Origin of the sequence: Sphingopyxis sp. CCNWLW2, assembly GCF_037095755.1 — a bacterium.
Classification (GTDB): domain Bacteria; phylum Pseudomonadota; class Alphaproteobacteria; order Sphingomonadales; family Sphingomonadaceae; genus Sphingopyxis.
The window spans coordinates 2,201,813-2,378,061 of record NZ_JBAWKJ010000001.1 but is presented as its reverse complement, the minus strand read 5'-3'; the positions used below and the strand labels follow the sequence as shown (position 1 = coordinate 2,378,061).

Sequence of the window (176,249 nt, the reverse complement as noted above, 5' to 3'; positions counted from 1 at the left end):
ATCGAGCCTCTGCCCATCGGCACCAACCGTGCAGGCCGCGCGCAGGCGAGCCGGTGGCGATTGCGTTTTGCTCCGCGATGGCGTCCCAGAGCGGATCCGCTCACCGGCCGGACCGGTGGAGGCGACCCGCTGGCGCAAGTGGAGCTTCGGTTTGCGACCCGCGGTGCCGCCGAGCGCTATTGCCGGAGCGAAGGCGTCCCCTTCGAAGTCCGGGGCCCGGCCGCGACGCGCAGATCAGTGACACCCTGTTTGACCGGCGAAGCGCCGTCCCGGCTTTGCTGCTCGCCAACCGGTCCGCACGCGCTGTGCTGCGGCGATTATCCGATCGGCGCGCATGACAAGGAGCGACTCAATTCGGCCGCGCCGAGTCATTCTGCGTTCAGTTTCGCCGGATAGATTTCCGTTCCCACCATCAACACAGGAGGACGATTGATGCGTAAAATCCGTACGGCCGTCTTCGCCAGCATCGCGGCATTGGCAGCCCCAGGCACGGCGGTAGCGGCACACGCAGATACCCGGGTGATGAAAGTCGGCCTGCCCGACGGTTCGGTCGCCCGGATCGAATATCAAGGCGAAGTCGCACCGAAGGTAACCGTGGCACCGGCAGTGAAGCTCATTCCGGTCAAGTGGACCGATCCTTTCGAAGCCGCCCCCTTTCGCCATGTTCGACCGGATCGCAGCGGCAATGCACCGGCAAACCGAGATGATGATGCAGCAGGTGCATACCCTGCAGCGCGAACCGAACGCGCTTGGCATGATAAATCTTGCCGGCTTCGGGTCGCTACCCGCGGGGACGGTGAGTTATAGTTTCTCGTCCACCAGCACCGGCGATGGCCCATGCAGCCGCAGCGTTCAGGTCACCTCCCTCGGGGCGGGGCAGCGGCCCAAAGTCGTGACCAAGAGTTCGGGCGACTGCGACCACGCGGCCAAGGCGCCGGCCAGCGAAGCGAACGCAGCCGAGAATGTCGGCAAACCCCTGCAAACGACATGACCGTCGGGGAGCGGCGCCTGCGCGCCGCTCCCTTTCAGTCGTCGTTTAGCGCACGAAAGCGTTCAGCGACCGATGCTGTGACACAGTTCGTAGAGCTTTCGCACCTTGGGATGGTTCACGCCATGCTCGCTGCGGAACCGCGCTTTATTTGAACAAGCGGCAACCTGTTGCGGTGCCGCGCGGCGTGCGCGATCATTCCGGCGCGCCGGGCCGTTCCCCATTGTCGATTTCAGGAGCATGTCCTGGCGCACCACATCGGCGTGCCGCTCCAGCTGATCTGTGGGGAGATCCTGAGCGGCGACGGGCGCCGTGAAGATCAGTGCGGCGAGGACCGCCCATCGCTTGGTAGTCACACCTGTCTCCTGCATCCATGCAACATATAGCCCGAGAGGTGCGGTGAGTAATCGCCACGCCTGCCAGTGGTGCGATCTCAGCGCCGAACCGTTGGCGCGGGCGGTGCGCCGACGGGCAACGGCGCCGCCGGCTGGCGGCGCTGGCGTGCAAGTATATCCTGCCGCTGCGCCTCGCTCATCACGCGCCCCGCGATAAAAAAGCGCTTTGGGGTGCGACAGGGCTCTGGCACCGGTTCGGTGACATTGCTCAGAGGCCCTGCCCTATAGCCGCCGGTCAGTGCGATTTCGTCGCCGACATGGACGGCATTCCCCGTCGTGCCGTCTGCGATCCGGATACGACCGTCGGGCGCCCTCTCGATGCCGGTATCGTAGTGCCAGACGATGATCGGGCCTTCATCGTCGCCCCGAAGGCATCCGTGAGGATCGAGGTGCAGCCGCCCCATGAAAAGCGCTTGCATGGTGAACTCATTACGTATGTTCGAACGGATCAGCGCGGGTAGCGTTGCCGCATCGCTCGCCTGCGCGCTGACGGGAGCGACGCGCGCTGCCGATGCGCAGGCCGGCAATGCGAGAACTGCCAGGACCATAACCGCTTGATGCGAACAGACTTTCATGAAATCCTCCTTTGCCCGACTCCCCGGCAGGCCATCGCTTCGCATTAGGACCGCACAGATTGTCAGAGCCTGAACGCCGGGGATAACAAGATTGCGAAGGACGCGTTCACCGGCTTCGCCGGTTGCAGATGAGAACGACTTAGCGGTACCAACAAAAGCTCCAAAGATCGCATAGTCGCAACTGACCGATAGGCGATAGTATGCTTTCGGGCGGGGATCGAGAAAGGCAGACGTCGCACATGACCAGCCGGGCGCCGCTCACAATCAATTGTTGAGATGTACTATTATACTGACTTTCCACGTGGCGCTGGTTTGTCGCGGGAGAGAGCGCTCGAATGGCGATAAACAGTGTGCAGGTCTTAGGCCCTTGCTGGGGTCAGCGCCGTTCCGGTATCTTGTTGCGCCAACTCGGCGCGCATCTTGGCCGCGTAAGTTCACCGGATGGGCATTTCGGTGCCGGCGACCAGCTCTGCGATCAGGCCGAAGGTTTCCCGCTACGGCGCCATCACGATTCCCGCCCGAACCCCGTCCCTTAATCCTGTATCGCGACGGTGTGATCGCAAACACTTTCCGCGCAGGATTTTTGGGTTATCGTGAACCATATCAACTGCATGGGGTGACTGGTATGATGCGCAACTTCAATATGCATACGATCGGAAAAATGCTCCTGATCGCGTTGGCCTGGTGCCTTTCGCCAGTTTCGGTGCACGCGCAGCACTACCCGTGCAACGGTCCCGGACCGGGCGAACGGCTGGTCGGGATGGCCCCCGGTGGCCCCGGCGTCGCTCCGACGCCGTTGTGCGCGCGCGACGATAGCGGGGGGGCGTCCGCACAGCCCGCGGCGCCCAGCAACAGCTATGCGGCGATCGCCTGGCATGTCGACGCCGCCGATGTTTGGGTCGATGGCAATTATGTCGGCGCCAATAATGTCGGCGAGCATGGCGCGCTCGATGCGTGCAACAAGGTGATGGGCGGCGGCTGTACGTCGGCCGGCACATGGTGGAATTCGTCGATAGTGATCATCCGCGACCGAAGCGGATATTTCTATAAAGGCTGGGCCGGCGAAGGCGGAGCCGAACGCGATCAGGTGATGGCGGACTGTTCGTCCAAACAACTGCTGCCGTGCGAGGTTTTTGCGACCATCCGCGCCAGCACCAACCGGCGTTTCCCCGGCCCCGCGGTCCGTAAATCTTTCGCGGCGTCGGCTTGGGTCGTCGGGGGCGCCGACGAGGGATATAATGCCAAGCTCTATGTTGCGAGTGGCCACCGCAGCGCCGATGCCGCGACCGCGGCGGCGATCAAGGCGTGCAGCGATGCAACCTCGCGTCCGTGCGAAACCAACGCGCTGTCCGGAAACGGGTATATCCAGGCCTATCGCATCAATGGCAGCGACGACGGCGCGACGGCCGAAACCACGGCCAAGCGAGCGCAGGCGGCGGCGCGGGCGAACTGCAAGAAGCGGGCGAGCACGGCCTGCGAACTTCAGGCGATGTTTGACAGCCGGAAGCCGGGGCTGTTCGTGCACGATTTCGCTGGCATCAAAGCGCGCTAGCGCCGCCGCGCGCCCGGCGCGGCAACGCATCGATGATGAAGACAGCGGAGTTGCTCCATGATTTGGAAACTCGCATCCCTCGCCGCCATCGCATTGGCTGGCTCGACCGATACGCCAGGAAGGATCCCGGAACCCCAGTCCGCCGGGGCGCCTGATCGGATTTCCTATGCCGGCACCGGCAACGGCTGGACCGGCGGGCGGACCGAATGGTGGATCGATGGTTCGGGGCGCGGCGCTTACCGCACAACCATTCGCGTCGAGGCGGGCGGCACGTTCAATGCCGGACCGGAGGGCTTCGAACGCATTCGCGTGATATTGCAGCCGCTCGAGGACATGCACGAATTGCCTTGCGACGGGGCGGTCACAGATCAGGGAACGGGCGCGCTCAACTGGCGGGCCGGCGACCGCGAAACTTCGCTGCGCTTCGATTTCGGTTGCAACTTTCGCCAGCCCGACGCGGCCCGGACGCGGCTAAGTCAAGCAAGTGAGCTCGTACGGCAGTGGGCGAATGCGAAATTATCGAAGGACTCGTTTTAGGCCACCCGATGAGGCGCTTCGCGCGACTGGCGTCCGATGCCAGGCAGGGAGGCATGATCGGCCGATAGCAGACAGGCCGCTATTCATCTCCACATGTCGAAAGCTGATATGAGGCGGTGGATCATAGTGCTTGTCGACCTGGATAGCCGCAGACACTGAATGATGGGGTGCAAAATCGATTTGCCTCGCGCCAGTTCCTCTTTGGAGACCCGGAGCGAATCTCCGCGCAACTATTCGTCGCGGTTGGCTATATTGGTGAATGCCGCCCATGCCCTTGGATGGGCCCATGCCGCGCGCCATCCGGGAACCGCGGTTCCGTCGGTACGCTTGCCGGTCCGTACCGCGTTCATCGCCATCTGCAATGCTTGCGCCCGCGTCCTCGCCGGATCCGCCCGCTGCGCCATAAGCGTCTCGACCGTCAGCGCCGCGGTTGCGTCATCCGATACGCGCCAGTGACTGGCGAGAAGCGCATCCGCGCCGGCGTAAAGAAAGCCACGGGCAAGAGCCGACAGGCTGTCGCTACCGCCCGAATTGCTGGCCGATGCCGTGTTGCACGCGGAAAGAATGACCCAGTCCGCCGAAAGATCGAGCTGTGCCGCTTCGGTGGCGGTCAGCAGGCCATCATCGAGGTCACTCGGGGTCACGGGCGGTGTCATGACGAGACCGGGTTCGCCCAGTCCGAGTTGCGGATCGGGAAGCAAGCCGTGCGTCGCGATCGCGATCACGCGGCTGTTCGCCAGCGTGGGATCCTGCCGCAAGGCCGCTTCGGTCGCGCCGCGATCGAGCGTCAGGCTCCTCTCCGACGCGCCGAACAGCTCCGCCATCGCCGTCAGCTCGACCTTCGTACCGGGTAGCGGCGCGAGCTTGCGAAGCGCGTCGGGGTCGGCAAGCGGCGAGCCCGCGTTAGAGACCGCGCCGAAAACCCCGACACCCGTCGCCGCGCGCGAACCGGTATCGCCACCGAGCAGGACGGGTGCGCCATAGCCGCGAAAGCTTTCGATGCTCGCCCGGGCGCGGGAGTCGCGCGCCAGCGTCAGGGACGCGACCGACGGCAGGCTGGTAAAGGCGTAGCGGTTCGCGAGCCATTGCGCGCGGGCCAGCACGTCGGGATCGGCCATGTCGGCGCCCGCCGGAAGCGCGGATGTGGAGAGCAGCGCGAGCGGCAAATCGCCCAGCTTGCCCGAGCTCGTCACATACAGGCGCTTCGTACCCTTGAGCAGCGGTTCGACCGGCTCGATCAGCGCCTGATACAGGGCATGCGACGTATCGAGATCGAAGCGGCGCTGGCCTTCCTGTTCCTTTTGGGTGGTCGGCAGCGCGTCGAGTTCGGCTTTGCGCGCGTCGGTGCAGGTCGCATAATCCACGTCGCAGCGCAGGTCCGAAATCTGTTTGAGGATGACGTCGATCTCGCGCCCCGGACGGCTCCAGCCGACGGCGGTCGGGGTAACCACGAACAGATGGAAGGTGTTCGCCGCTTCGGTCATCAGCAACAGCGCCTCATCGGGACGGAGCGCCTTCTGCGTTTCGGCGAGGCTGATCGGACGCGGCGATACCAGCTCGCGATAGGCCGGATATTTGCGGTCGATCAGCGCGCTGACTTCCGCAAGCTGGGCCTGCACGGCGTCCAATTCTCCGCGAAGCCGCGTGACCTCGACCGGTTTGCGATCGCCGAGCGCGCGGAGCAGATTCTTGTCGAGCATGTTCGCCCGTGCCGCGAGATCCTGTTCCTGGCGCACCGCTTCCGCCATTTGCGGCGTCTTGGCGGCAGCGCGCGCGGCGGTTTGCAGCACGGCGCGCCCCGACGCCGAGCTGATCGCATCCTGTGCGGCGAGGAAGGCGCGATTCTGGATCGCAGACTGTCCCGCCGCGTCGGGCGTATCGCTCATCAGCGCGAAAGCCGCGTTCATATAGGTGGTATAGATGCTGCGGCCGGGATCGGCCTGTTGCCGGTCGAGCGCCGACAGCGTGATCGCATTCGCACCCGCCGCCGCCTGCTCGTTCAGGCGCCGTACGATCGCGACCGCCTTTGCCGCCGCCTGCTCCGCGTCGGCCGTCCGTCCCTGCCGCGCTAGGCTGGATGCGATTCGGCTATAGGCGTGCGCGGTGTCGATGTGCGCTTCGCCCACCGTGCGGAGCAGGATAGCGAGCGACTGGCGGTAATAGGGCTCGGCAGCCTTGTCGCCCTGCCCGCCATCGGCGCGGACCAGTGCATCCCCCACGTTATTATAGGCGACGGCGGTAAGCGGATGATCCTCGCCGAGCAGGCGGCGCCGGATATCGAGCGCCCTGGCCGTCATTTCGGCTTCTTCCCTGTGGCGGCCAAGCGCGCCGAGCGTCGATCCGAGGCTGGTATAGGCCCACGCCGTTTCAGGATTATCGTCGCCGAACTTGGCGCGGAAAATGCCGAGCGCGCGCCGCATCATCGGCTCGGCCTGATCGTCGCGGCCGTTGTCGCTCGTATTAAAGGCAAGATTGAGGAGCGTCGTCGCATAGGAGGGATGTTCGGTGCCGGTGATCCGTTCCTGAATGTCGAGTGCACGCCGATACATGGGCTCGGCCTCGATATAGCGCCCCTGCTCGTTCAGTACATGCGCGACATTGGCATAGAGGGTTGCCGTGCGCTGGCTGGTCTCGCCGAGCGATGCACGCGTGATATCGAGCGCCTTGCGGAACATCGGCTCGATCACGCTCGGCGGCTGGCCCTGTTTTTCCATGTTGAGCGCGAGATTGTTATAGGCCTCGCCTGTCAGCGGATGCTCTTCACCGAGCCGGACGCGGCGGATGTCGAGCGCCTTGCGGTAGGCGCCACCGGCTTCGGCGAAACGGCCTTCCGACATCAGGGTGTAGCCGACCGCGGTATAGCCGAGCGCCGCCTGCGGGCTATCGTCGCCCTTGCTCGTCCGCCACAGGTCGAGCGCCTTGTTTGCAGCGGCGCCCGCCTCGGAATAGCGACCCATGTCACCCAAATTCACCGCGCTGTTGTAATAGCGGAGCGCGATGTCGGCACTCTTCGTCTCCGGCAGCGCCTCGTCGATCGCGCGTGCCTTCTCGAGCATCGGTTCGGCCTCGTCATAGCGGCCAAGGCTGCGCATCACGTCGCCGAGATTACCATAGGCCGTCGCGGTCTCGCCGTGCTTTTCGCCATGCACTTCGAGGCTGGTCGCAAGCGCCTTGCGGAACAGCGTCTCGGCTTCCTTCATCTCGCCGAGTTCGGAGAGCGCCGCGGCTAGATTGGCCGTCGCGATGATCGTCTTTCCGTCTTTCTCCCCCCGCTGGGCGATCCGCTTGGCGAGGATCGCGCGGCGCAGCGGCAACGCCTCGCCCGGCCGGCCCTGTTTGATGTAGTTGGACGACAGAAACATATAGGCGGTCAGCGTTTCGTCATCGTCTTCGCCGAGCTGCGAGCGGTTGATGTCGAGTAGGCGCTTCCAGAGAGGCTCGGCCTCCTTGAGCCGGTTCTGCGTTTCGAGGCTGCCGGCGAGCAGCCGGTAGCCGAGGCTGGTGATCAGCCCGTCCGCGCCGTAACGCTTCGTGGCCTCCTCGATCCAGCGGCGATAGATACGCTCGGCCTCGACGGGCTTACCCGCGCGCTCGAAGTCCATGCCCTTGTTGACGAGGTCCAGCATCTTCTGCTGATCGTCGCTGAACTCGCTCGCAGGCGCTTCCTGGGCGGTCGCGGCGGGCATGTACGCCCACAGCGGCGCCGCGACGATCGCGGCGAGGAAGCTCAAGCGGCGATGGGACATTATCGATCATCCTTTTCTGTTGGCGGCGGGGAATCGTTACCGCCTGTCTCGAAAGCCTTCGTAGCGGATCGAACGCGCAGGATTGTGATCGCGCTCACCATTTTGGCAGCTAGCATGATGTTAAGGCGTCGAAAACTGCCGAAACGACCGCCAATGCGGTCGCGCGGATCGCTTCGCGACGCTTTCTCGCGAACAACTGCGGGGTCGCAACAAATCCGTATCTATCCTACGAATTTCATTGATTATTCGATCAATGTGCGGTCGATCACATCGACGATCCGCGATCGCCGGCTAAGCGGAGCCCGCGAGATGCGCTTCAACGAATCAAAGGACGACGAAGAATGGCGAATTTTTGCTCCGAATGCGGATCGGCGCTTTCTCCGGAGGCGCGCTTTTGTGCGACATGCGGCACCGCGGTTTCCGGCCCGGAAGATGCCGCCGCCCCCGCCGCTTCGCCCGCCGTCGTCCCTGCGCCTTCGCCGGCCACCGACGTCGACGTCGACGCCGGTGATGCTTCGCCCGCACCGCGCCGGACCGGCCTGCTTCTGGGCGGCGCAGCGTTGCTGGCCGTCGCGATCGGCGGCGGCGCCTGGCTTGGCCTTTCGAGCTCCGGCGAAAAGGCTGGCACCGTCGAAAGCGCCGACGCGGGCGGAGAGCAGGCTGCGGCCGAGAGGGCAATGCTCTATGCCGTCGCCGAAGCGAATTTGCGCGACCGGGCGTCGCTTCAGGGATCGAAAATCGTCGGGTCGTTGAAGCGCGGCGAAAAGGCGGCCGGCACTCTCGCGACCGATGAGCGCGGCAAGCAATGGCTCAAGCTCGACGGCGGCAGCGGCTTCATCAGCCTCGCCAACCTGGCAAAAGCCGCTCCGCCTGTGCTGGCAAGCCTCGACGGCAGTGATCGCATCACGACCGCACAATGCTCGGTGCTGGAAAGAGCAGCCGCGGGCGCCGCTTTGAAAACGACCCTGAAGCCAGGCGCGGCGGTTCGGCTGGTCGGTGCGACCGCCGACGGCTTTACCGAAATCGGACTGCCCGGCGGCGGCGTCGGCTATATGCCGACGGCTTCGGCCTGCGCCACCGAACCGTCGCCGGCCAAAGGCGCGGTGGCCAATTCACTCATCCAGTTCGACGCGCGCAATTGCGAACTCGGCCCCGAGCTCGAGCCCTATTTCGAAAGGGCGCGCAAGGCTCGCGACGGGGAGAATATCGAGGAGATGGCGGAAGAATATGACTTCCCGGTCGACAAGAAATTTCGCGGCCTGCGCGTGACTGCCGTAATCGTCGGATACGAATGGCAGGGTGTCGCGTTTGGCGATCCGGCGAGCAAGGTCCAGGCCGCTTTCCGGCAGATGGGTTTCACGATCGACAAGAACGGCGACTTTGCCGTCGACGACGACGTCGAAGTCTCGACGACGATCCGCCCCACCGATGCCGGTTCGCGGTCGCGCGGGCAAAGCGAGCTGATCTGCGGCGTCTAACTGTCCCCTTGTAAAGGAAGCGTCCCGATGCCCATGTTGTCACGGCTTCACTGCACTGCACCTCGCGCGGTTCTTGCTATCGCATTGCTACTGGTTCCCCAGATAGCGCTTGCGCAGAGCTGCAAGGCGGACTTTGCCGCAGTTGAAAAGAGTATCGCAAGGCTCGAACTGTCCTATGCGGACATCCTGTCCGATATCAGTTGCGATGCCCCGACCGTGAAGGCGCATCAGCTGATGTGCGACTCGTCGGACGAATACCCCTCCGGACTCTGGCGTATGGGCCGCCTCGATGACCTTGCCTGGGTATACGCAAACGAGAATGCAACCGGGCAGGAAGTCGACCGCCGCGATCCCCCGCGCGATGCCAGCTTCATCGCAAAGCGGGACGCCTGTACCGATGCGGCCTGCCTGTGCGACGTGATCGTCGGTCACACGAACGACAGCCTCGGCGGCGAATCGCCCTATCCGAAGCCCTGAACATACGACTCGCCAAATGGCGGCATTTTTCAATGCTCGACAATCTCCCGGCTCCCCAGCTTGTTCATGTGATCCAAGGTATGCTGGCGACAGTCCGATCTTTCGGAGCTTGACTTCAATCGGATGCCCTTTTTGGCCGGTTTCAGACAGGCAGCTTCCGGGGAATAATTCAAGAAAGCCGACATTCTCAGAGGTCTCGCGTGGACGCCCTGAACGACCGAAGTCGGTCGTGGTAGCGAGGCAAAAACTCCCCATTAGCTGGCCTTTTTCAATGCAAGCCAGGTCCAGAAGACTCCGTTTGCTTGATTTCTGGCCTGCACCGACGCAGCCTCCGTCCGTTGCACCAATTCGAGGCCACATAGGCCCGCCGCGCTAACGGTCTCGTCTGCGGACACCGGGAACACTTGTCGCCCGTCCGCTCCGGGGCCGTGCCAAAGCGACATGATCAGCAGGCCATCCGCAGTTGTCATATGCGCGAGATTGGCCATGGCGAGCTGGCGCGCATCGTCGTCAAGGTGCTGCCAAACAGCGCAAATGGTGATGAGATTAAACACCCCCATCGTTCGCGCCTTGGTGAGTTCGGGAATGTTGGCCCGACAAGATGTTTCGTTGCGGGGCTTTGGATACTTCCGGGCATTTTCTCCTTAGCCGGCAAAGCAATTGGAACTTTTTCATAAGTTCCAATTGCCATGACGCTTGCCGTCGGTGAAACGCATCAAAGACGGTTGGATAATTGCGCTTAGGCCGAACTCCAGCACTATTTTGATATTAGCGCCGCAGCGTCCGATTCAATCGCATTCAACCTGTCCCATCGCTTATAATCCCGATCGTTATCGGCATCGCGCGCTTCTTGACCCAAGAGCCAATAGGCGAACCAGTTGACGTTCCCCTGCTGCGACAGATAGCGCTCGCGGGGCTTGACGAGGACGTGCGTGGCGTCAGGCAGGTATAAGGCGTCTACCGGCTTGCTCTGCAGCTTCAGGGTGGAGTAGATTTCCCACTCCTGAAGCACCGACGATTTCCCGAGCATCTCGATCCGCAAAGGGGTGGAAATCCTGCTCGCATTCATATCGGGGCTGTTCTTGATCCAGTTCGCGAGCGTCTCGCCCCACGGCGGCCCGCCATTCAGCCCGTCATAGAGCGGCTTGATGCCGTTGAAGGCCGTGTGATTGAGCGAATAAGCGTGATACTGCACATAGCCGCCGCTGAGGCCGTCCGCGATGGTGGCGGCTGCGAAGCGACGGGTCGAGTGCGTGAGGGCATAAGCGACGTGATAGCAGGTCCGGCTGAACCCGATCAGACCAACGCGATCCGGGTCGATCCCATATTGTGAGGCCAGAAAGTCGATTGCGGATTCGATCCCGCGCATCTGCGTCGGCCCTTCCTTCGCCGTATCCATTGTGGCCGGGTCGAAGGCATTGAGCTCAAGGACGGCCATCCCTTTTGCGGCCAGCGCCTGGCTTGCAAAGGCGGTTGTGTAAGGACCGTCGGGCGAGAAGCGCGTGGGGTCGAAGAACTTCAGCTCGATGACGAGCGGAATGCGCTCGCCAGCCTTTCGGGTCGCGGGCAGGATCAGCCCGCCCGACCAGCCATGTCCCGTCGCATCCGTCCACTTAACTTCTTTGATGGCGTTCAGGCGGATGGTCTTGAGCTGCGGATTGAGATCGAATTCGAACGACGGCTTGCCGGAGCCCGCGTCCTGGCCAATGATCTGCGGCGGCGTGTTGGCATCTTCGCGGACGAAGAAATCGACATCGTCTCTACGGAGCCGCGTCGCCGGCCCTATCTCCGCCCGGCCCGTTGGAACCCATTTGCCTTCGTCGCGGCCGAATGTCGTTCGCCAGCGGCGCCCCTTCGAGGCAAAGCTGTAGAGACCCTGGCCGCTGCCCGCCCCGGCGGCGCTTTCAACGACCAGTTCGCCGCTGCCACCCCAGCTCAGCTTAGCTGCGCGTTCGCCCGGCTCGCCGCGCTGATCGACTACCGACACCTGATCGGAGCCCGCCGCGCCGATATCGATGATGACGGTGCGGGGATCGGAAGGAAGTTCCTCGCCCTCCTTCAAATCCTGCGATCCTAGCAACGCATTGGTCAGGGCCACCTGGCGTCCGTCGGCGGCCCAGAGAAGCTGGCTCGCTGAGGTGTCCCCGATAGCGATGCCTGTCGGCGCGGACAAAAGCGGGCGAGCGCTCACCGACGCAATATCGACAAGATAGGGCTGTACCGCGATGGACTGCATCGCCTCGACAAGTGGCCGCGTGCCGGGCCGCGCCTTCCATGCCGCGGCGAAGCCAGAGTCAGGCGACGCCGGTAGCATGGCGATCGCCCTGCCCCCGTCCGGCGCGATGGCGAACCGGACAAAGGGATAGGCGAGGGATTTTTTCAGCGCGGTCAGCCGCTTGGCGGGCCCGCCCGTCTGCTGCACATAGGCGGCACCCTCTTCGTTAAGACTATCTTGTTCGGGCATGAGCAGACCGAGCAGGGATTCTCCGCCGAGATATCCTCCGGGCGCCGGAAACTCCCTAGCCCCCCGTGCGACCGCGTAGAACAGGCAGTCGTCGCCCCTCAGGTCGAAACTGACGATCTTCTGTTGCACACGAGTAACCTGACGGCTTTCGCCGGTGGCCAGATCGTACCGGAAGACTTGTGGAAACCCGGTATCGTCGGGCGAAAGGAAAGCGACCCCTCGGCCGTCATCCACCCAGCGGAGCGACGAAATCGGTTCGTCATTTGTCGTGCTCGTGCGCTCCGCACCGGCGGTCGCGCGGAACTGGCCCCCTTCGTCCTTCCTCACGATCCAGACCGTCGAGCGGACCAATCCGCCGCCGAGTTCCCCCTTCGATGTTATGAAGGCGAATGCGCGGCCATCGGGTGAGGGCTGCAGCCTGTCCCCGAAGCCGCCGAGCGTCGACCGCTCGATGGCGTCCTTGACAGTGAAAGAACGCAGAGCGCTCCCCTCCCGACCCTCGACCGCCTTGCCCGAAACCGGGCTTGCGACGGCGATTGCCAGGAGAAGGGCGACCGCGGATATCCTCCGCGAAGCTATCCCGAGAGGCGGCATCGATCAAAACGCCTTGCGGACGCTGGTATAGATGAAGCGGCCGCGGTTGTTGTAGTTAAATGGGTCATACCCCAGCGAGAGATTGAAGAACGGCGGCTGCGTGTTCAGCAGATTCGACGCCCCGACAGTCACTCGAACGTTCTGCAAAGGTCCAGCGGTTGCCGGGCTCTGCATGGATAGCTGAAGATCGACAAACGCGCGGTCGCCCAGGATGTAGGGCGTTCCGCGCCTGTCCTGATAGCTGCCGATATAGCGCAGCGTTCCGGTCAGATCGACTGGCCCCTGCCCTATGCTGCCGGTGATCGATCCTCTCCATTTCGGGGCATAGCCATCGAAGGAAAAGGAACCGAGCCGGTTTTCGACAAGCCCCGGCACGAGCTCGGCCTTGTAGTTGAGGACCCGGGTGACCGATCCGTTCACCGACCAGCGCGTCGCACCCCCTTCGCCGCGATAATTGACCTGGGCATCAATGCCGTTCGTTTTCGCGGTTCCGAAGTTGATATAGCTTGCGTCGATCGACTGGAGCGCTCCAGGGCGCCCCGCCGCAATATCCGCTGGCGTCGGAGCACTTCTTATGACCCGGTCGGAAAAGCGGCTGGCGTTGTCGACCAGCGTCTGCCCGTTTGGCGTGACGACGCGATCTGCCTGCGACACCCACCAGGCCGAAATATTCGCATCGAGGTGATGGCTCGCCGTGTCGAGCGGGGTCACCCGAAGGCTGACCGTGTAGCTGTCAGCGGTTTCCGCCTGAAGGTTCGGATTTGCCCCGCGGGTGGTCGGAACGGTGACGGATTCATTGCCCCGTAAAGGGTCGGTGACCACCAGCGGCACGACAAAGGCCACGCTGTTGATAAAGGCGAGCGGCGGCGCGCGGAACGACGTGCCCCATGTCCCGGAGAGCATGACCGCCTTTGTCGGCGTCCACTCGAACCCGAGCTTCGGATTAAAGGAGCTGCCGAAATCACTATAATGGTCGAAGCGGCCTGCGCCCGAAAGAGTCAGCGTGTCGAGGACCGGCGCACGCAGCTCGAAATAGCCGCTGGCGACATCCCGGCGTCCCTTGGTATTGTCGAAGGGCGAGGTGATGTCGATCTTTTCGCGGCGAACCTCCGCGCCGAGCGCGAAGGACAGGTTGCCTCCGGGCAGCGGGAAGAGCGAGCCGGTGAGTTGGGCGTCGGCGCTTAGGGCGCTGGCCAGATAGCGCTTGTCTACCTCCTGAAAGAGCGAATCCAGGACGGCCTCGCTGGCCACCGGCCCGGTCGCGAACAGATTGAGCGTTGCGTTGGGATCGGGATTGTTGAGAACAGCCGCGAGGCGGGCCGTGTCAAAATAATTCTCTTCATGCACCCGGTTGTTGTCGCGCGAATAGTTGACCGCGACCTCCCAGCGGAGATCGGCGCCCGCCTTTCCCCTTACCCCTGCGAGGAAACGCAGGAAGGTGTCGCGCGTATGGTTGACATCCGGATCGACGCCGGTCAGCAGCCGGTTGACGCCGACGTTCACGCCGAAGGGATTATAGGGGTTGCTCGCCGGGACGATCGTCGTCGTGTCGATATAGGGCCGGACAACGACATATTTGCCGTTCTGCCGCGACGCGAGGGCGTTGGCGAAAAGCGTCACATCGTCCGAAACATCGTAGCTCAGATCCGCAACGGCGCCGTACCGCTCGATCGGCGACTGAATACTGCTCAGCTGATAATAGTCACCGCCCACACTCACCTGCCCCGCGGTAGCCGCGAAATCGGGGATGGTGGGGCGATCGTTGCTTGTAACCGGGATGATCGCGCGGGTGGCGGTCAGACCGGGAAGATTGCCGCCGGAGAGCGAATGGACGGTTCCTTGGTCGGTATAGGGAAGGCGGCGATCGAGGCTCCCGAAGCGACGGTAATCGAGATCGCGGGTTCGCGCCCGGTCGCTGAACAATATGCCGCCGGTATCGAAATAATCGGCGGAGATCGACCCGCGCAGCCGTCCGGTCGAAAAACCGTAGGTCGCGGAGAGGCGCCGCTCCTCTCCCACGCCGCCATCGGCAACGCCGAGCCGGCCATCAACGGTCAGCCCCGTCCCCGAGCTTTTGAGCACGACATTCACGATCCCGCCGACCGCGTCCGCGCCGTAGATGGCCGAGGCGCCGTCCGCGAGCACTTCGATGCGCTCGACGGCCGCGAGCGGGATGCTGCCGACGTCGAACGAAACGCCGGTCGCTCCCGAAGGCGTCACGCGGCGACCGTTGACGAGCACGAGCGTCGTGCCGGCGCTGAGGCCGCGCAGCTGCACGGGCGCTGCGCCCAGGAAGGAACTGGCCTGGGTCGGTGTCATGCCGGCCTGGCTGCTAAGCTCGAGAACGCCGCGGATCGTACCCTCCCCGCTGCGGTCGATCCGCTCCCTGTCGAACACCGTCACCGAACCGGGCACCGACTTCGAGGAGCGCGCGATGCGCGAGCCGGTCACGATGATCGCTTCGGCTTCGACGGCGGCATCCGGAGCCGCGGCCGATGAAGCATCCGCGACGGCGGGCGGCGCCGCGCGCTCGATCCGATAACCACCGCGCGGATTGGGCACCGCGCGCAGACCGCTCCCCCGGAGCAGCCGCCCTATCGCCTCGTTGACCGGCAGCGACCCGCGCAGCGCGGGAGCCCGCTTCCCGTTCACCACTTCGGGCGAAACCACGACGAGCACATCCGACTGCCGCGAAAACTCCAGCAAGGCGGACGATAAGGGCTGGGCTGGGATGTTGAATTCGCGAACGGTCGCTTGCGCGGCAGCAGGCTGTGCGATTGCGAGCGCTGCCAGCGAAGTCGACAGCAGCGATAGTCGAGCCAAGTTCATTTCAATTGCGCGGACCATGATATCCCCTCTCTCCCGATTGTGAGGCTCGCGCGGGAGATTCTTCCGACCCCCAGCGCGCCATCATCAGGACGACGCGCCGGGATGAGAAATCGTCAGGGGGGCGTCACATTTTTTTCACGAAGCGGATTTCACGACGACGGCCTGAGCCGCACAGCGCCATTTGGCCCCTCCTCGGCACGCACCGCCACCACCCCGCCGACCGCGCTCAAAAAGGCCGGTATTTCACTGGCCTTGAAGGATGCCGTAACCCGCAAGTCCCCGATCGCCGGATCGCTCAAAGTGACGCCAGGAGCGTAATAGCGGTTCACGTCCGCAACGAGGTCTGCGAGGCGCGCGTTCTGATAGACGAGGCGCCCTTCACGCCATGCGCCGGGCGATTGCGCGGGAAGCGCCGCCACGGTGGCGGCTGATCGGTCGCCGCCCGTAACGGCGTCACGACCGGCCAGCCGTATCTCGGCGCGCTGTCCCGCACGAAGCAATTTTACGTTCGACCGAGCCGGGCCCGCCTTCGGCCGGTCGCTCACCTCTACCAGCCCCTGCAGCACAGCGACGCGCAGCGACTGATCGCTGTAATTGACGTCGAACTTTGTCCCGAGCACGCGCACCTGGGAGCCGCCCGCCTCGACGAGGAACGGTCGCCGCTCATCGTGCACGACTTCGAAAAACGCCTCGCCGCCAGTCAGCGCCACGCGGCGCTCGCCATCCTCGAATTTCACCTTGAGCGACGAGCGCGGACCGAGAGTCACCTGCGTGCCGTCGGGAAGAGTAATCAGCCGCGACTGTGCGAGCTGCGTCGCATATTCTCTCTGTCCGGATCCCGCCGGAAAAAGATAAGCAGGGATGGCGATCACCGCGACCAGAACGGCGGCAACGGCACTCCAGATCGCCTTCCGCGACCGTGGGCGCGGCGCAGCCTCGTCGCGGCTGGCGGATTTTTCGGCGCGCAGCGGTACGAGTGCGGCAAGGTGCGACAGATTCGGCACTTCGCTCCACGTTCGGCTGAAGTCGCGCCAAGCCGTCTCGTGTCGCGGGTCGGCAGCGCGCCAGGCGTCGAGTTCCGCCTGCTCGATGCGCGTGAGTTCGCGTTCGGACGCGAGCACGACCCAATTGCTCGCCTGCTCGTCGATGCGATCCCGATGCGGGTCGAAGGCGCGGGACGTCGTCATTCGCCGTCCGCCTCGCGCAGCGCCCGCTCGCAGAGGACGAGAGCTTGCGCCGCGAGCATTTTTACCAGGGTCTGCGAGCAGGAGAGCCGCCGGGCGATCTCGGCATAGCTCAGGCCGTGAATGCGGTTCATGATCAAGACCTCCTGCCGGCGCGGATCCATCGTCCGGATCGCGTTCTCGAGGATTCCCCACCTTTCCCTTGCCGATATGACGCGCTCGGCATCGAAATCGTCACTGTCCGCACCTGATATTCTTTCATTTTCACTATGATCGGCCCGAACCTTGAGCCTCCGGCGCTGGTCGAGGACATAGTTGCGCGCGCTCGTTGTCAGAAAGGCCTCAGGGTTAGCGATCGCGTCCCGGTCTTCGTGGCCCGCGAACTTCTCGAACGCCGCCTGGACTACGTCTTCAGGATCAGGCGGCCCCGCACCGAAAGTTGCGGCAACGTAGCGGCGCAGCCGATCCTTGTAGGACCGATAGACGCGTTCGACGTCACCCTCCGAACCGGTGGTGTCGCGATAATCCATCGATGTCGGCTTCGAACGCATGGCCCAACGATTTCCTTCGCGCGCGAGAGGACCAAATCGCGGTTGAAGATGCAAGTTCGAGTTTGAGCTCGATAAGAAGAGAGTGTCGATCTGCCACCGATTTGGGTGGCTTGGTCGAAAGCGCCAATGTCGAAAACGCTCAGATTTGCAGCGAAAAGTGATACCTCGTCACTTCAAGCCCGGAATACCCACGATCCGATCAGTTATGGCCGATTGGAGATGGTCGGCTTTCGGCGAAGGATTTGCCAAAGCAGACATGCAATCGAGAGCCACGTCGGCGCATCATCCAATGCCGTCTTGTGCTTGTAAATACAGGGTGTTCAATGAGATAGGTATAGTATGCGGCCCATTTTCCTCGCCCTCTGGCTTTCGGTTGCAATAGGTACTCCATCGCAAGCCGCTGCGGACAATTGTAAGCCACAGCCCTTTGGGCCAGCGATTGAGGCTGCCGGCTCGCCGCCCAGCAAAGGCTTCGACAACGTCGTAACATTCGGCGCGACACCCTCGCTCGAATATCCAGGTCGAGCATGGGTGATTCGGTTGTTCCAGGATCGCCACGCGGGGCCGGGGACTTTAACCGTTGTCCGTTTGCTTCGCCGCAGCGACTGCAATTTGTATCTCGTCGAGGCACGGTGGGAAATACCGATCCGCGCGGACGAATATGAAGCTGTCGCGACTCAAATCGCTCCTATTCTTGCGCCAACGGCAGATGTGCTCTCCGGGGAAGACACTGCGCGCGGGCGAGGAATCAGCGTCGACGGCACCAGCTTCGACTTGCGGGTCGAAACCACTGGCTGGCAAATTCGAAGGCTTTTGACTAGCGCCGATCCGGAGGGTCAAACATTGTCCAAGCTGTTCCATAGAATTTTGGCGTCCGCCGTTCCGGAGCCGGAACGCCCGGGAGAGTATTGGACAGCACGGCGGTAAATCGCTGCGCTCGTGGCTCTTCATGGCCGGTAGCGGCCTGGCGGCTTTCAAGACGCGAATGGCGTAAGCGGCCTTTGCCGGCGCCGTCTGGAAGATGAAACGCGTGACAGCCTATGGAATCTGCGGTAAATTGCTTGTCGATACCGCGTGACAATTATGAGCGTAGTGGACACCTTGCGCGAATGCCGCTCACTCATCCGATGATGCACCGCAGTATTCGCAGCGGAACCATAATACGCCCAATGTCGCCGCTCGGCACCTACTGGGCGCACTCCTCTCTAATGCCCGATGCTGCCTATATAGTTCGGGATGATCTAATCTTTACGGCGTGCCACTTCGATCAGGACGCGCACGAGGATACATATTATACTGAACACGATGAGCCGACACCCGAGGAAACTCGTTTGATGGCCTCGCTAGCTCTAGCGATCGGAGTCGATCGCGGGTTTATGGCCCAATATCCAAATGAAACCTCGATTCGCCTCGACAGCCGGCTCCCCCTAAATGTAACGGACAACGTTGCCGACATCGAAGCGCATCTCCGTCGTGAACTGGTAGAAGACAACTCACGGCCCCGCGCGAGTCCACCGCTACCTCCCTGCCAGTACAATCATTTTCATTGGCCTCTGCCTGTCGACGTTCATCGTAACATTTTCGATAATATCGACGATCAGGACCACCTGCTGATCAGAGGGTTGGCCACGTGGCTAAAGTCGTCGATGTTATATACGCATCCTTCGTTTGGAGAGGAGGCGAATTACCCTCTCTGGATTTCGTTGGATGCCTCGCTAGCAATAATCTTTGATGCATTACGGGCCGCGGGCAACGCCAATCCGAGCGCCGTCGATGCACAGAACTTTGTTCACGATGCATTTGGCGAGAACAGGAGCGGCTTAAAATATTTCGAGGAATTCTATGAAGATCGCATCATGACGATGCATCCCCTAAACCGCTTTGGAACGTTCGTATTTGCCCCATTAGGCCACGACGATTTCTACTGGCTGCATAACGGACTTCGAGACGTCTACCGCTTTATTATCTTAGGGGAGGTAATCGATCCGCAGGCCAATTACGATACCGACGAGTTATAATGGGAACGCGATTAAGGCTGATGGGCTGTTGATCGCAACTGGCTGATTCCGGACCGTCAAGTTTTGGACGTCGATTCAGACTAACTGAGATTGAGCCCGGTGCTGCGATGACAAAGTGAGATGCCCAAGTATTACACAACGCCGAGCAACCAGCAATCACTGGTCTAGCGCCGCAGCCTGACAACGTTTTCGTTATCGAAGGGCTGATCGGGAGACGATATCCCTGTTCCGGTGATCAGCTCGAGCATGGGACGCTGTAACCCCACCTCCTCACCGACCGCCGCTGCTCCGCCGAATACAGCGCGATCAAGGACATCGACCGCGGAGACCAGAAGCTCGGGCTGTTCGACGGGGAGACTGCCATCATCGTCAAAGCGCTCGATCTTCGCTTGGCCGGACTTCACTAAATGGATATTCGCCGTCCTGTATTGCGCCGGATTTAGGACCTTAAGATCGTAAGCGCGCCGCACTATAGCTCGCACCGACATCTTCCAGCGCAACTTCAGATCGTAAAGTGCGCGCCAGTTGATCGAGCTGTTGCGAGGAAATTCGCGAAGGAACGCGCCTCGTGGAAAAAGGAAGGCGCTTGCAAACCGATGGGCCTGCCCTTCGGTCTCGCGATCTCCCGTCTGAAGGCCGCGATGCATGATCAGATGCCCACACTCATGCGCAAAATCAAAGCGCTGGCGGCAGAGACTTTCTTTCAACGAGCTGCGCACAATGATCGGACGTCGCCGATCCATGGAAAATGCATCGACGCGATCCGACAAGTCCCCAAAATAGGTCACGATCGCGCCGGCGTTCTCCACAACGCGCATCATACTCGTGACGGGCGCCGTCGTGCCCAAACCCCAGTGACGCCGCGCCTCTTCGGCGGCGACCTCGATCTGCTCCGAACTGACTGCAGGCATGTCAGGAAAAGACACTTCAGGCAGGTCAACATGGAGCTCCATCGCCGCCACGAAGCGATCAAGGAGGGTTCCGCGAGCCAGAACCTGGCTCGTCACGGAGGCAGGCCGGGTGATGTGCCCCCTGAAATGGCACTGCTCGGGCCGGACCGTGGAAGGAATCGGCTCGGATAAGAAAATGGGAGTAACGCCAAGGACATCGGCTAGCGCCACGACCGTTTCCTCGGATGCCGACCGCGAGCCCGTCTCGAGCTGATGGATGAATTGACGGGTCGCCCCGATCAGCGCGCCCACCTCTTCGAGCGAATAGCCATGCGCTAGACGCGCTAGACGTAGCTGCTCGCCGGCGATTTTCGGCTTTGATTCCATATCGACCCCGCCTGCCGACTATTTTCGTGCTGGCTTGAATTATTGAATTGATCAATCCGAAGCGTCGCGCTTCTTTCTTTCCACCGGAAGCCCAACGACCGGCGCGGGCAACTCGACGCCTTCTTCCTTCTCGGTCCAGAGTGATGCAAGCGCCGTCACCGATTCGTCCAGCGGAATAGACCAAGTCAGAACAGCCGTTTCCCCGCCCAGAATGACGAAACTGATCGCACTAATCGAACCGTCGAAATCCGTTTCGACAGCGAAGCGATACAATGGTTCGGTGGTCAACTTTATCAATTCTTCTGCGCTGAAGAGGCTAAGCTGCTGAAGTTCCGAGAAGGTCTGCTTGAGCGTGCGAGAATTGGGATCTTCGGGCTCGCCGCGATAGAAGCGCGCCGGAACGCCGCCAATGCTAAACACGAACTGCATGCTCGGATCGAGAATCTCGAGCCAATCGGCATCGTATGCCGCCGCATGAATGATCTGGTGCTTCTGGAAAGCAAAAGCTTCGCAACCCAGGGTCCAGCCCGTGCACCCAATCTCAGGATCGTAGCGATCGAGCGCCAGATTGCGACCGCGTACAATCATCTGGGCGATGGCGATCAGTCGGTCACGAGATAACGATGGATGATGATCCCAAGGCGTCATGAATGGCTCCCTTTGCTGAAAGGCACGATTGGGCAAATATGAAATTTTGTCAACTGAAAATGCAAATGTAAGCTTAGGCTTTGTCAGCGGATGATCGTTCGATGCTCTCGGCAGCGCCCGGAGACGGAGCCAACATTGCGGACGGCCAATACGCGCCTCTTAGCGTCGAGCAGCAGCTGGCCGATGGCCGATTCAATCGGTCTGCTCTGGAGCGAAAGCGAGAAGAGGCGACGCCGTCAAGGCGCGGACGACGAAGCGGCCAATCACCAATTTTTCGCCCCGCACCGGACGTTGCAGATTTTGCGACACCAACGGCGATGGTCAGATTGAGGCATGCAGTCTAGTTGATACTGCGGACAACCCGACTAGGTTTGGATGCCATTTTATCCATTTGCCGCGAATGAAAAATCTGGTCGTTTCAAGGGCTTCCCCTGTATAATATCCCTGACCAGGTTCATTTGATTTTCGACGATACCGCGAATTTGATCACGGTCTTGTTCTGACGCGCTCTCCAAGCCGAGCATTTCTGCTTGGTCTTCGAGAACCAAATTTGTAAGTTTCAGTAGCATGGCCACGGCGACGAGATTTCGCGCAACGGATTGGGGGCCTTGGTCGCGAAGTTCAAATAGAGGGAAGCGGTCGATCTCGCTTGCCACCTCAATCATGGATAGACCTGCAGCACGGAGATTGATCGCGCGCGGAAGGAAATGGGCTGACGTCCGATGGAAGCTTTCAAGTGCTTCGTAGCCATTGAGCAATAGCCGGCTTGCAGACGCTTCGAGCTGCCTGTCCCTGTACCGATGTGGCAGACTTGCCAATCGATATGTGACTATCAGAGCTATCATGGCACCCAAGAATTGGGCCCACCCGGACAATGATTCATTGGACCGCAGCCAATTTGCAAAGTCGTGCATCGCCGTCTCCCCGACCGCCATCCCTAAGCCGGCTACCGCGATAACCAACCCGCCGCTATTTTGCTACTGACTGGGGGGAGCAGAAGGATCGTCAAGAAGCGTTTGGTGAACTCGTTCGGCAAGAAAATACAGCCCCTGGATCGTACACAGGATCACACCAAAAGTTACAACGGACAGAATGAACACATACCCAAGCTCGACCCATTGAAGGGCCTCGACCGACCGGGAGAAGAGGCTTTCCACGCTGGGTACTAATAGCGAGCCAATTACGCAGATTCCAAAACCCGCAAGAGATAGCGCGGTTAGATAAGAAAACAGGTAACACAAAAAAACGCGAAATGTGATTTCTACCCGCGAAGTGTCGTTGTTCGCTGTTATAACTGCCGTCGTACCTGGCATGTCTTTGTCCAGATCACCACCTTGAAATGCCACTATCGCAGCCAGAGCCGCGATATAAAACCCGGGCAACGTCGCAAAAAGTTGCACCAAAAAAGAAGAAAAAGAATCGCTGCCGACCGCATTTATGCCGACGGGCAGGAGCCACACTACCGTCGCAGTAGTCGCGCCAAGACAAAGCGGACCCCACAGTCGATACACCCCTAAACTGGGGCCTTCAACCGTGAGATAAGCGAACGGACGCGTTAGCTGATAAACTATACTCAAGACCGTTCCTTGAACAAGTCACTCTTCATCCGGCTCACGAGATGCGCAACGAAATCGTCAACCGCGGTAGTTTTGATCGATGGCGTGATGCCACCAAAATGCCTAGTTTTTATATAGCCATCACTGACCAATTGCCCCGTATCGGTGCTTAGGTCGACGTGCGTCGACTGGCCCCCGTCTTCGGGTTTAAAGCTAATCCTAATCCGCGAGTAGTCGCTCGACTGAGATTTCGCTGCTGCTTTTATTGCCGAAAGCACATTGCCCGTACCTGGCTTCCGCACCATTTTTACTTTCATTTGTTTCTCCACGCCGGAGAAAAACTTGCTCTGACCTAATGGCTTCGCAGTGTCAGGTTCGATCAGCGTAAGGCTATTAATCACGCCGGCCTCCAAATCAGACTGCAGCGCGTCTGAAAGATGGCCCTTGAACTCCAGGTGAGGGACGTATGCGATCTCCTTTTTCGACCCGCCCGGCCTCGTGTACAGAAAGTGGTTTTCTTCCTTACACTTAACGCGAATGGCTGCGTTTAGGACCGATTTGACGCGGTGCTCTGGGAAGCTCGGTGCTTTTTCCATGAGGCAGACATACACGTTATCACCCGACTTTTCGCTGGTAAGCGAAATTACGATATGCGCACTGTGACCGCCTCCTTCATCCTTCTGCTTATCGAAATCGCGCTTGGTTTTGGCTGCATGGTTTACGTACCGCGTGTTCGGCGCGTTCTTATCAGCCGACTCCAGCAAGATCGAAAGGGTGTGATCACTTTCGTCCTTTACCGCCTTTTTGATGATATACGTGACTTCGCCCTTTTCGAATTCCTTGAGCGGAAAATTGTCATCCGCCGCTGCCGCGACCAACAGGTCAGCGATGCGATTCATCGAGGGGAATGGAGCGTGTTTTGCTCGACGTTCTATGTGCATATCGAAAAACAATACGTCTCGTGCATTCCGAGTATAAACCACAATTTTATCCCCCTATTTTTGGCGGAATTAGTGCCGATACGATCAATCGGCAAGCGCACAATGTGATTTCCGGAAACGCGCCGACAGCGCCGTGACCCTCGACCTATCAACAGTCAGTGTAGGCACTTCTTAACAGGCAGTTCTTGTCGCCTCGGATCCGCTAGCTTCAAAGCTAGCACTTGATCGCTTACACTTTACGTCGGCGGGACCTACTCTCTGCCGACTCAGCTCACGACCGACAGGAAAGCGGCAGCGGATGGATAATTGGGAAGCGATGCAAGCCGATCTTGAGGCGAACCGCTATTCGCTCGAGTTTGCCTATTTTCATGAGTTTATACTCAACCATGCTAGCAACGCGATTGCAGAAAAGCTGATCAGCGAGGAGGCTTTCGGTTCCCATAATTTGCGGGTCCTGCTCGCGCTTTCTATGCTCAACAATCATTTGGCGCTCGCAATCCAGTCGTTGTGGGAAAGTGGGTTCCGCCGCTGGCTGCGCCAATGCGCTGCCGAAAAGAATGGGAATGATAATCTCGCCGTGGCGATCAAGCGATCACCGCTCGAAACCCTCGATACTCATCTGCAAGCAATTCGCGGCGTAAGGCTCGACGACATTCCCGGCGGCTCGGTGATGAAGGAAGCGGCGCTGGTGGGGAACGTAGTACGCCATGGCGACGGTCCGTCCGCCGTAAAACTGTTCGAGCTAGCGCCCAGTCTCTGGCGTAATCTTCCGACGGATCTGAGTGGCCCTGCTGTTGTTGAGTGTGCCGACGAACTTTCGATCGGTGACGAACGCCTTCAAGAGTATGCGGATGCAGTCAGTCTCTTCTGGACGGCGATTCAAACCAAGCCGGTTAATGACACATCGCCTGAGCCACCGTGGGTGGCTGCGGCACCGGACTCCATTCAGTCGTAGAGGATGAAAAATGAACGTCCAGCCAATCTTGCACGGCAGCCGGGCGGTCCTACGGCTCTTCGCCGACGAACCCGCTGGCCAAGACCGGCGCGCCAAACATTCAGCCTGCGTGGTCCCCTAATAGACTATTTCTCCGGCCTCCACGCCAGCGATGATTTTCGTCGACGCGCGGTCCATCGCCGCCCCAACCTCGTCGCCCCACCCGTCACGCAAGGTTAAAACTAGGTCGAGCGTGTGTACGCCTGAGGCCGTCCCGCTGCCGAAGGTCTCGGCCATGAATTTCGGAAGCTTCGCTGCCTCATCAATCACACTGCCGATGACACCAGGAAGCAGGTCGACTACCGGAACGAATTCCTCGTGTGTCGAGACAAATCGGACCTGCTCTTCCCATATCAGCGCGCTCGTGCACATTTCAGCAAACAGCCGGCAGGTCGCAACGATCAACGCATCGTCGCCCGGGACGCCAGGCGCTCCCCAAGCCCGTTCGAACTCGTGGTTCGTGAGCTGGCAAAAGGCGGCACTAATCTTGCGTGCCTCGCTCATTCGGTTGGCAAACCATGGCCCCATTTCGCGGAGCGAGATATGGGTCTTAGGTTTCACATAAAGCCCGCGGCGCAAGGCGTCCCAACGTTGCAACACGGGCGCCATCTCAAAACGCAGGACTTCACCGATGAGCTGATATTCCCATTGCGCATTCTTTTCGAGGATCAGGCGCTCGGCGAGATAGCTCAGTTTCCCGAATTCTTCCAAATGCCGCACTTCATATCGCCGCCGTAGCGCTGCGCCGACCTTACCGATCTCTCTGGAAACGTGGCGCTCATGTGCCCGCTGCCATTCAAAGAGCAGGCCGGCCGGATATCTGTTAGGATCGTCGTCAACGAGCTTGTGGCAATTTCCGCATAACCAGATGGCATTAGTAATCGAAGCCCGATCCGCCGACGCCATATCCGGATCATGGCGTGCCGAGCCTAGATTAGCGCCGTAGATATGCGCCGCCTCGCCAACATTGACCGCCTTGGAGGGTTCGTTTGAAGGACCGCTGGTGATCGCTTGGCAATCGGGATTCGAACAGATGTTCGCTGCGCGTTTTGCCAGTGTGGCGACCACAGCCTGTTTGAAGCGATCCTCGGACGCCATGTGTTTTCCTTTATGGAGCGTGAGTTCTGTTGTGGTGAGAAGAAGAGCTACCGACCGTTATAAATAGATAGCCGGACGTAGAAGCCAAGCTGGGTTCGACAGCTACTCTTGAGTGCCTGAGCGAAGCGATCCCTACTCAGCATCTCGATCATCGGTACATTCTCCTTCGGAGGCACCATCAGCCGACCAAGGGAAGTCTCGCTGAGCCGAAAACCATCGCGCCGCACTCAAAACTTGGTAGCATGAGCAAAGCCGCACATCTCGCGCCTTTGCCGAATTTTCAACCGGGACCTGGAGTTTCGCACAGACGCAAATGGCAGCTTTGAAGCAACTCCGGAGAACAGTGCAACGACCGAATCGAGGCGCGAAGCCGCCAAGAAACCGTTTGGCCCAAATACCCGCATAGCGAGGTTTTCAGCTCACGGGTTTTCGGGATCCGTTACAAGATGCAGCACCAACCGGCTCAGCGAAGCTCCGCCGTCGCGGGAAGAAATGTGTCCCCAGCGCTGGCCCGGGCTTCACCCCGCGCGCCAGCGGGCAACTTTGCCTTGCCCGCAGCATCCGTGCGGACCGTCGTGGCCCCGATACGGACCAGCGCCCCCTTCACGGGTCGCACGTCGCCCGACACGTCGGCGGTAACGGTCGCGACATAAGTCTTGCCGACGGGCGCGAGCCGCAGACGCAAGGGCGCCGCGACAGGCTGGCGATCATAACAGGGGCCGAGTTCGGGAAGCGGCGGCGCCGCCTTACCGTCATAGCTGGCCGTCAGCCGGCCGGTCATGTGCGGAAGCGGCTTTGCGCCATTGTCGATGGTCAGATCCATATCGAGACGCCCGGTGTGACGGCCTGTCACCTCGACGTCGGCGAGCAGACGCCAGGCGCGCCGCTCGCCCTCTCCCTTCACGCCCGCAGCGCCGGACATGGTGCCGGAGATGAACGTCAGGCCGTCATCGGTAAAGCGGTCGAAGCGGACCGAGGTCGAGGCCGCGCCGCCGCCGAGCGTTCCCCTATATTCGACCGTGGCAGTGCCGCCCCCGCGACCCTTGACCTCAGCGGTGCGGTCGCGCGCGTGCGGCCCCTCGTAGAGGCCCGCAGGCACTGCCCAGTCTCCGACGCTAGACGCGACCGGCACGACCGGCTTGCCGGGCTCGCGGTCGAGCCGCGCGATGGCGATGCGGTTGGGCGAGAAGATACCACGGGTGCGTGTACGTTCCTGGAGGATGACCATCCGGCTGTCCGGGCTCCAGACACGCTGGCCGTGGAGATTGTTCGCGGCGCTGAAGCCGGGTTTGCCATATACGTCGAGCGGCTGGCCGAGCAGGCGCCCTCCCTCATCGCCCCGCGCGGCGAGGAGCCAGGGCGAAAGATCGCACTGAAAGCCCTCCCAGGTCGATACATAATAGGGCGCGATCGCGGCGCCGGTCATGAGCCCGGTAAAGCCCCGGATCTCGGGGATCCAGGCAAGCGCGTCGAGCCGGTGCTGACTGCGCCAGCCATTGACCACAAGCAGCTTCTGGTCGGGCGAGAAGGAACTGTCCTCGTCCCAGTCGCTATGGGCCGTGAGGCGCGTGGTGTGCCCGTCAGCAAGCTCGACCCGCAGGATGTCGACATTACCCTGCGGCGTACCGACGGCAATGATCGCACGGCCGTCGGGAGTGAAGCTCTTCAGCTCGTAGAGCTGCGACAGATTTTCCCAGCGGTCGGCGTCATCGTCCGTGTCCGATCGCGGCCCTGCGGGATTGACGGCGCGGGGTTCGGCGGCGACATATTTGTCCTGCTGCCGCTCGAGACGCGCAACCACCATCACCGTTGCGTCGGAGCGCACGTTCATCCATCCGATGAGCTGGCCGTCGGGCGAGAGATGGAAGGTGCGGCGCTGTGCAAGCGCAGCCTTGCCGCGATCGCCACTCATGTCGATCGGCAGGAAGCGCGGCGACGGGCAAGCGCGGATCGATATGTCGCATTCGATTACCCAGCCGTTGGGCCGCGCCGGAAGATCGGAGGCTGCCGCGACGCCGTCGGTATAGAGGATGCGCTTGCCGTCCGGGAAGGCATGCGCAAAGCCGCCGCCTCGCACCTTTGGCGCATCCGGGATATCGCAGGTGATGCATTTGAGGCCCGAGCCGTCGACGCCGATGATCCAGAGGCCGCCCTTCCCGCCCTCCTGGAACAGGATGTCGGTCCCGCCGGCGGCAAAGGTGGGCCACAGCGGCTGCATGCCTTCGGGAAGCGGGAGATAGACATGCTCGATGGGAATGAAGGGCGGCGGCGCCTCTTCGCCCCCTGCCGCATGCGAGAGCGACGCAGGGCCGGCGGCAGCGACGGCGAGCGCCAGCGCGGCAGTGGCACTGCAATTAAAGATTGCGGCCCGGTGCGTCATGTCTGCGATCTCCCATTTTAGGCAACTTTTGAAGCAATTATCTGCCTCGGCCGCGCATGTTGTTCCACCGACCATAGAAAGAACCAAGGCATGTTACAAGCAATGCTGACTACAACTTCAACAGCATTCCAGCGCTTGCCGACCGGCATCTCCGGGGCCAGAGGATTCAGTCCATGTTGACCGTAACTGGAAAGGGTGCAAGGAAACGGCGCGCGACGTCCGGTTCCGCTGGACGACAGCAACGGGTGCCAAGCGCCTGAAGACGGATAAGGGGGAGCGGACATGACCGAAGCAGCACCAGCGAAAGGCTCGCTGAAAACATGGGGCCGCCGCGCCCTGCTTTTGCTGTCCGGCATTATGATCCTCGCCGCTGCGGCGCTGACGCTCGGCGCCTTCATTCCCTCGATCCCCTATGTCGGCCTGTTCGGGTCGGCCGCGCTTTCGGTCATCCCCGCCTGGGTGGCGGTCGCAGCGGTTGCGGCAGGGCTTGCCGCGCGCGCCAGCGCGCGCGGACGCACACGCAATTTACTTCCCAGTCTCGCGGCGATCGCCGCGGTCGGCGCGCTGATCGTGATCGTCCGTCTCTTCCTTCTCGCCTCGGCGAACGATGTGCGGCTCGGGGTCGGTGCCCCTTTCGGTGTCGGCGGCGTCCTTTCCTCCTCGCCGCCCGATGCGACGCGCGTCTACACGCGCGCGTTCGGCGAGGATCTCAACATCCATGCGTGGCGCCCTAAAGGCGAAGCGCCCCGGGGAGGCTGGCCGATCGTAATCTATGTCCATGGTGGCGGCTGGAATAGCGGTAATTCGATCGACAGAGGCGCGGACATGCGCTGGTTCGCCGACCGCGGCTGGCTCGCGCTGTCGATCGACTACAGCCTGTCGAGTGAAAAGCGGCACATGTGGAACGAGGTGCATGGACAGATCGGCTGCGCGCTCGTCTGGACCAGCAAGAATGGCGCAGCGTGGAGCGGCGATGTCTCGCGCATCGCGCTGTTCGGCGAATCGGCTGGCGGCAACCTCGTGCTCAATGCCGGCAATCTCGCAGGAGCGGGCAAGCTCGTCTCGAGCTGCGGCGGCGAGGTTCCGAAGGTTCGTGCGGTGAGTGCCATCTATCCCGCCGCCGATATCGCCGCCGTGTGGAATAATGATTATGTTCCCAGCGGTGCGGGCGTCCGCAGGATGGCGGAACAATATACCGGCGGATCACCTAGGCAATTCCCTGATCGCTACGCAGCGACCGCGGCTGCCACCCATCTCGGGCCAAACGCGCCGCCCACCATCCTGTTCATTTCCGAGAATGACCATCTGGTGCCGGCCGCGAGCATGACGGCCTATGAGGCTGCGTCGCGCCGCGCGGGCATCGAAACCCGGTCCATCCATATTCCCTATGGGGAACATGGCTTCGATCTCATCGGCGTCGGCAACGCGATCGCGCGGCAGGCGACGCTGCAATTCCTTGCCAAAGAAATGCCTGCGAGCGCCAGCGCGCCACCGCCAAGCTGACCGCGAGCCCGTCGGGCAGTCGACAACAAGATTCAATCTGGACCAATCTCCTGTCAGACTCTTGCCCTGCCGTAGCGGCAGGCTATGCTTCCTCCCGCATCGGGTGTGAGAAGCACGATGCCGGGAATTGAGACGCCCGCTTGACGCTGATAGATTTGCGCCATCCCTGCCGGGTGGCCGTGACGCATGTCCAAGCCTTCGGGCCAAAGGTTGCGGCCTCGTCGTCAAGCGAGACTCAACACCCGGCTTCGCGCCCTCCTTGCCCGGACGGGAAGGCGCGGCGCATGGACTATGACGACGAACATGAAGGCAGACGCGGCCACAATGCCGCCGATCCGCTGCCGCCCGACGATTGGGACGGGTTTCAACGCCACGCCCGAACCGAGGCGATCCTCGCCGAGCAGCGCCCTCGCCTCGCGGGCTTCTTCCGCCGCAACGCACATCCGCAGGATGTTGCCGACCTCGTCCAGGAAAGCATTCGCCGTTTCATCTCCGCGAAAGGCTATTTCAGCATCGGCGACAAGCCCGGCGCCTATCTCGCGCAGACCGCGCGCACCCTCCTGAAAGAAAGGGCACGCACCGGCGCGCGCCGCCAGCACGCGGCGCACCACAGCTTCGACGAGCATGACGTCGCCGGTCCCGATCCGCACCATGTGCTCGAAGCGCGCGATATGCTCCGGCGCGCCGAAGAGGCCCTGGCCCGCGTAGATCCAACCACACGGGATGTATTCCTTATGCACCGCGTCGAAAATCTCAGTTATGCTGAAATTGCTCGAATCAAAGGCATAGGTGTGAAGCGCGTGGAAAAGCTCATCAGCAAGGCCGTTACCGCAATCCGCAAGGCACGAGACACGCAGCGGTGACGCGGCAACAGCAGGAGGCGGACGACTGGGCCGCCCGCATGCATGGACCCGATGCCGAAGCGCATCGCGAGGCGTTTGACGCATGGCGGCGCAAGCCTGGGAATGAGGCGGCCTATGCCCGCTCGGCCGAGGCTTATGCCATCGGGTCGGGCATGTCGCGCGCGCGAGTCGAGGCGATGGCACGGCCGAAGGATAAGCGGCGCAGCGGTCAGCGTTGGGGGCTCGCTACAGCGGCTGGCCTGATATTGGTGGTCGGCGGCGGGCTCTATATCCAGTCTCGCGAGGACGGGACACAGATTGCCGCGGCATCGGATGCGGCGGGGGAACGACAGCTTCCCGACGGCAGCAAGGTTCTCTTGCTCGACGGCGCGCAGATCGAAACGCAGTTCACCACCGGAAGGCGCGTCATCGTCCTTACCGGCGGAGCGGCGCGTTTCGAGGTCGCCCATGACCCGGCGCGCCCGTTCACGGTTATCGCGGGCCGGTCGGAAACGACCGCGCTCGGCACGGTCTTCGAGGTCGACATGCGGAAAGGCGCCCCGCGCATTCGCCTGATCAGGGGCCTGGTCGAAGTGCGATCGAGCGGCGGCGGAACCGCGCTCCGGCTCGCGCCCGGTCAGAGCGCCGAGGTTCCGGCAGAGGGTCCGAAAATGGCGGGCATGATGCTGTCCCCTGTCCCGACCAACCTGCTCGCAGCCGACAATCTTCCGCTCGGCTCGGTGCTCGACAGCGCGAACAAGGTGAACGCGAGGCCGGTCCGCCTCGCCGACCCGGCGCTTGCCTCCGTGCCCGTTTCCGGCCGCTTCGACCTCGCCGACAGCGGCGCCCTCGCCCGCAAGCTTGGCGCAGCGTTCGGCCTGACGGTCGACGAACGTCCCGACGAAATCATCCTCGCCAAAAAATAATCGGCGATCGCCGGGGAGAATTTCCAACTCCGGCATTTTGCACTCCCGGACGGCCATCACGGCCGCGACCGGGAGGGTAAGAATGCGAATGAAATATCTGGCCGCCATGCTGGCCACGACCGCGGCGCCGACCGCACTTTATGCGCCGACGGCGCATGCGATGACCGAACAGCGCAGCTACGACATCGCGCCCCAGCGCCTCGGCGACGCGCTGCGCGAATATTCCGAGATATCGGGCCGCGAGGTCGTCTTCTCGGGCAGCCTGACCGAAGGTAAGCGCAGCGGCAGCGTCCGGGGCCGCCTCTCCCCCGACGCCGCCCTCACCCGCCTGCTTTCCGGCACCGGCCTGATCGCCGAGGTCGTCGATGGCGCGCTCGTGATCCGGGAGGGAAACGTCGTTGCGGACGCGGAGGGATCGACTGAGACGGCAAGTGAGGCGATCGTGGTGACGGGGACCCGCATTCGGGGCACAGGTCCGGTCGGCTCGCCGGTTACCATCGTCGACCGCGAGGCGCTCGAGCAAAGCGGGCGAACCACCCTTGCCGATTTCATCCAGACCATCCCGCAGAATTTTTCCGGCGGTCCTACCGAAGCCGTCACGGGCTCGACCGCGCGGGGAAACGCGGGCACCAATCTCGGCTTCGGTTCCGGGATCAACCTGCGCGGTCTCGGCAGCGGGTCGACGCTGACCCTGTTCGATGGGGCACGTCCCGCCCTCGGAGGCGGCGCCGGCGCATTCACCGATCTCTCGCTCGTCCCGTCCGTCGCGATCGAACGCATCGAGATTCTCACCGACGGAGCCTCGGCCATCTATGGATCCGATGCGATCGCGGGCGTCGTCAACATCCGCTTCCGGAACAACTTCGAAGGTCTGGAGAGCCGCCTGCGGCTTGGCACGGCGGACGGCGATTTCGGCGAAGTGCAGGCGAGCCAGATCGCCGGTTTCGGCTGGAAGGGCGGACATCTGACGGTGGCGGGCGAATATTACCGGCGCAATAACCTCGGCTCTTCGAAGCGAGCGTTCGCGACCGAGGATCTCAGACCTTTCGGCGGCCCGGACCTCCGCTCGAACTACAACAATCCCGGCACGATCGTGGCGGCCAACGGGCAGGTCTTCGCGATCCCGCGGGGACAGGACGGGACCGCGCTCACGCCCGCGCAACTCCTCGTTCCGGGCTTCAATCGCGGCGACGCGAGGCGAAACATCGACATTCTTCCGGAGCAAGAGACAGTCAGCCTCTACGCCGCCCTCGAGCAGGACCTATCCGATAACATCAACATCTTCGCTCGCGCCCTTTTCGCCGAGCGACATTTTGAAGTTCGGCGGCGGCTGTTTGGGCCGCAGCCGCTCCGCGTTACCAGCGCGAACCCCTATTATGTCGATCCCATCGGCACGGGCCAGCCCATCACGGTCTATTATGATCCGTCGGCCGAATTTGGCCCGGAAGGCACCAAGGGCGTCGCGCGCGCCTTCAATCTCAGCTTCGGCGGGCGCGCCACGCTCGGCCCATGGTCCGTCGAATTGTCCGGCGGCTATGGCTTGCAGCGCGAACGCGACGAAGGCGTTAATGTCGTCAACCGCCTCAAGCTGTCGCGCGCGCTCGCGGCCACGAGCCCCGCGTCCGCGATCAACGTTTTCGGTGACGGCCTGGTCAATGACCGCAATCTCATCGACAGCCTGCGGGGCGGACAGTGCCGGAACGTTCGCTACGAGGTGCTATCTTCGGCCGTCCGTGCCGATGGCCCGATCTTCGATCTTCCCGCCGGCCAGGTCAAAGCCGCGATCGGCGCAGAATACCGACGTGATCGCTTGCGCTACCAGGCGTTCGTCGATGTCACATCGGACATGCCGGTCTCTTCCCCCATCCCGGGGCTTCCCGACAAACGCATCGTCAAATCGATCTATGGGGAAGTCGCGATACCGGTCTTCGACGCAGGCAGTGCACTCCCCGGCGCGCTCATGCTTTCGGCTGCGGCGCGGTATGAAGATTATTCCGACGTCGGAGACACGGCCAACCCCAAATTCGGCCTACGCTGGACGCCGCTTGGCGGCCTGTCCTTCCGCGCCTCCTATGGCCGGTCCTTCCGCGCTCCTTATTTCACCGAGCTCGTCGGGTCCGCCAACGCACTCTACCAACCGCTGCGATTGCCCGATCCAAACTCGCCCACGGGCCAGTCGGTTGTGCTGGGGCTGTTCGGATTCCGGCCTGACCTCGGGCCGGAAAAGGCAACGAGCTGGACCGCCGGCGTCGACATCGAGCCCGCATTCGCGCCCGGCACGAAACTGAGCGCGACATGGTTCGACATCAGCTACCGCGACCGGATCGCGAGCGCTTCCGCCGATGTTCAGAACTTCCTGGTTCGCCGGGATATCTATGGCGGCATTGTCGACGACGCTCCCGACGCCGCCGAGATCGCTGCCTATTTCTCGAGTCCAAGCTTTTCCAACCCGCTCGGTGTGACACAGGCCGACATTGCCGCGATCATCGATGGACGCACGCTCAACCTGTCGCGCGCAAAGGTCAGCGGTCTGGATTTCGACGCAAGCTACACCCGGGCTCTTCCCGATGGCAGCCTGAGCTTCACCGTCGGTGGGACGCGGATGCTCGGCTTCAGAAGCCAGATCACGGACCGGGCCCCGGCGATCAATGTCCTCGGGACACTTGGCAATCCGGTCAAACTACGCCTCCGGGGCCGGGTAGGCGTCAATCTTGGCGCCTTCGATGGCGGCGTCGCGGTCAATCATGTCGCCGCTTATCGCAATCTAACAGTCACCCCCGCCGAGAAGGTGAAGAGCTGGACCACATTCGACATCCAGCTCGGCGTGCGCATCTCCGAGGTTGGGCCAGGACGCGCGCTCCGCCTGACGGCGGGCATCACCAATGTTTTTGACCGCGATCCGCCCTATGCGCGCTTCGTCAGCAGCAATTCGGTATTCGGATATGATCCGGAGCAAGCGAGTGCAGTCGGGCGTATGCTTTCGCTGCAGGCGGTTGTGTCGTGGTAACGGCTTGGCTGCTTGCCGCGGCCGCGATGGCGACCCCCTCGATACCTCCCGACAGGATCGCTCCGCCGCGCCAACGACGTCCAGTGTCCACCCAGGACCTGGTCGAGGTTGCGGATATCAGCGGCGTCAGCCTCTCGCCTGACGGCCAGAAACTAGCGTACCGCGTCAGTCGTCCGTCGATTGAGAAAAATGAAACAATGCTCGACTGGTTCGTAGTCGACGTCGGCGGCAAAACGCCTGCGATCCGGATCGGTAGTGGCATGGCCCAGCATGGTGGCGCGGGAACGCTGTTGGAGCAACTGCCGATCTGGGACAAAGATTCGCTGGGGTTGCGGTTTCGCGCTCTTGACCGCGAGGGCGTCGCGATCTGGCACTGGCGTAACGGCTCGCCCGCCCGGCGCGAGATCGTCGATGCGGCCGACATTCTGGGTTTCGAGGTTTCGACGGACGGGCGCGCCGTTCGCTACTCGGTCGGCGCTACAAGATCACAGATCGCGCAGGCCGAGCGCGACGCCTATGAGAATGGCGCTCTTGTGGATCGTCATCTCGATCTCATGGAGCCGGTCGCGGGCGGGACGATCGAGGGCGGCAAGCGCATCATGCAGCGACTGCCCTCGGCCTGGTTCGGCCGAGAGCGTATATTGTACGACACACCCCAACGAGAGATCGTCGTCGAACCAGATGGTGCGCCGTCTTCGAACGAGGGTGCGCCGCAGGTCTTCGCAAAATCCGCGCCGGCACAGGGCGCGTCCGTCACCGCCGAAGACGGAAGCACCGCGAAACTCGCAGCGCCGGGCGTTGCCGGTGTTCATGTGATGCGCACCAGTGGGCAACGGATCGATTGCACCGCACCAATATGCCGGAGTTCACAAGTGACGGCGCTGGCATGGCGCCCGGGACGCGACGAGCTCCTCCTCTTCGAGCGGACCGGTAGCGCGCGCGAGACGGTGTGGCTCTGGCGCGTCGGCTCCTCGAGCGCGCGCGCCGCTATCATCACCGATGGCGCGACCCGGTCATCGGCCCACATGCCGCGATGCGCCATCGGTGCCGAGGCCCTGTTCTGCGCGGATGCGGGACCGGTCGCACCGCCACATATTGCCCGGCTGGGTTACGACGGTCAGCGCAAGCGTCTTGCCGAGCCGAACGCGGAGCTGCGAGCACGAATAGAAGCTCACGCAACCCCGCTGGCATGGGAGCGCGGTGTAACCGGCATATTGTTGCGCCCATCCAACACGACGGTGCCGCTCCCGCTCGTCGTCCAATATTATCGTTGCTCGGGCTTTCTGAAGGGCGGCGTCGGCGACGAGATCCCGATACTGCCGCTCGTGGAACATGGCATTGCAGTCTTGTGCATGGACCGGGTGCGGGCGGAAAAGGAGGCCGGCACGGGAGAAAGTTACCGGCTGGCTCTTTCGGACATCGAGACAGCTCTCGATCAGCTTGCCCGAAAGGGCATCATCGACCCGGCGCGCGTCGGCATAGGCGGTTTGAGCTTCGGCTCGGAAGTCACGCTCTTCGCGATACGAAAGTCGAACCGATTTGCCGCCGCAACGATCGCGTCGAGCCAGATGACGCCGTCCTATTTCTGGGCGAACGCCCTCCCGGATCGTGGCTTTGCCGAGATGCTGAAGGACTATTGGAAAATCGGTGACCCCGACAGCGACCCGCAACAATGGCGCGACCTCTCGGCCGTGTATGACGTCGCGTCCATCGACACGCCGTTGCTCATGCAACTCCCCGAGGTCGAGGCTCGTCATGTCGCGGAGCTTCACACGCGCATGAAGCGTGCGGGCAAGGCGGTTGATTTCTATGCTTTTGCCGACGAGCCGCACATCAAGAAGCAGCCAGTTCACAAACTCGCCGTCTACCGTCGCAATCTGGACTGGTACCGCTTCTGGCTTAAGGGCGAGGAGGACCCCGATCCCGCCAAGGCCGATCAATACCGCCGCTGGCGAGGCTATCGGGCCGCGCAGAAGCATATTGCTTCATAACCATCTCTCGCGGTCCGTATGCTCCTTGCCTGGTCCCCGTGTGGGCTCAGAGAGAACGGATCCAGCGCTCGACGTCGGTAATCTGCAGGAGGCGGATATAGACGGCGTCGAGCGCGTCGGCGGGTGGCTTCAGCGCTGCATCGACGGCATCACGATCGATGATGCCCGCACTCGCGAGATAGCCATCGAGGAGAAATTCCCGGATTGATCCGCGTCGGCGGTTGTAGGTGGTGACGAAAAGAGATTCGACACGGCCCTTTGTTCGTCGATCGCGCACCATCGGAGCCAGGCGATCCGCAAAAGCCGACCGGGCAAGAGCCCGGTCGTGGCCGCCGGCGCACCAATCCCAACTTGCGCCCTGCAGCCCCAGCTCCACGATCGGCTGGGAAAGCAGTGGTGCAATCATTGGCATCGCGAACGACCGATCATAGCCATCGACAAACAACTGGATCGGCATCAGCGCCCGGCCATATCCGAACTGCCCCGGTGCGATGCCCGGCGGTATCGTGAGCCAGGGATGGTCCGGGGCATCGCGATCATATCTCGTCGTCAGCAAGGTGGGATCGCGGGGCCACAGCCGCGGCGCCCGCACCAGCTGCAAGAGTGCCAACCTCAGCGCACGCCATACGCTATCGCCCGTCATTGTCGCCAAATCGCTCGCTGCTCGCCATGCCGCGCCGAAGCCAGCGAACCGCAGCGCATCCGCCACTGGCCCCGCCTTCCGAATGTATCCGAAGACGTTATCGCCCCCGACACCGGTGAAAATGGCGTCGGCGCCGAAATCTCGGGCGGCGGCAAGCAGAGCCTCGTCGCTGGACCCGAGCAGCCCGAATCCACCGGGACGCGCGCGAGGAATGGGAATGGGCGCGAGCGGGTCCGTCTCCTCGTCGGGCATCACGATCTCGGCTAGCGACGTCCCGACGTGTGCTGCGGAGGCGCGCGCGTAATCCCGCTCGTCGCCCGGTATTCCAGGCGTTGCGAGATTGACGGCGCGCCACGACGCCATGCGATCCTGAAGGCACGCCGCGACGATCGAGCTGTCGAGACCGCCCGACAATTCGAGCTGGATTCGCGCGAAGCGGTCTGCCCAGCTGCCGACCACGCCCTCCACACATGCCCTGAGCTCTGCCGGCATAATGCGGCGAGGCGAACCTGGAACTTGCGACCATGGCGTCCACGCTCCGGGCAAAAGCGTGCGTGTCTTGAGGTCGATCGCCTCTCCCGGAAGCAGCTCCCTCATTCCCGCAATTCCGGTGTGCGGGCCGCGCATCAACGGGAAGCGGATGTGAGAATCGAGCGCGGCGGGATCAGGCCGAAGTGGTCGAAGGCCAAGCGCACGAGCCAGACCGAGATCCGTGAAGGCGATAATATCGCCGGGTTCGGATTGAGCGCCCGTTCCCGCCTCATAGTAGATCGCCTGCCCGGCGGGAGGCGAACGCAGCAGCCTGGGAACGCCATGGCGGTCATGCCAGACTAGAAAGAAGTTGCCCCAGAGATGCCGGTATACCCATGGATGCCCCTCCTCCGTGATTCGTGCGGCGGCTCCCTCGTCGAGGTGCTTGAGCGGCCTCAGACTGTCGCGGTGGAATGCCCAGCCCAGCAAAATGAGGCCGTCGCGCGCAAGAATGGGTGTGTCGGGAGCCCCCAGAATCTGCATGGTCCCCAGCATGCCCAGTCGGGCCACGGACGGCGGTAGAGGCTCCAGCGCGTCGGGCCTTTGCACGAGGACAACATGGATACTCATAATTGAAAAACCGGTGTGAACTCGGCCACACTGTCGAGCGGATCCGAGAGCAAGAGCGCCCCGTGCTGGACCCAGCAATGGGCGGCAAACGGGTCCAGCCGCACACCGAAAAACACCTCCGCAGCGCACCCTCGCCGCCACAGGATTGCGGCAAGAGCGAGCGAGTCCGGCACGCAGCGCCGCTTTGCGGGGAAAAAGCGCCGCTGGTCGGCAAAGCAGGCGGCTAGTGCAGCGGCGCGATCCTGGCTGCGTTGCAAACCGCCTTGCTGCTCGTGGCAGCGATCCCGCCGCCCCCGATAATATCTCGCGGTCCGAAATAGTCCCAGCCGCCCAAGTACCTGCCCGGCCATGAAGCGGAGCGCGAAAAGCTCCAAGGGCGATATCGAACAATTCTGTGTCTCGGGTCGCCAGGAAAGCCGACGCTCAATGACACTCGCGGTGACGCGTGGCGCGCTAACCGGCGTCGCAGCCGGTCCGTCGCCCGGCCGAATGAGCCCCTTGGCGACGAGGGACGCACGCGCGTCCAGATGCGCATTGCACTCGCCGCCGGCCATCGCTCGCAGCGCAGCCGAATGGCGGCGATCGAGCCGGTAGTAGCGGTCAGCCTTGAGGTCCAGCATGACCGCGCCAGCGCCAATGAAGCAAAAGCTCATATCCGGTGCAAGGTGATGGTTCATCGACGCTAGGCACGGCCGCGCCGAGGCGGCCGTGCCCCTTCGCCTGTCAGTCAGCGGAAATGCCGCCGCCGAGTTTCAGGTCATGGCCGCCGATTTCCGGCACCGGGAATTCCTCGCCGCGCGTCTCGACGCTGGCGATTCCGAGTTCTTCGATGCCTTCTTCGGCGATGCTGTTCCGGTCCATGGGACCCTCCTTGGTTGATGCCGCGGGATTGCGGCAACCACAAAGCTACGCCCCTGATTTAGAATAGGAATTTTATACTTCTGCTATAGCCCGAATGTTATCGAAGAGGGTCGCTGCGCGGCCGAATGGCGGCCGCGATCCGCCCCGCCTGCCGCATCCGGCGGCGATGGAAGCTGGTGATTTTGCTGCGCAATCCGGTCCATCGCCCGAACCGATAGTCCTCCTCCATCGCGGCGAGCACCGTGCGCGAGGCGGGGTCGATCCGCATCTCAGCGGGCCGAAAAGCGCGGCTTCGCTCGATGAAGTTGACGATCGCGTAGCGAAGTTCGCGATTTGCGCTTCCCACTGCGATCACCCCGAACAGCGAATCGAGCGCCTCTGGATAGGGCTCTATCGCTTGCAATTCGCTGAGGCCCGCCCGGAGGTTTGGCGACGGGCTTCGCCCCTTGAGCGCGAGCGCGAGGAGCATGCCGCCCCAGTCATAGAGTTCGGCGAGGTCGGCCTCGGCGAGCAGCGGCTGGCGAAAGCCCTCCTGGTGCCAGGCATCGACGATGCGCTCGCCGGACAAGCGGTGGAGCGCATCGCGCACCGGCGTGGCGCTGGCGTCGAGCGTCCGCGCGATCTGCCGGGGGTCGAGCCGTGTGCCCGGCGGATAGGCGCCGGTCATGAGCCGGACCTTGAGGTCGATATAGACCCGTTCCATGGTGGCGCCGGGGCTCATGGCGCGCGTACTTCGTCAAGCGAAGCGCGCTGCGCGGCGACATGCTCGGCGAGCAACGCGGCCTGATCCGGGCGGAGCGCATCGATTGCGGAAAGCGGTTCCTCGGGATAGCCTGTGAGCAGGATCGAAGGGCATTGGCCCTCGAAATTGCCGAGGTTCGGGCGGTGCTGGGCATAGCCGGCGAGCGCGGCGAGCTCGGGCGGAAAATCGCAGGCGACATAGGGCGGATAGGCCAAATGTTGATTCTCATAGGGTTTGAGCCAGCCGAGGCTGTAACTGACGATGATGCCGCGCCGCACCTCTGCGCTCCGGTTCGCGCCGGCGCCGTGAAGCGTCGATCCGAGAAAGATGATCGCATCGCCGGGTTCCGCTTCCGCCACCACCGCCGGTTCGGGCGGCTCCTCGACGAGCGCCTCGAGACCATGGCTGCGCGGCCAGATCAGCGTTGCGCCATTATCTGCGGTGAACGGCGTGAGCGGCCACATGACGTTGACGAGATATTCGGTCTCGCCGATGGTCCCCTGCCACATACTTTGGTCGCGGTGCGGATATTGCGCGAGCGCACCCGGGTGGATTTCGATCGCCTGGGTGAGGTTGAGCTGGATCCGGTCGCACCATGGGAGCAGGACCGCCTCCGCCATGGCGAGAATGGTGGGATGCATCACGAGGTCGGTCGCGCGCGGCGAGCGCAGTAGCAGGCGGCCGAAGCGCTTGGTGCGCTCGCCGTAAAAGCCGCCTTCGCAAAAAGGGGTCGCGTCAAAGCGCGGCGCCAGGTCGCGTTCGAGCGCGGCGATGTCGGTCGCCGGAATTGCCCCTCGGACAATCGTGAACCCCTGCTCCCTCAGCTCGGCTTGCGCCGCCGACTGGCAGGGTATCATGGTTTCGGTCAGCATGATCGTTCCCCCCTTCAGGCCGCGCGCGCGGGCGCGCTGCCGATCGCGGCCGACGAAGAGATTCCCGCGGCCGCCATGCCCGCGAGGGTCGTGTCGTCGATATCGATTCTAAGGGCGACGAGCGCACGATCGCCCTCGCCGCGCGGCGCTCCGAGCGCCCGGCATGCCCAGCCGAAGGACTGGACCTGGCGGAACCAGGACCGCTCGGCGACCCCGGTGTAGGTGCGAATGTCGTTGGCGATCGCATATTCGGCGAGGCCTATGAGCAAAGTGTTGCGTGCTTCGCGCCGCCTCCGCGCGCCCGCGTCGGGCGAAAGGCAGAAGCGTGTGATTTCGAAGACATCATCGCCGCGCGGCAGGGGCTCGTCTGCGAGATGCGCGAACAGGCCATCGAGAATGCCGGGCTCGGTGGTCTCGAGCAGCCGGGCCGATGCGAGATGGCTATCGTTTTCGTCAGCGACGACGAGATAGGTCGCCTGCGGGGTGTCGAAATGATCGACCTCGAATTCGCCGGCGAGCGCCGGCACATCCCATTTCAGAAGATCGATGAAGACCTTCTTGCGTGCTGCGAACATGGAGCGGAGGACGGCGTGCAGGCGCACCCGGTTGGTGTAATCGACAACGTGAAGCATGGACTGTCTCCCGTGAAAATAGAGACAGTCCAATTGAAGCGTAAGCGGCCACCTCGCCATACCAGAATTGGGGGGTGTCGCCGGGTGTTCGTCGGACGGGAACTCGCTATGGATGGTGCATGATCAGGAACATCCCAACGGCGGAGGAGCTGCGCAGTTCGGCCATCGAGCTGCTCGTCATGGCGTGGGAAGCGGCCGTCGCTACCTTTGCGCTGCTTGAAGACTCGGAGATCGAGATATGGGACACCGACGGCAGCGCCCTTGCCGACTATCATGCCGCACAACAGCCCGCGCTCAGGCATGCACATGTCTGGGTCCATCAGGCGCAGGAGCTGGGCCTCAAGGCAAACATCGCGGCAATCAGCCCTTACATTCTTCTTGCCGGTGATCCGAGGTCATGGCCGCGACCTGGGCCGAATGGCGAGATCGAGTTCAACGACTTTCGCACGATCGACGCGAGTGACCTTATTCGGGTCCACGACACGGTCTGCAATCAAACACTGCCGCCCGACTTCATCCGAAAGTTCGACGAGGCGCGGCGAAGCCGGAACAAGATTGTTCATCTGGGCGGCCGCGGCGTGGCCGCCGACGCGACAGGCATATTTGTCGGTGTCCTCGAGACGGTCGAGAGCCTGTTCCCCCAACACCGCTGGGCGCGCTACCTGATGGATGCCGCACTCAATGACCCGGTCGCGATCGCGCATGGCCAAGGAGCCGAGGCAGGCCTGCTCGCCAGCTTTGCAATTGTTGCCAAGGTGCTGCCGCCAGCAATGGTGCGCCGGCATTTTGGTTACGACAAACGGCGCCGTTCCTATATCTGCCTGAGTTGCTCGACCGACGAGAAGGACTGGAAGGATCCCTCTCGCTTCGCACAGCTTACCACTCCGGACAGCGACCAGTTGTTCTGTCCGGTCTGTGCCGTCGTTTATGACGTTCTTCGCGAGCCATGCGCTGAAGGTTCCTGCCGCAGCGATGTCCTATGCGGCAGCGGGTATGAAGTCGGGAAATGCCTGCTGTGCATGCGCGTTGATGCGGCGCGGTTCGAAGATCAGGCCAGAATCTGGCTCCGAGGCAGAGCGGACGCGTTGGAGAGCGTTCCTGTCGAACCGCCCGATATCCCCTCGCCTCCTGCCGACGGACACCCCGCATAAGCTCGCAGGCTGCGCCGACACCGTGAGTTCCCTAGAACAGCGAGTGAAAACCATGTCGCACTTCATCGATTGTTGGCGATTTCGCCGAAAGTTATCGTGCCATCCCATAACGCGCGGATCATGAGCGCCATCCTCGTCGGAGCATCATAGCGTCCCCGCGCGTTTTTGACATGCTCGGCAACCGTATCCTGGCTCAGATTGAGCAACCTCGAGGTCACCCAGTCCGATTTGCCGCGCGCAATCCAGAGGAGACAGTCACGCTGCCGGTCGGTCAGCTTCGGCCGGTTGGCCTCGGGCACCCGGCCGGCGATCTGACGGGCCGCCTCGAAGGCGAAGGGCCCGATCATCCCGGCGAGCGGCAAGTCGCCCAGATCGGGCCCACCCTCGCGCCACGCGAAGGACACCGATCCATGGGCATCGCCGGGCAGGTGAGCGGGAATGGTGAGCCCATCAGCAATGCCATGACGCCGGGCCTCCGCGAGTACGCTTTCATCTCCGGGGCGCGGCGGCGCCCATAAAGGCGCCTGGTTCCACAGAAAGGGGGCGGACGTCCGCTGGCTTGCCCGGTGGATCGGATCGGTCAAGCCGAGCCCCTGCGCGTCGAACCAGCATGCCCATTCTTCGGGATAATTGTGGATCCGTATCCCGCGCTGCGGGTCTGCCAGGAAATCGACATGGTGGCTGAGTGCGAAGAAGCGACAGCCGAGGCTGGCGCAGACCTCATGAAAAAGGTCGGCAAGCGCCGCCTCGTCCTTCACCGTCATGACGTCGATCGCGAGCGCATGCGCAGCGCCGAGTGGCAACATATTCAACCATGGCAGCGCCGGCGATCGTCGCCAAGCCGAAGCATCCGGCATTGCCTCCGTCAAACGCCGACCGGCCGCGCCCCTCAATTGGGCGCCGGAAGGCGAAGACATCACCACTGGTCCGAGTGATCAGGAGGGCGGGAAAATGTGCAAGTTCGGAATATATTTCAATTATATTCGAGAGATAGAACCAGATTGAGGACATTTCCCGGAGTCGCCCAATCTCGGCGCTTCAGCCCGACCCTTTTCGGAAGTCCCAGAGCGGAATGCCGATCTTCGCAGCCTTGTCGGCGAGATTGTCCTGGATGCCGGTGCCCGGGAAGATGATGAGGCCGACCGGGAGCGCCTCGAGCATCCGGTCGTTGCGCTTGAAGGGCGCCGCTTTGCCGTGGCGATTCCAGTCCGGACGGAAGGCGACTTGCGCCACGCCGCGGCTGTCGGCCCAGCAAGCCGCGGCGCGTTCGGCGCCGGTCGGCGTGGCGCCGTGGAGGAGGATCATGTCGGCGTAGCGGGCCTTCGCCTTGTCGAGAGCCTCCCAGATGGCCGCATGGTCGCTGCAATCGCTGCCGCCAGTGAAGGCAATCCGCGTGCCGACGGGAAGCAGAGCCGTTGCCTTTTGCCGGAGCCGGGCGTCGAGGAAATCGCGGCTGTCGATCAGCGATGCCGTCATCGCACGATGCTGGATTCGCGACCCTGTGCGCGGAGCCCAGGCCTTGCGGAGGAGCAGCCGGAACTGCTCGGCCGCCGCTTCGCGGAAAAACTCCATAGCGTCGCGGCGTTCGATCAACGAGATGCCCTCGCGGGTTGCCCGCTCGAGCTCGACCGAGCGGATTTCGCTGCCATCCTGTTCGCGCTGGAGGCGGCGCTGGAGCTGCTCGTTGTCGTCGAGGGATCTTTCGACGCGTTCACCGGCACGGTGGAAGATGTTGACCAGGTTCCAGAGGAGGTCATCGAGATCGGGTTCGATCCGGGTCTCGGCGATACAGCCTGCCAGCGCATCGAACATGTCGGCGATCGCGCCGCCAGTGAGACGCGCGTCGGGAAGCGGCCGCGGATCGGGTTCGTCTTCGTAGGGCCGGTGACCGAACAACTGCATTTCCTGGAGCAGATAGGCGGTGGTTCCAGGTTCGGCGGATGCCGGGTGGGTGGCTTCGCTCAGGTCGTGCATCGTCGGTCTCCGTCTGTCGCAGCCGCGCCCCGCGCGGCCTTCGCGGCGACCCCTTGCGGCAGGCGGTACGGGACCGCATCGCGGCGTCCCGCCGCGACCGGAGCGCGAGCGGAGGATGGCGCACGAAGGCTATTTTGCTTCGCGATGCAAAGGGGCCGCAGGCCCCGGCGGAAAATAGCCGCACGGCAGCCATTGCTGTCCCGCACCGCCTGCCGCAGTCGCCCTCCCCCGAAGGCCGCGGCGCGGCCCCGCAGGACGGTTATCAGGAGCGAGCGAAGCCGCCCGCCTGACCCTCCCGCTTTCCAGCCCGCCTCAAGCCCCTCGAAGAAACTGCTGGCGATCGGCCGCGCCGAGCTGCGACGCGAGGGTTCGAGCGAGCCCGCCCGCTCCGATCCGCCTCAAGTCGGCATTGAAATCGTCACGGCCGGGTCGGAGGGCGACGACCTCGACGCGGGCCTCGGACGCCCGCACGCGAAGCGTTGCCAGCGCCGCCGCGCCCGCGGGATCGTCGTCCTGCGCGACATAAAGCCGCTTCAACACTTCCGGAAACAGGAGCGCCGCGAGATGCGCGCCCGACAGGCCTGCGATCATGGGAAGCGCGGGCAGCACCTGTCGCAACGAAAGGATTGTCTCGATGCCCTCGCCGGCCGCCATCACCGATCCCGCTCGGCCGAAGCGGACACCGTGGCCCAGAAGCCGCCCCATCGCGCGGCGCGGATAGGCGACCGGGGCCTTGGTGTTCGTCTTCGGGTCGAGCCAGGTCCGATGCACCGCGGTCACCGTGCCCGCCAAATCGGTCGCCGCCGCGATCATCGCCGGCCAGGCCGCCGGCCCGCCCGGCGGATCGTCGCGCGAGGCGCGATAGAAGCAATGGGCATGAAACCGGAGCGGATCGGCCGCGGAGACATGGTCGATCGATCGCCTTGCAAGATAGATCTGTGCAAGGCTTCCCGCCAATGGCTTCGAGGCCGCCCACAGCCTGCGCGCAGCCTCGGGCGTTCCCGTCGAGGCCTTCGGTGTCGTCGGATTCCGGGGCGCCTCGGACGGCGGCGGAAGGCTGAGAAACCGCCGCGCTTCCCCGATCGTGTCGCGGAAGGACGCGTGGCCGCATGACGCCGAAATGATGTCGAGGAGGTCGCCATGATCGCCGCTCGCAGCATCGGTCCATTTGCCGGCCGCGCCGCCGCCGTCGCCATGGCCTTCCAGCCGCACATAGAGACTGCGGCCCGGTTCATTACGGACGTTGCCGACCATCCAGTAATGGCCTTCGCGGCGGCCGTTGGACAGATAACGGCGGCACACCGCCTCGGCGTTTTCAGCGAGGCGGCGCGCGATATCGGCGGCGGGACTGGTCATGCGGGGCTCCTTCAGGCGGCCTTGCGGTCGGCGACCCGCTGAATCGGAAACCGATCCAGCAGCCGCGCGAACACATCGGCGCCAGCAGCCCCTGCCGGCACGTAGAGCTTCAATTTCCATGAGACGATCTCCGAAATCAAGCCAAAAGCCTTCAGCCGGTCGACCCCGAGATCGTTGAACCCGGTCAGCTCGATGCGCCAGTCGTTCATCGCGCGAACGCGGCGGAGCATCTGGCCCTCGGCGAGGTGCAGAACCGCCTCTCCCTGCTGGAGGAGCTGCCACGCCTCGTCCGCTGGCAGATCGCACGGCCCGTCCTGGATAACCGACGCGACCCAGCCCGCCGAGACCTTGCGCCCGATGATCCGCTCGCCGTCATCACTCTGGAGCCGGTAGACCCGCGATGATTCCTTGGGCAGTCGCTGCCAGATCGGGAGCAGCAGACCCGACACCATGTGCAGGGTCGAGGTTTCATAATCGGGAATGCCGGCCAGCTCGGCCTTCCAGATATTGGCGAACAGATCGCGGTCGGCGGGCTGCCAATGGCTCATGACGAAGTCGGCGAGCAGCATGTGGCTGGCCTCCAGCGGTCGATGCAGGCGCACGCGCCGGTGGACCGCGCCATCGTCATCGATGACGCTCCGCGCCCCGAGCTTCACCGCCGCGCGCTGCGAACGCTGGTTGACGAGCAATTCGCCGCCGCGCTCGCGAACCAGCGCCAGTGCATCGTCGAGCGCAAGCGGCAGCACCCGCTCCTTGCGTTCGATCGTCAGAAGCTGCGTCGCGGCGCCTGTCCCGGGATGGGTGTAGATCGTCTGCCGCGCTTTCACGGAAAAGCTTTCGGCGCGCAGCGTTTCGAGGCCGATCTCATAGGTGCCCGCCGCGACCGCCGCCTCGATGCGGTTCACCAGCAGCCCCTCGAAGGCCTCGAACAGGATGTTCTGGAGATCGATCGTCAGCGCCAGCATGCGATTGAGAAAGGTGGTGATCGGCGGCAGTTCCTCGCGCAGACATCCGTCGACGTCGAGCAGCGATAGGCCGGTCGCGCTTTCAAAGGTCAGCAGCGAGCAGCCTTCGATCTTGGCGTTCACAATCAGCACATAGAGCTGGCGAAGCGCATCGCGCGCATAGAAGGATTCGAGATTATCTTCGGGACGGAACATATTCTGCCCGCCTGTCTGGCGCTGGCCGCGCGTGATGGCTCCCATCGAATCGAGCCGCCGCGCGATGGTCGAGATGAAGCGCTTCTGCGCCTTCACGTCTGTCGACACAGGACGGAACATCGGCGGCTGCTTCTGGTTCGTGCGGTTGGTCCGCCCGAAACCCTGGATGGCGGCATCGGCCTTCCACCCCGCCTCGAGCAGATAATGGATGCGCCGCCGCTGGTTCTTCGCGCCAAGATCGGCATGATAGGAACGGCCCGTGCCGCCGGCCTCCGAGAAGACGAGGATGCGCTTCTCGTCGTCCATGAAGGCGTGCGTCTCGCCGATGTTCGCGCTGACGGGCCGATTCTCGACCGCGAAGCGCACATCGCCGCCCTCCCCCGTCCGCGGGACGATGCGGCGCGACCGCCCCGTGACCTCAGCGACCTGCTCGGTCCCGAAATGCTGGACGATCTGGTCGAGTGCGCCTGGCACCGGCGGCAGCGCGGCGAGCTTCTCGATCATCGCGTCGCGGCGCCGGCAGGCCTCGCGGCTGACGATCGGGTTGCCTCCCTTGTCATAGGCGGGACGTGAAGCAAGGTTGCCCTCGCCGTCGGCGCACGGTTCGAACAATTGCACCGGGAAGCCGTGCGCGAGATAATCGAGCACATATTCGCGCGGGGTGATGTCGACCGAGACGTCGCCCCAATCCTCCACCGGGATCTCGGCGAGCCGGCGCTCCTGCAGCGCCTCGCCGGTCGAGACGATCTGGACCACCGCCGCATGCCCCGCCTCGATATCGCGCGCGATGCTCGCGATGCAGCTTGGGGTCTGCATCGCGGTGATGAGATGGTTGAAGAAGCGCTGCTTGGTGCTTTCGAACGCTGATCGCGCCGCCGATTTCGCCTGCGCGTTGAGCGTGCCATGTTCGGCGCTCGTCACCCCGGCCGCCTCCATCGCGGCGGCGAGATTGTTGTGGATGACCTGGAAGGCCCCGGCATAGCTGTCGTAGATGCGCCGCTGCTCGTCGGTCAGTCGATGTTCGAGCAGCTCATATTCGACCCCGTCGAACGACAGCGAGCGCGACGCGTAAAGGCCGAGCGCTTTCAAATCGCGCGCCAGAACCTCCATCGCCGCGACGCCGCCCTCCTCGATCGCGGCGACGAATTCGCTCCGCGACGCGAACGGAAAGTCGCTTCCGCCCCAGAGGCCGAGCCGCTGCGCATAGGCGAGATTCTGCACCGTCGTCGCGCCGGTGGCAGACACATAAACGACGCGCGCTTGCGGCAAAGCGTGCTGCAACCGGAGGCCGGCACGGCCCTGCTGCGACGGCTTCTGGTCGCCGCGCCCGCCCTTGCCGCCCGCCGCATTGGCCATGGCGTGCGCCTCGTCGAAGATGATCACCCCGTCGAAGTCGCGGCCCAGCCATGCGGCGATCTGCTCGATGCGGCTCGCCTTGCCTTCGCGGCCCTGCGAGCGAAGCGTCGCATAGGTGGTGAACAACACGCCCTCGGCAAGTCGGACCGGCGTGCCCTGGCGGAAGCGCGAGAGCGGCGTCACGAGCAGGCGCTCCTGCCCAAGCGCCGACCAGTCGCGCTGCGCATCCTCGAGCAGCTTGTCCGATTTCGAGATCCAGAGCGCACGGCGCCGGCCCTTCAGCCAGTTGTCGAGGATGATCCCCGCGACCTGCCGGCCTTTGCCCGTGCCGGTGCCGTCGCCGAGGAACCAGCCGCGCCGGAAGCGGACCGCCGTCTCATTGTCGTCGCTCGCCGCGCTCACGACGTCCGCGGTCTCATCGACGGTCCAGGCGCCCGACAAATGGCCGGCATGCGCTTCGCCGGCGTAGATGACCGATTCCAGCTGCGCGTCGGACAGGATCGCGTCGCTGACGAGATTCTCGGGAAGATGCGGCCGATAGGACGGGCGCGGCGGCGCGACCGACGCCATCGCCGCCGACTGGACGAGCGCAGTGGGGTGCGGAAGCGCCCCGGCAATCCGCAAGGACTGGAGCGCATAGGGCTCGTAGATCGCCTCGCCGAGCTGGCCCACGGGCGGAGACCAGTCGATCGTCTCATGGACCAGCTCGCCCGCAGCAATGCGCGCGGTCGCCTCCGGACGCGCGTCTCCGCTGCCAAAAGGCCCCCGAGAAGCGGCCGCGCCACGGATGAATGGCATCGCCGCTGTTGGCGCAGGGGGCGGCGGGGCTGGCCGAGGCGGGACATGGCTGGTCACCCAGGCAAGGAGCGTCGCGAGGTCGGGGGCCTCTCCATGGCTCCCCGGCAGCAGGGATGGATCGGCCGCCGGCACCTTGTCGATCACGAGCAGACGCGTTGCCGTCGTTGTGCCATGCTTGGCGTAGACTTTGCCGGCAATCGCTGCGGAGAATTTTATCGTCGCCCGCTCCTGAAGCCGGACGTAGCCGTCACGAAAGGCCGCCGCCTCGGGCGCGCAATTGGCGCCGACGATGGCAACCAGCCGTCCGCCTTCGCGCAGGCGCGCGAGCGCGGACGCGACGTGGCGAAGCGCGGTGCCGCGCATCGGCCGATCGACGTGCGCCGTCGCGGAAAAGGGCGGATTCATGAGGATGACCTCGGGGTCGATCGCATCGTCGAGCCGGTCGTCGATCGATGCCCCATCGTGCCGGCTGACCGGGACGCCCGGAAAGAGGAGACCGAGAAGGTCGGAGCGCGCTTCCGCCATTTCATTGAGCGCAAGCCGCGCCCCGACCAGCTCGGCGTGAATGGCGAGCATGCCCGTACCCGCGGACGGCTCGAGGACGCAGTCGCCGGCATGGATCGATGCCGCATGCGCCGCGACAAAGGCCAGCGGCAAGGGCGTCGAGAATTGCTGGAAGGACTGACTTTCTTCCGAGCGCCGCGTTTGCGTTGGAATGCGCGCGGCCAGCCGCTCCCATGTCGCGAGCTGGCTTTGCGGCGAGCTGCCGCGCGCCGCGAGCGCGCGGCCATAGCGACGAAGGAGCAGGATCTGCGCCGCCTCGCACGCGTCATAGGCAGCCTTCCAGTCCCACGCCCCGGCGGCGTCGCTCGCGCCAAAGGCGGTCGTCATCACCGCGCGCAGCTCGGCGGGGGAGAAGGGCTGGCCCGACTCGAGCAACGGCTGCAGGGCCTCGGCGGCATCGAGCAGGCGCCGGGAGGCTGGCGTCACCGGGTTCGGAACAGGGCTCGCGGCGGCGGCGCGCACCGCATCGGGGAAAGTCATTCGCATGGCTGAATCCTTGGGAGAGCGGAACTGGAATGAACCGCCCGCTGCTCTCTCTTCGATCCGGGCCGTTCCCCTTCCTGGCCCCGCCTCTCCCTCTCACCCGAAGCGAATGCCGTCCTCGGTGAAGCGATACCCATTGACGCGGATCATCACCCATTGACGCGGATCATCTCGTCGACGGCATCGTCCGAGGTTAGATGCTCAAACTCGTCGTCGAGCCGGCCATAGAGCCAGCGTGCCAGGTCGCGGAGAGCCTCGCTCACATCCTCTTCGGCGTCCGCCGTCATATCCTGGACGACCGGGCTGTCGCGTTCGACAGAGATCGCCATGCTATTTTCGTGATGGTAGCGCCCTCGATGCGTGATGCGAGCGCTCAGCTGATAGAAATTGCGTCGCTGGATCGCGCCAAGGGCATCGGCGATGCGATGAAGCTCGACATCGCGAGGCGCGAAACGGCGGATCGCCGGCGACGCCCCTTTGCCATAACGATAATCGCCTTCGAAGCAGGCACCGTCCCCCTGGCTCCAGAACCCCGAGAACCAGATGCAGGGTTTTCGCCGACTCCCGCCGCCAACGAGGCGAACCGGCACGGTGTGAAGTTCAATCCCCATTATCTCGCAGACGCGTTCAAAGTCGTCGTAGACGAAATCATACCAGTCATAGGCGAAGCCCGCTTCGCGGTACCAGCCGCGAGCCCTTTCCTTCGCCGCGTCGGATAATTCGTCGATCTGAAACACGGTCGTCTCGATGATCGCAGGCATATGACCCTCCTTTTCGGACGCTGAAAATGCGAAAGCCCGGCGCAATCGGTCGGACTTTCGCGGAGTTGATCGCAGGATGATCGGGCGATCAGTCGGGACGGGCCGGTCCAACAACCCGTGCGACCGCCTCTTCGAGAAAGCCTGCGGTTGACACGGATTCGATATCCTCGGCGGTGATCAGGGTCGCCGCCCCGCCGAACCCGTCAGGCCGCATCTTCGAACAAGTCCAGGCCGCCTCGACCTCGACATAATCGAGCGCCGAGCGGCGGATGATGTCCTGGAAAATGCCCTCGAAGCCGATCACCGACATGTCGAGTTCAAGCTCGTCCGCATCGGCATCGCAGGTACGGATTTCCTGGCGGACGAGATCGGCGACGCTGCTCGCGACGCACATGCTCTCCTCAAGGAGCTGCCCGGCCTCGGCGATCTCGATGAAAACGAGATCATTGGGGCCGTGACTGGCGAAGAAATAGATATCCTCGCCCACCTCTTCATGTTCGAACATGTCGCGGAGGACACGCCATTCGAGATCGGTCATCGCGGTTCGCGGAATGTCGGGCCGGATCACGGTCTGCGAGAAATAGTCAGCCATGGCCCGCCTCCCCCGGCGCGGCCGCGCTTTCCATCGTCGTCGGCGCGAGCGGAGGATCGCCTTCGACGACCAGCGGCGGCACCTCGAATTCCGCAGCTTCAAAATAGGCAAGCGCGGCCTCGATCGAGCCGAGGTCGCTCAGAACGCGGCGATCGATCAGAACCCGGTCGCTTTCATCGATCATATAGCTGTCGACAGTGCCGGTGCCCCGGAAGATGAGCCGTTCGGGCGACCATTCGCCGGGGTAACTCCCCGACCATCGGACGAACGGCAGTCCATGTGCGACGCAGAAGGCCTCGAGATTGTCGATCTTACCCCAGGCGCAGCTCTCGTCGAACAGCGCAAGCGGCTCGCCCACGACACGGCTTGCGACGTCGAAGGGCTCGCCGCCCCATTCGGGCGACAGGCCCTCGAAGGCGATGATGCGGATCAGCTCGGCGAAGACCGCCGACGAGATTTCACCGCCGATCAGGATCGATGCGGGAACGCGATCAGCCATGACAGCCTCCCTCATTCGAGGGAAGCCAGGCAAGAGCGGGCCGCAAGTTTTTCGGACTCATGAGAATTCTCCGGGAAATGAAAGGGCCCGGCATTGCTGCCGGGCCAGGGGTGTGCCGGGTACCTGGGACGGCCGCCTATTCGGCGGCCACGGGCAGATCTCCCTCCTCGCCGGACTCGCCCTCGGGACCCTCTGCGGCGAGGAAGGCGGGCAGTTCGTCCGCGCTCGCCGCCTCGTCCTGCGTCACCTCGCCCTCCAGGCTCGGCGTGCGCAGCGGCTCGGGAAGCCAGTCGCTCTCCTCGAGCAACCGTTCGGCCTCGCGCGCCATGTCGGCTTTCTTCAGATGATCGATCATCTGGGCGAACTGCTCGCCGCGCGCCTCGGCGACATCGGCGAGGATCCGCGGCTTGGTCACGCTGCCGAAATAGCCCGCGACCGTCGGGCGCCAGCCTGCCTCGACGACATCGAGCCCGACCGCGCGCGCGAGGACATGGCTGTGCTCGATGCGGCGCGCGACGCCGTGCTTCGAGATGCGGCCATTGTCATATTTGGGAACGATCTCGGCTTGCGCGTTGACGCATACCGACGCGCAGTGCGCGAAAAGATCCATCCGCTCGGCGTCGTCCAGTGCGAGAAGGAAGTCCCAAAGCCCGTCGTCCTTCGCGGGCAAACGCTCCTTCCATGCGTCGCCGCGCGCGTCGATCGCCTGCGCCGGCGCACAATCGCGCAGGGCCGCAGGGGCATTGCTGAAATAGACATAATTGGCCGACAGCTGGAGGCAGGATTCATGGCTGAAGCGGTAGAAGCAGGCCAAGGCCAGCGCGTGCAGAACCGCAGCGAACGCGATGCCGGGGTTCTGCGCGAAGGCGTCCTGCAGGGCGAGCGTGCGCCAGCAGCTGAGGTCGGAGACAAGTCGGTCGGGAAGCGGTTTGATCCCCTCTCCTTCTTCCTCCCCGCCATTGGGCACCGCGTCGGATGCAGGTGCGGGCCCGGCGTCCTCGCCCCGCCCCGCATCGCCGGCCTTGGCGTCCGCGCCGCCGGCCTCCGTCATCCCGGACTCCGCGGCGCCATCGTCCACCGGCTCGTCCTCGGGCTTCACAAAACCGCGCTCGACCCGAACGCTGCCGTCGCTGTCGATCGACACGAACGCGCCAGCGATCGCCTGCTCGCCCGGCGCGTAGTGGCGCGGGCGATCGACGAGCGCGCCGAGTTCGGCATCGATCGCATCGAGCCGCGCGATGACCTCGGCCGGGACCTCAGGCTCCTCCGCCCATTGTTCGCTCAGCGCATCGCCTTCGGCTTCGAGCGCGGCGGCGCGCGCTTCCTCCTCGTCGGTCATCGCGATCTCGTCGCCCGCAATCGCGCGCAGACCTGCGGTGGCGTTCCACGGCAGGTCGATCGAGGTCGTGATCCACTTCCAGCCCTCGGCACGAATGCGTTGGCCTTCGGCCCTTAGTTTCTCGTCGACGAGCCGGTCGAGCAGCGCCGGATCGGTGAGCCAGCCCCCGCCATCCGCCTCGAACAGATCGCGCGCGACGCCGCCGCCGGCCGCGACATAGGCATTGACGCCGACAAACACCGTCCGCTTGTCCGCCACCCGGACGCTGTTCTCGGTCAGCTTCTGCCGGATGAAGGACGCCGACCTGGTGAAGCTATGGTCGAGCTGAGCCCAGACCTCTTCCTGCCGTGCATGGTCGTCACAAATGGTGAAGGCCATGAGCTGGTCGAGCGTCATGCCGTCCTCGGCATAGATGTCGTGGAGCGCGGGCGACACTGCGGCGAGCTTCAGCCGCTGGCGCACGACTGCGGGAGTCGTGAAATGGTGCGCGGCGATCGCCTCGACCTCGTCACCCTTCTCGACCATCGCCTGCATCGCGCGGAACTGATCGAGCGGATGCAGCTGTTCGCGCATCGCGTTCTCGGCGTAGCTGTCGTCCTCGGCAAGGATGTCATTATCCGCCGCTCGCACGACGCAGGGGATCGGCGCATCCTTCGCGAGACGCCCCCGCTTCACCAGCAGCTCGAGCGCGCGATAGCGCCGCCCGCCGGCCGGTACCTCGTACCGGCCCGTTTCCTGCCCCGAAGCGTCGCATTCGGGCCGCACGTTGAGGCTCTGGAGCAGGGTTCGCCGGGCGATATCGTCGGCGAGCGCATCGACCGACACGCCCGCCTTGATCCGGCGGACGTTGGACTGGGAGAGAAAGAGCCGGTCGAACGGGATGTCGCGCGACGGACTGAGCGTGATTTTCGGGGCGGTTTTGCCCATGGTGCTTCTCCGTGACGGACCGCCGCGAGACTCTCTCTCGGCCCTTGACCCGTCGCGAAGCCGCGACCTGCTCTAACTCTGATCCGGCCAGAGCCGGATCATGCGGAAGCCCGCCACGGGACCGCCCCGCGGGCCGCTTCGACCCGCGTTCCCACTGGCGGACGCCAGCGCTGCGCGGGAGGCCAGGCTCCGCCTTTCAGGATGGCGGTTCCGAAAATCGCCTTTGCCCGCTAGTCACGACCGCCCTCGGTGAGCGTCACCGCGATCGCATAAAAGCCAGGCTGTCGATCTCGCAATCGTCGCATTGTTCGGCGGCCAGCACGACGCGGTTGCGCCCTCGCAGGAGGCCAACGGTGCCGAATTGCAGGTCGACCCATGCCGTCCCTGCCGGCAGGGACGCGCGCGACACCGGCCGGCCGTTCACCGAAATGGTCACGACCCCGCCCTTGCCGCCGCGCGCGCGCACCTTCAACGTGTGTTCGCCCGCGCGCTCGGCATCGAGCGTGTAGGCCATCCACTCATCGGTCTGGAAGCTGGTGACATAAGGGGCGCCGCCCGCGTCTTGCGTAATGTCGACGCCGTCATTGCGATAGATAGAACCCGAATTCCAGACCACCTTCTTGCCGCCACCGACCGACGCAAAATAATTGGCGTCCTCGCGGTCCCGATAGGCATAGCCCGGCCGCCCAAGGTCGAAGTCCACCGCCGCGATCCGCGCGCCCTCGCGGCCTATTCGATTGGCCTTGAAGGGGATCGTGGCGGTCGTGTGCGGCTGACGGAACATCGCATCGATCACGTCCGGACGCTGGATGTTATTCTCGTAGCGCACATCGTGCGTCGCCAGCCGCATCAGGGCCTCGGTCGCGGCCTTCGCGCTCGGCTTGGGCCCCTGGCCCAGCCAATAGGCGACCAGCGCATTCCAGCCCGGATTGGCCTTCACCTGCAGCGGGTTATTATAGCCGATCTTCTTGAGCGGCCACCAGGCCCAGCCGATCCCTTCCCCCTCGACGAGCGCAATCGCGTCCCGGTACCAGACGTTGGAATTCTCACCCGTCTCGCCCAGCCACAGCGGCAGCCCCAGCCTGTCACTGAAACCCTTGTTCCAGGCGATCGCCCCAGGGTCGTTGCGCGTCCAATATCTATGGAAGCTCAGCGCCGAATTGGGGTCGAGCGGCTCGGTCAGACCATGATAACTGCTGCCCCAGCAATTGCCCTCGATAATGATCATATGGTTGCGATCGACCGAGCGGATCGCCGCGATGACTTCGCGATAAAAGTCCCACAGCGCCTTGTTCTGCCGCGACAGACAGCCGTTGCCGGCCTTCGGCCCATCAAAATCCCAATTGGGCTCGTTGAGCAGGTCGTAGGCGGCGATCCCCGGCTCGTTCGCATAGCGCTCCGCCAGCTTCTTCCAAAGTGCGACCGTCTTGCGGCGGTTCTCTGCGCTTTCCCACAGCGACGGCTTGGTCGGATCGCGATCGCTGATGGGCAGGTCGTTACCCTGGCCGCCCGGGGCGGCGTGGAGGTCGAGAATCAGCACCATGTCGTTGGCGCGGGTCCATTCCAGCAATTGGTCGATCCGCGCGAACCCGTCCTCGTGCCAGCTATCCTGGCCGGCGACGGGTTCCTCCTCGGAAGGCAGCGTCAGGAGATTGTAGTGGAGCGGCAGGCGGACCGAGTTGAACCCCCAGCGCGCCATCGCGTCGATGTCCGCCTTGGTGATGTAATTGTCGAGCCACGCCTTGTAGAAGCGCGCGGCCTGCTGTTCGCCGACCAACTTGGTAATCTCGCGGCGAATGACGTGCTGCTGGCCTTTCTCGAGCTTACCCAGCCCGAACATATAGCCCTCCTGCAGCATCCAGCCGCCAAGGCCCACGCCGCGCAGCAACACCGGCCGTCCCTCGCCATCGACGATTTTTTTGCCGTCACGGTGGTAAAAGCCTTCGGCCGCTACCGGTGCGGCGGTCGCCAGCATCGAGGTTGCCAAGACCGCCATTGCCAAACGGTTCCACGCCATATTCTGATCCTTTGACCTGATTTCGCCGGGTCCGAGCCGACAATGATGTTGCACAAATATCTCCGACGAGGCCGAGGCGCTCCGGATGGTTCAAGGCACCGGCTGGAAGATGTAATGGCGCAGCAGCACCCGCCCATCATGTCCCAGCAAGCCCTCGTCGCGCACCGGGTCGCAGCGAACGCTGCCGCAAAGCGTCGTCGCCACGCGGACCTCGATCGCGTTGGAGCCCCGTTTGAGGTAGGCGCTGACGTCGAGCACCGGATCCAGCTGATCCGCTCCCTCGATCATTCGCCCGTTCACCATCACCTGATACGGACCTTCGACGGTGCCGAGGTCGAGCAAATAGCCGCTCTTGGCGCGCTCAAAGGAGGGAAGCGAAACGCGCGCGCGATAGGTGGCGGTCCCCGCCAGATCGCGCAGCTCGGGCGCGAGCAGGCGGAGCGGCGCCAATTCATCGCCGATGGTCAACGGGCCGACGTCGCGGCGTTGTGACTGGAGAAAGCTGGACACGCCGGTGGCCGGCTTCGCCACCCCGGCAAAGCTGAGCTGCCAGCCGGTGATCGCCTGACTCGTCGATATGGTCCGGCGGCCGAGGATGCCAGCCCTGTAGAATAATTCCGCGTTCGCGGCCTGGTCGGCTTCCAGATGGCCCGGGCGAGGGTTGAGCCCTTGCGCGCGGACCGTGCGGTCGTCCAGCAGCCCGACGAAAAGGGCTTCATCCTTGTCGAAGGAGAGCGTCAACTCGATCCTCCCAGGCCGGACGCTATAGGCCGGGATCGGCGTGATCGTGCCCGACCAGGCGTTGAGGAGGTAGGGCCTGCCCGTGCCCGCAAGCGAGAACCGCACCGTCTTGCCGGTCAGCTTTGCGGGGTCCAGCGCGGGATAGCTTGTCCGGTCGGGTGAGCGATTGATGACGGTACCGGCATCCTTGCTCGAAATCTGGTTATAATTGTAAAGATAATAGATGTCGTTCGGCCCATCGACACGATGCTGCGCCAGCACGCCCGAACCGCTCATCGCCTCCGCGTCGGCCCGCACGCCCATCTCGTGCAACTTGCGGGGAACGACATCATAAGTGCCCACATGGGCGACGCCCTTCATGCTGAGCAGCCGCGCGACCGCGGCGGCGATGCGCTCGTCGGTCTCGCCGCGCAGCACGGCCGCATAGGAGCGGCCATGCTCTGGCAGCTCGCCGATAAACAGGATCCGCACGCCGCGTGCGGCGAGCCTCTCGAAGCGGGTCAAATCCGCCAGCGATATCATTTTCGCATCGGGCACCAGCAACGCGCGATAGCCGGGGCCTGCGGGCGCTATCGACTGGTCTCCCGCCTCGCTTTGCGGCAACGCCAGCAAGGCAGGCGATACGAAGTCATAGCTGAAGCCGCCGTCGGCGAGTAACCCGCTATCCGGATACAACGCCTGGCCATCCCCTTTGCCGACGTCGGGATCGTTGAACACATCGAGTCCCGCGCGGAAGATTGCGACATCGACCTTGGCGCGCCGACGCAACAAGGCGTTGCCGCGCGCAAGATACTGCGTCAGCGTGCGCGCGAAGAGCGCTGACGCCTCACGGTTCCACATGTTGGTGGCCTTGCCGCCGAACGGGTGAAAGCCGGGCCATTCGACGCCGGGCAGAAACCCTTCCACATTGCCCGGCCCGTCATAGCCGCCGTCATAACCAGCGCCGTGCAGCGTCTCGCCGTTAACGCCGGCCGCCCAGGCACGTTTCGACCACCAGAGGATATCGCGCAGGCTCTGGCCATAGCCATTACCGAACTCCGCGGCGCTCTCGACCGAAAATTCGGGCTTGCCAAGCAGGTGAACGGCGGCGGCCATCTGGCGCATTCCATCGATTGCACCGCGCCCCAGGGCTTCGGTTTCAGGGGTACCGACCGCGGCGGCAGCGGTCTCGATGCCGATCGGTTTATTGTAGGCGACCTGATAGCGGATGTTTGCGCCGTGCTGCTCCGCCATCGCCTGCAGCGGCGCCAGATGATGCTCGATGTGCAGGGCCGACAGCGTGTCGAGATAGTCCTGGTTCACCTGGGCGGCGCGGATCGGATCGACGCTGGCAAAGCCCGGAATGTCATTCTTGGGATAGCTGTTCCTGAAGCCGATGAACGGCAGATAGGGCGCGAGGTCGTATCCATGCTGCGCCCGGAAGGTCGCGGGCAAGCCGCGCGTCCAGTCCATCGACACCTTATATTCGAGCGAGTCGTTGAAAATGTCGTCGATCGCGCCGCGCTTCAGCCCGGCGGAGAAAATGCCCTTCCAATAATCGCCGCTCGCGCGCGCGCCTTCGCTTGCGAAATGATCGATGACGTAGAGTGAGCCGACTTTCTGGGTTGCGGGCTGGCCCCAAAAGGCGAGCAACATCCACCGTTCATCGCGTGTCGGCGGCGTGAAGCTGACCGCCTCCCCTCCCCCGGTCGCTGCGCCGGTCAGATCAATAGCGCGCGTCATATCGAGCGTGCGATCGCCCGTCACAGGATAGGCAAGCAGCGCGACGACCTTCGGTGTTCCCTCGGCATGGCTGACTTTCCCGGCGGGCACCTTCCCCTGGTAACGCGATCCCGCCTCGATCAGCACCTCACCGTAAGTCAGCTCGAACAGGCTTGCCGGATGATCGGCCGATGCGACACCGGGCATCGCGACCGGCCAGGACGGGCCGTTCGCAACGCTGAAGCTGAGGCCATGCCGCGCCGCTTCGTCCGCCGCGACCGCCATCATGTGGTTCCAGCGCGGCGTCCCCCATGCGTAGCTCGCCGGAATGCCTTTCGGCATGTCCATCGAGACCAGTTCGATACCCCCAAAGCCCTGCGAAGCCAGCCTCTGCACATCGCGGCGAATCCCCGCCTCGGTTACCGCGGCTTGCGGAACCCAGTAGCGCACGCGCGGCCGCAACTCGGGCGCAGGAGAGGAAAAGGAGGTCAGCAATTGTGGCTGCGGCCCGGACTTCACCTTTATCGGCGGCGTCTTCTTGAGCGCAAGGGTAGCCGCGGCCTCCGTTACCGGTGCCGCATCCTGCGCCGAAGCTGCCGACTGGCTCAGGGCAGCGGTCAATACATAGCCTAACAGCCGGCTGCTCATCGTTGCTCCTTTGAGACGGCGCGGATGGTCGGTTCGGCGGCCTGGCACGCGTGCTCCGAACGCATGGATAAACCCGGGGACCGTTGCTCGCGCTATGTCCTAACCTTCCCAAACATGGTATTTTTTCGCCCAAAAGGCGGCCAGGCACGTGTCAACAGCACCCGGCCGCCGTGTAGCAATTCGCCAGAGGATCGGCCCAGGCCGGCCGTCCCCGTCTCGTCAGAACCGGAAATCGATTGCCGCACCATAGGTCGCGCCGCGCGCTGGAGCGATCCAATAGGACTGGCCCGCGCCCCCGTTGAATCCGGTGAGAGCGTCGAAAGTCAGCCGGGAGTAATTCGTCCCGAGCAGGTTGCGCGCGAACACGGAAGCGCCCCAGCTACGATCCGGACTCCGCACACCAAACCGTGCGTTGAGCAAGGTCTTGCCCGAAATATCGAGCACCGGATCGGGCGTCGATCCCGCAAACTGGGAGCTCTCATAGGTCACGTCGGCTTGCCCGAAGATGGTCAGGCCAGGCGTGACTTCCTTGGCATATTCGCCGTTCAGCAAGAGACGCCATTTCGGCACACTCGCCAGTTGCGAGACAGGAGACGTCAAGCCGGCGGCGGAGCATGCGCCCACTCCGGGGGTCTGGGCCGGACTGCACGCAACCACGAAATCATCGGAATAGGTCGCGCGGTTGTACAACACGCCACCGACGAGGGTCAGTTCATCGGTCGGCCGCGCCGTGAGGTTGAAGTCGACGCCCTTGCTGACAATGTGCGGTGCGTTGCCCTGGGCGAAATTGCCCGCGCCCGCGCCCGAAGGCGGGACATAGACCGAGGTCTGGAAATTCTTCACCTTGTTGTGGAAGAGCGCCAGGGTCACGAACACTCGGTTGTCGAGGAACCCGCCCTTGAGCCCGATCTCATAGTTCATCGGAATTTCCGGACGAATGACCGGGAAGGCGATCGGCGGTGCGGTCTGATCGTTGACCGCCGGCCCCTTGTAGCCGCGCGTCGCGGTAAAATAGGTCATCAAGTTCGGCGACCACTCATATTGCGCGCCGAGCTTCCACGAGAAATTATTGACCTTCACCGACTCGTCGACGGGCGCAATGTAGAAGGCGGGGTTGAACGCATATCCATAGCTGGCAAGCGTCGGTGTCGTCAGCGGAGTCAGCGCAGTCGACACGTCGGACAGCGTGTCACGGGTATAGCGTGCGCCTGCAATGAGCGAGAACTGGTCGGTAACGTGGAACGTGGCCTGCCCGAACGCCGCATAGGTGCGCTGATCGATGTCGAGAAAGTTGACACGGCCGATCGCGGTCAGAGGAGGGATGCCAAGAAGCGGCAGGATCGCCGGGGGAAGCCCCAGGAGACCCGCCTGAATCACCGAGTCCTTCTGGTTCTTGCTGAAATAGAACAGACCGAGCTGATATTCGAGCCGCTGGTTCGAAGGCGAGGTCAGGCGGATTTCCTGGCTGAATATCTGCAGGTCCTCGGCCGTCAGGTTGGTGTCGAGAATATTCTCGGACAGGAAGTCGCTGTCGCCGCCGGGTCCGTTATAATCCAGATCGCCAAGCTTGGTCCGGCGGTACGCGGTGATAGAGGTAAGCGTGTGGTCGCCGAGGCCGAGATCGACCTGCCCCGAAAAACCGAACTTCTCGGTTCGGCCGGGAATGGTTGAATTGCCGAGCGAGCAGTTTTCCCGATTGTCCAGGCTGGCGACGATTCCGCAAACGGCGAGTCTGGCCTGAAGGGCCGGGGTCGGAGCGATGGCATATGCGATGTCGCGCTGCGCGTTGGCGCGGCTGAGGCTGTAATCGCCGATCAGATTGATTTCGAGATTGCTGGTCGGCTCCCACCGCAAGCGTCCGCGGACGCCGCGCGTCGTGCTCTCCGGCTCCTCTCCGGTAATCGTGTTCCGGACGATCCCCCGCGTTTTGGTGTTGAAGCCGCTCACGCGAAAGGCAAGGTCCTCGCCAAGCGGAACGTTTAGCGTAAGCTGCTCGCGATGAGCCCCGAAATCTTCGACTTCGACCCGGCCAATGGCTTCGAATTTGTTGAACACGGGCGCCTTGGTGACGACGTTTATCACGCCTGCGGAAGCGGTCGTGCCAAACAGCGTTCCCTGCGGCCCGCTCAGCACTTCGACGCGCTCAAGGTCAAACAGACTGCTGATCTGCGGCACGCCAACCGAGGGCGGGCCGAGATCGATGCCATCGAGGAGAACGGCGACCGCGCCCGCCGAGGAACGGGTCACGCCGTTGGTAGAAAGGCCGCGGATGGCACCGCTGGAAGAAACCGAAGGGACAGAGCGCGAAAGGTCGCTGACATTGTAGATACGCTGGCGCTCGAGCTGCTCGCTGCTGACCGCGTTCACGGATACCGGAACGTCGATGATCCGCTCTTCGCGCTTCTGGGCCGTGACCACGATCGCAGCATCGTCGACCGTTTCGCCGGTCTGCGGCGAGGCGGGCTGAGCAGTCTGGGCGTGGGCCCCCGTGCATGTGAAAGCAGTCGCGGCGAGCGCGATGAGCGACGCCTGCGCGATACGCGAAGAACTTCTCAGAGACATTATGATCCTCCCCATTGGGCCCGGGCGCTGTTTCGCACCCCAACCCTCTCAACTCCAATTTTTATAAACAGTCAATACTGATCGTAAGATGACAATGAATTTCTTGTGGGTGTGGCATTTCTGCCGCGGAGGTGGCGATCATAGCCATCGCGCACAAGCTCGAGGGCCTTGGCTTTCCGCCCTCTGTGAATGATTTCATGGGCCGGCCTGCCCTTCGTCTTCGCTGCCCGCCACGCCAGGCGTGGCGGGTGCAAAAACAGACGTTCGTGGCGTGGGCCACACGGGTGAGGCATGGCCGCGAGGCGCTCGGCCCCCGGGAGTCGATCGCCGCGATTCGCGTGATATCGCAGGGGCGACGCTGTTCAATTTACTAAACAATCTTGACTGCTTTCTTTTATCCCTGCACTGTCAAGGGCGAGACGAGCCGATCGCCTGCAATCCGGAAAGGGGCGCTTGACGGCAGCGAGCGAGACGCCAACGTCGAACGGGGAGAAATGATGAACCGCGGCACGCATCCCTCCATTTTCGGGCGTCGATGATGACGGGTCGATCGCAGGCGAACCGGCCGGAGGCAGCGCTGCGATCCCTGCCGGATCGGAAATCTCAGAAAGCGCGCAGCGCCAGGACGCGCCAGCTGCTCCGCGACGCAGCCATTCAATGCCTCTCCCAGCACGGTTATGGCATGACAACCACGACCCTGATTGCCGAAATGGCAGGCGTGAGCCGCGGCGCGATGCTGCACCAGTTTCCATCGAAGGCCGACCTGATGATCTTTGTGGTCGAGTCGATCTTTGAGGAGCAGGCCGAATATTATCGCGAACAACTCAAGGCAGCGAACGACAAACGGCAGCGCCTTCTGGCGTATCCCGAAGCCGTTTGGGCCTCTACGCGCCGACCATCGGGAATCGCGATGCTGGAGATATTCCAGGGCTCACGAAGCGATCATGCCCTCGCGGCGAAGTTGAGTCCCGTACAGGCGCGCATCGACGCGATAGCGATTGCGAGCCTGACCAAGGAATTCAAGCGCGAACCGTCGGTCGCCATGTTCCAACTGATCGTCGGCGCTGCGCGCGGACTCGCACTTGGCGAAGTCATCGCGCCGGCCGGCGAGACCGGGAAGGATGCCATCCTGCTTCTGCGCGAACTGCTCGAAGCCGCCGCCGGGCACCAGCGGCCGGATGAGGATCTGCCGGGCGGAGCCTAAGCGTGCGTTGCGGCTGTACCCGCACGACAGACTTCAAGCCGATGGACCGAATGGATTTCGGCGGCAGGCTTCGGTTGGTACGGCTCAGCCGACGATGGCGGCGCGAACGGCCTTTTCGAAATTATTCGATGCGCTTGCCGGCGGCGGATTCATCTGGATGAAGAAAACACCGGCTAGGTCCAATGCGGGTTCAACCCAGCTTTCGGTGCCATATGCGCCTCCCCAGCCATAGGCCCCGATGCTGCGTCCGTTCAAATTCTCGGGGGTCTCGGCGATCCGCACCGCCAGACCGAAACCATTGCCCTTCGTCAACGCCGGAAACCAGTCGGCAAAAAGGGTCCCAATGACATTCTGGTGCATGAGGGCATGCACTTCTGGACGGATGATGCGTCGCCCGTTGAAACTCCCCTTATTGAGAAGCATGAGCTCGAAGTTCATGAAATCATGGACAGTACTGAAGATGCCGCCGCCGCCCGAGATATATTTATAAGGCCCGGGACCCAGCAGATGGTCGACCGTCTGCCACGTGCCATCTCTGGTCGCATAGATATCAACGATGCGTGACTGCTTTGCGGCCGGCACATTGTAATAAGTGTCGACCATCTCGAGCGGCGCGAAGATCCGCTCGTGCATATAGACGTCGGCGGGCCGGCCCGAGACGAGCTGCACGATGTACAGTGCGGTATCGAGAGCATCGAGCGGCGAGTAGGAAAATTTCGACCCCGGCTGGAACTGGAGCACGGCCGGACCGATGCGCGGAATGTAGGATTCGAGCGTGTCGCCCGGCAGTCGCTGGATCTTGTTCACGAGCGAAGCGGGTCCCGGCATCATCTTGTCGCCGACGCTGGTGATCCCCGATGTATGCGTCAGAAGGTCGCGAATAACGAGTTCGCGCGTCGCCGGAACGATCTTCACTTTGGCGGGATCGGCATTGCCCGGCGGCGCAATAGCGACCCGCGGGTTGGCGAAGGACGGAATATATTTGCTGACCTTGTCGTCAAGCGACAGCTTGCCCTCATCGACCAGCGTGAGAATTGCGATGGCGGTGACCGGCTTGCTCGACGACATGACGCGAAAGATCGCATCCTTGCGCATCGGCGTCCTGGCGACCGGATTGCTGAACCCCTGCGCCTCATGCCAAACGAGCTTGCCTCGACGCGCGATTGCGCTCACCGCGCCATTGATGACGCCGGCGTCGATCTGCTGCTGCACCGCGTCTCGAACGGCTTCAAGTCCCGCCTGGCCCATGCCTGCATCGGCGGCGGAATGCAGCCTCCAGTCGAAGCGCGGTACACTTGCGGTCATAACGCCGCGCGGCGTGCAGGCGCCGAGCGCGAGCAACGCGCCGACCGAGAGGATCGATCGGCGGCTGAGCGCGCTCGCCGGCGGCGGGCCCTCTTCGATGCGTCTCTCGGTCATCTCACGCCCCTCCTTTTCCGGCCTTGCCGCCGATCATATTGGTATATCAGCGCAAGCTAGACGATCCCGGCACCGAGGCCCACGGGCTCGCGTTCCTGCGCCTTGCGCGCTCGCCAATGGCTCGCGCGATACGTCTTTATCGTGTCGATTGCGCCGCCCGCCTCGACACGGGCCATAGCCAGGATCGGTGTTACATCGAGATCATAGGCCGCCCGGAGGGTGCGAAAGGCGAGCATCGGATCATTCACTTCCTGCGCGATATGCAGCATCGACCGATCGACGAGCAGCGCCTTCGCGTAACAGGCGGTGATCGTCTCGGCCGACGAAAGCATGCTCTCGATCGGATCAGTCACATTGTGCGACTGGTCGATCATATAGGCTGGACGGAAGCCGCCGCGCGGGTTGAGTTCGGCTTCGACGAGTTCGTTGAAGACGAGGAAAAGCTGGTGGGGGTTGATCGACCCCGCATCGAGATCGTCGTCGCCATATTTGCTGTCATTGAAGTGAAAGCCGCCCAGCTTGCCGAAGCGATGGAGCCGCGCAACGATCTGCTCGATGTTCACATTCGGCGCGTGATGCCCGAGGTCGACGAGGCACATAGCCTTGGGTCCGAGTTCCTGCGCCGCGAGGATCGAGCTGCCCCAGTCCGAAATCACCGTCGAATAGAAGGCTGGCTCGAACATCTTGTGTTCGATCAGCATGCGCCAGTCGCCCGGCAGCGCCTTGTAAATCTGGGCAGCCGAATCGAGGTAGCGGTCAAGACTGCGCGCCAGATCCTGCTGGCCGGGAAAATTGGTGCCGTCGCCCACCCAGACGGTGAGGTCCTTCGAGCCCAGCTGCTCACCGATCTCGATGCATTCGATATTATGCTCGATGGCCTGGTCGCGCGTCGCCTTGACGCTCGATGCGAGCGACCCGGTGCTGTAGCTGTGCCGCTGCCCCGGCTGGTCCTGGAAGGTGTTCGAGTTTACCGCATCGAAACCGAGCCCAAGCGCTGCCGCTTCTTCGCGAAGCGCACCATAATCACTGACCTGGTCCCAGGGAAAATGCGGGCTGACGCGCGGCGTCGCACGGCCGAGCTGGTTGATGACCGCGCAATCCTGAAGCTTTTCGTGAATGTTGGTCGGCTCGCCCGGGATCGGAAATTTGGCGAAACGGGTGCCCCCGCGACCAGCGCCCCAACTGGGCACGGCAACCGAGAATTCGGAAACCCGCCGCTTGATCGCGGCCAAGCCCATGCCGCGACGTTCGAGCTTGCGGCCGAGTGCGTCATACTCATCTTCGAGTGCCGCCATCTCGCGGACATTGGCCTCGGCGATCAGTTCCTCCGAAATCGGCATGTTCATCTCAATATCCTCGTTCGGGGTCAGCGGGTGAAGGCCTGGGCGTTGCCGGCGTCGACGTTGATCATGTTGCCGGTTGACTTGGCCGATGCGTCACTCGCCAGAAAATGGACCGCCTCGGCGATGTCCTCGGGCAGCACGTCGCGCTTGAGCAGCGAGCGCTGACGATAATGGTCTTCGAGCTCCTGGCCGGCGCCGATGCCATGCGCGCCGGCGCGCTCCTGGCGCCAGTCGCCGTCCCAGATTTTCGAGCCGCGAATGACTGCATCGGGGTTCACGACATTGACCCGGATGCCGTCGGGCGCACCTTCGAGCGCGAGGCAGCGCGCAAGATGATTGGCGGCCGCCTTGGCCGAGGCATAGGCGCTCGCATTGGTCGCGGCAGCGACAGCATTTTTCGAGCCGATGAACACGACGCTCGCGCCGCCCTGCCCCTTCATGCGTTTGAGAAGCGGCCAGGCCGACCGGCTGGTGAGAAAATAGCCCTCGGCAAGCACGTCGTAATTCTTCTTCCACAAGGCGGTGGTCGTCTCCTCGAGCGGTGCCGAGGAGGCGATGCCGGCGTTGGCGACGAGGATGTCGAGCCCGCCGAATTCGCGCGCGCAGGCGTCGAACGCGGCCTGCACCTCCGCCTCGTCGGTGACGTCGCACACTGCCGCGCGAACCACATCCGGGCCGAACTGCTTTGCAAACCCCTCGCGAACCTCTTCGACGGCGGCGCCGTCGCGGTCGGCGAGCAGGACGCAGGCCCCTTCGCGGAGCAGCCGCGCCGCGGTCGCGGCGCCGATGCCGCCGGCGCCCCCGGTGACCAGCGCGATGCGGCCGACGAGCGGCTTGGGCGCGGGCATGCGCTGGAGCTTCGCTTCCTCGAGAAGCCAATATTCGATGTCGAAGGCTTCCTGTTCGTCGAGCGCGATATAGTCGCCGATCGCCTCGGCGCCGCGCATCACGTTGATCGCGTTACCGTAGAATTCGCCCGCGAGGCGCGCGGTGGTCTTGTCGCCTGCAAAGGTGATGCGGCCTACGCCCGGCACCAGCACGACGACCGGGTTGGGATCGCGCATGGCAGGCGAGTTGGCGCGCTTGCAGCGCTCATAATAGGCCGCGTAAAGCTGGCGATAATCCTCGATCTGGCCCGCGAGATAGGCCTCGTCTTCAAGGCGAGCCGGGTCAAGCGTCAGCGGCGCGATCTTGGTACGCAGGAAATGGTCGGGACAGGAGGTGCCGAGCGCCGCCAGCCGTTCGAATTCCACGCTTCCGACGAACTCGAGCGCCTCGGCATCGTCCGAATAGTGGCCGACCTTGCGGCGCGCGCCGGTCATCAGCCCGCGCAGGCGCGGCATGAGCGCCGCCGCGATCGCGGCGCGCTCGGGATTCGGCGCGACGCGCTCGCCGCCGAAGGCTGGACGCACGGCAAGCCGCTCGTTGAGATAGGCCGCGGCGTCGGCGATGAGCCGGACGGTATGCTCGTAGCAGGCCTTGGCGCTGTCCGCCCAGCAGATGATACCATGGCCGGCGAGCATGACCCCTTCGACCCCGGGGTTCGCCTTCACATAGTCGCGCAGCTGCACCCCAAGCGTGTAGCCGGGTCGCTTCCACGGCAGCCAGCCGATCTTGCCGCCCCAGATCGCCTTGGTGGCTTCCTCGCCGCCCGAGCTCGCCGCGAGCGCGATGATCGCGTCGGGATGGACATGGTCGACATGCGCGAAGGGCAGGAGCGAATGGAGTGGCGTGTCGATCGACGCGGTGCGCCCATTAAGATCGAAGGTGCAGTGGGGCAGGTAGCCGACCATTTTGTCGTCGTCGTCCGGGCCGCCATAATGCGCCTCGAGCGACAGGAGCTTGTCCTGGTAAAGCGTCGCGAAGCCGTCGAGCTTCATCGATCCGATGTCGCCGCCCGAACCCTTCACCCACAGAACTTCGACCTCTGCGCCGGAGAGCGGATCAGCCCCCACGATTTTTGCCGAGGTGTTGCCGCCGCCGAAATTGGTCACGGTAAGATCGGACCCGAGGAGATTGGACCGGTAGAGGAGCCGCTCTGCCTCGCCGAGTCTTGCCGCCACGTCATCGTCCCAACGACTCGTCGGCACGGCGAAGGAAATGGCGGGTGCGGCAAGCTTTGTCGGGGCGTTCATGGCAATCCTCGGGAAGCGGTTGATCGGGGCGGTTCGCCGCCTTGCAACGCGCGTCTAACAATTTAGCTAGAAACAATCAACTCTGACTGTTAGTAGATTCGCAAATTGAGAGGATCGCAACAATAATGAGCGCCATTATCGTCATCGACCTGGGCAAGACGCTGAGCAAGGTCAGCCTCTGGTCGGCCGAAGGCGCCATGCTGGACCGGCAGGTTCGTCCAGCTTCGCCGCGCGAGCTTGGCAGCGTGCGACGCCTCGACTCCGACGGAATCGAATCCTGGCTGATCGAAGCGCTCGCCCGCTATGCAGGCGAGGATGTGGGCACAATTGTTCCCGTCGGCCATGGCGCAGGCGTTGTGGCGGTAGATGGCGGGTCGCCGATCTTTCTTCCGCTCGACTATGAGCAGCCGGTCCCGGACCATATTCTCGCCGCCTATCGCGCCGAACGCGATCCCTTTGTCGTCACGGGGTCGCCCGCCCTGCCCGATGGCCTTAACATGGGGGCGCAGCTGTACTGGATGGACCGGCTCTACCCGCGTGTGATGGCCGGCGCGACGCTGCTCCCATGGGCGCAATATTGGGCATGGTTCCTGACCGGGCGCGCGGCCAGCGAGGTCACGAGCCTCGGCTGCCATACGGACCTCTGGAATCCCCTTCGCGGCCGCTTCTCGCCGCTCGCCGAGCGCATGGGCTGGGCAAGGCGCTTCGCGCCGATGGCCAGCGCGAGCGCCGTTCTGGGGCCGATACGCAGCGAGATCGCTGCGCGTACGGGACTTCCCGCCGGGGTCAAGGTGCTCGCCGGGCTGCATGATTCCAACGCGGCGCTTCTTGCCGCACGCGGCTTCCCCGAGATCGCCGACAATGAAGCGACGGTCCTGTCGACTGGCACCTGGTTCGTTGCGATGCGGATCACCGCCGAGACCGTCGACACGACGAAGCTCAGCGAAAGCCGCGACTGCCTCGTCAATGTCGACGCTTTTGGGAAGCCAGTTCCCTCGGCGCGTTTCATGGGCGGACGCGAGATTGAAAGCGTTATCGAGATCGACACCCGCCGTGTCGATATCAAGCCCGATCAGCCAAAGCTGCTCGCGGCAGTATCTGAGGTGATCCGGCGCGGGGCGATGATGCGGCCGACCCTGGCGCCGGGATGCGGGCCCTTCCCGGCTGGGCGGGGCGGCTGGCTCGACGAACCCGACGACTGGTACGAGCGGCGGGCGGCCATGTGCCTCTATGCAGCGCTTGTCGCCGACACCTCGCTCTCGCTCATCGGAAGCCGCGGACGCCTCCTCGTCGAGGGTCGCTTCGCCGAAGCCGATGTGTTCGTCCAGGCGCTTGCTGCACTCCGCCCGGACATGCGCGTCTATACTGCGAACGCCCACAATGACGTGTCCTTCGGCGCCCTCCGGCTGATCGCCCCCGATCTCGAGCCGCAAGGCCAGCTCGTCCGGGTCGCACCGCTGGCGACGGGCATCGCCGCCTATGCGGACCGCTGGCGCGCCGAAGTCGGAGCCTACGCATGATGCCGGCGAGCGTCGCCGATTTCCGCGCGGCGGCGCGGCGACGACTGCCACGCTTCCTCTTCGAATATATCGATGGCGGCTCCTACGCCGAGGTCACCTTGCGCCGAAATGTCGAGGATCTCTCGGCCATCGCGCTGCGGCAGCGCGTGTTACGCGACGTCTCGAACCTCGATCTTTCGACCGAACTGTTCGGGCAGACGCTCGCGCTGCCGATGGCACTTGCCCCGATCGGCCTCGCCGGCCTCAACGCCCGCCGCGGCGAATGCCAGGCCGTGCGCGCGGCCAATGCGGCGGGTATCCCCTTTACCCTTTCGACCGTCTCGGCATGCGACATCGGCGAGGTCGCGCGCGCGACAAGCGCGCCCTTCTGGTTCCAGCTCTACATGATTCGCGACCGCGCCTTCATGCGCGACCTTCTCGCCCAAGCCGCCGCCGCGGGCTGCTCGGCGCTGGTCTTCACCGTCGACATGCCCGTTCCCGGCTCGCGTTACCGCGACTATCGCACCGGTCTCGCGGGTGCCCCGGGCCTCGCCGGCGCCGCGCGGCGTACGCTCCAGGCCATGGCGCGTCCGCGCTGGGCATGGGATGTCGGCGTTCGCGGCCGGCCGCACGCGCTCGGCAATGTCGCACCGGTTCTCAGCGGCAAGACCGGCATCGAGGATTTCTTCGCCTGGATGCGGAACAATTTCGACCCGTCGATCGATTGGCGCGATCTCGATTTCATCCGGTCCGAATGGAGAGGCCCGCTGATCATCAAGGGGCTGCTCGACCCCGAGGACGCGCGCGAGGCGGCCGAACTCGGCGCCGACGGCATCGTCGTGTCGAACCATGGCGGGCGCCAACTCGACGGCGTGCTGTCGACCGCGCGGGCGCTGCCTCCGATCGCCGATGCCGTGGGCGACCGCCTGACCATCCTCGCCGACGGGGGCGTGCGCTCGGGCCTCGACGTCGTGCGGATGCTCGCGCTCGGCGCGAAGGGCGTGCTCCTCGGCCGGGCGTGGGCCTATGCACTCGCGGCCGGCGGTGAGGCCGGGGTCACGCGCATGCTGCAGCTGATCGAAGCCGAAATGCGGGTCGCCATGGCGCTGACCGGCGCACGGACCATCAAAGACATCAACCAAGACATATTAGTGGGAAGGGAATGCCGATGAGCAGCAGCCAGGCCTTGGTGGGCGAACAGCCCCAGACCGACAATTGGAGGAACACGATCCTCGCCGGTCTCGCCAATTATATCGACGCGGGGTCGATCGTCGCGGGCGCCGCGGCACTCGCGCTGTGGAAGGAATTCTACAATCTCTCGAACGATTTCGTAGGTCTCATCGCCGCTTTCGGACCCAATGCGATCGGCGCCGGTGTCGGCGCACTGGTCGGCGGCTGGCTCTGCGACAAGCTCGGCCGCAAGCGGATCTACCAGTGGGACATGCTCGTTTATGCGCTTGGCATGGGCCTGCTCGTCTTCGCGGTGGCGCCGTGGATGATCGTCACCGGCTTCCTGATCGTCGGCCTCGCGGTCGGCGCCGACATCCCGGCCAGCTGGTCGCTCATCGCCGAGGGAGCGCCCGACAAGCGGCGCGGAAAGCATAGCGGCGTCGCGCAGGTCCTTTGGTATCTCGGACCGGTCGTCGTGCTGCTGATGAGCCTTGCGCTCACCGACCTTGGCATATTGGGTGCGCGCATCGTCTTCGCGCATCTGATGATCATCGCGCTCGGTCTGATGCTGCTCCGCCGCAAGATGCGCGAGAGCCGGCGCTGGGAGGAAACGCAGAAGAGCGAAAAGCCGCCCCTGCCGGTATCGACCCTTTTCAGGCAGCCCTATCTCGGATCGATTCTCGGCCTCGTCGGCATGTACGGCTTCTGGAACCTCTGGGCGGGAACGAACGGTTTCTTCTTCCCTTATATCCTGCAGACGCTGGATGTGGCGGATCAGGCGGGCAGCGTCGCAATCCAGGCGCTGAGCTTCGCGATCGGGATGGGCTCGATCTATTTCGTGTTCATGCGCCTGTCGGACAAGGTCAACCAGCGCACCCTCTTCATCGTCTCGGCGCTGATCCAGATCGTCGGCATGGCGCTGCTCGCGGTGTTTCCGCTGGGGATCGGCATCGCGCTGCTTCACGTCTTCCTGCTGCAGTTCGGTGGCGGCTTCGGCGCGCAGAGCTTCTTCCAGCTCTGGAGTTCGGAGATGTTCCCGACCGAACTCCGCGCGACGGCGCAGGGGCTTTGCTTCGCGATCGTGCGCATCTGCCTCGGCTTCTTCAGCTTTTTCGTCCCGGCACTTGCCGCGACGGGGTTCACCAACCTCGCGTGGATTCTCACTGGCTTCCTCGTGGTGAGCGGTCTGATCGGCGCCCTCTGGGCACCGCGCAACGAGGGCAAGTCGCTCGAGCAGCTCGAACGCGAGCGCCAGTCGGCATGAACTTGAAATCCATCCTCCCCCTGATGGGGTGTCGGCACGCGGTTCGAATGCGACCCTTCGAACCGCGTGCCGACTGTGACTATGACTATAAAGCGTCAGCCGGACGCCGGATTTTTATGGTCAGATCTGATTGTTTTGGATAAGTCGCGTTGCGAAGCTTCCGACCGGCGGGCCGGGCTCGAACCAGCGACAATCGCAACCTTCCCGTCATAATTTCATGGAGCCGCAGAACATGGTCATGGATCAAGCCCGTCCGAAATCCCGGTTGCGCCGCGTCGTTAAATGGACGCTGCTCGGCCTCCTTGCGCTCCTTGCCGGTCTGGTCGTCGCCGGGCTCGTCATCGTGAACAGCCAGGACGGGACGGTCAAGTTGCTTCAGTCCTATCTCTATTCGCAATGGGGCTATCCGGCCAATTCGTTCGACCCTCGTACCCCGGCTGCAGAAACGGTGCGCGCCGATGGCGTGCGCGTCCGCAGCAATCTCCGCTATGGAACGCGCTACCCGAACAGCTTTCTCGACATCTGGTATCCCTCGGCGGACCGTACGCCGCGGCCGACCGTGATCTACATTCATGGCGGCGGCTTCTTCATGGGCGACAAGGTCGAGGGCGATCCGCTGGCGGCCGGCACAGCCAATCCGGCGGGCACCGGCATCGACGCGATGGTGAAAGCCGGCTTCAATGTCGTCAGCATCGATTATGCCTTCGCGCCCGCCTATCGATATCCGGTTCCCTTGCGCCAGCTCGACGAGGCGATCCGGTACCTGTCGGGCGATGCCGACCGCCTGGGCCTCGACATGAAAAATGTCGTGATCATGGGAGGCAGCGCCGGAGCCCAGATGACCGCGCAATATGGCCTGCTCCTGTCGAACCCGGACTATGCGAAGGCGGTCGGAGTCCGGCCGTCGATCGCGCGGCCCGACGTCAAGGCTCTCGTCGTCTTCTCCGCTCCGCTCAAGGTGTCGGGCTTCGGCTGGCGGATGAACGCCATGATGTGGGCGTATCTCGGAACGAAAGATCTCGAGACCAGCCGGCAAGCGAAGCAGATGGATATCGTTCCGAACGTTGGTCCCGGTTACCCGGCGACCTATATCACCGACGGCAACCAGCCCGACACTTTCCCCATGCACGCCAAGGCGATGGCCGCAAAATTGCGCGAGCAGAAGATCGACCATGTCTTCACCTATTATGAGGAAGACGAAGCGCGGCTCGATCATGGCTATACCGCGCGCCTCGATACGAAGCAGGGCCGCGAGAATATGGACCGGGCGATCGCCTTCATCCGCGAGCGCACGCTCGACATCCAGGCGCCGGTCGCGAGGCCTCAAAACTGAAAGGCGGAGCAGGCTTTCGAACGATTGAAACTTACAAGCATTATTGACTGCTAGTTGACGTCCTTTATGGTGACCCCGAACGCCGGTGGATACCGGGCGGAAGGGAGCGATGAAGGCATGATGAGCAAGATGCTGTTGAAATCCGGTACGATGGCGCTCGCCCTCGCCGTGACCGGACCGGTGCCGGCGTTTGGCCAGGCCGACAGCGATCCGCTGATGTCGGAATTCCGTGACCCACCCCAGAGCGCCCGCCCGCGCGTTTGGTGGCACTGGATGAACGGCAACATCACCGAGGAGGGCATCGCCAAGGACATCGAGTGGATGCGCCGCGTTGGGATCGGCGGCCTCCAGAATTTCGATGCGAGCCTGATGACCCCGCAGGTCGTTGAAAAACGGCTCGTCTATATGACCCCCGAGTGGAAGAAGGCCTTTCGTTTCGCCGCGGATCGCGCCGACGCTGCCGGCCTCGAGCTCGCGATCGCGGCTTCGCCGGGCTGGTCGGAGACCGGCGGTCCGTGGGTAAAACCCGAGGACGGCATCAAAAAGCTCAGTTTCTCGCATGTCGATATCGTCGGCGGGAAGCGCTTCGCCGGCAAGATCCCCCAGCCTCCGGGGGCGACGGGCCCCTTCCAGACGCTCGTCGAAGGCGACGTTCTCGGGCTCGAGCAAGGCACGAAGGCGCTTCCACAATTATATAGCGACGTCGCGCTGTTCGCGTTGCCGCTGATTGCCCCGCCTTCCCCGGCCAAGGCAATGGTCCGCGACGGCGCGAGCCAGCCGGTCGACGCCGCGCTCCTCGCCGATGGCGATCTCGTCAAGACGCTGGATCTTGGCTCCGGCACCGAGAGCGCGCCGCCATCGCTCGTTTACAGCTATGACAAACCTGCCGAGCTCCGCTCGGCGACCTTGTTCATGCGCGACGTCACGGCGTTGGGTGGCGGCCCCCGCTTCACGCCGGTCCTCGAAGCGCGGGTTGGCAACACATGGAAGCCGCTTGCGAACTTCGAGATGTCGAACGTCCCGACCACGGTTGCCTTCGCGCCGGTTCGGGCCAGCGAATATCGGATCGTCTTCGGAGCCTATTCGGGGAAGAGCGGACCTTCGCTCGGCGCGCCTGCGCCAGGCGCAATCGTTCCGGCTGGCCTCGGCGCGATCAAGGGCCCCTCGCCGGTCAAGGTCGCCGAGTTCCGCCTGTCGGGCGAGTCGGTCATTGACCGCTTCGAGAGCAAGGCCGGCTATTCGCTGACCAACGACTATTATGCCCTCGCGACGACGACCTCACCCGAAGAAGCCGGTGTGTCCGCCGCTTCGGTCGTGAACCTGACCGGCCGTCTGAAACCCGACGGCACCCTCGACTGGGTCGCCCCGAAGGGCAATTGGCGCATCGTCCGGCTCGGCTGGACGCTGACCGGAAAGACCAACCATCCCGCGCCGCCCGAGGCCACCGGCCTCGAAGTCGACAAACTCGACGGCGCCGCCGTCGAGCGTTATCTGCGTCACTATCTCGAGATGTACAAGGATGCCGCGGGCAGCGACCTCCTTGGCTCGCGCGGCGTCCGGGCGTTGCTCACCGACAGCAGCGAAGTCGGCACGTTCAACTGGACACCGCGCATGGTCGAGCATTTCAAGCGGCTGCGCGGCTATGATCCGACACCGTGGCTGCCGACGCTCGCGGGGCTGGTCATCGGGACGCGCGCTGAAAGCGATCGCTTCCTCTATGATTACCGGCGCACACTCGCCGAGCTCCATGCCAGCGAGCATTATGCGACTGTCGCGCGCATCGCTCGCGAATATGGGCTTACGCTTTATGGCGAGGCGATCGAGGACAGGCGACCGGTGCTGGGCGACGATATGGCGCTGCGACGTCACACCGACATACCCATGGCAGCCCTGTGGGTCTGGAGCGATGAGAATGGCGTCCGCCCGACGCTGCTCGGCGATATGAAAGGCGCAAGTTCGGTTGGCCATTTCTACGGGAAGAATATCGTCGCGGCCGAATCAATGACGTCGGCGCTTGCGCCCTGGGCCGCAGCGCCCAAGGATCTGCGCCGGGTGATCGACCTCGAGTTCGCACACGGCATCAATCGCCCGGTCATTCATACCTCCGTGCATCAGCCGCTCGACGACAAGAAGCCGGGCCTGTCGCTCATGATCTTCGGGCAATTCTTCAACCGCCACGAAAGCTGGGCCGAGATGGCCAAGCCGTGGGTCGATTATATCGCGCGCAACAGCTTCCTCCTGCAGCAGGGGCGTAACGTCGCCGACGTTGCCTATTTCTATGGCGAAGAGGCGCCGATCACGGCGCTCACGGCTTATGCACCGCTCTTGGACACGCCCGTCCGTTACGCGTGGGACTTCGTCAACGCCGACGGCCTCATGGAAGGGCTGACCGTCGACAGCGAAGGCAGGCTTGTCGCCCCGTCGGGCGCGACGTACCGCGCCCTCTATCTTGGCGGCAGCAGCCGCAAGATGACGCTTCCCGCGCTGCACCGGCTCACGGCGCTCGCCGAAGCCGGCGCGACGATCGTCGGCAAGGCGCCCGAGGCGAGCCCCAGTCTCGCGGACAATCCTGCCGAGGTGACGGCTGCGGTCAGGCGACTATGGGCTGGCGGCGCCGAAACGCGCCTCGGAAAGGGCCGCATCCTCGCGGACAATGACGTCGAGCAGGCGCTCGCCCGGACCGGCGTCTTGCCCGACGTCGATTTTGGAGGGGCGGACGCTGGAAAGGACATGATGTTTGTTCACCGGCAGCTTCCCGACGGCGACCTCTATTTCATTCTCAACCGGTCGAAGCACGCAAAGTCACTCGAGGCGCGGTTTCGCGTCACGGGGAAGGCGCCCGAAATCCTGCGCGCCGACACCGGCGGTTCGGCGCCGGCCTCCTATCGGCAAGAAGGCGGCGTGACCACCGTTCCCCTCGAGCTCAGGGGCGAGGACAGCCTGTTCGTCCTTTTTCGCAAGCCCGCGGCGGCGTCAGAGCGCGCTCTAGCCGCGCCAAAGCTGCGCGACCTGTTGACGCTCGATGGCGGCTGGACAGTCCATTTTCAGCCCGGCCGCGGCGCGCCGGCCTCGGTCGACCTGCCGCGCCTCGCCTCGCTCAGCGAGCAGGAGGATCCGGCGGTCCGCTATTTCTCCGGCGAGGCCGTCTATTCGAAATCTTTCCGCCTGCCGGCCGGCGCCCGGCACGGTCAGCCGCTGTGGCTCGATCTGGGATCGGTCGGCGATCTTGCCGAAGTGAGCGTCAATGGCACAAGGGTCGGCACTGTGTGGCATGCGCCGTTCCGCATCGACATCGGCAACGCCGTGCGGACGGGCGACAACAGGCTTGAGATCAAGGTCGCCAATCTCTGGGTCAATCGCCTGATCGGCGATGCCCAGCCCGAAGCGAAGAAGACCACCTTCGTCGCAATCCCGACCTACAAGCCCGACGCCCCGCTCCGGCCGTCGGGTCTTATCGGCCCCGTGACGATATCGGCGACGGAAGGCCATGGGCGGGCGAAATAGACCGAACAAGGGCTCTTCTCCCGTTCACGCACCCTCGGGTGGGCCGGAACGACGATCGGCACATGTCGAGAGAGGCCCGGCGCACTGGCGGCGCGGGTCGCGCCCGGCGATCGTCGCCATCCGGCGCCGGGCCCTCGCCCGCCGGTCTAGAAGCCGTTCGATCGGAGCCAGGCCAGAAACTGCTCGGGCCAGTGCACCGTCGTCGTCCCGGGAACGCCAGCATAGCCATAGCCATGACCGCCCCTGGCATAGAGATGAAGTTCCACGGTCGCGCCGGTCGCCTTCCAGGCGGAGACAAGACCGAGATCATCCTTGCCGAAGATCGGATCGTCCGCGGCCATCGAAGTCCATAGGGGCGGCAACTGGGTAGGCAGCGGCGCGGTTGGTGCCGAAAGCGGGCCATAGATGGGCGCCACGAACGCCGGCATGGTCGCCGGGTCGCTTTCGCGGACCAGGGCAAGCGTCGTCATCGCCCCGGCGGAGAAGCCCATGAAGCCGATCTTGCCCGGATCGATCTTCCATTTGGAGGCATTGGCGCGGACCAGGCGCAAGGCTTGCTTTGCGTCATCGGTCGCGAGGCGAGTACCCTGTGCGAACACTTCGGCTCGCGCCGCGTCGTCGCCGCTGAACAGCTTCTGCCGCATCGCGGTCATGGTGCCGGGAAGGTCGGGCGGTGTCGGGGTCAGCCTATATTTGAGGACAAAGGCGGTGACGCCTTGCGACGCAAGCCAGCGTGCGACGTCCCAGCCCTCGCTGGACATTGACAGCATCATGAAGCCGCCACCGGGCGCGATGACGACGGCCGTGCCATTTCCCTTGCCTGCGGGGGGAAAGAAGGGCGTGAGTGTGGGCTTCGAAACATTGTGGACGAGGTAAGCGTCCCTCATCTGCGCCCAGTTTTCGCTGGCCGCGCCACCCGCGGGGACCGCAGCCTCTAGGTCGATCTCGCCTGCCATGGCGGGAGGCGCGACCTGATCCTTGAGCTGTGCTGCGCAGGGCGCGGCCGTAGCCGCCAACGAGGCCAGGGCGGCTCCGGCAATCATACGGCGGACTGTCTTCCTGAACTTCATGACGACCTCTCGACTTGGGTTGCGACGACGGCGTCGCACAGGCCCGGCCCGGTGTTCAAGACAAAACAGTCAGTTTCGCTTTTAAAATCCTTTCGGGCTGGAAGCTCTACCCTTCCCTTTGCCGCCGCAATCCCCGACAACGCGCTTAAATCCGCCGTTCCACGACAGACAAAGTGCGTTTGAGACCGGACGAAAAGCCGCGAAGGCGAAGGAACTTCGCTTGAAACTTGAGCGATGATCGTTCAACCCTGCACCATTATCATTCGCTCAGCCCAAGCAGTTTCTGGAGACTATTCTCTGATGGCAACAAAATCAGCCGCGGCGGTACCCGAAGCACCGCCGGCAAAGCAGCGCCGGAAAACCCAGGCCGAACGCAGCGCGGCAACGCGCCAGGTCCTTCTCGACGCGGCGGTAAAATGTCTTTTCGAACATGGTTATGGCACGACGACGACGATCCTTGTCGCCGAAGAAGCCGGTGTCAGTCGCGGCGCCATGCTGCATCAATTCCCGTCCAAGGCCGATCTGATGACTTTCGTGGTCGAGGCCGTGTTCGCGGATGAGGTCAAACAATATGGCAAGTTGCTAAAAGGGCTGGACGATCCGCGCGAGCGGCTCATGGCCTATCCGATGGCGGTCTGGAAATTGCAGAGCCGGCCCGAGGGCGTCGCCGTGCTCGAGATTTTCCAGGGATCGCGAAGCGACACCGTGCTCGCAAAAAAGCTGAAGCCGGTTCAGGCAAAGATCGACAAGGCCGCGATCTCCGCTCTCGAAAGTGAGTTTCCCGCCGGCGTTTCGATACCGCTTCTGCAACTCATCGTGGGCGTGGCGCGAGGGCTTGCAATTTCGCAGGTGATTGCACCCGCCGGCAAGGGCCGCGAGCCGATGCAGCTTTTTCAGGACTTGCTGCGTGCGGGCATGGAAGCCGGCCTTCTGCGCGGCAACAAGGCGGCGAAGAAATAGTCACCCCATCGGGACGAGGTTTCAGCTCGCCGCTTGGACTAACAATCAGGATTGACTGTAAGCATCCTCTGCGGCAATCTTCGTGCAACCGCGCCCCTTGATTGCGGCCAGTTGAAGGAAGAGGATATGAAACTGAAAATCGCCGCCGCCGCGCTGCTCCTCGCGAGCACGCCGGCCTTCGCCGAACCCGCCAAAACCGAAGCCGCTGCGGTGCCCGTTGCGGCAGCTCCTGCGGCGACTGCCGCAACACAGCCCTTCTCGCGCGAAACCACGCTCGAGAATCTGATGGCCAACCCGGCGGCCAAGGAAGCCACGCTGAAGGTCTTCCCCGACCTCGACAAGCATCCGGCCTGGGAAATGATCAAAGGCATGAGCGCAAAGCAGATTTCAGAGGCGACAGGCGCCCTCCCCGAGGACAAACTCGTCGAGCTCGACACAGCGCTCAAGGATGTCAAATAAGCCGACAGAGCCGCACCCAACATTAGAAAGCCGCCCGGTTTGCAGAACCGGGCGGCTTTTTCATGCGCCAGATGCAGCGTCAGTTCGGAGGAAGGCTGCCGCGCAGCGTGAAATCGGTCGCCGAGCGGCCGACCGCTAGAGGCAGGCTGGCCGAGGTCCTCCGCCATTTTCCGGCCACATCGTCCCAATTCCCATAAGCGCGCGGCTCGAGGTCGATCGCCACGCGCCGGCATTCGCCCGGAGCAAGCTCTACCCGCGCAAATCCGGCCAGCCGCCAGGTCTCGACGCCGTTCCGATCGGCCGCCCGCACGTAGATCTGCGGCACGTCGGCACCGCTGCGCGGGCCGGTGTTCGCGATATCGAGAAGAACCTGCGGCCTGTCGCCGTGCTCGATCGCCAGATTTGCATGCTCGAAGCTTGTGTAGCTGAGGCCGAAGCCGAACGGAAACAGGGGCGGCCGGCCCGCTTGCTCGAACCAACGATATCCGACATTCGCACCCTCGACATATTCGGCTTCGAAGGGCGCGATACGAGCGCTTTTGTCGCCCGCCGCCACCGCCGCGTCCCGGGCGCGAAGCTCGGCGAGGCCGGCCGGTTGGGGCCTGGGCGCCTGATCGTCCGTCGCAGGAAAGGTGATCGGAAGCCGTCCCGACGGATTGACGTCGCCGAGCAGCAGCCGCGCAATGGCTTCACCGCCGCGCTGGCCTGGGTACCAGGCCTCGAGAATGGCGGGCACCCTCTCGAGCCAGGGCATCAATACGGGGCCGCCGGTTTCGAGGACGATGATTGTTTTTGAATTTGCGGTCGCCACGGCCTCGATCAACGCATCCTGCTCGTCGGGGAGCGCGAGCGTGAGCGCATCCACGGCCTCGGTCTGCCACTGGGTGGCAAAGATGATCGCCACGTCGCATTCGGATGCCAATGCCGCCGCCGCCTGCGCATCGGCGCCATTGTCGAAGCGGATGTCGGCCGCCGGCAGTCGTTCGCGAAGCGCGCCAAGCGGTGACGACGCGTGATAGGTTTCGCGGCAGAACCAGGCGCCATCGCCTGAATCGAGCGATCGCTCGATCGGCGCGCCGCCGATCGAGCGCACCTGCGACGATCCGCCGCCCGATGGCACGCCGACGTCGGCGTTCCCGCCGATCACGGCGATGCTCGCCACATCGCCCGAGAGCGGCAGGATATGGCCTTCGTTGCGGAGCAGGACCGAGCCCGTTTCGGCTACGCGTTGGGCAACCGCACCATTCGCTGCGACGGGCGAAGGCTGCGGCGTGGCCGGTACAGGAACGTCGAAAGCGCCAACCCCGATCATTGCGCCAAGGATGCGCGCGACCATATCGTCGAGCCGAACCTCGGGCACGCGACCCTCGGACACGGCGTCCTTCAGCCGGTCGGTGAAGAAGATGGCGCCGTTGAGCACCGAGTCGAGTTCGATACCCGATTCCTGGTCCAAGCCTGCCAGGACAGATTTTTCGGTCGAATGGACAGCCCCCCAGTCGGACATGACCCAGCCCGGATAGTTCCAGTCGCCCTTGAGAATGTCGTTGATCAGCACGGCATGCTCACCGGCATAATCGCCGTTGATCCGGTTGTAGCCCGTCATCACCGATGCCGGTTTGCCATCCTCGATGGCGATTTCGAATGCCAGCAGATCGCTTTCGCGAAGGTCGACAGGGTCAATCCTAGCATCGACGATCATTCGTCCGGTTTCCTGCGAGTTCAGCACATAATGCTTGACCGTTGCCGCGATATGATTGGACTGGATACCAGCAACGGCGGCGCCGCCGAGGCGGCCGCTCAGCAGCGGATCTTCGCCGATATATTCGAAATTGCGACCGCACCAGGGATCACGCGTGAGGTTGATCCCGCCCGCGAGCATGACGTTGAAGCCCTTGGAATAAGCCTCGCTGCCGATCATTGCTCCCCCGGCCCGCGCAATCTCCGGATCGAAACTGGCGCCTGTCGCCAGCGCCGCGGGCAAGGCGGTCGCCGTATCATCGACGCGCGCATTGAGCGTGTTGGCCACCCCGAGGCTGGCGTCGGTAATGGTGAGCGGCGGAATGCCGAGCCGCGCAAGGCCCGGCGTGAACCCTGAGGACGGGATCATCCCCAATTCGGCGGCCCGCGGAGAAATGAGCGGGAAATAGCTGATGACGAAAGAGAGCTTCTCGTCGAGGGTCATGCTGGAGACCAGCGCCTCGGCCGCAATGCGTGCTTCACCTGACGTCGCGCGTCCGCCATTGTCCGCCGACCCGCGGCTCGCCGACTTCGCCATATCTGCCATCACCCCGATATCATCCAAATCCATGCGTCTTTCCGTTTTCCCGATTTGCCTGCCCCCCACGCTACGCGGACGACGATCAACTAACAAGCCAAATTGACTGTTTGTTGCCGACGGGACAACAGGCATCGCACAACCCCTCTTGCGCAATCTCGATGAAACAGTCAGATTTGCTTATAAGTTTGAATCGCGAAAAAGCCTCGCACCGGGCCGGGGCCATGAGGGAGATACAAAAATGCTACGCTGGACGCTCGCAACGGTATTGGCGCTGAGCCAGACCGTCTGGCCGGTCGCAAGCCTTGCCAGCGATGAAGCGGCCGCCGCGAAGCCCCGGCTGAGCGACGCCGAAGCCGATCGGCGCGCCGCCAAGCTGGTGGATGCCATGACGCTAGAGGAACAGTTGCAGCTGATCCGTCCGCTCGCCGCGACATCCTATCAATTCGCTCCCGGAGCCAACAGCTTCCCCGAAGGCATGCGAACGCCACCGCCGGCGGGCGCGATCAGCTCGGCGGGCTATGTGCCCTCGATCGCGCGGCTCCGCTGGCCGGCGCTGCAGGAATCCGACGGCCCGATCGGCGTTGCCAACATGAAGGGCTGGATTCGGGGGATCGATGACCAGGCGACCAACTTCCCGTCGAGCATCGCCTGGGCGGCAAGCTTCGACCCGACGCTGGCGCACCGTGTCGGCGCGGTCATCGGGCAGGAAGCGCACGCCAAGGGCTTCAACGTCATGCTTGCCGGCGGGGTCAATCTCTCACGCGACCCGCGTGGGGGCCGCAACTTCGAATATGTGGGCGAGGACCCGCTTCTCGCTGGCCGCATCGCAGGCGCTACGGTCGCAGGCATCCAGAGCCGAAACATCGTATCGACGATCAAGCATTATGCACTCAACGACCAGGAAAGCGGCCGCGGCGTTCTGGATGCGCGCATTTCGGAAGCAGGCGCGCGCGAATCCGATCTTCTCGCATTCGAAATTGCCGTGGCGGCAGGCAAGCCCGGCTCGGTCATGTGTTCCTATAACCGCGTCAACGGCGACCATGCCTGCGAGAACGACTGGTTGCTGAACAACGTGCTGAAGAAGGATTGGGGATTTCGCGGCTGGGTGATGTCCGACTGGGGCGGCGTTCATAATATGCGCAAAGCCGTTGCCGCCGGGCTCGATCAGCAATCGCCGCAGGGCAAAGATCTGTTCGCCAGCCTCGCCGACGCCGTCAAAAGCGGCGCGGTGCCGCGCGAGCGCATCCGCGATATGGCGTTCCGCATCGTCCGGTCGATGATCGCCGTGGGCGCGATCGACAACCCGGCGCGCGCCGGCGGGCCGATCGATCGCGACGCGCATCTCGCGGTCGCCCAGGCCCAGGCCGAGGCGGGCGCAGTCCTCCTCAAGAATGAGGGTGTCCTGCCGCTCGAGGGCGTGCGCCGCGTCGCGGTCATCGGCGGCTTTGCCGACATCGGCGTGCTGGTGGGGGGCGGCGGGTCGATGGTGAATCCCTATGGCGGCATCGTCAACGAGGAGAACCGGATCGGCATGGCGTCGCTTGGCAAGTGGGCGTTCGTACCCTCCTCGCCGCTCGCGGCGCTGAGAGCGCTGCGCCCCGATCTCGACATCACCTTCGATGATGGAACCGACCCGGCCCGCGCGGCCGCGGCCGCGGCAAAGGCCGAGGTCGCGATCGTCTTCGCGCTCAAGCAGGAAACAGAGAATTTCGATTCGGCGGACCTGTCCCTGCCGCGCGGCCAGGACACCCTCATCGCCGCGGTCGCGGCCGCCAACTCCCGAACGGCGGTCATTCTCGAAACGGGCAATCCCGTATCGATGCCATGGCTCGGGTCGGTCAGCGCCGTGCTGCAGGCCTGGTATCCGGGTCAGCGCGGCGGCGAGGCCATCGCCGCGATTCTCAGCGGAAAGATATCACCATCGGGCCGCCTGCCGATCAGCTTCCCGCAGGCGGTCGCCCAGTTGCCGCGCCCGAAACTCGACGGTTATGATCCCAAGGCAACGCTCTTTTCTCCGCCTCCCGCTCCTTTCCCGGTCGATTATCACGAAGGCAGCGACGTCGGATATCGCTGGTTCGAACGGACACGCGCCGAGCCGCTTTTTCCGTTCGGTTTCGGCCTGAGCTATACGCGGTTCGAGCATAGCGACCTCAAGGTGAAGGGCGGCAAGCAGCTCATGGTGAGCTTCACAGTGACCAACGTCGGCAAGCGCGAAGGAACCGATGTTCCGCAGCTTTATGTCGCTCCCCCGGGACGCACCCATCGTCTCGCGGGGTGGGAGAGGGTCACGTTGAAGGCGGGTGAAAGCCGGCGCGTGACAGTCAAGGCGGATCCGCGGATCCTCGCATCCTGGGATGCGGCCGGCTGGCGCCGCGTGGGCGGCACCTATGATGTCCGCGTCGCAGCCTCGGCCAAGCTTGACGGCCTTCAGGCGAGCGTCCCGCTCGCGGCTGGCGGCCGCTAGCCGGCCGGCCACGGCGCTCGCTTCAACGGAGAATAAGATATGCTGCGTTCAGTCCTTCCCCTCGTCGCGATCGCCCTGGCCTTCCCGGGCTCTGCGGCGGCGCATTCGGGGCAGCCCGAGGTCAAGATCGCGAGCGGCCGCGTCGCAGGGACGTCGGACGGCGACGTGGTCAGCTTCAAGGGCCTTCCTTATGCGGCGCCTCCGGTCGGAGACCTGCGCTGGAGAGCGCCAAAAAAGGCCGAACGCTGGAGCGGCACGAGGAAAGCGGATACATATGGAGCGATCTGCCAGCAAATCCATCAGCCGAAAGACAATGGTGTCGGTCCGCTGCCGATGAGCGAGGATTGTCTCACGCTCAATGTCTTCGCGCCGGTCGCGGCGAAGAAAGCGCCGGTCATGGTGTGGATCCATGGCGGCGGCTATGTGAATGGTTCGGGGACGGCGGCGCTGTACGACGGCTCCGCCCTCGCCCGCGAGGGCGTCGTCGTCGTGACGCTCAACTATCGTCTCGGGCGGTTCGGCTTCTTTGCGCATCCGGCGCTGACCGCGGACGCGGACGGCGAGGCGGTCGGCAATTACGGGCTGATGGATATGATCGCGGCCCTGAAATGGGTCCGCGATAATGCCGCGCGCTTCGGCGGCGACCCGAGGCAGGTCACCATATTCGGCGAATCGGCGGGGGGCGCGGCCGTCAACGCGCTCATGACGTCGCCGGCAGCGCGCGGACTCTTCGTCCGTGGCATCGTGCAATCCGGCCTGGGCCGCGAGACGGTGCTTTCGCTCGCCGAGGCTGAAAGCGCGGGCGACGCCTTTGCCGCCAACGTCGGTGCGCGGGATGCAACGGCCGACACATTGCGCGGGCTGAGCGCGGAGGCGATACTGAAGGGAGGCGACCCGCAGATATTCACCGGCGGCGGACCGATGGTCGACGGGACGATCCTGACCCGCGCACCGATCGACAGCTTCCGGCGCGGCGAACAGGCGCGAATTCCCTATGTCATCGGCTGGAACAGCCTCGAATTCCCCGTTCCCGCGGCCGCTCTTTCCAGCGCAAATCCCTTGAGTTCGGCCATTCCCACGGGCCTCCTCGCGCGCGCCGAGCCCGCTTATCCCGACAAGGACAGCTACAGTCTCAATTTTCTCAGCGACATGTTGTTCGTCGAACCGGCAATAGCGCTCGCACGGCTCCATGCACGGCAAGGCAATCCCACCTTTGTCTATCAATTCTCGATCGTTCCGAAAGCCGCGCAAAGCATGCTGAAGGGCGCCGTCCACGCGTCGGATCGCGAATATGTCTTTCAGACGCTCGGCGCTTCCAACTGGCCGACCGACGCGAACGATGCCGCGCAGGCGCGCACGATCAGCAGCTATTGGGCTGGCTTCGCGACCACCGGCAATCCGAACGGTGGCGCGCGTCCGCCCTGGCCGCGTTTCGATCCGGCACAGGCACGGCTAATCGATTTCACCGGGGCGGGCCCGATGGCCGCCGACATACCGCGCGCAGCTGCCATAGAGATGATCGCTACGGCGCATGATGCGCCGGGCGAGCCTGTGACCGCGGTTGGGGAGAAGCAGGATTAGCCGCCGCGGGTACTAACTTACAGTCACGATTGACCATAATATCGGCCTTGAGTAGAGCCGCTGTAACCGCCTCGCGCGAGGCATGAGAGGATGCTGGAATGATTGAGAATCTCGACCGCCGGACCATGTTGCTCGGCGCTTCGGCCGCGACCCTGGCGGCGGCGCATGCCGCGAAAGCGAAAATGCCGGCGCGACCCGCGCGGCCGCGCTTCCTCTGGGGAACGGCGGGCGCGGCCTACCAGATCGAAGGCAACAATGTCGGGAGCGACATCTGGCTGCTCGAGCATCTCAAGCCCACCCTGTTCAAGGAAGTGTCGGGCGACGCTGCCGATACCTATCATCGCTATGGCGAAGACATCGCGCTGGCCGCCTCCTTCGGCTACAATGCCCACCGCTTCTCGATCGAGTGGTCGCGGATCGAGCCCGAACCCGGCCAATTTTCGCTCGCCGCGATCGCTTATTATCGCCGTGTCATCGAGGCGATCCGCAAGCAGGGCATGACTCCGGTAGTGGTCTACAACCATTTCACCGTGCCGCGCTGGTTTGCCTCGGCCGGTGGCTTCACCAACCCGGCCGGTGTCGAACCTTTCGTGCGCTACTGCCGCTTCGTGACCGAGCAGCTCGGAGATCTGTTCGATATCGCGATCACGCAAAACGAACCCAATCTGTGGGCTCAGCTTGCCTGGTCGCCAACCTATCCGCGACTAAGAGCTGCATTCGACGCGGCCAACAAGGCCGCGGCGAAGGCCGAGGGATCGGACATCTTCGCCTCCCCGACCCTGTCCGACTGGAAGGTGCAGCAGCCGGTCATGATCGAGGCGCACAACCGCGCCCGCGAAGCGATCCGGCAAGCCTCGGGCGGCCGGATCGACGTCGGCTTCACCCTGTCGCTCCCCGACGACCGGGCACCGCCGAGCGGCGCGAGCGGCGTCGAGCGCAAGCGCGCGGATTATGTCTATCCCTGGCTGGCGGCAGACTATGATTTCGTCGGCGTTCAGAACTATACCTATAATCTGGTCGGACCCACCACCGACCTGCCATATCCCGAGGGCGTCGAGCTGACGCAGAACGGCTATCCGCTGGCGCCCGAAACGCTGGGCAATGTGATCAGGATGGTCGCCAGCCGCACGAAGAAGCCGATTATCGTCACCGAACATGGCTGCTCGACCGAGGACGACAGCCGGCGCGTCTACATGATCGAAAATGCGCTGAAGGGCGTGTTCGACTGCCTGCGCGAGGGCATTGACGTGCGCGGCTATCTCCACTGGTCACTGCTCGACAATTATGAATGGTTCTACGGCTACACGCCCAAGTTCGGGCTCGTGTCGGTCGACCGGAAGACCTTCAAGCGCACGCCGAAGCCCAGCGCCGCCTTCCTCGGCAAGATCGCCCGCAAGGGCCTTCCGGCGGACATTCGCAAGAGCTGAGCGGTGCGGACATCCTCGCACCGGGAAAGCAAGGCAGCCGGTCGTTGGCCGGTGCCTGCGCGTACCGGCGCCTGTTCAGGTCCGGGCAATCTTTTTACAGTCAAAGATGACTGCAAATTAACCCGACAGGAGAGAAACAAATGAAACGCCTGATGTTTCCTGCCATCGCCCTTTGCCTCGCCGTCGGAGCGGCAAGCCAGATGTCGGTTCCGGTCCGGGCGGCGCCGCAGGCCGATGCCGCGCGCGGCGCGACCCTGTATCAGCAGCGCTGCGCGATGTGTCACACGCGCAGCGGCAAGGGCGGCAAGATCGGCCCCGACCTGACGGCCGTCATCGGACGCAAGGCCGGAAGCACGACCTACGCCTATTCCTCCGCGATGAAGGCATCGAAAACGGTCTGGAATGCCGCGACGCTCGACAAATATCTCGCCGCTCCCACGAAAATGATCCCGGGGACGAAGATGGTCATTTCGGTGAGCAAGCCCGAGGATCGCGCGGCGATCGTGCGCTATCTCGCCGCGGGAAAATAGGCGCTTAGACCGCGCCAATAAATGAATGAAAAAACGGCGGCATCTCCCTCGAAAACGGGAAGATGCCGCCAGTTTTGACCGGCGAGAGGACACCGGAAAGACATCAGGTGGCAAGCGTTGGCCCGTGTCGGCCGCGCATCGACGGCGCCGCGTTACGGCCCTGCCCCCGCTGCGCGCGCGCTCAAGATCGTCGACCCGAAGGCGGGTAGTTCGATCGCGCCATCCGGCGTGCCGAACGTCCGCGGCTCGTCTGTCGTGTTCTGAAGGAATGTGAGGACGGTTCCGGGTCCGCTGCGCGTCGTGACCTCGACCCCGGCGGGCAGGGTCATGGGCGGCCGCACGCCGGCCTCGGCGAACAGGGGCTCGAAGAGCCGTGCCACCAGCGGGTGCGTGAGATAGGTCCCGACGTATATGACCGACCCGGCCCCCAGCCAGCGGCGGGTGATCGCGGGCTCGCCCGCCAGAAAGCGCGCATTCCAGCGCGCCAGCACTTCGACTCCGGCGGCGGGCTCCAAAATCTCGTAGCCGTGCTGGGCCTGAACCGGTTCGCCGCCAAAATCGACGAATTGCTCGCGCCGCGCCGATTCCGCCATGCGCCCGCTTCGCAGGGTCTCGACCTGGAAGACGGCGCCCGAGAGCACCGATGCTGCACCGAGCGCCGGAAGCCGGCCGAATTCGGCAACGCGCACCCCGCAGAGCTCGGCAAGCGGCCCGGGCGGGGTCTCGGTCGACACATGATTGTTCGCGGTGCGTGTCGCGGTGCGCGCGCCAACCACGAGGATGCCGCCCGCTTCGACGAAGCGCGACAGCGACGCGCTCCACCGCTCGTCCCAGATCGCGAGATGCGGCACGAAAGCGATCTTGACTTTCGACAGGTCGTCGCCGGGCGCCGCGAAGCCGCAGCGAATATTGCGCATGTAGCAATGATGATGGAGCGGCAAGGCCAGTTCGGCGAGGCTTGGGAGACCGAGCGAAAAGGTCGATTGCGCGATTTCATTGTCCCAGTCGGCGCCGAGGATCGCGACATCGATATCGACGCTGGTCCCGATCACCTCGTCGCGTACCGCCTTGAGCTGCGAAATCGTCTGCTTGAGTTCGGCGTAGCGGCGGCGCGGCACGCGGTCATGGTCGAGCGCGCCCATCCAATAGGCTTCGGACCCGTATCGGGCGCTCGTCCAGCGAAACCAGATCAGGCCGTCGGCACCGCGCGCGACCGACGAGAAGGCAAAGCGGTTGAGTTCGCCCGGCTCGAGGGCCGGGATGGCAAAGGCCGGGTGCGCCCCGGCGCCCAGTTGGAGTTCGGGGACGATGAAATTGCCGGCCCAGCCGCGGAAGCTGTCGAGTTGCATCGCCTGCGCATAGCCGAGGCCCATCTTCATGAACTCGTCGCGAAGTCCCGGATAGAGGTCGGTCCCGAGAAAATCGAGACCGGAACCGAAATCGCGCAGGTCGATGTCGTTGAGCCGGCCGATATTGTGAAAGACGAACCAGCCCGGGTTCGTCTCGCGCAGAATCGCGACCTGCTCGGACTGAAAATCGCGGGTCATGTCGGCGAGGAAACGGCGATAGTCGAGAAGGTGCGACGGGTCGGCCGAGGCCGGCCGATTGCTCACCGGCGTCTCGACCTGCGCGAACGCGTCATATTGGCGATTCCAGAAGACCGTCCCCCACGCCTCGTTCAGCGCTTCGATGCTGCCGTATCGCGCGACAAGCCAGCCCCGGAAGGCGTCCTGCGCCACCGCCGAATGACTTTCGGAAAAATGGGTGTTGAGCTCATTGTCGGTCTGCCAGCCGATGACGTGCGGATTGTCCCGATAATGCTCGGCGAGGGCGCGGGTAATGCGCCGGCTATAGTCACGAAACTGCGGGTGCATGATATCGACATGCTGGCGCGACCCATGCCGCTGCGCGACGCCGGCCTGATCGACGCGCAGCATGTCGGGATGGCGATATGTCAGCCAGCGCGGCGGGGTGGCGGTCGGGGTGCAGAAGATGGTGTCGATCCCCCGGCTCGCCAGCTCCGCGATCGCCTCGTCGAAGAGGCTGAAATCATAGCGGCCTTCTTCGGGTTCGATGACGCTCCAGGCGAATTCCCCCATGCGGACAGTCTCAATCCCCGCTTCGGCCATCAGCGCGGCGTCGGCCGCCAGATGCTCGCGCGGTTCCTGTTCGGGAAAATGGCAAATGCCGAGAAGAAAGCGCGGACGCGAAAGCGGACGCCATGGGATCGATGGGTGGGTCACTACGGGGTTCCGGGAAGAGAGGGAGACATAAGACCGTCGCGGCGGCAGCCCGAAGGCGCGAGCCCCATGGTCCACGCGATACCTTGTTCGATCAGCCGCACATTGTTGGGATCGCGATAATTTTCCGGCCGGTGTCCGATGGCGGAATAGAAGGAGCGGCCGCGACCGACGCAGCGGATCCAGGCGATCGGATGATCGCCCATGCTGAGATCGCGGCCCCCGGAAACCGGCTTGTAGCTCGTCTCGTCAAGGCTGAGCAGGACGCGCGTGCGCGGCCCGCGCGGGCTCTTTGCGAAGCTGTACCATTCCTCGACGGGTGCCCAGTCGCGGGCAATGCCGGCGGTCAGGGGATCCGCGGGATTTTCGACGATGATCCGGCCCTTCTGATGTGCGTCGGGATGACCGATGAAGCGCGCGCCGATCAGCTCGTCGGCATACCAGTCCCACAGATAGATCGGGTCACCGCCCGAGCCATGGATGGCGGCGAAGCCCCCGCCCCGCTCGACGAAGCGGCGAAGCGCCGCGCGCTGGCCAAGGGTCAGCATGTCGCCGCTGACATTGTTCCAGAGAATGGCGCGGAAACGCGAGAGGTTGCGCGGCGTAAAGTCGCCGGCGCTGCTCGAGAAGACGAAAGTCCAGCCGCGTCGTTCCCCGATCGCCTGAAGCGCCTCGGTGGCGGCGAGAATCGAAGGCCCGTCGCGAAAGCCGTTGCTGCGGTCGAAAATCAGGACCGCCGGCGCGCCTGCCGGGACGGCGAGCGCATCCGCCTTGTCCGCCTCGTAGCGCGCACAGCGCGCGATGCTGTCCTCGGGCCGGATCGGCAAAACGGCGAGTCGCTTTTCGAGATCCGCGACCATCTTCTCATCGAGCGGAAGGGTCCGGGCCATGACCCTGAGCGAGAGAATCGATGCAAAGCTGGGCGGTGTCGTTCGCAGTGCGATGGGCGGCATCTTCGCAAAAACGCCCGCCGATTCGACGATGGCCTTCGCTCTCTCGTCAAGGAGGAGATCGATGACAGGCGTATCGGCCGAATAGGCCGTGCGCGCGAGCGGGCAATCGCGAACCCCACCGGTCGCCGCGTTCGCGCCTCCCGTAACGGAGACGCCGAGCGCCAGGGCAAGGCCCGCGAAGGCGCGCAAGCGGCGGGCCGGGGACGATGATGCGTTCATGGAACGGCCACCGGGTCCGGGACCACGCGCGCACGGCGACGCTCGATGATCCGCACGATGCGGCGATGGGTATCGCCCGAGAGCGGATAGAACCAGATGACGGCGACGCTTGCGGCGAAGAGAAGGAGCGGGCCGGTGCCGTAGAGCAGGACAATCCCGTGGAGCGTCTCGGGCGACTGCGGACGGTTGGGCACATAGCCGATCCAGCCCATGATCAGCCCGATGAAACCGGTACCGATCCCCAGCGCGACTTTCTGCGAGAATGCGATGAGGCCGAAGACCGCCCCCTCGGCGCGCGTACCGGTCTTCCACTCGCCATATTCGACGGTGTCGGGGAGCATCGACCAGAAGGTCAGGATGAACGCAGAATTGCCGATCCCGATCATCACCAGCGGCAGCCAGAGCGCCGCGCCGCCGCGCGGTGCGAGCGCAAGAATGATAAGATAGGCGAGCATGTTGAGCCCGGCGCCAGCGAGCCAGACGAAGCGTTTGCTGCGCCGCCGCGCCACGATCATCCAGGGGATCATCGCCAACGCCGATGCCCCGAGCGAGACGACGAGACCGAGCGTCACGAACGCCTCCGAGCCGACCCAATATTTGAGATAATAGATGAGCGCCTTGCCCGACATGGTGTAGCCCGTCGCGCCCGCCGCCGTTGCCGCGAAGAGAAGCAGGAAGGCGCGGTTGGCCCGCAAGGTCGCGATCATGTCCTTGAGGCTCGGATGATCGCCGGTCGCCGCGGTGACATCCTCGCGCGTTGTCGCGAAGGTCAGCAGCAGGATCGCCGCGGCGAGCGCCGAATAGAGGATGCTGACGAAGAAAAAGCCCGTTTGACCGCCGCCCAATGCCTTGGCCAGCGGCAGGGTGAGCGACGCGAGCAGGAGACCGCATGTGATCGCAAAGAGCATGCGCGCCGCCGCGAGTTGCCCCCGCGCGTCGCTGTCCTGCGTCATCTGCGCCGAAAGCGCGATATAGGGGATGTTCACGAAGGTGAAGACGGTGCGGTAGACGAGGTGCGTCGCGAAACAATAAGCGACAAGCGCGCCGCCAGTGAGACCGAGCGGCAGGAACATCGCGGCGACCGACAGCGCGAGCGGGACCGATCCGAACAGGAGATAGGGGCGATAGCGGCCCCAGCGCGAGCGCGTCCGGTTCGCGATCATCCCGATGACGGGATCGGTGATCCCTTCCCAGATCAGCGCGACCATGATGATGAGGCCGGCGGTCCCGGCCGGGATCTCGAGCACGTCGGTGTAGAAATAGAGGAGGAAGAGCGACGCGAAGGTGAAGCTCAGGTTGAACGCGAAATCGCCGGCGCCGTAGCCGATGATCCGGCCCATCCCGAGGCGACCCGACACTTGCGCGGTCGTGGCTGCGGCGGTCATGTCCGGTGCCCGATCTGACCGTTCGCACGGTCCCTGTGCAGCGCGCCCGCGCCCGAATGTTGCGCCACTTGTCATCTCCCGAACCTGTCAACAAACAGGATTATCTGACTGTTTTTGACTCTGCCGCAGATTCTGTCAAGCGGCTTTGGCAAGCTAGCCCTCGTAGGTCGCGCGGCCGCCGGATGTGTCGAAGGTCGCCGCGGTCGAGAAGCTGCATTCGTCAGAGAGCAGGAAACAGATCATCGCGGTCGTCTCCTCGGTCCGGCGATCCGAATGGCCATCAGTGATTGTCCCGCGGGACACCGAAGATGGTGCTGATACGCTGGAAGGCTTCGGCCCCTTCCAATATCGCGCCTTCGCTAAGATGTCCGACCGACGCGCGCTGAAGCGCCTGCCAGGGCGTTTGCGAGGGCGGATAGCGATATCCCCTGTCCGCATCGAGCTCCGCGCGTCTCATGGCAATTTCTTCAACCGGAAGCAGGAGATCGACGCGCCCCTTGGCGAGGTCGATCCGCACGCGATCGCCGGTACGCAGCAGCGCCAGATTGCCGCCTGCCGCCGCTTCGGGTGATGCGTTGAGAATCGAGGGCGAGCCCGACGTCCCCGATTGCCGCCCGTCTCCGATGCAGGGCATCGACCGCACACCGGCGCGGATGAGCCGGGCTGGCGGCTGCATGTTCACGACTTCGGCCGCACCGGGAAAACCGATGGGACCCGCGCCCCGCATCACCAAGATATCGTCGGCCGTTATGTCGAGCGCCGGATCGTCGATGCGCGCGTGATAGTCTTCGGGCCCGTCGAACACGAAGGCACGGCCCTCGAACGCTTCGGGATCGGCCGGATTGGACAAATAGCGCTCGCGATACTCCTCGGAGATCACGCTTGTCTTCATGATCGCCGCATCGAACAGATTGCCGGTGAGGACGAGGAAGCCGGCGCGCGCCTTCAGCGGCTCGCCGAACGGCCGGATGACCTCCGGCAAGATCGTTTCGGCGCCGCGGCAATTGTCGCCGATCGTCCGGCCGTTGGCGGTCAAGGCATCCTCGCGAATGAGCCCGGCGCCCATCAGCTGGGCGACCACGGCCGGGACGCCGCCCGCGTGGTGGAAATCCTCGCCGAGATATTCGCCGGCGGGCTGGAGATTGACGAGCAGGGGCACGTCGAGGCCGACGCGCTGCCAGTCCTCGAGCGGCAGATCGACGCCCGCGTGCCGCGCGATTGCAGCGAGATGTACGGGCGCGTTGCTCGATCCGCCGAGCGCCGAGTTCACCACGATCGCATTGTGAAAGGCATCGCGCGTCAGGATGCGCGATGGCCGCAAATCCTCGCGCACCATGTCGACGATGCGCAGGCCGGTGCGATAAGCCATCTGGCCACGTTCGCGATAGGGCGCCGGGATCGCGGCCGAGCCCGGGAGCTGCATGCCGAGCACCTCGGCGAGAGAATTCATCGTCGTCGCGGTGCCCATCGTATTGCAATAGCCGGGCGATGGCGCCGAGCTCGCGACGAGATCGAGAAACTCGGCATAGTCGATTTCGCCAGCCGCCATGCGCTGACGCGCTTCCCAGACGATCGTCCCCGAGCCGGTCCGGCGGCCGCGGTGCCAGCCGTTGAGCATTGGCCCGACCGAGAAGGCAATGGCAGGAACATCGACCGTCGCCGCTGCCATCAGCAGCGCAGGCGTCGTCTTGTCACAGCCGATCGTTAGCACCACGCCGTCGAGCGGATAGCCGTAGAGGCTCTCGACCAGCGACAGATAGGCAAGGTTGCGGTCGAGCCCTGCCGTCGGGCGCTTGCCTGTTTCCTGGATCGGGTGGACCGGAAATTCAATGGCGACGCCGCCCGCTTCGCGGATTCCCTCACGGATGCGCTTCGCCAGTTCGACATGCTGGCGGTTGCATGGTGCAAGATCGCTGCCGGTCTGCGCGATGCCGATGATCGGCTTGCCCGACTGCAGTTCCTCGCGAGTCAGGCCGTAGCTCAGATACCAGCCAAGATAGAGCGCAGTCATGTCCGGGTTCGCGGGATTGTCGAACCAGGCTCGCGACCGCAGGCGCTGCTCTTTTGTCACTGGAAATCTCCCCTCGCGCACGCCAATTGCCGTCGCGCCTTTTCTTGCTGACCGCCTATTCCGATCGAGCGAATTTGCAAGCATGATTGACTGCATTTTTCGAAGTAGATCGGACGAGTTCCGACCATATCGAACCGAATCCGAAGATGCCCAAGGCGCGCAAATAAGACAACTAAAAAACAATCCAGCATGTTTATATCTTGCGAAGCTCATACTGCGGTGCCATCCTCGCCGTCGGCTTCCGAGCCGAAAGCAACATGGGAGAAACAGGATGCTGAAAGCGTTCATTGCCGCTGCCCTGGCGGCCACCCTAACCGTGCCTGCCGCTGCGCAGGTTCCAGCCTATACGACCAAAGGGCCGATCGAGGCCAAGTATCAGGCCCTCGGACCATGGGCCGTCACCAAGACCGTCTCGGCGGTCGCCTGTGACACCGAGAACAGATTGTGCGACATCTGGTACCCGACAAATCTTGGCACCAACCCGATCAAGGGATTGGCAAGCGGCTTCAAGCACCCCGTGGTGAGTTGGGCAAATGGCTCGGGCCAGACGCCGGTGGTTTACGAATATTATCTCAAGCATCTGGCGTCGTGGGGATTCGTCGTTGTCGCGTCACGCGACGACGGCACCGGGAACGGCAAGACGACGGCCGACGCGGCCCAATATATCATCAACCAGGGAAACAGCGCGTCGAGCATCTTCTACAACAAGATCGACACCACCAATTTTGCCGCAGCGGGTCACTCGCAGGGCGGCGCTTCGGTTACCAACCTCCACGCGCGCAAGAGCCCTCTGTTCAAGACCTACGTCGGCTTCCACACCGCGCCCTGGTTCTTCTCGCTTCTGTGCTGCAACGTCATTCCGGGCACCTACAACGGCTCCGGCGTGACCAAGTCGATCTTCCAGTGGAGCAGCACGCCAGACAGCGGCACACCCGACTGGTATAATCCCGTGCCTGCCCCGGCTCTCAAGGCCTATGCGCTCCTCAAATATGCCAATCACGGCGACGTGGGGAGCGGCGCGACTCCCAATTGCCCCAACTCGGGCTGCGCGCAGGGCGCCTATCCCTATCTCGGCTACTCGACGGCCTGGCTGATGTGGCAACTGCAGGGTGCCACCGATGGCGGCAATGCCTTCAAGCAGGGCGGCGAATTCTTCCTGCCCAACGTCAACTGGACAATGAATCTCTCCAACGTGCCCTGACACCGAGGCGCCTCCTCCCGCCGCGACGTCGCAGCGGGAGGGTCGCCGGGCCGGCGAAGGAGATATAGGAGATGGAACAGATGGAAACGGGCCAGCCGCCCCGGATGCTTGCGCGCATCCTTGTCATCGCATCGCTCGTAGCGGCAGCGATGCTGCTGATCGCGCTATTCTACGCGCGCACAACACCGTCGGCCGAGCCGCAGCGCGACCATTGGGCAGTAACCCTCCCGACGACGCCGGCGGGCGCCGCAGCGGCGAACGCGCCGTCAGGCACGCGGGCTGCAGAAGCCGCGAGTAAAGGCACCGCTCCCCCCGGGGATATGGCGCACGCGCTCGCGCTTGCACCGACCGCGATCATTCGCGACGTCCAGCTCTTGTCGCGCGATCTTGGCATCCGGTGCGGCGAAGTGTCGAGCGACGGTGGCGTCACCTTCAAGCGCTTCTTCCACATCGACACGATGAAGACCGGGCGGGTCGACGACGGGTCGGAGGATTTTCGTCAACATGCCGCGAACGTATGCACGTCGCGGTCCTGAGACGGGCAGCGGCCCGTGACAATATTTGGGTCGCCGCCACGCCGCCCGTGATCTTATATGGGAGATATCTGAATGACTGACCGAGTTTGCGCCGGCCGGCTTGCCGGCAAGCATTGTTTCGTGACCGCGGCCGGCCAGGGGATCGGACGCAGCATCGCCGAGCGCCTTGCCCGCGAAGGCGCTGACGTCGTGGGCGCCGACATCCGCTTTGCCCACGAACCCGTGCCCGGTGTCCGGCACGTCATTCTCGACGTGACCGATGATCGGGCGGTCGATGCCGCCGCCGCGCAATCCGGCGCGATCGATGTCCTCGTCAACTGCGTCGGCTTCGTGGCCTCGGGTCCACTGCTTGAATCGAGCCTCGAGGATCTTGATCGGAGTTATTCGCTGAATGTCCGCAGCATGGCGAAGATGATCCAGGCCTTTCTTCCGGCGATGATCGATCGCCGGTCGGGGTCGATCGTCAACATCGCTTCGGTCGTTTCGTCGGTCATGGCAGCCCCGAACCGCTTCGCCTATGGCACGACCAAGGCGGCGGTCATCGGGCTCACCATGTCGGTTGCACGCGATTATGTGAAGCAGGGCATCCGCTGCAATTCGATCAGCCCCGGCACCGTCGATACGCCATCGCTTCACGAGCGCTGGGCGGCGACCGGCGACGTCGAGACAGCCCGCGCCGCCTTCATTGCGCGCCAGGCGATGGGAAGGCTGGGCACCGCGGAGGAAGTCGCCGCCGCGGCCGCCTATCTCGCGTCCGACGAAGCGGGATTCGCAACCGGGACCAATCTTGTGATCGACGGAGGGATGAGCCTTTGACCAGCCCACTCGCTATCGTGACCGGGGGAAGCTCGGGCATCGGTCGCCACCTCGTCGAGGCATGCGCCGCCGCGGGCTATGCCGTCGCCTTCAACTATCGCGCGAAGGGAGATGCCGCCGAGGCCTTCGCCACGGCGCTGGCGACGGAGGGTCGCCGGATTCTCGCGCTGCCCTGCGATGTCGGGATCAAGAGCGACGTCGACGATTTTCACGCACGCGCGGTCGCCTGGCATGGCTCCGCGCCGTCGCTGCTCGTGAACAATGCGGGCATCCAGACCTGGTCACCCCTGCTCGACCTCGAAGAAGACCGGTGGGACGATGTGCTTCGCACCAATCTCAAAGGCTGTTTTCTCAATACGCAAGCCGCGGCGCGGCTGATGAAGGAGGCGGGCGGCGGCGCCATCGTCAATCTCGGATCGGGCTGCAACAAGCTCGCCTTCCCGAATCTCGTCGATTACACCGCGTCCAAGGGCGGTATCGAGCAGTTCACCAAGTCGGCTGCGGTTGAGCTCGGCGCGTTCGGGATTCGCGTCAACTGCGTGGCACCGGGGGCGATCGCAACCGAGCGCACCTTCGAGGAAGCGCCGGACTATGAAGCGAGCTGGGCACCGATCACGCCGCTCGGGCGCGTCGGGACACCCTCCGACGTGGCCGACGTCGTCCTGTTTTTCGCAAGCCCCGCGGCGCGCTTCGTAACCGGGCAGACCCTCTGGGTCGATGGCGGCGTCTTCACCCGCGCCGCTTGGCCCTATTGATGCGCCCCGGTCCGGAGGGAAATTTATCATGATGCAAGACGAAGGCCAACGGACGCGCGACCAGAAGTCGGTGACCCGGTCCGCGGCCGCGTCGCTGGTCCACACCGCGCTGGAGCTCGCCGAAGCGGGCGGATTCCAGGCTGCGATCGCGGTGGTCGACGAGGCCGGCGTGCTGCGCGCGTTTCAGCGCACCGATGGTGCCCCCTTTCTTACCGCGGAGATCGCCATCAACAAGGCGTGGACGGCCGCGTCGCTCGGCCATCCCACCCATGTGTGGAACGCGCTCACCGCCAATCCGGGGGTCGCGCCGCTGGCCAATCTCCCCCGCGTGATCGCGGTCGGCGGCGGGTATCCGCTGATTGAAAATGGCAAGGTAGTTGGCGGGTTCGCGATCTCGGGAGGCACAACCCAGCAGGACCAGGACGCAGCCTGCGAAGCAATGCGGCGGCTGGGGTTCGACGTGCCCTGACCTCGGCGCGATTACAGCCTGTTTGGGACATAAGGAGATTGGGATGAACAGTTTGCGAATTGGACTGATCGGTGCCTCGCGCGTCGCGACTTACGCGGTGATCGCGCCGGCGAAGGCACTCGGGGGTATCGAGGTCGTGACCGTTGCGGCGCGCGATCCGGAGCGCGCGAGGGCCTATGCCGAGGAGCATGGGATCCCGCGCTTCAGCGCCGACTATGAGGCGCTGATCTCCGATCCGGAGGTCGACCTGGTCTATATCGCGACACCGCCGCTTTCTCATCCGGATCAGGCGCTGGCTGCGATCGCAAAGGGAAAGCCGGTCCTCGTCGAGAAGCCCTTTGCCATCTCGTCCGCCGAAGCCCGGCGCGTCCTTGCCGCAGCGCGCGCCGCCGGGGTTCCGCTGTTCGAGGCGATGCATTCGCCGCACCATCGCCTCTTCAAGCATGTCCTCAAGTTGATAAACGATGGAACGATCGGTGCCGTGCGCCATATCGAAGCCTCGTTCACGGCGCCGATCGACCCCGAGGATCCGATCCGCTGGAACGGCGAGCTCGGCGGCGGCGCCCTCATGGACCTCGGGGTGTATCCGCTGACATGGGTGCGGCGGATCGCGGGCGAGGATTTCAACGTCTCGGAGGGGCATGTGACCATGCGCCAGGATGTCGACGAAAGTTTCGAGGTCAGGCTCGCCTTCCCCAATGGGACGACTGCGCGGATCGAGGCTTCGATGGCGGCGCCTGTTGCAGCGCGGCTGACCGTCGAAGGCGAGACCGGCCTGATCGCCGTGGTCAATCCCGTGGCGCCCCAGCGCGGCCACCAGCTTGTCGTGCGCGACAGCGCAGGCGAGCGAAGCGAGACGATCGAGGGTCCGAGCAGCTATGAAGAGCAATTGCTGGCAATCCGTGCCTCGCTGCAGGAGGGCGCGGCCTTCCTTTGTCCCGACGATGATTTCGTCAAGTCGATGGAAGCGATCGAACGTGTCCGGGAGAGCTGGCGCTAGCGCCCCGGCCGCCGGCGCGCGGGCTTGGCGCATGACGTCCGCCAAGGGCGGACATCCAGAGGCGAGCCTCACCTGATGCAAGTGCGGCTACGCTCTTCTAGATTGCCATTTTTCGCTCCCTTGCATCCCAGCCGATGGTTGCGCTGCTGCGAGAGGGTCTGGTGCGAGGTCCTGAACTGGGCAGGCTGCCCGTCAGATGAATAGGGTGCGGGGCGGCGCGCCGACCCGCACCGTGAAGCAGAAAATGTCGCCCGCCAGCGGCTGCGCGGCGAGAGCGGCAACACCGAGCCCCTTGCGCGCCGTCGTCGCGTAAGCGGTACGACCATCGGGGCCGCCGAGCGCCACTTTGGTGACATTCGCCACCGGAAACCGGGTCACGTCGGTCAGCGTTCCGCCCGCATCGTAACGGCGCGCGCACCAGCCGCCCCAGAGCCCCACCCAAAGGCCGCCTTCGGCGTCGCAGCAAATGCCGTCGGGATAGCCGTCGTCCGGATCGATCCGGACGAAAGATCGCCCCGCGCCGAGAGCTCCGCCAGCATCCACCGAATATGCGCGGATTTCGCCCGCCAAGGTATCGACCGCGTAGAGCGTCCCGCCGTCCGGCGACAGCGCCGGACCGTTGGTGATTGTCGTCGGCGCAATGCCGCAGTCCGAAACTGTCCCGTCGAAGCGGTAGAAACGTCCGCTCTCGATCCGCTCGGAGTCGTCCATGGTCCCGAACCATATCGAACCATCGGCGCCCAGGGTCGCATCGTTAAGCCGGTTTCCCGGGCGATCGGGTTCGACAGCCGCCATCAGGCGGAACGCGCCATCGTCCGGTGTAAATCGGTAAAGTCCGTCAGCGAGACCAGCGACCAGATAGTCCGGCTTCGCGGGTAGCACCCACCCGATCTTGGCCGGCGCCTGCCAGCTGTTCCTCTCGCGCGTGACGAGGTCGAGGCGATGAATTGCTGGCGCCAGAATATCGACGCACCACAGGCATGACCGTGTGGCATCCCAGACCGGTCCTTCGCCAAGCTCCGCCCGAAGCGCGAAGGCGTGGATCGCCTCACCTGTCGCTACTGTCATGTCCAGAATTTTTCCCTGCTCGTGCCGCCAATGCCGGGATTGAGCGCATTGACCGGATCGAGGCTGCGATAATGATCGTGAAGCGCGGGCGCCGCAGGATAGAGATGCCCGACATTATGCTCGGCGGGGTATTCGCCGCCGCGCGCACGGATCAGTTCGAGGAGCCGATGCTCGAGCGCGACCGGGTCGGCGCCCTTTCGCACGAGATAGTCCTGGTGGAAGACATGACAGAAAAAGTGGCCGTAGTAGAGCTTCCCGACGAGATCGCGCTCGATCTCCTCCGGGAGCGTCTCGAACCAGTCGAGGCTGTTGCGCGGCAGCGCGATATCGAGCGCGACGATATCCTCGATCTCGTCTGGATGAAGCGCTCTATAGCGCACCGCCGCGCCCGCAACGGCAAAGCGGTGGAGCATCGCGCGTTCTGCCTCTTCCGCACTGCATTCGAACATCTCGCCCGACGGGCTCGGGAACATGGCGGTGAACATGCGCTGCGCGAACCCGACGCAGTCCCTCGGCAGCTTGAGGATCAGATGATGCTCATAGGAGTCGCGAAAGGCGCGCATCCGCGGCGGCAGATGGTCGCCCGCCCAGCCGGCCGTCCGTTGGAGTAGGCGGTCGGCAAGCGATGCCGGGAGCCAGCGCAGCCGGCGCGTCCAGCGATCGATCCATGCCTTCACCCGAAAAAGCGTCGGAAGACGCGCCGTACCCAGCCTTGCGATTGCGAGCACCATATCCTTGCCATAGCGATCCGCGAGATCGAAGGCATCGCGATGGATATATTCGCCGGAAATCGGCAGCGACGGCGCATCGAGCAGGAGGCGACGCCGGATGCGCGTAAGCTCGTGGATGTCATTGGTGCCCACGTAGACGACAAGGGGATCGACCTCGCGCGCGAAGCTGTCGACGCGAACCGCGAAAACGATCAGTTTGCCCGCGCTTCCCGACGCCTCGAAGAGCCGGGCGGGATCGGCATTGAAGCGAGCCGGCGTCGGGGCGTCGACCGCGCGAACGATCGAGGCATAATCCTCGGCGGCCGAGGCTGACCGTTCCTCGGGCAGGATGTCGGCGTCGCCAAACCGGCCGGCCTCGAGATTGGCCAGGATCGTCTCCGGCTCCTCGCCCAGCGCAATGCCGAGATGATTGCACAGTTCGAGCTGCCCTTCGCCCGAGACACGCGCGAAGAGCGCATATTCGGTGTAAGCGGGACCCCGCCGGACGAGCGCGCCGCCCGAATTATTGCAGATCCCACCAATGATCGAAGCGCCGATACAGGAGGAGCCGATCACCGAATGGGGTTCTCGGTCAAGCGGCGCCAGCTGCTGTTCGAGCGCGTGCAGCGTGGCGCCGGCAAGGCATATGACCTGCGTTCCGCCGCGGATCGGATACACGCCGGCAATCCGCGCCGTGTTCATCACCACGACCGGGCGGTCGTAAATGCCGTCGGGTGTCGATCCCCCCGTGAGCCCGGTATTGGCCGCTTGCACGATGATAATGCGATCCGCCGCGACACAAGCCTCGGCGATCCGCCACATCTCGACGAGCGTTGCCGGACGGACGGCCGCTTCGACCGGCCCTTCACCGAAGCGATAGCCCCGTGCGAAGGGTTCGGCTGCGCTCCCGGTAAGCACATGCGCGCGTCCGGCGATATCGCGAAGACGCGCGATCAGATCACCGCCCGCGTCCTGGTCAGCGGTCATGATTCCAGGCAATCACCTTATGACGCTGGCGTCCGAGTTTCTCGATCCCAAGCTCGATGACATCGCCCTCCTCGAGCCAGACCTGCGGTTTCATTCCCATGCCGACACCCGGCGGTGTTCCCGTCGTGATGATGTCGCCGGGCAGCAGCACCATGAACTCGCTCACATAACTGACCAGCGCCGCACAATCGAAGATCATCGTGCGGGTATTGCCCGTCTGCATGCGCTTGCCGTTGACGTCGAGCCACATGTCGAGTGCCTGCGGATCGCCGACTTCGTCGGCCGTCACCAGCCATGGGCCCACCGGCCCGAAGGTTTCGCAACCCTTGCCGCGGTCCCAAGTCTGGCCGCGTTCCATCTGGAACTGGCGCTCGGACAGGTCGTCCACGACGAGGAAACCCGCGACATGATCGAGCGCGTCCCCCTCATCGACATAGGATGCGCGCTCGCCGATAACGATGCCGAGTTCGACCTCCCAGTCCATCTTGGTGGCGAGCCGCGGCTTGCGAACATCGTCATCGCAGCCCTGGATGCACGACACGGCCTTGGTGAAGATCACAGGCTCGGGCGGCGCGGCCTGGCCGGTTTCCGCAGCATGATCCGCATAGTTAAGGCCGATCGCGATGAACTGGCGGGTCCCGGCAACGGGGGGCGCATAGCGTACCGGCCCCTCGACGAGAGGCAGGCTCCGCCAGTCGAGGGCGCGCAGCCGGGCAAGCCCGGCGCGCGACAGCGTCTCGCCGTCGATGTCCGCGACGACGCCGCCAAGGTCGCGCAGCTGGCCATCTTCATCGACAAGTCCCGGCCGCTCCTCGCCAACCGCCCCAAATCGCACAAGCTTCATGAAATTATTCTCCAATCCTCAATTCGAGCCGCCCCATGTGAGCAGATCCGATTGCAAATGACCTTTCGCCGTGCCGTCCATCAGTGCGACCGCGCATCGACCGCCACGGCTGCGCCTCGCCCGTCCGGGCATTGCGCCGTTCGCCCTCAGCCGAGGCCCATGAGGCGCCGGTTCACGGCGGGGTCGGGGTCGCTCGCGGCGAAATCGTCGAAGGCATGATCGGTCACCCGAATGATATGATCGCGGATGAAGGGCGCGCCTTCGGCCGCTCCGTCCTCGGGATGCTTGAGCGCACATTCCCATTCGAGAACCGCCCAGCCAGGAAAATCATATTGGGCCATGCGCGAAAAGATGCCGCCGAAATCAACCTGACCATCGCCAAGCGAGCGGAAACGGCCGGGACGGTCCACCCAGGACTGATAGCCGCCATAGACACCGGCGCGCCCCGACGGATTGAATTCCGCGTCCTTCACATGAAAGCATTTGATGCGCTCATGATAGATGTCGATGAACGCGAGATAGTCGAGCTGCTGGAGCAGGAAATGGCTCGGATCATATAGAATATTTGCGCGTGTGTGACCGCCGACGGCATCGAGAAACATCTCGAAGGTGATGCCGTCGTGAAGGTCCTCGCCGGGATGAATCTCATAAGCGACATCGACACCCGCCTCGTCGAACGCATCGAGGATCGGCGTCCAGCGCCGGCCCAGCTCGGCGAACGCGTCTTCGACCAGGCCAGCCGGCCGCTGCGGCCAGGGGTAGAGATAAGGCCAGGCGAACGCGCCGGAAAAAGTGGCATGGGCGTTGAGGCCGAGATTGCGGCTGGCTTTGGCCGCCAGCAGAAGCTGATCGACCGCCCAGCGCTGGCGCGCGGCCGGATTGCCGCGAACCTCGGGGGCCGCGAAGGCGTCGAACTGCGCATCGTAGGCGGGATGCACCGCGACGAGCTGACCTTGCAGATGGGTCGAAATCTCGGTGATCTCGAGACCCTTGTCCGCGAGCATACCCTTGATCTCGTCGCAATAGCCGGTGCTTTCGGCGGCGCGTGCGAGGTCGAAGAGCCGCGCGTCCCAGCTCGGGATCTGAACGCCCTTATAGCCGAGGCCGGCAGACCAGCCCGCAATTGCTTCGAGGCTGTCGAATGGCGCCGTGTCGCCCGCGAATTGCGCGAGAAAGATGCCGGGACCCTTGATCGTGTGCATGGAATCGTCCTTCAAATGTCGAAATCGACCCAGCCGCTCGCGTTGCGGCTGGCTGCTACGGCGGCGCTTACAAAGGCCATGCCGCGCAGCCCGTCATCGATCCCGGGCACCGGGAAACCGGACCCGCCGCGAACCTGCTGTGCAAAATCGCGATAAATGTTCGCGAACGCCTCAAGATAGCCTTCGGGATGACCGCCGGGTAACCGGGTTGCACGGCGGGCGGCATCGCCGACCACCGAACCGGCGCGTATGATCTCGCTGCTGCCATCGAACCGGTGCAGAACAAGATTGGTCTGATCCTCCTGGCGCCAGACGAGCCCGCCTTTGTCGCCGTAGACCCGGATGCGCAGACCATTGAGCTCGCCGGTTTCGATCTGCGAAGCGAGGAGCACGCCCCTCGCGCCATTGTCGAAGCGCAGGAGCACCGCGACATCGTCGTCAAGCTGCCGGCCTGGAACCACGGCGGCCAGATCGGCAAACAGACGCGTCACGCGCAAACTCGTGACAAATTCGGCGAGGTGAAAGGCATGGGTGCCAATATCGCCGATACAGCCGCCCTCACCGGCGCGCGACGGATCAAGGCGCCACTCGGCCTGCTTTCCCTCGGCCTCGCCGGCGAGCCAGCCCTGCGGATATTCGACGACGACCTTGCGGATTGCTCCAAGATCGCCCGCTGCGATGCGTTCGCGCGCCTCGCGCACCATCGGATAGCCCGAATAAGTGTAGGTGATACCGAAAGGCAGCCCCGCGTCGGACACCGCGCCTGCCAGCTCCCGCGCTTCGGCAAGCGTCGCGGTGACGGGCTTGTCGCAGAGCACGGGAAGGCCCGAGGCGAGCGCCGCGCGCGCGGCCGGCAGATGATGATGATTGGGCGATACGATCGCGACAAAATCGATGCCGTCGCTCCGGGCGACTTCTCCCGCCAGCATCGAGGCGACATCGGCATAGGCGCGCTCGGGATCGATGCGATAGGCCTGCCCTGCCTCGCGCGAGCGCCCCGCATCGCTACTGAAGGCGCCGGCAACCAGCTCGATCTCGCGATCGAGCTCGGCGGCAATGCGGTGCACGGGACCGATGAAAGAGCCCGGGCCGCCGCCGATCATTCCCATCCGCAAGCGCCGCATATCAGTTACCCCGGGCATTGGCCGCGCCCCGCATCAGGCGCGAAGCTGCGCAAGAAAGGCGTAGGACTTTGCAGCAGCCTCGATGCGAGGGATCGCAAAGGGCGGTTCCTGTTCATAGTAGAAATGACGTGCGCCCGCCGCATAGGCCGCGGGCAGGACCCGGGCCCAGTCGACAGTGCCCGATCCAACCTCGGTCGGATCGGTGCGCATCGCCGTGTTGGGGACGAGCCCAGCTTTCACATCCTTGACGTGAAGCTGACGAACGCGCCCGCTGTAGCGCTTGAAAAAGGCCAGCGGGTCGACACCGGCGGACACGATCCACCCGACGTCGGCCTCGAAATGAACAAGCGCCGGATCGGTTTCGTCCGCGAGGATTTCCCAAGCCGTTCGCTCGCCGACCTGCATGAATTCGACGCTGTGATTGTGATAGCCGAGCGCGATGCCGTGCGCCTTCAGTGATGCGCCCCTTTCGTTCAGCAACGCCGCAAGGTCGGTCCACATCTTTTCACCGCCTTCCTTGACCGCCCGCGCGAATGCGGTGGCGAGATTCTCGCCGGGCAGGAGCTTGAAGCCCGACGGCATCGGAAACATCGGCACGACCGCCTGGCGCGCGCCGAGCACACCGAGGACATCTGCGAGCCGCTGCGGGTCCGTGCGCACCGAGAGATCGCCGGTCGTGCCGATATGCACCGAGCTGATCGCGACTCCTGCCGCGTCGGCGGCCCGGCGCACGTCGGCCGGCTCACGCCCGAGCAGTCCGGGCATTTCAATATCGCGAAAGCCGATCGCTGCCACTTTCTTCAGCGTCCCTTCAAGATCCTTCTGGGGTTCGTCCCCGAGGGCGTAGAGCTGGATGCCGATCGGAAGGCTCTTGCGATCAAAGAAAGCCCGGGTGTCCGGGCGCGTGACACAGGCAGGCAAAGCCAGCGCTGCGCCAGCGGTGAAAGCGCCGGCCAGCATCGTGCGGCGGTTTAGCGAAGGGTTCATGATGATCTCCAGATGAGGACTTTATCAGGCGCCGGGCGCGACGTCGCCATGGCGCTCGAGAGGGCGAGCCTGTGGCGGGCGAAACGCGACGAGGAGCAGCAGCGCGCCGATGAGCGCGAGGCCCGAGGGAATGAGGAAGAGGGTTCGGAAATCCGTTACCGGGCCCATGGGAGTGTCGATCGTCAGCGTCGACATGAGCCAGGGGAACAGGAAGCTCGCCACGACCATTCCGACGCCAAGGATCAGGAGGTTGAACAATCCCTGGGCGCTCGAACGCACATCCCCGGGGAAGGCCTCGTCGACGAAAATATAGACGGTGGCAAAGAAGAAAGCATAGCAGATGCCGTGGAGCAACTGCACCGCGATGATCGTCGGGATACTGTCCGGCATGAAGGCGAAAACGAGAAAGCGGGCGGCATGCCCAAGGATGCCGATGATCAGAACCGGCCGCCACCCGAGCTTCGCCAGCACGGTGCCGAGGACGAGCATCGTGACGATTTCCGCGACCTGTCCCAGGCTGAGCACCACCATCGAAAGATTGCCGGCGATGCCCACGCGCTGCGTGAGAAACGCGTCGGCCATCACGAAATAGCCATTGTGGACGACGGCATCAATGAAGGTGACGACGAACAGGACGCCGATGAAGGGTGTACGCAGCTGAGCGATCGCGCGGCGCCAGGCGAGCCGGTCGACGCCCTCACCCGACCGCGGCGGCGTGTGCGGCAGGGTCAGCGAATAGGCCGCCATAGCGAAGGAGATGAGTGCAGCGACGATGAAGATCGAACGTATTTCTCCAGCGTCGGCTTCGCTTCCGAGGAGCAGGATGAAGGGCCAGCTCGCCATCACCCAGCCGATCGTCCCGCCCATCCGGACCGAGCCGAACTGGCGCGCCGGATTCGAGAGGTTCGCGAACGCGAGGCTGTTCGAGACCGACAGCGTCGGGACGTAAACGAGGCTGAAGCCGAGATAGAAGAGGAAGAAGGGCAGGAAAGACGTGCTGAAGGCAGTGCCGAGCAGACAGACGCCGCCAATCGCGTGGCTGGCGGCGAGGAAACGCTCGGCAGCAAAGCTGCGGTCAGCGAACTGGTTCGAAAAGAAGATGCCAACGATCGCGGCGATGCCCCAGCTCATGCCGACCAGTCCCTGCTGACCCGGCGTGAAGCCGAGCAAAGCCATATAGGGGAAGATCTTCGGCTGCCAGGCGCCCCAGATCGCGACCTGAAGCACCATCATCAAGAACAGTCGTAACCAGACGCTCATCGCTCACGCTCCCCCAATATTCGAATCCGGTTCCTACCGTTCGGCCCTGCCTAGCGCGTTGCAACTTCCGGGACAATATGCTTGTAAGTATTCCGAAACAGGATTAGGTGACCGGAAAGAAAGGTGGAGAGGATGGATCAACTCAGCCGGCGCGGCATGCTGCGCAACATCATGCTGCTGGCCGGGGTCGCCGCGATCCCGCACGGCGCTGCCAACGCGCTTTTCACCGGACCCGCGTCGCTCCCTCCGGAAACGATGGCCCTGCTCAGCGCCGTCGCCGACACCATCATTCCTGCAACCGACACGCCGGGCGCAGCGGATGCGGGCGTGCCCGAACAGCTTCAGAAAATGCTCGCCAACTGGGCGACGGCGAAGCGCCGCGACGAAATGCTCGGCGCCTTGCAGGCGATCGACACCGCCGCCCGCACCGATGCCGGCTCGGCATTTGTTGCGCTCTCGCCAGCCGATCGGCTGAAGACACTGAGCGGGTTCGACAAGGCCAATGCGTTGAATCCCGGTTATTCGAAGTTCAAGGAACTCGTGATCCAGCTCTATTATTATTCGGAAGCCGGCGCGACCGAGGAGCTTCGCTACGAGCATAATCCGGGCGCCTGGGAGCCTTCGATCCCCGTCACGGCCGACACCCGCAACTATGGCGGGCCCGGGCTCTAATCGACCAGTTTGGAGAAAATCAGTGTTCGACGCCATCGTCATCGGATCGGGAATGAGCGGCGGGATTGCCGCCAAGGAATTGAGCGAGCGCGGCTTGAAGACCCTCGTCCTCGAGCGCGGCCGCAAACTGGAACATGGGGCATCCTACACCGACTCGGTGCTCCCCTGGGAACTCAGCAATGCGAACATGATCCCCGAAGAGGAACTCGCGCGCGACTATCCGATCCAGGGGCGCAGTTACGCGATGAGCGCCGCGACCAAGCAATATTGGGTCAAGGACCCCGAGCATCCCTACAGCACGCCCGAAGACAAGCCGTTCGGCTGGTTTCGCGGCAATCATCTCGGTGGCCGGTCGATCATGTGGGGCCGCCAGACCTACCGCCTGAGCGAAATGGATTTCGAGGCCAACAAGAAGGACGGGCATGGATCGGACTGGCCGATCCGCTACGCCGACATCGCCCCCTGGTATGACCATGTCGAACGCTTCATCGGCGTATCAGGCTCGAAGGAAGGCCTGCCGCAGCTTCCGGACGGCGAATTCCTGCCGCCTTTCGGGCTCAACGATGCAGAAAAGGATTTCGCCGGCAAGGTCGCAGACAAGTTCCCGGGCCGGCGCGTCATTCCCGGGCGCTGCGCGCATCTGTCCGAGGCGCGGCCGCATCATGAGGAGCTCGGACGCTCGCAGTGCCAGGTCCGCTCGCTGTGCGAGCGAGGCTGTACCTTCGGCGCCTATCACTCGAGTCTCAGTTCGTCGCTCCCGGCCGCGATGCGCACGGGCAATTGCACCATCGTCACCGACGCCGTCGTGCACAGCCTCGTCCATGACGCCAAGACCGGCAAGGTAACGGGCGTTCGCGTCATCGATTCAAACACGAAGAAAACGAAGATCTACAAGGCGAAGGTCGTGTTCCTGTGCGCCTCTACGATCCCGACGACACAGATACTGCTCAATTCGAAATCCGAGGCCAACCCGCACGGCCTCGGAAACGCGTCCGACATGCTCGGGCGCAATCTGATGGACCATTTCGGCGTGGGGGCCGCCGGTCTCTATCCCGGACTGGAGAACAGCTTCTATCGTGGCCGCCGCCCCACCGGTTTCTATATTCCGCGTTTCCGCAATGTGACCGAGTCTGGCGACTTCCTGCGCGGCTTCGGCTTCCAGGGCGGCGCTTCGCGCTCGGGCTGGGGTCTGAAATCAAAGCTCGGCGGTCCGAGCATCGTGGGCGCAGAACTCAAGCAACGCCTTCGCAGTCCCGGTTCGTGGCTCGTCTTTTTGAGCGGCTTCGGGGAAATGCTGCCCAACCGCGACAATCGCATCACCCTGCATCCGACCAAGACCGACCAGTGGGGCATTCCGCAAGCCCATATCGAATGCGTGCATGGCGAGAACGAGCTCAAGATGGGCAAGCAGATGATTGCCGACGCCAAGGCGATGATCGAAGTCGCAGGCGGACGCGTGGTCATGGGCGGCGCCAAGCTTACCATTCCCGGCGATGCCATCCACGAAATGGGCACCGCCTGCATGGGCAATGACCCGGGAACCTCGGTTCTGAACAAATATAATCAGGTCCATGGCGTCTCGAACCTGTTCGTCACCGACGGCGCGGCCATGGCATCGGGCGGATGCCAGAACCCGTCGCTTACCTATATGGCCCTCAGCGCACGCGCTGCGCACCACGCCACCGAGTTTCTGAAGGCCGGGACGATCTGATTGCCCGACCGGCGCGCGCGCGCCGCGTCCAGCATTGGTCGATCGACTTGCCGGGTGCTCGATCGCACCCGGCGACGATGATGGTCGATCCGCGACGCTATTCGAGACGAGAAGGTTTGCGGTGCCATCTTGCGAGGCGACGGCCTGGGCCATCGCCTCGCAACGATCAAAGAAGGCCGAGCTTTCCGCCTTTGGCTTCAAATTCCCTGAACAACGAAAGCTTGTCAGCATCGAGCAACGGCTCGGCGTCTGCCGGCGCAATCCTCCAGATCGAGGCGGGGTCCAAGCTGGCACGCTGCCATTTCGGGCGCGAGCGCGCGAGCCCCGGATTTCCGCTTCGCATGAACGCGAGCCAGCGATCCTGGATCGCGTCCGAGACTTTCCTGTCCGTCGCGTCGAAGGTCGCATCTGCGAAGTTCAGCGCACCGAAGATGTAGGGCACCTCGGCCGTGTGAAACGCGCCAAATTGTGCCGGATCGGCCCCGCGCAGAACCTGCTCGAAATGATAGGCGTAGACCGGCACGCCTTCGGCGGAACGGCGTTCGGCCCACAGAAGAAGTCCGGCGACGCGGCGATCGCGCGCCAGCCGAGCGCCCGAGCGCGCGGCCTCGGCATCGGTGGCGTGCGGGTACAGCGCCAGCAATCGCTCGGCCACCGCGCCATATCGTTTCTCAACCTCTTGCTTGAATGCAGCAACGGTTTGCGGGCCCTGCGCGGCCGGAGACTCGTCGCGATTGTAACCGATGATGATCGGAACCCTTGTCGCGAGACGCGCAGCGCGGTCCTCCGGACTGATGGGAAGAATCTTGCCATCGACGATCGGCAGCGGAAAGCCGGCGCCCGCCGTCTTGACGAAATCGGAGCCAGGTATGGCCCGAAGGCCAGCGAGATCAGCGACCTTCGCTTTCGCCATGGTCGCAGCGCCCATGCTTTCGGCGAGCGCGTACGGCATTGTCGGTATCCCGAGTTCCGGGCCACTCTGAAGAATGGCGCGGTCGAAGAGGCCATGGGCGAGCGGCGATACGAGCAACGCATTGACGATGCCTGATCCCGCCGATTGGCCAGCGACGGTCACATTGGCCGGATCCCCGCCAAATTGCGCGATATTGGCACGAACCCATCGCAGCGATTCCATCGCGTCGAGAAGGCCCTGATTGCCCGAAACGCCGAGCGGCGAAGCGCGCGAAAGCTCGGGGTGGGCGAAGAAACCGAAGGCGCCGAGCCGGTAATTGATCGTGACCACAACTGCGCCTTTGCGCGCGAGCCCGGCCCCGTCATATGCGGCAATATCGGCACCGCCAGCCTGGAAGCCGCCGCCATGGATGAAGACATAAACGGGCCGCTTGGCCTTGGTCTTTTCGGGGGTCCAGACGTTGAGATAGAGACAGTCTTCCGACCGCTCCCCTGCTGTCAGAAACGAGGCTGTATAGGGTCCGAACGGTTTTCCTTCGTCCTGCTGGCAGGAGGGTGCGAACCGCGTTGCCGCACGCACGCCCGGCCATGGCTTGACCGGCTGCGGCTCGCGCCAGCGCAGGTCCCCGACGGGCGGTTCGGCGTAAGGAACGCCAAGGAACACGCGTACGCCCTCCTTCTTGATGCCCTCGATCGTGCCCGCAGCGATCTTTGCGGTCGGCTGTGCAAGCGCCGGACTTGCGACCATGAGGCCGCCGGCCAGCGATGCGACTAGAAGCAGATTTCGCATTGTCTCAATTCCCCTTGCGCACGCGCGCAGCTTGTTGTCGCCTCGAGCGATCGGCTGTCTTGCCGTTCACCGGCATGTGAAGTTCGCAGCATCGTCGATCGAGCCGCTCCCCTTATATTTGGCTTTCTTCGGCCAGGCGCAGGCGAGGCGGCTCCGCACGACATGGGCGGGCTGGCCGGTCTTCAACGCCACCGGATTGTCATATTTTATGGCAACCAGGGCTTCAGGCGCCGTGCCGGACCCGGCCCATCGGTCCAGAGCTTCCAGATAATCGATCGTGTCAGGGCCGTGGCCGCCGTCGCAATGCGCGACTCCAGGCAGCATGAAGAGGCGCACATGCTCCTCCGCACGGCGCCCGACACTCCTCTGAACAGCGGCATGGTAGCGCAGGCTGTTGCCCGCGGGAATCGCTGCATCGTCCCAACCATGGTACATGAGCAGCTTGCCACCGCGCCCGAAGAAAGGCCGAAGGTCGGGATTGACCGCATCGATGGCCTGGCCCGGAAAACGTCGCGACGCTGCGAAATCCCGGTCGAGATCGAAGTTTTCCGGCGACCATGCGGGATCGCTGTATACCATGTAACGCATCAGGTTGGTCGCCATCCCCGGCCCGCCAGCTTTGGCGCCTGTCAGCCATGCTTCCCACTCATATTCGCTGCCGACGGGCAAACCGGGCATGATTTCGCGTCCCTGACGATCATAGGTGCCGCGGTAGATCGCCTTCACGGTGCCGACTTCCGATTTCGAAAGACAGCTTGCTCCGGCGGCGCCCTTGCATTGAAGCACTGCGGGGTCAAAGCGGCACGCCGCCGGTCGATCAATCAAACCATCCCTCAGGCCATCAAGCCCGTCGCATTTCGCGATGGCGGCCTCATGGACAAGCTTGAGCTTCGGGCCAAGCGTATCGGCGACGGGCGTTGCCCGCGCGAGACGCCCGATCCGTGCAAAGGAGGCCATGAGGCCGGTGAAGTCATTGGCCGGAGCGCCGGCAACAATCGCGTCATAATCGTCCGGATAGCGCTGTGCGAGCATCAGCGCATCGCGTCCGCCGTTCGAGCAACCCTGGAAAAAGGCACGTTTCACAGCCGTTCCATAATAGTCCGCAGACAATGCCTTGCCGAAAATCGCGCCCAGATGGTTGGCCCGGTGGCCAAAGTCGACGATCTTCTCGGGCTGTCCAAGGGCCCAAGTGGGCACGAAAGTCGGATCGTGACCGGCATTGGTGACGACCGCGGCATATCCCTTTCCGACGGGCCCCTTTAGCGAGACGGCCGAGAAGGCAAGCCCCCCTTCGAAGCCCGCGCCGCCGAAGCCGACGAACTTTCCGTTCCAGTTTGTCGGCAGCCAGACCTGCAGCTTGATCTCGGACCCATCGACGGGCGCAATCCGGGCGTGGACCCGGCAGAATTCAGGAACATTCTTGCTACCGAACGGCGGCAGGGCTGACCCCGCAGCAATAAACTCGGTCTTATCGACGGTCGCTCCCGCCACCTGCTTGCCGACGAAGCCGTTACAGCGCGTGGCTCCCTGCGCGGAGGACAGGCTGGCAGGCTCGGCGCTGGGCTGCATGGCCTCCGCCAGGCTCGGGCCGCCCTTATCGGACACCGGTCCAAACAGGGCGAGGGTCGCCGCCCCCATTGCGAGATAAATCTTTCCGGTCATCCCATCCCTCCACCAGTCACCGCTGGCTGCAGTGGCTTTCAGCAGCTTGGCGATATCGCCATATTCAGTCAAGCCTGACCGTATAGTAGATTCTAAATTGCAATCACCTCTGATTGCAATTGACATGAGGAAAGGCGACGATGATAGTCCGGGGAGCAGCCGGGATCGTGACGCACACGGGATCACCGTGGCGACAGGGAGATGGGATCGATGCAGCAGGCCACACACCAAGATCATGCGGCACAGGCAACAGCAACCGCGACGATCTTGAACTTCAAAGCGCCCTCCCTCCCCCCTATGCGCGCGGAGGACGAAACCCCGGGCGCCAAGACGCTGAGGACCGGAATGAGGACGCCGAACCTGCCGCGCGTCAATGGCGTGCTGTTAGGGGCGATCCTCATTCCCGCCGTCATGGCGATCATGGAAGCGATGCGGATTCTCTTTGCCGATTAGGTAATATTCTTGCGGAGATTCCCGGCCGAGAAGACACTGCAACAAAGCATCACGCCACAATTAAAACAAGCATGCTTGACTGTTTTTTGTTGACTCGCATCGTGGCTCGCTCGAAAAGCGCCTCGAAGAAAGCCCGGTGAGCGCGGCGAAAATGGGAAGGATGTCAAGAAAATGGTTCGCGGAACAGCAAGTCTCGTCAGCACGCTCGCTGCAACGACCGCTCTTCTGGCTGTGGTATCGGGTTCGCCCGCCTTCGCTCAGGAGCTCCTGGAAAACGATGCCGCCACGCAGGACGCGCTGGAAGCTGATGGAACGCCCACCGATGAAGAGATTATCGTTACCGGGACGCTGATCCGCGGCATCGCGCCGACGGGGACAAACGTCGTCAGCGTGAACGCGGAAAAGATCGAGGCCACCGGCGCGATCAGCACGGTCGATGTTCTCGCAAAAATTCCTCAGATCTCGAACAGTTTCAACCGGGTTCCGGTATCCTCAACCGGCGACGCCGGGACGACGATCTACAAACCGAATATCCGCAACCTCGCAGCAAGCGGCGCCAACACAACGCTCGTCCTCGTCGATGGCCATCGTCTGGTGGGCGCCGGCGTTCTGTCGTCGGTTCCCGACCCCGACATCGTTCCACCGGGTGTCATCGAGCGGATTGAAATTGTTCCCGACGGCGGTTCATCGATCTACGGCTCCGACGCCATCGGCGGCGTGATCAATATCATCACGCGCAAACAGTTCGACGGCGTAGAAGTATCGGGACGCTATGGTTTCGCCGACAATTATCAGCAGTTCGACATCAACGGGACTGTCGGCAAGAGCTGGGACAGCGGGTCAGCCTATCTATCTTATGTCTATAATGAGAATGACGCGATCTATGGCCGCGACCGCGACTATGTGCGGCAGATCACCCCGACCAACTCCTGTTCCCCGGGCACGATCCTCGTTGGTTCGACGACCTACGCGCTTCCTGGACGTGTTGCCGGCACTGCGAACAGTTGCGACACGAGCGACAATGCTGCGTTCATTCCGGCGCAGAAGCGGCACTCGGTGTTCGCGGGGCTCAACAATGAGCTTAGCGACAATGTCTCTATCGACGTCCGCGCCTTCTACACGCGCCGCGAAACCCATAGTTTCAGCGACCAGTTTCGCGCCTCACGCACGATTACGTCCGCGAACCCCAATTTCATCCCGGCCTTTGCCGGCAACGCCAGCCAGACGATCAACTTCAGCTATGGCCCGGTCGTCGGGCCTAGCAGCCGGAACAGCACGACGCTCAACGAGTGGGGTGTGACCCCCGAGATGACGTTCAAGCTTGGAGGCGACTGGCGCCTGCGCGTGCTCGGCAACTATGGGCGCAGTGTCACCCGGAACATTCAGCCGGCCGTGAATGCGGTCGCGGAAGCGGTGGCTCTTGGCAGCAGTAACTCGGCGACCGCGCTCGATCCCTATGACCTCCCTTCGACCCCCGCGGCGGTTCTCGACTCGATCCTCAATTATGAGGCCTATGGCGAAGCCGAGCAGGACCTGTTCAACACGCGTGCCATTGCCGACGGCTCGCTATTCGACCTGCCGGGCGGCGCGGTGCGCATCGCGTTCGGCGCGGAATATAGCCATGAGGTCTTCAAGCGCATCGCCGGCAATCATGTTCCTGGCGATTTCAGTCCGCTTGCGACGCCGCAGGGAAAGCATGAACGCGACACCAAGTCGCTCTTCGGCGAAATCGCCATCCCCGTGTTCGGAAGCGACAACGGCTTCACCGGCATGCGCTCGCTCACCCTGTCGGCCTCGGGTCGCTACGATGACTACAGCGACGTCGGCAGCACCTTCAATCCGAAGGTCGGCCTGACCTGGAAGCCGGTCGACGGCGTGTCGATCCGAGGCAATTATGGCGAGTCGTTCAATGCGCCAAGCATGCCTGACAAAGTTCCGCAGGTTCAGCTCCAGAATCTTGGCGTGAGCCCCTTCATCCGGCCCGGTGAAGAGCTGGGTCCGGGCGGCATTCCGACCTTGTTCCGCCCGACGATCCTGATCGCCGGCGTCGATCCCGATCTGCGCCCGCAGACGGCCAAGACCTACTCGATCGGCATGGACATCAAACCGGCTTTCGTTCCAGGCCTGAACCTCAGCGCGACCTATTATAATATCGCGCTCAAGGACCAGATCACGATCGCCTTCTCGTCGAACACGGCCGTGCTCTTCTCGCCGGCCTATGCCCGCTTCCTGACCTTCAACCCGACGCAGGCGCAGGTCGATGCCGTCCCCGACACCCTTCCGATCTCGGGCGCGTCGTCGATCGCGGCGCTCTATGCCAACCCGCTTCTGGCTCCCTATCTTCTCTATGACGCGAGGGTTCAGAATGTTGGAGCGGTCGATCAGGACGGCCTCGACTTCAATGCCTCCTATCTCACCCAGACCGGGTTCGGATCGATCAACGCCAATGTCACGGGCACCTACATCCTGAACCGCAAGGTGACCGCGGTCGCCGGGCAGACCCCCATCGACGATCTTGCGGCGAACACCAGCCGCCTCAATCTGTCGGCGACGCTCGGTGCGACCATCGGCGGCTTCAGCGCCAATGCCACCTGGTACCATAGCGCCGGCTTCAAGCTGCAGAATGTCCCGAACCAGACACGTGTGAAAGCGTTCAATGTCGTCGATCTCTTCTTCGCTTATGACGTGCGCGGCGAGGGAGTGTTCAACGACCTCGCCTTCACCCTCAGCGTGAACAATGTGTTCGACCAGGATCCGCCGTTCATCAACTCGGGGACAGGCTACACCAACGGCTCGACCTACGGTCGCCTGGTCCAGTTGGGCGTCCGCAAGAAATTCTGATCGGACCTGCTCCGGATTGCACCGCAGGGCTGCGGCGCACAGCGCCGCAGCCCTTTTTCTGGCCGTTGAGAACGAACCGGGGCAGCGAGCCCGCAGGCTAGGCGGCATGTGCGGCGGCGAAGAGCGCCTTCAGATCCTTCTTCAATATCTTGCCATTGGCGTTGCGCGGCAATGTGTCGGCTGAGAATCGGATCGCGACCGGCACCTTGAACGCCGCGAGCCGAACGCGAACCCAGTCCTGCAGTTCGGCCTCGGTCGCAGTAGCGCCGGGCGCAAGATGGACCACTGCAGCCGGCTCCTCGCCCAGGGTGCGGTGCGGCAGGCCGATGACCGCGCAATCGGTCACCGCCGGATGCGCGTAGAGCGCATTCTCAACCTCGGACGAATAGATATTCTCGCCGCCGCGCAGCACCATGTCCTTCGCGCGATCGACGATGTAGAGGAACCCTTCGGCGTCGAGCCGCGCGAGGTCGCCGGTTCGCACCCAGCCGTTCACGAAGGTCTCGGCAGTGGCATCCGGCTGATGCCAATAGCCCTTCACGATCATCGGGCCGCGTACCCAAAGTTCGCCGACCGTCCCGACAGGGAGCAGGCTCACCCCGTCATCGTCGCGTATTTCCAGATCGGCGACCGGGACCGGCGGGCCCGCGCTCGTCGGCCGGTTCAGATAATCCTCTGACGAATGCGATGTGACCGTCGCCATGGTTTCGGTCATGCCCCAGCCATTTCCGGGCAGCGCGCCGAATTCCTCGTAAATGCGCTTTACCAGTTCGGGTGCCGAAGGGGCGCCGCCATAGGCGATAGCTTCAAGCGACGAGAGATCATATTTCGCGCGGTCGGGATGCTCGATGAGCTGCCATGCGATCGTCGGAACGCCACCCGTAGCATGAACCCGCTCGCGCTCGATGATTTCCATAGCCTGCACCGTGTCCCATTTGCGCATGAAGATGATCGTGTTGCCGGCGACGAGGCTGCCCATGAGCGACGCGGAACAGGCGGTGACATGGAACATCGGGATGACGAGCAGAACCGTGCGCGGCGCGGGCTCAGGTACCGGCTCGCCGCGACGCAGGAAGCTCCGCGCACCGGCGAACCCGCCGGACAGGATATTGGTAACGAGATTGCGGTGCGTCCCTAGTGCTCCCTTTGGATGGCCGGTTGTCCCGCTTGTGTAGAAAATGGTCGCTGGATCGTCGCTCTCGAGGACCACCACTGGCCGGGACGCAACGACGAGTCCCGCCCAGTCGCGCGGATGCCCGATGAGGTCTTCGAGCGCCAGAAAGTTGTCGGCCTTATCCGCCGAGCGCGCGACAATCACATTCTCGATCGCGGGCATCGCACCGATATGTTCGCGAATACGCTCATGCCGTTCGCCATCGACGATCAGCAGTTTGGCACCCGAATCCTGGATGCCATAGGCCAGTTCGGCACCGGTCCACCACGCGTTGAGCGGGACGGCGATCGCGCCGATCGACGCGATCGCGAAGAAGATGACAGGCCATTCGGGAAGATTGCGCATCGCGAACGCGACGCGGTCGCCTTTCGCAATTCCCATGCCGACCAGCGCATGGGCGAGCGCAGCGGTTGCGCGCCAGTTCGCTTCGTAGCTGACGCGCTCGTCTTCGAGGATGGTGAAAACCCGCTCGCCATGCCCACGCGACAGATCGAGAAGCTGACCCAGATCGTGCGGCGCATGCTTCCAGACGCGCGTCATGATGCCGTCGATCTCGACGCTCTCGATCTCGAACTTGCTGCCCGGACCGGTCAGGGCCGCGGTCGCGTCGGCAAGCGACATTGCCGGCCAGGCCGGATCGAGCGGTACGATCGGCTCGCCGGTCGGTTCATGCGCCATCGACATCATCTCCGCTTTTGCCCACGCGGCTCCTGGCGGCGCGAGTCTCCATCCTTACGATCCGATCCCCGGCCGCAAAATGCAACCAGGTTGCAAGGCCCGATCATCCCCGTCCCTGGTGAGAGGCACCCGCAATCATCGAGGCAAGAGCGCCCCCGCACCCGCATCTCCCAACAGGCGGACGCAGGGGCGCCGCTGCAGATCCGCCGGCCGAGAGGGTCGCATTCCAGACCGGCGGATGCTGGACGAGCACCGGGAGGGCCCCCCACCCGAGCAAGGACCGGGCCAGCGCGGCCGGACTAGGCTCGGCCGTATGATTCGTGAACAAAAAACAGTCAAACTTGACTGCAACTTGCAATTTTCCTTCCCAGTGCGGCTTTGTTGCATCACATTGTTTCGCGAGCAACTAACGGGCGCCGGCCGCCCGAAAGAGCCCGAGTTGAATGCGTCGATGCGAACGGCAGCCCACCTTGCATATCCTCTTCCCCGTACGGCCTGTCTTCGCACGCAGCCGACGCCCTCCCCGATCCAAGCCCTCGAAGGGCGCGCACCCGCTACCCCGCTAGACAAGCGACGTTGCATAGAAAATGCCAATCGCGACGAAGGCGGTCGCCGTCTTGATCAACGTGATCACGAAAATATCCTTATAGGCTTCGCGGTGGGTGAGACCGGTTACCGCGAGCAGCGTTATAATCGCGCCATTGTGCGGCAGCGTGTCCATGCCGCCAGACGCCAGCGACGCGATGCGGTGCATGACTTCGAGCGGAATATCGTGCGCTTCCGCCGAGGCGATGAAACGGTCGGCAAAGGCGCCGAGCGTGAGGCTGAGGCCGCCCGACGCCGACCCGGTGATCCCGCAGAGGATGTTGGTGGTGATCGCGGCATTGAGCAGCGGATCTTTGATGGTCGCGAGCGCGGTCGCGATCTGACGAAAACCCGGCAGGGCGGCTATGACCGCGCCGAAACCATATTCGGAGGCGGTATTAAGCGCCGCGAGCAAGGACCCCGCGACGGCGCTCTGCCCCGCACTGGCGAAGCGTCCCCGGATAGCCGTCCAGCCGATGATCAATGTGACCGCAATGCCGAGAAGCAATGCGCCCTCGACGGCCCACAAAGCGGCGTTGGCCTTTACGTCCTGTGAAATCAGCATCGAAGCGGGCGAGGCGGGATCGAGATGCGCGGTCGCCGTCGGCCCATAGGCTTCCGGCAGGACCGAGAGAATGAGGCGATTGCCAAGACCCACGATCAGGAGCGGCAGGAGAGCGAGCCACAAGGGCATGCCCGAGGCCTCCTCGACCTGCTCGGGCTCGTTGCGATGCTCCGTGCCATAGCCTTCGCCGCGGGCGAGCGCGCGGCGCCGCTGCCATTCGAGATAGGCGAGGCAGCAACCGAAGGTGAAGGCGGCGGCGAGCAGGCTCAGATAGGGTGCGGCATAGGCGTCGGTGCGAAAGAAAGTGGTGGGAATGATATTCTGAATCTGCGGCGTCCCGGGAAGCGCGTCCATGGTGATCGTGAAGGCAGAAAAGGCGATGGTCGCCGGCACCAGGCGTTTGGGAATATCGGCGCGCCGGAACATCTCGGCGGCAAAGGGATAGGTCGCGAAAACGACCACAAACACCGACACGCCGCCATAGGTGAGGATCATGCCGACAACGGCGATCGCAAGAATGGCGCGTTCCGCGCCCATGAAGCGTGTGATGCCGGCGACAATCGAGCGCGCGGCACCCGACACTTCGATGAGCTTGCCGAAGATCGCACCCAGGAGAAAGACAGGGAAATAGAGTTTCACGAAGGTCGCGAGCTTGTCCATGAACAGGCCGCTGAACGCCGGCGCCACCGCACCGGGGTCGGTGAGCAACACGGCGGTCATCGCGATGAGCGGGGCGATCAGAATGACGCTGAAGCCGCGATAGGCGAGAAAGATGAGCGCCGCGAGCGCGCCGAGACAAATCACCAGCCCCATTTCACCGTCTCCCCTTCTCCGACGCCGCGGCGCCTTTGCCGACGGTGTCATGCACAAAAAAACAGTCGTGACTACTCGTAAATTATATTGAAAGTGCATATAGAGTGACCCGACGGCCGGACCCGGAGCAACCTGCCAGCAGCTTGGGAGATATGATATGCTCTTGCCAGAACTTATCAGTCACAATGGCCGCTGGCGGTCGCGTCACCCTGCCATCGTCAGCCGCGGCGGAACGCTGAATTGGGCCGATTTCGCGGCGCGGATAGACCGGATCGCCGCAGGACTGGAAGCGGCGGGTCTTGCCGGAGAACGTGTCGGCATCGTCATGGACAATGAGCCGGCCGCGATCGAAATCATCTGCGGCGCGATGCGCGCAGGCGCGGTCGCCGTTCCCCTCAACATTTCGGTGTCGGATGCGACGATCGAGACGCTGCTCGTCGATGCCGACATAAAGGGTCTGTTCGTGTCGCCGGCGCATCGCGGGCGCATCGGCGGACGTGCGCGCGGCCTGGCGACCCTCCAGATATCGACGGGCGATGCGGCGGATGGCTGGCAATCCTTCACGTCCTGGCGCGACCGCCAGCCCATCCTCTCTGCCCGGCCCTTCCCTTCCGGCGACGTGCTCTGCAACATCATCTATTCGTCGGGCACGACAGGCGCGCCCAAGGGAATCGTCCATTCGCATCAGGCGCGAGCGAACTGGGTCCATGATCTTGCGCATGCGCTCCGCTATCATTCGGGCGCGCGGACGCTGCTTACGACGGGGCTTTATTCGAACATTACGTGGGTTGGCATGCTGCCGACGCTGATGCTCGGCGGCACGCTCGTCCTGCAGGCTAGCTTCGATGCGGCCGAGGTCCTCGACGCGTTTCGATACGAGCGGATCACGCACGTCTCGATGGTTCCGATCCAGCTCCAGCGGATCGTCGACCTTCCAGGTTTCGACCCCGCGGCTTTCGGGTCGCTGCAAAGTGTCATGTGCTGCGGCTCGCCGCTCGCGGCGGACCTCAAGTCGAAGCTCATCGAGCTTCTTCCCGCGGCTTTCTTCGAACTCTACGGATCAACCGAAGGGATCATCACCACGCTCGCCCCCGAGGAGGCAATCGCGCATCTCGCATCGGTGGGTCGTCCGCTTCCGGGAGAAAGTCTTGCGATAGTGGGCAACGACGATCACGCGCTCCCACCTGGAGAAGCCGGGGAAGTCGTGGCGCAGAGCCGGTTCGCTATGGAGGGCTATTGGCGCCGCCCGGATGCCACTGCCGAAATGACCTGGACCGACGAAGACGGCAAGCGCTGGCTCCGTTCGGGCGACATCGGTCGCATCGACGCAGACGGCTATCTCACGATTACCGACCGCAAGAAGGACATGATCATTTCGGGCGGGCAGAATATTTATCCTGCCGACATTGAAGCCGTGATTCTCGGGCACCCCGATGTGAGCGACTGCGCGGTCATTGGCGTTCCGAGCGAGAAATGGGGCGAGACGCCGCTCGCGCTCGTGGTGCCGCGCGACAAGGCGGTGTTCGACCCGGGAACAGTTCTGGTCTGGGCGAACGAACGCCTCGGTCGTCAGCAAAAGGTGAGCGCGGTCGCACTGCGGCCCGACCTTCCTCGCAACCCCAATGGCAAGCTTCTCAAGCGCGAACTGCGCGCTGCTTACTGGCCGGAGTAAGACTCGCGATGCCGCAACCTCGTCGCCGGGATCCCGCGGCCCGTGTGTTCGCTGGCGGATCTTTTGCAATTCACGCGCACACGCCGGAGCGGCGCACGTGAACCCTGGGCTCTTCGACAGGACGACGCGCGGCCTGAGCTTGCCCGACGTCACCCTGACGGTGGATGCGCGGGCGGTTTCCTTCTTTGCCGAGACGCTCGGGATGCCGCCGGCGCCCGATGGATCGGCGCCGCCGACCTTTTTCACATTCGTCGATGCAGCGGCTGACGTCGCCCGGCGCCGACGGGGCGAGCCGACAATTCTCGAGCGGATCCGCTGCGATCAGAATTATCTCCTGCATGGAGAGGAGAGCTATGATTTGATGGATTCAATCCGCGCGGGCGACCGGCTTACGGTCCGTGCCCGGATCGCAGACTTCTACGACAGCAGCAGGGGCCATCTCGAGTTTGCGGTCATCGAGCAAAGTGCCGTCGAGGAGGCGCGCGGCCTCCTGCTTCGGGCGCGCCGGGTCTATATTCACAGGATGATCGCATGACGGTAATTCATTCGCCAGACGATGTTGCAGTCGGCGACAGCCTGCCTACGCTTCGGTTCGGTCCGGTGACGCGGGCGATGCTCGCGCGCTATGCCGCCGCTTCGCTCGACTTCAACCCCATCCATACCGATACCGACTTTGCGCGCGCTGCGGGGGGCGAGGATGTCATCGCACATGGAATGCTGTCATTCGGCCTGGCCGCGCGGCTCGTCTCGGAATGGGCGGGCGCCGACACGGTACGTCATCTCGCAGGCAAATTCACCGCGATCACTCATGTCGGCGATGAGATTGTCGTAGGTGGCCGCGTACGTGCCATCAAGCTTGGCAAATCGAACCGCGAGATCGAGGTCGAACTTATTGTGCGCGTGAAGGGCAAGGAAACGGTTGTGGCCGAGGCGCTCGTCGCACGGCCTTTCTCGCCAAAGCCGGGTCCCCCGGACAAAATCCTCTAGTCCGGCAACCGGCCCTTGGCCGCAGCTCCGGCCGCGACCAGGAATCGGGGCCGTCGGAGACGGCCCCTTGCCCGGCGCCCTATTTGCAAACGAAGCTGGCGGCTTCGGTCGTCGGTCCCGATCCCTTGTAGCGGGGAGTCTTGGGCCAGGCGCAAGCCGGACGGGTCTGGATGGGCTTGGTCGCAAGACCGGCGAAAGCCAGCTTGTCATCCTCATATTTGGTTGCGATCAAACGCTCGGGCGCGGCCCCGGTCTGGACCCAGTCGTCCAGAGCGCCAAGCGAATCGAGGTTGCCTGGACCGGTCCCCCCGCCGCAGTGCGCCATGCCCGGTACCATGAAGAGACGCATCTGGTCCGCGCGCTTGCCCGCCGCAGCGCGCGCCGATTCGAAATAACGGATTGAATTACCCGCCGGAATCGCCGGATCGTCCCAGCCATGGTACATCAGCAATTTGCCGCCACGATCCATGAATGGCCGCAGATCGGTGGCAGTGGCATCGATGATCGCGGCCATGCGCTGTTTCGCGACCGGATAGTCGCGATCGAGCACGAAGCGCGAGCGCTCCCAGGCTGCATCGCTATAGACCATGTTGCGGAAGAAATCCTCGGCCATGCTCGGCGCCTGGCTCTTGGGAGCGGTGAACCAGTTCGACCATTCGAGTTCGCTCCCCGGCGGAAATCCCGGCATGATCAACGCTCCATCGCCCGTGCGCGTACCCTTGTAGATGGCGCGAACGGCGGCCACCTCGGGCTTGGAAAGGCAGCTCGGCCCTGCGCCAGCCTTGCACTGCAGAACAGCGGGATCGAAACGGCATTTTGCCGGATTGCTGATCAGTGCATCCTTTGCGCCGTCGAGGGCGTCGCATTTCCTGACTGCAGCTTCATGGACCAGCTTGAGCTTGGGTCCCAGCGCATCGACGCCGGGAGACAGACTCGTCAGCGCACCATTTCGCGCGAAGGACGACATGAGCGCAGTCCAGCTGTTCGCAGGCGCTCCTGCGATGATGCCGTCATAATCCTCGGGATAACGCTGTGCGAGCATCAAGGCGTCGCGCCCTCCGTTAGAACAGCCCCAAAAATATGAGCGCTTGGCTGGAGCACCATAATAAGCGGAGATGATCGCCTTTGTGGCAACGGCCCCGACATGGTTGGCGCGATGTGCGAAATCGACGATCTTCTCGGGGTTTCCGAGCGCCCATTTCGCGCCATCGGACACATCATGTCCTGCGTCGGTAGTCAGGCCCGCGTAACCATTGTTTACGGGTTTCGTCAGCACCAGTCCGTCGATGCTCAGACTGCCGTTGAAGCCGCCGCCGCCGAACCCCAACATCTTGCCGTTCCAGTTAGCGGGAAGCCAGACCCGAATTTTGATTTCCGATCCAGCGGCAGGCGAGAGGCGCGCGGACAAGCGGCACACAGCAACGTCGGACTTTGTTCCGAACATGCTGGTCGATGCACCGACATCGAGGAAATCCGCCTTGTCGATCGTTGCGCCGCCTATTTGCTGGCCTGTAAACGAGGAACAGCGATCCCTGGTCGACGCCGTGGCGGCGGATTGCGCCGTGGCGGACGGCACCGGTGCTGCCGGTGCTCCGAACATCGCGGCCGCCGCCGCGGCAGCTCCGGAAATCGATAGCCCGAAAACCCTCAAGTTGCTCTTGCGCATGTGCTCCCCTTCCCGATGCCACCTCGACCAGGCCGATAACTCCGCTCAGGCATATAATCCGCATGCCATATTTGCAATCAGTTCTGTTCGTAAGTTAACAGTTTCCCATGTGCCGGTTGATCCGAGATGGGCCGCCAGTCCCGTCACGCCGGGACGCGTCGCAGCTGACATTGTCAGCGGCATATAAAATTGGCAGCATCGTCGGTGGAGCCCCGGCGGGTATAGCGCACCATCCTGGCCGGGGGCAAAGCAGTCGGGTGCGAAGTGGCCTGGTCGGCTGGCCGATCAATGCCAACAAATCATTGTCGAACTTGCCGGGCAGGCGTCGCGTCGGGCGCCAGCGCTCGTCATCCTCGATGATCCGGCCCGCCCCGAACGTCTTCCGTCCTCGATTGTCTCAAGCGCCAAAATGAAAAGGACTGCCTGCCGCAAGCAGCGGCAGGCAGTCCTGTTTCGTTCGCCCGGTTCAGAAAGACCCGGTCACCTGCAGCGACACCGACCGTCCGAACGGCGTGCCGCGGCCGGCATAATAGCTGCCAAAGCCGTTCACGACCGTCTGCGGATCCTTGTCGAACAGGTTGAGGATCGTGATCGATCCCCTGAGCCCCTTGAGGATGCCGGCGTCTCGGCCTTTGAAGTCAGTCGAATAGCCAAGGTTGAGATCGAAGGTGGTGTAGGAAGGTATTTTCACCGGGATCGGGGTTTTCTGGCCGAATACCGGGTCGCGATTGTCGTCGTTCGTGAACGACCCAAGATAGTTGGCAAACAGGGTCGTTGTGAAACCGCGATATGCAGCGCCCACGCCCGCGCGCCCGCGCCATTTGATCGGCGTGTTGATCAGGTTGATCCGCGATTCCACGGGCGCGCCCGGGCCGATGGACTCGTCGTTGCGCAAGATGACGTTCGCCGACGCCGTCGCATTGAGCGATACCTCGCCTGCCGTACCCATCCAACTCAGGTCAACGTCCAGGCCTTCGGTCCGGGTTCGGCCAAGATTGATGAAGCGCGAGTCGATCAGTCCCTTTATGCCGCAGAAATTCGGAAAAGCGGCCAAGGCCCCCACACCGCTCGTCGAGCCGTAAATGGGCCTCGACAAATATCCCTGCAAGGTCGGATCGGCAGTCGAAAGGTCGGCGTTCGAACAGGTGGCCGGATTGCTGATCGGGATGACGAACTGCTCATAGCCGCGATAGGTCGGCGGCGTGCTGCCAGGATCCCTGCCCTCAAGGAATTTCTGCAGCGTCAGCGGGAACACGACCCGGTTCTTGAAATCGATATTATAGTAGTTGATGCTCGCCCGGAAACCGCCACCCGGCTTCAGTTCCGCGCCAAGCGTCCAGTTCGTCGAGGTTTGAGGCCGGATGTTGGGATTAGCGCCGAACAGCAGCGCCATGTTCGGAATGACGCACTGACCCGGAATGATGTTGCCGCAAAACGCTTCGGGCAAGAATGAGATCGGCGAGAAGCGCAGATCGACCTGCGCGAGGCGTCCTGCCGCCGTCGCCTGGCCCGCGTTATAGGGCTGGATGAGATTGGTGACCGTTCCAGACACATAGGCAGACGGATTGAGATCGGCCAGCGTCGGTGCCGTGTAGGAGGTGCCCCAGCTTCCATAAAGCGTCAGGAAGTCGTTCACTTCCCAGGTCGCTCCGAACTTCGGGTTGGTGGTCTGACCGACGTCGCTGTAATCGTCATAGCGAACGGCTGCGTTGACCACGAAACTCTTGATGAGCGGAACGTTCATTTCCTCGCCGACGAACGGCACATAAACTTCGCCAAACGCCGACCAGACAGTCCGGTCGGCAAGGCTGTTTGCCTTGTTCGTGAGCTGGACCACCGCATTGTTGGTGCCGGCGACCGAGGTGTTCACATTGTAATTGAACGTCTTGATGCGTTCCCCGCCCACAGCGGCCCGAACAGTGCCGCCCGGAAGATCGAAAAGCGGACCGTTGAACTTGATAACGGCGTCATCGAGGCCATTGTGCCCAATCTGGGTTTGGTTGCCGCGGAAGGTTGCAAGCTGCGCGGCCGTCACGGAATTGCTGCTCAGCGGGTTGATCGCGCCGATATCAATCTGATATTGCAGTGCGACGGGGTTGGTATAGCTCCCCTCGACGAGACAATAGCCGCACCCCTTGTTACGACCGTAGGTATAAAAGGCCTCGACCTTCCACTCGAATGGCAGGCTGGCCCGCACCCCGGCAGTCACATTATAGGTCTCGTCCGAGCCCTTGAACAACTTCGGTCCACCATCCTTCAGCGTAGCATATTGCACGTTGAGATCGGCACCGGGGGCCACGCCGGGGATCCCGCTGATATAAAAAGGGTTGGGTGTCGCCGTCACGGCGCCGGCACTGTTGCGCAGGAACTGGCGCAGGACGACCGGCGTGACGGAGCTTACGCCCTCGCCCGAGCGGGTCAGAGTCTCTCGGTTGAGATAATTGCCCTGGAGAAAGACTTCGACATTGTCGCCCAATTGCTGGTTGGCATAGATCGCAACCTGGTGCCGCTCCAGATCGCCAACATAGTCGGTGAAGTCCGCGAGATCGGAGAGATTTGGATCGTTCAGACGAAGCTGAGCGGGACTGAGGCCGACGTTGGCACCGGTAGGGAGACCATAATAGGTATTCGCAAAGGCGCGCGGTATGGTCGCGTTGGCGGGCCCGGCAACGACGATGTTCGGCACGAAGCCGGTCGTTGCGTTGGCACCGTCGATCCGACGATCATAGCCGCCGAGAGGGCGTCCGTCGAAATCGAGATAGGGGCTTTTGCCGGCTCTGACGGAATCACGGTGAGTGTAGCCATAGGCGACCAATATATTGCCGGTGTCCCACTTCGTTCCGACCGTGGCGTCCGCGCCATATTCCATGCCGCCGCTATTGTTGTTCGCGCGGAATGTGACTTCGGCGCCGTCATAATCCTTGCGGATGATATAGTTGATCACCCCGGCGACGGCGTCGGAGCCGTAAACAGCCGAGGCGCCGTCGGCGATGACCTCGATACGCTGCAGAGCTGCGAGCGGAACCTGGTTCACTTCGGTTCCATTGGTGTTTGTACCCACCTGGACGCTCCGGCGTCCGTCGATCAGGATCAGCGTGCCCGCGCTTCCCCCAAGACCACGAAGACTAACCGTGTTTGCGCCCGAAGAATTCTGGAGAGAAATGGTGCTGCGACCGCCGTCGCTGTCATATTCCCCGGAACGGACCTGCGGCAACGTGCGGAGCAACTCGGCCGGGGTGGAATAGCCGGCTTTAACAGCATCGTCGGCCGTTACCACGGTCGACAGATTGCCGACCGGCTTCACGCCGGAAATATTGGTCCCGGTAACGATGATCGCCTCGTCGGCGGCACGTTCGTCGGCGTCCGTGGAACTGCCGGTGCTTGAGACCGCGTCCGGTTCGGATGTTGTGGATTGTGCGAATACGGTCCCCGTCACGCCAGCCAGAACCAGCGCAGCAGTGCTGCACGCAAGACGCAGTGATATTGCAGTTTTTGTCACAAGCCCTCCCCCATCGATTAGCTTTCGAGCCATCATTTCCCGGCTCGCGAATACGAACGACTCGCTTAAAACCGGGACACAACCGGGATAACGCGACATGGTTGCTTGTCAATTTATAAGCGGGCTTGACTGCATGTTATTACTGATAGCCAGTCGCTCGCGCCGCAGACCAAATCGACGCGAATGAATTCCGCCGACGCGCCTTCGCTCTTCATCGCCGCCGCCCAAGACGGATGAACGGGGCGGCTTCCTCGATTGAAAGAATCGCATTTTGCCGGATCGTTGGCGGCCTGCCCCATACGCAAACGACGATCAGTTTTACGGCCACTGTCTATATCCGTGGCTGCTATGCGGCCGAAGCCGGTGGTAATCATCGCGCCACCCGCCAATGACGCACCCGAGCGCGGCCTCCGCTGCCGCGACGGGAGATGGCTTGGCGCGCCTCAGCCGCTCGCCGAAATCAACGACAGACAAAGCTCGCGGCATCGTCGGTAGACCCTTTGCCTTTATAGTGCGCCGTCTTCGGCCATGGGCAAAGCGGCCGGGTGCGGAGCGTCTTGGCTGGCTGTCCGATCAGCGCGAGTATGTCGTTGTCGAATTTGGTGGCGATGACCCGCTCGGGCGGCTTTCCCTGCTCGACCCAACGATCGAGTTCGCGCACCATGTCGAACTTGTTCGGACCGGGGCCAGCGAAGCAATGCGCCATCCCGGGCGCCATGAACAGTCGCACGCTCTTCTTTGCCGAAGTCGCACCGATCTTGCGCCGCACATCTTCATAATAGTCGATCGTATGGTCGGCGGGAACGCGCGCGTCCGACCAGCCGTGCCACAGGATGAGCTTGCCGCCACGTGCTGCGAACGCCCGAAGATCGGGGCCGACATCGACAATCGATCCCGTCTTCTGCACCGCCAGCGGATAATCGCGGTCGAGCTGGAAGCTCTCGGGTTTCCAGTTCGGGTCCTGATAGACCATCCACCGGAAGAATTCCGTCCCGAAGGCGCCTGTTCCCTGCTGCGAGGGGTCGAGCCAGCCATTGGCATTGGCCGGAATATCCTCGTCGCCCAGCGCGAGACCCGAATAGATGCGCTTGCCGGTCTGGAGGCGCGGTCCGTCGTAAATCTTGCGCAGCGCATCCGCTTCAGCCGTCGTGAGGCAAGACTTGTCGTCACCGCCCTTGCACGCAAGTTCAGCCGGGTCGAAGCGGCAGGCTCTCGGATTTTCGAGAATGCCGTCCGTGACTCCGTCGAGCGCGTCGCATTTCGCACGGATCGCCTCGGACACGGCCTTGATCTTCGTGGGGAGCGTTGCCGCCCCTGGCGTCTGGAATATCGTCTGGTGGTACCAGAGGAAGGCAGACGTCATCCCGGTCCAGTCGAACGCAGGGGCGCCGGCGATGATGCCATCATAATCCTCGGGAAAGCGATTTGCCTCCATCAAGGCGTCACGCCCGCCATTCGAACAGGCGTTGAAATAGGCCCGGCTCGCCGGGCGGCCGTAGTGCGCCTCGATCAGCGACTTGGCAAAAGCCGCACCGACATGGTTCGCCCGGTGCCCCCAGTCGACCACCTTTTCGGGCTGTCCTGCCGCCCAGCTGGCGCCATCAGCCGTCTTGTGGCCGGCGTCGGTAGCGAGGCCCGCATATCCTTCAGCCAACCCTGAACGAAGCGTGATCGCAACCGAGTCAAGTCCGCCGCTGAAGCCGCCACCGCCAACGGCAAGCAGCTTTCCATTCCACGCCTCGGGGAGCCAGACCTCGACCTGGATTTCGGATCCCGCGACCGGCCGCAGGACCGCGCTCACGCGGCAGAAGGGTGCCGTCGCCTTCAGGGCCGACAACGGCCCCGATGCGAGGCTTCCGCCGGAAGCGACGCTAACAGCGCTCATGATCTGGCCTCCGCCCACGCTCGTACCCACCAGCCGCACACAAGCCGTGTTGTCAGATGCCACAGGTGGCGCGGCGCCGGTGGGCGTCCCCGGCGCGGCCGCGAGGGGCAGCGTCGCCCAGCCGGCAGCGACCGCAGCCGAGCAACAAAGCGCGATCTTCGGCAAAAGCTTAAACGTCGTCATTTCAACCCCACGCCCTATCTTCGCTGCAAGTGAACGGAAAGGTTGCACGCTCCTGCAGCAAGATCAACATATTACGATCAGTTCTGACCGTATGTATCGAGCTCCCCGACATATGGCTCGGGAGGTTCGGCAACCCGCGTCCACCGTTCCCCGACCAGAGCCGGCAAGCGAGGGTTCATTCGAAGAACGACCGTTCGTGCCATACTGCCCCCGGCGTGAACGCACAGGCGCACAGCCAGTCGGGTCAATAGGACGCGATCGGCATCAAGGCCCCTCGCGGCGATCCACGGGACTGCAGAACCGTAAAGCCGCTAGATCCCTCATCGACAGACAAAACTGCTGGCATCTTCGACGGGACCTGACCTGTAATGCGGTGTTTTCGGCCACGGACAAGCGGGGTGCGTTTTCAGCACCTTCGTCGGCTGGCCGAGCTTGGCCTGGATTTCATTTTCATATTTGGTGGCGACGAGCTGTTCCGGTGCCGTTCCGTTCTCGACCCAGGTCTCGAGCGCGCCAAGCGTATCGAGCGACCCCGGGCCGTTGCCTCCGCCGCAGTGGGCCATCCCCGGCACCATGAAGAGGCGCATTTGGTCGGCTCTCGATCCCGCGGTGCGACGGGCCGCACCGAAATAGTCGATCGAATTTCGGGCAGGTATCGCCGCGTCATCCCAGCCATGATACATCAGCAGCTTGCCGCCGCTGCGAAGGAACGGGCGCAGGTCGGTGTCGGTGGCATCGACGAGCGGGCCGGTGTCCCGTTTTGCCCGCGGATAGTCGCGGTCGAGCACGAACGAATTTTCATCCCACTTCGGATCATTGTAAACCATGAAGCGGAAGAAATCCCGGCCCATCCCCGGAGCCGGGCCATCGGGTTTGGTGAACCAGCTGCTCCACTGATATTCGCTGCCAGGCGAATAGCCGGCCATGATCAATTTACCGTCGCGGGTGCGCGTGCCCTGATAAATGCCCCGAAAAGCGGCTACCTCTGGCTTGGAGAGGCAGCTCGCGGTCGACGTCGCATTGGATTTGCACTGAAGCACCGCCGGATTAAACCGGCACTGGTTCGGGTTCCCGATCAGCCCGTCCCTGGCTCCGTCGAGCGCATCGCATTGTTTCATCACGGCGTCGTGGACCAGCCCAAGTTTCGGTCCGAGTGTATCCACACCGGGCGACAGGCGCACGACCTGCTCGTTGCGCCGAAACGAAGACATCAAGGCTGTCCATCTGTTCGCCGGTGCCCCGACTATGATCCCGTCATAGTCGCCTGGATAGCGCTGCGCCAACATGAGCGCATCCCGCCCGCCATTCGAGCATCCGTGAAAATAGGAGCGTTTGGCAGGAGCACCATAATATTGATTCAGGATTGCCTTTGCCGCGACCGCGCCAAGGTGGTTCGCCCGGTGCCCGAAGTCGGCAATCTTCTCCGGATGGTTCAAAGCCCATATGACCTTGTCGGAATGATCATGCCCTGCATCGGTGGCCACGGATGCATAGCCTTTGTTGACGGGGTCGGTCAGCGCGATGCCGTCAATCACCAAGCTTCCGCTGAAACCACCGCCTCCGACCCCGTACATCTTGCCGTTCCAATTGGCCGGCAACCACACGCGGATCTTGATTTCTGAATCGGGGCCGGCCGAGACACGCGCCGACACCTTGCAGATTTCGGTCGCGGCCTTTTGTCCATAAGGGCTTGTTGCTGTGCCGACTGCAAGAAATTCAGCCTTGTCAATGACCGCGCTGCCGACCTGACGGCCCTCCAGGGCTGCACAAGTTTCCGCGCTCCCGCTCGCCGCCGGCGCCTTGTCCTCGGCCGAACGTGCGGGAACCGGGAAACTATAGGATATGCCGCTCATCAAGGCCGCAAGCCCGACAAGCGATCCCCCCAGTCGCAGCTGCCCTATTCTCGCCATCTCTTGTCCTTTCGACTTCAAGGCCCGCCGTTGCCAACACGTCATCTGAGCAACGAGAACACGGCCTTTCCAACCAAACAGTATCGGCAGCCGCAAACGCGTATTTCACGACCGCAAGCAGCGCCCGCACCGACGCGCCGGCGCTGCCCTTTATCTAGAATTTCGTACGGATCCCGATCTGCAGCAATCGTCCGAGCGTCGACCCGTTCGTAAAGCCCTTATCGGCAGCGAAGAAGGGCGGGTCCTGATCGAAGAGGTTGGTGACATTCAACGTCAACTGCAGGTCCTGCGCAAAGGCCACAGGCAGGTCGAGTGCGGCAAACGCATCGACGGTCGTGAACGAGCCGACGCTCGCCTGAACGAGCGGTACGGCGTTGCGGTCATAGCCGGCGCGGTGGTTGACATCGACCGAGAAGGTGAGCCCGCCAGTTTGGAGCCCTGCCGAAGCGACCGCGCTCCAACGGCTGGCACCGGGCGTGTCGAATTCGGACACGAACGGCAAGCCAGCAACGACCGCATTTTCGCGGTTCAAGATGTAGGTCCCGGCCACACGGGCGTGCACTGTGCCGAAGCCATATTCGTGGCGATAGCCCACATTGAAGTCGATACCATCCTGTTTCAGCTGCCCCAGATTCTGTTGCCGAAGGTCGTAATAGGCAAAGGTGGTTGCCGGATTGAGCGCACAGAGGCCTGCGATCGTGAGCGGTATCTGTTGCTCGCCGCTAAGGAAGCCCATCTGCGCGCAGCTCTGATTGTCGCGCACATATTGATTCAGCGCCGGGGTGAAGAAAGGCGTCGACAGCAAGCCGACCATATCCTTGAGATGGATATTATAGTAGCTGACGCTCGCCTTCAGGCCGGGGGTGGCGGTGGGCTCGACGTCCACGCCGACCGACCAGGTGGTGGCTTTCTGCGGGTCGATCTGGTCGACGAAGCCCGCGTAGACCGCAGCGAAGGGTGCCTGCTGGCCCGGAACAAGTACAGTTGGCAAAACCTGCACGAGGTCGAAGCCTGACGCAGCCTTGAGGCCAGGCCCGGGCGAGCTGAACGACCGGCCCCAGTTGCCTCTCAGTTTCAGGCCTTCGAAAGGCTCATAGGTCAGGCCGACCTTCGGGTTGAACGACCCCTCCGAGTCCGAATAGTCATTATAACGCCCCGAAAGCGACAAGGTCAGCGAGTGAAGACCCGGGCTGGCGTTGTCGGCCCCGACGATCGGCGCCGCGAATTCGAAAAAGGCAGACTTTGTCGTGCGCTTCTCGGGCTTGACGGTGTCCGGGGTCTGGGCCCGGCGCCCGGGGATGATCGACGCGTTGACGATGTCCCACTGCGCCTCGTCGAGATAATCCACGCCCACGGCCAATCGCGCGCTGCCACCCGGCAAGCGGAACAACGGCCCTTCGGCGATAGCGCGGCCGCTATAAATATGCTGGTTCGATTTCTGATATTGCTCGCGGAGGATGCCGGCCAGCACCGTGGGATTGGTGGCGCTGAGATTATAGGGGTTGAGCGCAGTCGCAGTGGTAGTGCCTGCCGCCGCCGCGGCGATCGCGCCGGCATCGGTCAGCGGCTGGCCGCCTTCGAACCGCGAGCGCTGGTAATTGCCCGAAACGGTCAATCGCCAGCTGCTGCCGAGCTCGGCCGTCAAGGTCGACGTGACCCCATATTGCTGGAGCTCGCTCCTGCTGCGATCTTCAAACGCATTGCCGATAAAGGACGTGAAGATGCTTTGCGAGGTCTCGTCGCCGATCCGCACGAAATAAGGATTGGTCGGCGTGATGTCGATCCGGGAGCGGACCGGACCCTGGAAGGTCGACAGCGTTTTGCGCGAGTAGAAAGCCCGAACATCGAACTCGATCGAGTCGGTTATGTTCTGGTTGAATCCGGCGTAGACATTGTGCCGCTCCGACTTCGGCGCGAACTGGGCGTCATCCGTATTGTCGCATGGCAGGATCCCGGGCGTCCGGCCCGGCAACGCATAGGCATTGCCGTTCACCGTTCCGCCTCTGGTGAAGACCGTTCCGGGCGCGCAAAAGCCCTCGGTGTTCGGGATCACCTGGAATACAAAGTCTCGATCGCGGCCGAAGAGAGGATCGTTTCGCGAGAAGGAATAGGAGAGATAAGCCGATCCCGTATCCCAGCTCTTGCCGGCAGTGATACTGCCGTCGAAGGCGTTGTAATGGTCGGCGATCCCGACGCGGGCGTTGGCTTCGAGCCCATCGAAGCGTCGGCGGGTGATGAAGTTGATCACGCCGCCGATCGCGTCCGACCCGTAAATGGCGGACCCACCGTCAAGCACGAGCTCGACCCGTTCGATGACCGCCGGCGGGATCAGGTCCGGATCGGCGCTGGCGCCGCCGCCGCCGACGACCCGGTGACCGTCGATCAGGATCAGCGTTGTCGAGCCACTGCTCGCGCCGAGCGACCGCAGGATCGGACGCCCCGGGTTAGGCCCCTGCAGGAAGGTGTTCGATACCTGCGGAATATTGGCGAGGATTTCATTCGCGCTCGTCGCACCGGTCGCGACGATCTCTTCGCGCGACACGCCGACGACGTTGGTGCCGACGGGAGCAATGCCGCGAATGAGTGTGCCGGTGACGACAATATCGCCGCTCTGGCTCGAGCCCTGCTCGTCCGCAAGGCCCTCCTGGGGCGCCGTATCGACGGTCTGCGCATAGGCAGATTGCCCAGCGAGCGCCAGGATCAGCGCCGACGCGCCGACGAGATACCGAATATTGGTTGCCTTGGTCATATCTATCCTCCCCATGTCGTTTTTCGCGCACATCACGGCTCGACGTTCGAGCCATCCGACGCTGTGTTTTTAGATGAATTTGCTACGCGACCGAGCGCGCGCCGCGCCCCACGGCGCAAGCCTTTACGCGCGGCCGCCGATACGGATCGCGCAATCCATCTCCTCCAAATCGACCGTTATCCGCCGCTTTAGCGCCCGGTCTTCAGGCGTGGTTCTGCGGCTACCGCTTGGGGAAGTCTAATCCCAATGCAGTCACGATTGATTGCAAATTCGGATAAATCAGAGTATACCGAAGCCTCCGGTGTGGCCCTGGTTCGCCCGTCGCGGCGCCCTGCCCGTCATCGTCTTTCGACAAGCTTCAGCGCGAGCTCCCAGAATTTCTGCTGTGCGTAACCCGCCGCCCCGCGGCGACGGAGCAGTTGGAAGGGGAGCGTCGCGGGCGCGGCGATCGGGACCCGCACCACTTCGACGGCGCCGATTTCGTCCTCGCCAAAATCGAAAAAGGCCGCCGCTTCGGTCGGGGCATCCATGCGGCTGGGGGCGCCCTCCGCCATCTCGGGAATTTCGACGAGGCGGCAGCCTGCCTCAAGGAGCGGCGCATGGAGTGCATCCCACAACGGTGGGTTCAAGCTTCGGGTAAAAACATGCACCGGATAGTCCACCAGGGCCGCTGCGGGTAGCACATCCGAGCCGGCCAGCCGATGCTCGCGCGACAGCGTGACCGAAACGCCGAACCGCCTGAGTTCGAGGCCTTCATAGCGGGCCTCATCGACCTCGCCGACCATGAAGGTCAGATCGAGTTCGCCCGCGTCCAGCCGGCCCAGCAAGGCCAGCGACCAGCCGGTTTCCAGTTCCAGATGAACATTCGGATAGGCGAGAGCAAAATCGTGGATCAGTTTGCCCCGCTGCCGGATGATCTTCGTGTAGGGCGCGGCGCCGATCCTCAATATGCCCTGATTGCTCCGGCTGAGTTGCGTCGCGAGCTGGTCGACATTTTCGAATGCTTTCGCTGCAGCGCTGGCGGCGTGAAAGAGCTGCGCGCCGCGATCGGTCAGCGCAAGGCGTCTCGTTGTGCGGTCGAAGAGCCGAAAGCCAAGCTGCTGTTCGAGCTTCTGGAGGCGGGTCGACAACCATGGCTGATTGACGCGCAGCCGCTGCGCGGCCCGCGTGAACGACCCTTCTTCCGCGATCGCCGCGAACTCGGTGACGAGCTTGGGATCAATTCGCACGCGCAGGGCCCTGCTTCCAAGCGCCCCCGGCCCGCCCGAGGGTCAGATAGCCCATGCCCGGCAGAAGTTTGCCGGCGATACGCCGCATGTTATCTTTCCTCATAATCTGGTCAGACACTCCTCGCCGGTGCAGGTCGGTTCGGCGCCGTCCGGGACCTCGCTCTTCTAGCACCAGGATCCGCCCATGACCATTGAACAATCACAGCTGACTGTAAGCGCGCGCTGAGCTTTCAGGGAACGGAGCGGCCAGCCGGCGGCACTGATCGCAACTAAGTCGGATATCGACTAAATCGAGCGCGATTTCGGCTTAGACACAAGCTGCCCCGGCGGTCATGGTCGGATAGATTCGATCGCCGCGCGCGAGACGAAATTGAAGGGAGAGTTTGTGCATCGCTATACGCTGGATGTCGCCGCCGGGTTCGCCCGCAGCGCTAATCGGACACGAATGACCGGAGCCGCCGGGACGCTTTGCCATTGGGTTCCGCCAGCCCGCGGACCGGGCAGCGAAGGGCAGCACGCGTGAGCCGGCCCGTAACGGATATGTCGGCCGGTCGGCCGATCAGCTACGAGAAGGCGATGATCGAATTCGACCCGGTCGCGACGCTCCAGATCCTGGCGATGGATGCTGCGGGCCACGCAAATGCCGCAGAGATCTGCTGCGACCGGCATGCCGGACAGTATGATAAGGTGGGGCTGCGACACCGCTCGCCGGCCGGCGAGACGCGCGACTGGACATTTGCCGAACTGAAGCAGCGTTCGGCGCAGCTTGCGGGCGCGCTTGCCCACCTCGGTGTTGGCAAGGGCGATTGCATCGCCGGACTGCTGCCACGAACCCCCGAGCTGCTCATCACCATCCTCGCGACATGGCGGCTCGGAGCAGTATATCAGCCGCTGTTCACCGCATTCGGCCCGAAAGCCATCGAGCATCGCATATTGGCGGCAAGTACCCGCCTGATTGTCACCGATATGACAAATCGGCCGAAGCTGTCAGAGGCCGCAGTGGATGTGGCGATCGTCACCGTGGCGTCGGCGAGCCCGGACGATCATGACTTCTGGTCGCTGGTCGAAGCCCAGGATGACTGCCTCGAGCCAGTCGCCTGCACCCTCGACGACCCTTTCCTGATCATGTTCACCTCCGGCACGACCGGTCTGCCCAAGTCGCTGTTCGTCCCGATAAAGGCGATCGCCGCCTTTGCGAATTACATGCGCGATGCGGTCGATTTGCGGCCCGACGACCGCTTCTGGAATCTGGCCGATCCGGGCTGGGCCTATGGGCTCTATTATGCGGTCACCGGTCCCCTGGCGATCGGAGCGACCACCATCTTCCACGAGGGCGCGTTCAGCGTCGACTCCGCTTATGACACGATCGTCGAATATGGCATCACGAACCTTGCCGGCTCGCCCACCGCATATCGGCTGCTCATGGGCGAAGGGACGGAACAGGTCGCGCGGATACGGGATCGGCTGCGCGTCGTCAGCAGCGCGGGCGAACCGCTCAACCCCGAAATCATCCGCTGGTTCGAACGGCATCTCAACGCGCCGATCTACGACCATTATGGCCAGACCGAGCTTGGCATGGTGCTGTGCAATCATCATGCATTGAAGCATCCCGTCCGGATCGGCTCGGCGGGGGTCGCCTCGCCCGGCCACCGGGTGGTGGTGCTGTCGCCCGAGGGCGAGGAACTGGGCGCGGGACAGCCCGGTATCCTGGCGCTGGATATTGCCCGCTCGCCGCTCTTCTGGTTCGGCGGCTATCGCGAGGCAAAGACGGCCGCCTTTCAAGGCGGCTACTATCTGAGCGGGGACACTGTCGAACTGAACGACGATGCAAGCATCTCCTTCGTCGGACGCGCCGACGATGTGATCACCACGTCAGGGTATCGCGTGGGACCGTTCGACGTAGAAAGTGCGCTGATCGAGCATGAGGCGGTGTTCGAGTCGGCAGTGATCGGAAAGCCCGACCCCGAGCGGACCGAAATCATCAAGGCGTTCGTCGTACTGAAGCCCGCATATCAGCCGGACGAGGCTTTGGCGGAGGCGTTGCGGCTTCATGTTAAGGCCAAGCTGTCGGCGCATGCCTATCCTCGCGAGATCGAGTTTGTCGATTCGCTGCCCAAGACGCCCAGCGGAAAAGTTCAACGGTTCGTGCTGCGCGCCCAGGAAGTCGCGAACGCGGCCCCGGCAGATTGAGATCGACCGCACCGGACGGGGTTTCACGCCCCGGTGTCAGCGACCGTTCCGGCGTTGCCTGCTGAACTCGCGGTCGCTTGCGATGAATCGCTCGATCATGGCGGGGATCAGCTTCTCCGGCGATATCGGCGACGCCATTCCGGTCAGGCGAGCATGGACATCCGCATAGTCGGCGAGGTCGCGAACCAATGAGCCGGACATCTCGATCGTCATTTTGACAGGCTTGTTGTCTGCGATGGCGCCAAGCCGAAGCCGGCTCACGACCGATCTCCTGTGATCGGCTCCAGAACGAGGTCGCGGGTCACGACGACGCGAAGCACAGCGCCCGGTCGGATGGTCAGCGTCGGCGGCACGCCAAGTTCGCGTTCGACAACACGGCGGCCAGCCTGTCCGGCCGTATCCTGCGCGCCGTAGCGCAATGCCCGAAGCAACGCGCTGTCGCCGCCGCCGGCGAGTTCGTCGCCAACGCCAAGTAGCGTGGAGACAAAGGCCGCGCGCAGCATTCGGCCCCAATGATTGTCAACACGATCTTCCAGCCCGGCCATTCCCGAGGCGTCGGCACCGGGTTGCCGATCGAGCCCGATCGATCGGCCGCCGGGGAGAAGGAGACGATCCCAGGCGAGCAGAACGCGGCTCTGGCCAGCTGCGACCTCGCTCTCATATTCGCCGACGAGGCGCGCGCCTTGCGGGATGAGCAGGAAGCGGCCGGTCGGACTGTCATAGACATTTTGCGTGACCTGCGCAGTCACCTGCCCGGGCAGGTCAGACCTTATACCCGTGATCAGCGCCGCAGGTATCACGCTTCCGGCTTGAAGGATGTTCGGTGAACTCGGCGCGCGAACCCGCTCCGCGCTTTCGACGGGCCTGCCGGGGCCTCCCTCGGGAAAGGTGCGCCGCGACGCCGTCGCCGATTGCACGCCGCCGTCGGCGGCGGACAAGGCGGGCGCCTCGACCATTCCGCGCCCCATATCTGCCGCCGACGCACGCGGTGCCCCTTCCCCGAGAAAAAGCCGGCTGGCCCGCGCGCCCCCGCGTTCCTGCCGCGCGCGTTCGCGCGCCGTATCGGCGGGCGAGCGGGTATCGGCCGGTGCTGTCCCCATGGGGGGAACCGGAACGATGTCGCCATCGCGCTGCGCAGACACGATCGGCCGCCCGAGATCGCCAGGAAGCGGGGGACCGAGCTTGGGCACCGTTCCATAGTCGGCGGCCGCGTCGGTCACCGCGTCGGGACGGTTCGCCCGCTCGGCCGCGTAGAGATTCCGGGGCGCCTTGGGCACCGCAGGCTGGAGCGCCCATAGCAGGGCGCCGCCGATCGCCGTCGCGGCCGCAGCCCCAGCGATCGCCAGTGCCTTGCGCGACAAGCGCATAACGCGCGGCGGGTCGCCGCGCAGCCGAAACGCGTCCGGGTCCAGCCGCTGCGCCGTTGCCGCCTCCTCTCCCGCCGCCGCGGTGCCCGGCGCCGCGTCCGCCTCCCGCTCGTTCATGACCGCCCCCGGCGGCGCGGCACATCGCGCTCGATCCGGACCATGCGGGCCTGCTTGCCGGCGCCCAGCCGGAGCTCGCCGCGCTCGAAGAGGCGGTCGACGATCATATAGCGGCCCTTTACCCGGTAGTTGACCAGTTCCACTTCGCCGTCGCCGCCCGTGACGAAGAGCGGCGGCATCTCGCCTGCAGCGATAGCCTCGCCGAATTCGATAAAGAGCTGGCGCGAGTCGTCGAAGGCGCGCACCGGGCGCCAGTCAACCTTGTCCCCCGTTATCCGGTAGCGGAAGTTGAGCGCCGCGAGGTCGATGGCCCCGGCGACCGGGGCCAAGCGCGCCGCCTCGGCCTCGGCCGCCTGCAGGGCGATGAGTTCGTCGGCGGGATAGGTCCAGGAGACCGAGGCCATGTAGGCGGCTGCGGTCGCGCGCAGTTCGACATGATAGGTGCGACGGTCGGTGTTGATGACGGGCTCGCTGTCCTTCGACTTGCGGCCGTTGGCGACAATGGTGATCGGCGCGGTGACGTTGAGCGTGGCGAGGGTGCCTTCGAGGCTGCCGTCGGCCTTGACGGTGAGGGTTGCGATAGTCGGCATGTTCTGTCTCCTGAAGTGCTCGGGGACCATCCCCGATGGCGCCACAAGGAGCGTCCGCGAACTGCCGTCACCGAGCGAAGCGAGGGCGAACCCCGCAGGGGTTGACGGCGAAGGTGAGCGCGACGCGCAGAAAGGCGACCGGGGAATGGCACCGGGCTTGAGGAGCCAAGTGCGCGCGCTTACCCCCACGAAGGCGAACGGCGAACTTTCGTGCGATGCAATAAACCGTAACGACTCCGCATCACTACTCGCTCGTACGCTTTGCTACCTCGGAGGACGCCAACCGATAGCGACCGTATCCGACCTTCTCGAGGCTCCCTTCGCGGCACATCATGGGTGGGTATTGACGCGGAACGCCGATGGCTTCGAAGTCGCTGGTTCGGACCGTGCCATGCTCAGTCACCAACGCAATCGCCCGGTCTCGGAGCGATACCGGAAGTGGCTTAGAAACAACTTTCGCTGGAGTACGCCCATGTTTTTGTGGTTTTTCAAGGTCTTCCGACCACAGGTACTCATCACCACCGTCGCCGGGGAGCCAGCATCTCTTAATTTATCCATTTTTCCCTGATATTTCAGGGATTTAATGGCGAAGTTCGAATTTCCTCCACGGAGGGGGCGGTCGGACGATATGCCCGTAAACGTCTGAAACTACTTTGCGATTTTTTTCGAAAAAAGTTCGAATCCCAGCAGGGTGTTGCGGAACTTCGTGAAATAATATTGCCTCCAGCCGCAAGCTGGAATGCGGAATCTTGTAATAAATGATTACTGGCGGAGCCCGCTATCAACCGTGGATCCAGGTAGACCGTAGCGTGGGTTAATCTGAATCCTTGTCCGAACGCTTGTTCGCGGCAATGAGCAGAAGATAAACGTTGCACGCATTTGCGAGCAGATCACGTGCCTCGCAATCGGACAGCGACCGACCATAATAGGGTTCCCAGAACGCCTTGGTCTCTTCGACCAATTTTGCTCAAAACATCCGCGGCTCAAACTCTCGAAACGCATCTACGCCCCGAAGTCGCTTGACGTCTTTCCGCTTTCTGCCGCGCTTGGCCACACAGCCTACTCCAGCTGCCGACTCCATAGAGTGGACCTGTGACATTTTGGTCTCGCGCATGACGACTGCGGTCAGTGGCCTCCTCTGGCCGTTAGCGGACTGTCTGCTTTCCGGCGCAAATTGTGAAAAACTGACCTTCGCGGTCGTGCCGACGATAACAGTTGCTCACTACCGAACACCGATAGGCCGCATTTCTCGTCGTTTCGGCAAAAACTGCCGAACATCTCTGGAAATAGGGTTCAGGACGCGAGAGACCGGTCGGATGCGGTTTTGAAATTCCCATTTCACAAACATGGCTCGATGCGAGGCCACATCGCCACATAAGGAATAAGATGCCCCGTCGAGCGCGTGGCTCGACGGGGCGGGGATACCCTCCGGATCGCGGGAGAGCAGTGAGCACATATCGGAATAAGGTAAAGACGGGATGAAGCGTTAGTGCATTTGAATACGCAAGCGCGATCATAGCTCTTTGACATTTTCAGATCGCTGGGCGGAACGAAAAAACACCCAGTCTATGAAGCAATTCTCTGTTTTATAATAAAATTATAGTTACTTGTTTAGCCCCTTATCCACATCTCAATATCGCAAGGTAAGCGCCTCAGAAATGCAGCCCCATCTGGCGCGGACTACCAAAAGCCAGGAAAAACTGCCGACACCTTTCATTCGGTTCCGGATACGCTCCGAAGCGTCTCGTTTTGTGTCAAAAACCCTGCTTTGCGTCATTTTATTGATTGAAGAGTCATAAACTACGATCTAATTTCATTCAGGGTTGCAGCGTGATTCTTTTGGGGAGATCTCGCGTGCGGAATAGGACCAATTTAGCCAGAGACAGCCGCGGCGCAACGGCTGCTATTTTCGCGATCGCCATGCCCGTTCTGGTTGGCATGGGCGCACTCGCCGTCGATGTTGGACTCTGGACGGTGCAGAAACGCGAAGCGCAGGGCGCCGCGGATCAGGCGGCTTTTTCGGCCGCGATCGCCGCGAAGGCCGACGACGACGATGCCGGACACCTCGAAGGCAAAGCCGTCGCGGCCAGCGTGGGTTTCGTCGACGGGCAGGACGAGGTCACCGTAGAGACGACCAAGCTCGACAGCCTTGACGGGAAGTCGGGCGAGTTCTGGGAAGTCATCATAGAGAAGCCGCAGTCGATGGGGCTTGCGGCGCTTTTCCTCGGCAGCGCGCCGACAGCGCGCGCGCGCGCCGTTGCCGGAACCGCATCGGGCGGCGCCGCCTGTATCATCGGGCTGAAAACCAGCGGCACGGCCATCTCGATCGACAACAACAACAGCATCAGCAATCCGGGATGCGCCGTTTATTCGAACGCCAACATGTCGATGAAAAACGGCAGTACGATCAATGGTGCAGCCTTCGTGGCAGGCTCCATCGACAAGCAGAATGCCAGCCAGATCATGATCGGTCAGGAAGTCACCGGCGTAACGCCCGTTCCCGACCCCTACGCCGATGTTCCGTCGCCCGGGTCCTGCACCAACTCGGCGAAGATCACGAATGGCGGCAGCTATTCCGCTGGGCAATTCTGTGCCGGCATCGAAATCAAGAACAACGCCAGCAACCCTACACTGAACCTCGCATCGGGCACCTATGTTGTCGGCGGCATTCTGAGACTGGATAACGGCGTCACGATCAACGGAAGCGGGGTTACGCTAGTGTTGATGCCCGGCGCAACCGTCTCGCTCGGCAATAATCTTGTCTTCAACATAACGGCACCGACAAGCGGGAACTATGCCGGCATTGCGATGATGGGGCGCAATCTCGGAACGAATATTCTCGCCTGGAACAACGCCACCTTCAACGTTCAGGGCGCTCTCTACTTCCCCAATCAGGAGCTATCGATCAAGAACAACAGCGTGTTCAACTCTGCGCAATGTACGCAATTGGTCGGCCTCGTCGTTTCGATCAACAACAACGCCAATATGAACGACGAATGCCCTGGGTCGGGAATCCGGGATCCCGGCACCGGGAAGGTGGAATTGCTGGTATGAGGAAGTTGCAGATGGAACGCTCCGCTTTGATCAAACGATTGCTGCGGCATCAGTCGGGCGCGAGCGCCGCCGAGTTCGTTCTGGTCTTGCCGATCCTGGTGATCCTGCTTTTCGGCGCGGTCGATGTCGGAGGGCTGGCGTGGACCAAGATACAGGTTGGCGCAGCCGCACGCGCTGGCGCGAGCTATGCGCTGACGAAGGGCTTTGACGAAACAGGAATCAGCAGCGCGGTGACCAATGCGACGGGCTTGACGGTCACACCCACCGTCCCCGGAAAAGAATCCGGGTGCCCGACCCCGACCGGGATCGTCGTGGCGGTGGACGACAGTGTGGTGTGCCCCGACAGCGGGGAACTGCCAGGGGATTATGTGACCGTGGGTGCGAGCGCCGACTATAGCCCGATCTTCGGTTGGCCGGGGCTCGCTGATCCGGTGCAGCTTGAGGCAGAGGCGAAGGTTCGCATCTCATGACGCGGCGCTTGCACTCGGACCGTCGCGGTTCGATCGCCGCGGAATTTGCGCTCGTCATCCCCTTGCTACTGCTCATGTCCTTCGGGATCATCGAATTCGGCCGAACGATGTGGGTGCGCAACTCGCTGCAATCCGCGGTCGAGGATGCCGCGCGCTGCTATGCCCTCAAGCGACCCGAATGTGCGACGATCGCCGATGTCAAAATTTATGCCGCCAGCAAGGCCATGGGTGTTCCCGTAGCCGCCGACGCCTTCGCAGCCGCGCCGGCGGCTTGCGGCAGCGTCAGCGGCAAGCAGGTGACGGTGACATATCCATTCACCTCGGTCGTCCCGGTGATCCCGCTCGACTACACGATCAACGCCCGCGCGTGCCGCCCGATCCCGGTTTGATACCAATTAGCTTTCCCCGGCGCCCGCGCCGCGACGACGGCAGTCGGATTCCTGCCTCAAGGATAAACCAAAAGCATCGAGGCGATCCCACCGCCCCCTATCGCCAGTCCATAGGCGATCCGGCGTTTCATAAAGCTGCCCTTTGTCCGATCGGCGCGACCGAAGGCGGTCAGCCCCAGGCGGAGCACGATTGACAGCAACACGACCGCCACACCGCTCAGCGAGACGACGAGCAGCAGAAACAGGCCGTTTGAAAGGGCGAACCATAAGGAGACGGCGGCATAGAGCTTGACATCGCCGCCGCCGAACCAGCCGAGATGGAACAGCAGCATTCCCGCCCCGAGCGCGATCGCGAAATGCAGGAGGTGCGACCACAGCGGCGCGGCGAAGGGAAAGCCGGCGAACGACGCGATACCCCCGAGCAGGAGCAGGAGCAGCGGATAGATATTGGGAATGATGAAGCGGCGCGCATCGGAATAGGCCGCCAGCGCCAGGATGACGACATATGCTGCCTCGATCACAATCAATGCGCGACCCTTTCACCACCGCGGCCCGTTACTGCGGCATATTGCTGCCAGAGTTGCTCATCATGACGCGGGCGTTCGAGCAACGCCCGACTCAATAACGCCTCGGCAAGGAGGGGATGGTTCGCCCGCTCGGCGCCGAGGCCCGCATATTGCAGGCGTCGGCTCCACATCAGATCGCTATCCGATGACCGCCGCGACGGTTGCTGACCCAGCATCCCGTTTGCGTAATCCAGGTTGATCCGGGCTTCCGCCTGATCGGGATCGAGGATCAGCAGCCCGGAAAGGACGCGCGCCGCCTCCACGCCATCGCCAGCGAAAATCAGGGCGACGCCAAGGTCCCCCCGCACGCCGATGTTCGCGGGATCGAGCGAAAGGCTGTTGCGAAACGCCACGATCGCTGAGAGCGCCCGGTCGCGAGCGAGGTACAGCCGCCCCGAACTGCGCCAGAACACCGGATCCTCGCGGCAGGCATTTTCGGCGCTGGTCACAACTCGGTCGGCCCGATCAAAATCGGAAATTTGGACGAGAGCCGCCATTTCGGCGGATAATTTCCGGCATTGCCACCGCTCGTGAGCGTTGATCGACGTCAAAAGCGGCACCGCCTCGGAGGGCCGCCCGACGGCGATGAGCCATTCCGCGCGCATCAGGGCGATATCGCCGTTGTCGCCCCCCGGTTGCTTCGCCAAGCGGTCCAACAGCGCCCCCGCTTCGACATATCGCTGGCCGACCAGCGCGTCGTCGACTGCACGAAGCATATCCGCGCGCGCCGAATCTGTTTCGCTTGCCGACGAGCCGGGCGGTTCGGTCGCCAACAGACAGGCGGCCGAAATCCCATAAAGGATGACCGCCATCGCAACGGCAACGATCCGATTGCTGCGCGGATATATCACGTCGCCCCGGGTGCGGTTGGCAGGCTGATGCCCGCGAAATGGCTCAGGCGATTGAGTTGGTCGAGATAAGCCGCAACCAATCCGAGATAGGCCTTGTTGCTCATCGCCACCGGCGGGAACGCGGCGACGGCTGTCTCCGGAACGATCGAACAGAGCGATCCGGCGGCCTGGGTCGCGATGAAGACCTCGCCAACGCTGATGCGGAGCATCCGCATCCCGCCCTTTGCGTCGCCCGGGTCCGCAGGATCTGCACTCGCCAAGCAAGCGATCGACATTTCGTCTGCCGGCGCCATGGACGGCGCGGATGGCCCGTCGGAAAGCCCGGCCTCGATCAGCAAGGGGCGAAAGCTGACGCCGAGTGGGCTTGGTTTCCGCAATTCTTCGCTCGCGACCGCCGATGCCTGTTCGGCCCGCGGCATTTCGGCGGACAATCCCGGATCGATGACGGGAGACCGGGACGCCGCGGCCGGCTCGGCTACGGGCGCACCCGCACCATCGGCCAACAGCGATCGACGTTTTTCGGGTTGCCGCGATGCGGCATAAAAGGTCGCAAGATTGTGACGCGTCCGCTGATCATCGGTCCGCAAGGCCAGCGCTTTCTGAAAATAGCGCTCCGCGACGTCGCGCCGACCGATACCGTCATAGGCGATCGCCAAGCCATTCAGGCTGTCGACCTCAAGCGCCGGATCGCGGCTCGCTGCCTTGAACAGCTCGATTGCCAGTCCATACTGCCTGGAGGCGAGAAAGGCGCGCCCGCGTTCGAGCGATTGCGCCGACGAAAGACCGGCGAGGACCGGAACATCCCTGACCACGGGTAGCGCGGATTGCAAACGCGGGCCGAATGAGCAACTGGCCAACGCCAGCCCGGCAATCAGCATATAGGCGGGGGCGCGGATATGCATGATCAGCCAGCTCCCGCCATCGCCGGTGCGACGTCGCGGATCACGCGAACGGCAGCCGGCAACATCAGCACACCAACCATCACGGGTAACATGCAGGCAACCAGAGGAATCGATAGGAGGACAGGTAGACGATGGGCCTTTTCTTCCGCCCGCATCCGACGCTTTTCGCGCATTTCGGAGGCGTAGGTGCGAAGCGTCGTCGCGATGCTGGAACCAAGCTTGTCGGACTGGATCAAGAGGGTCGAAAAGGCTCGAATTTCGTCAACGCGCGTGCGGTCCGCCATGGCGCGCAACGCCTCTTCGCGACTGGCACCAGCACGCAATTCCAAGGTCGTCTGCAAGAGCGTTTCGGCAACAAGCGGGTGCGATGTCGTCATCTCGCGCGCCACCCGGTCGAGCGCTGCTTCGAGCCCCAACCCTGCTTCGACGCAGACCAGCATGAGATCAAGGCAATCGGGAAAGCCATTCACGATTTCCTGCCGGCGGCGATCCGCCCTGGCAGTTAGGTAAAGGCTGGGCAGAATGAGCCCCATCGCGGCAAGGCCCGCCCCCTGGAGGTAAAGGCTCAGCAGGGAGACCGGCTTGTCCGATGCCAGTTGTGGAAAGACAACTAGCGAAGGCAAGAGGAAGATTAGCAGAAGACGAACGAGCGTGAAAATCTTCGGGGCCTGCGGCGACCGGTAACCTGCCGCGATCATCTTGCCCTGTAGAGCCTTGGGGTCGGAGTCGCCGAGCGAGAATCCTCCTCGCTCGATCCTTTCGGTCAGCCTGGCCCAGGCACTGGCCTTGGCGGTCGAGGCGTCCAGCACGGCCGCCGCACTTTCGGAGATGGCGGTCTTCGATTCCTCTCCGAGGCGGCTTAGAATCAATCGGCGGCTGAGCAAGGCTCTGATCGCCAGAAAGGCGCCTGCGGATACGAGGGCGAACAGAAGCAGCAGGACGGCCCATCGCATGAACGGAGACAAGGCGATTTGCTCGACCATGCTATACTTTCAGGTCCACCATCCGCCGGATGGCGATAAAGCCGATCAGGTAAAGGAGCAAAACCCCGGCAAAGCCGAAGATGAAAATCGGATCCCCCGCGACGTCGAGATAGAACCCCGGGTTGACCGTAAACAAGCCTGCGAAAGCAAGGATCGGCAGAACTGTGAGAACGAGAGCGGTCATCCGGCCTTCGGAACTCAGAGCGCGAACCTTCATGAACATGCTCGCGCGCTCGCGAATGACCCGACTGAGATTTTCGAGGATTTCCGCCAAGTTTCCGCCCGTTTCCATCTGAACGGAAACGGATACGACGAACATGTCGATATCCGGCAAACCCCAGCGCTGAGCCATACGCGACAGAGCTTCACGCAACCCGAAACCAAAAGCGATCTCGTCGGCGACGATACCGAATTCGGTGCCGACGGGATCTTCCATTTCCTCGACCAGCAGATTGAGCGCCGCAGGGATCGGATGACCCGCGCGCAATCCGCGAACAAAAATATCGAGCGCCACCGGAAACTGACTCTCCATGCGCCGACGGCGCGCGTCGGCTAGCCGGCCAATCACCATCCAGGGCAATAATATGCCGACGACTGCGCCCATCGCCACCGCCAGCTGGATCACGCCGAAGGTGACGGCGACACCCGACCAACCGGCGAGCACGAGGATCAGCGCGGCAACCGCCAGCGCGCCGAGCAGCATGGCGCCGAACACCTCGCGCGCCGAACGTTTTATGTTCGCGGCATTGAGCATCCGGTGAAAAGCACGCGCAGCGTTGGAAACCCATTGCGGCGCCCCCGGAATATCGTGCGGCATGTCCTTGCGCAGCCTGGCGGTCACCGTTTCCCGGTCAACACCTGACTCGATCATCCGCAAACGCGCATTGACCGCCCGGCTCTTGGCGCGCCGGTCGGCAATGGCGCCACCCGCCAGCTGCGCGACCAGCACGATGAACGCGAAAAGGGCCAGCATCGTCAGAAAACGAAGAGCCGTATCGTTCATGTCAGGTCACCGGGCGATCAGGCCGGAACAGGTCCGGCGACAATTCGACGCCATGGGCCGACAAGGTCTCGAGAAATTTGGGGCGGATGCCCGTCGCCTCGAAATGGCCCAGCACACGGTTGTCGGCATCTCGCCCGGTCATACGGAACAGGAAAATATCCTGCATCGTAACGATCTCGCCTTCCATGCCCGTGATTTCGGACAGGCTGAGCAGCCGTCGACGGCCATCCGAAAGGCGGCCGATCTGTATCACGACGTTGATCGCCGACGCGATCTGCGCCCGTGCCGCCCGCGGCGACATTTCGATGCCACTCATGCCGACCATCTGCTCGACGCGCGCCAGCGCATCGCGTGCGGTGTTGGCGTGGACCGTCGTCATCGACCCGTCATGGCCGGTGTTCATCGCCTGAAGCATGTCAAACGCCTCGCCGGCGCGGACTTCGCCGATGATGATGCGGTCGGGACGCATGCGAAGCGCGTTCTTCACGAGGTCGCGCTGCGTCACCTCACCCCTTCCTTCGATATTGGCGGGGCGCGTTTCGAGGCGCGCGACGTGAGATTGCTGCAATTGCAGTTCGGCGGAATCCTCGATGGTGACGATACGCTCACGTTCGTCGATAAAGGAGGAAACCGCATTGAGTAGAGTCGTCTTGCCCGATCCGGTGCCGCCTGAAATCAGGATATTGCGCCGTGCCGCCACCACGCCCTGCAGCACCTGCGCGACGGCAACCGGAACGCTGCCGAATTCGACAAGTTTCGCCATGTCGATCGGAATATGCGAAAATTTGCGGATCGAGAGCAGCGAGCCATCGAGCGCGAGCGGCGGCACGATCGCGTTGACGCGCGCCCCGTTCGGAAGGCGCGCATCGACAAACGGTGAGGACTCGTCGATCCTGCGCCCCACGCCGCTCGCGATCTTCTGGATGATACGAAAAAGGTGTCGCTCATCCTTGAAGCGCGTATCGACAGGTTCGAGCAGGCCCAGCCGTTCGACAAAAACCGTGTCGTGACCGTTGACCAGGATATCGGTGATCGTTTCGTCCTGGAGCAGCGGTTCGAGCGGGCCCAATCCGAGGAGTTCATCGAGCACATTGGCGACGAGCATTTTACGCTCGATCGCGGTCAGCGCCGTCTGGTGCCGTGCAAGAATGCCGGCGATCATGTCACCTGCCTCCGCCTCGATCTGCGCGCGCGACATCTTGTCGAGTTGCGCGAGATTGATTTCATCGAGCAGTTCGCGATGGACCCGCACTTTCAGCGACAACAGGGCAGCGCCACGTTCGGGTGCGCCGTCTCCGGACACGGCGGCCTGAGCCGGCGCGGGCGCCGTCGGCCCATCGGTTTTCGAACTTTTCTGCCGCTGGACCTGCCACATGCGATCTAGTCCTTGCCCAACGCAGCGGCGACCTGTTCGGCGAGCGCCGCGAGATCGGTTGCGACCTTGTTCTTGCGCGCCACCGCGCTGACGAGGACGCCCTGGTCCTGCGCCGACTGAACGACCGCATAGTCGCTGTGGACGGTCGCAAAGACCGGATAACGGAGCGCGTCGGCGGCGTCTTGTACGCCGATAGTCCGGAACATTCTCTTTTCGACACGATTGGCGACGACCCGGATGCGCGAGGGATCGATCCCCGTTTCCTCGAACAGGGTCAGCCGTCGGCGCGCCTGACGCAAGCTGCCGATCGACAGATCGACGATCAGCAGGATCATATCTGCCTTGTCGATCGCCGACAGCGTCCAATTGGCCCAATTGCCGGGCAGGTCGAGTACCACATGGCTATATTGCCGCCGCGCGAGGTCGAGTACGCGCATCAACTGATCGATCTCGACCGCTTCGAGCGGCGCGATCTTCTCGGGCGCCGCGATCACCGCAACGCCTCCATCGCTGGCGGCGACGCTGCGCAGCAGTTCGCCATCCACCCGCGTGCCCGCGCCGAGCAGTTCGTCCATCGTGAGCCCGGAGGGGCGGCCGAGATAGGAGGCCGCATTGCCGAACTGGAGGTCCAGATCGACGAGGCAGCAGCCGCGCTCGCTCACCCCGCCCAGATAATGGGCGATGTGCGTCGCGACGGTCGTCGCGCCGATCCCGCCGACGCTTTGCGCAACCGCGATCACCGGAGCCAGTCCGGCGTCGGCTATCGCCTCCTTTGCCGTCACCGCGAGCAGGTTGTTGACCGCATCGTCGAATTCGGCGCGCTGGATCGGCAGCGCGATCACATCGTCGACGCCCTGGCGGATCAACGCGCGCGTGGTAGCGAGATCGCCGTCGCGCAGCGCGACGATCAGTGGCAAGCCCGGGTGGCGCGTGCGCAGCGCGGTCAGCCGCTGCATCGACCGCGGATCGCCCGCACCAAGTTCGACGACGATCAATTCGGCATCGCCGATTATGTCGGGCAGGATCGGTGCATCGGCGGCGAGGCTCACCAGTTCGAACGACAGTTTCGAAAATTCATCGCTCGCGAGCGCCGACCGTCCGAACTCCTCCTCCGAAATCAACAGTTTGATCTTGCAGTTCAAGCGGAGAAATCCATCGCTTACGGGCGTTTCCATGTCGATATTCTTGCCCACGGTCCCATCCCCATCCTATTTCGGCGCGCCCACCTGGGTGTCGGTCGTGCGGATCGTGTCGGGCCGCTTCACCTTGTCGGTCCGGTAGCGATCGACCGCCTTGGCGGCCTTTGCCGCCTCTGTCGTGAGGATCGGATCCTCATATTGCGGGTCGGGATTGACGACCTGCGCCGCCATCGTCTGTCGCACCGCATTGCCGAAGGTGGCATCGGTCGGCGCACAGCCGGCAACGATCAGCGCGAGCGCCGCGGCGGCGCCATGGCGGGGATCAATAGTCATAGCCGCTTCCTTCCTTGGGGCGTGCCGCGGTTCCCGTCGTCGCCGGTGGCATCTGCTGAACCGGGGGAACGGCGGGAACCGCGGTGTCGGTGCGACCCAACAGGAACAGGTCGATCTCCGCCGGTTCGCCCACGCGCTCGGTGGGCAACGCCACCTGGTTCGGCCTGATCGGCTGAACGAGGCGTGGGGTGACGACGATCAACAATTCGGTTTCGCCGCGCTTGAATCCCGACGAGCGGAACAGCGACCCGATAATCGGGATCGATCCGAGCAGCGGCACCTGGCGCACCGTCGTCGCGAAATCCTGGCGGATCAACCCCGCGATGGCGAAGGATTCACCGTCGCGCAATTCGAGCGTGGTCGACGCGCGCCGCGTCTGCAGCCCGGGAATAGTGATGTCGTTGAGGACGATCGAATTATTGGGGTCGATCGAGCTGACTTCGGGCTCGACGATCATGTTGATCACGCCGTCGGCAAGGATCGTCGGCGTGAAACCCAGGCTGACGCCGAACGGCTTGAACTCGATCGTGATGCTCGATCCGTTGTTCCCGCCGCCACTGCCCCCGCCTTGCACGACCGGGATCGGAAATTCGCCGCCGGCCAGGAAACTCGCCTTTTCGCCCGACAGCGCGACCAGCGTCGGTTCGGCGAGCGTCTTCGCCAGTCCTTTGTCCTCCAGACTGTCGAGCACGCCCAATATGTCGAGCCCGCCGAGGCTGAAGCTCTTGCGAAAGATGCCAAAGCTTTCGGTGATCGACCCGAGTTTCAGCACGCCTTCACCGGTATCGGCATCGGGAACAAGGGATGCGCCGTTGCCGATCACACCATCGAAGCTCCCCGATCCGTTACGGAAGAAGCCGCTGACCCCGATTTCCTTGCCGGTCTGGCGGTTGATTTCGGAAAAGCGGACTTCCAGCATCACCTGCTGGCTCGACCCGACCCCCATCATGTTGACGACCTTCTCGCCCGCGTAGGTTCCCGCGATCTGGACGGCGTTCTGCGCCGCCGAGGCGCTGCTGACGACGCCCGACAGCACGACCGCGTCATTCGCGATGCGCGCGCTGATATTCTCTCCGGGCATCAGTTCGGAAAGCTGGCGGCGCAGCGACAGCACATCGGGGCCGACCGCGACATCGACGATGGTGATGACGCGCCCGCCCTTGTCATAGACGGTCAGGCTGGTCGTCCCCATCTTCTTGCCCAGCACATAGATGGAGCGGTCGGAGATCGGCATGATGTCCGCAATCTCTTCGGACCCGATCATCGCGCGGCCGAACGGGCGGTCGAGCGTCACCGTCTGGCTCTTGTTCAGCGGTACGTCGAGCTGGCCGGCATGGACGCCGGCGGCGCTCATCTGCGCATGGGCGGCAGGCGCCGCGGCGGCGAAGGCCAGCGGCAGCGCGAGCGCAAGGGCGACCCGGCGCATGGCGCGGCGGCGAATATCACGAGCCATGGCGTTTGACCTCATAAGTGGTGGTGGACACGCCGCGGACGATTTCAACCGACGGCCCGGCGGGGCGCGGCGGCGCGGCGGGCGCTGCAGCGCGCGGTGCGGCATAACGCGGGGCCGCCATCGGCGTTTCGCTGTAGAAGCCGGGCGGCAGGCCCGCGAGGCCGGGCGAGGATTGCGGCTGCCCGCGGCGCGGCGCCGAGCGCCAGCCGCTGCCCAGATCCTGCTGGGTGACGGTCAGGTTCGCGCCGTCCTCGAGGCTCGTCACATTGCGCAGCGCGAGCGATATGGTGCCGATCTCGCGCGCCAGCGCGAGTTTCTGCGCGCCAAAGGCATCGACCTCCAGCGTCGCGGTCTTCGCGACCTTCGGGTCGGTCTTGTCCTCGTCGGACACCTGGTCGATCGCGATGACACGTACCTTTTCGAGCACGATGTCGGTCATCTGGTCCTTGTCGTCGGCTTCGCCCCCCATCTCGCGGGTCACGAGCACATCGACGACATCGCCGGGCGTCAGCAATCCGCCAACGCCGGTCACCGCATTGACCCCGACCGCCACCGCGCGCATCCCCTCGGGGAGCAGCGCCGAAACCGCGGCGCGGCCGCCGATGCCGGTGATCTTCGATGAAAGGATGGGTTCGCCGACCGCGATCGGGCGAAGCGCCACGCGCGCGCCGCGCGGGTTGTTGATGATACCGATGCTGGTCTTGAAGGCGCCCTCAGGCAAGGAAGCGGCGGGCCAGCCGACCAGCTTCGTGTTCTGCACCGTCAATTCAGTGCCGAAATCCAAAGGCTGCGACGCCACGAGCACCTGAACGAGCTGGGCCTGTTCGGTCCGCAGCTTTTCCTTCTTTTCGACCCCGCTGAAATAGGCGTTCGCCAGAAAAACGACGATCAAGCCCAAGATTATTGCCGCCCCGGCAACTATAGCATTTCGTCCCGAAAACATTGGCCCGCCCCCACTGACCTCAATGTATGATATTGCAGCGGGCCGAATTCATCGAGCCCGCTGCAGATAGTCGTTTACGGCGTGGTGACGGGCGCCGCATATTCGAGTTTGTCGATTTCGTCGGCTGCTTCGCTCATAGCACCGCCGATGGCGTTGCCCAAGGTCACGGCGCCAATTGCAATGCCGGTGCCGATAATCGCGAGAATGAGGACATATTCCGCGGCCGAAGCGCCGCTTTCGTCACGCACGAAATTCTTGAGGAAATTCTTCATGGTCTGACTCCTTACCGCCACCGAGAGGCGGTCATGCCCAACCTTCCCTCCCCCATGGAGGCGGTCAGACATTCCCGGGGAAGGAGTGCATAAGAACCGACGCGACCCGGTTTTGAAACTGCGGCTTGCGCCGGTTCAACCTGTCAATGCGGCCCCCCTCAGGAACCCCATGATTCAATCCCTTTTACTCCCGGCGGTCAATGAATTATTAACCCATGTTCTCAATGCCCTGGCAAGCATACTTTGTTAACCATTCGCTAAATTTAAGTTAACGGCGAATCGATTTGCGCGAGTCGCGGCCGAGTCGAAATCATGGGTTGCTCCGACGCTTTTCCCTGGCCTGGTGAATCAGGGCGCATGCCATGCTCGCTGCGACGTCGGCGACAGGGCGCCGTCCTTCACCCGCAACCGCCCGGGTCCGGCATCATTTGTTAACCATGCCGACTTTACAGAGAGGGCGAAGCGGGAGAGGCTTTACGGCATGACCAGCGTAGCGATCCGAACGATCAGGGAAAGGCTGCTTCGCCAAAGCATACGCTTCGTCGCGCCGCTGGAAGGCAAGGTTCGCGCGCTGTTGCTGGGCTGGACGATCGTCGTCGCGTCGATCTGCCTTGCGCGCATCCTGTTCCCCGCCTCGCCCGCGCATGGCCTGTCGTCGATGCTGATCCTGCTCGTACCGCACATGCTGATCCTCGCCAGCCCCTTCTTCGCCTATTGGACCGCCAACGCACTGTTCCCGCGCGGCACCGATTTCGCGCAACCCGAAATCCGCCTCGCGCGTATTGGAAACTGGCGCCCCTTGGACGCCCTGGCGGCGCGCGACCATTCGGCCTTCGGTCCCGTCGGGGTCATGGCATCGCTGCTGCTTGGCATGTTGCTGAACATACCCATTCGTACCGCCGAATTCATGGCGGGCGTTCCGGCAATGACAGGATCGGCGCCCATATGGGGCCAGATGATCTATTTCGCGATGGCGACCGACCTGATCGTGATGAATTTCCTCTATACGCTCTGCTTCTTCATGGCGCTGCGCCGCATGCCCTTTTTCCCGCGCATGCTGCTTCTCGCCTGGGGCGTCGATGTCGCCTCGCAAGTCGTGATCGCGCAATATGTCAGCGGCGCCCCAAACCTGCCCGCGCAGGTCGCGGCGGCTATCGCGCCGCTACTCGAAAGCAACCTCACAAAGGCGTTCATCAGCATCATCGTCTGGATGCCCTATCTGATCCTGTCCGAGCGCGTGAACGTCACCTATCGCTGGCGCCAACCGGCCTAGTGTCAGGACCTTAACAATCAGAGGGGAGTTGCACGGGACTTTGAGATTCCGTCGCCGCAGACTATCCTGCCCCCGACCTGATTGCTTGGGGGAGCAGTCCCGATGACCGGCGAAATGCGCGTCAGCCTATTTTTTCTGTTTGTTCTTATCCTGATATGGACGACATTGGCCTCGGCCGGTGTCGAGCCAGTCGGCCTGCTGTCCTACCTGTCCAATCTGGTCCTGTATCTCGCGGCCTGGTTCTTTTTGGCAGCCGCGCAGACGCTGTGGAGCCTGTACCGGCACCGCCCGGACCGTCCGCTGCGCTACCTCCGCGATGGCGCATTCGGCCCCGCCTATCGTCGGCAAATCCGGGAATCGCTGCCGCTTCTGGTCGGGGTCGTGATCTTCATGCCGGGCTTTTCGGCAATGAAAAGCGCGATCCCGCTATTCAACGATTATGACTGGGACCAAAGCTTCATCGACCTCGACATCGCGCTGCATGGACGGGATCCGTGGCGCATTCTGCAACCGATGCTGGGCCACCCGCTCGTCACCTCCGCCATCTCGGTCGCCTATCACCTGTGGATTCTGCTGATCTATGCCGGAACGATCTATTTCGCGCTCTATGTAAAGGACCGCCAGCTACGGGTCCGTTATTTTGCGGCCTTCTTCGGCATATGGACAATCAACGGCGTCATATTGGCGACGCTGATGGCATCGGTCGGTCCCTGCTTCCTCGAGCCCTTGATCGGGAATGCGCATTATGCCGAACAAATGGCCTATCTAGCCAAGGCCAACGAAACCTATCCCGTGATGGTCATCGATGTTCAACAGCAGCTTATCGCCTGGCACGCCAGCGGATCGCACGGCCTCGGCCGCGGGATCAGCGCGATGCCGTCGATGCATGTCGCGCTCGCCTTCCTCTTCTTCCTCGCCATCCGTCAGGTCAACCACACGCTCGGAGTCCTGTTTTTCATCTTCTTTGTGACGATCCTCATCGGGTCGGTCCATCTGGCCTATCATTATGCGGTCGACGGCTATGTCTCCATCCTGATCACGGCGATCGTCTGGAGCGTTTGTGGCGCGCTGTTTCGGCCGGCCGCGCATCATGCTGCGAATGAACCCTATCCGGTTACACAACGCGGATGATGACGCAGGCAAAGCAAAGCGCTGTCCGCGAAGCCTCGATCGGAACGAGGTGTTGTGACTCCAGTGAAACTGGCAGAATTTTCGGGCGCCAACCCTGGAAAGTCCGCCTCGATGCAAATGAGGCAGGGCTCGAACATCGTCGTCACGCAATACATGCATGTTCCTGGACGATGTGTCTGTCCGAATGGCAACGCGAAGGCACGTGCTGCGCGGTGGCAAAGCGAGCGTTCACGGCAGTTAGTGATTTGAGCACGTTGGACGCTTGGTGACAGATTGGATATCGAATATCGCCGATTGCGGAGATAGACATATCAACGCGATGACCAGTTTGCAGCTGCGGGTCCGAGCCCCGGAACGTCGGCTATGAGGCGCCAAGCGGACGTCGGCTATCTCATGCCTTTCGTCCGTCCGTTTGCGATCTCCTCCGAGATCATGCGGTAGCTCTGCAGCAGCAAAGCCATGCTTCCCGCCTCTTTTCGAAGAGCAGTTCGAACTTCATCTACGAACCGGAGCCATTTCTTTCCAGATGCACGAAGGGCTACGCCAAAGCACTCTTGCTTTGCGCGACATTTCGCCAGCGGCACCCTTACTTCGGCGCGGCGATGAAAAGAGCATAAACGAAATAGCGATTTGGATGGTGAAGGTTGAGCTTCCGCCTCGGGACTGCCTATTCGGTGGGCATCCAAAAAAGCGCGCCTCTCTTGCCCGTCTGCTTCGACACCACCGAACTGCCGAACCTAGCCTTCTCGTGGAGGGTCGTGCCGTTTGTCTGCAAATCGAGCAGGTTCCTCGTCGGCAAGCCGTGCTGGCGAACGGCGCGTCCTCAAGCGCCGGCGCAATCAGCTCCCAGCCGCGATAGCCCTTCAGGAATCGCGATGCCATAGAGGGGCGACACCGACGTAGGAGCCGGCGCAGGGGTCGAGAACGCGGCCGACGATCGAGATCGCCGCAAGAGCGGCCGCGACGCCGAACAGCGCCGGGCCGAAGCGCGTCACCGCCCGGCCATCCGGTCGGCGTCGACGATGGCGCGGGCGAAATCCTGCGGCGCTTCTTGCGGAAGATTATGTCCGATGCCACCCGCGCTCGTCCGATGCTCGTAATGGCCAATGAATTTGGCGCGATAATCCTGCGGCAGCGGGTGCGGCGCTCCATTGTCATCACCTTCGAGCGTGATCGTCGGCACCGCGATCGCCGGAAAGGTCGCGAGCTTCGCTTCGATCGCGTCGTAGCGCACTTCGCCCTCGGCAAGCCCCAGCCGCCAGCGATAATTGTGGATACTGATCGCAACATGATCGGGATTGTCGAGCGCAGCGGCCGACCGCGCGAACACCGCTTCGTCGAACGCCCAGTGCGGCGAGGCCGTCTTCCAGATTAGCCGTGCGAATTCATGTGTGTTGGCGGCATAGCCCTGTCGTCCGCGTTCGGTCGCAAAATAATATTGATACCACCAGCGCCGCTCGGCTTCGGGCGACAGCGGTTTGACGTTCGCAGCCTGGCTGCCGATCAGATAGCCGCTGACCGAAACCAGGGCACGGACGCGGTCGGGGTGGAGCGCGGCCAAGATGCACGCCGTGCGCGCGCCCCAGTCGCATCCGCCGACGATCGCCCGCTCGATCCCGAGCGCATCGAGAAAGTCGAGCGCGTCCATCGCGAGCGCGGCCTGCTGTCCATTGCGCGGCGTCGCATCGGACAGGAAGCGTGTGGCGCCATAGCCGCGAAGATAAGGCACGAGAACGCGATAGCCCTGCGCCCCCAATATCTGCGCCGCATCGACATAGGTATGGATGTCGTACGGCCAGCCGTGGACAAGCAGCACCGGCGGGCCGTCCGCCGGCCCAACCTCAGCATAGGCGATGTCGAGCAAGCTCGTGCGGACATGTTTGAGCGGTCCGAAATCGGCAGGCGCCGCCGCCGCGCGGGCCGGCGCCGAAAGCAGCATCGTCGCAGCCGACCCGGCCAGCGCCTGCGCCATGAAGCCGCGTCGATCGGTGTCGCGAAACAGAGTCATCATATCATCTCCTAGGTGGCGTCAGGGAATAAGTAGCAGCTTGCCGGTGCTCCGGCGGCTTTCCATATCGGCATGCGCGCGCGCCGCATCGACAAGCGGATAGACGCCGCCTATTTCGACCCGCAGCTTTCTTTCAATAACCCATTGGAATAATTGCGCCGATCGCTCGCGCAGCAATGCGGGCGTGGGGATATGGTCGGAAAAGACCGCGTAACCGAGCTTGATGCTCTTCGGCAGGCTCATGATATCGATCGGCCCCGGACCGCCGAGTACCGGTCCGAACCAGCAAAAGGTGCCCGACCGCCGGAGCGAGGCGAGCGAGTCCGCGAATGTCGCCGGGCCCGAACCGTCGAAAACGACATTCACCCCTTCGCCGCCGGTCAGCGCCAGGACCTGATCCGCGAAATGCCCCTCGGCATCGACGATGACATGATCGGCGCCGGCATTGCGTGCCGCTTCGGCCTTTGCCACGCTCGACAGGCGCCCGATCACCGTGCCGCCGCGCAGCTTGACGATCTGCGTCAGCATCATGCCGAGTCCCCCAGCCGCGGCGTGGACGAGCGCAACGTCACCAGGCTGCACGGGATAAAAGTCGGTCGCGAAATGGCTGGCGGTCAGCCCCTGCATCATGATCGCCGCCGCCGTGCGGTTGTCGATCGCATCGGGGATTGGAACCAGCGCGCCCGCCGGCACCTCGACCTGCTCGGCATAGCTTCCGGGCGCATAGACCCAGGCGACGCGCTCGCCGATCGCAAAGCCGGTAACCCCCTTACCCAAAGCGACCACGCGCCCCGCGCCTTCGACCCCGATCACCTTGGATTCTGGAACATCGGTCCACGCGATGCCCCGGCGCACCCCGATATCCATGAAATTGACCCCCGCCGCCGCGACCGCGACTACCACCTGTCCCGGACCGGGCACAGGTTCGGGAACGTCGATCGGGCTGAGGTCGCCGTCGAGCGATGTCATTGCAATTGCTTTCATCTCATCTTCCTTATTGAATGATCGTTCCATAATTAGTCAAAAAAGGGGGTCATCGAAGTGCGCGAAGCGTCAACTCTCCCAGGTAGGCCAGATGTTCGGGACTTGCCCCGCCCCGCGCGGCGATCCTTATCCCCGCAAAACTCGCCACGAACCATGTCGCGATCATATCGGGATCGAGATCGGCGGCGATGTCGCCGTCGGCCTGCGCGACCTCCACCTGCGCGACGATCGCGGTCCGAAGCGAACGATCGGCCGTCGCACGGATTTCGTTGAGCGCGGGCCAGGACGTCCCGAGTTCGGCGATCGAATTGACGCCCAGACAGGGCTGGCCCGCCGCCCGAACGACGCGGTCGACCATTGCGCGAATGCCATTTATGGCACGGTCGCCGGTTCGGAGGGTCTCCCTATGGGCCTGTGTCTCGCCTAGCACATAGCGATGCACGGCGGCGCCATAGAGCCCCGCCTTGTCGCCGAAACTGTTGTAGAGGCTCTGCCGCCCGATCCCCATCGCGTCGACGAGCATCTGAGCTGACGTGCCCTCATAGCCGTGCTCGCGAAATACGCCAATCGCGGCGTCGAGCGCAACATCGTCGTCAAAGGTCTTCGGTCTCGCCATGGCCACGATATAGAGATTATGGAACGATTGTTCAATAATTTTTTCAGGCACGCGATCAATCGCGATCTATGCACCTGACGGAGCCTAGGGCCGATAGCGGCCGTCCGCTCACGGCCAGCATTGTTACGCTGTAGACGGCGCTGAACGGGCCAGCCCTGCCCACATATCGCTGGCATAACCGCCAGCGCGCCTGCGATTTCGACCCGCCAAAAAAGCGGGTGCGGCCAATCAATAATAATCCTCGAGAACCAATTCCACATCGTCTTTGGCAAGCATCGAGAGCGCATAGCGTGTCCCTGGCGGCCGCTTGCCGAGATTGCGATGGTTCTGGACGCTGGCCGGACCGACCTGCTCGTCGTTGATTGCGACAATGCTGTCTCCTTCATGGAGGCCTGCTTTTGCTGCCGGGCTGTCTTTGGCCACATGGATGACTTGCAGGTGATCGCCCGCGTGAAGCACGCTGAGCCCGGACGCGTCTCGCACAAATGGCCTGTTCGATCCGTTTGCACGAACCAGCTGCATCCGGGCGCGCCCGAAAGCCAGACAACAACGAAAGCGCATGAGAAGCGGAAGGCCCACTATCATGGGCGCAGCAAAATGCCAGACGGGTGGAACCGCGAAGGGCACGTCACGGAGAATGACGTCACCCACACGCAAGCTTTCCAAACGGCCGAGCTGGCTGATAGCGACGCCTTCGACCCCGAGGCTTGCGCTGGAACCTCGCCTCATGCGGCCGAACAGATTATTTGCCTCGGCATATTCGGGGTCGACGTAGAGCGGCGTCGAGCAGCCCAGATCGATGATCGCTGCGGCCTCCAAACCCTCCTTCGGTGAGATGGTGGTGCAGAACAGCCCGTCGGCCGTCTGCACGACCGGCAGCCAGTGATTTATGTTATCGCTGCCATTGGCCCAAAACCGGAGCGCGGCCCGATCGGGGTCTATCTCGACCATGTTGCGTACAAAGAATTCTCGCCCGAGCACCAGTTCGATCGACATTCGCGCAGCGCGTGCCATCGGTGCCAGATCGAGTATCAAGGCTGACGTCGTGAGCAAATGCGCGGCGCCAGCCTCGATGTGTAACGGGCCGGTCATTCTGGCTACGGTCTCTCGTGTGAGCGCCGTAACGCGATGATCGCGCACGCCATGCAGCCGATGGCGAGCCGCAAAGCCAGCATCCACCGCGGAGCGGGTGGCGCCGCTGTCAAGAACCGCTCTCGTTTCGACGCCGCGGATCTTAACCGGGAGAGTCAGTAACGAATCCTCCCCGTTCCCGCAGGCGACCCAGTTTCCAGTGGGTGCCTCGCCTCCTCGTTCCGGTACGGCACGCGCTGGCGAGGCACCGATCATGCCGCGGCCGCCAGTCGTTCGAGCCTTCCCGTTGCGCCCTGGAGTTCGACAATGAGGCCCGAGCTACGCCGCCGCTTGATCCACTCTTCGAGCATTTCGGCGCAGGTATGGTCGATGTGCTTCAGCCGTTCGACATTTAGCTTCAGTCGTCCCGCCGCCGGGAGGTCATCGAGGAGCGCCGTCAGCTTGGGCAGCGCAACGAAGGTCGCTGTGCCGTCGAGCACGATCTCCCGCGTCTCACCCTCTTGCCGCTGATCGGTGCGCAGCCGCAGCCTCCGGACGTGCGGCGCGAGTTCGAGCGTCGAAAGCGCCAGACCCACGAGCACACCGGTCAGCAGATCGGTCGTGACGACCATCAGGAACGTGCCCGCCCAGATCAGCGCGGGAAGCGGGCCATAGCGGTCGAACAGATGCTTTACATGATCGAGGCTGACGAGCTTGACGCCAGTGACGACGAGCACGCCGGCAAGCGCCGCCATCGGGATTTCGCGCAGAAGCCAGGGCAGCAGCGCGACGAACCCGAGGATCCACACACCGTGCAGGATCGTCGAAAGCCGCGTGGCACCGCCAGCCTGCACATTGGCCGAGCTGCGTACGATCACACCGGTCATCGGAAGCGCGCCAGCGACGCCGCAGAGCAGATTTCCGACACCTTGCGCGCGCAGTTCCTTATTATAGTTTGTCCGCACGCCGTCGTGCATCCGGTCCACCGCCGCCGCGGAGAGCAACGTCTCGGCGCTTGCGATAAAGGCGATCGCAACCGCCGTGGCGATCAGCGTGGGCTCGGCAAAACGCTGCAGCATGCCCGCATCGGGCAGAGCAATCGCGCCGACGATCGATTGCGGAACATCGACGCGAATAACGTCGAGCCCGAAACCATAGGCGACCAAGGTGGCAGCCACCACACCAATGAGTGCGCCGGGCACGAGGCGCAGGCTCTGCGGACGCACGCGTTCCCACCCCAGCATCGCCGCTATCGTCAGCACGCCAACAGCGAAAGCGGCCAGCGCTCCGCCACCGGGCGTGAGCCCAAGGATGCGGCCGGGCATCGCCACGAGATTGTCGATCCCACCGGGAAGCGGCTTGGCATCGAATAGCACATGGAATTGGCCGAGCACGATCAACAAGCCGATACCTGCAAGCATCCCGTGAACGACGGCGGGCGAGATTGCGCGAAACCAGCCGCCGAGCCGGAAAACGCCGGCCGCAATCTGGATGAGCCCAGCGAGAACGAGGATCGGGCCGAGGGCCGAAAGCCCCTGGTCGCGCACGATTTCGAAGACGATGACGGCAAGTCCGGCCGCCGGCCCGCTCACCTGAAGCGGCGATCCGGCGAACGCACCGACGACAATGCCGCCGATAATTCCGGTTATCAGGCCCTTTTCGGGCGGAACCCCCGAGGCGATCGCGATCCCCATGCACAATGGCATCGCAACGAGAAAGACGACGATCGACGCGGTCAAATCGCGCGAGAAGGTTTTGCCGAGTGTCGGCAGGGCGACGTTCATCACACCGCTTCCGCGAAATCGGCGGCGCGCCGCGAGGCATGCGGCAGAGCGACGGGCAGCGGAGCGTCCTCGCGCAGCGGCATGAAGCGGCCGGTCGCTCCGTCCAGGCCGAGTATGCAGCCGGCATGAATATCGACGAACCAGCCGTGCAGCGCGATTTCCCCGCGCGCGAGACCCGCCGCTACCGCGGGATGCGTGCGCAGATGGGCAAGCTGAATGACCACATTTTCGAGCGAGACCGCGCGGATCCGCTGGATGTCATCCATCGCGGGATAACTATCGGTCACAACCTTGTGCGCGGCGTGTGAATGACGCAGCCATGCCGCGACATTCGGCATGCTACTCAGGTCCTGATTGACAGCCAGCGCCTTCATCGCGCCGCAATCCGAGTGCCCGCACACGATGATGTCTCGGACACCAAGCGCGGCGACCGCATATTCGACGGTCGAAGAGACACCGCCATTTTGCGTGGCAAAGGGAGGCACGATGTTGCCCGCGTTGCGGCACACGAACAGATCGCCAGGCTCGGCCTGCATGATATGTTCCGGGACGATGCGCGAGTCCGCGCAGGATATCATCAGCGCCTTCGGACTTTGTCCGTCGCTGGCGAGGCGTCCATAGAGTGTGCTTTGATTGGGAAATGTTTGCTTTTCGAAAGAAAAGACACGGCCGATCAGCTCGTTCACCGAGGGGACTCCTTGATTGGCGCCGAAGGGAGAAGCGGCGCGAACCCGGAGTTAGGCCCCGAACTTTGCTGCGACGCAGCATTTGTGTAAGCAAATGTTTCCGGTTGTAAGGAAGTGTTTCCGCCCGCTCAGCCTAGCGGAATATCAATCTCGGCGCGCAGCCCGCCTGTTGGCCGGTTCGACAGACGCAGCATGCCGCCCTCCCGGTGCGCAACGCGCCGCGCGATCGGGATTCCCAAGCCTAACCCGAGCGTATCGCGGCTCCGCGCAAGGTCCAGCCGGACGAAGGGCTCGAGCACATGCTCCAGTTCATCTTCGGGAATGCCCGGGCCGTCGTCCTCGACGCAGAGGACGACCCGGCCATCCTCCATTCGAATACTGACCTGCGCCCCGCCGGCATATTTGATCGCATTCTCAACGAGATTCGACAGAGCGCGCTTGAGCGCCAACGGACGTACGACGATCTCGAGATGGTCCGGCCCTTGATAGGCCGCCAGATCGCCCATGTCCGAAGCATCGTCGACGATTGTGGCCGCCAAGACCGCTATGTCCGTCTGTACGGGCTTTTCAGGATCGCTGTCGCCGCCATAGAAAGCGAGCAGCGAAGCGACCATCGCTTCCATTTCGCCGACGTCCTTCTCGATCGAAAGGCGCAAAAACGGATCGTCGATTGCCTCGGTGCGAAGCTGCAGCCTTGTGAGCGGCGTGCGCAAGTCGTGGCCGACCGAGGCAAGCGCCTCCGTGCGATCGGTGATCAGCTGATGGATGCGCGCCTGCATTTCGTTGAAGGCGGCAATCACGCGCCGGATTTCCGATACGCCGACCTCGGGAAGAACCACGGCGTCGCCTTCGCCGATCCGTACCGCGGCGCGCGCGAGCATTCGCATCGGAGAGAGGACGCGGCGCATGAGCAGTCCGCCAATGAGGATCAGTGCGATCGCGGGCACCAGCGCCAACAGGAACCGATTGATCCGCAGCCGCGAGGGATCGACGAGCTGCGTCGCCTTGAACTCCAGCGAGCTTCCGTCGGCAAGCGACAGTTGGCCGGTGACCTTGCCGTTACGTCCCGGCTCCTTCAGATGCAGGCGCAAATTCTCATGCCCCAGAGCTGGCTCCCATCCGATGATCTGCGTGCGCATTTCGTTCAGCGGCGCCGCCATTGGCATGAGCGGGAGGCTGGTAGGATGCCATTCGACGATGAAGGTTTCGCTCGACAGACGGGCCGCGAGGGCCGGGCGTTCGCTGCGCGGGCTCGCATTCAGCAAACGGCTGGCAGCGGCGAGATGCTCGGCCACGCGGTGCGCCTCATCCTCTTCGACGCGCAACTGCCCCGCGCGCTCGTGAAGGAAGGTGCTGACGGTAAATTCGATCGTGATCGCCAATAGCAGGATCAGAAAGATCCGCCCGACCAGCCCGAGCGACGGCCGCATGGCGTCGGTCACCGACGCGACACTTCGACGTTGAACATATAGCCGACGCCGCGAACAGTGATGATCGGCGCGCTCGCATCCTTGTGCGAAAGCTTGCGCCGCAAGCGGCTGACCAGGACATCGACGCTGCGATCCGAAGCATCGCCGAGCCGCGTTCGCGACAGTTCGATCAACCGTTCACGCGCAATCACACGTTGAGGATTCTCCAGAAAGCTCGACAACAGATCAAACTCTGCCCCCGTCAACTCGACGATCGCGCCCGTCGGAGAATGCAGCTCGCGCCTCGAAAAATTGACTATCCAACCAGCGAATTCAGCGACCTGCTGTCCCCCTTTGCCATGCTGACGATCCAGACGCCCGCGGCGAAGCACGGCACGCACGCGAGCGGTCAGCTCGCGGGTGCTGAATGGCTTGGCGAGATAATCGTCGGCACCCAGTTCGAGCCCGACGATTCGATCGGTCTCGCCGCCCTTGGCGCTCACGAAGATGATAGGCACTTCGCTCTGCTGGCGAAGCTGACGGCAGAGATCGAGGCCGCTGGTTCCGGGCAGCATGACGTCGAGCAGCACAAGATCGACGGCCCCGACATCCAGCGCCAGCCACATTTCGGGAGCGGAAGCTGCAGGCCGGACTTGATAGCCATTTTGCTGAAGTGCGCGAGCCGTAAGCGTGCGCAAGGCGGGATCGTCCTCAACGATCAAAATTGTGGAGGCAGTCATGGGAAAGTCTATGCCGTTCGTTCGTAGTCTCTGGTGATGAAAGCCCGGAGGGCTGATGGTCAGGCGACCCGCCAGCTCCAGATAGGGACGACGCGCCGCCCTTCCAGTGCGCGCGTGGGCGCAGAAACATTTTCTTACAACATCCCCGGCGCGCGCGCATGCTTCCCGACAGTGAGCTTTGGGCCTGTTGAAAGACAGACGGTCGGCAGCGGGAGAGCAGAGGCTGCGGAACAATCCGATCGAGCTGCTTGATGGCTGAGACCACCCGCGCAGTTCAGCAATGTTTCCTTACGTTGGCGACACCTGAGTGCATTATTCGCCCGGTATTTGCTCGAGCCATGGCGGCGTCCCCCCGCCGGTTTCATGGTCTTCAAGGAGTTTCACTCGTGCGTTTTTCCAGCCTGACCCTTGGCTTGGTCGCAGTTGTCCTCGCTTCGCCCGCGGTGGCGAACGCTCCCGCGGTGCCGAGACAGCTCGCAAAAATGGATGCGGAAGCCTTCCGCGCCAAAGCCACGATCGACGACGACGATCTGGAGTTCGCAACAATTATCTCGACCCGCAACGGTTTTCGCAAAAAACGGCGGCTGAATGGCTCTACTTCGTTCGACAGCCATGTCGAAGCCCATGTCGACAAACGCACCGGCGAAACCCGGTTCGAGGTGCACCAGTCCCTGCGCTATTGGGGCTCGCAGCGTCTCTATGACACGGTCCACTTCGCGGATCGCGATGGCAACCTCGTGGCACAGCGGCTCGATCACGCGCGGCGCGGCGACGACACCATGTGCCCGAATAGCGACTTCAACGGCGATTGCGCGCTGACGATGAAGCTGGTCTTCTCGGTCGACGAAACCCAGCTCAGGGCCGCCATGACCCGCGCGGAAGGCTGGGATCTCAAATTCAAGGGGCGGCCGAATGGCCGAGACGACCTCCGGATCCGGATCGTTCCGGCCGAGATCGAAGGGCTATTGCTTGCCGTCGACGACTATCGCGCGACGTTGTCGGCTTAGGTCAGCGATTGATCCGCAAGCCGATCCCTCCACCGCACGGGCGTTCCGCCGAATAAGATTAACTCGGTAGCACTTCCCGCAATGTTGTCACTTTGTGCGCACTTCGCGATTGCTCCGCTTTCAGCATCGCGCCAGGTCAAACTAGTCGCGAGATGGCGGCCCTCTGTCGATCTGCTTGGGGTGAGGAATGATTCGCCGACTGTCTTGAAGCTCGGGATCGGCGGAAGCGAGATTGTCGATCACGTGGAACAGCAGCCGCCTGAGGGTATCGACTTCGGTATCCGATAAATTTTGGGTGGCAAGCGCCTGGATTTCGGCGGTCCTCGGCATGAGCAGCTTTTCCAGGCGCCTGGCATGCGGAGTCAGATGAACCAGTATTTCACGCCGGTCGCGGCGGTTGACGGCGCGGCGCACCAAACCCGCCCGTTCCAGTGCGCGGAGCGCAACCGCAGTCGTCGCATCGCGCATCGCGAGCCGGCGGCTGAGTTCGCGCTGACTGATCCCGTCGTCGCTCCAAAGTTGGCGGAGGAACGTCCATTGACCCGAGGATATGTCATATTCGCGGGTGTGCTGCTCGCGTAGCCGGGAAAAGGAGCGAAAGATCAGGCGAGCGAGATAGCCGAGGCTGTCATCAAAAGCCCAGTAATTCCCGGCAGGCAGCCGCTCGCTCATCATTTCCCTTCGACCGCTTCGTGGCGGACCGCACCTGCCACCGTGTCGACCAGTTCATCCAGCAGGGTCCGGAGGAGGGGATCGGCGAGCTTGCCGGTCGCGTCGAACGCGCGATGGGCGTGCGGCACGCTGAGCTGTTCGGGCACCACCCAGGCGTTCACGGTGGTCAGAATCTGGCGAAGCTGGGACAGGCCGCGCAACCCTCCGAACGGGCTCGATGACGCCGACAGCATCGCGAAAGGCTTGCGGCGAAAGGCGCCATAGGCCTGCGCCGCCTCGCCTTCCCCCGGACAGGAAATCCAGTCGAGCGCGTTCTTCAGCATCGCCGTGACCGAGCCATTATGCTCGGGGCTCGCGATGATCACGGCGTCATGGCGCCGGAACATCGCCTTGAGCGCCAACGCCTCGGGCACCTCGTCGATCGACAGCGCTTCGGCGCCGAACAACGGCAGGCGATAGTCCGCCAGCGACAGGCGCGTCGCAGGCAGCCCGCGATCGCGCGCCGCCTGCACCGCGCAGCCGATCAGCTTCTCGTTGAGCGAGCCCGGGCGAATGCCCCCGGCGAGCAGCAAGAGCTCCGGCCGCGCCATCCTGCCTCGTCCGCGCAATCAGAAGTCGAGCGACAATTGCAGCGTCACCGTCCGCGGCGATCCGACGAGCGCCATGTGGCTGTTGCCGCCAAATACCGGGGTATTGAATCCCTGGCTGGTGGTGACCTTGTTGGTGAGGTTGCGGCCCACCAGCGCGAGTTCCCATCGCCCGTCTTCGCGGCCCACCGCCAGCCGAGCGTCATATTTGGTGAAAGCGGGCTGCGAGTTGAGCGGACTCATGTCGGGCTGGAAGAAGGAACGCGACTGATAGTTCGCCGAGACATTGCCGAGCACATACAGGCTGCCGGACACCGGATATTTGGCCTCGATGAACGCATTGCCCGTCCATTCGGGCGCGCGGACAAGGCGAACCCCCGCCAAATTATTGGTTCGCGGGTTACAGGTCGCCGGTGCATTATAGAGGCAGGCGCCGCCCGGATAATCCTTGTAGTGGGCATCCAGATACCCAAAACTGCCGCCGACGCGCCAATGGTCGCCGAGGCCGATATTCGCGTCCATCTCGACCCCTTGGGCGATCGCCGACGCCGCGTTGCCGGTGATGAAGGCGGTGCCATTATATTCGGACACCTGCAGGTCGGCGAAATTGGTGCGGAACAGCGCGACGTTGAATTGCCCCTTTCCGCCCAGGAAACGGAATTTCCCGCCGAGCTCCCATGACCTCGCCCGTTCGGAATCATATTGGAAGGTCGCGACGCCGCTTTGGATGTTGAAAAGGAGCAGCGCATCGTTCGACACGAACCCGCCGCCCTTGGTGCCCGTCGCATAGCTGAGGTACACATAGGCATCGCGCGAAAATTCGTACCGGATGCGCGCCGAATAATCCCACAGGCTCTCCTTGCGCGTTTCGGTCAGATCATAGGGCAGATAGGTCGGCGGAAAGACGCCGACATTGCTCGAGATCGCGTTGCCCACGCGGCGTTCCTTCGAATAGCGCAGGCTGCCGCTGAGCATGATCCGCTCGCTGACCGGCACCTCGACCGACGCAAAGGGCGACCAGGATTCGCCGGTCTGGTTGAACTGGCGGAGCGACAGGCCGTTGAGCGGGGCGGGAAATCCCGCGCTTGCTGCGTTGAAGGTCGACGCCTGCTGGATGTGCAAATCGGTGTCGATATAGGTCAGCCCGGCGATAAAGGCGCCATCGTCGCCGATCGGGTGCTGCGCGCGCACTTCCTGAAACAGCGAATTGGACTGTTCGGTGATGTCCGATTCCAAAAAGGTCAGCGGACCGTCATAGTCCATATTCACGCCGCCCTTCAGCTCCTGCCAGGCGGTAACCGACGTAAAGCGCCAGTCGCCGGCATCGAGGTTCATCGTCAGCTGCGCCATCGTCGTTTTGGTGTTGTCATATTCGGGATTGGTCCCCGCGGACGCACGGCGGAACGAGGGATATTCGGGGACATTGGCACCCGAATTGCGCACCTTGTTGCAGAGGAAGCAGCTCGCATCGCCGATATAATTGAACACCAGCGCGCCGCCGTCGACGCGGTTCGACGAATGCTCGACCTTGACCAGTGCCTCGAAATCGTCGCCCGGTTCCCACAGGATCTGGCCGCGCACCGCTTCATAACGGGACCCGAATTCATCGCGGCCGGTCAGCGTATTTTTCATATAGTCGCCGATCGCGCCGGCGCGCCCGGTCAGGCGGACACTGATCGTGTCCGATACCGGTCCCGAGACCGCGCCGTCGAGGTTCCAGCCGCCATGCTCGACCTCGCCGCTCGCGCGGACGAAGCCCTCTAAATCGCGCGTCGGGCGGCGCGTGACGACGCTGATCGCGCCCGCGTTCGTGTTCTTGCCGAACAGCGCGCCTTGCGGCCCGCGCACGATCTCGACGCGCTGGATATCGAGCAGCGGGTTCTGGAAGGCTCGCGAACGGCTGAGATAGACGCCGTCGATGAACAGCCCGACCGACTGCTCGAACGACAGATTGCCCGTCCCGGCGCCGAGGCCGCGCATCGTGATCGCGAAATTGCCATTGGTGCGGTCGATCTGGAGGTTGGGGACGCTATCGGCGACATCGTCGAACAACAGCGTGCCCTTTTCCTCAAGCTGTTCGCCACCGACCACCGCGACGGAAATCGGTACTTCCTGCAGCGTCTGCTCGCGGCGGGTCGCGGTGACGATGATCGTCTGGTCGTCGCGCGCGCTCGCGCCGTCTGCCGCAGCTTCCTGCGCAAAGGCGGGTGTTCCGAGGGCGAGCGCCATCGCGCCGCCGCAAAGCAGTGTTTTCATTTTCATAGTCCCTCTCCCAAGGTGACAGGTCAGGCGAGTTTCAGCGTCTCATATTGTGTGGCCGGACCCGGATATTCGGCACCCTTGTCCTCACCAACCTCGGCTTCGATCAGCGTGTTGGTCCGGGCGTTCAGGCGTTCGATCAGCGATTTGTGAGCGTCCGGTCGCCAGGCGAGATTGTCGATCTCGTCGGGGTCGGCCGCCGTGTCATAGAGTTCGAGGTCGTTATGCGCGACGAGGTCGTCCCAGCGCTTCGGGATATGATGCTGCGAAGGCGCGAAATAGCGCGCGAACTTGTAACGGCCGTCGTGGACGCCGCGGTGCAGGCGGCGAAGCATCAGGTCGTTTTCGGGCAGCGGCTTCGTCTCGGCAGCGCCTTTTGGCACATCGGGGGCGTTCCACCCGTAGCGCACGGCATAGTTGAAGAGGATTCCGGCGTCGTCGCGGCGCGTCCGCGCGGCGGACGAAGCGATCGCCGCCGACAGGTCATGGCCCGCCAGCTTCGGCTGCATTTCGCGCGCCGCCGCTTCATCGACCCCGGCGAGCGCCAGCATCGTCGGGACGAGGTCGACCGCGCTGCCGAGCGCATGGGTCGTGCGCCCGCCCGGAAGGTCGGGGTGGACGACGATCAGCGGCACGCCGACATCCTCCTTGTAGATCGTCCCGCCCTTCTGCCGCATCCCGTGTGCGCCGGCGCGTTCGCCATGGTCGGAGGTGAAGAGGATGATCGTGTTGTCGAATTGCCCCGAAGCGACAAGCGCGTCGAACACCGTCTGCATGTGCCGGTCGACGTCGCGGATGCAGTTGAAATAATAATTCTGGTTGCGGCGCCAGACCGCCTCGTCCTCGTGCCGCATCCGGCCGTAGAAGGCGCCCGAGCTGGCGTTGATCGCGGCGTGGGCGCGCGGCTTGCGCGACAGGTCGTCGGCATGAAAGCTGCGCGGCAGCGGGAATTTCCAGTCGCGGCCATAGACAGGGTCGCCCGGCGCGGCGAGCAGCGGCGCGACGAGGTTCGGCCGCGCGCGCGTCGCCTCGCCCTCGCCGCTCGGGTCATAGAACATGATGTCGTGCGGATTGACGAAATTGACCGCCATGAACCACGGCGCCGCATCGTCGTCGTCGGCAAAGGCGCGAAGCTGGCCGGCGGCTTCGGCGGCGGTCACCCCGTCGCTCATGAATCCTTCCCACGAAAGTCCCTCGCGCTCGCCGTTGAAATTATAGCCCGAAAAACCGAAGGGCTCGAGAATATCGCGCGTGTTGGGGAAAATTCCGCCGGCGACGCCGCGCAGGTTCAGCCCCTCGTTGATGTTCGAAAGATGCCATTTGCCCTTGTAGGTCGTGCGGTAACCGGCGCGGCGCAGCATCGTCCCGATCGTCGGAATCTTCGGGCTGAGCTGGGGATGCGGCGGCGAGTTGGGATTGGCATAGACGCCGCTGTGCTGCGTGTGCAGCCCGGTGTAGATGTTCGAGCGCGACGGGCCGCACGGCGTCGTGTTCACATGGAAGCGATCGAAGAGAATGCCGCGTTCGCGCAACCAGTCGTGCGCGGGCAGCGGCAGCGCGGCGGGAATGTCGGCGAGCGCCCGTTCCTGGTCGTTGACCACCAAAAGGATGTTCGGGCGGCCGCCGCGCCGCTTCTGGTCCGCCCGCACCGGCGCGGCGCGTTCGGCGGCGGCAGCCCCCTTCGCGCTCGCGCCCTGCACCGCCGCCAGGGCCGCAGCGCCCCCGGCGAGCAATGTCCGCCGGTCGATCTCTCCCGTATCGCGCATCCCGCACCTCCCAAAGCCGGTCGTGCCGAAGTTTCTTAGTATGCTAAGATCATGGCAGGCGAAAAATTATTGTCAAGTTGCTTGCGTAAAATTTTGTCAATCTCAAAAGACCGGGGTGTTGGGCGGCAAGCCGATCAGCGACCGTCCGAGCAGTTCGGTCGCGCCATCGAAATCATAGACGACGTGGCTCGCCATCACATTGACGTCGCGCAGCGCGCGCTGGAGCGGGCTGCTCGTCATATGCGCGCTCGACCCCGCGCCTTCGACCAGCAGCCGGATCGCGTCGCGGCACAGGTCCATCGCGAGCGCGACCTGTGCGCGGAGCGCGATGCGGTCCTCGTTGCTCACCAGCCCGTCTCCGGCCGCTTCGGTCAGTGCGACATTGCGCCGCCCGACCTCGCGCAGGATCATCTCGGCGGTCTGCGTCTTCGCCGCAGCTTCGCCGAGCCGCATATGTGCCGAGGCCTTTTCGTTCTGCTTGACCGTGGTGCCGAGCATGGTGCGAACCCCGATGCGTTCGCGAAAATGATCGACCGCCGACCGGGCGACGCCGACCGCGCCGATCGCCGCCGTGATCGCAAGGAAAGGCGTCATCGGCATTCGGTAAACCGGATTGTGCGCGTGGATCTTTGCGCCGGGCGCGCAGCCCATGCGCATTTCGCCCATGTCCATCACGCGATGTTCGGGGACGAAAATGTCGGCGCAGCGAATGTCGTTGCTGCCCGTGCCGATCATCCCGTCGACATGCCAGGTGTCGAGCACCTCGACCTGGTCCGCCGGCAACGCCAGGAAAAGCTGGCGCGGCGGGTTTTCGCCGGGAATCATGCCGGTCACCATCACCCAGTCGGCATGCATGACGCCCGTGCCCCATTTCCACCGGCCCGTCAGGCGATAGCCGCCGTCGGCCGGCTGGGCGACGCCCGGCGGGTTGGTGGCGCCGGGTGCGATGACATAGGGAAAGTCGCCGCCGAAGGTCTCGTCCTGCAGCTTTTCGGGGAATTGCGCGAGCATCCAGTTATGCTCGACGCAGAAAGCGGTGACCCAGCCGGTCGAACCGCAGCCCTCGGCGATCGGCAGCATCGCGTCGATGAAACTGTCGATATCGAATTCCAGCCCGCCATAGCGCTTGGGAACGAAATGATAGAAGACGCCGGTCTTGCGGATCGCGTCCCACACGGCATCGACCGGGCGGCGCAGCCGTTCGCATTCGAGTGCGTGCGCGGCGACGAGCGGCTTGAGCGCGGTCGTGCGGCGCACCAGTTCCTCGGGCGTCAGCGCCACGAGTTCCGCGCGCGACAGCCAGTCGCCGCCTTTCGGAATCCGGCGATCGGCGAAAGGCTCCTCGTCTGCCCTGCACGTCTGAACGGCGATATTCATGACATTCTCTCCCGGCGAGCCGTTGAATCGGCTGTTGCGGCCACCATAGGCCGGGCAGAAATAATGTCAAGAAACTTAACTAAATTGGCAAAGCCCGTCCGGCCGACCCCTCGGGCTCTTCCAGCGCTTCGGGCGGCACGCGCGGCGGATCGCCCCAATCCATCCGCATCGCGTCGCGCAGCCCGTGGTAGGCCGGAAGGCCGATCCGCTCGACGAGCTTCAATTCCAGATAATGCAGCGCCTTTGCGGCCGCCCGGCGCGTGTCGTTCGCCTGTTCGGCGAAACGGACGATCCGCGCGCGCCGGTCGCCGGGGTCGGGGACGAGTTCGACGATCCCGCGCGCCTCGAGCTCGCTGAGCATCAGGCTGATCGCCTGCCGCGTGACGCCGAGATTGCGGGCGATGCGCGTCGCGCGATGCTCACCCGCCGCGATATTGGCGATCAGCATCGACTGGGCGCGGCTGACGTTGGGAATTCCAGCTTCCTTGAGCGCGGCCTGCAGCGCTTCGTCGAACCAGTAGACGGCGCTCAGCAGATTCATCATCAGGAACGGGCTATCCATCGTCGTCCTCCTTTGGCCGCGGTGCGGGCCCGTCATAATGTCCGCGACGATCTCCGGGCAATCCGCAGCGGCATGGAGCCCGGTCCGGTTACGGTCAACCGGCGTCCGTCATTTTGGCGAGATCGCGGGCGAAAGCCGAAAAGCCCGCGGTGAGGATGATCGCCGCGAGCGGCAACGCGATACCCGTCACCAAGGCGATCGAATAGCGCAGCGCCCCGTCGTCACCGAACAGATGATCGGTGAGCAATGCCATCAGCATCGGACCGAAACCGAGCCCGGTCAGGTTGACGACAAAGAAATAGAGCGCCGTGACACGCGCACGATATTCGTTCGGCGTGATGAACTGCAACGCGACCGTTCCGACGCCGTGCATCGTCAGCATCGGAAAGGCGAGCGCGAGCATCACGAAGGCGAGCGTCGCATCCGGCATCAGCGCCGCCGCGAGCAAGGGCGGCCCACCAAGCAGGATCGACAGCCGCATCACGCGCAGATGCGCGTCGGGAACGCCCTTTGCGAACATCCGGTCGGCGAGCGTCCCGCCCATCACCAGCCCCGCCGCACCCCCGGTCGCCATGATCAGCCCGAACCACAGCCCGGCCTGCGATACATCCATGCCATAGGTGCGCGCAAAGAAGGTCGGCACCCATGCGATCACGCCGTACATGACGAGTCCGATCAGCGACATGCCCGCGAACAACGCCCCCAGCGCGGCGCGCTGTCCGGCAAGATGCGCCAGAAAGCCGGGCGCCGAGGCCATATCGTCGGGTGCGGCGGTCCGCTGGAGGCCATGCCGCAGCGGTTCGCGCACGGTCAGCAGCAACAGGCAGACGAGCAGCCCCGGCGCTGCGACCCACAGGAAGATCGTACGCCAGGCGTCGACCGGACCGATCAGCGGCAGGTCGACCATCGGCGCGGCAAGCACAGCCTGCACGACAAAAGACCCGAGGATCATCGCGACGCCCGATCCGAGCGGCACCCCGATCGAATAGACCGCCATCGCGCGTGCAAGCTTGTTGCGCGGAAACATGTCGCTGAGCATCGAATAGGCGGCGGGCGACAGCGCCGCTTCGCCCACCCCCACTCCCATGCGCGTAAGAAACAGTGTCGCATAGCTTCCGGCGAAGCCGCACGCTGCGGTCATCACGCTCCACAGCGCCACGCCCGACACAATCAGGTTCCGGCGGTTCCAGCGATCGGCGATCCACGCGATCGGAAGGCCTAGCACGGTGTAGAAGAGCGCGAAGGCGAGCCCGATAAGCAGGCTGACCTCGGTATCCGAAATGTTCAGCGCAGCGCGGATCGGCGCGACGAGCAGGCTGAGAATCATCCGGTCGACGAAGGACAGCGTATAGGCGAGCAGCAGAACGCCGACGACGTACCAGCTATAGGCGGGGCGCGGCCAGCCCGGCTCTGCACCCGCTTCCCCGCCCAGTTCGCCTTGCGGCGCGCCTGTCGCGATCTCCGTCGCCATCGATCCTGTCCTCCCGATCGCCGCTCGCTCTTGCACCGCAAGCCGGCCTGTTATATAGAAACAGTTACTTAGCAAACTAAGTAAATTGGCGACCGAGTCAAGCATGATCGGGACGCACGAAAAAACAACGTGTTGGGAGACGCGATATGACAAATTTCGGAAGGAAGCAGTCCATCCTCTTCTTGGCCGGCGCGGCGATCGCCGCGCTGCCCGCAGCCGCCGCGGCGCAGGAGGCCGCCGACGACACGAGCGGCGACATCATCGTCACCGCGCAGCGGCAGGAACAGCGGCTGCAGGACGTCCCCGTCTCGGTCACCGCCTTCAGCGCCGAGCAGCTTCGCGACAACAGCATCGAAACGGTGCAGGACATCGCGATCCGCACCCCGGGCCTTGCGGTCAGCGCGGTCGACCCGATCAACACCAACTTCGCGATGCGCGGTATCGGCAGCGCGCCGGGCATCAGTCAGAACGCCGGCGGCGACCCGTCGGTCGTCGTCTTCATCGACGGCGTCTATGCCGGGCGCGGCGGCACCCCCGACCTCGACGCGCTCGACCTCGAGCGCGTCGAGGTGCTGCGCGGACCGCAGGGCACCTTGTTCGGCAAGAATGCGATCGGCGGCCTCGTCCAGTTCATCAGCCGCAAGCCGACCGACGAGACGAGCTTCTTTTTCGAGGGCACCTACGGCAATTACGACCGTGTCGGGGTGATCGCGCG

135 protein-coding genes and 2 pseudogenes (1 of these 137 cut by a window edge) are annotated in these 176,249 nt (G+C 63.4%); 49 read left to right on the top strand and 88 right to left on the bottom strand.

What is annotated here, in order from left to right:
• Together V8J55_RS21675 and V8J55_RS11170 are read left to right on the top strand one after the other, a co-directional pair.
• The gene (locus tag V8J55_RS21675; protein ID WP_443030804.1) at positions 1-396 is read left to right on the top strand and encodes an NADH dehydrogenase ubiquinone Fe-S protein 4; all 396 of its coding nucleotides are present in this window, start codon (positions 1-3) and stop codon (positions 394-396) included.
• A 265-nt stretch (positions 397-661) separates the two neighbouring features.
• Positions 662-991: a hypothetical protein gene (locus V8J55_RS11170; RefSeq protein WP_336445676.1), complete on the top strand. Its 330-nt coding sequence runs from the start codon at positions 662-664 to the stop codon at positions 989-991.
• A gap of 62 nt (positions 992-1,053) precedes the next feature.
• Here the strand turns inward: V8J55_RS11170 and V8J55_RS11165 are convergent, their stop codons facing one another.
• Together V8J55_RS11165 and V8J55_RS11160 are read right to left on the bottom strand one after the other, a co-directional pair.
• A complete protein-coding gene (locus V8J55_RS11165; protein ID WP_336445675.1) occupies positions 1,054-1,344 on the bottom strand; it encodes a hypothetical protein in 291 nt (96 codons plus the stop codon).
• Between the two features lie 77 nt (positions 1,345-1,421).
• The gene (locus V8J55_RS11160) at positions 1,422-1,802 is read right to left on the bottom strand and encodes a hypothetical protein (protein ID WP_336445674.1); all 381 of its coding nucleotides are present in this window, start codon (positions 1,800-1,802) and stop codon (positions 1,422-1,424) included.
• A 781-nt stretch (positions 1,803-2,583) separates the two neighbouring features.
• Here V8J55_RS11160 and V8J55_RS11155 point away from each other — a divergent pair.
• Positions 2,584-3,510 carry a DUF4189 domain-containing protein gene (locus V8J55_RS11155; protein WP_336445673.1) on the top strand — a complete coding sequence of 309 codons (927 nt, stop codon included), beginning with the start codon at positions 2,584-2,586 and terminating at the stop codon, positions 3,508-3,510.
• 57 nt (positions 3,511-3,567) lie between these two features.
• Positions 3,568-4,047, top strand: a complete 480-nt coding sequence (locus V8J55_RS11150) for a hypothetical protein (protein WP_336445672.1) — start codon at positions 3,568-3,570, stop codon at positions 4,045-4,047.
• Positions 4,048-4,277: 230 nt separating this feature from the next.
• Here V8J55_RS11150 and V8J55_RS11145 read toward each other — a convergent pair whose 3' ends face one another.
• Complete coding sequence (locus V8J55_RS11145; protein WP_336445671.1) at positions 4,278-7,793, bottom strand: CHAT domain-containing tetratricopeptide repeat protein; 3,516 nt, start codon at positions 7,791-7,793, stop codon at positions 4,278-4,280.
• A gap of 341 nt (positions 7,794-8,134) precedes the next feature.
• On the opposite strand from V8J55_RS11145, the gene V8J55_RS11140 reads away from it, so the two are divergent.
• Together V8J55_RS11140 and V8J55_RS11135 are read left to right on the top strand one after the other, a co-directional pair.
• On the top strand, positions 8,135-9,271 hold the full coding sequence (locus tag V8J55_RS11140) for a zinc ribbon domain-containing protein (RefSeq protein ID WP_336445670.1): 1,137 nt from the start codon (positions 8,135-8,137) through the stop codon (positions 9,269-9,271).
• Positions 9,272-9,298: 27 nt separating this feature from the next.
• On the top strand, positions 9,299-9,748 hold the full coding sequence (locus V8J55_RS11135) for a hypothetical protein (RefSeq protein WP_336445669.1): 450 nt from the start codon (positions 9,299-9,301) through the stop codon (positions 9,746-9,748).
• A 254-nt stretch (positions 9,749-10,002) separates the two neighbouring features.
• Here V8J55_RS11135 and V8J55_RS11130 read toward each other — a convergent pair whose 3' ends face one another.
• From V8J55_RS11130 to V8J55_RS11110, 5 genes are all read right to left on the bottom strand, one after another.
• A complete protein-coding gene (locus V8J55_RS11130) occupies positions 10,003-10,308 on the bottom strand; it encodes a hypothetical protein (protein WP_336445668.1) in 306 nt (101 codons plus the stop codon).
• A gap of 197 nt (positions 10,309-10,505) precedes the next feature.
• Positions 10,506-12,806, bottom strand: a complete 2,301-nt coding sequence (locus V8J55_RS11125) for an alpha/beta hydrolase family protein (RefSeq protein ID WP_336445667.1) — start codon at positions 12,804-12,806, stop codon at positions 10,506-10,508.
• A 3-nt stretch (positions 12,807-12,809) separates the two neighbouring features.
• Positions 12,810-15,653, bottom strand: coding sequence for a TonB-dependent receptor (locus V8J55_RS11120; protein ID WP_336445666.1), 2,844 nt, complete (start codon positions 15,651-15,653; stop codon positions 12,810-12,812).
• A 131-nt stretch (positions 15,654-15,784) separates the two neighbouring features.
• Positions 15,785-16,822 (bottom strand): FecR family protein, encoded by a 1,038-nt coding sequence (locus tag V8J55_RS11115; RefSeq protein WP_336445665.1) that lies wholly within the window; start codon positions 16,820-16,822, stop codon positions 15,785-15,787.
• On the bottom strand, positions 16,819-17,370 hold the full coding sequence (locus V8J55_RS11110) for an RNA polymerase sigma factor (protein WP_336445664.1): 552 nt from the start codon (positions 17,368-17,370) through the stop codon (positions 16,819-16,821). Before V8J55_RS11110 ends, V8J55_RS11115 begins: the two co-directional genes overlap by 4 nt.
• Positions 17,371-18,479: 1,109 nt before the next feature.
• On the opposite strand from V8J55_RS11110, the gene V8J55_RS11105 reads away from it, so the two are divergent.
• Positions 18,480-19,388, top strand: coding sequence for a hypothetical protein (locus tag V8J55_RS11105; protein ID WP_336445663.1), 909 nt, complete (start codon positions 18,480-18,482; stop codon positions 19,386-19,388).
• 164 nt (positions 19,389-19,552) lie between these two features.
• On the opposite strand, the gene V8J55_RS11100 is transcribed toward V8J55_RS11105, so the two are convergent.
• The 5 genes from V8J55_RS11100 to V8J55_RS11080 form a co-directional block, all read right to left on the bottom strand.
• Positions 19,553-20,665 (bottom strand): helix-turn-helix domain-containing protein, encoded by a 1,113-nt coding sequence (locus tag V8J55_RS11100; protein WP_336445662.1) that lies wholly within the window; start codon positions 20,663-20,665, stop codon positions 19,553-19,555.
• Positions 20,666-20,716: 51 nt separating this feature from the next.
• Entirely contained in the window at positions 20,717-21,313 is a 597-nt protein-coding gene (locus tag V8J55_RS11095; RefSeq protein WP_336445661.1) for a hypothetical protein, read from the bottom strand.
• Positions 21,314-21,696: 383 nt separating this feature from the next.
• Complete coding sequence (locus tag V8J55_RS11090) at positions 21,697-22,227, bottom strand: hypothetical protein (protein ID WP_336445660.1); 531 nt, start codon at positions 22,225-22,227, stop codon at positions 21,697-21,699.
• Positions 22,228-22,290: 63 nt separating this feature from the next.
• Positions 22,291-22,890 (bottom strand): hypothetical protein, encoded by a 600-nt coding sequence (locus V8J55_RS11085; RefSeq protein WP_336445659.1) that lies wholly within the window; start codon positions 22,888-22,890, stop codon positions 22,291-22,293.
• Positions 22,887-23,822 carry a hypothetical protein gene (locus tag V8J55_RS11080; protein WP_336445658.1) on the bottom strand — a complete coding sequence of 312 codons (936 nt, stop codon included), beginning with the start codon at positions 23,820-23,822 and terminating at the stop codon, positions 22,887-22,889. The genes V8J55_RS11085 and V8J55_RS11080 overlap by 4 nt, the downstream gene beginning before the upstream one ends.
• Positions 23,823-24,108: 286 nt before the next feature.
• Between V8J55_RS11080 and V8J55_RS11075 the strand changes: the two genes are divergently transcribed.
• On the top strand, positions 24,109-24,765 hold the full coding sequence (locus V8J55_RS11075) for a hypothetical protein (RefSeq protein ID WP_336445657.1): 657 nt from the start codon (positions 24,109-24,111) through the stop codon (positions 24,763-24,765).
• 117 nt (positions 24,766-24,882) lie between these two features.
• Here V8J55_RS11075 and V8J55_RS11070 read toward each other — a convergent pair whose 3' ends face one another.
• A complete protein-coding gene (locus V8J55_RS11070) occupies positions 24,883-25,902 on the bottom strand; it encodes a hypothetical protein (RefSeq protein WP_336445656.1) in 1,020 nt (339 codons plus the stop codon).
• A gap of 463 nt (positions 25,903-26,365) precedes the next feature.
• Entirely contained in the window at positions 26,366-28,282 is a 1,917-nt protein-coding gene (locus V8J55_RS11065) for a hypothetical protein (RefSeq protein ID WP_336445655.1), read from the bottom strand.
• A gap of 282 nt (positions 28,283-28,564) precedes the next feature.
• Between V8J55_RS11065 and V8J55_RS11060 the strand changes: the two genes are divergently transcribed.
• From V8J55_RS11060 to V8J55_RS11040, 5 genes are all read left to right on the top strand, one after another.
• Positions 28,565-29,785, top strand: coding sequence for an alpha/beta hydrolase (locus V8J55_RS11060; protein WP_336445654.1), 1,221 nt, complete (start codon positions 28,565-28,567; stop codon positions 29,783-29,785).
• 140 nt (positions 29,786-29,925) lie between these two features.
• Positions 29,926-30,648: an RNA polymerase sigma factor gene (locus tag V8J55_RS11055; protein WP_336445652.1), complete on the top strand. Its 723-nt coding sequence runs from the start codon at positions 29,926-29,928 to the stop codon at positions 30,646-30,648.
• A gap of 38 nt (positions 30,649-30,686) precedes the next feature.
• Positions 30,687-31,553 (top strand): FecR family protein, encoded by an 867-nt coding sequence (locus V8J55_RS11050; RefSeq protein ID WP_336445651.1) that lies wholly within the window; start codon positions 30,687-30,689, stop codon positions 31,551-31,553.
• A gap of 82 nt (positions 31,554-31,635) precedes the next feature.
• Positions 31,636-34,560, top strand: coding sequence for a TonB-dependent receptor (locus tag V8J55_RS11045; RefSeq protein ID WP_336445650.1), 2,925 nt, complete (start codon positions 31,636-31,638; stop codon positions 34,558-34,560).
• Positions 34,561-34,643: 83 nt separating this feature from the next.
• The gene (locus tag V8J55_RS11040) at positions 34,644-36,551 is read left to right on the top strand and encodes an Atxe2 family lasso peptide isopeptidase (protein ID WP_336445649.1); all 1,908 of its coding nucleotides are present in this window, start codon (positions 34,644-34,646) and stop codon (positions 36,549-36,551) included.
• A 46-nt stretch (positions 36,552-36,597) separates the two neighbouring features.
• Here V8J55_RS11040 and V8J55_RS11035 read toward each other — a convergent pair whose 3' ends face one another.
• From V8J55_RS11035 to V8J55_RS11010, 6 genes are all read right to left on the bottom strand, one after another.
• Complete coding sequence (locus V8J55_RS11035) at positions 36,598-38,208, bottom strand: asparagine synthase C-terminal domain-containing protein (RefSeq protein WP_336445648.1); 1,611 nt, start codon at positions 38,206-38,208, stop codon at positions 36,598-36,600.
• Positions 38,209-38,291: 83 nt separating this feature from the next.
• Positions 38,292-38,972: a lasso peptide biosynthesis B2 protein gene (locus V8J55_RS11030; RefSeq protein WP_336445647.1), complete on the bottom strand. Its 681-nt coding sequence runs from the start codon at positions 38,970-38,972 to the stop codon at positions 38,292-38,294.
• A gap of 46 nt (positions 38,973-39,018) precedes the next feature.
• Positions 39,019-39,156 (bottom strand): hypothetical protein, encoded by a 138-nt coding sequence (locus V8J55_RS11025; protein ID WP_294030894.1) that lies wholly within the window; start codon positions 39,154-39,156, stop codon positions 39,019-39,021.
• A 97-nt stretch (positions 39,157-39,253) separates the two neighbouring features.
• Positions 39,254-39,877, bottom strand: a complete 624-nt coding sequence (locus tag V8J55_RS11020) for a GntR family transcriptional regulator (RefSeq protein WP_336445646.1) — start codon at positions 39,875-39,877, stop codon at positions 39,254-39,256.
• Entirely contained in the window at positions 39,874-40,770 is an 897-nt protein-coding gene (locus V8J55_RS11015) for a phytanoyl-CoA dioxygenase family protein (protein ID WP_336445645.1), read from the bottom strand. The genes V8J55_RS11020 and V8J55_RS11015 overlap by 4 nt, the downstream gene beginning before the upstream one ends.
• Positions 40,771-40,784: 14 nt before the next feature.
• Positions 40,785-41,402 carry an acyl-homoserine-lactone synthase gene (locus V8J55_RS11010; protein ID WP_336445644.1) on the bottom strand — a complete coding sequence of 206 codons (618 nt, stop codon included), beginning with the start codon at positions 41,400-41,402 and terminating at the stop codon, positions 40,785-40,787.
• Between the two features lie 119 nt (positions 41,403-41,521).
• On the opposite strand from V8J55_RS11010, the gene V8J55_RS11005 reads away from it, so the two are divergent.
• Positions 41,522-42,553, top strand: a complete 1,032-nt coding sequence (locus tag V8J55_RS11005) for a hypothetical protein (RefSeq protein WP_336445643.1) — start codon at positions 41,522-41,524, stop codon at positions 42,551-42,553.
• 62 nt (positions 42,554-42,615) lie between these two features.
• Here V8J55_RS11005 and V8J55_RS11000 read toward each other — a convergent pair whose 3' ends face one another.
• From V8J55_RS11000 to V8J55_RS10950, 11 genes are all read right to left on the bottom strand, one after another.
• A complete protein-coding gene (locus V8J55_RS11000) occupies positions 42,616-43,470 on the bottom strand; it encodes a helix-turn-helix transcriptional regulator (RefSeq protein ID WP_336445642.1) in 855 nt (284 codons plus the stop codon).
• A gap of 121 nt (positions 43,471-43,591) precedes the next feature.
• Positions 43,592-44,527, bottom strand: coding sequence for a DUF2493 domain-containing protein (locus tag V8J55_RS10995; RefSeq protein ID WP_336445641.1), 936 nt, complete (start codon positions 44,525-44,527; stop codon positions 43,592-43,594).
• A 312-nt stretch (positions 44,528-44,839) separates the two neighbouring features.
• A complete protein-coding gene (locus V8J55_RS10990) occupies positions 44,840-45,883 on the bottom strand; it encodes a DUF7146 domain-containing protein (RefSeq protein ID WP_336445640.1) in 1,044 nt (347 codons plus the stop codon).
• 11 nt (positions 45,884-45,894) lie between these two features.
• Complete coding sequence (locus V8J55_RS10985; RefSeq protein ID WP_443030817.1) at positions 45,895-50,241, bottom strand: strawberry notch-like NTP hydrolase domain-containing protein; 4,347 nt, start codon at positions 50,239-50,241, stop codon at positions 45,895-45,897.
• 152 nt (positions 50,242-50,393) lie between these two features.
• Entirely contained in the window at positions 50,394-51,005 is a 612-nt protein-coding gene (locus tag V8J55_RS10980; RefSeq protein ID WP_336445638.1) for an antitoxin of toxin-antitoxin stability system, read from the bottom strand.
• An 88-nt stretch (positions 51,006-51,093) separates the two neighbouring features.
• Positions 51,094-51,597 (bottom strand): hypothetical protein, encoded by a 504-nt coding sequence (locus tag V8J55_RS10975; protein WP_336445637.1) that lies wholly within the window; start codon positions 51,595-51,597, stop codon positions 51,094-51,096.
• On the bottom strand, positions 51,590-52,096 hold the full coding sequence (locus V8J55_RS10970) for a hypothetical protein (RefSeq protein ID WP_336445636.1): 507 nt from the start codon (positions 52,094-52,096) through the stop codon (positions 51,590-51,592). Before V8J55_RS10970 ends, V8J55_RS10975 begins: the two co-directional genes overlap by 8 nt.
• A gap of 136 nt (positions 52,097-52,232) precedes the next feature.
• A complete protein-coding gene (locus V8J55_RS10965) occupies positions 52,233-54,362 on the bottom strand; it encodes a ParB/RepB/Spo0J family partition protein (protein WP_336445635.1) in 2,130 nt (709 codons plus the stop codon).
• 256 nt (positions 54,363-54,618) lie between these two features.
• A complete protein-coding gene (locus V8J55_RS10960; protein ID WP_336445634.1) occupies positions 54,619-56,379 on the bottom strand; it encodes a cellulase family glycosylhydrolase in 1,761 nt (586 codons plus the stop codon).
• Between the two features lie 90 nt (positions 56,380-56,469).
• Positions 56,470-59,469 (bottom strand): glycosyl hydrolase, encoded by a 3,000-nt coding sequence (locus V8J55_RS10955; RefSeq protein WP_336445633.1) that lies wholly within the window; start codon positions 59,467-59,469, stop codon positions 56,470-56,472.
• A 219-nt stretch (positions 59,470-59,688) separates the two neighbouring features.
• Positions 59,689-62,031: a TonB-dependent receptor gene (locus tag V8J55_RS10950; protein ID WP_336445632.1), complete on the bottom strand. Its 2,343-nt coding sequence runs from the start codon at positions 62,029-62,031 to the stop codon at positions 59,689-59,691.
• Between the two features lie 538 nt (positions 62,032-62,569).
• Here V8J55_RS10950 and V8J55_RS10945 point away from each other — a divergent pair.
• Positions 62,570-63,235: a TetR/AcrR family transcriptional regulator gene (locus V8J55_RS10945; protein WP_336445631.1), complete on the top strand. Its 666-nt coding sequence runs from the start codon at positions 62,570-62,572 to the stop codon at positions 63,233-63,235.
• 84 nt (positions 63,236-63,319) lie between these two features.
• On the opposite strand, the gene V8J55_RS10940 is transcribed toward V8J55_RS10945, so the two are convergent.
• From V8J55_RS10940 to V8J55_RS10930, 3 genes are read right to left on the bottom strand one after another with little or no spacing between them, the layout of a single operon-like run.
• A complete protein-coding gene (locus tag V8J55_RS10940) occupies positions 63,320-64,654 on the bottom strand; it encodes a serine hydrolase domain-containing protein (protein WP_336445630.1) in 1,335 nt (444 codons plus the stop codon).
• Positions 64,655-64,710: 56 nt separating this feature from the next.
• On the bottom strand, positions 64,711-66,000 hold the full coding sequence (locus V8J55_RS10935) for a sugar isomerase (protein WP_336445629.1): 1,290 nt from the start codon (positions 65,998-66,000) through the stop codon (positions 64,711-64,713).
• A 20-nt stretch (positions 66,001-66,020) separates the two neighbouring features.
• On the bottom strand, positions 66,021-68,132 hold the full coding sequence (locus V8J55_RS10930) for a bifunctional rhamnulose-1-phosphate aldolase/short-chain dehydrogenase (RefSeq protein WP_336445628.1): 2,112 nt from the start codon (positions 68,130-68,132) through the stop codon (positions 66,021-66,023).
• A 125-nt stretch (positions 68,133-68,257) separates the two neighbouring features.
• Here V8J55_RS10930 and V8J55_RS10925 point away from each other — a divergent pair, with 125 nt between their 5' ends.
• The 5 genes from V8J55_RS10925 (at position 68,258) to V8J55_RS10905 (ending at position 76,902) form a co-directional block, all read left to right on the top strand.
• The gene (locus V8J55_RS10925; protein WP_336445627.1) at positions 68,258-69,652 is read left to right on the top strand and encodes an FGGY-family carbohydrate kinase; all 1,395 of its coding nucleotides are present in this window, start codon (positions 68,258-68,260) and stop codon (positions 69,650-69,652) included.
• Positions 69,649-70,803: an FMN-dependent L-lactate dehydrogenase LldD gene (gene lldD / locus V8J55_RS10920; RefSeq protein WP_336445626.1), complete on the top strand. Its 1,155-nt coding sequence runs from the start codon at positions 69,649-69,651 to the stop codon at positions 70,801-70,803. Before V8J55_RS10925 ends, lldD begins: the two co-directional genes overlap by 4 nt.
• Positions 70,800-72,065, top strand: a complete 1,266-nt coding sequence (locus V8J55_RS10915) for an MFS transporter (RefSeq protein WP_336445625.1) — start codon at positions 70,800-70,802, stop codon at positions 72,063-72,065. Before lldD ends, V8J55_RS10915 begins: the two co-directional genes overlap by 4 nt.
• 238 nt (positions 72,066-72,303) lie before the next feature.
• A complete protein-coding gene (locus V8J55_RS10910) occupies positions 72,304-73,398 on the top strand; it encodes an alpha/beta hydrolase (RefSeq protein WP_336445624.1) in 1,095 nt (364 codons plus the stop codon).
• A gap of 117 nt (positions 73,399-73,515) precedes the next feature.
• Complete coding sequence (locus V8J55_RS10905; RefSeq protein WP_336445623.1) at positions 73,516-76,902, top strand: glycosyl hydrolase; 3,387 nt, start codon at positions 73,516-73,518, stop codon at positions 76,900-76,902.
• Positions 76,903-77,048: 146 nt separating this feature from the next.
• Here V8J55_RS10905 and V8J55_RS10900 read toward each other — a convergent pair whose 3' ends face one another.
• Positions 77,049-77,918, bottom strand: a complete 870-nt coding sequence (locus V8J55_RS10900; RefSeq protein WP_336445622.1) for an alpha/beta hydrolase — start codon at positions 77,916-77,918, stop codon at positions 77,049-77,051.
• A gap of 288 nt (positions 77,919-78,206) precedes the next feature.
• Here V8J55_RS10900 and V8J55_RS10895 point away from each other — a divergent pair, with 288 nt between their 5' ends.
• The gene (locus V8J55_RS10895) at positions 78,207-78,932 is read left to right on the top strand and encodes a TetR/AcrR family transcriptional regulator (RefSeq protein ID WP_336445621.1); all 726 of its coding nucleotides are present in this window, start codon (positions 78,207-78,209) and stop codon (positions 78,930-78,932) included.
• Between the two features lie 126 nt (positions 78,933-79,058).
• Complete coding sequence (locus tag V8J55_RS10890) at positions 79,059-79,391, top strand: hypothetical protein (RefSeq protein WP_336445618.1); 333 nt, start codon at positions 79,059-79,061, stop codon at positions 79,389-79,391.
• Between the two features lie 79 nt (positions 79,392-79,470).
• Here the strand turns inward: V8J55_RS10890 and V8J55_RS10885 are convergent, their stop codons facing one another.
• Positions 79,471-81,699 (bottom strand): beta-glucosidase family protein, encoded by a 2,229-nt coding sequence (locus tag V8J55_RS10885; protein WP_336445616.1) that lies wholly within the window; start codon positions 81,697-81,699, stop codon positions 79,471-79,473.
• A 208-nt stretch (positions 81,700-81,907) separates the two neighbouring features.
• Here V8J55_RS10885 and V8J55_RS10880 point away from each other — a divergent pair, with 208 nt between their 5' ends.
• The 4 genes from V8J55_RS10880 to V8J55_RS10865 all read left to right on the top strand — a co-directional run bounded on the left by V8J55_RS10880 (position 81,908) and on the right by V8J55_RS10865 (position 87,671).
• The gene (locus tag V8J55_RS10880) at positions 81,908-84,133 is read left to right on the top strand and encodes a glycoside hydrolase family 3 C-terminal domain-containing protein (protein ID WP_336445615.1); all 2,226 of its coding nucleotides are present in this window, start codon (positions 81,908-81,910) and stop codon (positions 84,131-84,133) included.
• Between the two features lie 39 nt (positions 84,134-84,172).
• The gene (locus V8J55_RS10875; RefSeq protein WP_336445614.1) at positions 84,173-85,714 is read left to right on the top strand and encodes a carboxylesterase/lipase family protein; all 1,542 of its coding nucleotides are present in this window, start codon (positions 84,173-84,175) and stop codon (positions 85,712-85,714) included.
• 98 nt (positions 85,715-85,812) lie between these two features.
• A complete protein-coding gene (locus V8J55_RS10870) occupies positions 85,813-87,141 on the top strand; it encodes a family 1 glycosylhydrolase (protein ID WP_336445613.1) in 1,329 nt (442 codons plus the stop codon).
• A 140-nt stretch (positions 87,142-87,281) separates the two neighbouring features.
• The gene (locus tag V8J55_RS10865) at positions 87,282-87,671 is read left to right on the top strand and encodes a c-type cytochrome (protein WP_336445612.1); all 390 of its coding nucleotides are present in this window, start codon (positions 87,282-87,284) and stop codon (positions 87,669-87,671) included.
• A 152-nt stretch (positions 87,672-87,823) separates the two neighbouring features.
• Here V8J55_RS10865 and V8J55_RS10860 read toward each other — a convergent pair whose 3' ends face one another.
• Complete coding sequence (locus V8J55_RS10860; RefSeq protein ID WP_336445611.1) at positions 87,824-89,914, bottom strand: beta-galactosidase; 2,091 nt, start codon at positions 89,912-89,914, stop codon at positions 87,824-87,826.
• Positions 89,914-90,801 carry a ThuA domain-containing protein gene (locus V8J55_RS10855; RefSeq protein WP_336445610.1) on the bottom strand — a complete coding sequence of 296 codons (888 nt, stop codon included), beginning with the start codon at positions 90,799-90,801 and terminating at the stop codon, positions 89,914-89,916. Before V8J55_RS10855 ends, V8J55_RS10860 begins: the two co-directional genes overlap by 1 nt.
• On the opposite strand from V8J55_RS10855, the gene V8J55_RS10850 reads away from it, so the two are divergent.
• Positions 90,800-90,949 (top strand): hypothetical protein, encoded by a 150-nt coding sequence (locus V8J55_RS10850; RefSeq protein ID WP_336445609.1) that lies wholly within the window; start codon positions 90,800-90,802, stop codon positions 90,947-90,949. The two genes, V8J55_RS10855 and V8J55_RS10850, sit on opposite strands and share 2 nt — an antisense overlap.
• Positions 90,950-91,079: 130 nt before the next feature.
• On the opposite strand, the gene V8J55_RS10845 is transcribed toward V8J55_RS10850, so the two are convergent.
• The 3 genes and pseudogenes from V8J55_RS10845 to V8J55_RS10835 form a co-directional block, all read right to left on the bottom strand.
• Positions 91,080-92,468 carry an MFS transporter gene (locus tag V8J55_RS10845; protein ID WP_336445608.1) on the bottom strand — a complete coding sequence of 463 codons (1,389 nt, stop codon included), beginning with the start codon at positions 92,466-92,468 and terminating at the stop codon, positions 91,080-91,082.
• 153 nt (positions 92,469-92,621) lie between these two features.
• Positions 92,622-92,723 (bottom strand): annotated as a pseudogene (locus V8J55_RS10840) (3-oxoacyl-ACP reductase); the annotation flags it as partial.
• A 25-nt stretch (positions 92,724-92,748) separates the two neighbouring features.
• Entirely contained in the window at positions 92,749-94,635 is a 1,887-nt protein-coding gene (locus V8J55_RS10835; protein WP_443030803.1) for an IlvD/Edd family dehydratase, read from the bottom strand.
• Positions 94,636-94,810: 175 nt separating this feature from the next.
• Between V8J55_RS10835 and V8J55_RS10830 the strand changes: the two genes are divergently transcribed.
• From V8J55_RS10830 to V8J55_RS10805, 6 genes are all read left to right on the top strand, one after another.
• A complete protein-coding gene (locus V8J55_RS10830) occupies positions 94,811-95,740 on the top strand; it encodes a poly(ethylene terephthalate) hydrolase family protein (protein WP_336445606.1) in 930 nt (309 codons plus the stop codon).
• A gap of 71 nt (positions 95,741-95,811) precedes the next feature.
• Positions 95,812-96,276, top strand: coding sequence for a hypothetical protein (locus tag V8J55_RS10825; protein WP_336445605.1), 465 nt, complete (start codon positions 95,812-95,814; stop codon positions 96,274-96,276).
• A gap of 72 nt (positions 96,277-96,348) precedes the next feature.
• On the top strand, positions 96,349-97,092 hold the full coding sequence (locus tag V8J55_RS10820) for an SDR family oxidoreductase (RefSeq protein ID WP_336445604.1): 744 nt from the start codon (positions 96,349-96,351) through the stop codon (positions 97,090-97,092).
• A complete protein-coding gene (locus V8J55_RS10815; RefSeq protein ID WP_336445603.1) occupies positions 97,089-97,847 on the top strand; it encodes an SDR family NAD(P)-dependent oxidoreductase in 759 nt (252 codons plus the stop codon). Before V8J55_RS10820 ends, V8J55_RS10815 begins: the two co-directional genes overlap by 4 nt.
• Before the next feature lie 28 nt (positions 97,848-97,875).
• Positions 97,876-98,316: a GlcG/HbpS family heme-binding protein gene (locus V8J55_RS10810; protein WP_336445602.1), complete on the top strand. Its 441-nt coding sequence runs from the start codon at positions 97,876-97,878 to the stop codon at positions 98,314-98,316.
• 43 nt (positions 98,317-98,359) lie between these two features.
• The gene (locus tag V8J55_RS10805; protein ID WP_336445601.1) at positions 98,360-99,316 is read left to right on the top strand and encodes a Gfo/Idh/MocA family protein; all 957 of its coding nucleotides are present in this window, start codon (positions 98,360-98,362) and stop codon (positions 99,314-99,316) included.
• A 192-nt stretch (positions 99,317-99,508) separates the two neighbouring features.
• On the opposite strand, the gene V8J55_RS10800 is transcribed toward V8J55_RS10805, so the two are convergent.
• The 7 genes from V8J55_RS10800 to V8J55_RS10770 form a co-directional block, all read right to left on the bottom strand.
• Positions 99,509-100,384 (bottom strand): SMP-30/gluconolactonase/LRE family protein, encoded by an 876-nt coding sequence (locus tag V8J55_RS10800; RefSeq protein ID WP_336445600.1) that lies wholly within the window; start codon positions 100,382-100,384, stop codon positions 99,509-99,511.
• The gene (gene dld / locus V8J55_RS10795) at positions 100,381-102,081 is read right to left on the bottom strand and encodes a D-lactate dehydrogenase (RefSeq protein ID WP_336445599.1); all 1,701 of its coding nucleotides are present in this window, start codon (positions 102,079-102,081) and stop codon (positions 100,381-100,383) included. Before dld ends, V8J55_RS10800 begins: the two co-directional genes overlap by 4 nt.
• Positions 102,071-102,925 carry a fumarylacetoacetate hydrolase family protein gene (locus V8J55_RS10790; protein ID WP_336445598.1) on the bottom strand — a complete coding sequence of 285 codons (855 nt, stop codon included), beginning with the start codon at positions 102,923-102,925 and terminating at the stop codon, positions 102,071-102,073. The genes dld and V8J55_RS10790 overlap by 11 nt, the downstream gene beginning before the upstream one ends.
• Before the next feature lie 146 nt (positions 102,926-103,071).
• Positions 103,072-104,127: a sugar phosphate isomerase/epimerase family protein gene (locus V8J55_RS10785; RefSeq protein ID WP_336445597.1), complete on the bottom strand. Its 1,056-nt coding sequence runs from the start codon at positions 104,125-104,127 to the stop codon at positions 103,072-103,074.
• Between the two features lie 11 nt (positions 104,128-104,138).
• Complete coding sequence (locus tag V8J55_RS10780; RefSeq protein WP_336445596.1) at positions 104,139-105,236, bottom strand: Gfo/Idh/MocA family protein; 1,098 nt, start codon at positions 105,234-105,236, stop codon at positions 104,139-104,141.
• A 48-nt stretch (positions 105,237-105,284) separates the two neighbouring features.
• Positions 105,285-106,238, bottom strand: a complete 954-nt coding sequence (locus V8J55_RS10775) for a sugar phosphate isomerase/epimerase family protein (protein ID WP_336445595.1) — start codon at positions 106,236-106,238, stop codon at positions 105,285-105,287.
• Positions 106,239-106,262: 24 nt separating this feature from the next.
• Positions 106,263-107,498, bottom strand: coding sequence for an MFS transporter (locus tag V8J55_RS10770; protein WP_336445594.1), 1,236 nt, complete (start codon positions 107,496-107,498; stop codon positions 106,263-106,265).
• 132 nt (positions 107,499-107,630) lie between these two features.
• Here V8J55_RS10770 and V8J55_RS10765 point away from each other — a divergent pair, with 132 nt between their 5' ends.
• Positions 107,631-108,170, top strand: a complete 540-nt coding sequence (locus tag V8J55_RS10765; protein ID WP_336445593.1) for a gluconate 2-dehydrogenase subunit 3 family protein — start codon at positions 107,631-107,633, stop codon at positions 108,168-108,170.
• Between the two features lie 22 nt (positions 108,171-108,192).
• Positions 108,193-109,881 (top strand): GMC family oxidoreductase, encoded by a 1,689-nt coding sequence (locus tag V8J55_RS10760; protein ID WP_336445592.1) that lies wholly within the window; start codon positions 108,193-108,195, stop codon positions 109,879-109,881.
• 166 nt (positions 109,882-110,047) lie between these two features.
• Here the strand turns inward: V8J55_RS10760 and V8J55_RS10755 are convergent, their stop codons facing one another.
• Complete coding sequence (locus V8J55_RS10755) at positions 110,048-111,583, bottom strand: carboxylesterase/lipase family protein (protein ID WP_336445591.1); 1,536 nt, start codon at positions 111,581-111,583, stop codon at positions 110,048-110,050.
• A gap of 66 nt (positions 111,584-111,649) precedes the next feature.
• Positions 111,650-113,317 carry a tannase/feruloyl esterase family alpha/beta hydrolase gene (locus V8J55_RS10750; protein WP_336445590.1) on the bottom strand — a complete coding sequence of 556 codons (1,668 nt, stop codon included), beginning with the start codon at positions 113,315-113,317 and terminating at the stop codon, positions 111,650-111,652.
• A 138-nt stretch (positions 113,318-113,455) separates the two neighbouring features.
• Between V8J55_RS10750 and V8J55_RS10745 the strand changes: the two genes are divergently transcribed.
• Both V8J55_RS10745 and V8J55_RS10740 read left to right on the top strand, forming a co-directional pair.
• Positions 113,456-113,698, top strand: a complete 243-nt coding sequence (locus tag V8J55_RS10745) for a hypothetical protein (protein WP_336445589.1) — start codon at positions 113,456-113,458, stop codon at positions 113,696-113,698.
• Between the two features lie 171 nt (positions 113,699-113,869).
• A complete protein-coding gene (locus V8J55_RS10740; protein WP_336445588.1) occupies positions 113,870-116,539 on the top strand; it encodes a TonB-dependent receptor in 2,670 nt (889 codons plus the stop codon).
• A gap of 97 nt (positions 116,540-116,636) precedes the next feature.
• Here the strand turns inward: V8J55_RS10740 and V8J55_RS10735 are convergent, their stop codons facing one another.
• Both V8J55_RS10735 and V8J55_RS10730 read right to left on the bottom strand, forming a co-directional pair.
• Positions 116,637-118,391 (bottom strand): class I adenylate-forming enzyme family protein, encoded by a 1,755-nt coding sequence (locus V8J55_RS10735; protein ID WP_336445737.1) that lies wholly within the window; start codon positions 118,389-118,391, stop codon positions 116,637-116,639.
• A 562-nt stretch (positions 118,392-118,953) separates the two neighbouring features.
• Positions 118,954-120,354, bottom strand: coding sequence for a GntP family permease (locus V8J55_RS10730; protein ID WP_336445587.1), 1,401 nt, complete (start codon positions 120,352-120,354; stop codon positions 118,954-118,956).
• Between the two features lie 157 nt (positions 120,355-120,511).
• Here V8J55_RS10730 and V8J55_RS10725 point away from each other — a divergent pair, with 157 nt between their 5' ends.
• The 3 genes from V8J55_RS10725 to V8J55_RS10715 all read left to right on the top strand — a co-directional run bounded on the left by V8J55_RS10725 (position 120,512) and on the right by V8J55_RS10715 (position 123,013).
• The gene (locus tag V8J55_RS10725) at positions 120,512-122,026 is read left to right on the top strand and encodes a class I adenylate-forming enzyme family protein (RefSeq protein ID WP_336445586.1); all 1,515 of its coding nucleotides are present in this window, start codon (positions 120,512-120,514) and stop codon (positions 122,024-122,026) included.
• A gap of 97 nt (positions 122,027-122,123) precedes the next feature.
• Positions 122,124-122,561, top strand: coding sequence for an FAS1-like dehydratase domain-containing protein (locus V8J55_RS10720; RefSeq protein ID WP_336445585.1), 438 nt, complete (start codon positions 122,124-122,126; stop codon positions 122,559-122,561).
• Positions 122,558-123,013, top strand: coding sequence for a MaoC/PaaZ C-terminal domain-containing protein (locus V8J55_RS10715; protein ID WP_336445584.1), 456 nt, complete (start codon positions 122,558-122,560; stop codon positions 123,011-123,013). The genes V8J55_RS10720 and V8J55_RS10715 overlap by 4 nt, the downstream gene beginning before the upstream one ends.
• 79 nt (positions 123,014-123,092) lie before the next feature.
• Here V8J55_RS10715 and V8J55_RS10710 read toward each other — a convergent pair whose 3' ends face one another.
• Positions 123,093-124,379: a tannase/feruloyl esterase family alpha/beta hydrolase gene (locus V8J55_RS10710; protein ID WP_336445735.1), complete on the bottom strand. Its 1,287-nt coding sequence runs from the start codon at positions 124,377-124,379 to the stop codon at positions 123,093-123,095.
• Here V8J55_RS10710 and V8J55_RS10705 point away from each other — a divergent pair.
• Positions 124,300-124,866 (top strand): hypothetical protein, encoded by a 567-nt coding sequence (locus V8J55_RS10705; protein ID WP_336445738.1) that lies wholly within the window; start codon positions 124,300-124,302, stop codon positions 124,864-124,866. The two genes, V8J55_RS10710 and V8J55_RS10705, sit on opposite strands and share 80 nt — an antisense overlap.
• A gap of 279 nt (positions 124,867-125,145) precedes the next feature.
• On the opposite strand, the gene V8J55_RS10700 is transcribed toward V8J55_RS10705, so the two are convergent.
• The 5 genes from V8J55_RS10700 to V8J55_RS10680 all read right to left on the bottom strand — a co-directional run bounded on the left by V8J55_RS10700 (position 125,146) and on the right by V8J55_RS10680 (position 136,134).
• A complete protein-coding gene (locus tag V8J55_RS10700) occupies positions 125,146-128,178 on the bottom strand; it encodes a TonB-dependent receptor domain-containing protein (RefSeq protein ID WP_336445583.1) in 3,033 nt (1,010 codons plus the stop codon).
• Positions 128,179-128,638: 460 nt separating this feature from the next.
• On the bottom strand, positions 128,639-130,063 hold the full coding sequence (locus V8J55_RS10695) for a tannase/feruloyl esterase family alpha/beta hydrolase (protein ID WP_336445582.1): 1,425 nt from the start codon (positions 130,061-130,063) through the stop codon (positions 128,639-128,641).
• Between the two features lie 503 nt (positions 130,064-130,566).
• Positions 130,567-132,099: a tannase/feruloyl esterase family alpha/beta hydrolase gene (locus tag V8J55_RS10690; RefSeq protein ID WP_336445581.1), complete on the bottom strand. Its 1,533-nt coding sequence runs from the start codon at positions 132,097-132,099 to the stop codon at positions 130,567-130,569.
• A 211-nt stretch (positions 132,100-132,310) separates the two neighbouring features.
• Positions 132,311-134,905 carry a TonB-dependent receptor gene (locus V8J55_RS10685; RefSeq protein WP_336445580.1) on the bottom strand — a complete coding sequence of 865 codons (2,595 nt, stop codon included), beginning with the start codon at positions 134,903-134,905 and terminating at the stop codon, positions 132,311-132,313.
• Between the two features lie 338 nt (positions 134,906-135,243).
• On the bottom strand, positions 135,244-136,134 hold the full coding sequence (locus V8J55_RS10680) for a LysR family transcriptional regulator (protein WP_336445579.1): 891 nt from the start codon (positions 136,132-136,134) through the stop codon (positions 135,244-135,246).
• A 519-nt stretch (positions 136,135-136,653) separates the two neighbouring features.
• Here V8J55_RS10680 and V8J55_RS10675 point away from each other — a divergent pair.
• Positions 136,654-138,324 (top strand): AMP-binding protein, encoded by a 1,671-nt coding sequence (locus V8J55_RS10675; RefSeq protein WP_336445578.1) that lies wholly within the window; start codon positions 136,654-136,656, stop codon positions 138,322-138,324.
• 36 nt (positions 138,325-138,360) lie between these two features.
• Here the strand turns inward: V8J55_RS10675 and V8J55_RS10670 are convergent, their stop codons facing one another.
• The 3 genes and pseudogenes from V8J55_RS10670 to V8J55_RS10660 all read right to left on the bottom strand — a co-directional run.
• On the bottom strand, positions 138,361-138,585 hold the full coding sequence (locus tag V8J55_RS10670; protein ID WP_336445577.1) for a DUF2274 domain-containing protein: 225 nt from the start codon (positions 138,583-138,585) through the stop codon (positions 138,361-138,363).
• On the bottom strand, positions 138,582-139,808 hold the full coding sequence (locus V8J55_RS10665) for a TrbI/VirB10 family protein (protein WP_336445576.1): 1,227 nt from the start codon (positions 139,806-139,808) through the stop codon (positions 138,582-138,584). Before V8J55_RS10665 ends, V8J55_RS10670 begins: the two co-directional genes overlap by 4 nt.
• Positions 139,805-140,272, bottom strand: a pseudogene (locus tag V8J55_RS10660) (TrbG/VirB9 family P-type conjugative transfer protein); the annotation flags it as partial. The pseudogene V8J55_RS10660 and the gene V8J55_RS10665, both read right to left, overlap by 4 nt.
• A gap of 1,956 nt (positions 140,273-142,228) precedes the next feature.
• On the opposite strand from V8J55_RS10660, the gene V8J55_RS10655 reads away from it, so the two are divergent.
• The 3 genes from V8J55_RS10655 to V8J55_RS10645 are packed head-to-tail and all read left to right on the top strand — an operon-like array spanning position 142,229 to position 144,311.
• Entirely contained in the window at positions 142,229-143,452 is a 1,224-nt protein-coding gene (locus tag V8J55_RS10655) for a pilus assembly protein TadG-related protein (RefSeq protein WP_336445574.1), read from the top strand.
• Positions 143,453-143,463: 11 nt separating this feature from the next.
• Positions 143,464-143,922 carry a TadE/TadG family type IV pilus assembly protein gene (locus V8J55_RS10650; protein WP_336445573.1) on the top strand — a complete coding sequence of 153 codons (459 nt, stop codon included), beginning with the start codon at positions 143,464-143,466 and terminating at the stop codon, positions 143,920-143,922.
• Positions 143,919-144,311, top strand: a complete 393-nt coding sequence (locus tag V8J55_RS10645) for a TadE/TadG family type IV pilus assembly protein (protein ID WP_336445572.1) — start codon at positions 143,919-143,921, stop codon at positions 144,309-144,311. Before V8J55_RS10650 ends, V8J55_RS10645 begins: the two co-directional genes overlap by 4 nt.
• Positions 144,312-144,367: 56 nt before the next feature.
• Here the strand turns inward: V8J55_RS10645 and V8J55_RS10640 are convergent, their stop codons facing one another.
• From V8J55_RS10640 to V8J55_RS10590, 11 genes are all read right to left on the bottom strand, one after another.
• A complete protein-coding gene (locus tag V8J55_RS10640) occupies positions 144,368-144,832 on the bottom strand; it encodes a prepilin peptidase (protein WP_336445571.1) in 465 nt (154 codons plus the stop codon).
• Positions 144,833-144,834: 2 nt separating this feature from the next.
• Positions 144,835-145,689 (bottom strand): tetratricopeptide repeat protein, encoded by an 855-nt coding sequence (locus V8J55_RS10635; RefSeq protein ID WP_336445570.1) that lies wholly within the window; start codon positions 145,687-145,689, stop codon positions 144,835-144,837.
• A 35-nt stretch (positions 145,690-145,724) separates the two neighbouring features.
• A complete protein-coding gene (locus V8J55_RS10630) occupies positions 145,725-146,606 on the bottom strand; it encodes a tetratricopeptide repeat protein (protein WP_336445569.1) in 882 nt (293 codons plus the stop codon).
• A 26-nt stretch (positions 146,607-146,632) separates the two neighbouring features.
• On the bottom strand, positions 146,633-147,613 hold the full coding sequence (locus tag V8J55_RS10625; RefSeq protein ID WP_336445568.1) for a type II secretion system F family protein: 981 nt from the start codon (positions 147,611-147,613) through the stop codon (positions 146,633-146,635).
• Position 147,614: 1 nt separating this feature from the next.
• Positions 147,615-148,616, bottom strand: a complete 1,002-nt coding sequence (locus V8J55_RS10620; RefSeq protein ID WP_336445567.1) for a type II secretion system F family protein — start codon at positions 148,614-148,616, stop codon at positions 147,615-147,617.
• Position 148,617: 1 nt separating this feature from the next.
• Positions 148,618-149,991, bottom strand: coding sequence for a CpaF family protein (locus tag V8J55_RS10615; protein ID WP_336445566.1), 1,374 nt, complete (start codon positions 149,989-149,991; stop codon positions 148,618-148,620).
• Between the two features lie 5 nt (positions 149,992-149,996).
• A complete protein-coding gene (locus V8J55_RS10610) occupies positions 149,997-151,133 on the bottom strand; it encodes an AAA family ATPase (RefSeq protein ID WP_336445565.1) in 1,137 nt (378 codons plus the stop codon).
• Between the two features lie 66 nt (positions 151,134-151,199).
• Positions 151,200-151,463: a hypothetical protein gene (locus V8J55_RS10605; protein WP_336445564.1), complete on the bottom strand. Its 264-nt coding sequence runs from the start codon at positions 151,461-151,463 to the stop codon at positions 151,200-151,202.
• Entirely contained in the window at positions 151,453-152,916 is a 1,464-nt protein-coding gene (locus V8J55_RS10600; protein WP_336445563.1) for a type II and III secretion system protein family protein, read from the bottom strand. The genes V8J55_RS10605 and V8J55_RS10600 overlap by 11 nt, the downstream gene beginning before the upstream one ends.
• Positions 152,906-153,859: a Flp pilus assembly protein CpaB gene (gene cpaB / locus V8J55_RS10595; protein WP_336445562.1), complete on the bottom strand. Its 954-nt coding sequence runs from the start codon at positions 153,857-153,859 to the stop codon at positions 152,906-152,908. The genes V8J55_RS10600 and cpaB overlap by 11 nt, the downstream gene beginning before the upstream one ends.
• A 74-nt stretch (positions 153,860-153,933) precedes the next feature.
• Positions 153,934-154,131 carry a Flp family type IVb pilin gene (locus V8J55_RS10590; RefSeq protein WP_336445561.1) on the bottom strand — a complete coding sequence of 66 codons (198 nt, stop codon included), beginning with the start codon at positions 154,129-154,131 and terminating at the stop codon, positions 153,934-153,936.
• A gap of 481 nt (positions 154,132-154,612) precedes the next feature.
• Here V8J55_RS10590 and V8J55_RS10585 point away from each other — a divergent pair, with 481 nt between their 5' ends.
• Together V8J55_RS10585 and V8J55_RS10580 are read left to right on the top strand one after the other, a co-directional pair.
• Positions 154,613-155,404, top strand: a complete 792-nt coding sequence (locus V8J55_RS10585) for a DUF2569 family protein (protein WP_336445560.1) — start codon at positions 154,613-154,615, stop codon at positions 155,402-155,404.
• Between the two features lie 102 nt (positions 155,405-155,506).
• Positions 155,507-156,535 (top strand): phosphatase PAP2 family protein, encoded by a 1,029-nt coding sequence (locus tag V8J55_RS10580; RefSeq protein WP_336445559.1) that lies wholly within the window; start codon positions 155,507-155,509, stop codon positions 156,533-156,535.
• A 991-nt stretch (positions 156,536-157,526) separates the two neighbouring features.
• Here V8J55_RS10580 and V8J55_RS10575 read toward each other — a convergent pair.
• The 8 genes from V8J55_RS10575 to V8J55_RS10540 all read right to left on the bottom strand — a co-directional run bounded on the left by V8J55_RS10575 (position 157,527) and on the right by V8J55_RS10540 (position 165,833).
• Positions 157,527-158,546 carry an alpha/beta fold hydrolase gene (locus tag V8J55_RS10575; protein WP_443030802.1) on the bottom strand — a complete coding sequence of 340 codons (1,020 nt, stop codon included), beginning with the start codon at positions 158,544-158,546 and terminating at the stop codon, positions 157,527-157,529.
• 18 nt (positions 158,547-158,564) lie between these two features.
• Positions 158,565-159,527 (bottom strand): quinone oxidoreductase family protein, encoded by a 963-nt coding sequence (locus tag V8J55_RS10570; protein ID WP_336445558.1) that lies wholly within the window; start codon positions 159,525-159,527, stop codon positions 158,565-158,567.
• Positions 159,528-159,576: 49 nt separating this feature from the next.
• Positions 159,577-160,143, bottom strand: coding sequence for a TetR/AcrR family transcriptional regulator (locus tag V8J55_RS10565; protein WP_336445557.1), 567 nt, complete (start codon positions 160,141-160,143; stop codon positions 159,577-159,579).
• Between the two features lie 228 nt (positions 160,144-160,371).
• The gene (locus V8J55_RS10560) at positions 160,372-161,490 is read right to left on the bottom strand and encodes an aspartyl protease family protein (RefSeq protein WP_336445556.1); all 1,119 of its coding nucleotides are present in this window, start codon (positions 161,488-161,490) and stop codon (positions 160,372-160,374) included.
• Positions 161,487-162,998: a SulP family inorganic anion transporter gene (locus V8J55_RS10555; RefSeq protein WP_336445555.1), complete on the bottom strand. Its 1,512-nt coding sequence runs from the start codon at positions 162,996-162,998 to the stop codon at positions 161,487-161,489. The genes V8J55_RS10560 and V8J55_RS10555 overlap by 4 nt, the downstream gene beginning before the upstream one ends.
• The gene (locus tag V8J55_RS10550) at positions 162,998-163,684 is read right to left on the bottom strand and encodes a carbonic anhydrase (protein WP_336445554.1); all 687 of its coding nucleotides are present in this window, start codon (positions 163,682-163,684) and stop codon (positions 162,998-163,000) included. Before V8J55_RS10550 ends, V8J55_RS10555 begins: the two co-directional genes overlap by 1 nt.
• 128 nt (positions 163,685-163,812) lie before the next feature.
• Positions 163,813-165,126, bottom strand: a complete 1,314-nt coding sequence (locus V8J55_RS10545; RefSeq protein ID WP_336445553.1) for an ATP-binding protein — start codon at positions 165,124-165,126, stop codon at positions 163,813-163,815.
• Positions 165,123-165,833 carry a response regulator gene (locus V8J55_RS10540; RefSeq protein ID WP_058537252.1) on the bottom strand — a complete coding sequence of 237 codons (711 nt, stop codon included), beginning with the start codon at positions 165,831-165,833 and terminating at the stop codon, positions 165,123-165,125. Before V8J55_RS10540 ends, V8J55_RS10545 begins: the two co-directional genes overlap by 4 nt.
• A gap of 386 nt (positions 165,834-166,219) precedes the next feature.
• Here V8J55_RS10540 and V8J55_RS10535 point away from each other — a divergent pair, with 386 nt between their 5' ends.
• Positions 166,220-166,840 (top strand): hypothetical protein, encoded by a 621-nt coding sequence (locus tag V8J55_RS10535; RefSeq protein ID WP_336445552.1) that lies wholly within the window; start codon positions 166,220-166,222, stop codon positions 166,838-166,840.
• Positions 166,841-166,981: 141 nt separating this feature from the next.
• Here V8J55_RS10535 and V8J55_RS10530 read toward each other — a convergent pair whose 3' ends face one another.
• The 7 genes from V8J55_RS10530 to V8J55_RS10500 form a co-directional block, all read right to left on the bottom strand.
• Positions 166,982-167,512, bottom strand: a complete 531-nt coding sequence (locus V8J55_RS10530) for a MarR family winged helix-turn-helix transcriptional regulator (protein ID WP_336445551.1) — start codon at positions 167,510-167,512, stop codon at positions 166,982-166,984.
• Complete coding sequence (locus tag V8J55_RS10525; protein ID WP_336445549.1) at positions 167,512-168,102, bottom strand: NADPH-dependent FMN reductase; 591 nt, start codon at positions 168,100-168,102, stop codon at positions 167,512-167,514. The genes V8J55_RS10530 and V8J55_RS10525 overlap by 1 nt, the downstream gene beginning before the upstream one ends.
• An 18-nt stretch (positions 168,103-168,120) precedes the next feature.
• Positions 168,121-170,355 (bottom strand): TonB-dependent receptor, encoded by a 2,235-nt coding sequence (locus tag V8J55_RS10520; RefSeq protein ID WP_336445548.1) that lies wholly within the window; start codon positions 170,353-170,355, stop codon positions 168,121-168,123.
• 29 nt (positions 170,356-170,384) lie between these two features.
• Positions 170,385-172,124, bottom strand: coding sequence for a sulfatase-like hydrolase/transferase (locus V8J55_RS10515; RefSeq protein WP_336445547.1), 1,740 nt, complete (start codon positions 172,122-172,124; stop codon positions 170,385-170,387).
• 102 nt (positions 172,125-172,226) lie between these two features.
• On the bottom strand, positions 172,227-173,501 hold the full coding sequence (locus V8J55_RS10510; protein WP_336445546.1) for a hypothetical protein: 1,275 nt from the start codon (positions 173,499-173,501) through the stop codon (positions 172,227-172,229).
• A gap of 79 nt (positions 173,502-173,580) precedes the next feature.
• Positions 173,581-174,063 carry a MarR family winged helix-turn-helix transcriptional regulator gene (locus V8J55_RS10505; protein ID WP_336445545.1) on the bottom strand — a complete coding sequence of 161 codons (483 nt, stop codon included), beginning with the start codon at positions 174,061-174,063 and terminating at the stop codon, positions 173,581-173,583.
• Positions 174,064-174,157: 94 nt separating this feature from the next.
• Entirely contained in the window at positions 174,158-175,534 is a 1,377-nt protein-coding gene (locus V8J55_RS10500; RefSeq protein ID WP_336445544.1) for a spinster family MFS transporter, read from the bottom strand.
• Between the two features lie 146 nt (positions 175,535-175,680).
• Between V8J55_RS10500 and V8J55_RS10495 the strand changes: the two genes are divergently transcribed.
• Positions 175,681-176,249, top strand: partial view of a TonB-dependent receptor gene (locus V8J55_RS10495; RefSeq protein ID WP_336445543.1) — the 5' portion only. 1,618 nt of this gene lie beyond the right edge of the window; only the first 569 of its 2,187 coding nucleotides appear in the window; it begins with the start codon at positions 175,681-175,683; its stop codon lies beyond the right edge, outside the window.

What these genes read in the sequence shown, in the direction of transcription:
- V8J55_RS11170 (WP_336445676.1), top strand. Translation starts at nt 662, where the DNA reads ATGTTCGACCGGATCGCAGCGGCAATGCACCGGCAAACCGAGATGATG.
- V8J55_RS11160 (WP_336445674.1), bottom strand. Translation starts at nt 1,802, where the DNA reads ATGCAAGCGCTTTTCATGGGGCGGCTGCACCTCGATCCTCACGGATGC.
- V8J55_RS11155 (WP_336445673.1), top strand. Translation starts at nt 2,584, where the DNA reads ATGATGCGCAACTTCAATATGCATACGATCGGAAAAATGCTCCTGATC.
- V8J55_RS11150 (WP_336445672.1), top strand. Translation starts at nt 3,568, where the DNA reads ATGATTTGGAAACTCGCATCCCTCGCCGCCATCGCATTGGCTGGCTCG.
- V8J55_RS11145 (WP_336445671.1), bottom strand. Translation starts at nt 7,793, where the DNA reads ATGTCCCATCGCCGCTTGAGCTTCCTCGCCGCGATCGTCGCGGCGCCG.
- V8J55_RS11140 (WP_336445670.1), top strand. Translation starts at nt 8,135, where the DNA reads ATGGCGAATTTTTGCTCCGAATGCGGATCGGCGCTTTCTCCGGAGGCG.
- V8J55_RS11135 (WP_336445669.1), top strand. Translation starts at nt 9,299, where the DNA reads ATGCCCATGTTGTCACGGCTTCACTGCACTGCACCTCGCGCGGTTCTT.
- V8J55_RS11130 (WP_336445668.1), bottom strand. Translation starts at nt 10,308, where the DNA reads ATGGGGGTGTTTAATCTCATCACCATTTGCGCTGTTTGGCAGCACCTT.
- V8J55_RS11125 (WP_336445667.1), bottom strand. Translation starts at nt 12,806, where the DNA reads ATGCCGCCTCTCGGGATAGCTTCGCGGAGGATATCCGCGGTCGCCCTT.
- V8J55_RS11120 (WP_336445666.1), bottom strand. Translation starts at nt 15,653, where the DNA reads ATGGTCCGCGCAATTGAAATGAACTTGGCTCGACTATCGCTGCTGTCG.
- V8J55_RS11115 (WP_336445665.1), bottom strand. Translation starts at nt 16,822, where the DNA reads ATGACGACGTCCCGCGCCTTCGACCCGCATCGGGATCGCATCGACGAG.
- V8J55_RS11110 (WP_336445664.1), bottom strand. Translation starts at nt 17,370, where the DNA reads ATGCGTTCGAAGCCGACATCGATGGATTATCGCGACACCACCGGTTCG.
- V8J55_RS11105 (WP_336445663.1), top strand. Translation starts at nt 18,480, where the DNA reads ATGCCGCTCACTCATCCGATGATGCACCGCAGTATTCGCAGCGGAACC.
- V8J55_RS11100 (WP_336445662.1), bottom strand. Translation starts at nt 20,665, where the DNA reads ATGGAATCAAAGCCGAAAATCGCCGGCGAGCAGCTACGTCTAGCGCGT.
- V8J55_RS11095 (WP_336445661.1), bottom strand. Translation starts at nt 21,313, where the DNA reads ATGACGCCTTGGGATCATCATCCATCGTTATCTCGTGACCGACTGATC.
- V8J55_RS11090 (WP_336445660.1), bottom strand. Translation starts at nt 22,227, where the DNA reads ATGCACGACTTTGCAAATTGGCTGCGGTCCAATGAATCATTGTCCGGG.
- V8J55_RS11075 (WP_336445657.1), top strand. Translation starts at nt 24,109, where the DNA reads ATGGATAATTGGGAAGCGATGCAAGCCGATCTTGAGGCGAACCGCTAT.
- V8J55_RS11070 (WP_336445656.1), bottom strand. Translation starts at nt 25,902, where the DNA reads ATGGCGTCCGAGGATCGCTTCAAACAGGCTGTGGTCGCCACACTGGCA.
- V8J55_RS11065 (WP_336445655.1), bottom strand. Translation starts at nt 28,282, where the DNA reads ATGACGCACCGGGCCGCAATCTTTAATTGCAGTGCCACTGCCGCGCTG.
- V8J55_RS11060 (WP_336445654.1), top strand. Translation starts at nt 28,565, where the DNA reads ATGACCGAAGCAGCACCAGCGAAAGGCTCGCTGAAAACATGGGGCCGC.
- V8J55_RS11050 (WP_336445651.1), top strand. Translation starts at nt 30,687, where the DNA reads ATGCATGGACCCGATGCCGAAGCGCATCGCGAGGCGTTTGACGCATGG.
- V8J55_RS11045 (WP_336445650.1), top strand. Translation starts at nt 31,636, where the DNA reads ATGCGAATGAAATATCTGGCCGCCATGCTGGCCACGACCGCGGCGCCG.
- V8J55_RS11035 (WP_336445648.1), bottom strand. Translation starts at nt 38,208, where the DNA reads ATGCAGATTCTGGGGGCTCCCGACACACCCATTCTTGCGCGCGACGGC.
- V8J55_RS11030 (WP_336445647.1), bottom strand. Translation starts at nt 38,972, where the DNA reads ATGAACCATCACCTTGCACCGGATATGAGCTTTTGCTTCATTGGCGCT.
- V8J55_RS11025 (WP_294030894.1), bottom strand. Translation starts at nt 39,156, where the DNA reads ATGGACCGGAACAGCATCGCCGAAGAAGGCATCGAAGAACTCGGAATC.
- V8J55_RS11020 (WP_336445646.1), bottom strand. Translation starts at nt 39,877, where the DNA reads ATGAGCCCCGGCGCCACCATGGAACGGGTCTATATCGACCTCAAGGTC.
- V8J55_RS11015 (WP_336445645.1), bottom strand. Translation starts at nt 40,770, where the DNA reads ATGCTGACCGAAACCATGATACCCTGCCAGTCGGCGGCGCAAGCCGAG.
- V8J55_RS11010 (WP_336445644.1), bottom strand. Translation starts at nt 41,402, where the DNA reads ATGCTTCACGTTGTCGATTACACCAACCGGGTGCGCCTGCACGCCGTC.
- V8J55_RS11005 (WP_336445643.1), top strand. Translation starts at nt 41,522, where the DNA reads ATGATCAGGAACATCCCAACGGCGGAGGAGCTGCGCAGTTCGGCCATC.
- V8J55_RS11000 (WP_336445642.1), bottom strand. Translation starts at nt 43,470, where the DNA reads ATGTCTTCGCCTTCCGGCGCCCAATTGAGGGGCGCGGCCGGTCGGCGT.
- V8J55_RS10995 (WP_336445641.1), bottom strand. Translation starts at nt 44,527, where the DNA reads ATGCACGACCTGAGCGAAGCCACCCACCCGGCATCCGCCGAACCTGGA.
- V8J55_RS10990 (WP_336445640.1), bottom strand. Translation starts at nt 45,883, where the DNA reads ATGACCAGTCCCGCCGCCGATATCGCGCGCCGCCTCGCTGAAAACGCC.
- V8J55_RS10985 (WP_443030817.1), bottom strand. Translation starts at nt 50,241, where the DNA reads ATGACTTTCCCCGATGCGGTGCGCGCCGCCGCCGCGAGCCCTGTTCCG.
- V8J55_RS10980 (WP_336445638.1), bottom strand. Translation starts at nt 51,005, where the DNA reads ATGCCTGCGATCATCGAGACGACCGTGTTTCAGATCGACGAATTATCC.
- V8J55_RS10975 (WP_336445637.1), bottom strand. Translation starts at nt 51,597, where the DNA reads ATGGCTGACTATTTCTCGCAGACCGTGATCCGGCCCGACATTCCGCGA.
- V8J55_RS10970 (WP_336445636.1), bottom strand. Translation starts at nt 52,096, where the DNA reads ATGGCTGATCGCGTTCCCGCATCGATCCTGATCGGCGGTGAAATCTCG.
- V8J55_RS10965 (WP_336445635.1), bottom strand. Translation starts at nt 54,362, where the DNA reads ATGGGCAAAACCGCCCCGAAAATCACGCTCAGTCCGTCGCGCGACATC.
- V8J55_RS10960 (WP_336445634.1), bottom strand. Translation starts at nt 56,379, where the DNA reads ATGGCGTGGAACCGTTTGGCAATGGCGGTCTTGGCAACCTCGATGCTG.
- V8J55_RS10955 (WP_336445633.1), bottom strand. Translation starts at nt 59,469, where the DNA reads ATGAGCAGCCGGCTGTTAGGCTATGTATTGACCGCTGCCCTGAGCCAG.
- V8J55_RS10950 (WP_336445632.1), bottom strand. Translation starts at nt 62,031, where the DNA reads ATGTCTCTGAGAAGTTCTTCGCGTATCGCGCAGGCGTCGCTCATCGCG.
- V8J55_RS10945 (WP_336445631.1), top strand. Translation starts at nt 62,570, where the DNA reads ATGACGGGTCGATCGCAGGCGAACCGGCCGGAGGCAGCGCTGCGATCC.
- V8J55_RS10940 (WP_336445630.1), bottom strand. Translation starts at nt 64,654, where the DNA reads ATGACCGAGAGACGCATCGAAGAGGGCCCGCCGCCGGCGAGCGCGCTC.
- V8J55_RS10935 (WP_336445629.1), bottom strand. Translation starts at nt 66,000, where the DNA reads ATGAACATGCCGATTTCGGAGGAACTGATCGCCGAGGCCAATGTCCGC.
- V8J55_RS10930 (WP_336445628.1), bottom strand. Translation starts at nt 68,132, where the DNA reads ATGAACGCCCCGACAAAGCTTGCCGCACCCGCCATTTCCTTCGCCGTG.
- V8J55_RS10925 (WP_336445627.1), top strand. Translation starts at nt 68,258, where the DNA reads ATGAGCGCCATTATCGTCATCGACCTGGGCAAGACGCTGAGCAAGGTC.
- lldD (WP_336445626.1), top strand. Translation starts at nt 69,649, where the DNA reads ATGATGCCGGCGAGCGTCGCCGATTTCCGCGCGGCGGCGCGGCGACGA.
- V8J55_RS10915 (WP_336445625.1), top strand. Translation starts at nt 70,800, where the DNA reads ATGAGCAGCAGCCAGGCCTTGGTGGGCGAACAGCCCCAGACCGACAAT.
- V8J55_RS10910 (WP_336445624.1), top strand. Translation starts at nt 72,304, where the DNA reads ATGGATCAAGCCCGTCCGAAATCCCGGTTGCGCCGCGTCGTTAAATGG.
- V8J55_RS10905 (WP_336445623.1), top strand. Translation starts at nt 73,516, where the DNA reads ATGATGAGCAAGATGCTGTTGAAATCCGGTACGATGGCGCTCGCCCTC.
- V8J55_RS10895 (WP_336445621.1), top strand. Translation starts at nt 78,207, where the DNA reads ATGATCGTTCAACCCTGCACCATTATCATTCGCTCAGCCCAAGCAGTT.
- V8J55_RS10890 (WP_336445618.1), top strand. Translation starts at nt 79,059, where the DNA reads ATGAAACTGAAAATCGCCGCCGCCGCGCTGCTCCTCGCGAGCACGCCG.
- V8J55_RS10885 (WP_336445616.1), bottom strand. Translation starts at nt 81,699, where the DNA reads ATGGATTTGGATGATATCGGGGTGATGGCAGATATGGCGAAGTCGGCG.
- V8J55_RS10880 (WP_336445615.1), top strand. Translation starts at nt 81,908, where the DNA reads ATGCTACGCTGGACGCTCGCAACGGTATTGGCGCTGAGCCAGACCGTC.
- V8J55_RS10875 (WP_336445614.1), top strand. Translation starts at nt 84,173, where the DNA reads ATGCTGCGTTCAGTCCTTCCCCTCGTCGCGATCGCCCTGGCCTTCCCG.
- V8J55_RS10870 (WP_336445613.1), top strand. Translation starts at nt 85,813, where the DNA reads ATGATTGAGAATCTCGACCGCCGGACCATGTTGCTCGGCGCTTCGGCC.
- V8J55_RS10865 (WP_336445612.1), top strand. Translation starts at nt 87,282, where the DNA reads ATGAAACGCCTGATGTTTCCTGCCATCGCCCTTTGCCTCGCCGTCGGA.
- V8J55_RS10850 (WP_336445609.1), top strand. Translation starts at nt 90,800, where the DNA reads ATGACCCTGAGCGAGAGAATCGATGCAAAGCTGGGCGGTGTCGTTCGC.
- V8J55_RS10855 (WP_336445610.1), bottom strand. Translation starts at nt 90,801, where the DNA reads ATGGCCCGGACCCTTCCGCTCGATGAGAAGATGGTCGCGGATCTCGAA.
- V8J55_RS10845 (WP_336445608.1), bottom strand. Translation starts at nt 92,468, where the DNA reads ATGACCGCCGCAGCCACGACCGCGCAAGTGTCGGGTCGCCTCGGGATG.
- V8J55_RS10835 (WP_443030803.1), bottom strand. Translation starts at nt 94,635, where the DNA reads ATGCAGTCAATCATGCTTGCAAATTCGCTCGATCGGAATAGGCGGTCA.
- V8J55_RS10830 (WP_336445606.1), top strand. Translation starts at nt 94,811, where the DNA reads ATGCTGAAAGCGTTCATTGCCGCTGCCCTGGCGGCCACCCTAACCGTG.
- V8J55_RS10825 (WP_336445605.1), top strand. Translation starts at nt 95,812, where the DNA reads ATGGAACAGATGGAAACGGGCCAGCCGCCCCGGATGCTTGCGCGCATC.
- V8J55_RS10820 (WP_336445604.1), top strand. Translation starts at nt 96,349, where the DNA reads ATGACTGACCGAGTTTGCGCCGGCCGGCTTGCCGGCAAGCATTGTTTC.
- V8J55_RS10810 (WP_336445602.1), top strand. Translation starts at nt 97,876, where the DNA reads ATGATGCAAGACGAAGGCCAACGGACGCGCGACCAGAAGTCGGTGACC.
- V8J55_RS10805 (WP_336445601.1), top strand. Translation starts at nt 98,360, where the DNA reads ATGAACAGTTTGCGAATTGGACTGATCGGTGCCTCGCGCGTCGCGACT.
- V8J55_RS10800 (WP_336445600.1), bottom strand. Translation starts at nt 100,384, where the DNA reads ATGACAGTAGCGACAGGTGAGGCGATCCACGCCTTCGCGCTTCGGGCG.
- dld (WP_336445599.1), bottom strand. Translation starts at nt 102,081, where the DNA reads ATGACCGCTGACCAGGACGCGGGCGGTGATCTGATCGCGCGTCTTCGC.
- V8J55_RS10790 (WP_336445598.1), bottom strand. Translation starts at nt 102,925, where the DNA reads ATGAAGCTTGTGCGATTTGGGGCGGTTGGCGAGGAGCGGCCGGGACTT.
- V8J55_RS10785 (WP_336445597.1), bottom strand. Translation starts at nt 104,127, where the DNA reads ATGCACACGATCAAGGGTCCCGGCATCTTTCTCGCGCAATTCGCGGGC.
- V8J55_RS10780 (WP_336445596.1), bottom strand. Translation starts at nt 105,236, where the DNA reads ATGGGAATGATCGGCGGCGGCCCGGGCTCTTTCATCGGTCCCGTGCAC.
- V8J55_RS10775 (WP_336445595.1), bottom strand. Translation starts at nt 106,238, where the DNA reads ATGAACCCTTCGCTAAACCGCCGCACGATGCTGGCCGGCGCTTTCACC.
- V8J55_RS10770 (WP_336445594.1), bottom strand. Translation starts at nt 107,498, where the DNA reads ATGAGCGTCTGGTTACGACTGTTCTTGATGATGGTGCTTCAGGTCGCG.
- V8J55_RS10765 (WP_336445593.1), top strand. Translation starts at nt 107,631, where the DNA reads ATGGATCAACTCAGCCGGCGCGGCATGCTGCGCAACATCATGCTGCTG.
- V8J55_RS10755 (WP_336445591.1), bottom strand. Translation starts at nt 111,583, where the DNA reads ATGCGAAATCTGCTTCTAGTCGCATCGCTGGCCGGCGGCCTCATGGTC.
- V8J55_RS10745 (WP_336445589.1), top strand. Translation starts at nt 113,456, where the DNA reads ATGCAGCAGGCCACACACCAAGATCATGCGGCACAGGCAACAGCAACC.
- V8J55_RS10740 (WP_336445588.1), top strand. Translation starts at nt 113,870, where the DNA reads ATGGTTCGCGGAACAGCAAGTCTCGTCAGCACGCTCGCTGCAACGACC.
- V8J55_RS10735 (WP_336445737.1), bottom strand. Translation starts at nt 118,391, where the DNA reads ATGGCGCATGAACCGACCGGCGAGCCGATCGTACCGCTCGATCCGGCC.
- V8J55_RS10730 (WP_336445587.1), bottom strand. Translation starts at nt 120,354, where the DNA reads ATGGGGCTGGTGATTTGTCTCGGCGCGCTCGCGGCGCTCATCTTTCTC.
- V8J55_RS10725 (WP_336445586.1), top strand. Translation starts at nt 120,512, where the DNA reads ATGCTCTTGCCAGAACTTATCAGTCACAATGGCCGCTGGCGGTCGCGT.
- V8J55_RS10715 (WP_336445584.1), top strand. Translation starts at nt 122,558, where the DNA reads ATGACGGTAATTCATTCGCCAGACGATGTTGCAGTCGGCGACAGCCTG.
- V8J55_RS10705 (WP_336445738.1), top strand. Translation starts at nt 124,300, where the DNA reads ATGCTCAGACTGCCGTTGAAGCCGCCGCCGCCGAACCCCAACATCTTG.
- V8J55_RS10695 (WP_336445582.1), bottom strand. Translation starts at nt 130,063, where the DNA reads ATGAGCGCTGTTAGCGTCGCTTCCGGCGGAAGCCTCGCATCGGGGCCG.
- V8J55_RS10690 (WP_336445581.1), bottom strand. Translation starts at nt 132,099, where the DNA reads ATGAGCGGCATATCCTATAGTTTCCCGGTTCCCGCACGTTCGGCCGAG.
- V8J55_RS10685 (WP_336445580.1), bottom strand. Translation starts at nt 134,905, where the DNA reads ATGACCAAGGCAACCAATATTCGGTATCTCGTCGGCGCGTCGGCGCTG.
- V8J55_RS10665 (WP_336445576.1), bottom strand. Translation starts at nt 139,808, where the DNA reads ATGAACGAGCGGGAGGCGGACGCGGCGCCGGGCACCGCGGCGGCGGGA.
- V8J55_RS10650 (WP_336445573.1), top strand. Translation starts at nt 143,464, where the DNA reads ATGGAACGCTCCGCTTTGATCAAACGATTGCTGCGGCATCAGTCGGGC.
- V8J55_RS10645 (WP_336445572.1), top strand. Translation starts at nt 143,919, where the DNA reads ATGACGCGGCGCTTGCACTCGGACCGTCGCGGTTCGATCGCCGCGGAA.
- V8J55_RS10635 (WP_336445570.1), bottom strand. Translation starts at nt 145,689, where the DNA reads ATGGCGGTCATCCTTTATGGGATTTCGGCCGCCTGTCTGTTGGCGACC.
- V8J55_RS10630 (WP_336445569.1), bottom strand. Translation starts at nt 146,606, where the DNA reads ATGCTGATTGCCGGGCTGGCGTTGGCCAGTTGCTCATTCGGCCCGCGT.
- V8J55_RS10625 (WP_336445568.1), bottom strand. Translation starts at nt 147,613, where the DNA reads ATGGTCGAGCAAATCGCCTTGTCTCCGTTCATGCGATGGGCCGTCCTG.
- V8J55_RS10620 (WP_336445567.1), bottom strand. Translation starts at nt 148,616, where the DNA reads ATGAACGATACGGCTCTTCGTTTTCTGACGATGCTGGCCCTTTTCGCG.
- V8J55_RS10615 (WP_336445566.1), bottom strand. Translation starts at nt 149,991, where the DNA reads ATGTGGCAGGTCCAGCGGCAGAAAAGTTCGAAAACCGATGGGCCGACG.
- V8J55_RS10605 (WP_336445564.1), bottom strand. Translation starts at nt 151,463, where the DNA reads ATGACTATTGATCCCCGCCATGGCGCCGCCGCGGCGCTCGCGCTGATC.
- V8J55_RS10600 (WP_336445563.1), bottom strand. Translation starts at nt 152,916, where the DNA reads ATGGCTCGTGATATTCGCCGCCGCGCCATGCGCCGGGTCGCCCTTGCG.
- cpaB (WP_336445562.1), bottom strand. Translation starts at nt 153,859, where the DNA reads ATGTTTTCGGGACGAAATGCTATAGTTGCCGGGGCGGCAATAATCTTG.
- V8J55_RS10590 (WP_336445561.1), bottom strand. Translation starts at nt 154,131, where the DNA reads ATGAAGAATTTCCTCAAGAATTTCGTGCGTGACGAAAGCGGCGCTTCG.
- V8J55_RS10585 (WP_336445560.1), top strand. Translation starts at nt 154,613, where the DNA reads ATGACCAGCGTAGCGATCCGAACGATCAGGGAAAGGCTGCTTCGCCAA.
- V8J55_RS10580 (WP_336445559.1), top strand. Translation starts at nt 155,507, where the DNA reads ATGACCGGCGAAATGCGCGTCAGCCTATTTTTTCTGTTTGTTCTTATC.
- V8J55_RS10575 (WP_443030802.1), bottom strand. Translation starts at nt 158,546, where the DNA reads ATGATGACTCTGTTTCGCGACACCGATCGACGCGGCTTCATGGCGCAG.
- V8J55_RS10570 (WP_336445558.1), bottom strand. Translation starts at nt 159,527, where the DNA reads ATGAAAGCAATTGCAATGACATCGCTCGACGGCGACCTCAGCCCGATC.
- V8J55_RS10565 (WP_336445557.1), bottom strand. Translation starts at nt 160,143, where the DNA reads ATGGCGAGACCGAAGACCTTTGACGACGATGTTGCGCTCGACGCCGCG.
- V8J55_RS10560 (WP_336445556.1), bottom strand. Translation starts at nt 161,490, where the DNA reads ATGATCGGTGCCTCGCCAGCGCGTGCCGTACCGGAACGAGGAGGCGAG.
- V8J55_RS10555 (WP_336445555.1), bottom strand. Translation starts at nt 162,998, where the DNA reads ATGAACGTCGCCCTGCCGACACTCGGCAAAACCTTCTCGCGCGATTTG.
- V8J55_RS10540 (WP_058537252.1), bottom strand. Translation starts at nt 165,833, where the DNA reads ATGACTGCCTCCACAATTTTGATCGTTGAGGACGATCCCGCCTTGCGC.
- V8J55_RS10530 (WP_336445551.1), bottom strand. Translation starts at nt 167,512, where the DNA reads ATGAGCGAGCGGCTGCCTGCCGGGAATTACTGGGCTTTTGATGACAGC.
- V8J55_RS10525 (WP_336445549.1), bottom strand. Translation starts at nt 168,102, where the DNA reads ATGGCGCGGCCGGAGCTCTTGCTGCTCGCCGGGGGCATTCGCCCGGGC.
- V8J55_RS10520 (WP_336445548.1), bottom strand. Translation starts at nt 170,355, where the DNA reads ATGAAAACACTGCTTTGCGGCGGCGCGATGGCGCTCGCCCTCGGAACA.
- V8J55_RS10515 (WP_336445547.1), bottom strand. Translation starts at nt 172,124, where the DNA reads ATGCGCGATACGGGAGAGATCGACCGGCGGACATTGCTCGCCGGGGGC.
- V8J55_RS10510 (WP_336445546.1), bottom strand. Translation starts at nt 173,501, where the DNA reads ATGAATATCGCCGTTCAGACGTGCAGGGCAGACGAGGAGCCTTTCGCC.
- V8J55_RS10505 (WP_336445545.1), bottom strand. Translation starts at nt 174,063, where the DNA reads ATGGATAGCCCGTTCCTGATGATGAATCTGCTGAGCGCCGTCTACTGG.
- V8J55_RS10500 (WP_336445544.1), bottom strand. Translation starts at nt 175,534, where the DNA reads ATGGCGACGGAGATCGCGACAGGCGCGCCGCAAGGCGAACTGGGCGGG.